The following is a 230686-nucleotide window of genomic DNA, read 5'->3' as shown; positions in this document are numbered from 1 at the left end:
CGGTACTGCCAGAAGACATATCCGGCGACGACCGTGACGATTCCAATCACCACTGCTGCGCTTATCACCATCGCCTTGCTTGCCTTCATCCGAGTGAACCGATGTTGACGCATGCCATCGGGTGGGTGCCGAGGGGGCCGGGCAGACCGGACCCGATAAGGTCGCCGAGCCGAACGGTGACCAGTGCATCGGGGGTATCGATCGGGGTGCCGGTGTTGGTTTCCCACGGGTTCCGCAGCGTCACCATGGCGTCACTGCCGGTGCCGCTGATGCCTTCGACCACATACACATGACTCTGCGTCAACGGCGATCCTTCCGGTGTCGTCGAGACAGTCACGGGCTGATGAGTGGCCAGAGCCCCGGAAATCGCTTGGTCGATATGCTGATTCGTGAACCAGACGTTTTCCGGCTTGATGACGGTGCCGCGATTGCCGGTCAGCGCCTCCAGCGCATCCTTGGCGTAGCCGCCCTGCCCGATTCCCGCTTCGTTGCCGAGCGCATCGGCGAGATCCGTTCCCGGGTATTTGAGTTTGGCGTACGCCGACTCCAACACCGCCGGCCACAGCGCGGCGTCGGGTCGGCCATTGTCGAGCCAACTCGCGCCGTTGTGTCTGATGTCGGCGTCGAGGTCGGCCTGGGTGACGTCGATGTGCTTCCACTCGTGGCCATCCCAGAGGGTGACGTCGAAAGTCCCCGTCTGGTCGTCGAAATGAATGCGATCTTTGATCCACTGCGGGTTGGCATTGGCGATGGCGCCCATGGTGGCGTCCAGGTAGCAGTCCCCGACGCTGTCCTGCTTCACGTCCGCGGCAGTCGGGTCGTGAGGGTAGAGGTCTCGGTCGGTCCACCGGTGTTCGCCGCCGAGAGTGTCGATCGGGGGCGGCGACAGGGGCGCGCCGTCGCGCATCGGGTACCGCAGCGACTGCAGCAGCCCCGCCCTGCTCTTGCTGTCGGTCCAGACCTCGTCCACCACCAGGTGGATATCCCTGGCCTTGGCGGCGAGGAAGGCCTGGAACTGCCGAGCGCCCGCGGGGGTGTCGAGGCCGAGTACGTCTTGCCGGGCCACCACGTCGCTGATCTCGACCTCAATGGCGTCAAGGCGCCGGCGTCCCCACACCGTCTTTCGGCAGGCCCCACGCAACGCCTCGGCGAATGCCCGGTCCACCTCGACGGACGTCGCCAGGCGCTGCGCCAAATCCTGCTCGCGCGCACGCGCGGCGTCGGCGAACGCACCACGCACATCGGGCATAGCCGCAAAGGTTATCGACGGTCCGCCGGCTTGGGTAGTCACCCAGCCGCGCTACCCCAGTCCGTCGAGCACCGCCCGCGTGCCGGACAGCCCCAGCCGGGTCGCCCCGGCCTCGATCATCGCCAGCGCATCGTCCGCACTGCGGATGCCGCCGCTGGCCTTGACCCCTAGGCGGCCACCGACCGTGTCGGCCATCAGCGACACCGCGTGCACGCTCGCCCCGCCGGACGGATGAAATCCGGTGGAGGTCTTCACGAAATCCGCCCCGGCATCTTCGGCGGCCCGGCAGGCAGCGACCAGGGCGGCGTCACCGGCGAACTCCAGCAGCGCGGCGGATTCGACGATCACCTTGAGCACCGCCTGGGGCACCGCGGCGCGCACGGTCGCGATGTCGGCGCCCACCGCGGCAAAATCCGCTGCCACCGCCGCACCGACGTCGATAACCATGTCGATCTCAGCCGCCCCGTCGGCGGCGGCCAGTGCCGCCTCCTGGGCTTTGACCACCGACAGATGCTTGCCGGACGGGAATCCCACGACCGCGGCAATCGGGACACTGGAGGGGTTGGCCCCAGCCGCTATGGCCACCATCGACGGCGACACACAGACCGCGGCGACGCCGAGTCCGGCCGCCTCGGCGACCACGGCCGCGACCTGGGCCGCGGTCGCTTCGGGTTTGAGCAGCGTGTGGTCGACCATGCGCGCCACCTGGTCACGGCGCCACCGGCGCCCGGTCGTCAGCGACATCAGAATGCCTCCTCGGCGGCGCCCGGGTTGCAGCCGGACTCGAGCATGGTCACGCCGTCGACGACGGGCCGCCACGGCTCCAGATTCCAGCTGGTCTTGCCGGGCCGGGCGAACTCGGCATAGCTCCAGTGGCAGAGAAACTGGTCGCGCATGCCGGGGGTATCGGCGTCGGGAGCACTGGCCAGCACCTCTCGCCAAGCTTGGTCACCCACAGCGCCGGCGTCGAGCCGAAGGGCCGCCGCCCGCGCGGACGGGGTCGGGTACACCCGCAGACTCAACCGGCCGTCGTAGCTGACCCACTCGGTGTGGTCGACGTAGCCGGCCAATCCAGTGTCGGCGGTGGCCGGCGCCGCGCACAACACGGTGGCCGCGGCACCCAAGGCCGCAAGGACGAACGAACGCAGCATGGCGCTAGTGGGACTTCCCCTGGACCTCAAGAAGTCGGGGCCGCACGTCCACCAGGTACACCCCCGCCGCGCAGGCCGCGATCGCCATTCCCATCACCTGCAGCACCAGTGCCAGCAGCCCGCACACCCCCAGGATCACCAGCCAGACCGGCTTGGTGAGCTTGTCGGCGGCGGTGTAGGCATCGGAACGTTGCATCGCCGCGTGGACGAAGGCGTACACCGACGTCGCGAAAACGGCGATCTGCAAAACGAAAAGGACGGTACCCACCAGGTTCGCAGCGATCACGCTGCAAGCCTAGGCGGGCACCGTCCCGGGCGTCGAACTGCGACTACTTCTGGGTGACCTTCTTGGCCGGAGCCTTCTTGGCCGGAGCAGCCTTCTTCGCCGGAGCCTTCTTGGCGGCCGGGGCCTTCTTGGCGGCCGGAGCCTTCTTGGCGGGGGCCGGCGCGGGCTCGTCCTTCTTGGGCAGCTCGATGCCGACCAGCTTGGCGGCACGCTCGCCGACCTCACGGGTCTGCGACGCGACGTTGCCCAGCACTTCCTGGGTCAGCTCGACGGCCTGGTCGACGTAGCCCTCCACCTGCGCGGACGCGTCATCCAGACCGGACTGGCTGCGCAGCCGGACCAGGGCGGCCTCACCGCGCGCCACCAGGTCGTTGTACCGCTCGCTGGCAGCCTCCGCGTAGCCCTCGGCGGCCTTGCGCAGCTCCTCGGCGGTGAAGCGCTCCCGCAGCTCGGCGAACTGCTCGGGCAGCTCCTCCTGCAGCTTGGTCAGGCGAGCGCGGCTCTCCTCGACCCGGGTGCTGGCGTCCTCGCGGGCCTCACCGGCGCGCTCGCGCAGGTTGGAGACCAGGTCGGTCACGGTAGCCAGGGCCAGGTCAGCGGCGCCGATCGCGGCGAGCAGCGGGGCCTTCAGTTCTTCGATGGTCGGGTTCTCAGCCATGTCGGGTTCCTTTCGGGTTGAAATCGTGCGTAGGTGATTCGGTCAGGAGAACGAAAGAGGATCAGTCAGGTGGCGTCTCCTCACCGTCGGCTTCGTTCTGCTGGACAAAGGAGGTGTAGATGTCGAGCAGAACCTGCTTTTGCCGTTCCGTGATCGCCGCATCGGCAATGACCGCGTCACGGACCTCGCTCTTCTCGCTCGGCTCCAAGATTCCCGCCCGGACGTAGAGCACCTCGGCGGAAACCCTTAGGGCCTTAGCGATCTGGTTGAGGACATCAGCAGAAGGCTTGCGCAGTCCACGTTCGATCTGGCTCAGATACGGATTGCTGACGCCGGCCTTGTCGGCCAGCTGGCGCATGGACACCTGCGCGGCTTCGCGCTGGGCCCGGATGAAGCTACCGATATCTGCCGCTGCCGTGGAGACCACTGCGGCGAGCTTGTCGTCCTGCGACACCGCTGACCCCTTTCGTGGACTGGCGACTGCTGACACGTGCCACGATACTGGCTAGTGCTAACTTTTGCAAGCACTTGCTAGCGCAGGTCAGAACATAAGTTGGGCTATGGCGTAGATCGCCAGGCCGGCCAGCGAGCCGACCACGGTGCCGTTGATCCGGATGAACTGCAAGTCACGCCCGACGTGCAGCTCGATGCGCCGGCTCGCCTCGGCGGCATCCCAGCGCTCGATGGTCTCGGTGATGATCGCGGTGATCTCCACCCCGTACTGGGCAACCAGGTGTTGCGCGGCCCGCACGATCCAGTTGTCCACTTTGTCTCGGAGTTCGACGTCGTCGCGCAGCGACTCGCCGATCTGCACTGCCGCAGCGGCGATGCGGGTCCGCAGGGCTCCGGACGGATCATCGACGCCTTCGAGCACGAACCGCTTGAGCGTCGCCCACGCCGTCGCCGCCGCCTTGGCGACCTCGTCGCGCGCCATCACCTGGTCCTTGACCGAGTCCGCTTTCGCGATGGTCGCCGGGTCGAACTGCAGATCGTTGGCGAACTCGAACAGGAAGCGAGTCGCGTTGCGGCGCAGTTCATGGTCGGGATTGCGACGCACCTTGTCGGTGAAGTCCATCAGCTCGCGGTGAATCCGGTCGCCCACCAAGTGGTCGACGAACCGCGGCGACCAGGTCGGTGAGTCCCGCTCCACCACCCGCTGGATGACTTCACCGGCATTGAGCGACCACTGGAAGGCCCGGTCGGCCAGCAGCTGCAGCAACGCCTCCTGCCGACGCTCGGCGAGCAGGGTGCCGAGCATCCGGCCGACCGGCGGTCCCCACTGGGGTTCGGCGATGCGACGCACGATCATCCGGTCGATGACGTAGGCGATCTCCTCGTCTCGCAACAGTTCGACGAGCACCCGCAACACGGTCGCGGTCTCGGCGGCCACCCGCTCGGCATGCACGGGCTCCGACAACCATTTACCCACCCGGCTGGCGATCTGCGCATCGCGCAGCTTGGTCTCGATCACCGGTGGCGACAGGAAGTTCTCCCGCACGAAGGTGCCCAGGCCCTCCCCGAGCTGGTCCTTCTTGCGCTTGATGATCGCGGTGTGCGGGATGGGGATCCCCAGCGGATGCTTGAACAGTGCGGTGACCGCGAACCAGTCGGCCAGCGCGCCGACCATGCCGGCCTCCGCTGCGGCGCCGACGTAGCCCACCCACGTCGCAGCCGCGCCGTCCGCCTGCGCCCACCGGCACAGCAGGAAGACCACCGTGGCGCCGAGCAGGAAACTCAGCGCCACCACTTTCATGCGGCGCAGATCCCGCAACCGCACGGCATCCGCGGCCGGATCGGCGTCTGCGAACGACTCCGCCAACGACTGCACGGTTTGCGCGGCACCGGGCCAACTCGACTGGTTCTCTGGATGCACCACCCCACCATCATCCGCCATCTGCGCGGCGGGGGATATGCGGCGGTTTCAGCTTCGCCTCGCCTCCGGCGAGCCTCGCTAAACCACCGGTAACTGTTACCGGACCACAAAGTTTGCTGGACCAGCCCGTATTATCTATTGCGTCTAGTGAATGGGAACGCGCGATAGTGGCAGAGCAGCTCCAGGCCGGCACCGCCAAGACCGACGGTCGCAAACGGCGTTGGCACCAGCACAAGGTCGACCGCCGCAATGACCTCATCGACGGGACGATCGAGGCGATCCGGCGCCGCGGCCGCTACGTGAGCATGGACGAGATCGCCGCGGAGATCGGCGTGTCCAAAACGGTCCTGTACCGGTATTTCGTCGACAAGAACGACCTCACCACCGCGGTGATGATGCGCTTCGCGCAGAGCACGCTGATCCCGAATATGGCGGCGGCGCTGTCGGCGAACCTGGACGGGTTCGACCTTGTCCGCGAGATCATCCGGGTGTACGTGCAGACCGTGGCCAACGAACCCGAGCCGTACCGGTTCGTGATGGCCAACAGCTCGGCCAGCAAGAGCAAGGTGATCGCCGACTCCGAGCGCATCATCGCCCGGATGCTCGCGGTGATGCTGCGCCGCCGAATGAGCGTGGTCGGGATGGACACCCGCGGGGTCGAGCCGTGGTCGTACATGACCGTCGGCGGAGTGCAGCTGGCCACCCACTCGTGGCTGCTGGACCCGCGGATGAGCGCCGACGACCTGATCGACTACCTGACGATGATGACCTGGAATGCGCTGTGCGGAATCGTCGAGGTGGGCGGATCGCTGGAGAAGTTCAACGCCGGCCCGCACCCGTCACCGATACTGCCGTGGCGGCGGGCGGCCAGCGCGCAGTCTGCCCGCTGACCCGGCCTCGCCCCATCAGGCACTGCCAATTACCAGGGAAATCCCTGTATCTCTTGGCGGCGCAATCTCCTACCGTCGCAAGCGGGTCGTCAGAACCGACCAGTTGTGACGCGAAGTCCTATCGAGGGAAGGCAGGTGCCTCACCATGGCCACAACGGGCTACCGACTGACCGCCAAGACGATCTTGTCGGCACTGATCGCCGCCGGAGCAATCTTGAGCTGTCCGCCACTGGCCAGCGCGGACGACCCGGAACAGCCGCCCGGGCAGGGACAGGACGCCTGCGCGGGCGGCGACCAGGGTCAACCACAGGACCCGCAGGCGTGCGGCGCCGGTATCGCCAACCGTGTCGTCGGCGAGGCCCAGAGCGCCGCCGACCAGGCCGCCCGCGCCGCCGGCCAGAACGGTCAGAACAACCCGGCCGGTGACCGCCCACCGCAGGACCTCATCACCAACACGAGATGCGTCATCTTCAACGGGGTTCCCACCCTCATACCGCCGGAGGGTTTGACCCGGACGGCAACGCCGTTCGACTCCCCCATGGAGGGCAAACCCTGCTGGGCCGCGTTCGGCGTGACGCCGACGCACTAGTAGGTGTAGAAGCCCCGGCCGGACTTCTTGCCCAGCTGGCCGGCCTCGACCATGCGCAGCAACAGCGGCGGCGCGGCGTAGAGCGGCTCCTTGAACTCCTCGTACATCTTGTCCGCGATCAGCTTGAGGGTGTCCAGGCCGACCAGGTCGGACAGCCGCAGCGGGCCCATCGGGTGCGACAGCCCGGCGACGATCGCCTTGTCGATGTCCTCGACGGTGGCGAATCCGGACTCGAGCATCCGGACCGCCGACAGCAGGTAGGGCACCAGCAGGGCGTTCACCACGAAGCCGGACCGGTCCGAGCAGCGCACGACCTGCTTGCCCAGCACCGCGCTGGCGAACTCCTCGGTGCGGTCGGCGGCGCTCGGGTCGGTGACCAGGGTGCTGACCAGCTCGACCAGCGGCAGCACCGGAACCGGGTTGAAGAAGTGCAGGCCCAGCACCCGCTGCGGGTTCGCCGTGGCGGCGGCGATCTTCATGATCGGGATGGACGAGGTGTTCGACGCGAGCACGGCGTCGGGGTCGGTGATCACCCGGTCCAGCTCGGCGAAGATCTTCGACTTGACGGTGTCGTCTTCGATGACGGCCTCGATGACCAGCTGACGGTCCGCCAGCTCGCCGAGGTCGGTGGTGAAGGTCAGGTTGCCGACGGCGTCGTCGCGCTCGCGTTCGGTGATCTTGCCCGCGCTCACACCGCGCTCCAGCGACTTGACGATCCGGTTACGGCCCGCGGTGACCAGTGCCTCGGTGGTCTCGAAGACCTTCACCTCGACGCCGGCCCGCGCCGACACCTCGGCGATTCCGGCGCCCATCTGCCCGGCTCCGATGACACCTACTCGTTGGATCGACACGGTCTCCCTTTCCGTCAACACCCAGCAACAGGCCCCGCCCAGGCTGGCTGGACGGGGCCTGCGCTGTCAACTCCCCCGCGGTGCAATCCGACTTCCACCGCGGGAAACCTCTTCCTTGCGGTCCCCCCTTGCGGTCCCCCCTTGCGCGAGCGCGCGTGTCTGTACGTCAACACGCCGTGTCAGGGCGTACAACTGCGCACGCTCGCGGCAAGGTCAGCGACCTAGTGGAACTGGCCCTCTTCGGTCGAGCCCGCCAGCGCCGTGGTCGACGACGTCGGGTCGACGGTGGTGGCGATCCGGTCGAAGTAGCCGGCACCCACCTCGCGCTGGTGCTTGGTCGCGGTGTAGCCCCGCTCCTCGGCGGCGAACTCGCGCTCCTGCAGCTCGACGTAGGCGCTCATCTGCTTGCGGGCGTAGCCGTGGGCCAGATCGAACATCGAGTAGTTCAGCGCGTGGAAGCCGGCCAGGGTGATGAACTGGAACTTGAAGCCCATGGCGCCCAGCTCGTTCTGGAACTTCGCGATGGTCGCGTCGTCCAGGTGCTGCTTCCAGTTGAACGACGGCGAGCAGTTGTAGGCCAGCATCTGGTCCGGGAACTCGGCCTTGACGCCCTCGGCGAACTTGCGAGCCAGCTCCAGGTCCGGGGTGCCGGTCTCCATCCAGATCAGGTCGGCGTACGGGGCGTAGGCCTTGGCCCGGGCGATGCACGGCTCCAGGCCGTTCTTCACCCGGTAGAAGCCCTCCGCGGTGCGGTCGCCGGTGATGAACGGCTGGTCGCGCTCGTCGACGTCGGAGGTGATCAGGGTCGCGGCCTCGGCGTCGGTCCGGGCGATCACCACGGTCGGCACGTCGGCGACGTCAGCGGCCAGGCGGGCCGAGGTCAGGGTGCGGATGTGCTGCTGGGTGGGGATCAGCACCTTGCCGCCCAGGTGGCCACACTTCTTCTCCGAGGCCAGCTGGTCCTCCCAGTGCGAACCCGCGACACCGGCGGCGATCATCGCCTTCTGCAGCTCGTAGACGTTGAGCGCGCCACCGAAGCCAGCCTCACCGTCGGCCACGATCGGGGCCAGCCAGTTGTCCACCGAGGTGTCACCCTCGACCTTGGCGATCTCGTCGGCACGCAGCAGCGCGTTGTTGATCCGGCGCACCACCTGGGGCACCGAGTTGGCCGGGTACAGGCTCTGGTCGGGGTAGGTGTGCCCGGACAGGTTGGCGTCACCGGCGACCTGCCACCCGGACAGGTAGATGGCCTTCAGGCCGGCCCGGACCTGCTGGACGGCCATGTTGCCGGTCAGCGCACCGAGGGCGTTGATGTAGTCCAGGTCGTGCAGCTGCTCCCAGAGCACCTCGGCGCCGCGACGGGCCAGGGTGTGCTCCTCGACGACGTGGCCCTGCAGTGCGACGACGTCCTCGGCGGTGTAGGTGCGAGTGACGCCCTTCCAGCGCGGGTTGTGGTCCCAGTCGTGCTGGATCTGCTCGGGGCTCTTGGGCGTGCCAACGGTCGACATAGGATCCGCTCCTTTGCGTTCTCGATCGTCGGGGCCGCCGGACCCGAGAAATGCTTCCCGGCTTTGCTAACGCCCCGATCGATTCACTGGTGTGTTAATGCGACCTTGACACAGCACATCTGCCCAGGTCCAGCCGTTTCCGTTGCCAACTTCAGCCATGTATCGGCAACAAATTGCAAAGTTTGCGAAGAACCACGGAGAAAATCCGTCGTGAAATCAGCCGAAAAGCTACCGGCCGGTAACATATCCACACAGGTCAGCGCACGTTTCAGCAGTACGCTCGTACTGACTAGAACGTGTTACAGCGGGAAGATGGCGGCCAGGGCTTTGACCTCTTCGCCCACCAGGTATGTGAGCGTTCTAACAGTGCGATCGGCCAAGTCGGGCCCGAACTCATCGGTCGATCCGGCCGGGTGGACGTGGGAGACGATCTCTAGTTTGTCGCCCAGCGCGACCGGCGCGTTGTGTTCCAGTGCGACCCGCAGCGGTGCCTCGAGCAGCTCGGGGTAACTCGACAGGTAGTCCTCGACCACGCTCCAGTACACCGAGTTGTTCATGTGGTCGAACAGGTCGATGTCGGTGAACCGCAGCGGGTACTCGTGGATCTCGGCGGCGTCCTCCCGGCCACCGGCCTTCAGGTAGGCCTTCCAGCGCAGCCGGTCGACGGTGGTGGTGCGCTTGAGCCGGTCCAGGAAGCCCTCGGAGATCCGCGCCGGTCCCTGCGTCTCGCGGTTGATATTGATCCAGAACGCCTCGGATTCGATCAACCCGCCCTTGCGGCCATCGATGCGGACCCGCATCTCACACCAGCGGTTGGAGGTGCCCGAACACCAACGCCGCATCCGCAGCATGTCCTGAAACTCGATCGGACGAATCAGGTCCATCATGGTGCGCCGGACGATCCACAGCGGGTGCGTCTCCTGATAACCGCCCTCCCGCAACTGATCCTGGCCGATGTCCTGGATGTGGCGGGCGGCCGCGTCCATCCGCAGCCGGCCCAGGCGGTCGATGTCGGCGACCCGCAGTGGCCACTGCCGGTCGAACACGTCGGGATGCGGATCAGGCACCGGCATCAAAACCTTGGCCAGGCCGGTCGGCTCGTGGGTCTGCTGCATCGATGCTCCCGGTGGTCTTTCCCTGAGCGGATCATGCCATGCCAACTATGCGAATGCCGCCTTCGCAGCAGGTAGGGTCGGGTGGGTGGCCAAGACGTACGTCGGCTCCCGGGTGCGCCAACTGCGCAGCGAGCGCGGGTTCAGCCAGGCTGCACTGGCGCAGATGCTGGAGATCTCACCGAGCTACCTCAACCAGATCGAGCACGACGTTCGGCCGTTGACCGTGGCGGTGCTGCTGCGTATCGCCGAAGTCTTCGGGGTGGACGCCAGCTTCTTCGCCTCCCAGGACGACACCCGACTGGTCGCCGAGTTGCGTGAGGTCGCCATGGACCGCGACCTCGACATGGATGTCGACCTGGCCGAGGTGGCCGAATTGGTCAGTGCGCACCCTAAATTGGCCCGCGCGATGGTCAACCTGCACCGCCGCTACCGCATCACCACGGCCCAACTCGCCGCGGCCACCGAGGAGCGCTTCTCCGACGGCAGCGGCACCGGCGCGATCACCATGCCGCACGAGGAGGTCCGGGACTACTTCTACCAACGCCAGAACTACCTGCACGAACTCGACACCGCCGCCGAAGAACTGGCCACCCGGATGCGCAGGCACCAGGGCGAATTGGCCGTCGAGCTGGCCAACCGACTCACCGAGGTACATGGCGTGCACATCAACCGCCGCATCGACCTGGGCGAGACGGTGCTGCACCGCTACGACGCCGAAACCCGGACATTGGACATCTCCAACCACCTGTCCTGGGGGCAGCGAGTGTTCAAGATGGCCGCCGAACTGGCCTACCTGGAATTCGACGACCAGATCTCGACCATGGTCGAAGAGGGCAAGTTCACCTCGAAGGACTCCCGCACGCTGGCCCGGCTCGGGTTGGCCAACTATTTCGCGGCGGCCATCGTGTTGCCCTACGGCCAGTTCCACGACAGTGCCGAGACCTTCCGCTACGACATCGAACGGCTGTCGGCTTTCTACCGAGTCAGCTACGAGACCATCGCCCACCGGCTGTCCACCCTGCAGCGGCCCTCGATGCGGGGCGTGCCGTTCTCCTTCGTCCGGGTCGATCGGGCCGGCAACATGTCAAAGCGGCAGTCAGCCACCGGCTTTCATTTCTCCTCCAGTGGAGGTACCTGCCCACTGTGGAACGTCTACGAGACCTTCGGCAACCCGGGGAAGATCCTGGTGCAGATCGCCGAGATGCCCGACGGCCGCAAGTACATGTGGGTGGCGCGCACCGTGGAACGCCGCGCCTCCCGCTGGGGCCAGCCGGACAAGACGTTTGCGATCGGGCTCGGCTGCGAACTGCGCCACGCCCACCGGCTGGTCTACTCCGAAGGCCTGGATCTGGCGGCCGGCCACGACGTCCCGGCCACGCCGATCGGGGTGGGCTGCCGAGTCTGCGACCACGACAACTGCCCGCAGCGGGCCTTTCCCGCGTTGGGCCGTGACCTGGATCTCAACGAACATCGCAGCACTGTCTCGCCGTATCTGGTAAAGCAACAGCGGTGACTGTTCGTATCCCCGATTCCCCCGGCCTGCGCGACCTCGGTGTCACGAACTGGCTGGTGTGCAAAGTCGTCGCCCTGCGCCAGCACGTACCCCGGGCGCACCTGTTCACCACCCTCGGCCAGCACCGGCGATTGATGTGGTCCTGGCTGCCGTTCGGCGGGGTGCTCATGCGGGGCGGCAAGCTCTCCAACCGCGACACCGAGTTGGTGATCCTGCGGGTGGGGCATCTGCGCGACAGCCAGTACGAACTGCAGCACCATCGCCGGATGGCCCGGGCGGTCGGTATCGACGACGCCACCCAGGCGCGGATCTTCGAAGGCCCCAGCGCGGACGGGCTCACCGACCGGCAGCGGGTATTGCTGACCGGCGTCGACGAACTGGTGGGCACCCGCACGCTCTCCGATGACACCTGGGCACGGCTGGCGGCACATCTGGACCGCCCCCGGCTGATCGAATTCGTCATGCTGACCAGCCAATACGACGCACTGGCCGCCACCTTGAGCGCGCTGCGGGTTCCGCTGGACTTCGATGAGTAGTCCTGCGTGACCGCTACCGTGAGCCACGACCTGGCCGTCGCCGGGGGCGGGGTCCTGCTGATCGCGGCGGTGTTGATCGTGGTCGGGCGCGCACTGGCACGGCGGGGGGCCAGTCCCTTGGTCACCCGCAAGATCCCCCACGCGCTGTGCGGGCTGTTCGCCGCCCTGGCGGCCTTCCAGTTGTCGCACGGAGCGGTGGTGGCCGGCGTGCTGGCCGCCGCGACGGTGGGCTTGACGGTCATCGTGGAGCGCGGTCTGATTCCGGTGCCCGGTGTCTTCGACGGCACCCGGTCCCGTGACTACGGACTGGTGGGCTTCGCCGCCGGCGCGTTGGTCGCGGTGCTGGCGTTCTGGCCCGATCGGGTCGCCATCGCAGCGGGCGTCGTGGTGCTGGGGCTGGCCGACGCCGGTGCGGCGCTGATCGGGGACCGCTACGGCCGGCACCGGGTCGAAGCCGGTGGCGGGGTGCGCTCGCTGGAGGGGTCGGTGGCCTTCGTGGTCATCGCGTTCGCCGTGTCGTGGGTGTTCTGCCGGGTCGGTCTTGAACTGAATACGTTTATGGCGGTATCGGTTTCGCTGTTCGTCGCGATGTCCACCGCCGCCGTGGAACTCCTGGTGTTGCCGGCGGCGGACAATCTGCTGATCACGCCGTGGGTCGCGCTACTGCTGCACGTAGCGCGGGAGCTGTCGACCGACGACGCGCTGCGGTGGCTGGCCGCGGTGGTGTTCGGCTGCGCCATCGTGCCGTTCATGCTCCGCATGCGGTGGCTGGATCTGCCCGGAGCGCTGGCCGGCGGCCTGATCGCCGGGGTGGCCGTCGGCCTCGGCGGGTGGGCATGGATCATTCCGGCCGCGCTGTTCTTCTCGCTGACCAGCCTGCTCACCGCATATCGCCGCCCCGCCCGGACCGGGGGCATGCGCACCATGAGCCAGGTCGCGGTGAACGCCGGCCTTCCCGTGCTGATTCCGGTGATCGGCTATGCGTTCACCCGTGACCCGCTCTGGTACGCCGTGTCGATCGGCGGGATCGCGGCGGGCATCGCCGACTCGTGGGCCTCGGAGATCGGCCGTTTCTCCTCCCGCGACCCGCTGTCGCTGCGCACCCGGGCGCGGGTGCCCAAGGGCACCTCCGGGGCGGTGTCCCCGCTGGGTTCGGGCGCGACGGTGCTGGGGGCGTTGGCGGTCGGCGCATTCGGCGCCCTGTTCGGCGGGGTCGTCATGCTGCCGGTGGGCCTGGCGGCCGGCGTCGCCGGTTCCTTGGTCGACACCCTGATCGGCGCCACCGTGCAGGCCCGCTTCGTCTGCGCGACGTGCGGTGCCACCGTGGAGGACGCGCTGCACTGCGGCGCGCCGACACGGGCGTCCACCGGCTGGCGGTGGGTGGGCAACGACGTGGTCAACGCCTTCGCGAACGTGACCGGCATGGCGGTGGGTTTCGGAGTTTTCGGGCTTCTCGGGGGTTGAGCGCACCGGTCAGGAATCAAGCTTGTCGAGCTGATGCGGGCAATACGTCCGCGCGGCGATCGTGACGAACATCGCCGCGCCCTGCAGCGACAGTTCCGGGTCGGCAGCTCGCAGGTCGTTGAGCACTTGCAGAGCAGTTTCGCCGTGGTTGGCCAACCGGCACACCGTTTTGCCGGCCTCGACAGCGCCGTTGTCGTCGGGGGAGGCGATTCCCGCCTTCTGCAGTTCTGCGAGGAAGGCCGAATCGTCGCCCGCCGGGTCGGTGGTGTCAGTGGGCTCAGCATGCACGGGCACGGCGAACCCGATTCCTGCCGCGATAGCGAGCAGCACCAGTGGAAACTTCATCACGCCGCCGCTACGGTGCCGCATAGTCGCGGTTGCTCGTACTTACCTGACCGGGAACCACCGCTGCCTCGTCCTCATCAAGGACGTGAACCGCGTGTATGCCGGGTTTCAAGGTCAGCTCCGCAACGAGGTCGTCGAGCCCGGCTTCATCGACCGTCCAATGCTGAACCGCATCGGGCTGCTCCTGCAGGCATTCGATGAGGCGGTCGAGTTGAACCGGCTCTTTGAGCCGCTTGGCGGTGGGTACCTTCGAGGGGACTTTGGCCGAGCTGACGACCCGAGCGGCTGGACTGCCCAACATGCCGCCCGTCGTAGCGCCCAATGCCGCCTCACTGGGTAGCGCGGCCGGTAATCCGGCCCCCGGAACCGCTGTCGCTGCGGTGCCCGGCAACGCCGCGGAGGCCAGCCTGATGGCCGGGCTGGCGCCTGCCCAGCTCGGTGGTACCGATAGCGCGCCGACCGCCGGCGCGCTGCCCGCACTGGCCGAAACGGTCGTTGCGACACCACCCGCCAGGGATCTCAAGCCGGGCCCGGAAAGGCCGGCGTGCAGCGGCGACTTCGAGACGGCGACCACTGGTGCCCGGTAGAAGTTCTTGAACTGCCCGATGCCCAGGCTGGTCGTGCTGTTGACGACGTTGGTCCAGGTGGCTTGGTTGCCTACGGTCGCGGCGAAGCCGTAAAACGCCTCCCACAGGGCCGATGCAGGTGCTCCCAGCAATGCCTCCCAGAAATTCTTGTAGCCCGCAGTGAGGTCGTTGATGAGATCGAGGATCGACTGCAGGGGGCCCGTCGCAGCGGGGCCGGGCGCATCGGTCGCCTGCGCGCCGCCGCTGCTGGTTTGAGGCGGTTTGGTGAACAGCGTCAACCGGCTCCCGGTGGCGGTCGACGCGTTGGCGTAACCGACCATTGCGGCGACGTCTTGCGCCCACATCTGCCCGTACTGAGCTTCGGTGGCGGCGATCGCCGCGGAGTTCTGTCCCATGAGGTTGGTCGCCATCAGCGACATCAGCTGACTGCGGTTGGCCGCAATCATCGCCGGTGGCACCGTGGCCGCAAGCACCGTCCCATAGGCCGCGGCGGCAACCCGGGCCTCGGCCCCGGCCTGCGCCGCCTGAGCAGCCGTGGTCGACATCCAGCTCACATAGGGCGCGACAGCGGCCGCCATGGACGCCGACGATGGACCCAGCCACGACTCGCCGGCCAGCCCGGCGATCACCCCCCTATAGGCGGCCGCCGACGAGTTCAGCTCCGCGGCCAACCGGTCCCACGCGGAGGCCGCCTCCAGCAGTGACCCCGAACCCGGGCCGGCATGGATCTGACCGGAGATGATCTCCGGCGGCCACGCGGCGAAATCCCCGAGGAACATTGCTCTTTCCTTCCTTCGCCGACAGCTATTTGTGGCTTGGCGGGATGACGATGACGGTGGAGGTGGTGGCGATTTCCTCGGCCACCTCCTCGCTCGTGAGGCGGCCGGACCCTCCGGCGAGCACGCGACTGACCGGCCGGCCGGCCCCGCGGGCGCCCGCCTGCGTACCCCGGCCGGCCTGTCCGGCGATCGCCGTAGTGGCACCCCCTCCGAGTGCCCGCCCGGCGACGCTCGACAGAGCCATCTCGCCGAACATGGCGCCAGATTCTGCTGCGCGGCTGGGAGGAATTCGACCGGCCGGTCGACCGCATCGTCAGCATCGAGGCGTTCGAAGCCTTCCCCAAAGAGCGGTATGCCGCGTTCTTCGAGTTGTGCCACCGCCTGATGCCCGACGACGGGCGCATGGTTCTGCAGACCATCATGGGCCACCCGCTCAAGCGCTGGCCGGAAATGGGCATCCCGATCACGATGACGGACCTGCGGTTCATGCGCTTCATCGCGAAGGAGATCTTTCCCGGCGGCTCGGTGCCGTGCGACGAGGATGTCGTCGAATACGCAGGCGCCGCAGGGTTTTCCATCGCCGACCGCCAGGACCTCACCCCGCATTACGTCCGGACTCTGGACACCTGGGCGACCCGGCTGCAAGCGGCCCGCGAGCAGGCGATCGCAGTGACCTCCCCGGAGGTCTACGAACGGTACGTGAAGTACCTACTGGGCTGCGCGGATTTCTTTCAACGCAAGGTCAGCTATGTCGCCCAGTTCACTCTCGTCAAGGGCTGACGGCCGCGCCGGGAGCGCGCAGCCGACGGAATCAGAAGTTGATCATGTGTCCGGTCAGCCCGTGGAAGCATTCCTGCAGTGCCTCCGACATGGTCGGGTGCGTGTGCACGTTGCGGGCCAACTCGTTCGCGGTCAGGTCCCACTTCTGCGCCAGGGTCAGTTCGGGCAGCAACTCCGAGACGTCGTGGCCGATCAGATGACCGCCGATCAGCTCACCGTAGCGAGCGTCGGCGATCAGCTTCACGAAGCCGCTCGGGTCGCCCACGCCGTGCGCCTTGCCGTTCGCGGTGAACGGGAACTTGACCACCTTCACGTCGTAACCCTCGGCCCTGGCCTGCTCCTCGGTGAGCCCGAAGCTGGCCACCTGCGGCTGACAGAAGGTGGCCCGCGGCATCATCCGGTAGTCGCCCAGCGCCATGGTCTCGGCCCCGCCGATGGTCTCGGCGGCCACCACGCCCTGCGCCTCGGCGACGTGTGCCAGCTGCAGCAGCCCGGTGACATCCCCGATGGCGTAGATGTGCGGCGTCGAGGTCTGCATGTACTCCCCGACGCCGATGGCGCGGCGCTCGGTCAGCGCGACACCGGCCGCCTCCAGGCCGTAGCCGTCGACATTGGGGGCAAACCCGATGGCCTGCAACACCTTATCGGCCTGCAGCGTTTCGGTCTGGCCGTCCTTGCTGACCACCACCGACACCGTGGACCCGTCATCGGTGATGCTCTCGACCTTGGTTCCGGTGCGGACCTTGACGCCCAGCTTCTTGAACTGCTTCTCGATCTCCTTGGAGACCTCGGCGTCCTCATTGGGCAGCGCCCGCGGCAGGAACTCCACGACGGTGACGTCGACGCCGTAGTTGGCGAGCACGTAGGAGAACTCCATGCCGATGGCCCCGGCGCCGGCGATGATGATCGAGGTCGGCAACTCCCGGCTCAGGATCAGCTGCTCATAGGTGACGACGTTGTCCGACAACGAGGTGCCCGACACCAAGCGGGTGCTCGACCCGGTGGCGATGATCGCGTTGGTGAACGTAACCGTCTCGGTACCACCGTCGTTGAGCGCCACCGACAGCGTGTTGGGGTCGGTGAACGTGCCGTAGCCGTGGATCTCGGTGATCTTGTTCTTCTTCATCAAGAAGTGCACCCCGGCCACCCGGCCCTCGGCGACCTTGCGGCTGCGGTCGAAGGCCGCCCCGTAGTCGAACGTGGCTTCGCCGGTTATCCCGAAGGTTTTGGCTTCCTTGGTGAAGATGTGGGCGAGCTCCGCGTTGCGCAGCAGCGCTTTGGACGGAATGCAGCCGACGTTGAGGCAGACGCCGCCCCAGTACTTGGGCTCGACGATGGCGGTGTTCAGGCCCAGTTGGGCGGCACGAATGGCCGCGACATATCCGCCGGGGCCGGCTCCAAGAACGACGACGTCATAGTGGGTCACGGACTCACCCTAGCGGGAAGTGGCTGCCCGCCGCCCGGGCCCGCAGCCATCCGTCGCCTCCGGCGGGGAGCCGGCGGCCGACCGAGGGCGCGCCGCCGTCCGCGCGCTGGGCAGGGACGTTGCTGCTCCCACCCGCCTGCTGTTTCCCGGCCGCGGCATAGGGGTATCCCGCCGCCGGGCTTCACCGCAACCGGGTTCGTCTAACCCGGTATCGGCGTCGAACACCTGCTGTGGGGTTGGCATGCACCACAGATAGCTCGGCGCCGCCGAGCACGGGGGGAAATCGCGGTCACTTATCTGACCGACCGCGTGAACAATTTGAGGGGGAACACTTTCATGACGAGTTCGCTGAGACCGCATTTCGAGGATGTGCAGTCGCATTACGACCTGTCCGATGAATTCTATCGGCTGTTTCTGGATCCGACGCAGACCTACAGTTGCGCGTATTTCGAGCGCGACGACATGAGCCTGGAGGAAGCTCAGCTCGCAAAAATCGATCTTGCGCTGGGCAAGCTCGGACTGCAGCCCGGGATGACACTGCTGGATGTCGGCTGCGGTTGGGGGGCCACCATGCGCCGGGCCATGCAGCGTTACGACGTCAACGTGATCGGGCTGACCCTGAGCAAGAACCAGGCCGTCCACGTAGCGGCGGCTTTCGACGCGATGGACAGCCCGCGCAGCGGGCGCGTGCTGCTGCAGGGCTGGGAAGAGTTCGACGAGCCGGTCGACAGGATCGTGTCGATCGGGGCCTTCGAGCACTTCGGGTATGACCGCTACGACGACTTCTTCGAGTTCGCCTACCGCGCACTGCCGGCCGATGGGGTGATGCTGCTGCACACGATCGTGGCGGCCAGCAACGAGGAGTTCCAGGACCGCGGGCTGAAGTTGACGATGGGGTTGCTGCGGTTCGTGAAGTTCATCATGGAGGAGATCTTCCCGGGGGGCCGGCTGCCACAGGTGGCGCAGGTGAGGCAGCACGCGACCGCCGCCGGCTTCCGCGTCACCCGGACTCAGCCACTGCGACTGCACTACGCGCGCACTTTGGACAGCTGGGCGGCGGCATTGGCGGCCCACCGGGACGAGGCGATCGCAATCCAGTCCGCGGAGGTCTACGAGCGCTACATGAAATACCTCACCGGCTGCGCCGAACTGTTTCGAAATGGCAACACCGACGTCTGCCAGTTCACCTGCCAGAAATAGGGCCCGGCACGTTCGCGGAATTTCGAAAGGAAACCCGGCCCATGGTTGAGGAATCGGTTCGCAATAGACCTATGCGCCCCCATTTCGAGGAGATCCAGGCACATTACGATCTCTCCGACGATTTCTTCGGCCTGTTCCAGGATGACAGCCGCACGTACAGCTGCGCCTATTTCGAACCTCCCGAACTCACGCTCGGCGAGGCTCAGATCGCCAAGATCGATCTCAACCTGGACAAGCTGAAGCTGCGGCCGGGCATGACGGTGCTGGACATCGGCTGCGGCTGGGGCGCCACCCTGAAACGCGCGGTCGAGAAATATGACGTCAACGTCATCGGGTTGACGCTGTCGAAGAACCAACTCGCCTATACCCGGCAACTCCTCGACCAGCTGGACAGCAACCGCTCACGGCGGGTCCTGTTGCACGGGTGGGAGGAATTCGACGAGCCGGTGGACCGGATCGTGTCGATCGAGGCGTTCGAGCACTTCGGCTTTGAGCGTTACGACGACTTCTTCAACAACTGCTTCAAGATCCTGCCCGATGACGGGCGGATGACGATCCAGAGCAGCGTCAGCTACCACCCCTATGACCTCAATGCTCGTGGCAAGAAGCTGAGTTTCGAGACGGCACGATTCATCAAGTTCATGGTCACCGAGATCTTCCCGGGTGGCCGGCTGCCGTCCACCGACATGATGGTGCAGCGCGGCGAAAAGGCCGGTTTCATTGTCCCCGAAGCACTCTCGCTGCGACCGCACTACATCAAGACACTGAAGATCTGGGGCGACGCACTGGAAGCCAACAAGGACATCGCCGTCCAGCTCACCTCCGAAGAGGTCTACCAGCGCTACATGAAGTACCTGCGCGGGTGCGAACACTACTTCGCCGACGAGATGCTCGACGTCAGCCTCGTGACATACCTCAAGCCGAGGGCATAGCCACGTTTCGGCAAGTGCGCCAAGCAGCATGCTTCCGCTCCCGGCATCCGGGGCGGGGCGATCCCCTGACCCACCGAAAGGCAATGCCGCCATGGCCAAAGAACTGACACCACATTTTGACGACGTCCAGGCACATTACGATTTGTCCGACGACTTCTTCCGGCTGTTTCTGGACCCGTCGCAGACCTACAGTTGCGCCTACTTCGAGCGCAATGACATGACGCTGGAAGAGGCCCAGCTCGTCAAGATCGACCTGGCGCTGGGCAAGCTCGGCCTGCAACCGGGAATGACGCTGCTCGACGTCGGCTGCGGCTGGGGCGCCACAATGCGCCGGGCGATCGAACGCTATGACGTCAACGTCATCGGCCTGACCCTGTCAAAGAACCAAGCCGCCTATGTAGAGCAGACTTTCGACTCAATGGACAGTCCCCGCTGCAGGCGGGTGCTGCTGCAGGGCTGGGAACAGTTCTACGAGCCGGTAGACCGGATCGTCTCAATCGGGGCGTTCGAGCACTTCGGCCACGACCGCTATCCCGCGTTCTTCTCGATGGCCTACGACGCGCTTCCCCCCGACGGAGTGATGCTGCTGCACACCATCTGCGGCCTGAACCCGAAGTACGCCAAAGAACTGGGCATTCCACTGACATTTGAGTTGGCCCGCTTCATCAAATTCATCATGACCGAGATCTTCCCCGGCGGCAGGCTGCCGTCGGTCTCGATGGTCGAGGAGCGCGCTACCGAGGCCGCCTTTACCGTCACCCGGGTGCAGTCGTTGCAGCCGCACTACGCCCGGACCTTGGACTGCTGGGCGGCAGCGCTGGAATCGCATCGCGAGCAGGCCATTGCGATCCAGTCACAGGAGGTCTACGACCGGTACATGAAGTACTTGACCGGCTGCGCGAAGATGTTCCGGCAACGCCAAGTCGATGTCAACCAATTCACCTTGGTGAAGTAGGTATTCCGGGCGAGAGCCCGAGCATGCGAGCCGTCAGCTCAGTAGGGAAGAACTCCGGCGACGCAGCGGCTCACATGCTGGCAGTAGTAGTGCCCGTACAGCGGCGCCGCGGCAACCGCGGACGCGAACACCGCCGACATCAACGCGATTGCCACCGCCGACACCAGCGGCTTCTCCCCCACCATCGCCACGATCAGCCCGGCGACCATACACACCACGGCATAGACCAGCACCACGAAGACGGCCGGTGTCTTGTCGGCCAGGGCGTACCACCAGGAGAACAGTCCCAGGCCGATCCCGGCTGCCGGAATCCACACCGCCAACAGCACCAGGGCCAGCTGCCACCACTTCAGGAATTGGTATTGGCCGGTGAGGACCACCGGTTTGGTCGGTTTGGTCGGCTTGGCCGGCGACGATGCAGGCGCCGCCGCGTAGCTTTCCGGTTCAGGCCACGCAATCGGCTCGGCACCGGTGATCGGCTCGTCCAGCGCCTCCGTCTGCCCGGGCAGCGGTACCGGGTGCGGCCCGGTGTCGAAGATCGGCGCCATGTGCGGCTCGGTCATGGGCAGTGACCCGGTGTCGGTGGTCTCAGACACCCGACACCACCTGAATCGCGGCCAGTGCGCCGAACCACCCGACCGCCATCGCGAGCAGAAACGCACCCAGGGCGGTTACCCACCGACGCGAGGAGACGAACACCAGCACCAGCCCCGCGATGCTGGGCGCTCCGAGCACCAGCGTGATCGCGACGTCCGGGCGCAGCGGAGCGGTGATGACCAGGCTCAAGCCGATCCCGGCCAAGATGCCGACCGCCGCCCCGACCAGCATGGCGCTGCTCAACAACCAAGGGCGTGGCAGCGGAATCACACCACCAGATTTTACGGCGACCGCGCCGGTCAGCGCGGTAACGACCCGGTGATCACCGGGACTGTTTCCAGCAGCGTGTTCTCGTCGTCGGTGAAGGCCCGGCCGCGTGTCAGGAACCGCACGCCTTCGGGCGCCTCCAGGCTGAACCCGGCGCCGCGGCCCGGCACCACGTCGATGATCAGCTGGGTGTGCTTCCACGCGGCGAACTGCGGACCGGAGATCCAGACCGGCACTTCGACGCCGGTCGCGTCCAGTACGCCGAGCAGCACGTCATGCTCGCCGATGATGAAATCGCCGTCGGGATAGCACATCGGGGCCGACCCGTCGCAGCAGCCGCCGGACTGGTGGAACATCACCGGACCGTGGCGAGCCACCAGACGCGCCACCAGGTCGGCGGCCGCGTCGGTGATCAGCACCCGCTCCGGCGCGTCCATCAGGCCGGTGCCTCCATCAGTACGGGCCCATCAAAAAAGACCCTGTGCCGACTGGGAGTAGGACACCAGCAGGTTCTTGGTCTGCTGGTAGTGGTCGAGCACCATCTTGTGGTTCTCGCGGCCGATGCCGGACTGCTTGTAGCCGCCGAACGCCGCGTGCGCGGGATAGGCGTGGTAGCAGTTGACCCACACCCGGCCGGCCTGGATGTCGCGGCCGGCCCGGTAGGCGGTGTTGCCGTCGCGGCTCCACACCCCGGCGGCCAGCCCGTAGAGGGTGTCGTTGGCGATGGCGATCGCGTCGTCGTAGTCGGTGAACGAGGTCACCGACACCACCGGGCCGAAAATCTCCTCCTGGAAGATCCGCATCTTGTTGTGGCCGGCGAAGATCGTCGGCTGCACGTAGAAGCCACCGGAGAGCTCGCCGCCGAGTTCGGCGCGTTCCCCGCCGGTGATGACCTTCGCGCCCTCCCCCTTACCGATCTCGATGTAGGACAGGATCTTCTCCAGCTGGTCGTTGGAGGCCTGCGCGCCGATCATCGTGGTGATGTCGAGCGGGTCGCCCTGGCGGATCGCTTTGGTGCGGATCGCGGCCAGCTCCAGGAATTCGTCGTAGATGGGGGCCTGAACCAGCGACCGCGACGGGCAGGTGCACACCTCGCCCTGGTTCAAAGCGAATCCGGCAAACCCCTCTAAAGCCTTGTCCTGGAAGTCGTCGTTCGCCGCCAGCACGTCGGAGAAGAAGATGTTGGGGCTCTTGCCCCCCAGTTCCAGGGTGACCGGGATGATGTTCTGGCTGGCGTACTGCATGATCAGCCGTCCGGTGGTGGTCTCCCCGGTGAAGCCGATCTTGGCGATCCGGTTGCTCGACGCCAGCGGCTTGCCGGCCTCGACGCCGAATCCGTTGACCACGTTGACGACTCCCGGCGGCAGCAGGTCGCCGATCAGGCTCATCAGGAACAGGATGGACGCCGGGGTCTGCTCGGCCGGCTTGAGCACCACCGCGTTACCGGCGGCCAGGGCGGGCGCCAGCTTCCAGGCCGCCATCAGCAGCGGGAAGTTCCACGGGATGATCTGGCCGACCACGCCCAGCGGCTCGTGGAAGTGGTAGGCGACGGTGTCGTCGTCGAGTTGGCTCAGCGCACCCTCCTGGGTGCGGATAGCCGCGGCGAAGTAGCGGAAGTGATCGGCGGCCAGCGGGATGTCGGCGGCCAGCGTCTCCCGGACCGGCTTGCCGTTGTCCCACACCTCGGCGACGGCCAGTTCCTCGCGATGTTGGTCGATCCGGTCGGCGATCTTGGTCAGAATCGCCGCCCGCTCGGCCGGGGAGGTCTTGCCCCACGCCGGTGCGGCCGCGTGCGCGGCGTCGAGCGCCAGGTCGATGTCGGCCGCCGTGGAGCGGGGGATCTCGCAGAACGGCTGACCGGTGACCGGGGTGGTGTTCTCGAAGTACTCACCGCCGACCGGAGCCACCCACTGCCCGCCGATGAAGTTCCCGTAGCGGGACTCGTAGCTCATCAGCGCGCCTGCAGAACCCGGACGTGCGAAAACGGTCATCGATGCTGCTCCTTAGCCGTGGGTGTTACTCAACTCACAGTACCGCCGCGGTCACAATGACTTCCATGCCTGCGCATCGTGCCCGCGACTTTGAAGACCCGTACCTGTGGCTGGAGGACGTGACCGGCGAGCGGTCACTGGACTGGGTGCGCGCCCACAACACCCCGACCGTCGACGAGTTCGCCGGCGACGACTTCGAAGCGATGCGCACCGCCGCCCTCGATGTGCTCGACACCGACGCCCGCATCCCCTACGTCCGGCGCCGCGGCGACTACCTCTACAACTTCTGGCGTGACGCCGCCAACCCGCGCGGGCTGTGGCGGCGCACCACCTTGGACAGCTATCGCACCGACAGCCCCGACTGGGATGTGGTGATCGACCTCGATGAGCTGGCGCGCGCCGATGACGAGAACTGGGTCTGGGGCGGCGCCAACGTGATCGAACCCCACCACACCCGGGCTCTGATATCGCTGTCCCGCGGCGGATCGGACGCCGTCGTTGTGCGTGAATTCGACTTGGTGGCCAGGAAATTCGTGGGTTCGGACGGAAATGGCTTCGAGCTTCCCGAGGCCAAGACGCGGATCGGCTGGGAGGACGACGACACCGTCCTGGTGGGCACCGACTTCGGCGCCGGTTCGCTGACCGAGTCCGGATACCCCCGAATAGTGAAGCGATGGCGCCGCGGTCAGGATCTGGCACAAGCGGAGACGGTGTTCAGCGGGTCGGCCACCGATGTCGTGGTCGCAGCGGGCCGAGACCGCACGCCGGGATTCGAACGAACCCTGGTGTCGCGGGCGATCGACTTCTTCAACGACGAAGTCTACGAATTGCGCGAGGGCGAGCTGATCCGCATCGACGCGCCCACCGATGCCTCGGTGTCGGTACACCGGCAATGGATCCTGATCGATCTGCGCACCGACTGGGACACCGGCACCGCGTCGTATCGGGCCGGCTCCCTGTTGGCCGCTGACTACGACGAATTCCTGTCCGGCACAGCGCAGTGCAGCGTCGTCTTCGAACCGGACGCCCACACCGCGCTGCATCACTACGCGTGGACCCGTGATCGACTGATCCTGGTCACCCTGCACGACGTGGCCAGCCGGGTAGAGGTGGTCACGCCCGGAACCTGGCAGCGCCGGCCCGTCGCCGAGGTACCGGACAACACCAACACCGTGATCGCGGCCGCCGACGATACCGGCGACGAGATCTTCCTGGACTCAAGCGGATTCGACCGGCCATCACGACTCCTGCACGGTCCCGTGGACGGGCCGCTGACCGAGATCAAATCGGCTCCGGCGTTTTTCGACGCCGACGGACTCGATGTCAGCCAGTACTTCGCGACCTCGAAAGACGGCACCGCGATCCCCTACTTCGTCGTGCGCCCAGCGGGCGCCACCGGCGCGACACTGCTGGGCGGCTACGGCGGATTCGAGGTGGCACGCACCCCGGGTTACGACGGCGTGCTGGGCCGGCTGTGGCTGGAGCGCGGGGGGACCTACGTGCTGGCCAACATCCGTGGCGGCGGCGAGTACGGGCCCGGCTGGCACACCCAGGCGATGCGTGCCGGCCGTCATCTGGTGGCCGAGGATTTCGCCGCGGTGGCAACCGATCTGGTGGAGCGCGGTATCGCCAGAGTCGAGCAGCTCGGCGCGGTGGGCGGCAGCAATGGTGGGCTGCTGATGGGCATCATGCTCACCGCGTACCCACAGTTGTTCGGCGCACTGGTGTGCCAGGTGCCGTTGCTGGACATGCGCCGCTACCACCTGCTGCTCGCCGGTGCTTCCTGGGTGGCCGAGTACGGTGACCCGGATGACCCCGAGGAGTGGGAGTTCATCAGCAAATACTCGCCGTACCAGAACATTTCCGCCGATGCCGCCTACCCGCCGGTGCTGATCACCACGTCCACCCGCGACGACCGGGTGCATCCGGGGCATGCCCGCAAGATGACCGCGGCGCTTCAGGACGCCGGGCACCGGGTCTGGTACTACGAGAACATCGAGGGCGGCCACGGCGGTGCGGCCGACAACGCGCAGGCGGCGTTCAAGTCCGCGCTGAGCTTTTCGTTCCTGTGGCGGATGCTGGGCCGGCGTTGACCTCGCACCCGCCGGTCGATCATCGGCGACCCGTATTGCGGGTCCAGTCCTCCTGCAGTTCCTGTCCGTAGTCGTCCTGTCGCATCCGCAGGTCGGCGTAGATCAGCATGGGCAGACAGCGGAGCAGACCGAAGGCGACCGGGCAGGCGAAGACGCCCGCTACCCAGGTGATCGTGGAAAGCATCACCAGCGGCGCCACAAAGCCCATCCACACCACCAGGTTGATCACGAAAATTCTGCCCAAGGCTGGTTTGCAGAGCTCAATCGAACGTCGAAAAGAGTCGGCGATCCCGCGGTCTTCGACGATGAGCACCACCGGCGACATGCTCAGCAGAAGCCCCATGACCAAGGATGCGATACCGCACAACAACATGGTCGGCACCAATGCGGCATAGAAGCCGCTGAAGACAGCGCCAACCTGGATCAGGCCCAAGCCCACCCCAGCCAGGTAGTACAGGCTGGCCAGGCGGCATACATCCAGCTTGCGCTGCTTCGCCCGGTGTAGGACCTCATCGAATCGGATCGGCTCGCCGCGTACTGCTTTCGCTGTGGCATGGACGCCCAGACTGATCAGCAACCCATCGCCAGGCAATACGGCCGCGCAGAACATCAGGAGCATCGCCAATGCCAGCATCAGCGGCCCCACGTCGAACCGGAGGACACCGTCGGCCAGGATCAAGTTCCCGATCTGCGGCGAACTTATGATCTGCACGGCCAGATAGACACCCGCGGAGAGCAGCACTGCGATCCCGGTAAGGATGGCCGACGGGACACCGATCATTGTCGGCCAGTTTCGCTGCATGATCTTGAAGGCGCCGCTGAACAACTCGGGAATGGTGAAGGGACGAAACGGGATCGGCGGGTTGCAGTCCACGGCTCCTGGCACGTAGCGTCTCAGCGCCCATCCCCGCTTTGCCAAGAACTCCTCGACGTCGGCGGGCCAGCAGGTCCGGCGCCCCCGGGCGTACCACCCCGCCCATACGTAGAGCGCAGCGGTGACCCAGCAGGCGGTTCCCGGCCAGGTCACCACCGCGAGCACGATCCACAGCCCGGCTAGACCAAGCATCGCGTGGTGAGGACGCAGATCGAACCGAACCGTTTCGCGCTCGTTCACCGACCCGTCACCCCTTGCTCGCCTCTAGTCCACCAAAATCATGGCAACTAGCCGACCGCAGAGGTATCGACCGTTCGGGCGACATTCAGGACTTGCGCAAACCGCCCACCAGCGCGATTCCCACCCCGACCAGCACCAACACCGCGCCTGCCGCCAGGGTCAGATTGAGCCACAGGTGCAGGCTTTCTTCGGCCACATCGGCGAGGGCATCGGTGATCCGGCGAATGTCGCCGGTGGCCTGGCTGAGCACCTGGTTGAGGAGGCGCCGCGCGACTTCGACGCCCGACCAGCCGATCGCGCCCACCAGCAGCGCCGACACACCCAGGCTCGCCAGGGCCCTGCCCCGGCGCCGTGCCGCGACCAGCGTCAGGATCGCGCACAACCCGGCCATCGCGCCCAGGACGACAGTGAGCAACGGTCCCCACACCGAGAGCCGGTGTAGCCCACCGGGCCGCATCACCTCGGTGGACGTCGACGTCAGCGGTATGGTCAGCGACGCGGGCAGCGTTATGGGGTAGTCGGCCAGCAGTTGCGCAAACGAGTCGTCCCGCAGCATCGGTATCACGTCGATCTCCCAGGGACCGGGATCGCCGACGTTGAGGAGCCACGCGTGGCCGTCCCGGTTGACGCGAACGAACTGCGCCGGAAACGACGGTCCGGCGGTGTATTCGCGGGCGGCCTGCCGTACCTCCGAGGGGTCGATGCCGAAGCCGCTCCCCCGGATCAGCTGCACGGTCTGAGCACTGAGCTCGGCCGCGACCGCGTCCTGCAGGGCCGGTTGGGCCGCGGCACGGGCAGCCAGCCGCGCGTAACCGTCGGCATCGATGAGGTTGTACTGCGCCCACGCCGTCGGCAGCGCCACCGCAAGGCTCGCGGTGGCCAGCAACCAGAACAGTGTCGCGGTGAAGACGCGCACTATTTCGCGGTGCGGCGCGGCCGCGCCAGCGCCAGCTTGGTGATGAGCCGGTTGCTTCGGGCCAGCGTCTTGAGCGAATTGTGGTAGAAGTTCCCGCCCGCGCCGACGTTGGTGCGCGGCGCGACGACGGTCTCCTGCCGACAGAACTTGCGGATGCCGTCCACACCGCCGAAGCGCGCCCCGATTCCCGAGGTCTTCCAGCCACCCATCGGCGCGGTCGTGCACATCAGGTTGGAGATCACGTCGTTGACGTTCACGGCCCCGCAGTCCAGCTGCAGCGCAATGTCTTTGGCCCGCGCGACGTCGCGGGAGAACACCGAGGCGCTCAGCCCGTAGGCGCTGTCGTTGGCGAGTCGGATCGCCTCGTCGACGCTGGCGACCTTCATGATCGGCAGGGTCGGGCCGAAGGTCTCCTCGGTCATGCAGGCCATCGAGTGGTCGACGTCGACCAGCACGGTGGGCGGGTAGAAGCTGCCCGGGCCGCCTGCGCGCTCACCGCCGGTCAGTGCGCGCGCTCCGGCGGCCAAGGCTTCCTTCACGTGCCGCTCGGTGATGGCGAGTTGCTGGTCGCTGATCAGAGCCCCGAAGTGCTTGCCCTCGCCGGTGCCCATCTGCAGCGCCTCGACATCGCGGACGACCGCGGCGACGAACTTGTCGTAGACGGGTTCCAGCACGTACACCCGCTCGACCGACACGCAGGTCTGCCCGGCGTTGAACATCGCGCCCCATACCGCGGCGTGCGCGGCCAGGTCGATGTCGGCGTCCTCGCACACGATCATCGGGTCTTTGCCCCCGAGTTCGAGGCTGACCGGCACCAGCCGGCTTGCGGCCCGTTCGGCGACCTTGCGCCCGGTGGCGGTGGAGCCGGTGAACTGCACGTAGTCGGAGTTGTCGATCACCGCTTCGGCCACCTCGCGCGCACCCTGCACCACCGCGAACACGTCCGGGGCACCGGAGGCCAGCCAGCCCTGGCGAAGGAGCTCCGCGGTGAGCGGGGTCTGCTCGGACGGCTTGAGCAGCACCGCGCAGCCGGCCGCCAAAGCTCCGATGGCATCCATCAGCGCGTTGGCCACCGGGTAGTTCCACGGCGCGATCACGCCGACCACCGGCCGGGGACGGTAGTGGATGGCGATCTTCTTGATTCGCATCAGGGGCAGCGATGCCGGCCGGGTCTCCGGGGCGACCGCCTTGTCCATCACCTTGATCACGTACGACAGGATCATGATCAGCAGCGGCACCTCTTGCGCGGCGTCGGTGCTGGACTTGCCGGTCTCGGCGATCAGCAGCTTCTCGATCTCGTCGCGGTGCTCGCCGAGCCACAAGGCGAAACGGGCCAGGGCCTTGGCCCGGCCCTTGGCGCCGCGGTGCTCCCATTCCCGCTGGGCGGTGCGCAGCCCGGCCGCGATTTTTTCGACGTCAGCGGGGTCGGTCCACCGCACCTCGCCGGCCCTCTCGCCGGTGGCGGGGCTGAACACGGTTCCGGTGCCGGTGAAGGTGGCGACTGAATTGGTGGCGGTCATGGCGCCATGCTAGTCCGGGCTGTGATCCGGATCGCACCGGCCCTCGACAGGTGTCAAGTCCGGCGAGCCTACGTTTTTAAGCCCCGCAGGTAGGCGGCCTGCCCCAAATGCTGGGCACAGTCATCGATGATGCTGACCAGCCGCACCCCCGCCGTCACCGGCGGATCCCAGTGGGTATCGACAACCCGAGCCAGTTCATCGGCGGTGACGCCGTCGAGGTAGCCCAGGGTCAACTGGTGCACGCCGTGGTAGTAGCCCGCCAGCAGCTGGGCCGGGGCGCGGACCTTGGCGACATCGGCCGGGCTATGGCCGTACCCACTGTCATCACGCGGCAGGTCCAGGCCGAACCGATCCACCCACCCGTCACGGGTCCACACCTGCTCGACGCCGGCGACCTGCGCGATCTGAATGTCCTGCACGCGGGCGCTGTGCCACAGCAGCCACGCGATGCTGTTGGCCTGCGCCGTCGGCCGATAGTCGGCCACCTCGTCGGTGAGCCCGTCGGTGAGTTCGTCGGCGTGCTCGATCAACCGAGTGAACGCGTCGCGGAGCAGGGCCCGCAGAGCGGCGGTTGCGTCATTCTCCGTCATACCGCCCGACGCTACGCCTGGTGACAGACCGCCTCGACGTTGTTGCCGTCCGGATCGCGGACGAAGGCGCCGAAGTAGCCGGGGTGGTACTCGGGCCACAGCCGCGGCGCGTGCAGGGACTCCGCACCCTGCCCTACCGCGGTGTCGTAGAACGCCTGCACCTGGTTGATATCGGCGGCGCTGAACGCGACATGGACCTCGCGGTTGGGGCCCGAGGCGTCACCCGCGCCGGCGTCGGCGATCCAGAACGTCGGCTTGCCGTCTCGTCCGTAGCCGACGGCCACACCGACATCCATCTGCCGCGTGTAGCCCAGCACATCGAGCACCGCGTCGTAAAACTTCTGCGATTTCGCATAGTCACTGCAGTTGATGCCCACGTGGTCGATCACGGAATACATCCTGGCATGAGGAACCGCAGGGTCGTAGATTAACTAGATGAGCCTCGACGTCGTGGTCCGCAACGGCACGATTGTCGATGGACTGGGTGGCCAGCCCTATGTCGGCGACGTCGGGATCCGCGATGGCGTGATCGTTGAGGTCGGCAGGGTCACCGGAGACGCCCAGCATGTAATCGACGCGACCGGACTGCTGGTCACACCGGGTTTCGTCGACCTGCACACGCACTACGACGGGCAGTCCATCTGGTCGGATCGGCTCAATCCTTCCTCGGCGCATGGCGTGACGACCGCACTGATGGGCAACTGCGGGGTGGGTTTCGCGCCGTGCCGGATCGAGGACCACGACGTGCTGGTGGATCTGATGGCCGGCGTCGAGGACATTCCCGGTGTGGTGATGACGGACGGGCTGCCGTGGACCTGGGAGACGTTCCCACAGTTCATGGATGCCGTTGATAAGCGCCAACGCGATATCGATGTCGCGGCGTTCCTGCCGCATTCACCGCTGCGCGTCTACGTGATGGGACAGCGCGGTATCGACCGTGAGCCGGCTACGCCCGACGACCTGGAGCAGATGCGCCGGCTGGCCCAGGAGGCCGCCGAGGCTGGGGCACTGGGGTTCTCGTCGTCGCGGCTGATGACCCACCGCACCAAGACCGGTACCCAGATCCCCAGCTATGACGCCTCCTACGCCGAGATCCTCGCCATCAGCCGCGGTCTGGCCGACGGCGGGGGCGGGTTGATCCAGTTCGTCCCGGATCTTCCGAACGGTGCATATCAGCCAGTGCTGCAGCAGGTTTTCGACGCGGCGACCGAAGCAGGTGTGGCCGTCACGTTCAGCCTGCTGATCGGCAACGCCGGTGAGTCGATCTGGCCGGATGCGATGGCCATGCTGGAGAAGGCCAACAGCTCCGGCGCCGAGATCACCGCGCAGGTCTTCCCGCGACCGATCGGACTCATGTCCGGGCTGGACCTGAGCATCCACCCGTTCGTGCTGTACCCGAGCTACCAGGAGATCGCCGGCCTGCCACTGGCGGAGCGAGTGGCCCAAATGCGCAAACCAGAAGTGCGGCAGCGGATTCTGGCCGACCGACCCAGCATCGTCCCGACCAACCCGATCGCCTACCTTTCCCAGTCCTGGGACTGGACATTTCCGCTCGGCGACGACCCCGATTACGAGCCGGATCGGTCGAAGAGCATTGCGGCGCGGGCCAGGGCACGCGGCGTCTCCCCGGAGGAGGAGGCATATGACCGGCTGCTCGACGACGACGGGCACGAGATCCTGCTCAACGCACTGGCCAACTTCGAGAACAACTCGCTGGACACCGTCGGGACTCTGATGCGCCGCGACGACGTGGTGCTGGGGCTGGGCGACGGCGGCGCCCACTACGGGATGATCTGCGACTCAAGCTTTCCCACCTATGTGCTGACGCATTGGGCCCGCGACCGCGCGGCCGGCCGGCTCAGTGTCGAGGAAGCGATCCGCGAACTGACGTCCACACCGGCCCGGATTGCCGGACTCGAGGACCGGGGGCGCATCGCGGTCGGCTACAAGGCCGACCTCAACGTCATCGACCACCAGAACCTGCGGCTGCACAAGCCGGTGGTCACCTATGACCTGCCGGCCGGTGGACGCCGGTTGGATCAGACCGCCGACGGCTACGTCGCAACGATCGTCTCCGGCGAGATCATCGCCGAGAACGGCAAGCCCACCGCGGCCCGGCCCGGCAGGCTGGTGCGCGGCCGTCAGCCCGCGCCGGCCTGAGCCTCAGCCGGGTTCACCGGCGTACCGTTGTCCGATGTGACTGAGCCCCCAGAGCCCAAATACACCCACGGCCATCACGAATCGGTGCTGCGCGCCCACCGTGCCCGCACGGCGCAGAACTCCGCGGCCTACCTGTTGGAGTCGCTGGCGCCGGGCTTGCAGTTGCTGGATGTCGGCTGCGGGCCGGGAACCATCACCGCGGATCTGGCCGCCCTCGTCGCGCCGGGCCGGGTGACCGCCATCGAGCCAGTACCCGAAGCCCTGGAACTGGCCCGCGCCTGCGCACGTGAGCGAGGGCAGCGCAACATCGACTTCGTGGTCGCCGATGTACACGCATTGCAGTTCCCCGACAACAGCTTTGACGTGGTGCACGCCCACCAGGTGCTGCAGCACGTCGCCGACCCGGTGACCGCGCTGGCCGAAATGCGCCGGGTGTGCAAGCCGGGCGGCGTGGTGGCGGCGCGGGACAGCGACTACGAAGCGTTCACCTGGTACCCGGCGTCGGCGGAGTTGGACGACTGGCTGCGGCTCTACCGTGACGCCGCGCGCGCCAACGGCGGAGAGCCCGACGCGGGTCGGCATCTGTTGGCCTGGGCGCACGCGGCCGGGTTCACCGACATCACCCCGACGGTGAGCGCGACGTGTTACGCCACCCCCGCCGATCGGGAGCACTGGGGCGGCATGTGGGCCGACCGGATCCTGCACTCGGCCATCGCCGAGCAGCTGCTCGACAGCGGTAACGCCGATCACGCTAAGCTGCAGGCGATTTCGCAGGCATGGCGGGACTGGGCCGACCACCCGGACGGCTGGCTGATGATCCCGCACAGCCAGATCCTGTGCCGGGTGTGACGACTCAGAGCAACCGCTGCTGCGGGGTGGAGCGGGCGACCAGTTCGGCGTCGCTGGTCACCGCGTCGCCCAGCACCTGGTCGATGCGTGCCAGCAGCTCGTCGGGGATCCGCACGCCGGCGGCTTTGACGTTCTCGGTGACCTGCTCCGGGCGCGACGCCCCGACCAGAGCGGCGGCAACGTTGTCGTTCTGCAGCACCCAGGCGATTGCCAGCTGCGCCGTCGTCAGCCCCAGCTCCGCGGCGATCGGCGCCAACTGCTGGACGCGGGTCAGCACGTCGTCGGTCATGAACCGTTTGATGAAGTTCGCCCCGCCCTTCTCGTCGGTGGCACGTGACCCGGCCGGCGGTGGCTGACCCGGCAGGTACTTGCCGGACAGCACCCCTTGGGCCATCGGTGACCAGACGATCTGGCTCAGACCCAGTTCCCGGCAGGTCGGGACCACCTCGGGTTCGATGATTCGCCACAGCATGGAGTACTGCGGTTGGCTGGAGATCAGCGATACGCCGAGTTGGCGGGCCAACCCGTGCGCGTTGCGGATCTGCTCGGGCGTCCACTCGCTGACCCCGATGTAGAGCGCCTTGCCCGCCCGGACGATGTCGGCGAAGGCCTGCATGGTCTCCTCCAGCGGGGTGAAGGGGTCATAGCGGTGCGCTTGATACAGGTCGACGTAGTCGGTGCCCAGCCGGCGCAGCGACCCGTCGATGGCCTCCATTATGTGCTTGCGGGACAGGCCGGTGTCGTTCTTGCCCAAGGGGGCCGAGCCGATCGGCCAGTAGACCTTGGTGAAGATCTCCACCGATCCGCGGCGCCGTCCTTTCAGTGCCGCCCCGAGCACCTCCTCGGCGGCACCGTTGGCGTACACATCGGCGGTGTCGAACGTGGTGATACCGGCGTCGAGCGCGGCATGCACGCACGCGGTGGCGACGTCGTTCTCGACCTGCGATCCGTGGGTGAGCCAGTTGCCGTAGGTGATCTCAGAGATCTGCAGGCCGGAGTTGCCCAGGTAGCGAAATTCCATAGCATCACAGACTAGTCGAATCACATTGCTGTCACTGATAATTCGACGGCGGACAGCGCCAGCGTGACGCCTTCGTCTTCATCTCCTGATGCGCAGGTGCCATTATGTAGCACTGGGTAGCACAATCCTGTATCTTCGATCCTATGCCGGCACAGCCCGAGATCACCCAGCGCGACCTACGGAATCGATCGAAGGAGATCATGGATGCCGTCCAGCACGGGCAGGCTTTCATCGTCACCCGGGACGGGCATCAGATCGGTGAACTGATTCCGCTGCGCCAGCGCAGGCGATTCGTGCCCCGTACCGAGTTCGCGGCGATGTCGCGCGGCGCACCCGACATTTCGATTGACGCTTTCCGGGCCGACCAGGACGCCACCGCCGATCACGATGCGGACGGCCCCTATGCCCGCTGACCATCAGCAGGGCCTGCTCGACACCAACATCATGATTCTGCGTCGGTGGATCGATCCGCAGCTGCTGCCGAAGGCGATGGCGATCAGCGCGATAACTCTGGCCGAACTGTCGGCCGGCCCGCATGAGGTGCGCCGAAACGACGAACAAGACGACTACGACGAGCATGTCGAACGCGCCCGCCGCCTGGATGTGCTCCAACGCGCCGAAAACGAATTCGACCCGATCCCCTTCGCCGCCGAAGCCGCGCGGATCTACGGCCGGGTGTGCGCCGCGGTCATCAGCACCGGCGGCAAACCCCGCCGCCGAGTCGCCGATCTGATGATCGCCGCCGTGGCGATCGCCGAAGACCTGCCACTGTTCACCACGAACCCGCAAGACTTCCACGGGTTGGACGAACTGTTGGCCGTCGTTGCGGTGCCGCGACCCGGCGCACCGCGGTCCACATAGCAGGAGTATCGCGTTTATTCCGTGTCGGACGGACTGTGGTCAATCAGCCGGATGGCACCGACGTGTGATCGAATTGCTTGACCATCGAGGACAATTCGGCTCTGGTGGCGACACCGGCCTTGACCGTCGCCCGGTAGACGTGACCTTCCACCGTGCGCACCGACAATGACATCGCCTCAGCGATGTCGCGGTTCGACAGGCCCTGGGCCACCAGCAGGGCGATCTCACGCTCGCGCCCGGTCAGCGGGAGGGTCACCTTGGCCGCGGCCAGCGCCGGGCTGACGGCCCCGCCGCACTGCTCGGCGAGTTGGCCGGCGCGCGCGCCGGCCGACAGTGCGCTGCCGCGCAGACCGGCCTGCCGATAACTCGCCGCGGCCTGGGCGGCGGCGTCAGCTGCGGCCAGCACATCGCCCATGGTTTCGAACTCACGCGACGCTGCGTCCAAGCCGGCATTGTCGCTGTCGGCCAACGCGCGCGCATACCGGGCCGCGACCGGCGCCCGGGGACCTTCGACGATGCCTGCCAGCTCGCCCAGCCGGTCGGCGACCGCTGCGTCACCCAGCTGCGCGGCGGTCTGCAGGCACATCACTTCGCGAGCGAACTGACCGTGATCGCGGGCGAATGCTGCTGCCTCAGAAGCACTCTGGCGCGCCTCGCCGGCCCTTCCGCGCACCGCCGCCACCCACGCGGCCGCCAGCAGGTAGCCGGACTCGACGTAGCCGTAGGCCGGATGCCGGCTCTCGCGGGTGGCCTGCAACGCTGCGACGGCGGCGTCGACCTGCCCGCTGCGCGCCAGCGCCTCGGTGTGCAGGATCTTGAACCGGTAGAAGATGCCGCTGATCTCGCCGTAGCTGCCGATCCCGGCCCCGGCCGTCCCCAAGCAACGCAGCGCGGTGGGCAGATCGCCGCCGCCGAGTGCGGTCATGCCCAGCACCGCCGTCGCCATCGCGCTCACCATCCCGGGCAGTTCCGCGCACAGCCGATGGCGGGCCTGCGCGACCACCGCCGCGTCCTCGATGTAGCCGGCAACCAGCAGCGCGTAGGCGTGGAACTCGGCCATCCCACTGCCCTGGAAACTGTCCTGGGGGGATGCGGCGATCACCGCGTAACCGGCCTCGGCCTGCTCGACTGCCTGACTCGTCCGTCCCAGATCGCCCAGCGCGATGACGTCGGCGCACCGGCCCAGGGTCTGGCCGAACGAGTCGAGCCGGCCGAGGTCGACCCCGGCCAGCGCGTCGACGGTTTCGGCCGGCCTGCCGGCCAACACCAGCTGGACGGCACGGAACGTGCACAACGCCGCGTCTTGGGAGGCTTGGCCGCGCAACGCCTGCTCGGTCACCTCCCAGGCCCGCTCGGGACTCTGCAGCAGCCACAGCAGGTTCGCGGCGCGCAAGATCACCGGGGTGACGAATCCCGTTGCGGGCAACGCAGGTGCGTCGATGGTGCTGAGTATCTGCTCGGTTTCGGCACCCTGCTCACGCATGAACAGCACGTAGGCCAGCAGCAGTTTGGCCACCGGGCTGTCGCCGGCATCGACGGCGGCCCGCGCGAACCGCTCGGCCAGCGCCAGGTCGAGCCGCGAGCGCGCGATGTTGGCGGCCCGCGACAGCACCGCGATGTCGGGCGGCAGATCCGATTCCAGCCACAGCAGACCGAGCCGAAGCGGGTCCACCCGTGCCGGCTCGCGCACCATGGCGGTCGCCACGTCTGCGCGCAGGCGGCGCAGCCGCAGCGGGCCGCATTGCTGCAGCCGGATCTCCCCGTAGAGCGGGTGGCCCACGTAGACCACGTCGGCGCTGGGCGGCACCCGGATCAGTCCGCGCTCCTCGGCCACCTCGACGGCGTGCGGGCTGGCCAGTGCCATCAGGCAGGACCGGTCGATGGGTTCGGCGACCGCGACCAGGTCGACCACCTCGCGCACGTCGTCGGGCACCGCGCCGATCTGGGTTTCGACCAGCTCGACCAAGGTCGGCGACACCGACAATCCGGCCGTCCAGCACCATTGCCCGGCCTCGCATACCAGCCGGCCGGCCGCGCGTTCCTGCTCGACGAGATGGCGCAGGTACAGCACGTTTCCGCGGGTCAGTTTCCACATCCGCGCCAGGCAGTCCGGGCTGACGGCGCCCAGGGCCGAGGCCAGCAACTCCTCGGATTCCGGGCGCGACAGCGGCTGCAGTTCGAGCCGCCGCAGCACGCCGTCCTTCCACAACGTGGACACCGCATCGGGTGCGGGTTCGCCATTGCGGACGGTGGCGATCACCTGGATGGGAGCAGCCGCACCCTGCGCCACCAGTTGATGCACGGCCAGTGCCGACAGATCGTCCAGCAGGTGCGCGTCGTCGACGATCACCAACAGCGGCGCATCCCCGGCGCGGGCCCGCAGGTCGGTGATGACTTGGCGCGCCATGGCCATCGGGTTGGCGTCGAAGTCGTCGACCCATTGGGCGAACGCGCCCAGCGGCACCGAGCGCCCGGTCGCCGTCCCGGCCAGCCGGCTGACCGCCCAGCCCGCTGCGGCCATCGCTTCGGCGGCCTCGCGGGCCAGCCTGGTCTTGCCCACACCGGCTCGACCGGCGATCAGAACACCCCGCCGCTCGGTGTCGGCGAGCGCGTCGGCGACCAGCTGGAGTTCTTCCCCCCGACCCGTCAACGGCCAGTGGTCACTCATTCGTCGATCGTAAACACCTGTTCGGGCACTGACGGCTGCTACTCAGAAATCTTGTGGAGCTCGGCGTCCAGCTTCTGGTTCGCCAGCCTGATGACGCTGTCCAGCCCTTCGAGTTCGATCTGCAGGTACTGGCAGATCACCTCGTCGGCGACACCGGCGTCCCGCAGTCGCAACGCCAGGGAATGCGCATCAGGAAGTCTCCGCAGCGCCGCCTCGTAGCGGTCCGCGGTGTCCCCGATGCCATGGAAAGCGGTCACGTCTGCCCTCGATTCGGTGATCCCCGATTCGGTCGACACCCACTCTGTCCGCCCCGGCGGCACGCGGTATCCGTGGACGACTACCCGATTCCCGGCGTCGTGGGGGCGGCGACTACCCGCAATCCGGTGCTGACTACACAGCCGCCGATGTGAGTAGTCGGCACTGTAGCGGGCCCAAGGACAGGTAGTGCGCTACGGAGCCGGATGCGAGTTCCTGAGCCGACGCTAAGGGGTGCTGGTGTCGGTTCGGTCCCGGGAGGTCCTCATGTCTGGTCATCGTCGCGGTCGGGTGGTCGGGGCCGGCACGGTCGTCGGGGCGTTCCTGGCGTTTGGGGTGGCTCCGTTGGCGTCCGCGCCGACCGCCCGGGCCGATGAGTTCGCCTGGATCGACGACCTGTTCGACCCCTCGGCGTGGCAGGCCCTGACGGTGGGCACGGCACCGGCCACCGGCGATCCCACCGACTGGGCCGCACTGTTCGACCAGTGGATCTACCAGCCGATCCACGACGTCGGGCAGGACTGGATCGCCAGTACGTTCGGTGCCCAGGTGGACGCGGCCATCAACCAGTACCTGGGGCCGTTGTTCGGCACCGACCTGCTGATCGGCAACGGTCTGGCCGGAACCCAGGCAGATCCCACCGGAGGCGCAGGCGGACTGTGGTTCGGTGACGGCGGCGCGGGTTGGGACAGCACGGTCGACGGTGTGGCCGGCGGAAATGGTGGGGCCGCGTTCTTCGGCGATGGCGGCGACGGCGGCCTGGGCGGTGCCGGGGCCGACGGCGGCAGCGGCGGTGACACCGGGTTCGGCATCGCCGGCGACGGCGGGACCGGCGGCACCGGCGCCAACGGTGGGGCCGGCGGCGACGCCACCGGCTGGCTGTTCGGCAACGGCGGCACCGGAGGACTCGGCGGGACCGGGTCGGTCGGCGCGGCCGGTGTCGACGGTGTCGGCCCGGGCGACAGCGGCACGGCCGGCCTTACCGGTGGCATCGGCGGTGTCGGTGGGGCCGGCGGCAACGCCGCCCGGCTGATCGGGACCGGCGGGGCCGGCGGGATAGGCGGGACAGGCGGGACCGGCGGGGCGGGCGGCAGTGGCATCAGCGGCGCGGCGGCGACCCTCGCCGGCGGGACCGGCGGCAATGGCGGCAGCGGCGGAGCCGGCGGTACTGGCGGCCACGGCGGTAATGGCGGCGTGGGCGGGACGAGCGGAGTATTCGGTGCCTCCGGCTCGCAGGGCACCGGCGGCGCAGGCGGGACCGGCGGCGACGGCGGCACACCGGGCGACGGCGGTACCGGCGGGGCCGGGAATGCCGCGACTCCCGACGGCGGCGCGGGCGGCAACGGTGGCGACGCCGGTGCCGGCGGTGCCGGTGGCATGGGCGGTGACGGCGCCACGACAGGCGCCGACGGTCTGGCCGGGGTCACACCGGTCAACGTCGGGAATGGCGGCACCGGCGGCACCGGCTGGGATGCGACCACGGTGGGCGGTACCGGCGGCAACGGTGGGGCCGGCGGCAACGGCGGTGATCACGGCGACGGCGGTGACGGCGGGGCCGGTGGGCGGGGCGGCACCGGCGCGGTCGGCGGCGACGGCGCCAGTCCGCAGTACGGCGCCGGCGGTGACGGGACCGCCGGGGGCACCGGAGGGACCGGCGGTGTCGGCGGCAATGGCGGTTTGGGCGGTTCCATCTCCGGTGACGGCGGCACCGGAGGCGCCGGCGGTGTCGGCGGGACCGGCGGCGCCGGCGGGAGCGGCGGCGCCGGCACTACGACGACCCCCTTCTTCAACTACACCGGCGATGGCCTGACCGGCGGCAACGGCGCCGTCGGGGGCGACGGTGGGGTCGGCGGCGCGGGCGGGTCCGGGGGCGGGGTGGCCGCCGGCGGGTCCGGACACCACGGCGTCGGCGGAGCGGGCGGCACCGGCGGCGTCTCGGGCGCCGGCGGCAACGGCGGAAACGGCGGCAACGCCGTCTTCGGCAGCAACGTGTCGGCCGGCAACGGCGGGCAGGGTGGCAACGGCGGCGACGCCGGAGCCGGCGGGGCCGGCGGTGCGGGTGGTGGCACCGGCTCCGATCGAGGCGCCGGCGGCCACACCGGCGCCATCGCGGCCGGCGGCGGCAACGGCGGAAACGGCGGAAACGGCGCCGCCGACCCGAACGTGACCTCGGGCAACGGCGGAGCCGGTGGAGCAGGCGGCAACGGGGGCAATGTCGGAAACGGCGGCAACGGGGGCAACGGCGGTAACGGGGGCGGCGGCGGCAGCGGCGCGCCCGGCTTTGGCAGCGGCGGCGTCGGCAACGACGCCTCTGCTGGGGGCAACGGCGGCGTGGGTGGCAACGGCGGCCTCGGCGGTGCGATCTCCGGCAACGGCGGAACCGGTGGCAGCGGCGGTACCGGCGGAAAAGGCGGCGACGGCGGCCGAGGCAGCAATGGCGGCGACGGCTCCGCCGACTCGGCCGGCGGCGACGGCAGCAACGGCGGTGCCGGCGGCAACGGCGCAGCGGGCGGATCCGGCGGCAATGGCGGTGCAGGCGGAGCGGTTGCCGCAGGAGGATCCGGCAGCCACGGCATGGGTGGCACCGGCGGTGACGGCGGGGCCGCCGGTAGTGGCGGTACCGGCGGCGACGGCGGCAACGGTGTCACCGCCAGCTCAGGCGGCGCTGGCAACGGCGGTGACGGCGGCAACGGCGGCAACGCCGGGCTCGGCGGGACCGCGGGTGTCGGCGGGGGCACCGGCGCCTACCAGGGCGCCGACGGCCACACCGGAGCCACACCGGCCGGCGGCGGCAACGGCGGCAGCGGTGGCGACGGGGCCAACGCGACCCTCGCCGGCGGGACCGGCGGCAACGGCGGGGCCGGCGGCAAGGGCGGCGACCACGGCGACGGCGGCGACGGCGGCAGTGGCGGCAACGGCGCGACCGGCGGCGATGGCACTACGCCGGACACCGACGGCGGCAACGGCGGCAACGGTAGCGACGGCGGCAAGGGTGGGGCGGGCGGCAACGGCGGCACCGCCGGGACGCTCTCGGGCGACGGCGGTGCCGGCGGCGCGGGCGGTACCGGCGGCAACGGCGGCGCCGGTGCAACCGGAGCCGCCGGCTGGGGCAGCTCGGGCGGCAGCGGCGACGGCGACAACGGTGGCAACGGCGGCAGCGGCGGCGACGGCGGCAACGGCGGAACTGGCGGAACCGGCGGCGCGGCCACTAACGGCGCGAACGGCGACGGCGGCGACGGCGGAACCGGGGGCAACGCGGGAACACCCGGCGACGGTGGCCGAGGTGGGGACGGCGGCAGCAATGCCACCTATCACCCCGAAGGGCCTCGCGCCGGGAACGCCGGGAACGGCGGGAACGGCGGTGACCCCGGCAACGCCGGTACCGGCGGGACCGGCGGAGCGGCCGGGGGCGACGGCGCCGGCACCGGAGCGACCGGTGGAAACGGGACGACGGTCACCAGCGGGGGCAACGGCGGAAACGGCGGCAACGGCGGGCGGGCCGATCAGCAGTACGGCCTCCCGGAGGTCCTCGGTGGCAACGGCGGAAACGGCGGCGACGGCGGCGCGGTCGGCAACGGCGGCAACGGCGGAAACGGCGGCACCGGCGGCGTAAGCGGCCACCTGAGCGGCAACAACACCGCGATCACCTGGGGAGCCGGAAACGGCGGCAACGGCGGCAACGGCGGCTTGGGTGGCACCACCTCCGGAAACGGCGGCAATGGTGGGGCCGGCGGTGATGGCGGTATCGGAGACAACGCCAGCGACAACGCCCCCTCCGGACTCCCCACACCCGCCACCACCGGTGCCGTCGGCGGCGACGGCGGGAATGGCGGGTCGGCCCGCGGCTTCGGCGACGGCGGCAACGGCGGCAACGGCGGCAACGCCGGCCTGTCCGGCACCGGCGGTCCGCTCACCGCGGACGGTGCGGCGGGCGGTGCCGGCGGCGCAGGCGGCAATGGCGCGGCGGTCGGCAATGGTGGCGACGGCGGGAACGGCGGGAACGGCGACGCCGGCGCAACCGGCGGGGCCGGCGGGACCGCAGGGACCGGCGGTATGAGCGGCGCCACCTCCGGCAACGGCGGCAACGGTGGCAACGGCGGCAACGGCGGAGACGCCGTCAGCACCAGCACGGCCGGCGCCGACCCCGTTATCGGCGCAGCGGGCGCCGACGGCGGCGCCGGCGGTGCGGCGATCGGAGCCGTCGGCAACGGCGGAAACGGCGGCAACGGCGGCGCTGCCGGCGGGTCCGGTGCTGCCGCAGTGGGCACGGCTCCCACCTCTCCGGGGGCGACCGGCGGTCGCGGCGGGGCCGGCGGCGATGCGGCGACCGCAGGCAACGGCGGCAACGGCGGGGCCGGCGGTCGCGGCGGCGCTGGCGCGTCCGGCGGCACCGGGGCGGCCGGCGGCACCGTCGGCAACGGTGCTGTCGGCGGAACCGGCGGCAACGGCGGAGTCGGCGGGACCGGCGGGGCCGGCGGCTCGATCTCAGGCAACGGCGGGACCGGCGGCACGGGAGGCGTCGGCGGCACCGGAGGCAACGGCGGAGTCGGCGGCGCCTATGACAGCTCGGGAGGCAGCGGAACCGCCGGCAAGGGTGGCGACGGCGGAGCCGGCGGGAGCGGCGGCACGGGTGGGACCGGCGGAGCGTCCAGCCACGGCACCAACGGTGACGGCGGCAACGGCGGCAACGGCGGTGACTCCGGCCAGGGCGGCGACGGCGGCAGCGCGTCGTACGTCGGCGGCAACGGAGGCGACGGCGGTGACCCGGGCCAGACCGTCGGCACCGGCGGTGCCGGCGGTGCGGCCGGGGTCGGCGGCAGCGGGGGCGACATCGGCCTGCGTGGCGGCGACGGGGCCGTGGCCACCACCGGCGGCAACGGCGGCAACGGCGCACCCGGCCAAGACAACTTGATTACCTTTTTTGGCGGAGTTGCGGGCGGCAACGGAGGCAACGGAGGCAACGGCGGGGCGGTCGGCAATGGCGGCGACGGCGGCAACGGCGGACAAGGCGCCACCTCTCATGGTGACTTCCTGGGCGCCGGGACGGGCGGCCGCGGCGGCAACGGCGGCAACGGCGGCGCGATCTCCGGCAACGGCGGCACCGGCGGTACCGGCGGTATCGGCGGCCCCGGTGCTCCAAGTGTCGAAATGCCCGGGGTTGGCGCCGGTGGGGCCGGCGGTACCGGCGGCAACGCCGGCCCGGTCGGCAACGGGGGGACCGGCGGGGCCGGCGGGGTCGGGGGAACCGGAGCCGCCGGCCTGGGCGGCGGGCAAGGCGGCAACGGCGGCACCGGTGGCTTGGGTGGCACCACGTCCGGCAACGGCGGCGACGGCGGGGCGGCCGGCAACGGCGGTACGGGCGGGGCCGGGACGGCCGGCGACGCCGCCAACCCGAACGGCGGCAACGGCGGTACCGGCGGCACGCCCGGCGCCGCCGGTATTGGCGGGCAGGCCCAGGCGGTAGGCGGCGTCAGCGGGAGCGCCGGGGCCATCGGATCTGGCGGCACCGGCGGGGCCGGCGGCGACGGCTGGGCCCCCAGCACCAACAGCGAGCCTCCTCCTGGCAATGGCGGCAACGGCGGCGCCGGCGGGTCGGGCGGCACCGTCGGCAACGGCGGCGACGGCGGTGTCGGTGGACACGGCGGGTGGGACCTCTCGGCGGGTACCACATCCAGCAGCCCTGCCGTCAACGGCGGTAATGGCGGCAACGGCGGCAACGGGGGCAACGGCGGCTCGGTCTCCGGCGACGGCGGCAACGGCGGCGACGGCGGCGAGGGGGCGTGGGGTTTCCTCGGCAACGGCGGCAGCGGCGGAAACGGCGGCAACGGCGGCGACGGCGATAACGGCGGCGACGGCGGCAAAGGCGCCTATGGCTACCCTGGCGGCGCCAATGGGGCCGGCAGCGGCAACGGCGGCGACGGCGGCGACGGCGGCAACGGCGGCAACGGCCTGCACGGCAGCGGCGGCGACGGCGGCAACGGCGCGCTGGCCGGAACGGGCTTCAGCCAGGGTGGGGTCTGGGTTTACGGCGGCCACGGCGGCGACGGCGGCGACGGCGGCGACGGGACCGCAGGCGACGGGACCGTTGTTGACGGAGCGGCCGGCACCCCCGGCGCTGACGGTGCTGGCGCCGCCACCCTCATTTCCCAGGGTGGGGCCGGCGGTCCCGGCGGGGCAGGTGGGGTCCCGAGTCCGTAGCGCGCTACCGGTGTCCGTGGACGGCCTTTACCCTCGATTCCATGGCCAAGTCCGTCGACCTCGCCCGCCTGGCCGAGCTGTTGCCCGGTTACGGGTTCGCGTTCCTGGTGACCGTCGGCGACGACTATCGCGTCCGCACCACCGCGATCACCCCGACCTTCGACGGCACCCGGGTGGATATCGGTCCGGTCGGCTCGCACGGCCGGGAGAACATCGCGGCCCGCGCCGGCGTCACGCTGGTCTGGCCCGCGCGCGAGGTGGACGAGTACTCACTGTTCGTCGACGGCCACGCTGAGCTTCCCGAGGATCCGGCCGGCCCGGTGCTGGTGACGCCGACCAAGGCCCTGCTACACCGCCCGGTGTTCGAGGCCGGCAGCGATCGGGCGGTCGGCACAGTGCACGACTGTGTGCAGCTCAAGGCGGACTGACAGCCTAGCCTGGTCCACATGGCTTCCAACGTGGACTTCGCGCGGCTCGCCGAGAAGCTGGTGGGCTACGACTATGCCTACCTGATCACCGTCGACGCCGAGAACCGCCCGCACCCGGTCCCGGTGATGCCGGTGCTGCAAGGCGACACCGTGCACATCGGCGCCCTGGGCGGCCGCCGCAGCCGGGCGAACCTGGCCCGCAGCACCGACGTCACCGTGATGTGGCCGCCGCCGGCGCCGGGCGGTTACACCGTGATCGTCGACGGCACCGCCGAAGTGTCCGATGCCGGCGAGCTGGCCAGCCTGGCGATCACCCCCAGCAGGGCGGTGCTGATCCGGGTCGCCACCCCCGAGTCGCCGGGCGAAACCCCTTGCTACAGCGACTGTGTCGACCTGAAGCTCACTCCGCAGGGAGCCTGAGCGGCCGGCCGGCCACCATCAGCACCACGTCGTCGGACTCGGCGGCAATACGCGCGTTGAGCACTCCCAGCAGGTCGCGGAACAGCCGTCCCGACGCGGTGGGCGGAACCACCCCGCTGCCCACCTCGTTGCTCACCGCCACCGCCGGCTGCGGGCAGGCTCGCCAGGCGGACACCAGCTCGTCGATATCGGCGTGGACGCCGTCCAGCGCGCCACCGTCCCACACCCGGTGCAGGTCCATCCGGGCGGTGAGCCAGGTGCCCAAACAGTCCAGCAGCAGCGGGGTTTCGGCGGTGCGTAGCGCAGCGGCGACGTCGGTGGTTTCGACGGTGCGCCAGGATTCCGGACGTCGCGTCCGGTGCAGTCGGATACGTTCGGCCCACTCCGGGTCACCCTCGCGAACTCCGCCGGTGGCCAGGTAGGTCACGGCCGGCTCAGCGGCCAGCAGCGCTTCGGCGTGCGCGGACTTGCCTGAGCGTGCCCCGCCGAGCACCAGGGTGTGGGCCGGTGCTGCACCGGCTGCACCCACTCGCACCACCTCGCCATCAGATCCCGGTCGAGCATCTGAATCAGACAGTACCGCAGTCAATTCGGGCTCAGGCGGATTGTGGTGGCTCAGGTGTACCGCGACGACGTCGGTGGTGTCGGTGATGGCGCCCGAACTCCGCAACGCGGCCACCGTTGCCGTGAACGCCGGCAGGTCGTGGTGCTCGGTGCCGTGCTCGGTGTAGTTGCCGAAGGTCTCCTCCAGAAACACCGCGTCGTAGCCGGCGCCTGCCACCGCGGCGTGCGTCTCCTCGGGCAATGGCCCGGTGTCGGTGGCCCAGAAGGTCCGGCCACCAACAGATTCCAGGTCGTAGAGCACCGCGTCACCGCCGATGTCGGCGCCGTGCGCCGCGGCCAGCACCCGCAGCCGATAGTCACCCACGCGCACGTCGTCGCCAGGCGAAACCTCGACGAACCGGACCGGGTCATCGGGCCCCACCCAATGTCGGCATTGGTCGAGAGCACTGGCCGGTCCGACCACATCGAGCGGCTCACCGGTCCCGGTCCAGTGCCGCATCAACAACGCGGCGGGGCCGACATGGTCGGGGTGGCCATGAGTGAACAGGATGTGCCGAACTCCGGCCAATGACCGCCCGAACCGCATCGCGGCGCGCGGCACCTCCGGCCCGCAGTCCAGCAGCAGGACGTCGTCGACCAGCGCGGCAGTCTGGCCACGGACGCTCCCGGCCGCCGACAGGCAGGAGTCGCAGCGGCAGAACGGATTCGGCCAGCCATCGGCACTGCCGGTGCCCAGCAGCAGGATCTCCACCCGGCCATTGTCGTTGACTCTGCGCCCACGGCGCACACCACTCGCACTTTCACGCCGTGGACGCAGAGTCAACGTAAACGACGAAGACCCGGCCTGCCGAAGCAGACCGGGCCTCGCCGTGCAGCCAGACTTAGAAGTCCATGCCGCCCATGCCACCGGTCGGGTCGCCCGCGGGTGCGGCCGCCTTCTCCGGCTTGTCGGCGACAACAGCCTCGGTGGTCAGGAACAGTGCCGCGATGGACGCCGCGTTCTGCAGCGCCGAGCGGGTCACCTTCACCGGGTCGGCAACGCCGGCCTTGAGCAGGTCCTCGTACTCGCCAGAGGCGGCGTTGAGGCCGGTGCCCGCGGCCGAGTTGGTGACCTTCTCGGCGACAACGCCGGGCTCCAGGCCCGCGTTGAAGGCGATCTGCTTCAGCGGAGCCGACAGCGCGACGCGCACGATGTTGGCACCGGTCGCCTCGTCACCCTCGAGCTTCAGCTCGTCGAGCGACGGAGCGGCCTGCAGCAGGGCCACGCCGCCACCGGCGACGATGCCCTCCTCCACGGCGGCCTTGGCGTTACGCACCGCGTCCTCGATGCGGTGCTTGCGCTCCTTGAGCTCCACCTCGGTGGCAGCCCCGGCCTTGATCACCGCAACACCGCCGGCCAGCTTGGCCAGACGCTCCTGCAGCTTCTCGCGGTCGTAGTCGGAGTCGCTGTTCTCGATCTCCGAGCGGATCTGAGCCACCCGGCCGGCGATGGCGTCGGAGTCACCGGCGCCCTCGACGATGGTGGTCTCGTCCTTGGTGATGACGACCTTGCGGGCGGTGCCCAGCAGGGCGACGTCGGCGCTCTCCAGCGACAGGCCGACCTCTTCGCTGATGACCTGGCCACCGGTGAGGATCGCCATGTCCTGCAGCATCGCCTTGCGGCGGTCACCGAAGCCCGGGGCCTTGACGGCGACGGACTTGAAGGTGCCGCGGATCTTGTTGACCACCAGGGTCGACAGGGCCTCGCCCTCGACGTCCTCGGCGATGATCAGCAGCGGCTTGCCGGACTGGATGACCTTCTCCAGCAGCGGCAGCAGGTCCTTGACGGTCGAGATCTTGGAGCTGACCAGCAGGATGTAGGGGTCCTCCAGGACGGCTTCCTGACGCTCGGCGTCGGTGACGAAGTAGCCCGAGATGTAGCCCTTGTCGAAGCGCATGCCCTCGGTGAGCTCCAGCTGCAGACCGAAGGTGTTGGACTCCTCGACGGTGATGACACCCTCGTTGCCGACCTTGTCCATGGCCTCGGCGATCAGGTCACCGATGGTCTGGTCGCCCGCGGAGATACCGGCGGTCGCCGCGATCTGCTCCTTGGTCTCGACCTCCTTGGCCGAAGCCAGCAGGGTCGAGGTGACCTTCTCAACGGCCTTCTCGATGCCGCGCTTCAGACCCAGCGGGTTGGCGCCGGCGGCCACGTTGCGCAGGCCTTCCTTGACCAGGGCCTGGGCCAGCACGGTGGCGGTGGTGGTGCCGTCACCCGCGACGTCGTCGGTCTTCTTGGCGACCTCTTTGACCAGCTCGGCGCCGATCTTCTCGTAGGGGTCCTCCAGCTCGATCTCCTTGGCGATGGACACACCATCGTTGGTGATCGTGGGGGCGCCCCACTTCTTCTCCAGGACGACGTTGCGGCCCTTGGGGCCCAGCGTCACCTTGACCGCGTCGGCGAGGGCGTTCAGGCCCCGCTCGAGGCCGCGACGGGCCTCTTCGTCATACGCAATTTGCTTAGCCATTGCGAAGTGATTCCTCCGGTTAGGGGGTGCACGTCTTGTCGGTCGGGTGCAGTGCCCGCGACGGACGGCTGTGGGTGTGCTCCGCAGGTGCGGCCCCGTACCTCACCGTCCCGACCTAGCACTCGCCGGTCGCGAGTGCCAACGTCATTTTTAGCACTCGCCCATGGAGAGTGCAAGGTCGGCCGGTGACGATGCGCGGAGCGAAGCGACGGGCTGAGAAGGCGGGCGATCAGGCACAGCTAGACATCGAGCAGCTGCTCGTAGAACCCACCGAACCCGCGGGCCCGGTTCGCCAAGTGCACCTCCAGGATCCAGTGGCAGACCCTGCCGGTGGGGTCGGTCCGGCGCATCGGCTCATCGGATCCGGGCGTCACGTAGAACCGGGCGTCGTCACCGGAGATCTTCTTGTGCGGAAACTCCCCGAGCAGGTGCCCGGCGATGGGAGCGCCGAACTCGAAGCCCTCCGCCCGGGCCAAGCCGACGACATGCTCGTAGAGCTGCGCCCCGGTGATGTCGGGGTGTGCGTCGAAGAACTCCCGGCCGGCATTCCACACCCGCGGCAGCGCGTCGCGCAGAGCCAGCTTGTCCGGGTCTGCATCAACACCGCCGAGCACGAAGGTGCGGCCGAAGTCGGCCTCCCACTCTTCGAAGATCGGCCCCAGGTCGAGGTAGGCGATGTCGTCGTCGGCCATGATGCGATCGGGCGGGTCGGCGTGAAACGGCAGCAGGCTGTTCTCCCCGGCCCGCACCACCCGCCGATGCCAGTGCCGTGTCACCCCGAACATGTCGGAGGCCAGGTCTCGGATCTCATCGGAGAGCTGTCGCTCGCCGACTCCGGGGCGGACCATGCCGCGGCGCTCGATTTCGTCAAACAGTGCGACGGCCTTGGCCTGCGCGTCGCGGAGCCGCTCGACACGGACGGATTCCGGCTCGCGCGGGGTGGACACACCAGCGATGCTATCGGCTTGCCCTAGACTGCATCTCGATCAGATAGGAGACCGGGTGCGGGCTGAAGCAGCGCCCAGCACCCGGGCTTTGCGGGGCTGGCAACGCCGGGCTCTGGTGCGCTATCTGACCGCCAAGCCGCGAGATTTCCTGATGGTGGCCACCCCCGGCGCCGGTAAGACGACGTTCGCGCTGCGTATCGTCGCCGAGCTGCTGGCCGACCGCACCGTCGAGCGGATCACGATCGTGGTGCCCACCGAACACCTCAAGGTGCAGTGGGCGTCGGCCGCCGCCTCGCACGGCATCGCCTTGGATCCGCGGTTTTCCAACTCCGACTCACAGACCAGCTCGGAGTACCACGGTGTCGTCGTCACCTACGCGCAGGTCGCCAGCCACCCCACCCGGCACCGGGTGCGCACCGAGGCCGCCAAGACCCTGGTGATCTTCGACGAGATCCACCACGGCGGTGACGCCAAAAGCTGGGGTGACGGCATCCGGGAGGCGTTCGACGATGCCACCCGCCGGCTGGCACTGACCGGCACCCCGTTCCGCAGTGACGACAGTCCGATCCCGTTCGTCAACTACGAGCCCGACGGCGCCGGCCACCTGAGATCGGTGGCCGACGACAGCTACGGCTACACCGATGCGCTGGCCGACGGGGTGGTGCGCCCGGTGGTGTTCATGGCCTACTCGGGCGAGGCCCGCTGGCGCGACAGCGCGGGCGAGGAATACTCGGCCCGGCTCGGCGAACCGCTGACCGCCGAGCACACCGCCCGGGCGTGGCGCACGGCGCTGGACCCCAACGGCGAGTGGATGCCGGCGGTGATCACCGCCGCCGACACCCGGCTGCGCCAGCTGCGCGAGGGCGGCATGGCCGATGCCGGCGGCATGATCATCGCCTCCGATCAGAAGACGGCCCGTGCCTACGCCAAGCTGCTGACCAACCTCACCGGCGAGGCCCCCACCGTGGTGCTCTCCGACGACCCCAGCGCGTCGGACAAGATCGCGCAGTTCTCCGCGGCCACCAGTCGCTGGCTGGTGGCGGTGCGGATGGTTTCCGAGGGCGTCGACGTGCCCCGGCTGGCGGTCGGCGTCTACGCCACCAGCGCGTCCACCCCGTTGTTCTTCGCACAGGCCATCGGCCGGTTCGTGCGGTCGCGGCGGCCCGGCGAGACCGCCAGCATCTTTCTGCCGTCGGTGCCGTCACTGCTGGGTCTGGCCAGCGAGCTGGAACAGCAGCGCAACCACGTCCTCGGCAAACCGCACCGGGAGTCCGAACGCGACGAGTTCGCCGAGGCCGAGCGCCGGCGCGACGAGCCCTCCGAACTGGAGAACACCTTCGAGTCGCTGGGGGCCGACGCCGAGCTGGACCAGGTGATCTTCGACGGCGCCTCGTTCGGCACCGCCACCCCCGCCGGCAGCGAGGAGGAGGCCGACTACCTGGGCATCCCCGGGCTGCTCGACGCCGACCAGATGCGGGACCTGTTGCGGCGCAGGCAGGAAGAGCAGCTGGACCGGCGGTCCAAGGCGGTCAACGACGGCGGGGTTCCGGTGCCGGTGACCACGCACGGCCAGTTGCGGGCGCTGCGCCACGAACTCAACGCGCTGGTGTCGGCGGCCCATCATCGGCTCGGCAAGCCGCACGGCTGGATCCACAACGAGCTGCGCCGGATCTGCGGCGGCCCGCCGGTGGCGGCGGCGACATCGGATCAGTTGCGGGCACGGATCGAAGCCATCCGGCAGCTGTAGCGCTCGACTGGCTCCTCCCCTGCCCGTCGAGTGTGCGGTTTCGTTGCCGATCCGCTGATCTTGCCGACCAATCCGCACACTCGACGAACCCGCGACGGGGCTCAGCGGGTAAGGACCGGAGTGTTTCCGCAGGGCGAAGGTTCCCTGCCCGCCGAATTACAGGGAAAACCCTGTATCGAATTAATGCAGCCGATGCTTGGCTTGTCTTAAAGAAAAACTTGGGGGTATCTCACATGTAGGGGGCTGATCGCATGGGTACTGGTCGTTCGAATCGGCTGCGTCGTCGTGCGACGGGCGCGGGTGCGACGGTGGGGGCGTTTCTGGCGTTCGGGATGGCGCCGTTGACCGCCGGTGCGCCGGTGGCCCGCGCCGATTTTCTGGATGACCTGTTCGACCCGACCGCGTGGACATGGCTGGATGCGTCGGCCTGGACTCCCCCGGCGGAGACCGTGGCGTTCGATGCCCTGCCGGCACCGGAGACCGACTGGATGGCTGATCTGCATGCGCAGGTGGAGACCATGCTCGCCGATCCCGCCAACGGATGGTGGCTGGACCTGCTCAACCAGCCCTCGGAGTGGCTGTTCGGCCGCGATCTGATCGGTGACGGCGTCGACGGCTTCGACGGGGCCAACACCTCACTGTTCGGGTCGACCGGGTGGTTCGGCGACCTCGGTGACGGCGGGTTCCTGGCCGGCGACGGTGGCCTCGGTGTCACCGGGGGTACCGGTGGGATGGCCGGCATGTTCGGCAACGGTGGCGAGGGGGGAGCCGGCCTGGACGCCGCGGACAACGCAGGAGTCGCCGGTGACGGCGGGGCCGGTGGCGCCGGTGGCTGGCTGTTCGGTGACGGCGGTGCCGGTGGCGCTGGCGGGGCCGGCGCCGACGGCATCAACGCCGCCGGCAGCAACGGTGGTGTCGGCGGCAACGGCGGAGCCGCCGGCATCTTTGGTGATGGCGGCGAGGGTGGCCACGGTGGTTCCGGTGGGGACGGTTCGTCCGGGGGTATCGGCGGCAACGGCGGCGACGGCGTGGTCGGGGTGAACAACGGTCGCGGCCAAGATGGCGGCAGCGCAGACGGTTTCGCCGGCGGTGACGGCGGCAACGGCGGCAGCGGTGGCGTGACGACCTTCGGGCACCTCGGTGTCAACGGTGACGGTGGAGCGGGCGGCAACGGCGGCAACGCCGGCAACGCCGGCAGCAGCGGCAACGGGGCCGCCGGGGCGTGGGGCAATACCGGTACCGGCGGTGCTGATGGAGCTGGCGGCGACGGCGGCAACGCCGGCAGCAGCGCCGCCGGTGCCGCCGGTTCCGGTGGTCTGCACGGCACCGGCGGCAACGGCGGAACCGACGGCACAGCCGGAACCGCCGGCAACACCAGCACCGCCACCGGAATCCACGGCGGCAACGGCGGCGACGGCGCCTTGGGAGATGGCGATCACCCCCAGGCGGGCAATGGTGGCAACGGCGGCACCGGAGGTATCGGTGTCGGCGGCAACGGCGGTGCCGGCGGCAGCTTGATCATCGGTGACAGCACGTCGACCACGTCGACGCAGGACGCCCTTGGTGGTGACGGCGGGGCCGGCGGCAGCGGTGCGGCCGGCGGCGGCAACGGCGGCAACGGCGGCGGCGCGATCACCTACGGGACAGGTAAGGCCATCGGCGGGGACGGCGCGGCCGGCGGCGCGGGTGGTACCGGCGCCGGTGGCAACGGCGGCGACGGCGGCCTGGGATGGAGCTCCAACAGCGCATCGACCCAAGACATCTTCGGCGGCCAGGCCGGGGCCGCTGGCAGTGGTGCGGCCGGCGGCGGCAACGGCGGCAACGGCGGCAGCGCGACCACAGCCGGAACGGGTAAAGCCGTCGCCGCCGACGGAGCGGACGGCGCCGCCGGTGGTACCGGCACCGGCGGCAACGGCGGCAACGGCGGCGGCGCGTGGATCGGCAACGGCGCGTCGACGCAAGATGCCGTCGGCGGCCAGGCCGGGGCCGCCGGCAACGGTGCGGCCGGCGGCGGCAACGGCGGCAACGGCGGGGGCGCGATCAACTACGGGACGGGCAAGGCCCTCGCCGCCGACGGGGCGGACGGCGCCGCCGGCGGTACCGGCACCGGCGGCAACGGCGGCGACGGCGGCGGCGCGTCGATCGGCAACGTCGCGTCGACGCAGGACGCCCTCGGCGGCAAGGCTGGGACCGGCGGTAGCGGGGCGACCGGCGGTGGCAACGGTGGCGACGGCGGCAACGTGGTGAACCAGGGGACGGGCAAGGCTGTCGCCGGCGACGGGGCTGACGGCGGCGCGGGTGGTTTCGGCGCCGGCGGCAACGGTGGCAGCGGCGGCTACGTCTACAGCTACAACAGCGCGTCGACACACGATGCTCTTGCCGGCGACGGCGGGAGTGGCGGTAGCGGAGCCACCGGCGCCGGCAACGGCGGCAACGGCGGCAACGCGTACACCGAGGGGTTGGGCAAGGCCATCGGCGGCGACGGAGCGGACGGCGGCGCGGGTGGAAGCGGCAACGGCGGCAACGGCGGCAACGGCGGTGACGCCTCGATCTATAACTCCGCGGGCGCGTCGACACAGGACGCTCTCGGCGGTCAGGCCGGGGCCGGTGGCAACGGTGCGGCCGGCGGCGGCAACGGCGGCAACGGCGGCAACGGCGGCACCAACGGGACGGGGAAGGGCATCGCCGCCGACGGGGCAGACGGCGGCAACGGCGGTAACGGAACCGGTGGCAACGGCGGCAACGGCGGCACCGCGGGCACGACGACACAAGACGCCTTCGGCGCCCAGGGCGGGGCCGGCGGCAGCGGTACGACCGGCGGCAACGGCGGCAACGGCGGCAACGGCTACACCCAAGGGACGGGTAAGGCCATCGGCGGCGACGGTGGTACCGGGGCCAGCGGCGACGGCGGCAACGGCGGCAACGGCGGCAACGGCGGCAATGCGGACAGCACCATCGAGGCGGGCCAAGACACCCTCGGCGGCCAGGGCGGAGCCGGCGGCAGCGGTACGACCGGCGGCAACGGCGGCAACGGCGGCAACGCGCACACCTACGGGACGGGCAAGGTCATCGGCGGCGACGGGGCCGCCGGCGCCGACGGCAGTACCGGACAAGGCGGCAACGGCGGCGGTGGCGGCCTGGCGGTCATCCAGAACACCACATCGACGCAAGACGCCCTCGGCGGCGACGGCGGTGCCGGGGGTGACGGCGCGACTTCCGGCGGCGACGGCGGTGGCGGCGGCGACGCGTACACGAGCGGGACCGGCAACGCCGTCCACGGCAACCCTGGCCCCGACGGCACCCCCTGAGCGCCCGGCCGGCCGCGCCGGACCCGGTTTATCGACCGGTCAGCCGTGCCGCGCCCACGCGCTGCGCGCCACCCAGGGCGAGGCCTGCGCGGCCACCGACCACGCCCACTCCTGCGGCACGTCGATCACCCGGTACGCCTTGACCCCGGCGGCGGTGGCCGCGATCAGAGTGGCCACCCCGGCGCGGCGCTGAAACCAGCTCTGGCGCACCGTCCAACCGACGATGCCCGCGGTGGCGATGCAGTAGCGACGCTGCTCCCAACTGCCGGTGCGGGCCGACAGCCAGTGCGCGTCGACGCGATGGCCCAAGGCACGCACTCGGTCGACGGCCATCAGCGCCGCACCCAGCGTCATCGCCACCCAGGCCGGCCAGCACCAGTGCGGTAGGTCGACGACCGCCGACGCGATCGCCAGCCCGGCCCCGGCGGCCACCGGCAGCAGCAGCGCCCGAGTCCAACGCCGGCGGGTCGCCGCCGGCCCGTGCGGGCGCAGCGACCCGGTGACCACCACGGGGTCCGCGACCAATCCGGTCAAGACCCCCTCGGCGGTGGCCCGCGGGCAGGGCGGCAGCAGGATCGACGACTCGCCCTCCCCGTTGACCCCGGTCATCGCCGCGTCCAGCCGCGCGCCGCCGAACAACCGCACTAGCAGCGGCCGGCGCAGCGTTCCGCCGCGCAACCGGCGCATGTCGTAGTTGTGTTCGCGCACTCGCAGCAGGCCGTAACTCAACGCCAGTACGTCACCGCCCGCCCCGGAACTGCGCGACAGCACCAGGTTTCCGTAGGTCACCAGGGAGCGCAGCACTGCCAACAGCATGGAGACCACCACCAGCAGGGCGGCGATCAGCGTCAGACTCTGCTGAACGCCGAACTGTTCGGCGGCCTGAAGCCAGGACCGGCTCACCGGTGAATCCTCCAGTGCCGCCCAGACTCCGCTCTGGTACAGCGCGCCCACCGCGGCCCCGACCATCACCAGCCCGGACAGGCTCAGCGGGCTGTAGCGCAACCACGACGGCCGCCACCGCGCCAGCACCTTCGCTGGGGCGGGCGCCGATCCGGTCGCAGCCTGCGCGGTTTGTCCGGTGTGCGCCAACAGCGTCGCGCGAAGTCCAGGGACCTCGCTGCTCTCGACCGCGTTCAGTTCGAAGGCGCTGTCCGCGGCGGCATGCTGACCCGTGCTGACCCGCAACACCGTCAGCCCCAGCAGCCGGTGCAACAGCCGGGCATCGGTCTCCACCGAGCGAATCCGGTTGCGCGGCACCGAGAGCACCTTGCGACGCAACAGCCCGGAGCGCAGCTGCACCCGGCCGGCCTCGGGGTCGGGTTCGATGCGGTAGGTGGTGGTGAACCAGCGCGTCACACCCACCACGGCGATCACCGACACCACCGCCAGCACCCACGGCCGGTTGTCGGTCGCCGAGCCGAACACCACCACCGCGACCAGCAGGGGCAGTTCACGCAGCACTTCGTGCAGCGGATGCACCAGCAGCATCCGCGGACTCAGGCGTTGCCACTGTTCAGAGCGCTGTGTGCTGTTCATCCGCCTTCTCCGTGCCCCACCCGTGCCCCCATAGTCTGATGGTCGGGGCTCCGCGTGTCGCCGCGCCCCGCTTGGAACGGTAGCCGCAAAAGTTGCATAGTCATCGCTAGGCGAGATGCGGCAACCTTTGCGCATGTGGCAAGCCACCGACCGGAAGTCGTCACCCACTCCCCGCCGGTAACCGTGACGCGAGGCCCCGGGGAGGTTTATTGATGCCCGGAGCCAGCAATGAAGCAACAGCGGTCCCCCGGGCGTCGCCCGCCAGTGAATTCGGCAAACCGGCATTCACTAATACGATTCCCTCATGACCTCCCCCGTCCAGAGGGTCACCCCGGTCAGCCTGCGCGACCTGGCGCAACGCTGCGCGGCATTGTCGGGTGAGGTCGAGCCGACAATGCCCGCGGCGAGCGCATCGGCATGGCAGTCCAGCGGCGCGGCGGCGAGCAGCGTCAATTCCGGTGCGAGCAGCGTCGGCACCGCCTCCAGATCCCGGATGACCGCGAGCTCGAACAAGCTGAGCATCGCCGCTCGGGGGTACGAAACGATGGACCACAACGGCGCCGCCACTCTGGCCGCAGTCCCCCAGCACGCAGGCGGCCTTCCCGCGCTGGTCCCCCGCAACTCCGGTGCCGACGGCGGCGCCGGCACGCTCGGGATATAGGCAGGTAGACCGCGATGTCCGGATTGCCACCGCTGACCGAGATCGAAGACGCCAACTGGGATTACCTCACCACCAACGCCACCGCCTGGACCAACCTCGCCAACACATGGGAAGCCGCGTTCACCGAAGTCCGCGACGCCTCAAAGAGTCCCGGAGGCACCCCCTGGACCGGCGCCGGCGCCGAAGCCTTCCAACAGCGCGCCGCCGCCGACGTCGTGAAAATCCACGGTCCCGCCGACATGCTGCGCAACGCCGCCGCTATCGCCACCCGCGGCGCGCAAGCCCAGCAGAGCAACAAGGGGCTCGTGTTGTCTGCCGTCAATACCGCCGAGCGCGAAGACTTCCGGGTCGGCGACGACTACTCCGTCACCGACACCTGGACCTACTACAGCTCCGCCGCGGAGCAGACGCAGCGCGAGCAAGCCGCCCAAGCTCACGCCAGTTTCATCAAATCCCGAGCCGCGAACCTGGTAAACAACGAGCAGGAGATAGCCCGCCAACTCACCACGGCCACGGCGGGCCTGCACTCGTTCAGCTTCGGTGAAGACGGCGCCGATGGTGGGGCCGGTGGCAACGGACAGCCGCGCGTGGTGCTCGTCGATGACGTGCTGCGCCGGGGAGAGTCCCGGAACCTGGGGCCAGTCGCAGGCACCGGTGCTGATCCCGGCATCCCCGGTATCGGCGCTGCCGACCTCGGTGAAGTCATCACCTTGCCCAACGGCAAGCAAGTCATGATCCTGGGCGACTCATTCTCCGGCGACAAGATGGGCGTGGGCGACCACTACCCTTCAGCAGCGGTGCCAGTACACATGGAGAACGGCAAGGTGGTCATCGACGGCCCCCCGCTGACCGGCCCCGACGGCAGTAACGTGCTCTTCCTCCCGCCACCACAGGCGGCAGGTACGAACACGCTTCCCGCGGGCAGCATCCGGATGCGCGACGGCACCACCTACATGATGGTGGCCGGAACCAATGACCTGAATCCAACCGGAGGCACGTGGCTGACGAAAGTCACGAACGATCCGGCCAGCGGCTGGCAACCCATCGACGGATCATGGCGGCCATGGACACCTAACGCGCAACCCTCCGCAGACATGCCACACCCAGGAACCGCCGTCAGCAGTGCACCCACACAGATCAGCGGCTATCAAGCCGCCGACGGCAACGTCTACATCGCGGCCGACGCCTTCGACCGCAGCCAGGGCGTCTCCATGTATCGCGCCGACCCCGCGAACGTGACCGACCGCAGCTCGTGGCAACCCTGGACAGGTAGCGGATGGGGCACTCCTGGGCAAGTAGCCGTCCCACCACCAGGCGGAGATACATACGGCGAGCTGAGCTTCCAAGAAGTCGGCGGGCAACCGGTCCTAGCCGGATTTAACGGCGCCAATGGCTCAGTGGACCTCCACATCGGGGAAGCCCCGACGGATGTATTCGCCGGGGCGCGTACCGTCGTGGCGCCCGGCGGCGACTGGGCCAATCCAGTGCCAGGAACCTACCCGCAGAACTACGGCGGCTACATCCTGCCCGGCTCAACCCTCGACGATATGGGCATCCTGGTCAGCCAATGGAACACCGGCACCAACACCCCGTACGTCGTGGAACAATTTCAGGTAAACCCGAACAGGTAACGATCCCGAACGACAGTGGGCCACGTTTCGATAGGACTGACATGCTCGTCAAGACACTCATGATCGCCGCCGGAACCTTTGTCGCCGCTCTCACCTCCGGCGGCTGCACCGCCCGGGCCGACACCCCGCCATTTCCCGACATCAACAGCTACGCACCCGTGAACCCGGCCGACTATGCGATTACCATCGACACCCCAGGAATCTCCCATTCGGAGACGTTCTTCCTCACCCCTGACGGCGTCGTGTGCACCGTGCGACCCAACTCGGGAGCCGCCTGCGCCGGCAACAACCTGCCGGCCATCCCGCCCGCCACACCAACAGCAGGTGGCACACCCCGCGTGAACTCAATCGGAACGGACGGTCCGGTACAGGCAAGCAGCGGGACGCTCGGTACGAGCGACACCGTTAACGGCCACTCGATCAAGACTCTCCCTCCACTTCACTCGATCTCCCTCGGTGGTGTGGTCTGCGGTGTCAATGACTCCGGAACCACCGCCTGCAAAGATCCACAGGACCGCGGCTTCGTACTGTCCCCCAACGGATCCGGATGGCTTTCCCACGTCTAAGCGCCTGGCGGCTGATCACCTCGGCAGCTCCTGCTGGTGCTGGCGGCGTGCGTGCCGTTCGCGCTCATGTCGCTATTCACCCTGGAGCTGGCGTTCGGATCGGCGTGCGCCGCTGCCACCGTCGGGGTAGGTGCACCCGACGCGGAATGCGCCAGGAAAACCTGGGGGACGATGCGCACAGTGCCCATTCATCTTCCCCAGGCACGCGTTATAAGCATCGACGTCGTTTAATGCGGTACATGCACCGTCAGCGTGGACGACCGGTGCCGGCGCGGCTCGGCGCGGCTCACGTGGCGTCCTCGGCACCCAGCGCGGCAATGTCGGTCAGTTGCGCCACGATGCGGTCGGCGACGGCGGCATCCAGCGCCACGATGTGCACCGCGCCCGCCGACGACGCGGTGGTCACCCGCACATTGGCCAGCCCCAGCAGGCGATCCAGCGGACCCCGGTAGGTGTCGACGGTCTGCACTCGCGAGATCGGCGCGATCCGGCGCTCCTGCACCAGCCAACCGGTGCGGGTGTAGACGGCCTGATCGCTGACGTCCCACCGGTGCACCCGATAGCGCCACAACGGGGCGATCACCGCCGAGACCAGCAGACCCAGCGCGGTGACCGCGAGGGCGGTGACGTGCAGCCAGGCAAGCCGCTCGTCGGCGGCCGCCCAGCCCAGCTGCAGCAGGGCCAGAAACAGCCAGGGCACCGCACCGACCAGCGCCCAGACCAAGGGCGCACGGGAGCTGGGCGGATTGGTGGGATCGACCAGGGTGGTCGCCGTGGAGCCGTCTGCGTGCTGCGCCATGTAGGAGAGGATGTCAGGGCGCGGGCCGCGCCGCACCGTCGACCGCGCGAGCCTGGCAAACGATCCGGCGCACGATGCGTCACCTGAGTATCGTTTGTCACATGAGTAGCCGGGACAAGTGGGCTGCGGCAGACGTGCCGGATCAGACCGGCCGCGTCGCGGTAATCACCGGCTCCAACACCGGAATCGGCTATCACACCGCGGAGGTGCTCGCCGAGCACGGCGCCCTGGTGGTGCTGGCCGTACGCGACCTCGACAAGGGCAACGCGGCGGCGAAACGGATCACGCAGGCCCACCCGCAGGCCGCCGTCGAGGTACAGGAACTCGATCTGAGTTCGCTGGCGTCGGTCCGCGAAGCCGCCGACGCCTTGAGCGCCGCCCATGCCCGCATCGATCTGCTGATCAACAACGCCGGCGTCATGTACACGCCCAAGCAGCACACCGTCGACGGTTTCGAGCTGCAGTTCGGCGTCAACCATCTGGGCCATTTCGCCCTGACCGGCCTGTTGCTGCCGCGGATGGTGCGGGTGAAGCGGTCTCGCGTGGTGACCGTCAGCAGCATGGCGCACCGGATCATGGCGGCAATCCACTTCGATGACCTGCAGTGGGAACACGGCTACAACCGGATCGCCGCCTACGGGCAGTCCAAGCTGGCCAACCTGATGTTCACCTACGAGTTGCAGCGCCGGCTGGCCGCCAAACGCCGCTCGACCATCGCCGTCGCTGCGCACCCCGGTACCGCCAACACCGAACTGACCCGGCACCTGCCGCCACTACTGCGTCCCGCAGACCGTTTACTGATGCCCCTGGTCGTGCAGAGCGCCGCGATGGGTGCGTTGCCCACGCTGCGCGCGGCCACCGACCCCGCGGTACTCGGCGGGCAGTACTACGGTCCAAGCGGCATCGGTGAGCAGCGCGGATATCCGAAGCTGGTGGACGCCAGCAAGCACGCGCACGACGTCGAGTTGCAACAGCGATTGTGGGCCGTCTCCGAGGAGCTGACAGGAATCACCTACCCCGTCTGAGTCAAACTGTCCAGATGCGATCCGTCGAAGAGCACCAGCGGGCCGTCGCCGATCTGATTCAGGCCCGGCCGCCGATCACGGTCGCACTGGCCGACGCCGAGGGACTGGTACTGGCCGCGGACGTGATCGCACCGATCTCGCTGCCGGTCTTCGACAATTCCGCGATGGACGGCTACGCCGTGCTCGCCGATGACATCGTGGCCGCAACCCCGGAAGCGCCGGTGAAACTGCCTGTCACCGAAGACATTCCGGCAGGCCGCACCGATATCCCCACCCTGACGCCGGGCACCGCGCACCGCATCATGACCGGCGCGCCCATTCCGCACGGCGCCGACGCCGTGGTTCCCGTCGAGGACACCGACGGCGGCCTGGACGTGGTACAGATCAGCGCGACGATTCCCCGGGGGCGCCATGTCCGCCGGTCCGGCGGAGACGTCGCGGCGGGCGCCACCGTGCTGTGGGCCGGGCAACTGGTCAGTGCGCCGGCGGCCGGTCTGGCCTCGGCGCTGGGGTTGGCCGAGTTGACGGTGCGACCCCGGCAACGAGTACTGGTGATCTCCACCGGCTCCGAACTGGTCAAACCCGGCACACCGCTGGCGCCTGGCCAGATCTATGAGTCCAACGGGGTGATGCTGGCGGCGGCGGTGCGTGACGCCGGCGCCGAGGTGGTTGGCGCCGTGACGGTCGCCGACGACACCGCCGAGTTCACCGCGGTGCTCGACCGCTACGGCGTCCGTGACGGGGCGGTGGATCTGGTGATCACCAGCGGCGGAGTCAGCGCAGGGGCTTACGAGGTGGTCAAGGACGTCTTCGGCCGTGACGGCGACCAGGGCGTGCATTTCGTCAAGGTGGCGATGCAGCCCGGGATGCCGCAGGGCATCGGCCGCGTTGGCGACGCGGCCATCATCACGCTGCCCGGCAACCCGGTCAGCGCACAGGTGTCCTTCGAAGTGTTCATCCGGCCCGCACTGCGTCGTGCGATGAACCTGCCCAAGCCGGATCGGCCGCGCCGCACCGCGGTCCTGAGCGAGAAACTGGTCTCGCCGGCCGGAAAGCGGCAGTTCCGGCGCGGGCTGCTCGACTACGAAACCGGGACCGTCACCAACTACGGGCCGCCCGCCTCGCACCACCTGCGTTACCTGGCGTCGGCGAACTGCCTCCTCGACATCGCCGACGAGGTGACCGAGCTGGCGGTGGGCACCGAGGTGGAAGTCTGGGACCTGACCGGCTGAGCCGCCCAGCTTCTAAGATGGCCCAATGGCCAGACGCCCCCGCGCAGCAGATGATCCCGGCGGTCTCCGGCACCTGATCGAGCTGGTGCGCTCGACGGTGCCGCCGATGCACAGCGCCGGACTGCCGTTCGTCGGCAGCGCGCTGGGCGTGGCGCTGCTGGGCCGCAAGCAGCGGTGGCTGCGCGGCGCCGGGCTGCTGGCCGCGGGCGCCAGCGCCGGGTTCTTCCGGCATCCGCGCCGGGTGCCGCCGACTCGCCCCGGTGTGGTGGTGGCCCCCGCCGACGGCATGGTCTGCCTGGTCGACTCCGCGGCCCCGCCGCCGGAGCTGGACCTGCCCGACACCCCGTTGCCGCGGGTCAGCATCTTCATGTCGGTCTTCGACGCCCATGTGCAACGGGCTCCGGTCGGCGGTGAGGTGATCGAGGTGCTGCACCGGGCCGGCCGGTTCGGGTCCGCGGACCGCACCGAAGCCAGTGCGGACAACGAGCGCAACAGCGTGCGGATCCGCACCGCCGACGGCGCCGAGGTGATCGCCGTGCAGGTCGCCGGGCTGGTGGCGCGGCGCATCATCTGCGACACCCGGCCCGGTGATCATCTGGCGATCGGTGACACCTACGGCTTGATCCGCTTCGGTTCGCGACTCGACGTCTACCTGCCGGTCGGGACACAGCCGCTGGTCGGCGTGGGCCAGCGCATGGTCGCCGGCGAAACCGTCCTGGCCGACCTGTCATGACGATTCCTGTCCAGCAGGCCCGCGGCCGGGGCCCGGTGGGTCTGCACATCCTGCCCAGCTCGATGACGGTGCTGGCGATCTGCGCCGGTTTGACCTCGATCAAGTACGCGCTGGACGGGCAGCCGCATCTCGCGATGGCACTGATCGCCGCCGCCGCCATTCTCGACGGCCTGGACGGCCGGGTGGCGCGCATCCTGGACGCCGAGTCGAGGATGGGCGCCGAGATCGACTCCCTGGCCGACGCCGTCGACTTCGGGGTGGCTCCGGCGGTGGTGATCTATGTGACGCTGCTGTCGACGCAACCGGCGGGCTGGATCGTGGTGCTGCTGTACGCGGTGTGTGTGGTGCTGCGGCTGGCCCGGTTCAACACCCTGCTCGACGACGCCACCCTGCCGGCCTACACCCGGGAGTTCTTCGTCGGGATGCCCGCCCCGGCCGGTGCCATCACACTGATGGGCCTGCTGGCCGCCAAGCTGGAGTTCGGCGACGGATGGTGGACCTCGCAGTGGTTCACCTGCATCTGGGTGGTGGGCACGTCGATGTTGTTGGTCAGCCGGATCCCGATGCGCAAGATGCACGCCGTGTCGGTGCCGCCGCACCTGGCCGCCGTACTGCTGGCGGTGCTGGCGCTGGTAGCCGCGGCAGCGTTTCTGTTCCCCTACGTGCTGGTGCTGGTGCTGATCGGGACGTACCTGTGCACCATTCCGTTCTCGGTCCGCAGTCAGCGCTGGGTGGCCGCACACCCCGAGGCGTGGGAGGACGCCCCCCGGGAGCGCCGGGCCGCGCGGCGGGCGATCCGCCGGGCGCAGCCGGGCCGCCGCCCGGGTGTGCGGCGGGGCATCCGTCGGCCCAGTGGGCAGTCGATGGCCCGGTTGCGGCTACGCAAGCCGGGCCGCTGAGCTAGCCGTCGCAATAGTCCCGGGTCGCCGACGACAGCGCCTGCCGGTAGAACTCGTCGAATTGCCTTGTTTCGCTGACGGTTCGAGTCGCCTCGTCGAGTTCGGCGACGCACGCGGGTGAGTGCAGCAGCTCCCACCGCTGGCCGATCTGGGCCAGCATGACCTGATTGAAGGCGTCGATGCGTGCCCGCGAGGCCGTCAAGTCCGGCGCGGTGGCAGGCGCGGCGGCCGGATCCAGCTTCCACTGGGCGAACCGGTAATGCTCGGCGGCTTCGGTGGCGCTGATCTGATCGGTGAAGATCCGCCGCACGTAGTCGGGGTCGAGGTTGTCGCCGACGGCGCGGTCGGCCAGTGCCGCGAGTTGCTGCTGTACCCGGGCCGGGTCCTCGATGGCGCCTCCGGTCTGCCATTTGATCGCCGCCACGTCGTCGGCGACCTGGAGTCGCTGGGCGGCGGCGTCCACCAGGTCGGCCAACGGGGATGCGTCGTCCGCCCTGGCCGGGGACGGTGCCATCAGCAGGGCCGCGCAGAGCGCCGACATCAGCAGGGGTGACCGCATGGACTCTATTCAAGCGCGCGGACAGAATCCACACCGCGTCGGTCGAGCGCTTTGACGATGTCGTCTAGTTGGGTGCCGGTACGACAAGTTCCGCTGACGACCCCGCACGAAGGTGTTCGACACGCATGAGGAAATCCGCGTAATTTGACCCGGGTGGGTTCCACCGAAGAGCGCGAAGAACACCGCCGAGTCGATTCCTCCCGGCACCTGACGCTGATCGCCCGGCTCAACACCTCCGCCGTCGACTCCCGCCGCGGCGTGGTTCGACTGCACCCCGAAGCCGTTGCCGCCCTGGGTATCCGGGAGTGGGATGCGGTGTCGCTGACGGGTTCTCGCACGACGTCGGCGGTGGCTGGGCTGACCGGACCGGATGCACCGACCGGTGTGGCGCTGCTCGACGACGTGACGCTGTCCAACGCCGGGCTGCGCGACGGCACCGAGGTGGTGGTGTCCGCGGTGACCGTCTACGGCGCCCGGTCGGTGACGTTGAGCGGTTCCACGCTGGCCTCGCAGAGTTTGTCACCGAACACGCTGCGCCAGGCCTTGCTGGGCAAGGTGATGACGGTCGGCGACGCGGTGTCCCTGCTGCCCCGCGACCTGGGGCCCGGAACGTCCACGTCGGCGGCCACCACGGCCCTGGCGTCCTCGGTGGGGATCAGCTGGACTTCGGAGCTGCTGACCGTCACCGGTGTGGACCCCGCCGGCCCGGTCAGCGTGCAGCCCAACTCACTGGTCACCTTCGGCAATGGCACCATCGCTCCGCCCGCCCCGGTGTCCAAGCCGGCGACCCCGGCCCGGATCGCCATCGATGAACTCAAGGGGTGCGAAGCGCAGGCCGCCAAGCTCGCCGAATGGCTCAAGCTTGCTCTCGACGAGCCACAGCTGTTGAAAACCCTGCGCGCCGGAACGAATCTCGGTGTGCTGGTGTCGGGTCCGGCCGGGGTGGGCAAGACCACCCTGGTCCGGGCGGTGTGTGAGGGCCGGCGGCTGATCGAGTTGGACGGACCCGAGATCGGGGCGCTGGCCGCCGATGAGCGGCTGGCCGCGGTACGTTCCGCGGCGGCAAAGGTCTGCGACGGTGGCGGGGTGCTGCTGATCGCCGACGTGGACACCCTGTTGCCCGAACCATCGGAGCCGGTGGCAACGCTGATCCTCGCCGAGCTGCGCAACGTGGTGGCCACCGAAGGGGTGGCCTTCATCGCGACGTCGGCGCTGCCGGATCATGTCGATCCCCGACTGCGGGCGCCGGACTTGTGCGATCGCGAGATCCGGCTGAGCCTGCCCGACGGTGCGACCCGGGCGGCACTGTTGGCCACCCTGCTTATCTCGGTTCCCACCGCGGACTTGACCTTGGGTGAGATCGCCGAGCGCACACCGGGTTTCGTGGCCGCAGACCTCGCAGCGCTAGTCCGGGAAGCCGCACTGCGGGCGGCGTCGCGGGCCAGCGACACCGACGAGGAGCCCAAGCTCACCCAGGAGGACCTGATCGGGGCGCTCAGCGTCATCCGCCCGCTGTCGCGCTCGGCGGCTGCGGAGGTTTCCGTCGGCTCGGTCACTCTCGACGACGTCGGTGACATGGTGGCCACCAAACAGGCGCTGACCGAAGCGATCCTGTGGCCGCTGCAACACCCGGACACCTTTACCCGGCTGGGCGTCGACCCGCCGCACGGTGTGCTGCTCTACGGCCCGCCCGGCTGCGGCAAGACCTTTGTGGTGCGCGCCCTGGCGGGGTCTGGTCGGGTCAGCGTGCATGCCGTCAAAGGCGCGGAGTTGATGGACAAGTGGGTGGGCAGCAGTGAGCGGGCGGTGCGGGACCTGTTTCAGCGGGCCCGCGATTCGGCGCCGTCGCTGGTGTTCCTCGACGAGATCGACGCCCTGGCACCGCGGCGCGGCCAGAGCTTCGACTCCGGGGTGACCGACCGGGTGGTGGCCGCGCTGCTCACTGAGCTCGACGGCGCCAACCCGCTGCGCGACGTGGTGGTGGTCGGCGCCACCAACCGTCCCGAGCTGATCGATCCGGCCCTGACCCGGCCGGGCCGGCTGGAGAAGCTGGTGTTCGTCGAGCCGCCGGATGCCGATGCCCGCCGCCAGATCCTGCGGGTGTCCGGGAAATCCGTTCCGCTGCACGAGGACGTGGACCTCGACGCGCTGGCCGCGGACCTGGACGGCTACAGCGCCGCGGACTGCGTGGCACTGCTGCGCGAAGCGGCCCTCACGGCAATGCGGCGCAGTATCGACGCTGCCGATGTCACCATGGCCGACATCGCTGCGGCGCGCGAAAGCGTCCGTCCCTCACTGGATCCCGCTCAGATCGACGCGTTGCGCTCGTTCGCCGACAACCGCTAGCCCCACCTCCCGCGAGCGTGCGTGTCCCCGGCCGACACGCCGCGCAAACTGCCGAGATTACGCACGCTCGCGCCGTAGCAGGCGGGATCACGAGTCCTCGACCAGGGTGGCCAACCGAGACAGCGACGCTGCGAGCGTATCTGCGGTGGTGGACCGGGCCCGGGCGAGACGCTTCGGGTCGGACAACGCCGACCAGTCATAGGTGTGCGTGACCCGGGTGCGTGCCGGACCCAGTGGCTCGAGCTCCCATCTCCACAGGTGCCCCGGCGGCGTACGGCCGGGCTCCGCCGGGCGCCAGGCGATACGCCGACCCTCCTCGAACTCCACCACGTGGTTCTCCCGGACCCCACCCATGGTCAATGTCATGGTGAAGACGTCTCCGACGGCACGAACCCGTTGGCCGGGTGCGGCTTCGGCCAGGTTGGCGTTGCCGTCCCAGCGCGGCTGCCGTGCCGGATCGGCGATGAACTCAAAGATCCGCTTTGCCGGCGCCGCGATCACCCTGCTGGCGCTGACAGTCTTCGCCGGCAGCGGCGAGCCGATGCGGTGCAGGGTGCCTTCGGGGTCGACATAGGCGAATTCCCGGAGCTGGTAGTCGGTGTCGGTCGGTTCGACAAAGCGTCCCGGCACGCCCGAGGCCGTCCACTGGGCGTACAGCGCGTCGGCGTCGTCGACATAGAAATACACACTGGCGGCGGTGCGCAGCGGATCGTGCTCGGCCCACTCGGAAAGGTGCAACGAGACCGAACCGCGATAAGCGAAGCCGTAACGGGCCGGCCCCTGGTAGGCGCGGGTCGTGAACCCGAGCCGGCGGTAGCGGTCCAGCGCAGCGTCGAGGTCTCGCACGGCAATGATCGGTGCGACCGAGGTGAAGGCGACATCACCCATGGCCAGAGCGTACGTCGGCGACGACCGGCGCTCAGCTCGGCGGTCGACAGCTGCCCAGCAGCGCGCGCCGCAGTTGCGACGTCGTCGATCCGTTGCAGCACGCCATGGCGCGGTTGACGCTTCGGCGGATCGCCGCGGCGGTGCGGCCGTCGGCGCCTGCCGCTTAGCCACCGCCGTTCTGGTAGCCCTGCGTGAGCCGGTAGACCGCCCGATCGAGGCTGGGCAGGATGTCGGTGATGGCGATCTCGCCGACGGCGAATCGCGCCGACAGGCCGTAGACCAGGTTGGAGACAACGACATCCAGGTCGTCGATGAACTGCTCGTCGACGTAGGCAAGCAGCGCCAGCGCGGCGGGAACCACCACATCGAGTCCGCGCCGGACCAGCGTCTCACCGCCGGGTGCGGAGCGGGCGCGAACGTAGGCCGTCAACATGGCCGGGTGTCGCTCCCATGGCTCGAAGATCGTACGGAACAAGCCCATCAGCGCCGCGTAGAGCGATTCGCCGGGGCCACGCGAATGCGGCGCGACACCGGAGTAGCGGTGCTCGGCCATCCAGGCGTCCAGCGCGGCCAGGATGAGCTCGTCGCGGGTGGCGTAGCGCTTGTAGATCGTGGCCAGCGAAACCCGGGCGCGCCGGGCGACTTCGCGTAGCTGCACGGCGTCGTAGCCCTCGGTCTCCAGGATCTCGACGACGATGCCGAGGATCCGCTCTTGCGCGCTGTCCATCGCACCCCTTGTCGCCGGTGAGTAACACGGTTACTCTACCTGCTATGGGCTCACTGGATGGGAAAGTCGCGTTCATCACCGGTGCGGCGCGCGGGCAGGGCCGCAGTCACGCGGTACGGCTGGCCGCCGACGGGGCCGACATCATCGGCGTCGACATCTGCGCCGATATCGCCTCCAGCGGCTATCCGATGGCGACCCGCGACGAGCTCGACGAAACCGTCGGGCTGGTCGAGGCCGCCGGCGGCAAGATGCTCGCCTCGGTCGCCGACGTCCGGGACTACCCCGCCCTCAAGGCAGCGCTGGACGGCGGGGTCGCGCACTTCGGGCGCCTCGACATCGTCTGCGCCAACGCCGGGATCGCCGCGATGGCCTTTCGTGAGCTGACTGACGACGAAGATCTGCAGATGTGGACCGACGTGATCGACGTGAACCTGGTGGGTTCCTTCCACACCGCCAAGGCCGCGATACCGCACCTGATCGCAGGCGGACGCGGCGGATCGATCGTTTTCACCAGTTCGACGGCCGGACTGAAGGGTTTCGGCGGCCTGCAGGGCGGCGGCCTGGGCTACGCCGCCTCCAAGCACGGCATCGTGGGGTTGATGCGAACTCTTTCCAATGCCCTTGCCCCCCATAGCATCCGGGTTAACACCGTGCACCCGACCGCCGTCAATACCATGATGGCGGTGAACCCGGCGATGACGTCGTTCCTGGAGCACTATCCCGACGGTGGGCCGCATCTGCAGAACCCGATGCCGGTCGGCATGCTCGAACCGGAGGACATCAGCGCCGCGATCGCCTATCTGGTCTCCGACGCCGCGAAGTACGTCACCGGCGTGACCTTCCCCGTCGACGCCGGGTTCTGCAACAAGCTATGAGTGGGCGAGTAGCCGGCAAGCGGGTGCTGGTCACCGGCGCCGCCCGGGGCATGGGCCGCAGTCACGCCGTGCGGCTGGCTGAAGAAGGCGCCGACCTCATCCTGGTCGATATTTGCGCGTCCCTGCCCGACGTCGAATATCCGCTGGCCACAATCGAAGACCTCGACGAGACCGCCCGGCTGGTGCAGCAACACGGCCGCCGCGCCGTCACCCACGTCGTCGATGTGCGCGACGCCGCCGCCCTGGCCGCCGCGGTCAACGACGGTGTCGCTCGATTGGGCGGCCTGGACGCCTCGGTCGCCAACGCCGGGGTGATCACCGGCGGGACTTGGAACACCACCACCGCCGAACAATGGCGAACCGTCATCGACGTCAACCTGATCGGGGCGTGGAACACCTGCGTGGCGGCATTGCCGCACCTGGTGGAGCACGGCGGCAGCCTGGTCAACATCAGTTCGGTGGCCGGGCTCAAGGGCAGCCCGCTGCACACCCCCTACACCGCGTCCAAACACGGCGTCGTCGGCATGAGCCGTGCGCTGGCCAACGAGCTTGCCGCAGTGAATGTTCGGGTCAACACGGTGCATCCCACCGGGGTCGAGACCGGGATGCGGCCGGACACGCTGCACGCTCTGCTGCACGGTGCTCGTGCCGACCTCGGACCGATCTTTCAGAATGCGTTGCCGATCGTGATGACCGAGGCCCGCGATGTCAGCAACGCGGTGCTGTTCCTGGTCTCCGACGAGTCCCGGCACGTGACCGGGCTGGAATTCAAGGTGGACGCCGGTGTCACGATCCGCTGAGGCAGGGCGAGGAGCGCGCGCCTTCGCCGAGCTGATGACCATCCCGGCCCCCGATGCGACGCCGGCGGCCGCGGCCATGCTCGACTTCGTCTTTGACCAGGTGTGGCAGCGGCCGGGTCTGAGCCGCCGCGACCGGTGGTTCATCGCGCTGCCCTGCCTGGCGGCGGCCGACACCGAGGCGCCGCTGCGGGAACACGTCTATGCCGCCCTCGGCAGTGGTGACGTGACGATCGATGAAATACGCGAAGCCGTATTGCATTTCGCGGTGTACTCAGGATGGCCGAAGGCATCGCTGTTCAACATGATCGTCGACGAGCAGTGGGCACGCATCCATGCCGAGCGCGGCGAGCCGGTACCGCCTCCGGCACCGCTGCTGCCGCTGTCCACCCCGAGCGATCCCGAGGCCCGGCTGCAGTGCGGCGAGCAGACCTTCCGCGACGTCAACTGCCTGCCCTACACACCGACCCGCGACGACCCGTACTCGGGCGCGGGCATCCTGAATTTCGTCTTCGGCGAGATGTGGCTGCGCCCCGGTTTGGGCATGAAGCAGCGGCGGCTGGTGACGGTTGCCTGCGTGGCGTTTCAGGACGCGCCGTACCCGATCATGAGCCACGTCTACGCGGCCCTGAAGAGCCGCGACGTGTCGTTCGACGAAATCGATGAGGCGGCTTTGCAGTTCGGTGCCTACTACGGCTGGCCTAAGGCGTCGCGGCTGATGCGGGTGATCGAAGAACAGAAGCAGCGCGTCACACAGGAGTGGACCTGCGAGGGACGCTCCACCTAGCGCTAGCTCGCCGGGTCGAATTCAATGTGCAGCTCGGTCAGGCCGCGCAGCAAGAACGTGGGCTCATAGGAGTAGCGCCGCTGGCCGGCGAGACCGTGGTGAGCTTCGCTGATCCTGATGTCACGCATCCGATCCAGCATCCGGTGAACCGTGATGCGGCCCTCGACCCGGGCCAGCGGGGCGCCGGCGCAGGTGTGGATGCCGCGGCCGAACGCGATGTGCTCACGCACGTTCTTTCGGTCCAGCCGGAACTCGTCGGGGCTTTCGAACTTGCGCGGGTCCCGGTTCGCCGCACCCAGGCACAGCATCAGCACGGTGCCGGCCTTGATCGATACCCCGCCCAACGTGGTGGTCTTGCGGGCGAGTCGAAAGTCGATCTTGGTCGGACTCTGAATTCGCAGCGCCTCCTCGATGAATGCGGGGATCAGCGCGGGGTCCTCCCGCAACGTCTGCTGGAGCTCTGGTCGATCACCCAGGGTTTGCACCGCCGCACCCAGCAACTTGGTGACGGTCTCCTGACCGGCGCCGAACAGGAAGGTGGCCGGGTGAACCACCTCAAGCAGCTCCGGCGTGGACCCGTCGGGGTAGGTCGCGGTGGCCAGGCTGCTGAGAACGTCCCCGCGAGGCCGGCGCCGCCGCTCGGCGAGATAGCCACTGAACTTTTCGTCGAGGTAGTGCAGGGGATTGAGCCCCACCGGTGTCCCGTCCAGGGACCCGACGTGTTGTCCTTCCCGATGCCCGGCGCCCAGCGCACTGCGGAACTCGGCGCGGTCCTCCTCGGGTACCCCGAGCAGATCGGTGATGGCCAGGGTCGCATACGGTTTGGCGTAGTCGAAGAGGAACTCACAGCGGCCGTCGGCGATGAATTCGTCAAGCTGGGTATCGGTCAGTTGCCAGATGAACTCCTCGTTCTCCTTCAGTCGCTTCGGGGTGAGCAGCCCGCTCAGCAGCGAGCGGGCCCGAGTGTGCGCCGGCGGGTCCATCACCACGACGTGTTCGAAGATCGGGAACTCGTGGCGGTGCGCTTCGATCTGCTCGGTGATGTCGTCGCCCTCGGGCTCGAACGGCAGCGGCGGGAACGGCCCACCGATGGCGTTCACCGCAGAGAACGCATCGTGGTTTTTGAACGCGGCGAGCACTTCGTCGTAGCCCGTGACGGTGACGACACCGTGGTGCGGCTCGGCGAACACCGGCCCGCGTCCGCGCAGGTATTCGTAGTAGGCGTAGGGATCCTGCGTGACGGCTTCGTCGGAGAAGTAGTCGACCGCCGCGAGATCCACCATCACCCGATCCGCCCTTCGCTCGCGCCACGACCTCATCGCGCTGATCGATCGATCAAATTGCTAGAATGCGTCATGCCTACCATGCGCGGCGCCGGACGGTCAAGCAATCGCAACCCGGGACCGGCCTGAATGGCGGCTCCGCGCAAGGCCAAATCGGCCGACAACGCCACCCGGCGCCGGCTGATCGAGGCGACCGCACGACTGATGCGCGACGAAGGCTACGCCGCGGCGACGTCGCGGCGGGTCGCCGCCGAGGCCGGGGTGCGGCAGGCGCTGGTCTACTACTACTTCCCCACCATGGATGACCTGTTCGTCGAGGTGCTGCGCGCCGGCGCCGACGTCGCGCTGGACCGGATGCGCGCCGCCCTGACCGCCGACGATCCGCTGCGCGCATTGTGGGCGATCAACAGCGATACACGCTTGACCAGCTTGAACACCGAATTCATGGCGCTGGCCAACCACCGCAAGGCCATCCGGACCGAACTCAAGGCCTATGCCGAACGAGTGCGCGACATCGAAACAGCGGCAGTCACGGTGGCCCTGCGCGCCAACGGCGTCGACCTGGAGGAATATCCCCCCGTCGCGGTCTCGATGCTGATCGCCCAAACCGCCCGCAACCTGTGCAACGAAAGCGCCGTCGGCGTCACCCGCGGGCACGAGGAACTGCGCGGACTGATCGATCGCCAACTGGGCCGACTGACACCCCCGACAACCGCTTCCTGACCCTCGATGGTTGACAACGCGGCCCCTTAGTGCCACCGTTGCTGATCGATCGACCAATAAATTGGAGGTGCGGACATGAGCAGAAGAGTCGAGGGCAAAGTCGCCTTCATCACCGGCGCGGCGCGCGGCCAGGGCCGCAGCCACGCCGAACGGCTCGCGCAGGAGGGCGCCGACATCATCGCCGTCGACATCTGCGGCCCGATCAGTGCCAACAGCCCGATCGCACCGTCCACACCCGACGATCTCGCCCAAACCGTCGACCTCGTCAAGGGTTTGGGCCGGCGCATCGTGGCCGAGCAGGTCGACGTACGCGACTTCGACGCCCTGCAGGCCGCGGTGGACAACGGTGTAGAACAGCTGGGCCGACTGGACATCATCGTCGCCAACGCCGGGATCGGCAATGGCGGCGCGACCCTGGACAAGACCTCCGACGCCGACTGGACCGACATGATCGACGTGAACCTCTCGGGCGTGTGGAAGACGGTGAAAGCCGGCGTGCCACATCTGCTTTCGGGAGGACAGGGCGGATCGATCATCCTGACCAGCTCGGTGGGAGGACTCAAGGCCTACCCGCACACCGGCCACTACATCGCGGCCAAGCACGGCGTGGTCGGGCTGATGCGCAGCTTCGCCGTCGAGCTGGGGCAACATTTCATCCGGGTCAACTCGGTTCATCCCACCAACGTGAACACGCCGATGTTCATGAACGAGGGGACGATGAAGCTGTTCCGCCCCGACCTGGAAAACCCCGGCCCCGACGACCTCAAGGCCGTGGCGCAGTTCATGCACACACTCCCGGTCGGCTGGGTCGAGCCGGTGGACATCAGCAACGCGGTGTTATTCCTGGCCTCAGACGAATCCCGTTACATCACCGGGCTTCCGCTGACCGTCGATGCCGGCAGCTGCCTGAAGTAGGCAGGTCCCCTATCGCGAACGTGCACAGTTGCACGCCAGGAAGCGGCGTGTCGTGCGCAAACACGCACGTTCGCGCGAGGGAGGGAGGGCAGATCAGCGCGGGATGTCGAATTCGACTCGGGCCGCCACGGTCTCGATCGCCTCGTGCAGCGCCGCCATGCGGTCGGACAGCGACGGCGCCGCCAGCACCGCGTAGCGGTCGGCCTCCCCCATCGGGACCCGGCAGGCCAGCGAGTACAGCCGCTGCACCGGATCCAGCGAGCGCAGCCGCCGGCCACCCAGCAGGCTGTTGCGCCCCGGCACCACCCACTGCCGGCGGGCCTGGGCCATCCGCTTGTGTAGCGCGACAATGCGGTCTTCGAGCGCACTGAACTGCTTGTCACTCACCGGTTCTGACGGCTCGTCGGGCCACACCTCGACGATCGCCCGCGGGTAGGGATCGTCGGCGAGCCAGTCCCGCACCCGGATCCGCTCCCCGGTCAGGCAACGCAGCGCGTACCGGCCCGACCCGAGTTCAGCGCACTGGGTGATGCTGGCCATCGCGCCGACATCGTTGCGCTGCTCACCGCCGCCCACCTCACGGCCGCGGGCGATCAGCACCACCCCGAACCGGGGGTCGCCGCTGCGCATCAGGTCGCCGACCAACACGGTGTAGCGCAACTCGAAGATCCGCAGCGACAGTTCCTCGCCGGGCAGCAACACCCACTCCAGCGGAAACATCGGCAGTTCCATCACGAGATATCGAGCTCGGCCACCAGTGCATCGACCACGGCACGCAGATCGCCGTCGTGTTCCTCGGCGACCCGGCGCTGGCGCTGGTACGACGCGCCCGTTCGGTATATGTCGGCGACAGCCGCCAACTCGTCGGCGCAGTGCAGCCGCGCGGCGACCGGTTCGAGCCGGTTGAGCAGGTCATCGAGGTCCTCGGTGACCAGCCGCTCGTTGCTGTCGGCGTCCAGGATGATCTCGGCATCCAGACCGTAGCGGGCCGCCCGCCACTTGTTCTCCTGCACATGCCAGGGCGGCATGGTGGGCAGAGCTTCATCGGCTTCCAGCCGCCGGTCCAGATCGACGATCAGGCAATGCGTCAACGCCACCAGGGCACCCAGCTCGCGCAGATTGGACACCCCGTCGCAGACCCGCACCTCGATGGTGCCCAGATGCGGTGACGGCCGGATGTCCCAACGGATCTCGTTGGTGTGGTCGATGATCCCGGTCTTCTTCTGGTCGTAGACGAAACCCTCGAACTCCTGCCAGGTCTGGAATTGGAATGGCAGACCCGCGGTAGGCAACTGCTGGAACATCATCGCGCGGTTGCTGGCGTAACCCGTGTCGTGACCGTCCCACCACGGCGACGACGCCGACAACGCCAGCAGGTGCGGATAGTGCTGCAGCAGCGACGAGATGATCGGCATCACCTTGTAGGACGAGGAGATACCGACGTGGACGTGCACGCCCCAGATCAGCATCTGCCGACCCCACCATTGGGTGCGTTTGATCAGTTCGGCGTAGCGCGGCGCGTCGGTCAGCTTCTGCGCCGACCACCGCGCGAACGGGTGGGTGCCGGCGCCGAACAGCTCCATGCCCCGGGCGTGCACGATCGGCCGGGCCGTGGACAGCGTCTGGCGCAGGTCCTCGATGGCCTCGCCGGTGTTGTCGCAAATGCCCGTGACGAGCTCGACGGTGTTGCGCAGCAATTCCTTGTGCACGCGCGGGTTTTCACCCAGCTCGGACAGGACCGCGCTCGCTTCGTTGCTCAGATCGCGCGTCTGGGCGTCGACGAGAGCCAGCTCCCACTCCACGCCGAGGGTGGGACGGGCGCTGCGAGCGAACTCGATTCGGGCTTCGGATCTCGCGGAAGCCCTGCTGTTCGGCGGGCTATCCGGCGCCGATGACACCACACGCAATCCGCTTCCCGGCATCTCCGGTGGTCAGCGTGGTCTGATCCGGGCCGGGCGTGCCGTTGACCTGGGTGTAGCGGTCCGCCGGGATGTTGGCGAAGTTGTCGTCGTCAGCGTGGATGATGATCGAGGTCCCGTCACCGGCAAGCAGTTCAGCTTTGGTGAACGCGTCGGTGGTGGTGACCAACAGCCCACTGCCGTCGGAGCGCACCTGCAATGACGTCAGGTCCCCACTCTGCGGGTGCTCGCTGTGGCCGGGCGCCTGGAAGTGCCCGCCGGCCGACAGGAAGCCGCCCGGCGCCCCACCGGTGGGGGCCACCGACTCGCCCTCGCATTTACCGATGGCGTGGATGTGCAGGCCGTGGAAACCGGGCGACAGCACACCGGTGCTGGTGGTCCGCACGGTCACGGTGGCGAACTCCTTGCCGCCGGCTTTGCTGAACTCGAACGTCGCGGTGGCGACCTGGCCGCCATCGGGGGTCGTCAGGTGCGCGACGAGACTGTCCGAACCACTCGAACCACCCGACTCGGACTCCGAGGCCGACGGCGCCGCCGACCCGGTCCAGATGGCCGGCGTGGTGCCGGGCGCGTCGGAAGGCAGCTGGTTGGGGGGACTGCATGCCGCGAGCAACGCAACCGGGGTGGCGAAGACGACGGCGGTAAGAGCTCTGCGGTGACCTGTGACCATGCGAGGAGCTTAACCCGCGACCACCACGATGACGCCCGGTGGTTGCTCGGCCACGTCAGGGATGCGCGGCTCGACGGCGGCTCCCAGCACCTGGGCGACCGAATGGGCCGCGTCCTGCTCTCCCTCGGCGTCGCCGAAGTAGACGGTGGTCTGGGTGACCTCGGGCAGTTCGAGGTTGCCGATCTCGGTCACGTTCCACCCGGCTTCGCGCAGCCGGTCGGCGGTGTGCCCGGCCAGCCCCGCCTGTTCGGAGATGTTGAAGACCCGCACGTCGGACTTGCGGGCGGGGCGTTCGGGCTTGGCCGGCGCCGAGGCGGTGGTGACGGGTTGGGCCGTCGTCGAGTGATCGGCGTCGTCGTCGGTACCCGAGGATCCGAGGGCTTGAAATCCGACGAGCAGGAACACGGTGCCCAAGAACAGCAGCACCATCACCATGGCCCGGAGCGGGAGTCGGGAGGAGTCAGGAACGTGGTCGTTCATTGCGCCCACTGTATCGAGGAGCGGGCCATAACCTATAAACGCCCAGCAATCAAGGTGTCCGGCAATCAGGTGATGTCGAAACCGAGCCGGCGTGCGGCGCGCGCCTTCTGGCGACTGGACCGCAGCCTGCGCAGTCGTTTGACCAGCATCGGGTCGGCGGCCAGGGCCTCGGGCCGGTCGACAAGCGCGTTGAGGACCTGGTAGTAGCGGGTCGCCGACAGCGCGAAGCGCTCCTTGATGGCCTCTTCTTTGGCGCCCGCGTACTTCCACCAGTCCCGTTCGAAGGACAGGATGTCGTGTTCGCGACGGCTCAGGCCGTCGGTGGGTTCCGAATCGTCCCCTGAGCGATTCGCCTGCGCCATGGCGCCGTCCATATCGTTTCCTGGACCCTTCCGGAAAGTTCTCTCGCTGCAAACGTTCGCTTGTTTTCGGCGGCCTGCTCCTGAGCGAATATTGAATCACGGCAGGCTGTGTTGAACCGGGAGCCGGCCCCGCGAGTCGCCATGGCCACTGCACTTGACATCGAACGGCCACTTTAAGCTTTTCGGTCATGGCCGTCCTACCCATCCGCATTGTGGGCGATCCCGTCCTGCACACTCCGACCAGCCCGGTGCCCGTCGGCGATGACGGCTCGTTGCCGGCTGACCTGGGTGAGCTGATCACCACGATGTACGAGACCATGGACGCCGCGAACGGCGTCGGCTTGGCCGCCAACCAGATTGGCGTGGGGCTGCGGGTCTTCGTCTATGACTGCGCCGACGACCGCCGCGCCACCACGCGGCGCCGCGGCGTGGTGGTCAACCCGGTGCTGGAGACCTCCGAGCGGCCCGAAACCATGCCCGACCCCGATGACGACGACGAAGGCTGCCTGTCGGTGCCCGGCGAATCGTTTCCGACCGGCCGGGCGCAGTGGGCGCGGGTCACCGGACTGGACGCCGACGGCAACCCGGTCACGTTGGAGGGCACCGGGCTGTTCGCCCGGATGCTGCAGCACGAGACCGGCCACCTCGACGGGTTGCTCTACCTGGACATGCTGGTGGGCCGCCACGCCCGCGCCGCGAAACGGACGGTCAAGGCCAACGGCTGGGGGGTCCCCGGCCTGTCGTGGACGCCGGGCGACGTACCCGACCCGTTCGGTCACTGACGAGCCGTTGATGTCCCAACCGCCCGAACTCCCCGCGATCGGGGTCCGGGTGAGCCTGCGCTACCTGCGTCCCCCTGGTTCCGAGCCACCGATGGGTGACGTGATCGGGCATCTGGTGCAGGCCGGGCCCCTGGTACGGGTCCGCTCGGCCGACGGGCTGACCCATGAGTGCCGGCACGCCGACGTGTTGTACGTGCGCCGGCTGACCGACCGGCCGGTGAAGAACTCAACGATTCGCTCCGTCGAGCATGCCGCCGCGCTGGCCTGGCCGGGCAGTGAACACCGATGGCTCGACGGCTGGATGCTGCGTGCCGGTCCCGGTGCCGACCCTGCGGCCAATTCCGCTGTGCCCCTGGACATGTTCGCCCACGCGAACACCATTCCGGCGATCACCGACTGGTACGCGCAGCGCGGTCTGCCGCCGTACCTGGCGGTGCCGGAGCGCCTGCTGCGGTTACCGGAGGACATCCCGACCCGGTACGAGACCCGCACCCTGGTGAGCGAGGTGACCGCCGGCCCGGCCCCGGGCGACGTGCTCACGGCGGCCGAACCCGACGCCGACTGGCTGGCGGTGTTCGGCCAGGACGTGCCTGTCGAGGTGCTGACCGCGGTGGTCGACGGCGCGGTGGTCTTTGCCTCGATCCCCGGAGTGGCGGTCGGTCGGGGCACCGTCACCGAGGGCCCGGACGGCACCCGCTGGCTGGGGCTGACGGCGGTTCGGGTGGTCGCCGACCGGAGCCGGCAAGGCCACGGGCGGGCGATCTGCGCCGCGTTGCAGGCCTGGGGGGCCGACCGCGGCGCCACCCGCGGCTACGCCCAGGTGTCGACCGGTGGTTCAGCGAGCCTCGACGAAGGAGAGGCGAGGCTGGGACCGCCGTTCAGGCCCGCCGACGCGGCGGCGTTCGAGTTCTTCGAAGCGGTCGGATTCGCCGGCCAACACCGCACCCGCTATCTCGATGCCCGATCGCTTTCCGGTGGGTCGCCGCCGTCGAACTAGGGTGGCTGCGTGACTGCGCTGCGACTGGCCACCTGGAATGTCAACTCCATCCGCTCTCGGGTGGACCGGGTGACCGATTGGCTGGCTCGGGCCGAGGTCGACGTGCTGGCCATGCAGGAGACCAAGTGCAGCGACGCACAGTTTCCGACATGGGCGTTTCACGAGCTGGGCTACGAAGTGGCGCATGTGGGCCACAACCAGTGGAACGGAGTGGCGATCGCCTCACGGGTCGGCCTGGACAACGTCGAGGTCGGGTTTCCCGGCCAACCGGCCTGGGCCAAGGCTGACGCCGATCCCACCGTGGAGGCGCGCGCGCTGGGTGCCACCTGCGGCGGGGTGCGGGTATGGAGCCTCTACGTACCCAACGGACGCGCCCTGAACGACCCGCACTACACCTACAAGCTGGATTGGCTTGCGGCCCTGCGCGATACCGCCGAAGGGTGGTTGCGCGACGATCCGTCGGCGCCGATCGCCCTGGTGGGCGACTGGAACATCGCTCCGCAGGACGACGACGTATGGAGCATGGAGTTCTTCGAAGGTGCGACGCACGTCTCGCAACCGGAGCGCATGGCGTTCCAGGCGATGGCCGACGCGCAATTCCTCGACGTGGTACGGCCCTTCACGCCCGGCCCCGGCGTCTACACCTACTGGGACTACACCCAGCTGCGGTTCCCGAAGAAGCAGGGCATGCGCATCGATTTCATCCTGGGCTCCCCCGCGCTGGCGACGCGGGTCGCGCACGCCGAGATCGTCCGCGAGGAACGCAAGGGCAAGTCGCCGAGTGACCACGCTCCGGTGCTGGTCGAGATCCAGCAAGACTGACTACCCGCGGTTCTATGAATTCGGTGTGGATTTCGGGCCCGATCGCGAAATCGCGCATAAGATAGGCGGATTATCCAATTTGCTCATTTGAAGGGCAGGGAATACCCATGAACGCCGTCGCAGGGACGGTAAGGAAAGTGGCCGGAGCGGCGAACCGCGCGGTCACTATGACCACTGAAGCGGCCGGAGCGATCGGCGGTGCCGCAGTCAACGGGGTAATCGGCGGCGTGAAAGGTGCGGCCGGCGGCGTGCAGCGTGGACTGCGCACCGGCAGCCACTCCACCCCCGCGGCCGCACTGACCCTGGGCGCCCTCGGCGTGGCCGGGCTGGTCGAGTGGCCGGTGCTGGTCGCGGTGGGCGGCACCGCACTGGTGCTCAAGCAACTGACCAACCGGTCCGATGACAGCAAGGCGCCGGCCAAGGCTCCAGCCGCGCCCGCGCGGCCCCTCAAGGCGGCGCCGCCGGCGAAGGCGACGAAACCGGTGAAGTCGACGAACTCCTCGACGTCGTCGCGTCGCAGCGCGCAGCCGAAGAAGACCGCGGCACGGCAATCACGAAGCGGCGCCAGCAGCACCCGCACCCGCACCCGCCACTAATCGGGTACGAGTGAGTTTAGGACGTGCCATCAGGCACTCTTTGCCGCTGCGCGCAGCGAGTTTCGGTGTCCAACTGACCTCAGCGCTGATCGATGCCTCGGTCCAGACCGCTGCCGGGGTTGCCGGCGCGATCCTGCCGAACGGCGACGGCGGCCCGGTGCTGTCCCGGCGGTGTTTCCGCGGCGAGGGCCGAGCCTGGGTCGAGATCCGTGGGCTCGACGGCCCGGCCGGCGCCGAGCTGGCAACCGCCGTACTGGGTGCTGCCCGGGCGCTGCCCGGCGTGGTCTCGGTCCGCTTGAACCACCCGTTGTCGCGCCTGGTGGTGGGGCTGGACCCCACCGCCGACGACGTCGTATCGGTGCGCGAACTGTGCCAGGTGGTGTCCGACACCGAGAGCCGGCACAGCCCGGATCGGATTCGGCGGTCCAGCTTCGACTCTCCTGCGTCGAGCCTCGCTAACCGCCGGGCGAAACCCCGCGGACATGCACCGGTGAGCCTGCCCGGTGACGGGATGACCGAGATGCTGCGCGCTTTGACCGTCGGCGCCAACATCGCCGGCTTGGGCGCGGCGACAGTGGGCCGGCTGCTGCGGCTGCCGGGCCTGCCACTCGGGCTCGAGGCCGGCGTGGTCGTCGTCGACTACCAGCCTCGACTGCGCCGACTGCTGGAAGACAGCATCGGCAAACAGACCACCGATGCGCTGTTGGCACTGGCCAGCGCCGGCGTGCACACCCTCAACACCGCGCCGACCGCGCTGGCGGTGGACCTGTCGGTAGAGGCGATGCGCGCCGGGGAGGAACGCGCCGAGGCGCGGGCCTGGCGCCGCCGAGAACCGGAGCTCGCCGAGCACGCCGAGCATCCGCCGGTCGCCGTCCCGGAGCGGCCGGCGCCGCGGCCGCCGGGGCCGGTGGAGCGGCACCTGACCCGCAGCGCCTGGGCGCAGGTCGTGGGCGCCGGGGTGATCGGTGCCGCGACCCGCAACCCGGATCTGGCCGGGACGGCCGCCGCGGTGACCGCGCCGAAGGCCACCCGCACCGCACGCGAGTCGTTCGCCGCCACCCTGGGCCGCGGCCTGGCCGATCGGCACGACACCGTCGTGCTGCGGCCGGGCAGCCTGCGTGAGCTCGACCGCGTCGACACGGTGGTCATCGATCCCCGAGTGCTGTGTGGCGAGACGCTGCGGGTGATGCAGGTACGCGGCGCCGACGACGACGAACTGCGCGCCGCGTGGGCGCAGGCTCAGGCCCGGCTGAACGACGCCGACCTGACACCGGGATGGCATCGCATCGGCCCGCGCTCCGGTGTGCAGGCATCGTTCCAGCCCGCGCTGCTGCCTCTGGCGTCCGCGGTGGTGACCGAGGCCCGCCGCGCCGACGTCGAAGTGGTCTCGGTCGAGGCCGAGGCGCTCGGCGAGCTGCGTCCGATCTTCGACGAAATCCGGCCCCTGGACGGTGCATCGATCGACCAGGCGCTGGCCGCCGCCGTCGCCGCCTACCAGGCCGACGGCCATGACGTCGCGGTGCTGTCCTCGGTGGCCGTCGAGGCCTTGGCCGCGGCCGACGTGGCACTGGGCGTGCTGCCGGGACAGGGCGTCCCGCCCTGGTGCGCCGACGTACTGCTGACCGACCTGGCTGCGGCGTGGCGGGTGCTGCATTCCTTGCCCGCCGCCCGTTCCGCCAGCCATCGTGGCGTCGAGATCGCCACCGGCGCTACCGCATTGGGCTCGCTGCTGATGCTGCCCGGGGTCCGCGGCAGCGGGCCGGGTCCGGTGACCACGGGCGCGGCGGCCGGCGCACTGTCGGGTTACTGGCTGGCCCGCCGGGCCGTGGACGCCGCGGTGCCCCGGCCGGCGGCCGTGCACGAGTGGCACGCGATGTCCGTCGGCCAGGTACGGGCGGTGTTGCCGCCGCCGGAGCTGGCGGAGCCGGCCACGCCCCACCATGCGCCGGCCGCGGCGGCTGCGCTGGCGGCAGTGGATCTGGCGCGCCGCGGCGCGCAGCGGACCGCGCCGCCGAGAATGCTGCGGCAGTTCGCCCAAGCCGTGCGCAGTGAACTGTCCGACCCCATCACGCCGGTGCTGGCGCTGGGGGCCGCGGCCAGCGCGGTGCTGGGTTCACCCGTCGACGCGATGCTGGTCGGTTCGGTGCTGGGCGGCAACGCCATGCTGGCCGCCGCGCAGCGACTCATCGCCGAGCGCCGGCTCAACGTCCTGCTGAACGAACAGATTCCGGCGGCGCGCAAGGTCCTGCCCGACGGCAGTCACTGCGAGATCCCGGCCGAGGAGCTGCTCCCGGGAGATGTGATCGAGGTGCACGCCCACGAGGTGGTGCCCGCTGATGGCCGGTTGATCGAAGCGATCGATCTGGAGGTCGACGAGTCGTCGCTGACCGGTGAGTCGCTGACCGTGGTCAAGCAGGTTGAGGCCACGCCCGGTGCCGATCTGGCAGATCGGGAATGCATGGTCTACGCGGGGACCACCGTGGTGACCGGAACCGCAGTGGCACTGGTGACCGCGAGCGGCGGCGACACCCACGGACGACGGGCGGCCGAACTGGTGGCCGGCGATCAGTCCGCGATCGGGCTGCAGCATCAGCTGAGCCTGCTCACCAGTAAGGCATGGCGGATCAGCCTGGCCGGCGGTGCGCTGGTGACCGGCCTGGGCATGGCCCGCCGGATCGGGTTGCGTCAGGCGGTGGCCAGCGGCATCGCGGTCAGCGTCGCGGCCATCCCCGAAGGGCTGCCGCTGGTGGCCACCCTGTCCCAGCAGGCGTCGGCCCGACGGTTGACCAAAGCCGGTGTGCTGGTGCGGGTGCCGCGTTCGGTGGAGGCACTCGGCCGCGTCGACGTGGTCTGCTTCGACAAGACCGGAACGCTGAGCCGCAACCGGCTGCGGGTGTCGCAGGTGCACCCGGCGGCGGGCTTCACCGACGACGACGTGCTGCGCTTCGCGGCCAGCGCGGCCCCGGTGTCCAACGGCACCCGCCACGTGCACGCCACCGACACCGCCATCGTGGAGGGCGCCGCCGCAGCGGGAGTGGCCGGTGCACCCGAGGGACCCGCCGCGGCACATCTGCCGTTCCGCTCCGGGCGCCCGTTCTCGGCCTCGGTGCGGGGAACCGAACTGACCCTCAAGGGCGCCCCGGAAGTGGTGCTGGCGTGCACCGGGGCGGGCCCGGCCATCAAGAAGTCGGTGGCCGCCCTGGCTGCCGAGGGCCTGCGGGTGATCGCGGTGGCCCGCCGGGACTTGACCCCCGCGCAACGCATGGCGCTGGGTGCGGATCCCGAGCCCGACGAGATCGCCGAGTACTGCCGCGACGGGCTGACCTTCGTCGGCCTGCTCGGGCTGTCCGACACTCCACGCGACGAGGCCGCCGAACTGCTCGCCGACCTCAAGCGCCGCCGAATTCCGGTGCGGCTCATCACCGGCGACCACCCGCTGACCGCCACCACGATCGCGCGGGAGATGGGCCTGGAGGTCGACAGCGATCAGGTGATCAGCGGTGCGCAGTGGGATGCGTTGTCCCGCAAGGGCCAAGAACTTGCGGTGGCCGAGCGCGTGGTGTTCGCCCGGATGTCTCCGGAGAACAAGGTGCAGATCGTTCAGACTCTGGAGCGCACCGGCAAGGTGTCGGCGATGGTCGGCGACGGCGCGAACGACGCGGCGGCGATCCGGGCCGCCACGGTCGGGATCGCGGTGGTCGCGCACGGCAGCGAAGCGGCCAGCACCGCCGCCGACGTGGTGCTGCTCGACGAGCGGATCGACACCCTTCTCGACGCGCTGGACGAAGGCCGTGAACTGTGGCAGCGGGTGCAGGCCGCGGTGGCGGTGCTGCTCGGCGGTAATGCCGGCGAGGTGGCGTTCGCGATCATCGGTAGCGCACTGACCGGCCGCTCGCCGCTGAACGCGCGCCAGCTGCTGCTGGTCAACATGTTGACCGACGCGCTGCCGGCCACCGCGCTGGCGGTCAGTTCGCTCAACGAGCAGGCCGCCGCCGGCGGGCACGGCCCCGACGAGCGTGCCCTGTGGCGCACGGTGGCCGTACGCGGTGTGACGACGGCGTCGGCCGCAGTGGGCGCCTGGGGGCTGGCCTCGGTCACCGGGCGTCCGCAACGGGCCTCGACGGTGGCGCTGGTGTCGCTGGTCGCCACCCAGCTGGGCCAGACGCTGTTGGATTCGCGGGATCCGCTGGTGGTGGCAACCGCTGTCGGCTCGCTGGGCGTGATGGGGACGTTGATCACCATCCCGGGTGTCAGCCAGCTGCTGGGTTGCACCCCGATCGGGCCGTTGGGCTGGGCTCAGGCGCTGGGGACGGCAACGGTGGCCACCGTCGGCGCGGCTGTGGTGCCCCGGATGCTGTCGGGGTTGCAGGAGAACGCGACCAGGCCCAGGGAGTTCATCGTCCCCGGGCCGCGGCCACCGAACCGCCCGCAGCCGTCCAACGGTCAGTCCGCGCCGCGGCTGCGGCTTGTGCACAATGAAGACACTGACTCTCGCCGCGGAACGGTCGCGGCCCGATCATCCGGCGATCCGTCGCCACCAGGAGGCTCATGATGGCGGACAAGCCGCGGCGCAGCGCATCCCAGCGGGAGGCAGTGGCCCACATTCGCGAGGCAGAGGGATTCGCTGTCGAATTGCCGCTGTTCGGCAAGGTGACGGTGCCGCGGCCCGAGCAACTGGCCTACTACGGCGGGCTGGCGCTGCTGGCCGCCTTCGAGATCATCGACTGGCCGGTGGCCCTGGCGGTGGCTGCTGGCCACATTCTGGCCAGCAACCACCGCAACGAGGTGCTCGAACAGCTCGGTGAAGCCCTGGAGGATGTCTGACCTCAGTTGTTGACGGTCAGCACTCCGACGCGCCACAGGAGTGCATACATCTGGTGCAGCGGGCCACTGAGCAACCGGGTGGTCATGTCGACCAACGGGTCCGAAGCAGGCGCCACAGGCGCGGCAGGGCGGCGGTCCAGCTTCTTCGCCGTGCTGATGGCACGCGGGGCCGGAGCCGTGATGTCGGTGTAGGCGATTGCAACCATGATGGCCTCCTAGTCGCGTAACGGCGCTACGCGCTCAGCTGGGGGCCGGAATCGTGGCTCAGCTGGAGGCGGTCTGCGACCGTTCGGATGGGGACGGAACAGATGTCAGATATCGGCTCGGACTATCACCGGAACTCATTCGTCCCTCACCTCCTCTCGGTCGCGGGCGCGCAGGAGCGCGCCGGTTTCACCGCATGCTTTGGGAGGCAGCCCCGACGACTGTCGGGAGACCGCACCCCTCTCGTCAGAGCTTTGGCACTGCACGGCGTGTCCCGATACGGGAAGCCACTTGGGCTCAACCCTTAAGCCGGGAAGAGCTGTCCTGACCCGGGGCGTCTTTCGACGTTCGGGGTCAGTGGCCTATGTCCGTGCAGACGCCTCACCTAACGAGGTGCTTGCACGGTCCATAGTGCACCACCGACGGGGCGCGGTCAACTCCACCCCATTCGGGCGTGGCGAGCGCCTCTGACGTGCAACGATGCCGCCAAACCCCCTGCGCACGAGGTGTCACACCAGTCACTTTGGTACCAGAACGAGACCGTTACGGCCCGGTTCTGCGACCAACGCGCAGCGCCGGAAAGAAGCCGAACAGCGCCCTGGAGACGCGGTTTAGTCCTTGAGGTTCAGCGGCTCGACGGCGTAGCGCCCCGGCGTCCGCCACGACGCGAGCGCGCCGAGCAGCATCATCACGGCCGCGGCGGCGAACACCACCGCCAGGCCGGCGTGGAACGGCCCGGAGATCAACTGCGGGAAGAAGCTGTGCCCGGTCAACGTCTCGGCGTCGACACCCGGCGCAGACAAAGCACCGGAGGGCCCCAGCAGCTCGGCGATGGGGTTGTAGCCCAGGAACGCCGCGAACAGGCTGCCCACCGGCGGGGTGTTGGCCACCTGATCGGCGACACCGGCAGAAACGCCCTGCTGCTGCAACCCGGCGCCCAGGGCCGCCGGCAGTGTGTGGGCCAGTCCGATCACCATCAGCGAGAAGAAGATTCCGATCGACAGCGACGTGCCGGCGTTGAAGAAGGTGGCGCGCACGCCCGACGCCGCGCCACGCTGGTCGGCCGGGACACTGGACATCACCACGGCACTGTTGGGCGCGGTGAAAATCCCGCCACCCAGGCCGTTGACGAAAACCAGCGCCGCGAACACCCGATAGTCGAAGTCCACCGGCAGCAGCACCAGCCCCACGAACGTCGCCGCCATCAGCACCATGCCGCCGACCGTGAACGGACGGGCACCACGGCGGTCCGACAACGAACCCGCCACCGGGCCGGCCAACAGGAACCCCGCCGTCATGGGCAGCAGATAGATACCCGCCCACAACGGCGTCGACTCGTAGCTGTAGCCGTGCAGCGGCAACCAGATGCCCTGCAGCCAGATGATCAGCATGAACTGCATGCCGCCGCGCCCGACCGCCGACAGCAGCCCGGCCAAGTTGGCCATCCCGAACGCCGGAATCGCGAAGAGCCGCACGTCGAGCAGCGGGGCGGCAACGCGCAGCTCGATGAAGCAGAACAGCACCAGCAGCGCCACACCGAGCCCCAGCGAACCCAGCACGGCCGGACTGGTCCAGCTGGTCGGCGACGAACCGTGTGGCTGAATGCTGTAGGTGATGGCGGTCAGCACCACGGTCAGACCCAGCCCGAGCGTCGCGGTGCCCGCCCAGTCCAGCTTCGCCGGCGACCGCTCACCGAGTTCGTACAGTGAGCGCAGCGACCAGACGGTGCCCAGCACTCCGATCGGCACCCCGACCCAGAACACCGCACGCCAGTCCCATTCCGACAGCACGCCGCCGATCAGCAGACCGACGAAAGACCCGGCGACCGCGGCCACCTGGTTGACGCCCAGCGCCATGCCGCGCTGATTGGCCGGGAAGGCGTCGGTGAGGATCGCCGAGGACGACGCCATCAGCATCGCCCCGCCGACACCCTGCACCACCCGCCAGGCGATCAGCCACTGGGCGCCGCGGCCCATGTCGAACGGATCGATCGACAGCGCGATCGCCGCGACGGTGAACACCACGAAGCCCAAGTTGTAGATGCGCACCCTGCCGAACATGTCGCCGAGCCGGCCGAAAAACACCACCAGCACAGCCGACACCAGCAGATAGCCCATCAACATCCACAGCAAGTAGCTGACGTTCGCGGGCTCCAGCGGGTTCAGTCCGATGCCCCGGAAGATCGCCGGCATCGAGATCAGCACGATCGAGCCGTTGATGGTGGCGAGCAGTACGCCCAGGGTGGTGTTGGACAGCGCGACCCACTTGTAGCGCGGGTGGTCGCGGTCGTAGCGCAGTCGTCGGCGAGCGGTGGCGACGGCGCCCGGGTCTTGGACGCCGGTGTTCACCTGCTCTATCTGCGCCGTCATCACTCTCCCAGCTAACTCTGCCCCGAGCACATATGTTAGCTAAGCAAACGATCAGTTACCTAATTCTCGTCGGGCACCCTCGGCGCCTTACGCCGACTGCTGTGCTGCGATAGCGTGGCAGTGCACGAATCGCCAGTGCAGAAATCACCAAGAACCGCGGGAGCGCAACCAGTGCGCTGAGAGGACGGCCGGGGCCGTCGACCGTACGAACCTGACCGGGTCATGCCGGCAAGGGAGAGGAAGAACTATGACCGACGTCTTGAACGTCCAGGTGAAGCCGCAGGTCACCACCGGGCCCATCCCCTACAGCGAGAAGGCCTACCGAGAGATCGAAGCTCCCGGCGGCGTGACCATGAAGGTGCCGTTCCGGCGCATCAACCTGACCACCGGTGAGCACTTCGACGTCTACGACACCTCCGGTCCCTACACCGACCCCCATGCCGACATCGATCTGCACCGCGGCTTGCCGCCGCGGCCGGGTGTGGTGACCGACCGCGGCACCCAACTGCAGCGCGCCCAGGCGGGCGAGATCACCGCCGAGATGGCCTTCATCGCCGCCCGCGAGGGAGTTCCCGCAGAACTGGTCCGCGACGAGGTCGCCCGCGGGCGGGCGGTGATCCCGGCCAACCACAACCACCCCGAGCTGGAGCCGATGATCATCGGCAAGGCGTTCAAGGTGAAGATCAACGCCAATATCGGCAACTCCGCGGTGACCAGTTCGATCGCCGAAGAGGTGGACAAGCTGGTGTGGGCGACCCGGTGGGGCGCCGACAACGTCATGGACCTGTCCACCGGAAAGGACATCCACGAGACCCGGGAGTGGATCCTGCGCAACTCGCCGGTGCCGATCGGGACCGTCCCGATCTATCAGGCGCTGGAGAAGGTCAACGGCGACCCGACCAAACTGACCTGGGAGCTGTACCGCGACACCGTGATCGAGCAGTGCGAGCAGGGCGTGGATTACATGACCGTGCACGCCGGGGTGCTGTTGCGGTATGTGCCGTTGACCGCCAAGCGGGTCACCGGCATCGTGTCGCGCGGCGGCTCGATCATGGCGGCGTGGTGCCTGTCGCGCCATCAGGAGTCCTTCCTGTACACCAACTTTGAAGAACTGGCCGACATCCTGGCCAGCTACGACGTCACGTTCTCCCTCGGCGACGGGCTGCGGCCCGGTTCGATTGCCGACGCCAACGACGAAGCCCAGTTCGCCGAGCTGCGCACCCTGGGTGAGCTGACCAAGATCGCCAAATCCCGTGGCGCGCAGGTGATGATCGAGGGTCCGGGCCACGTCCCGATGCACAAGATCGTGGAGAACGTGCGGCTGGAAGAGGAATGGTGCGACGAGGCGCCCTTCTACACACTGGGACCGCTGGCCACCGACATCGCACCGGCCTACGACCACATCACCTCGGCGATCGGCGCGGCGATCATCGCTCAGGCCGGCACGGCGATGCTGTGCTACGTGACCCCCAAGGAGCACCTGGGGCTGCCCGACCGCAAGGACGTCAAGGACGGGGTGATCGCCTACAAGATCGCCGCGCACGCCGCCGACCTGGCCAAGGGACACCCGGGAGCCCAGGATCGCGACAACGCACTGTCCAAGGCACGCTTCGAGTTCCGCTGGTATGACCAGTTCGCACTGTCCCTGGACCCGGACACCGCACGCGAGTACCACGACGAGACGCTGCCCGCCGAGCCGGCCAAGTCCGCGCACTTCTGCTCGATGTGCGGCCCGAAGTTCTGCTCGATGCGGATCAGCCATGACGTGCGCGACTACGCCAACGAGCACGGCCTGCAGACCCAGGACGACATCGACGCCGCGATCCAGAAGGGAATGGACGAGAAGTCAGCCGAGTTCGCCGACCACGGCAACCGGGTGTACCTGCCCATCTCCTCCTAGTGGATTTCCTGCCACTGGCCCCGCCGGGGGCGACGCCGGTACGGATACTCACCGTTGCCGGATCGGACTCCGGCGGCGGCGCGGGCATTGCGGCCGATATGCGCACGTGTGCGTTGCTCGGGGTGCACGCCTGCGTCGCGGTCACCGCTGTGACGGTGCAGAACACCGTGGGAGTCAAGAGCTTTCATGAGGTTCCCGCCGACACCGTCGCCGCCCAGATCACGGCGGTGGTGCCCGACATCGGGATCCAGGCCGCCAAGACCGGGATGCTGGCGTCGGCGCAGATCATCACCGCGGTGGCCGCGACATGGCAAGAACTCGGGCTGACGGTCCCCCTGGTGGTCGATCCGGTGTCGGCCTCCATGCACGGCGATGCGCTGCTGGCGTTGTCGGCGCTGGATGCGCTGCGCGACACTCTGTTTCCGCTCGCAACCCTGGTGACACCGAACCTGCACGAGGTGCGGCTGCTGGTCGGGATCGAGGTGGTCGACGCCGCATCCCAGCGCGCGGCCGCGCGAGCGTTGCATGCCCTGGGACCGCGGTGGGCGTTGGTCAAGGGGGGGCACCTGCCCTCGGCGGAGCACAGTCCGGACTTGCTCTATGACGGCACCGATTTTCTGGAATTCCCCGGACCGCGGGTGGCCACCGGCGACGACCACGGCGCCGGCGACACGCTCGCGGCGGCCTCGGCGGCCGCGCTGGCCCACGGGTTGTCCGTTCCGGACGCGGTGGCGTTCGCCAAGCGCTGGGTGACCGAGTGCCTGCGCGCCGCCTACCCGTTGGGCCACGGGCACGGACCCGTCTCGCCGTTGTTCCGGTTGGGGCTGGACGCCTCGTGAGCCTGGAGGAAATAGCCGGTTTGGACGGGCTAGCTCATCGCCCAGACGGCACGCCCGCGGGAGTGGTGTTGCTGACCCACGGCGCCGGAGGCGACCGGGATTCACCGATGCTGCAACGACTTTGCGACCAGTGGTCGCGTCGCGGTTTCCTGGCGATCCGCTACAACCTGCCGTTTCGGCGGCGTCGTCCCAAAGGCCCGCCGTCCGGGTCGGGCACCGCAGATCGGGAGGGCATCACCGCGGCGATCGGGTATGCCCGCGCGCTGGCCGAGGGTCCGCTGATCGTCGGTGGGCATTCCTACGGCGGCCGGCAGACCTCGATGGTGGTGGCCGCCGGCGACGTTGCGGTCGACGTGCTGACACTGTTTTCCTATCCGCTGCACCCACCGGGCAAGCCGGAGCGCACCCGCACCGAGCACCTGCCCCAGATCGGCGTACCGACGGTGTTCACGCACGGCAGCTCGGACAGCTTCGGCACCTGCGCAGAGGTTCGCGCTGCCGCCGCGTTGATTCCCGCGCCGCACGAGGTCGTCGAGATCACCGGTGCTCGCCACGATCTGGCGTCGAAGACGTTGGATGTACCGGTGCTGGCGGTCGACGCCGCGCTGCGAATGCTGGGCTGAATCCGCGCGGGTCAGGGCAGGACGACGACGCTGGCCGCGTAGCTCAAGCCCGACCCGTAGCCGAGCAACAGAGCCAGCTCACCGGATTTGGCGATGCCGGCGGACAGCAGCTGCTCCATCGCCAGCGGGATGGACGCCGCGGAGGTGTTGCCGCTGTTCTCGATGTCATTGGCGATGACGACATCGGAGCGCAGCTCAAGGCTCTTGGCGATCAGCGCATTGATCCGGCTGTTGGCCTGGTGCGGAATGAACACGTCGATATCGTGGGCTTGCAACCCGGCCGCCGCGATGGCGCGTTTCCCCACGTCGCTCATTTCGTATGCTGCCCAACGGAATACCACGTTGCCGTCCATGCGCAGGAAGGGCCGGGGACCGTCCGGCTGCTCGGTGTAGCTGATCCAGTCGATGTCTTGGCGGATCGCCTCACAGTTCTCACCGTCGCTGCCCCAGACCGTCGGGCCGATACCGTGCCTCGATGTCTCACCGACGACGACCGCGCCCGCTCCATCGCCGAAGATGAAGCAGTTCGAGCGGTCCGACATGTCGATCGTCGGGGAGAGCACTTCAGAACCGATGACCAACGCGGTGTTGAGGGTTCGTGCACGGAGTAGATCGGCTGCCACCCCGAGGGCATAGCCGAACCCGGCGCACCCGGTGGCCACGTCGAACGCCGGCACGCCCCGTGCGCCGAGGCCGACCGCGACAGTGGGCGCACACGACGGGGTTTGACGGAAGTTGGTACTGGTCGCGACGATCACCGCGTCCACCCCGGACCCGTCGAGCCCGGCATGGCTTAACGCGTTGCGGCCGGCCTCGATGGCCAAACCCGCCACGGTGTCGGTCTTCTCGGCGAACCGGCGCGTCTTGATTCCGGTGCGGGAGTAGATCCATTCGTCGGAGGAGTCGATGCGCAGACAGATCTCGTCGTTGGTGACCACCCGCGCCGGGCGAGAAGCGCCGACACCGAGCAGGCCGACCGGCCGGGTTGCCGCAGGATGGCGAATCTCGCTCAAGAAGACGTCTCTCGGTGGTAGGCCAACAGCTGACTCAAACGTCTCACCATAACGCTCCCGGTGCGCCGGGACGGCCCCCCACCGGCAGGCCCTCAGCGGTCGTAGTCGTCCTCACCCGAGGGCACACCCTGGTGCTGCTCGACCACATCGGCGATGTCGGCGTTGTCGCCGGGGGTGATCTCGGGGCCCGGCGTCTCGTCGTCGGCCTCGACGGCAGGCACTGCCTGGCCGGCCAAGTCTGCGTCGCTGGCTTCGGCATCGCGGCTGGTCATAACGGCCCTCTCGAAATCGTGAACAGCGTGCAAGCCCCATTGTCTCCCATCGTCCGGGGGCCGAGGAGCTTCGCTGGTTACCGGTGAGTCAGGTACCTTAATTTTCATGAGTATGGAGCAGTTCGACGTCGTCATCGTGGGTGCGGGCTTCGGCGGCATGGGCGCGGCCATCGAGCTGAAGAAGCTCGGCTATGACGACATCGTCCTGCTCGACCGGGAAGCGGATCTAGGCGGAACGTGGCACGTCAACCGCTACCCGGGCCTGGCTGTCGACATCCCGTCGACCACCTACGCGTACTGGTTCGAGCCCAATCCGTACTGGTCGCGGATGTTCGCGCCCGGCGAGGAGATCAAGCAGTACGCCGAGCATGTCGCCGACAAGTACGACGTGCGCCGCCACATGCGGTTCAACACCACGGTCGCCGGCGCCCACTGGGATGAGGACGCCGAGCGCTGGCTGGTGGCCCTGGCCGATGGCGAGACGCTGAGCGCCCGGTTCCTGATCACCGCCACCGGCTTCCTGTCCCAGCCGCGCAACCCGGACATCGCCGGGATCGACAGTTTCGCCGGGAAGGTGGTGCACACCGCCGCCTGGGACCACGACTACGACTTCACCGGACGTCGGGTCGGGCAGATCGGCACCGGCGCAACCGCGGTGCAGCTGATTCCGGAGCTGGCCAAGACCGTCGCGGACCTGACCGTGTTTCAGCGCACCGCGATCTGGGTGGCGCCCAAGATCGACTTCCGGATCCCGGCGTGGCTGCAGAAACTGTTCGCCCGGGTCCCATTAACCCAGCGGGTCATGCGCTTCATCAGCGACTACCTGCTGGAGTTCATGACGGTGACCGCGGTGTTGAACTATCCCGCGTTCCGGCGGCTGTCGATCGCCGGGATGGACGCGTGCAAGATCCACCGGTTCGTCCAGATCCGCGACAAAGAACTGCGGGCCAAACTGACCCCGACCTACGACATCGGCTGCAAGCGGCCCAGCTGGTCCAACGACTACTACCGCAGCTTCACCAAGCCGCATGTGCACCTGGAGACCACCGGCATCGAGCGGATCGAGCCGGACGGCATCGTCACCGTCGACGGCCGCAAGACCGTCATCGACACCCTGGTGCTGGCCACTGGGTATGACCTGTGGGAGGCAAACTTCCCGGCGATCGAGATCGTCGGGCGGGACGGGCGCAACCTGGGTAAGTGGTGGCGGGAGACCCGGTTCCAGGCCTACCAGGGCCTGTCGATACCGCATTTCCCGAACTTCCTGAGCCTGGCCAGCCCGTACGGGTTCTCCGGCCTGTCGTTCTTCAACACCATGGAATACCAGATGCGGCACATGGGCCGGCTGTTCGGCGAGGTGCGGCGGCGCAACGCGACGACGTTCGAAGTCACCGAGGCCGCCAACACCCGGTTCCTGGACGCCATGACCAAAAGGCTGGACCACACGGTGTTCTACGCCGGGGACTGCACGACCTCGCGGTCCTACTACTACAACCCCAGCGGCGAAGCGACCCTGCTGCGGCCCACCACGGTGCGCAATGCGGTGCGCGACGGCTCGCACTTTCCGCTGGAGGACTACGAAATCGCCTGATAGATCAGGCGATTCGGCGGCCTCCTCAGTTCTCGTCGACCCCGGCGAACACGATGGACTCCATCAGCTTGCGCAGGCAGGCCTGCGCGTAACCCGGGCCTCCGGCCAGGAACCCCTGGCCCGGAATCTCGCCGCCTCGGGCAACCCGGCCCAAGTCGTCCACCAATGCCGCCAAGGCATGCACCAAGAACTTCGCGTGCATCGCGTCCAGATCCGGCCTGACCGCCATCAGCGGCCGGGCCCAGGTTTCGATGAACGCGCGCTCGGAATCGCGCAGCAGTTCACGCTCCGCCGGCGCCAGGTTCACCCGCTCGGTGTCATAGACCGATGCCAACTCGGGGTTGGCGAACACCGTGGCCACATATGCCTCGATCAACCGGCGCAGCGCTTCGTCCGGCTCGGCGAAGACACCGGCGATAGCCGCCATCTCCCCGGCTATCCGGTCCACGGCACGCTGTAGCCCCGTCGTCAAGATGTCGCTCTTGCTCGAGAAATAGCGGTAGACGCCGGATGCCGGGACACCGACGGCGTCCGCGATCTCGGTGACGCCGGTCTCGGCATATCCCTGCTTGCCGAACAACAGGACCGCCGAGTGCAGCAGCGCCTCATAGGGTCCGGCGTCCGGCGTGAAGATACGCCACACCGACGGCCGATTGACCCCGATGTCGTCGGCTCGGGGCAGTTGCGCGGCGACCACTGACTGCGACGCCCTGATGAGCAATGGCTTGATCTCATCGTCGGGGAGCTGCAGCCGGTGTCCGATGATGCTGCCGGCGACGCTGACCAGAGCCACCGTCAGGGTCCATTGCTCCAAGGAGTTGAGTTCCGGACGCATGACGCTGATCGGCCGTTTCAGGCGCGCACCGACCGTGTGCATCTGCGTCATGAGCTTGGCCTGGTCCTCAGGCTGCAGGTAGCGGCCCTGCCACCGGAACAACCCGCTGGCCTCGCGGTTGAGGATCGATGAGGTGATGAGCCCGTCGACGGCCTGTTCCAACACCACCGGCGCGTCGCTTTGAACCTCGGCATCGGACAACTCGTCGACGAAAGCAGTGCAGTCGACCAACTGCTGACCGAGCGAGCCGACGACGACCGAGAACATCTCGTACTTGCTGGGGTAGTGCCGGTACAGCGCCGGCGCGGAGATCCCGACCTTGGAAGCGATCGCTTCCATGCTGGTCGCGTGGTAGCCCTGTGCACTGAACGTCTCGGCGGCAGCACGCGTAATCTGCGCCTTACGGTCCTTGGGGCGCCGCTTTATGCGGGCACCAGTGCGTCCGCCAGGGTCGTTCGTGGCACCAAGCGTGGTCACCCACCCCCCCGATCAAATCAGGCCAGCTCTGTCACGTGCACAGCATTATTAACACAGCCGGGTCAACGGGCTACAGCGGCCTCAATATAAAGCCAGCCCGTCGGTATATCGACGCCCCACCCCGTGCGGGACTACGGGCCCAGCGGTGCCCGGTGACGCTTGTCGCGGGCCGGGACCCCGTTGGGACCGCCGATGGACTGCGCATAGTTTGCCACCGCAAAGGCCACCGCGGCGCCGGTTAGCGCCAATGCGTGCTGATTGATCTGTTCGACCGTGTCGCCGGGGCCGCGGTAGTTCGGGTCGAAAGCCGCGCCGGGCTTTCCACCCCACAGTCGGGCCTGGGCGGTGGTCTTGAGTTGGGAAGCCCCGGTGGTGATGCCCCCAACGGGCACGCCGGCCACTACGAACGGGCTGTAGTCGGTGTCACTGCTCAGCGGCATGTCTGCGGGCCGCACGCCCACCAGGTTGAGATAGCCGGCCAGGGTGCGTTCGATACCGGCCGATCCCACCGGCACGTCGGCGGGGCTGATGTCACGGCTCGGCAGCGCGGACTGGTCTCCGTCATAGGTGAAGAAACCGGGATTCGGGGAGGCGAGCATGTCGAAGTTCAGGTACAACGCGATGTCGTTGAGCTGGTCGCGGTCGAGGCCGAAGACGTAGTCGCTGGAACCACCGAGCTGTTGTTCCTCGGCGCCCCAGAACGCAAACCGGACCGCGTTGGTCACCGCCGGCTCCGGGCCCAGCTGCAGCGCGGTCTCCAACACCGCGGCCACCCCGGAGCCGTTGTCGTTGATCCCCGGGCCGCCCGGCGCACTGTCGAGGTGCGCGCCGACCATCACGACGTCGCTCTGCGAGCCGGTTTTCGTCTGCGCCACGACATTGCGGGACGTGACCTTCACGGTGTGGCCGTCCAGGACCAGCCGCACCGTCCCGGTCGCGCGACGCAGCGCGCTGTCGCCGTCGCGGCCGGCGACGGCTACCGGCATCGTGAGTTGGTCGTAGTACTCCGGCGGGAACAGTCCGGCGGGCGCTCCGTTGCGGCTCGGCAGGCTCACCACGACCAGTGCGGCAGCTCCATGCTCGGCGGCCACGTTCTGTTTGACCACCACCGAGCAGCCGGCGTCGCTGACCACCGCGATCCCGCCACGGGGCACTTTCGGCGGGTAGTCGGCCGCCGCGCACCCCGAAGACCGCGTCGGGCGGATCACCGGGCCGCTGACCCCGCCGGCCGGGGTGCGCACCAGCAGCGAGGCCTGATCGACCGGATAGCCGCTCCCGGCGACGGTCAGGGTGGGCTTGCCGGCCGAGATGGTGTCCAACCGGGTGAGCTCCGGCGTCGCCACTTCGAAGCCCTTGTCACGCAGGGCGTCGGCCACGTAGTCGGCACTGGCGTCGAAACCCGGCGTGCCGTCGGCCCTATTCCGTTGGTGTGCGTCGGCGATCTCCTGCAGTCGCTGCAGGTGCGCAAGCATGGCCGCAACGGTGACCTGCCCGGCCAGCCGATTCGACAGCGGCGGCTGGACGGGTTCCGGCGAGCAGCCCGCCAGCACGCCAACAGCGACCAGCAGGGCTCCCGCCGGACGGATCATGGCTGGGTGACGACGTGGCGGGTGCGATCGTCGCGCACCGGAACTCCGTTGCGGCCGCTGATGTCCTGGGCGTACAACCCGACGGAGTAGGGCACCCCGCCGCCGTTGATGGCCAGTTCGTCGCGGTCGATGTTCTCGATGGTGTCGCCCTTTTGGTGATAGTTCGGGTCGAAGGGCTCGTCGGCGGCGCCGCCCCACAGTTTGGCCTCTTCGGGCGACTTCTTCACCTCCGCACCGGAGAACAACCCGCCGGACGGGATACCGGCCTGGGTGAACCCGTCGTAGTCGGATCGCCCGTCGAACGAGGTGTCCTGCGGCTCCTTGCCGGCGGACTTGAGGTAGGCGACCATGGTCCGCTCGATGCCGGCCGAACCTTCCGGCACCACCGGCTGGCCCCGCTTGTCCGCCGGCAGCGACTGGTCGCCGTCGTAGGTGAAATAGCCCGGATTCGGCGAACCCAGCATGTCGAAGTTCAGGTACAGCGCGATGTTCTTGAGTTGCTCCACGTCGAGCGACTCGACGTACTTCCGCGAACCGATCAGGCCGAGCTCCTCGGCGCCCCAGAAACCGAATCGCACGGCGTTGTGCACCTGCGGCGAATCTCCCAACTGCAACGCGGTTTCCAGCACCGCGGCGACACCGGAGCCGTTGTCGTTGATGCCCGGACCCTCCGGAACGCTGTCCAGGTGGGCTCCCAACATGACCACGTTCTCGGTCGATCCACTCTTGGTCTGCGCGATCACGTTGCGGGACGGGATGTCGTCGGTGTGCGCGTCGAGCTTGACCGTCATCGCCCCGTGCCCGTCGCGCAGCATCGCGCCGTCAGCCTTGGTCACGCTCACCACGGGAACCTTGACCTCGGTCTGCTCGCCGAGGGTGCCGCCCATCTTCGGTTCGTCGACGCTGTCGGCGACCACCATCGCCACCGCACCCAGCTCGACGGCGACAGCCATCTTCTCCTTGAACGGGCAGGTGCCGCGGTCGACCAGTACGACGGCGTCCTTGACCGTCAGCCCCTGGTAGTCCTCGGCGCTGCAGCCCGGGCTGTCGTCGGCCGGCGCTGCGACCAGCGGGCCGGTGACACCGTCGGGCGGGGTGCCGACGCTGTACATCAGCGCACGGGCCTCTACGGTCTTGTCGCCCAGATGCACCGAGCCCGGTTCGGACTTGAACACCCGTGCGGTGAATTCCGGGGTCTCGACGTCGAAGCCGTGCTCGCGCAAGGTGCTGGCCACGTACTCGACGCTGGCGTCGTAGCCCGGGGTGCCGATGGCGCGAGTGCCGTTGTGGGCGTCGGCGATGTCCTGCAGCTTCTGCAGGTGGGCCATCATGGCGTCGACGGTGACCTTGTCGCGCAGGCTGCTGGCGAATTCAGCGGCCGCGGCGGGATCTGCTCCCTGCTCGGTGTTTTCCGGGGTGCGACTGCAGCCGGCGCTGAACAGCGCACCGACCAACACGACGCCGAGGGCGGGAATTAACTTCGACTTGTACTCCACCGCCCCCACGTTAGTGGGTGCACGGCGGGCGCGAAGTCAGGCCCGGCCGCCCCACTGCACGGCGACCAACTCGGCGACCGCGGCCATACCGGCGGCGTTGGGGTGAAAGGGCCACGGCCGCCACGGCAACGGCAGGCCCGCGCCCACCGTCCAGGGCCGCGCCGACCACGGGTGGTGCTCCCGGCTGGCCTGTGCCGCGTGGACGAGCTCACAGCCGGTGGCTGCGGCCGCCGCGGCGGTGTGGCGCTCCAGCCCGTCGGCGACGTGACGGGCCAGCGCCACGACGTCCTCGGGCAACCGCCCGGCCCGGACCCCGGCGGGCGGCAGCAGGGTCAGATAGTCGACGAAGAGCACCCGGGCCCGCGGTGCGCGGCTGCGCACCGCGGCGCCGACCGCCCGCAGCGCTGCTTCGACCTCACCCAGTGCCTGCTCGCGCTGCCCGGGATCCAGCAGGCCGGCGACAGCGGGCAAGCGCCGCAAGACCCCCGGCAGCGTCGCGGCCGCCAACAGCGGGACGTAGCCGACATCGTTGCCGCCGATGGTGATGGTCACCAGGGATTCCGAACCGTCGAGCGCCTCGATCTGCGGTGGCACGCCGTGTTGGCGTTCGCTCAGCAGATGGGCGGTGGTGGCACCGGAGAACGTGACGTCGACCAGTTCGAGGTTCAGTGCGTGGGCGACCAGGTGCGGGTAGTTGTGCGCCGAGCGGCCCGACGCCCGGGGCGCGCCCGCGACACGCGGCCGGATTCCGGGGCCCGCCGCCATCGAACTCCCCAGGGCGACATAGCGATTCATGCTGGGCCGCTTCCGCCGAGTGTGAATCTGGCGACGCGACACGCCGCCGAAGCGTCGCGATGTTCACACTCGGCGGGCATCACAGGGCTGGGCTCGACGCCTGCGCCCAGAACCGCTTCGGGATACGTCCGGCGCGGCGCGCCAGATATCCCGCGGTGACAGCGGCCGCCATGGCAGCGGCCATCGCCGGCGGGTCGGCCGCCCGGGTCACCGCGGTGGCCAGCAGCACGGCATCGCAGCCCAGTTCCATGGCCAGCGCGGCATCGCTGGCGGTGCCGATGCCGGCGTCGAGTACCACCGGTACCCCGGCGGCCGCAACGATCATCTCGATGCTGTGCGGGTTGGCGATGCCCAGCCCGGTGCCGATCGGCGAGCCCAGCGGCATCACGGCGGCGCATCCGACGTCCTCGAGCCGGCGCGCCAGTACCGGGTCGTCGTTGGTGTAGGGCAGCACCACAAACCCGTCGTCGACCAGTTGTTCGGCGGCACGCACCAATTCGATGCCGTCGGGCAGCAGGGTGCGCTCGTCGCCGATCACCTCCAGCTTGACCCATTCGGTGCCGAGCGCCTCGCGCGCCAACTGGGCGGTCAGCACCGCTTCGGCGGCGCTGCGGCAGCCGGCGGTGTTGGGCAGCGGCGTGATTCCCAGCCGACTCAGCAGATCCAGCATGCCGGTTCCGCCTTCGGCGTCGACGCGGCGCATCGCGACCGTGGTCAGCTCGGTGCCGGATGCCACCAACGCCTCTTCGAGTGCCGTCAGGCTTTGCGCCCCACCGGTTCCCATGATGAGCCGGGAGCTGAACTCCCGCCCGGCGATGGTCAGCTTCGCGTCATCAACCACCTTGCACCGCCGTCACCACATCGAGACAGGCACCGTCGGCCAGCGCGGTGGTCCAACGCGATTTCGGCAGCACCGCGTGGTCGACCGCCACCGCGATGCCGCGGTCGGGATAACCCATCGAAGCCAGCAGCGTCGCGACCGTAGTCGCCTCGGCCACTTCCACCTGCTTCTGGTTGACATTGATGATCATTGCTGTACTCCAACCGGAAGTAGTTCGGACACAACCTGTTCGGCGGTCCACGGCGCCAGCAGGAACCCGTTGCGACCGTGCCCGGCAGCGACATAGGTCCGTTCGTCGAGACGGTGCACCCGCGGCAGATTGTCCGGTGTCATCGGCCGCAGGCCCGCGGCGCATTCGGCCAGCTCGTACTCCCCCAGCGCCGGCACCAGCGCGCAGGCGTCGTCGAGCAGGTCCCGCACCCCGGAGACCGCCGGCGCGGTGTCCCGGCCGTGCTCATACTGGGTGGCACCCACCACCACGCCGTCGGGGCGCGGCACCAGGTAGACCGCGCGGCCGTGCACCCGGGCGCGGATCACCCGCTGCGGCGGCGGCAGGCAGCCCTTGCGCCAGCGCAGCCGCAGTACCTCCCCCTTGACCGGCCGGATCGGCAAGCCGGGCCACAGCTCCGGGGCGTCGATGCCGTTGGCGATCACCACGGCGTCGTCGGCGGCCACCTCGGCGAGATCACCCACCGGCGGGGCCCAACGCACGCCCAGTTCCTCGCAGGCGTCGACCAGGGCGGTGACCACCGCGCGGTTGTCGACCGCCAGTTCGGTCGGGGCCCGGAAACCGTGCCGAATACCGCTGGCCAGCAGGGGTTCGATATCGCGGGCGGCGGACTCCCAGATCACCGGGTGGCCCTGCGCAGACAGCCAGTCGGCGACGGTGCGCAGGTCGGCGACGTCGGCCCGGTCGGCGGCCACCACCAGCGATTCACGCGCGGTGACGACCTGGGCCGGCAGCCCGTCGAGGAAGTCGTGCCACAGCTCCAGCGAGCGCAACCCGAGCCGCAGTTGCCGGTCCTCGCCCGGCCATCCCTCGCTGTGCGGGGCCAGCATGCCGCCGGCCACCCAGGAGGCGCCGTACTCCGCAGTCCGGTGCACCCGCACCGTCCAGCCGGCCCGGGCGGCCTGCCGCGCCACCGACAGCCCGATGACGCCGCCGCCGATCACGGCCAGCGAACCGAGCGAGGGTCCGGGCATGCGCTGCTCCCTTCCACCTGCTCGCGTGTCAACACACCAAGCTAGCCGCTAGCGTCGCGGTGTGCACAAACGCTCTGACCGTCTCGCCCGACTCGCTGATGCCCGGCTCTACCTGTGCACCGACGCCCGCCGGGAACGCGGTGACCTGGCCGAGTTCGCCGACGCCGCCCTGGCCGGTGGCGTCGACATCATCCAGCTGCGCGACAAGGGTTCGCCGGGCGAGCAGCGGTTCGGTCCGCTCGAAGCCCGCGGCGAATTGGCGGCGTGCGAGATCCTGGCCGACGCCGCGCGCCGGCACGGGGCACTGCTGGCGGTCAATGACCGCGCCGACATCGCCCGCGCCGCCGGCGCCGACGTGCTGCACCTGGGCCAGGACGATCTGCCGCTGCCGGTGGCGCGCGAGGTCATCGGGCCCGAGGTGCTGATCGGCCGATCCGCCCACGACCGCGACCAGGTCGCCGCGGCCCTGGCCGAGCCGGTCGACTACTTCTGCACCGGGCCGTGCTGGCCCACCCCGACCAAGCCGGGCCGGTCTGCGCCGGGCTTGGAGCTGGTGCGGTTCGCTGCCGACACGGGCCCGACCAAGCCGTGGTTCGCCATCGGCGGCATCGACATCGAGAGGTTGCCGCAGGTGGTGGCGGCCGGTGCCCGCCGGGTGGTGGTGGTGCGGGCGATCACCGCCGCCGAGGATCCGCAGGCCGCGGCGGCGGCGCTACGGGCGGGGCTCTGAGCCTGACCGCGCCGAACATGCACTGAGCGCCAGATTTGCCCGGGCGATTTTTCGGACTGAGTACATGTTCGCCGGGGCGGAGGGTGGCCGCCGAGGTCAATACCCGCGCAGCAAGTCCCAGCTGGCGGCGAAGCCCGGGTGCAAGGGCAGCCCGGCGACCTCGTGTTCGGAGACCCACCGCAGTTCGGTGCTCTCCCCGTTGGGCACCACCGGAAGCAATTCGTCGGCGTCGGCGACCACGGTGGTGTAAGTCCAGGTGGTGCCGCTGGCCGACGCGGTCACGACGGCCGCGCGCACCACGATCCGATCGGCGGGCAGGCCGGCCTCCTCCTGCGCCTCGCGGATGGCAGCCTCTTCCGCGGTCTCATGACTGTCGCGGGCACCGCCGGGCAGCGCCCACGTGCCCCCCTGGTGACTCCACCAGGCGCGATGCTGCAGCAGTACGGTGCGGGAGCCATCGGGGCGGGGTGCCCGCAGTAGCAGGCCCGCCGCACCGTGTCGGCCCCAGAAGCGGACGCCGGTATCGGAAAACGCCCACCCATCGCCGTCACCACGCACGCTTGGAAGCGTATCGGGGCGGGCAAGGTCTCGGTTCTGGCGAGATCACGCGACGTTTTCGACAACAACCGCTCCGAGAGGCCGCGCAGACACCACCCACGCTCTTAGAATCCCTTTATTATCGTTGGTGCCGCGAGCAGCCACAGGGATGGAGCCTGAACAGACGTGACCGTTGAGTTGGCGCACCCGTCAACCGAGCCGGCGGGGTTACGGTCGCCGACCGAACCGGCCCGACCCCGCTGGTGGTTCTTCACCACCACCCCCGGAAAAATTCTGGCCATCGGACTCATCCTGGCCGCCCTCGGCGGCATCAGCGCCTTCGCCACCGCCACCGCGATCAACAACCGGCAGAACACCCTGACCACAGTGCTCGACCACACCGAGCCGCTGGCCTATGCCGCCGGGCAGCTCTACACCACGCTGTCGGTCGCCGACGCCGCCGCAGCCACCGCGTTCATCGCCCAGGGCGAACCGCGGGCGGTGCGGGAACGCTACGAACAGGCCATCACCGACGCCGCGGTGGCGGTGACCCGGGCCTCCGGCGGTCTGGACGACGAGCCGCTGCTGCAGCTGCTGGGCCGAATCAACGCCGAGCTCGCCGTCTACACCGGGCTGATCGAGACCGCCCGGACCAACAACCGCTCGGGAGATCCGGTCGGCTCGTCGTACCTGTCGGAAGCCTCCGAGCTGATGCAGCACACCATCCTTCCCGACGCCCAGCGCCTCTACCAGGCCACTTCGGCGACCGTGGACCTTCAGACCACCGCATCGACTCGGGTGCCGGCCCCGGTGATCCTGGTGGTGGCGACCACCGTGCTGTTCGGCGCGTTCGCGCACCGCTGGCTGGCCCGGCACACCCGGCGCCGGATCAACCCCGGCCTGGTCGCCGGCGGGCTGGCGATTCTGCTGATGGTCATCTGGGTCGGAACGGTGCTGGTGATCTCCACCGCGGGCAGTCGCAACGCCAAGGACACCGGCGCTGAATCGCTCAAGGCGATCACCAACCTGGCGATCACCGCCCAGCAGGCGCGTGCCGACGAGACCCTGTCGCTGATCCGGCGCGGTGACGAGGAGACCCGCAAGCAGACCTTCTACCAGCGCATCGACACCATGCAGCAGCAGCTGGAGGGTTACCTGGACCGCGGCGACGCCGTGGACAAGGCGGACCTGGCCAACGCCGGACAGCTGCTGGCCCGGTGGCGCCAGGCCAATGATCGGATGAACGCCTATATCAGCGTCGGCAACTACCGGGCCGCCACCCAGGTAGCGCTGGGCGGTAGCGGCGACGACTCGACTCCTGCGTTCGACCAGCTCGACGCGGCCCTGGACAAGGCCTTGCAGCACAGTCGCAATCAGCTGCGCGGCGATGTCCTCAACGCCCGCCGGGTACTGTCGGTGGCCCCGGTAGGGGGCGCGGTACTCAGCATGGGTGCCGCGATCGCGGTCGCGCTCGGGTTGTGGCCTCGACTGAACGAGTACAGATGATGAACCACCGTCGGCCTCGACTGCTGCTGTGCGCACTGAGCGCGGCAGTGGTGCTGTCCGGCCTGACCGGCTGCGGCCGCACCGAGTTCGTGACGGCGACCGCGATGCCGACGCTGCCGCCGCCCACCCCGGCCGGCATGGAGGAGCTGACGCCCGAGGCGCCGCGGCCTCCCGAACCGCGCACCGAGGACTGCGACGCCACCGCCAGTCTGCGCCCGTTCCGCAGCAAGGCCGAGGCCGACGCGGCGGTGGCCAAGATCCGCCAGCGCGGCCGGCTGATCGTCGGCCTGGACATCGGCAGCAACCTGTTCAGCTTCCGCGACCCCATCACCGGTGAGATCACCGGCTTCGACGTCGACATCGCCGGGGAGGTGGCCCGCGACATCTTCGGCACCCCGTCGCAGGTCGAATACCGAATCCTGGCGTCGGCCGAACGGATCGCGGCCCTGCAGAAGTCCGAAGTCGATATCGTGGTCAAGACCATGAGCATCACCTGCGGCCGCCGCGAGCTGGTGAACTTTTCGACGGTGTATCTGGTCGCCAATCAGCGGCTGCTGGTGCCGCGGGACTCCGCGATCCGCCAGGCCGCGGACCTCTCCGGCAAACGGGTCTGCGTGGCGCAGGGCACCACCTCGCTACGGCGAATCCGCAACATCTCACCGGCGCCCATCATCGTTTCGGTGGTGAACTGGGCCGACTGCCTGGTGGCGCTGCAACAGCGCCAGGTCGACGCCGTGAGCACCGACGACTCGATCCTGGCCGGGCTGATGGCCCAAGACCCGTATCTGCACATCGTCGGGCCGAGCATGGACGAGGAGCCCTACGGCATCGGGATCAACCTGAACAACACCGGGCTGGTGCGTTTCGTCAACGGAACCCTGGAGCGCATTCGCCGCGACGGCACGTGGAACACCTTGTACCGCAAGTGGTTGACGGTGCTGGGGCCGGCGCCGGTGCCACCGACACCGAGGTATTCGGACTGATGGCCGACCGCGACGACGACGCACCGGACCAGCCCGCAACCGAGCTGGAAGACGACGGCCCGGCCACCCAGCGGGCGGACGTGCTGGCCGAATCGTCGTCGGTGCGCCGGCCGATGTCGACCCAGGCGATCTTCCGCCCCCGCGAGAGTTCGAGCTCCCCAGGCTCGGCCGAATCCCACGACACGACGGTGGTGCGCACCGTCGCCCCGCGGCGGCGGTTGGGCGGCGGACTGGTGGAGATCCCCCGGGTTCCCCCGATCGACCCCCTCGCCGCGCTCATGGACGACCCGGAAGTGGCCGAGTCCAAGCGATTCTGCTGGAACTGCGGCCGGCCGGTGGGCCGCTCCACGGGGGACGCCAAGGGCGCCTCGGAAGGTTGGTGCCCGCACTGTGGAAGTCCGTATTCCTTTCTGCCGCAGCTGAAACCGGGCGACATGGTGGCCGGGCAGTATGAGATCAAGGGCTGCGTGGCCCACGGCGGCCTGGGCTGGGTGTATCTGGCGGTCGACCACAACGTCAACGAGCGGCCGGTGGTGCTCAAGGGCCTGGTGCACTCCGGCGACGCCGAGGCGCAGGCCATCGCGATGGCCGAGCGGCAGTTCCTCGCCGAGGTGACCCACCCGTCGATCGTGAAGATCTTCAACTTCGTCCAGCATCAGGACTCCCACGGCGACCCGGTCGGCTACATCGTGATGGAGTACGTCGGCGGCCAGTCGCTCAAACAGCGTCGCGGCACCCGGCTGCCGGTGGCACAGGCTATCGCCTACATGCTGGAAATCCTTCCCGCACTGGGCTATCTGCATTCGCTGGGCCTGGTCTACAACGACCTCAAGCCGGAGAACATCGTGCTGACCGAGGAGCAGCTGAAGCTGATCGACCTCGGCGCGGTGGCACGCATCAACTCGTTCGGCTACCTCTACGGCACCCCCGGTTTTCAGGCGCCCGACATCGTCCGTACCGGGCCTACGGTGGCCACCGACATCTACACCGTGGGCCGGACCCTGGCCGCGTTGACCCTGAAGCTGCGCACCCGGGACGGCCGCTACGTCGAGGGGCTACCCGACGACGACCCGGTGCTGAAGAAGTACGACTCCTACCGCCGGCTCCTGCGCCGGGCCATCGATCCCGACCCGCGCCGGCGGTTCACCTCCGCCGAGGAGATGTCCGCGCAGCTGATGGGTGTGCTGCGCGAAGTGGTCGCCCGCGACACCGGGATACCGCGGCCCGGGCTGTCTACGGTGTTCACCCGGTCACGGTCCACGTTCGGTGAGCACCTGCTGGTCGCGCACACCGACGTCTACCTGGACGGGCACGTGCACTCCCAGAACCTGACGGCCCGGGAGATCGTGACCGCCCTGCAGGTGCCGCTGATCGACCCGGGTGACGTCGCCGCTCCGCTGTTGTCGTCCATGGAGCTCAGCGAGCCGGTGCAGACGCTGGATTCGCTACGCGCCGTGCGGAACAGCTCGCTGGAATCCGACGGCATCGACCTGTCGGAGTCCATCGGACTGCCGCTGATGGAGGTGCGCGCACTGCTGGATCTCGGCAACGTCACCAAAGCCACCAGCAAGCTCGACGAGCTGGCCGAGCAGGTGGGTTGGCGATGGCGACTGGTCTGGTTCCGCGGGGTGGCCGAGCTGCTCACCGGCGACTACGAGGCCGCCCGTAAGGATTTCACCGAGGTGCTCGACATGTTCCCCGGCGAGCTGGCACCGAAGATGGCCCTGGCCGCCACCGCCGAGCTGGCCGGAACAGAAGACGAGCGCGGCTTCTACGAGTCGGTGTGGCGTACCGACGACAGCGTGATCTCAGCCGCCTTCGGTTTGGCCCGCGCCCTCTCGGTAGAAGGCGACCGGACGGCAGCGGTTCGCACCCTTGACGAAGTGCCCGCTACCTCAAGGCATTTCACCACCGCGCGGTTGACCAGTGCGGTGACGCTGCTGTCCGGACGTTCGTCGAGCGAGATCACCGAGGCCCAGATCCGGGACGCCGCACGCCGGGTGGAGGCGCTGCCGGACACCGAACCACGGGTATTGCAGATCCGGGCGCTGGTCCTGGGCGCGGCCATGGACTGGCTGACCGAGCACGAGGCGAGCACGAACCACATCCTCGGATTCCCGTTCACCGAGCACGGGCTGCGGCTCGGGGTGGAGATGGCGCTGCGTGCCCTGGCCCGGCTGGCGCCCACCCAGGAGCATCGCTACCGGCTGGTCGACACGGCCAACGCGGTTCGGCCGATGAGCACGTTCTGATAGTTGCTGCGATGGAGAGCCTTCACGCGATTGCAGGTGCAGCATCGCAGTTCTGCTACGCCAGGACCGCCTCCGGTTCGGTGAACGGCAGGCTCAGAGCGTCGGCAACCTGCTGATTCAACAGCGCGCCATCATGAGTGGTGAGTCCGCGCGCCAACGCGATATCGGCTTGACACGCCCCACGCCATCCGGAGTCGGCGACCCGGACCACATACGGCATGGTGGCGTTGGTCAGTGCGAATGTCGAGGTACCCGGAACCGCGCCGGGCATATTGGCCACGCAGTAGAAGAGCGTGTTGTGCACGGTGTAGGTCGGGTCGTCGTGCGTGGTCGGTCGCGAATCCTCGAAGCAGCCGCCCTGATCGATGGAGATGTCCACGACCACTGCACCCGGTTTCATCTGCGCCACAACCGAATTGGAGATCAGCTTGGGCGCTCTGGCACCAGGCACCAGCACCGCGCCGATAACCAGATCGGCTCGCTCGACTGCGGCCTCAAGGTCCAATGCCGACGAATACTGCGTGTGGACGCGGCCGTCGAAGGTCGCATCCAGCTCCCGCAGTCGCCTCAGGTCAACATCCAAGATGGTCACATCCGCACCCATTCCGACAGCGACCCGTGCTGCGTTATAGCCTGCCGTGCCGCCCCCGATCACCACGACCTCAGCCGAACGGGCGCCCGGCACACCGCCTATCAGGACGCCGCGGCCCCCAGCCGGCGTCATCAGGTAGAACGCGCCAACCTGTGCTGCCAGCCGGCCCGCCACCTCGCTCATTGGCGCGAGCAAGGGCAGCGAACCATCGTCGGCGCTTACGGTCTCGTACGCGATTGATGTGATGCCCGCGTTGAGCAACGCCGCGGTGCACGCCCGGGACGCGGCCAGATGCAGATAGGTGAACAAGACCTGGTTCGACCGCATCATCGGGTACTCGTGCTCGATTGGTTCTTTTACCTTGAGCACCAGATCGGCCTCGGCCCAGATACTTTCCGCACCTGAACTGATCTCTGCGCCGGCGGATTTGAACTCCAAATCACTGATTGACGACCCCGCACCGGCACCGGCCTGCACCAAGACGCTGTGCCCGCGGCGGACCAGCTCCGAGACACCGGCAGGTGTGATGGCCACCCGGAACTCGTTGTTCTTGACCTCGGCTGGGATGCCGACCCGCATCAGGGGCTCCTTGTTGGTCCGTGAGTTACCACCTGCGAAGCCGCACCATCAGCCCAGCCGGCGCAGCCGCGGCTCCAGGTCGGTCTTGAACAGCTCCAGAAAACGGCGCTGGTCGTGGCCCGGAGCATGGAACACCAGGTGGTTCAGGCCCCACTTCACGTACTCGCCGACCTTCTCCACCGCCTCGTCCGGGTCCGAGGCGACGATCCAGCGTTTGGCGATCTGCTCGATCGGCAGCGCGTCGGCCGCCTTCTCCATCTCGATCGGGTCGTCGATGGAGTGCTTCTGCTCGGCGGTCAGTGACAGCGGCGCCCAGAATCGGGTGTTGTTCAGCGCCAGGTCGGGATCAGGGTCGTAGGAGATCTTGATCTCGATCATCTTGTCGATCGCGTCGGCGTCTCGCTCCGCGGCGGCCGCACCTTCCAACACCGCCGGCATCAGCTTCTCGGTGTAGAGCTCCTCGCCCTTGCCGGAGGTGCAGATGAAGCCGTCCCCGGCACGCCCGGCGTACTTCGCCACCGCCGGCCCGCCGGCCGCGATGTAGACCGGCACTCCCGACTCGGGGACGTCATAGATCGAGGCGCCCTTGAGCTTGTAGTAGTCGCCGTCAAAGTCCACCCGGTCACCACGCCACAGTTCGCGCATCAGCCGCACCGACTCACGCAGGCGTCCGAACCGCTCCTTGAACTCGGGCCACTCGCCGGTGAAGCCGGTGGCGATCTCGTTCAACGCCTCGCCGGTGCCGACGCCCAGAAAGATCCGCTGGGGATACAGGCAGCTCATCGTGGCGAAAGCCTGCGCGACGACGGCGGGGTTGTACCGGAACGTCGGGGTCAGCACGGAGGTGCCCAGCACGATCTTGCTTGTGCGCTCTCCGACCGCGGTCATCCAGGCCAGCGAGAACGGGGCGTGGCCGCCTTCGTGGCGCCAGGGCTGGAAGTGGTCGCTGACGGTAGCGCTGTCCATGCCGTGCGCTTCGGCGGCGACGCCGAGCTCCACCAGTTCCCGCGGTCCGAACTGCTCCGCCGATGCCTTGTACCCGAGTTTTAGTTCCGCCATTCCACCTTTTCTACTCTCCCGCCGCCTTTCTAAACTCACGGGCATGGGTGAGAAGCTCGTGGAGCTCGTTCCGGTGACCGAGCGGGTGTATTTGGCCCGCGGCGAGGCCGTCAATTGGCTGCTGGTCACCGATGACACCGGCGTGATGTTGATCGACGCGGGCTACCCCGGCGATCGCACCGACGTGTTGGCGTCGCTGGGCGCCCTGGGCTATCGCCCGGCCGACGTGCGGGCGGTATTGCTCACCCATGCCCACGTCGACCATTTCGGTGCGGCGATCTGGCTGGCAAAGACCCACGGCACTCCGGTGTACTGCCATGCCGACGAGGTCGGCCACGCCAAACGCGAGTACCTGGAGCAGGTTTCACCGCTGGCGCTGGCTCCGCGGCTGTGGCGGCCGAGCTGGGCACTGTGGACCGCGCACGTGGTGCGCAGCGGCGGCCTGAACCGTGAGGGCATTCCGTCCGCGCAACCGCTGACCGGGGAGATCGCCGCGGGGCTGCCCGGTTCGCCGGTCGCCATCCCGACTCCGGGCCATACCCGCGGACACTGCTCCTATCTGGTCGACGGCGTGCTGGCCAGCGGGGATGCGCTGATCACCGGCCACCCGGTATTGGCCCATACCGGGCCGCAGCTGCTGCCGGCGCTGTTCAGCCACAGCCAGGATGACTGTCTCCGCAGCCTCAGTGCGCTGGCCCTGCTGGAGACCGAGATCCTGGCACCCGGTCACGGCGACGTCTGGCTCGGACCGATCAAAGAAGCCGCTGAGGCCGCGATCGACCGTGCGAGCAAACATTAAGGTCACGATCGGATAAGCGCCGACCTCGGCGATTAAGAGCGTCTCTTACCGAACCGCTCCGCAGTTGTGGAGCATTTGCCGTTTAATCGTGCGGCAAGTGCAGGAACGGTTGCCACGAGCACCCCTGGCTGTGCTCCAGGACACAGGGCGTGCACTCGGGCCGCGCGTACCTTGGGCTCCGGACGGGAATTGCATTCACCACCCGGAAGGAAAACATCCATGTCGAAAGCCCACGGCTTCACCATGATTCGCAGATTCGGCCTCGGCGTCGGACTGCTGGGCGCCACCGCCGCCACCCTGGTCGCCGCCCCCTCGGCGTCTGCGGCACCGGACTGCAGTCCGGCCGGGGTATCGAGCACCGTGAACTCGGTGACCGGTTCCGCACAGCAGTACCTGGCCGCTCACCCCGGCGCCAACGCCGTGGTGAATCAGGCCATCAGCTCCCCGCGGCCGCAAGCCGCGGCTGATGTGCGCAGCTACTTCACTGCTCACCCCCAGGAGTACTACGAGCTGCGCGGAATTCTGGCGCCCATCGGTGAGACCCAACGGCAATGCCAAACCACCGGCCTGCCGCCCGAGTTGGCTTCTGCCTACGCCGAATTCATGGCGGGCTAACGCCCGCCGGTCAGATACGGGTGGCCGCGACGTAGCGGATGGCCGCCGGAGCACCATCGAGCTCACGGTCGGACAGCCCGGGCAACCTCGCCGCCGCGAACAGGTCAGCGATACCGGATTGAGTTGTGGCCCAGCCGCTTTCGGTGAGATGACGCACGACATCGGTGTGCTCTCCGGAATAGAACGGTCCGGGTCCGGTAAGACTCAGGCCGCGTCGGCGCCACCGCTCGACGAGTGACTCGTGGTGCACCGCCTGCGGGCGGCTCGGTGGCACCGCGTGATCGGCGGCGAGTCGGCTGCCCGGGGCGCTGAGCTCGGTGACACCGTCGAGCAGGCGCTTCTGCGCATCCGAGGGGACATACCAGACCAGCAGGCCCTCGATCACCCACGCGGTGGGCGCGGCGGCGTCGAAACCGACCCGCCGCAGGGCCGCCGGCCAGTCGCCGCGTAGGTCAACGCCGACCGCGCGACGGTTGACGCTCGGCGTGGCGTCCCAGGCCCGCATGGTGGTGGTCTTGAAGTCGACGACGTGTGGGTGGTCGACCTCGTAGACGAGGGTGTCGGGTGGCCACCACAGCCGGTAGGCGCGGGTGTCCAGCCCCGAACCCAGCATCACCGCCTGGCGGATGCCACCGCGGGCGGCGTCGGTGAAAAACGCGTCGAAGAAGTGGGTTCGTGCCGCGGAGAACTCCGCAAAACGAGGAAACCCCCCGTCTTTGCCGAGCCGACTGATGTCCAGGTCACCGTCGGCGACCCGGATGCAGAACTCCAGGCCCACCTTGTGCACCAACGGCGCCGCGAACGGGTCGTTGATCAGGCCCCGCGACACCGCCGCCGCGCGTGCGGCCGCCAGCACGGTGGCGATGACGCCGGCACCGCTGGCCAAGCTCCCGGCGTCATCCTGCTCGTTCGGCGCCGTATTCACAGGTCCCCACCGCGGCGGCACGGCGTCAATACAACCTTCTGCCGGCGGGCGCACCGTGCACCATCGCCCGGACCTGGTCGTCCAGCCCGCTGGCCGCGGCGAACAGCATCTCGTCGCCGGCCTGCAGCGCCTCGGTCGCCCGCGGCAGGATCACCCGGTCACCCCGCTGCACCGCGACCAGAGCGGCGCCCTCGGGCAGCACGATGTCGCAGACCTGCCTACCGATCAACGGGTTGTCGTCGGGCAGGGTCAGTTTCGTCAGGCTGGCCTGCCCGCGCCGCAAGCCCATCAACGGCACCAGGTGGCCGACGTCGATAGCGCCCTCCACCGCGGCGACCATCGCCCGCGGGGTGGAGACCGCCACGTCGATCCCCCACTCTTCGGTGAACAGCGACTCGTTGCGGGCGTTGTTGACCCGGGCCACCACCCGGGCCACCCCGAACTCCGCCTTGGCCAGCAGCGCGGTGGCCAAATTGGCCTTGTCATCACCGGTGGCGGCGATCACCACATCGCAGATCTCGATGCCGCATTCCCGCAGCGCGCTCAGCTCGCAGGCGTCGGCCAGCAGCCACTCGGCTTCCGGGACGGTGTGGGGCTGATAGTGCGCCGGGTTGCGCTCGATCAGCAGCACCCGGTGGCCGTCGCCGATCAGTTCTCGTGCGACCGATCGCCCCACCGCGCCGGCGCCGGCGATCCCGATGCGCATGGCGACTCCCCTCATCCCCGGGCTGCCCCGGCCACTCCGGGCGTAACACGATCGTGACAGCGCTACTGATTTACTGACACATAACACGAACCCGCTGACTTTGAGCGAATCACACGGGCGGGTCCGACCGCCACCAACAGCCCGAACGGGGATCAGATGAGCCTGGAACAGCTCTACCTGGCTCTGTTGATCGGAGGCTTGGTACTGCTGGCAAGCATCATCGCCACCCGTGCGGCGGATCGGGTCGGGTTGCCCAGCCTATTGCTGTTCCTGCTGGTCGGGGTGGTGATCGGCAATGACGGGCTCGGCCTGGACTTCTCCGACGTGCAACTGGCCAGTGACCTGGGCACCACCGCGTTGGCGGTGATCCTGGTCGAAGGCGGTTTGACGACCCGCTTCGCCAACATCCGCCGGCTGCTGGCGCCGGCGGCCGTACTGGCCACCGTCGGCGTTGGGGTCAGCATGGCGGTGATCGCGGTGGCCGCGCACCTGCTGCTGGGCATCAGCTGGCAACTCGCCTTCCTGCTCGGCGCGATCGTCTCGCCCACCGACGCCGCGGCGGTGTTCTCCATCCTGCGCGTGCTGCCGCTGCCGCGGCGGGTGGCCGGCCTGTTGGAGGCCGAGTCCGGTTTCAACGACGCGCCGGCGGCCATCGTGGTGCTGATGCTGAGCACCACGCCGCTGGTGATCAACCCGGTCCACGCCATCGGCGGGGTGGTCTACGAGCTGGCGGCCGGCTCGGCGATCGGCCTGATCGCCGGCCTGCTGGGAGCGATGATGCTGCGCCGTGCGGCACTGCCGGCGTCCGGCCTGTACCCGCTGGCGACCTTCGGGCTGGCGATGGTGGCGTTCGCCGCCGCGGCCTCGGTGCACGCCAGCGGATTCATCGCCGCCTATCTGTCGGGTGTGGTGCTGGCCAACTCCGGCCTGCCGCACCGCGCGGCCATCCGCTCGTTCGCCGAGGGCCTGGGCTGGCTGGCGCAGATCGGTCTGTTCGTGTTGCTGGGCCTGTTGGTGAGCCCCAGCCAGTTGTCCGGCGAGCTGGTCCCGGCGCTGCTGATCGGAGCGGTCCTGCTGCTGTTGAGCCGGCCGCTGTCCGTGGTGGCGTCGCTGATCTGGTTCCGGGTGCCGTGGCGAGAGCAGATCTTCCTGTCCTGGGCCGGCCTGCGCGGCGCGGTTCCGATCGTGCTCGCGACGTTCCCGATCGTCGAGGGCGTACCGGACAGCTACCGCCTGCTCAACATCGTGTTCATCCTGGTGGTGGTCTACACGGTGGTACAGGGTCCCAGCCTGGGCCTGTTCGCGCACTGGCTGCGGCTGATCCCGCGGGACACCACCCGCGAGATTCAGGTGGAGGCGGCGCCGCTGGACGTCTTGGAGGCCGAGCTGCTGACGATGACCGTGCAGCCGGGATCGAAGCTGCACAACGTCTCGGTGCTCGAACTCCGCCTGCCCGACCCGAGCGTCATCACCTTGATCATCCGCAAGGGCGACACCTTCGTCCCCCAGCCCGACACCCGCATCACCGTCGGCGACGAGCTGCTCATCGTCACCACCAGCAAGACCCGCCTGTCGGCCGAACGCCGACTACGGGCGGTAAGCCGGCGCGGCAAGCTGGCGCACTGGTTCGACGAGTACGGCGACAAGGAGTAACCCCGCCTGCGCTGACTCTGCGCGTAGGGCGGAAAAGTTCGAGTGGAGTACGCCCTGGACGCAGAGTCATCCCTGAAGGGGTGGGGTCTGGTCAAGGTTTGGTGTGCTGGGGTTTTTTCGGTTTCGGGATATGTGCGGGCAGCGCTGAATGAGGGTCGGGGTCAATGACGCAGCGCCCGCAGCGTAGCGAGGACGAACGGTCTTGAGGACGCCCGTTTCAGCGCAGAATCGGCGCAGACCGAAATCGGCAAACCTGGTGTGCAGTTGTGGGTGGTGCCGGCTCTCCAGTGTGAAGCGCAAAGGCTTTGGGGCAGGGCCCGGGTTGTTCCGGGCTGCCGGTCATCCCTTCGCCCAAGGCCGATTGGCTAGGGCATGGAGCGGTGCGGCGTGCGGTATACGGGGTCAATCAACGCCACGGCCACGCCCGAGGGGGGGCCAGACTCTGCGGCGACCACGCGTATACCGCACCCGGATTACTCACGCTGCGTCCTTGGCCAATGCACGAATATGTTCGTCGCGCAGGCCGTAGTAGACCAGGGTGAGCAGCTTGCGGGCCGCAGCGACCTTGGCGATATTGGTGCCACGTCGGGCGGCGATCCGGTCTTTGTCGGCGGCGATCTTGGCCGTGCACTGGTGCCGTTGCACTGCCTCGATTGCGGCCCAGCGCACCAGCCTGGATCCCTGTTTGGTGATGTGCCCGCGATGCACCACGGTGTCGGACTCGTAGTGCCGCGGTGTCAGACCGGCCCAGGAACACAACTGCTGCGCCCGGGTGAAGCGGTGCACGTCGCCGATCTCGGCCACGAAGACCGCAGCCAGGACCGGTCCCACACCCGGCAATTCTTGGATCGCCTGGTAGCCGCCGTGGTGGTGTAACTCTGCCGCGATGCGCTCGGACAGGGCGGTTTGCTCGGCATCGAGGATGTCGATCAGACGCAGCAGCGAGGCGACCCGCTGGGCATACACACCCGACAGTGGGGTGCGTTCGAGGCGTTTGCGGGCCGTGGCGCCGAACAGGTCCGTCGCGACGATCAACACCCCGGCCTTGGCCAAAACCGCATGCACCTGAGCTTTAAGCCCCGATCGCAGGGCCACCAGTTTGGCGCGGTAGCGGACCAATTCACGCAGTTCCCGTGTTGCCAAGCGGTGCGATCCAGGCCTGCGGCAGACGGTTCATCCGCAACAAGTCCGCCAGATCGGCGGCATCGCGCACGTCGTTCTTCACTCGCCGATAGCGGAATCCTTTGACACCCAGCGGGTGCGCCAAATGGACACTGGCACCTGCGGCTTGCAGAACATCGACCGCCCAGTACCAGCCGTAGGTGGCTTCGAGCACCACCTCTGGATTGGGTCCAGCTCGCTCGATCTCCAACGCCAAGGCCACCGGATCGTTGGCGATGCGTACTGCCGCGAGCTGCTCCCCGGTATCGGTTTGACGGACGACCACCGATCGCTGTCGGTGCAGGTCAATCCCGACGAACTGTTTTCCGGCATACTCACTCATTAGGGGCCTCCCCAATCGTGATTGGTAGTGACACCCCCAGCATCCGCCGGGAACGTCACGAGGAGCGGAGGCCCCGCCCCTTCATCACATCAACGAAAGACGATCAGCGGGATGGCCGTCTCGGCCGGGGTGAGCCCGCCGTGGAACCCGACCAGTTGCGCCGTCTGCGGCGGCTCGTGTTCTGTCGCCAGGATGGCGGTGTCGCCGGTACAGGTCACGACAATGTCGCCGATGCGTGCCAGGTGGCCCTCGCGCACCGGCCCGAAAACCCCGGAGGCAATGGCCTGTTCGCGGGTCTGCACCACGGCCCGCCCGGCCAGCCGCTCCGTCCAGGCCGCCAGCACGTCAGCCGTGGCACCGGGCTCGGTGTGCAGGTAGCGCACCCGCGGCTCGCCGGCGACCACCCGGATTCCGGCACGCAGCGCCGGGTCGGCGTCCAGGTCGATGCGAGCCTCCTCGGGCACGTTGAGCCCGCCGTGGTCCGCGGTGACTACCAGGGCCGCGTCGCGGGGCAGTTCCTCGAGGAGATGCCGCAGCAGCGCATCGACTTTGGCGGCGGCGGCGTGCCAGTGCGGTGAACCGATCCCCGACACATGCGCGGCGTGGTCGAGTGCCGCGGTGTAGCCATAGACCAGGCCCGGCGAAGCCAGCTCGGTGACGACCCGCTGGGCATAGGGCTCGCCCTTGACCACCGGGCAAAACTCCGCGCCTCGGTAGGCGGACTCGGTCAGCCCGCTGCCGATGAACACCTCCGGCAGCACGGCACGGGCCCCCACGCCGGCGTCGCGCAGCCGCTCGAACCAGGTGGGCACCGGCTGCCAGGCCGCCGGCGGCGGATCGTCGGCCCAGAAGATGTGCGTGAGCACCTCATCGGTTCCGGGAACATTGACGGTGAAGCCCAGCACGCCGTGCTCGCCCGGCAGTACGCCGGTACCCAGCGAGACCAGGCTGGTGGGTGTGGTGGAGGGGAAGGTGCACGACAGCTCGCTCAGCTGGCCGGTGGCGCCGGCCAGCACCGAGGCCAGCAGAGGCGCATCCTGCGTCAATTGCGGCAACAGCTGATAGCCCAGCCCGTCGACCAGCACCACCACCACCCGCCGCACGTCCCCGACGCGCTCACGCAGACCGAGTGTGTCGATCGCGCCCGGAACCCCCAGCAGCGCGGCCGCGGACGGCAGGATGTCGCAGATCGAACCGGGCACCGGTTCAGCCTGCCATCGATCGGCGCAGCGCTGCAGCCCAGGCGCTAGTGGACGGCGTCGCCCTCGGCTTTCGGCAGATCGGCGCCGGGCTTGGTGGCGCTGGTGTTCGCCTTGGTCTTGTTGTTATTGCCGCCCGGGGCACCTGAGCCGTTACCGCCACCGCCGGAACCGCCTCCACCATTGCCGCCGCTGGGCATGCTGAGCTTCGGGAAGCTGCTGGAGTTGTTGGAGTTTTCGGAGTTTCCGGTTTGATGCTCGCCGTTCGCGGGAGCCGGGGTGGTGTCGGAGGGACTGTCCGAGTTGGCCTCGGTGGGCGTGCCCGCGGTAGCCGGCTCCGGACTGAGTTGCCCGGGTGCGCCATGCAACACCTGATCGAGCTGTGCCAGCGGGTCCTGAAGAACGCCGGAGGCGTCCAGATCCACCGAGCCGGCAGGAATGTCGACCACATCAACTGGGTCGGGGCCGGCGCTGGCCGCGCCGATCACCGTGTCGAGTAAGTCGTCGAGGTCGGCGTGCGCCGCCGGTGCGACGAGCAAGCAGAGTCCCGCGGACACCACCGTGGCCGTCACACGGGCAGCCGCCCGCTGTCCTCGGCCCGAACCGCCGCGTCGGGGACCACTCATCCGCCAAGCCCTTCTTCAGTAGACGGCCCGGCGACGCTCCGCTCGGGCGAGGTCTAACTTAGTCGTTTCTCGCCCAATTCGGCGAGCCGAAAAGACCCGGAATAACATTGTTCAAAGGCCGTTCACTTTCCGTCACCGCGCCCGTCACCACAGCTACGAACACAGCATTCTCCCTGGTAACGTCCATAATTGAGACCGGCGTCACAAAGGCTCGGCCCGAACACACGGCAAATGATTCAGCTATCCACATAAAAGCGCCCGCGGCTCCTATCTTTTATTGAAGGTCAATCACGTTCTGGATAAAAAAATCAGCGCGATCGATAAAGCGCGTCAACGGTGCCAGCGGTGTCGGTGCGGCGAACCGCCCCTGCGCCGAGAGCCCGCGGGCTAGCGTTCGTGAGGTGGACGTTCCCCCGATCGATCTCGGCTCCTGGATCTCTCGTCGGGCCGCAGCGACGCCGAACCTGCCGGCCATCACCTACGGCGAAAGCACGTGGACCTACCGAGATTTCGCGGATCGCATCGACCGGCTGGCGGCCGAACTGGCCGCCGGGGGCATGCAGCGCGGGGATCGGGTCGGCTACGCGGGCCTGAACCACCCGGACTTTCTGGTCACGCTGTTCGCCGCCGCACGGATCGGCGCCTCTTTCGTGCCGCTGAACTGGCGACTGACCGCCGACGAGCTCGGCTACATCCTGGGCAACGCGCAGGCGCACACCCTGGTGGCCGACGCTGAGCGCGCCACGGTGATCGATCCGGTGCGTGCGCAGACCGGGCTGCGCCGGGTGATTGCGCTGGCGCCGGCCCCGGGCTGGGAGGTGCTCGACGAGCTGCTGGCCGGGCGGGCACCACTGACCGCCCCGGTATTCGCCGAGCCCGACGACATCGCGGTGATCATGTACACCTCCGGGACCACCGGGCATCCCAAGGGCGCCATGCTCACCCACGCAAACCTGTTCTGGAACAACATCAATGCCCTGCTGACGTTCGACACCAGCCAGAACGACGTGTCGTTGGTCTGCGCGCCGTTGTTTCACATCGGCGGGCTCAACGTCACCACTCTGCTGACCTTGCAGAAGGGCGGCCGGATCGTGCTGATGCCCACCTTCGATCCCGCCGAAGCGCTGCGACTCATCGCCGAAGAGCGGATCACCACCATGTTCGGGGTGCCGGCGATGTTCCTGTTCATGAGCCAACGGCCGGAATTCGCCGACACCGACCTGTCCAGCGTGCGCAGCTTCGTCTGCGGTGGCGCGCCGGTGCCCGAGCCGCTGATCCACCGCTACGCCGAGCGGGGCATCCCCTTCGCGCAGGGCTACGGCCTCACCGAGACCGCCCCCCTGGCCTTGGTGCTGCGCACCGATGAGGTCGGCGTGAAGATCGGCGCCGCGGGCAACCAGGTGCTGCCACTGTCGGATGTGCGGCTTGTCGATCTCGGGAACCGGCCGGTGCCCGCCGGCGTGCGCGGGGAGATCTGCGTGCGCGGGCCGCAGGTGATGGCCGGCTACTGGCGGAACCCGGAGGCCACCGCGGCGGTGATCGACGCCGAGGGCTGGTTTCACACCGGCGATATCGGGCAGGCCGACGACGAGGGTTATGTCTGGGTGCTCGACCGGGTGAAGGACATGGTGATCTCCGGTGGCGAGAACGTCTACCCGGCCGAGGTCGAAGACGTCCTCTACGGGCATCCGGCCGTCGCCGAAGTGGCGGTGCTGGGCACCCCGCACGAGAAGTGGGGCGAGGCGGTGACGGCCGTGGTGGTGCTGCGGCCGGGCGCGACGTTAGAGCTAGATGAGCTGCGCGAGCATGCCCGGGCCAAGCTTGCGGCGTTCAAACTGCCGATCCGGCTGGAGTTCGTCGACGCCTTGCCCCGCACACAGTCCGGGAAAGTGGTGAAGTACCAGCTCCGCGAGGTGCTTTCCGGCAAACCAGACAGACAGTGACCTCACAGGTTTCTTCGGGGCAATCCGCAGCGAACATCCAGTGGACTGCAGGCATTGTTAAGTTACGGTAAATTCCCCATCGGAGACCCCTAAATCTGGTTCGGCGTTATGGCCGCGACCGCTGCACCGAGAGGCACCTAATGTCGCGCCAGCGCAAATCCGTTGCACCCCAGCACCGTCGCCGCACTCTGGCAGCGGGCGCCGCGCTGGCCCTGGGGTTGAGCCCCCTGGGATTCGCGCCGACAGCGAGCGCCGACCTGGAAGATCTGCTCGACCCGAGCTACTGGTTGGACCCGGCCAGCTGGTTCAACCCGGGTGATGTCGGCACCGCGGTGTTCGACCCCGACGCCCTGGGCCTTGGGGATCTGTCGACCTGGTTCGACGGTGTGGGCGCGGCCGACTTCAGCTTCTCGACCGTCAGTCTCGATGACTTCGCGCAGAGCATCTACCTGGATCTGCACGCCGGTATGCAGGACTGGATGTCCAGCTCGTTCGGGCAGCAGTTCGGCGACCTGATCAATCCGCTGTTCGCTTCCGATTCCGTGTGCGGGCTGATCTGCAACGGTGTCGACGGCACCGACGTCGACCCCAACGGTGGCGGCGGTGGCTGGCTGTTCGGCGACGGCGGCGCGGGCTACGACTCCGATGTGGCCGGCCTGGCCGGCGGCAACGGCGGCGCGGCCGGGCTCTTCGGCAATGGTGGCGCCGGCGGGATCGGTGGCGATGGCGCCGACGGCGGCGACGGCGGCACCAGCGGCACCCTGATCGGTATCGGCGGGGCGGGCGGCGACGGCGGCGCGGGCCTGGCCGGTGCGAACGGCGGCAACGGCGGCGACGGCGGCGACGCTGCCGGACAGTGGTTCTCCTTCGGCGGCGTCGGTGGAAACGGTGGGGCCGGCGGCAACGGCACCGAAGCGGGCGGCACGGGCGGCAACGGGGGCAACGGGGGCACCATTTTCTCCAACTTCGGCGGTATCGGCGGCGCGGGCGGTCGCGGCGGCGCGGGCGGCGCGGTCGACGCTGACGAGGGCATCGCCGGGGCCGGCGGCAACGGCGGCAACGGCGGCATGGCCGGAGTCCTCTTTGGCGGCCAAGGCGGCTCCGGGGGCACCGGCGGCGAAGGTGGCACTGCGACCGGCTCCGACAGCTCCGCCGGCGCCGGGGGCAACGGTGGAATGGGCGGCACCGGCGGGATGATGTTCGGCGGTACCGGCGGTCGGGCTGGCGACGGTGGTGTCGGTGGCGCCGCGAGTGGCGACAGTAGCACCGCAGGCGCAGGCGGCGCGGGAGGTCTCGGCGGACTCGGCGGACTGATGTTCGCCGGTCAGGGCGGCACCGGAGGCACTGGCGGCGTCGGCGGCGCTGTTACCGGTGTCAACAGCGTCGCCGGCGCCGGCGGCGACGGCGGCACCGGCGGACTTGGCAGCATGGTCAGCGGCGGTCAGGCCGGGGCCGGCGGTGACGGTGGAACGGGCGGTGCCAGCAGCGGAGCCGGTGGCGTCGCCGGTGCCGGCGGTGATGGCGGCGGTGCCGGCTCGTTGGCCAGCGCCTTCGGTTCACCCAATCCGTTCGGTATGACCCTGAACCAGGACACCCTCGACAAGCTCGCCGAGCTGTCCGGCAATCCAGGGCTCTCGTTAACCTCGATCACCGGCATTTTCGGCGGTGCGGGCAACGACGGCGGCGCCGGAGGGGCCGGAGGGATCGCCAGCGGGGCCGGCGGCCACGCCGGTGACGGCGGCCACGGTGGCGACGGCACCGCTGGCAGCATGCTTGGCGGCGACGACGGGCGACCCGGCAGTGGCGGAGCCGGCGGTAATGGTGGCGATGCCAGCGGTATCGGTACGGCCGCCGGCAACGGCGGCACAGGTGGCGACGGCGCCTCAGCTGGCCCATTCTCTGGCAGTGGCGGCAACGGCGGCAACGGCGGTTCCGGCGGCAACGGCAGCAACGGCGGATCCGCCGGGTACGGCGGCGGCGGCGGTAACGGAGGAGCTGGCTCTCTTCTTGGCAGCGGCGGCGGCACTGGCGGTGCCGGCGGATCCGGGGGTACCAGCGGCGGCGGCGTCGCCGGCCAAGGCGGTACTGGTGGCACCGGTGCCACCGGGCTAGGCGGCATTTTCGGCGCTATAGGAACAATCGCCAATGGCGGCGCCCGGCCGGAAGTCGGTTCGGGCGGCGGCGGCGGTGGCGGCGGCGGCGGTGCCGGAGACGCTGGCACCGGCGGCAACGGTGGTGCCGGCGGCGCGGGTGTCCAGTCCACCGGCGGGCAGGGCGGTACCGGTGGTGCCGGTGTCGACGGCGGGACCGGAGGCACTGGCGGCGCTGGCGCCAAGGGCGGCGCTCTGCCTTCCATCGGCGGCGGCGTCGCCGGCGGCACCGGAGGCACAGGTGGTGCCGGCGTCGGTGCGGGCAGCACTGGCGGCAACGGCGGCACCGGCGGAGGCAGCACCACCGTGCAGGGTGGGACCGGCGGAAATGGCGGCATCGGGCTGGATGGCGGTACCGGTGGCAACGGCGGGCAGGGCGGCAACGCCGGCACCAGCGGCGCCGACTACACCACGCCGGCTGGCGACTCGACCGACGCCACCACGCAGCCGGGAGGTGCCGGCGGCGTCGGCGGCAATGGCGGCGCCGGTGGCACTGGCACCGCGGCGGCCAATGGTGGCGACGGCGGTGCCGGCGGCAACGGCGGTAACGGCGCAGGCGCCACCGAGACCGGTCCCGGCGGTGCCGGCGGTGCGGGCGGCGCAGGTGGTACCGGCGGACAGATCGGCCCGAACGGCGACGGCAGCGGCGGAGTCGGGGGCAACGGAGCCAACGGCGGTGCGGACGGCGTGGCTGGTGAGGCGGGCGGCGTCGGCGGCAACGGCAGCGCCGACGGAACCCCGGGCGCGCCCGGGACGCCCAGCGCGAGTTCCGACAGCGGAAGCTGACCTGATCCAAGCCACCCACCGGGTGGCAGGATGAACGAATGGCAACCGGCAGCACCGCGCCCTTCGACCCGATCGATCCGCTGAGCCTGGACACTCTGCTCTCCGACGACGAAATCGCGCTGCGCGACACCGTCGCCAAGTTCTGCGCCGAACACGTCATGCCGCACATCGCCGAATGGTTCGAGATCGGCGACCTGCCGGCTCGCGAACTGGCCCGGGAATTCGGCAAGCTCGGGCTGCTGGGCATGCACCTGGACGGTTACGGCTGCGGCGGGGCATCGGCGGTGCATTACGGATTGGCCTGCGTGGAGTTGGAGGCCGCCGACTCCGGCCTGCGCTCCCTGGTGTCGGTGCAGGGCTCGCTGGCCATGTACTCGATCTACAACAACGGTTCCGAAGAGCAGAAGCAACAGTGGCTGCCGGGCATGGCCGCCGGTGAACTGATCGGCTGCTTCGGGCTGACCGAGCCCGACGTCGGCTCCGATCCGGCCGCCATGACCACCCGGGCCAAGCGTGACGGATCCGATTGGGTTCTTAATGGCCGGAAAATGTGGATCACCAATGGCTCCATCGCCGACGTCGCGGTGGTGTGGGCGGCCACCGACGACGGCGTCCGCGGTTTCATCGTTCCCACCAACACCCCGGGGTTCACCGCGAACACCATCCACCACAAGCTGTCGCTGCGCGCGTCGATCACCAGTGAACTGGTGCTCGATGACGTGCGTCTGCCGGCCGAGGCCATGCTGCCCAAGGCCCGTGGTGTCAAGGGCGCGTTGGCCAGTTTGTCCGAGGCGCGTTACGGAATCATCTGGGGCGCAATGGGTGCGGCCCGCTCGGCCTGGCAGGCGGCCCGCGACTACGCCATGGCGCGCACCCAGTTCGGCAGGCCGATTGCCGGTTTCCAGCTCACCCAGGCCAAGCTCGTCGACATGGCCCTCGAACTGCACAAGGGGCAGCTGCTGTCGCTGCACTTGGGCCGGCTCAAAGACAGCGCCGGGCTGCGGCCCGAGCAGGTCAGCTTCGGCAAGCTCAACAACACCCGCGCCGCGCTGGAGATCTGCCGCACCGCACGAACCATTCTGGGAGGCAACGGGATATCACTGGAATACCCGGTGATTCGGCACATGGTCAACCTGGAGTCGGTGCTGACCTACGAGGGCACTCCCGAGATGCATCAACTGGTGCTCGGTCAGGCGTTCACCGGTCTCGGCGCCTTCCGCTGATACGGGGCGACGGCCCCGGAAGGTAAACCCGGGCTTCCCTGATGAATTCTCACATGGCATGGTTGTGAAAATGACGAGTCGCGAGGTTCTGGGGCAACAGGCGGCGGCATTCCTGGCGCTGCACCAAGCGGGTAATCCTGTGATCCTGCCAACCGTGTGGGATGCGTGGTCGGCCAAGCTGGCCGTGGGCGCCGGATTCGCCGCGCTGACCATCGGCAGCAAGCCGGTTGCCGAATCGATGGGCAAGACCGACGGCGAAGGTATGTCGTTCGCCGGAGTCCTGGAACGGGCACGCCAGATCACCGCCGCCGTCGATGTGCCGGTGTCGCTCGACATTGAGTCCGGCTACGCCGAGTCGCCCGCCCGCCTGGTCGAAGGCCTGCTGGATGCCGGGGTGGTCGGGTGCAACATCGAAGACTCGGTGCACAGCGAAGGCAAGCGACTGCGGTCGTCATCCGAGCACGCCGAGTATGTGGCCGCGCTGCGGGCGGCCGCTGACGCCGCAGGACCGCATCTGGTGATCAACGCCCGCACGGACCTGTTCCTTCGCAAGGACGGTGACGACACCGACCGCGTCGACCGCGCGATCGCCCGGCTGACCGAATGCGCTCACGCGGGAGCGGACGTGCTCTACCCGGTCGGTTTCCATGACGCAGCGACCCTGCGCGTCCTGGCGTCCGCGCTGCCGAAACCGGTCAATGCCCTGGCCGCACCCGATACCGCCGACCCTGCCTCGTTCGGTCCGCTCGGCATCGCTCGGATCAGCTTCGGCCCGCTATTCCAGGCCGCCCTGGGCAAGCACGCCGGCGAGCTCCTGGCTCGCTGGGCCTGAGCGCAGCCTTCCCATACCGTCGACACCGAATTTGACACCTGTTAAGTTCGTCGTCGTGGACAACATTCGCGGTAAGACCATCGCCATCACCGGCGCCGCCCGTGGTATCGGGCTGGCCACTGCCACCGCCCTGCTGGCGCGTGGCGCTCGGGTCGTCATCGGCGACCGTGACGTCGCCATTCTGGACAAGGCGGTCAAGCAGCTGAGTTCGAGCGGTCAGGTCTCCGGCCACCCGCTGGACGTCACCGACCGCGAATCGTTCTCGATGTTCTTGGACAAGGCCCGCGCCGACGGCGAAGGCCACATCGACGTGCTGATCAACAATGCCGGCGTCATGCCAGTCGGGCCGTTCCTCGACCAGACGCCGGAGACCATCCGCTCGGCGACCGAGGTCAACTTCTACGGCGTGCTCAACGGCTGCCAGCTGGTGCTTCCCGAGATGGTCAAGCGACGCAGCGGCCACATCATCAACATCGCCTCGATGGCCGGGATCGTGGCGGTGCCGGGCCAAGTGCTGTACGCCGGAACGAAATTCGCCGTCGTCGGCCTGAGCACCGCGATGTCCGATGAGTTCGCTCCGCAGGGCGTGTCGGTCTCCGCCGTGCTACCGACCTTCACCAACACCGAATTGATCTCGGGCACATCGCCGTCGGCGGCGCAGAAGCCGGTGGAGCCCGAAGACATCGCCGCCGGGGTCATCAAGGTGCTCGACAAGCCCAAGACCCTGGTTTCCGTACCCGGTTTCGGGCGTCGCGCGGCGATCCTGGCAACCCTGCTGCCGGATCGGGGCCGTCGCTGGCTGAACAAGAAGACACACAACGACACCGTGTTCCTGCAGCTGGACACCGCGGCCCGCAAGGCCTACGAGGACCGAGCGCAGCACGCCACCGGCGTCGTCGAAAGCGACTGAGCCCCAGGGGGATCACTCCCAGCGGACTCCCAGCCAACCCGCAGCGTGACTCAGTAGCGTCACCCGTAGGGGAATCCCGGGTCGAAGGGGTGCGCCGAAATGAAGATGGGTCTGACGTCGCTGGGCGTCGCGGTTTGTTGCATTACCGCGATCATGGCACCGACACCGCTGGCTTATGCCGACCGGTCGGACCCGCACAAGCCCGATTTGACCCAGAACTGGTGTCCCGGTGGGCAATGGGGATTCGGGCGGCTGCGGGTGTGCGACGGCGAGCACTATCCCGACGGGTCGTACTGGCACCAGTGGATGGGCGGCAACGGCTGGGTGGGTCCGACCTGGAACTACGACTGCGTAGGCGACAGCGGTAACAACGTCATGCCGGCTCCGCCACCGCCCGGCGGCTGCGAAGGGGCGATTCCCCCAGACGCACCGGCGCCACCCGACCAACCTCCACCACCTGGCCAGCCGGCACCACCCGACCAGCCGGCACCGCCGGCACCCTGAGTCTGCTTACCCCAGTGCCTGATCCAGGTCGGCGATCAGATCGTCGGTGCCCTCCAGCCCGACGGAGATCCGCACCACCCCGTCGCCGAGCCCGATCGCGGCACGCCCGTCGGGTCCCATCGCCCGGTGGGTGGTGGTGGCCGGGTGGGTGATCAGTGACTTGGCGTCGCCCAGGTTGTTGGAGATGTCGATCAGCTTCAGCTTGTCCAGCAGCTCGAATGCCCGCTGCTTGGCGGCACTTTGGGGTGCATCGAGCTCGAAAGTGATGACGGTGCCGCCGCCGGACATCTGCCTGCGGGCCAAATCGTATTGCGGATGCGACGCCAAGAAGGGGTAGCGCACCCAGCGCACCGCCGGATGCCGCTCCAGGAACTCCGCGATCTTCAGCGCTGCGGAGTTTGCGTAGTCAACCCGAATTGCCAGTGTTTCAAGGCCTTTCAGCAGGATCCACGCGTTGAAGGCACTCAGCGCCGGCCCGGTGTGCCGCATCAGGGTTTGTACCGGGCCGTCGATGTATTCCCGGTCGCCCAGGATCGCCCCGCCCAGGACCCGGCCCTGCCCGTCGAGGTGCTTGGTGCCGGAGTACACCACCACATCCACCCCGAGCGGTAGACCCTGCTGCAGCAGTGGGGTAGCGAACACGTTGTCCAGCACCACTTTCGCGCCGGCGGCGTGGGCCAGCTCGGTGACCGCGGCGATGTCCACCAGTGACTGCATCGGGTTGGACGGTGTCTCGAAGAACACCGCGTTGGTGGGTACCGACAGCGCCTGCTCCCACTGCGCCATGTCCTCGCCGTCGACGAAGACGGTTTCCACGCCCCAGCGGGGCAGGATCTCGTTGCAGATCACGAAGCAGGACCCGAACAGGCTGCGCGCGGCCACCAGACGGTCGCCGGCTTCCAACAGCGCGCCGAGTGCCACGAACACCGCCGCCATGCCGCTGGCGGTGGCGAACGCCGCCGGGGCCCCCTCGATCAGGCGCAGCCGTTCCTCGAACATCGACACCGTCGGGTTGCCGTAGCGCGAGTAGACGAACCGGTCGACCTCGCCGGTGAACGCCTGCTCCGCGGCGGCCGCGGACTCGTAGACGTATCCGGAGCTCAGGAACAGCGCCTCGGCGGTCTCCTCGAACTGCGTGCGCAGCAGACCACCTCGCACCCCGATGGTGGCCGCGCTGACACCGTCCGGCAGCGGTTTCGGGATGCGGACGGAGCGGGTCGGTTCCGGCCGACTCATGACTGCTTCCAGGGCAGGCCGACGGCTCGCCAGCCGGTGCCACCCCGGTGAGCGTGCTCGTCAAGCTGGCCCTCGAAGCCGTCCAGCACGTTGTAGGACGGGGTCAATCCCAGCGCGGTACCGGCTTCGGCGGCCCCAATGGAGCGGTTGCCCGAGCGGCACAGGAAGATCGCAGGCCCGCTGCCGACGCGCGCGGCCAGTTCGCGGGAGAAGTCCAGGTTGGGGGTCCCGTCGGAGTGAACCCACTCGATGCAGACCACGTCGCGGCCCAGACCGGACACGTCAGGCAGCCCGACGAAGCGCCATTCGGCGTCGGTGCGCACGTCGATGAGCGTCGCCGCCGGGTCATCCCGCAGTATCGCCCAGGCCTGCTCGGGTGTGATATCTCCTGCGTAGCTCACCTGCGGAAGTCTCGCACCTGAACCAGTTTGACGCCACGGGGGGTCACGGCCAGAGCTTGCCCAGAACGGTCGCCACCTGCGCCGCGCGGTCGCGGGCGACCGTGATGTCTGGCCCGGTGGCCAGCGCCAAGCCCAGCCGCCGGCGGGGGTGCCCCTCGTGATGCCCGAACACCACGACATCACTTTCGGTCACGCTGAGTGCATCGGCGACCACCGCCACACTGTCCGGTGTGGTCTCGGCCGCGGTGCCGACGCGGCGGCGCGAGTAGATCAGCCGGGCGGCGCCGGGCGAGACCATGATGGTGTCGGTCGCCAGCCCGAGGATCCCCCGCGCCTGCAGTTCGAAACCGGAAAGCCGCTGCGTACGCAACGTCAGCAGGGTGGCGTCGTACGGGCGCACGTTGACCCCGGCGAAATACACCTCATCGCCGTATACCAGCAGATCCACCCCGAACAGGCCGCGTCCACCGAGAGCGCGGGCGACCCGCGCGGCAATCGACTTGGCCGCATCCAGCGCCACCGGGCTCATCGGGTGCGGTTGCCAGAACTCCACCGTCAGTTGGCCGTTCGGCTCCTCGACGCTGCGGTGGCCGATCGGTGCGCAGAAGTCCAGCGCCGGCCCGTCCGGACCGTCGCGGTGGACGGCCAGCAGGGTGACCTCGCTGTCGAACTCGACCACCGTCTCGGCCAGCACCCGCGGCGGCGTCTCCGAGGTGCTGGCGGCCACCGCGCGCTGCCAGGCGGGTTCGATGTCGCTGTCGCGGACCATCACCGAACGGCCCTCGCCGAGCGAGCCGCCCACCGGTTTGACCGACATCGGGTAGCCGGCCCGCTCGGCCACCGCGCGCAGTTCCTCGACCGAGCCGGCAAACCAGAACGGCGCGGTGGGCAGTCCCAAGTCGTCGGAGGCCAGCCGCCGCATTCCCTCGGCGTCGGCGGCCAACCGGGCACCGCGGATGCCGGGCACCAATTGGGTGAATCCGGTGTCGACGGCGGCGGTCAACGCGTCGGTCGCCACCACCTCGGAGGCGACCACCACGAATTTCGGCTGCAACCATCTGATGGCCGCCGCCAGCTCGTCGTTGTCGCCGAGGTCCACCACCACCGAGCGATCAACAACGCCGTGCAACGGAGAGTCGGCGTAGCGGTCGACGGCGATCACCTCGGCGCCCAGGCGCTGCAGTGCCGTCACCAGCTCGCGGCTGAGATCACCGGACCCGAGCAACGCGACCCTGGTACGGCTGGGACCGTCGGTGGGCAACCGCTCGGTCGCCAACTCACCCGCCTCGCCGTTCACCGCCCACCCTCCCCGCGCCACGGCAAATGTTGCATGCTGCTCCAGGATAGGGGTGAAAGCGGACGGAGGTGCAGCGACGGTGAACGCCGCACTGTTGGGTCCCCTGGTGGCCGCGGTGCTGGTCGCGGCCATCGCGCGGCATCGCAAACTGTCCGCGCCGCTGGTATTGGTGATCACCGGGCTGCTGGTCGGACTGATCCCCGCGGTGCCGGAGATCGTCCTGCGGCCAGACCTGGTGCTGTTCGTGATCCTGCCGCCGCTGCTGTGGTCGGCCGGGTTGGAAAGCTCCGTGATCAGCATGCGCCGCAACAAGCGCCCCATCATCCTGCTGGCCGTCGGACTGCCGCTGGCCACCACGGTCGCCGTCGGCGTGGTCGCCTACTACACCGTGCCGGAGCTGACCCTGGCCGCGGCGCTGACGCTGGGCGCGATCGTGGCGCCGCCGGATGCGGTGTCGGCGACCGCCATCGGTCGCCGCGTCGGATTGCCGCGCCGGATCATGACGCTGCTGGGCGGCGAGAGTTTGCTCAACGACGCGACGGCCCTGACCGTCTACAAGGTGGCGCTGGCCGCGGCCATCGGCGTGGCCACCGGCTGGGGCACGGGTCTGCTGACCTTCGCGCTGGCCGCCGTGGGCGGCGTGGCGGTCGGGGTGGCGTTCGGCGCCGTGATCGTGGTGATCCGGGCCCGGCTGACCGACCCGGTGGTGGAGAGCGCGGTCGGTCTGCTGGCCCCGTTCGTCATCTACCTGGCGGCCGAAGAGATCCACGGCTCCGGGGTGCTCGCGGTGGTGGTCGCCGCATTGATCCTCGGACAGCGCTTCACCCGCGCCCACTACGCCACCCGACTGCAGGACCAGGCCGTCTGGCGCGCGGTGCAACTGGTGCTGGAGTCGTTGGCGTTTCTGCTGATCGGACTGCAACTGCCGGCGGTGGTGCAGAACCTGCATGGGGTGCGCTTCTCGACCCTGACCGTTGCGTCGCTGGCGGTGTTCGGGACGCTGCTGGTGGTGCGGGCGGTGTGGGTGGTGACGTTCGCCTACGCACCCCGGATGCTCTCGGCGAAGGTCCGGCAACGTGAACCCGCACCGACCCCGGGTCAGGTGTTCGTGCTGGCCTGGGCGGGCATGCGTGGCGTGGTGTCGCTGGCGGCCGCGTTCGGTGTGCCACTGACGACGCTGTCCGGGCAACCGTTCCCGGGCCGTCCGCAGCTGGTGTTCCTGACCTTCGTGGTGGTGGTGGGCACCCTGCTGCTGCACGGGCTGACGCTGCCCTGGGTGATCCGCCGGCTGGGCGTTCCCGTCGACCAGGACCATGCCGATGCGATCGCCGCGGCCGCCGCGCAGGACAAAGCGGCCCTGGCCGCGGCCGAGCGCCTGGACGAAGTGCTCGCCTCGACGGAACCGTCACCGGCCAGCGAACGCGCCGCCGACGCGTTGCGCGGCTTGAACACCCGGCGGCGCAACGCGGCCCGGGAACGGCTGCGCCGCTTCGACCCCGACCACGACGACAGCGACGAGACCGCCGCCGCGGCGTTTCGCCGGCTCCGGCTGGAGATGCTGGCCGCCGAGCGGGTGGCGCTGATCAATGAACGCGACCTCGGCCGGATCGACGATCAGGTGCTGCGCGCTGTCCTGCACCGGCTGGATCTGGAAGAGGCGACGCTGAACCTGGATTAGTTCCTCCCTTCCTACCCGCGAGCAGACGTGAAAGCACCCGCCGGACGCCGGATTTGGGGGCTTTCACGTCTGCTCACGGCCTGGGGAGCCCACGGCTAGAGTCGGTCCCATGAGTGTGCTGACGTCACCGAAGACCTACACGGGCCTGGCTGCCTTCCAAGCCGCCGACGCGGTGCTGTGCGCCATCCCTGCGCCGTTCATCACCACCGCGCTCGACACCGTCGGATGCCCGCAAGAGGTCAGGCCGGTGCTGCCGATCGTCAAAGCCGCTTCGGCGGTCGGCCTGCTGTCAGTGCACCGGTTTCCGGGACTGGCACGGCTGACCACCGCGGCGTTGACGTTGTATTTCGTTCTCGCGGTCGGCGCGCATGTCCGAGTCCGCGACAGCATCGCCAACACCGTGCCGGCCGCGTCGTTTCTGGCCCTGTTCGCGGCGATGACGCTGCGGGGGCCGCGCGCAGCTGACTAGGGCTGCCCCGGCAGCAGCCGCACCATCAGCCCCTGCGCCTCGGCCAGCACGGTCCCATCGGTGTCGGTGAGCTCGGCCCCGATGAACGCCTTGCGCCCCTCGGCCTTGTCGATCCGCCCGTGCACCAGCAGCGGGGTGTCGATCGGGGTCACCTTGCGGTAGTCGACGTGCAGGAACGCCGTCCGGCTGATCGGGCGGTTCGCGGCGTGCACCACCATCCCGAACATCCAGTCGAACAGCAGCGGCAGCACGCCGCCGTGCACCGCGTTGTTGCCGCCCACATGGAACCGGCTGAACGAACCCTCCATCGAGACACCGTCGGGCTCGAAGCGGCTGATCCGCCACGGCGGCATCAGCAGGCTGCCCATGCCCGGCAGCGACGGTGCCCGCCCGGCCGGGGCGACTCCCGCCGGCGCCGGGTACTTCTCCAATAAACCGACCAGCGCTTCGACGCGGTCGGCGGCGTCGTCCCAGGTGGCGTCGTCGGGGTCGGTCGACACTGACAGGTCCTGCAGGCGCCGCATGGTGGTGACGAACCGCGCGAAGCCCGGACTCGGGTCGACGAGCGCGTAGTCGGGGAATCCACCGTGGTTGGCGTAGTCGGGATCGCTGGCCGTGTCGTCGGCGCCGTCCGGGGACTGTCCGCCGCTCACGCGGCGCCGCCCCTCACCACGTCGCGTCGCACGATGGTCTGCTCTCGTCCGGGACCGACCCCGATGCACGAGACCTGCGCACCGGCGATCTCCTCGAGCCGTGACACGTAGTCGCGGGCGTTGGCCGGCAGCTCCTCGAACGTGCGGGCACTGGAGATGTCCTCCCACCAGCCCGGCAGTTCCTCGTAGACCGGCTCGGCACGAGCGAATTCTTCCTGGGTCATCGGCAGCTCGTCGGTGCGTTTGCCGTCGACGGTGTAGCCGACGCAGACCGGCACGGTCTCCAGGCTGGAGAGCACATCGAGCTTGGTCAGGAAGTAGTCGGTGATGCCGTTGACCCGGGTGGCGTAGCGGGCGATCACCGCGTCGAACCAGCCGCAGCGCCGCCGGCGGCCGGTGGTCACCCCGACCTCACCGCCGGTTTTGGACAGGTATTCGCCGTTGGCGTCGAACAGTTCGGTGGGGAACGGACCCGAGCCGACCCGGGTGGTGTAGGCCTTCAGGATGCCCAGCACCGTGGTGATGCGGGTCGGTCCGACACCGGAGCCGACGGCCGCACCGCCCGCGGTCGGGTTGCTCGACGTCACGTACGGGTAGGTGCCGTGGTCGACGTCGAGGAGGGTGCCCTGCGAGCCTTCCAGCAGCACGTTCTCACCGCGGTCCAGCGCGGCGCCCAACAGCAGGCTGGTGTCGGCGATGCGGTGCTTGAAGCCCTCGGCCTGCTCCAGCAGGTCTTCGAGAACCTGCTGCGGCTCCAGCGCCTTGCGGTTGTAGATCTTGACCAGCACCTGGTTCTTGAAGTCCAGGGCGGCCTCGATCTTCTGGGCCAGCGAGTCGTGGTCGAGCACATCGGCGACCCGGATCCCGATTCGGGCGATCTTGTCCTGGTAGCAGGGGCCGATCCCGCGGCCGGTGGTGCCGATCTTCTTGCTGCCCATGTAGCGCTCCGTCACCTTGTCGATGGCGACGTGATAGGGCATCAGCAGGTGCGCGTCGGCGGAGATCAGCAGCCGTGAGGTGTCGACGCCACGGCGTTCCAGTCCGGCCAGCTCCTCGAGCAGCACTCCCGGGTCGACCACCACACCGTTGCCGATGACGTTGGTGACGTGCGGCGACAGGATCCCGGAGGGGATCAGGTGCAGTGCGAAGTTCTCCCCGGAGGGCAGCACCACGGTGTGGCCGGCGTTGTTGCCGCCCTGGTAGCGCACCACCCACTGCACTCGTTCACCGAGTAGGTCGGTCGCTTTCCCTTTGCCCTCGTCGCCCCATTGGGCGCCGATGACGACGATTGCCGGCATGGATTTCTCGCTAACTGTCTTGGCTTACTGTGGTCCAGCCGGGGACTGAGCCTATCTGAAGCGATTCACAAGGAGCGTGTTGAACGCCACTAACGGCACGGACAGCCTGAAGATGCCGCCTGAAACCGTCGTCTTGCTGTTTGCCGGACGGCCGCTGCCGCGCCCCTTGCGCGGGCTGCCAACGGTTCAGGTCGACGACGATGCGGGGGGCACCGATGCCTTGAACGCCTTGGACGCCGCCATCGAGCGCTACCGCCGGTTGGTGGTGGTAGGCGCCGACGCGGACGTGGCGCGAGTATTAACCCGGCTGATGCGCACCGACCGGCTCGATGTCGAGGTGGCTTACGCACCGCGACGGCGCACGCCCGCCACTGGGGCCTACCGGCTGCCGGCCGGATGGCGGGCAGCGCGGCGGGCACGGCGGGGCGTCGCCCACCCGGTGCCGCTGGTGCGCGACGACGCCGGCACCGCCCTGGTGGGTGTCGGCCGGTGGCTGCCGGTGGACGGCGCCGCAGTGCTGCACGGCGAGGGAATCGTCGACGACGCCACCCTCTTCGACGGGGATGTGGCCGCCGTGCTGATCGAGCCGACCGGCACCGCACCGGGCGTGCGCGCGGGTGTCCCGGACCGGCGCGGCCGGGTACGACGCTGGGTGACGGGTCGAGCGGCACAGCTGGGCACCACCGGCGCACTGGTGGTGCGCGACGGCAGCTACGGCAGCCGCACGGTGAAACGGTCCACCTTTTATCGGCACATCGAAGACTGGTTGCTTGTCAGATAGGTTCACGGGCGTGAACGTGCGTCCCCTGCGCGGCCAGGCGGTACGGCCCAGCCCGGTCTTCCTGGCACTGGTGGCCCTGACTGCCCTGGGCGGCGCGCTGGCCTGGCGGGCAGGCGAAGAGATCCGGCCGCTCGCCTACGCCGGGGTGTTCGTGTTCGTGATCGCCGGCTGGCTCGTCTCGCTGTGCCTGCACGAGTTCGGCCACGCCTACACCGCCTGGCGGTTCGGTGACCACGGGGTGGAGATGCGCGGCTATCTGACCCTCAACCCGCTGCGCTACACCCATCCGGGGCTGTCCCTGGTGCTGCCGATGCTGTTCATCCTGCTGGGCGGCATCGGGCTGCCGGGCGGGGCGGTCTACGTGCAGACGTCGTTCATGACGCCACGACGACGCACCCTGGTCAGCCTGGCGGGTCCGGCGGCCAACCTGGTGCTGGCCGTGCTGCTGCTGGGCGCCACGCGAACCCTCTACGATCCCGCGCACCCGGTGTTCTGGTCCGGGGTGGCGTTCCTGGGCTTCCTGGAGTTGACCGCGGTGGTGCTGAACCTGCTGCCGATACCGGGGCTCGACGGCTACGGCGCACTGGAGCCGCACCTGAGTCCGGCGACCCGCCGCGCCGTGGCACCGTTCCAGCAGTGGGGTCTGCTGGTGCTGCTGATGCTGCTGCTGGCATCGCCCGCACTGAACCACAAGTTCTTCTCGCTGGTGTTGTGGTTCTTCGACCTGTTCGACGTGCCGCGCCTGCTGGTGTCATGGGGTTTGAGCCTGACGCAGTTCTGGAGCGCCTGGTTCTAAAGTTCCAAGCCGCCGCGCGGACCGGTCCGCATATATTCAGCTGCCATGGGCGCCGGTCACGATCACCGTCACACCGACACCCGGCTTTCCCGGATGGTCGTCGGCGCCGCGATCCTGACGGCGTTCTTCGCCATCGAACTGACCACCGCCATCACCATCAACTCGATGGCGCTGCTGGCCGATGCCGGCCATCTGCTGACCGACCTGGCCGCGCTGTTCATGGGGGTGGTGGCGGTGATGCTGGCCCGGCGCGGCAGCACCTCACCGTCCCGCACCTATGGCTGGCACCGCGCCGAGGTGTTCACCGCGGTGGCCAACGCGGTGCTGCTGATCGGGGTGGCGACGTTCATCCTCACCGAGGCGATCCGCCGCATCGGCACCGCGCCGGACGTGCCCGGTGTGCCGATGATCGTGGTCGCCGTCGCCGGGATCACCGTCAACATCGGCGTCGCCTTGCTGTTGCGGTCCCACTCTGCCGAGAGTCTCGCGGTCCGGGGCGCGTACATGGAGGTGATCGCCGACACCGTCGGCAGCGTGGGCGTGCTGATCGCCGGTGTGGTCACGATCACCACCGGATGGCCCTACGCCGACGTGGTGGTCGCGGTCTTCGTCGCGCTGTGGGTGCTGCCGCGCGCGTTCGCGCTGGCCGGGGCGGCCCTGCGGATCCTGTCGGAGGCCTCACCGAGCCACATCGACGTCGCCGAACTCCGCGCGGCGCTCGCCGCCGTCGACGGCGTCACCGACGTGCATGACCTGCACGTCTGGACGCTGGCTCCGGGCCAGGACATGGCCACCGCCCACCTGGGCACCAGCGCCGACGCCGGCCGCGTGCTGGCCGACGCGCGGGCCGTGTTGGCCGCCCGCGGGCTGACCCACGCCACCGTGCAGGTGGAACCTGCCGGACAGGGTGGTCGCTGCCCACTCGGGTGCTGATGACCTAGGGCTCGCCCGGGGTCAGCTCAGCCCCAGCGCAGAGCGCGCGCCGGGGTCGCAGTCGTCGAGCAGAGCCAGACAGCGCACCTGCTCGTCGGTCTCCCCAATGGTGTCGGCGGCTCGCGCCAACGCGGCCACACACCGCAAGAAGCCACGGTTGGGCTCATGCGCGTATGGCACCGGGCCGTAGCCCTTCCACCCGTTGCGGCGCAGCTGGTCCAGGCCCCGGTGGTAACCGGTGCGCGCGTAGGCGTAGGCGGTGACCGCTTTGTCCTCGGCCAATGCCGCTTCGGCCAGCGCCGCCCATGCCACCGAGGCAGCCGGATGTGCGGCCGCGACAGTCGTGGGGTCCTGGTTGGCCCGCAGGCCGGCCTCGGCGTCGGGGTCGCCGGGCAGCAGGATCGGATCGGGGCGCAGGAGATCACCGGTGTGAATCACATCGTTCATTCTGCCGTGCCGTCCATGGCCAGCCACTCCAGCAGGCCGGCGCCTTGCTCAGTAAACTGGCGCCAGCCGATCCGAATCAGCCGGGCGGACATTGGAGGATCAGCCACTCATGCCGAACCCACCGGAACCGGACAACACCGAGCCGACCGAAGGCGGCGCCGCTCCCACCGAGCAGCCCGACGGCGACGAGCAGGTCACCGAGGCGCAGCCCGTCACCTCGGGCGAGGACGAGACCGCGACGGCCATCCTGGCGGAGACGCCGGCAGAAGCCGACGCCGTCACCGAGGTGATCACCACCGAGGCCACCCCCAAGGAACCCGGACCCGACGGATCACCGGAACGCCGCTTTACCGCACCCGGATTCGACGCCGGGCACACCGAGGTCATCCCGTCGGTGGGCGACGCGGACACCGAACTGATCGCCCAACAAGGCGATGACTCGGGAAAGGCGATACCGCAACAGATCCCGGCTCGGGGCGGCGGCAAACTGCCGTCCACCGTCTCACGCAGCTGGGGCTGGGTGATGGCAGTGATCCTGATCATTCTGGCGCTCGCGGTGATCGCGGTGCTGGGCACGCTGTGGCTGACTCGCGACACTCGGCAGGCCGCCTCGCAGGAGGAGCATGTGCGTGCCACGATCCAGAACTTCGACATCGCCATGCAGAACGGTGATCTGGCCGCATTGCGCAGCCTCACCTGCGGCGACATCCGCGACCGCTACGTCAACTACGACCAGAAGGCCTGGGACGACACCTATCGGCGGATCGCCGCGGCCAAGCAGTACCCGGTTGTCGCCAGCATCGATGAGGTCGTCGTCAACGACGGTCAGGCCGAAGCCAACGTCACCGCGTTCATGGCCTACGAGCCGCGGGTGCGCTCCACTCGCAGCTTCGACCTACAGTTCCGCGACGACCAGTGGAAGATCTGCCAGTCGCACGGCAGCTAGCAAGGTTCGTTGACTCTGCGCCTACGGCGGGGCTTACTCGAACTTCCCCGCCGTGGACGCAGAGTCAACGACTCAGGCCAGGGTCTTGCCGGCGCTGTGCAGGTCGTTGCAGGCTTCGATGACCCGCTCGGTCATGGCGGCCTCGGCCTTCTTGAGGTAGCTGCGCGGGTCGTAGGTCTTCTTGTTGCCGACCTCGCCGTCGACCTTGAGCACACCGTCGTAGTTGGTGAACATGTGTGCGGCAATCGGACGGGTGAACGCGTACTGGGTGTCGGTGTCGACGTTCATCTTCACCACGCCGTAGCGCAGCGCCTCCTCGATCTCGGACTTCAGCGAACCCGAGCCGCCGTGGAAGACGAAGTCGAACGGCTTGGAGCCCTCAGCGAGGCCCAGCTTGGCCGACGCCACCTTCTGGCCCTGCGCCAGGATGTCGGGGCGCAGCTTGACGTTGCCGGGCTTGTAGACGCCGTGCACGTTGCCGAAGGTGGCGGCCAGCAGGTACTGGCCCTTGTCACCCGCACCCAGGGCGGCGACGGTCTTCTCGAAGTCTTCGGGTGAGGTGTAGAGCTTTTCGTTGATCTCGGCTTCCACGCCGTCCTCTTCACCGCCCACCACGCCGATCTCGACCTCGAGGATGATCTTCGCGGCCACGGCCTTGGCCAGCAGTTCCTCGGCGATGGTCAGGTTCTCGTCGATCGGCACCGCCGAGCCGTCCCACATGTGCGACTGGAACAGTGGGTTCTCGCCCGCCTTGACCCGTTCCGCCGAGATCGCCAGCAGCGGCCGCACGAAACCGTCCAGCTTGTCCTTCGGGCAGTGGTCGGTGTGCAGGGCCACGTTGATCGGGTACTTGGCGGCGATCACGTGGGTGAACTCGGCCAGCGCCACCGCACCGGTCACCATGTCCTTGACGCCCAGCCCGGATCCGAATTCGGCGCCGCCGGTGGAGAACTGGATGATGCCGTCACTGCCGGCGTCGGCGAAGCCCTTGATCGCCGCGTTGATGGTCTCCGACGACGTGCAGTTGATCGCCGGGAACGCGTACGAGTTCTCCTTGGCGCGGCCCAGCATCTCGGCGTAGACCTCGGGGGTGGCGATGGGCATGGAACTCTCTCCTCCTGGCTGAACGAAAGTGACATCGAGTATCGCAGGGACGGTTTCACTCGCAGCCCCCGGTATGTTGGTGCGTCATGAGCACCACCGCGGTCGCGATGCCGCAGCTACTGGACCCGATGTACTGGCTGGGCGCCGGGGGCATCTTCCACGGCGCGGTGCTGCCGGCCATCCTGGTCGTGGTCTTCATCGAGACCGGCCTGCTGTTTCCGCTGCTGCCGGGTGAATCACTGCTGTTCACCGGTGGTCTGCTGGCCGCCAAGGGGCTGGCCCCCGACATCTGGATACTGGCGCCGGCAGTGGCGGTCGTGGCGGTGCTGGGCGATCAGTGCGGCTATTTCATCGGCCGACGGATCGGCCCGGCGCTGTTCAAGAAGGAAGACTCCCGCTTCTTCAAGAAGCACTACGTCACCGAGTCGCACGCCTTCTTCGAGAAGTACGGGCCGTGGGCGATCATCCTGGCCCGGTTCGCGCCGTTCGTCCGGACGTTCGTCCCGCCAGTCGCCGGCGTGTCCTACATGCGCTACCCGGTGTATCTGGCGTTCGACATCGTCGGCGGTGTGCTCTGGGGAGGCGGGGTGACCACGCTGGGCTACTTCCTGGGCAACGTGCCGTTCGTCCACGAGAACCTGGAAAAGATCATCCTGGTGATCCTGTTCGTGTCGATGATTCCGGCGTTCATCGCCGCGGCGAAGGCCTACCGCAGCCGCCGCACTCCGTCGGCCGACACTGACTCTGCGCTCACGGCGCAGAACTCCGAGTAGGCCGCGCCCTCAGCGCAGAGTCAACGAGCCGGCGCGCCGGCAGCGACGTTGTGCGCGGCCTCCATCAGCATCCAGCCGCCCAGCTGCACCGACAGGTCGCGTTCGGGGATCTCGGATTCGCGCACCGCACCTGCAATAGAGGTGGCCACCGCGCCGTCGGCCCGGGGCACCTCGGCGATCTGGTCCCAGAACGCCCCGAACAACGGCAGCCCGTCCACCGATTGCCGGTAATCCCACGCCGACTTCGCCGACGACAGCACCAGCTTGCCTGCGGTGTCGCGTGCCTCGGCGTCGGCGGCGGACTCCCCCGGCAACGCGGTGGCGACCAGTGCCAGGTAGCGGGCGGTGATGCCGGCGAACAGCCCGCCGTCGCCACCCCCGGCGCCCTTGATCACCCCGCCCGGGGCCATCCGCTTGCTCACCGCAGCCACCAGCCGGTGCACGCGGGCGGAGTGCCGTTCCGCGCCGGTGCGCGCCGCCAGTTCGGTCTCCAGCCCGAGCACCACGCCCTGGCAGTAGGTGTACTCAGCGCGCACCAGCGAACCCTCCCTGATGCCGTCGAACACCAGGCCGGTGTCCGGGTCGATCAGGGTGGCGTCGATCCAGTCACCCATCTGCTGGGCACGCTCCAGCCACCCGGGCTCGCGGGCCAGAAAGATCCCGGCCGGACCGTTGGCGGGGGCGTTGAAGAAAGGGGCGGTGAACTGTTCGTCCTTGCGCCACGGAATGCCGCCGCCGGCTTCGGGCATCCACGAGTCGGTCAGCTCACGAGTCAGGGTGGCCAGGGCGCGGTGCCGGTCGATACCGGTGACGCCGGCCGCGCGTTGGATCGCGAGTGCCAGCCAGGCCATGTCGTCGTAGTAGGCGTTGGTCCAGCGACCCACGTTGCGCAGCCGGTGGGTGCGGATCTGCCGTTTGATCCGGGTCACCCGCTCGGGTTGCGGGTCACGCAGCTGGGCGTCGACCAGGCAGTCCAGCAGGTGCGCCTGCCACCAGTAGTGCCAGTGCGGAGCGCGCCGGATCGGCGGCCAGGCGACGACGCCCAGCTGGGTGCCCGGCAGGTGCCAGAGCGACTTGAGGTGTCTCGTGGTGACGGCGGCCTCGGCGCTTTCGGCGCGATTCGCCCAGAGCAGATCCATAGCCGTTGATCCTGCCCTATCAGGTGAGCTGGGAGGTGGACGTCCTTCCCGCGACGGTGTCGCCGCGGGAAGGACGTCGATCGCCCCCGAACTGGGCCGCTGCCGCTTAGCCCAAGAAGCTCAGCAGACTCAGCAGGAAGTCCGTCCCGTCCATGCCCTGCAGGCTGCCCACAATGTCCTGGATCTGGCCGTTCAACGAGTCCACCGCAGGCTGCGTGAATTCTTCCCAGGATCCGGTGACCAGACTGTCCATCAGGGTGGAGTCGGTCAGGTCGAAATCGCCGGCCAGAACCTGCGCGGCGATGCCGACCGGCGCAACCAGGGCGAACAAGAATTCGTTGAGGTAGCCGCTGACGAGGCTCGACTCCAGGCCGAACAGCTCGTTGAGCGGCGCGAATGCCTCCTCTGGAGCGCCGAGCATCGAGTACACCCAGCCGAGGTCGAAGTCGGCGATGGGGGCGTAGAAGTAATCCGGGTGGTCCGGGTAGACCGACGCAAGCCAAGCCGCCGGATCCCAGTCGGCGTCCAGCATCGAGCTGAACATCGTGTACTCATTGCCCAGCCAGTCGTCGACGCCCGAGACCCCGATGGGCGAGATCCACGGTTCGAGCATGCTGCCCCACGAGACGACGAGTTCGCCGTTGGTCTTCAGCCATTCGCTGGCCGCGGTGACATATTGCTGGACGCCCTCGAAAGAGTCGAAGTCGAAGTTGCCGCCGATCAGCAGCGGAAGCCCAAACGCCTGAAGCACCTGGACAAGGTCGGTCGAACCGAGGGCATCCCAGATCTCGTCCTGGCTGGCCAACAGCTCTATGGATGTGACGGCATGGGTCGTCAGTTGCGGCGGCTCCGAGAACACTCCCGGACCGGCCGCGATCATGCTCGCGCTCGCCAACGTCGCGCCGAGTGTGGTCAGCGGACGAATACCTTGGGCCATTGCGAAAACCTCCCCAGAAAGCGTGCCTCGCTCCCCACGACCATGAGTCGATGCTGAGCGCCTACTGGGAAAAAACTAGTGAAGTGCTTACCTTTCCCGATACAGGGAAATCCCTTGTATTTCGCTGGAAAACCCTGGGTCAGCCCCCGAATGGAGCCTGGCCCGGGGTATCAACAAGGTCTCACCAGGCCTGGTCGAGGTGGCCATGCCGGCTGATCCAGGCATGCATCACGATCCCGGCGGCCACCCCGACATTGATGCTGCGGGTCGAGCCGAACTGGGCGATGGACACCGTCAGGTCCGCGCCGGCACGGGCCTCGTCGCTGATACCGGGTCCTTCGCTGCCAAACACCAGCAGGCAGTCGACGGGCAACGCGGTCTGCTCCAGGCGCACCGCCCCGGCCACGTTGTCCACCGCGACGACGGTGAGCCCCTGCTGGGCGGCGAACTCCAGGAGATCCGCGGCGGTTTCGTGATGCAGCAGCCGCTGGTAGCGGTCGGTGACCATGGCGCCGCGGCGATTCCAACGCCGGCGCCCGACGATATGCACGGTGTGCACGGCGAACGCATTGGCGGTGCGCACCACTGAGCCGATGTTGGCGTCGTGTCCGAAGTTCTCGATCGCGACGTGCAGCCGATGCCGCCGGCGGTCGATGTCGGCGATGATCGCCTCGCGGGTCCAGTAGCGGTAGGCGTCGACGACGTTGCGACGGTCACCCTCGCGCAGCAGCTCCGGGTCGTAGCGGGAGTCGGTAGGCAGTGGCCCCGGCCAGGGTCCGACGCCGATGGCCGACGAAAACCACTCGGTGGGGCCCGGCGGTTCAGCGAGGCTCGACGGAGGAGAGGCGAAGCTGGGACCGCCGCATGAATCGGGATGATCCGAAGACTCGGTCACGAGGTGGTCCACACGGCGGCGTGCGTGCCCACCACCGACACCGAGGGGTAGAGCAGTGCGGAGTTGATCTCCCCATGCGTGCACAGCGAGGTCGGCACATGCACCGAGTTCAGCGATGCCTCCGGCAGGATCAGCACCGACGACCCAGCCGCCAGGCAGTCCGCGCCCAGCCCCGGCATCGGCGTGGACGGCCCGGCGATCAGCATCAGCGGTCCGCCGCGCGCTTTCGCGTCGTCGCGGTATTGCTTGGCCACCGCGTCGGCCGACAGGTTGAGCACCATATAGCCGGTGCCGGTGAACGCTTTTGGGTCTCCGAGGGCTGTCGGCGCCAGCGGAACGCCGTCGGCCCGGTAGGCCGCCACCCCCTGGGCGGTGAGCGCCAGGCCGGTGTCTCCCGGGTTGACCGGCGCCAGCCCCACCGGGAATGCCGCGGCGTAGGCCACCGTGGTGTCTTTGATCCGGTCGGCGGGCGAGTAGACGTAGACCCCGCGCACGGCGCTGCGTTCCTTGAGCGGGCCCAAGCAGACGGTCCCGTTCAACTGGTCGGGTTCCTTGGCCGACAGTGGCGTCGGCGTCAGCTCCCCCAGTGCCTTGCAGCTGCCCAGGCCGGTGGCCTCGATCGGGTGCGCGGGGGTGCCGTACACCCCGAACCGCAGATCACCGGCCGCGGCGTGTGGCGCCTCGGCGTCGGCGACCTGGGCCTTGACGTCGATCAGGGCGTAATCAACTTCCCACCGCAGGTTGGACAGCGTCATCTCCCAGCCCAGGACGGTGAGCGCCGAACCGATCTGGGTGCCCTGGGCGCCGTAGGGGCCGGTCGCGCCGGAGCCCGAACAGGCCGCGGCACAGGCGACGGCCAACGCCGATATCAGCGCGATCAGACTCCGCACAACCGTCCTCGGGGACTTCAGTCCAGGCCCAGCTCGGCCAGTCCGAGCACACTGCGGTACGGCACGCCCTCGGCCTCGATGGCCTCGGCCGCTCCGGTGGCACGGTCGACCACGGTGGCCACTCCGACGACCTGCCCACCGGCCTCACGCACCGCGCGCACCGCGGTCAGCGCCGACCCACCGGTGGTGCTGGTGTCCTCCACCACCAGAACCGGTTGGCCTGCGACGTCGAACCCTTCGATAAGACGTTGCATGCCATGGGCTTTCACCGACTTGCGCACCACGAATGCGTCGATCGGGCGACCCGGAGCATGCATGACGGCGGTCGCCACCGGATCCGCGCCCAGGGTCAGGCCGCCCACCGCGACATAGTCCCAGTCGTCGGTGAGTTCGCGGACCAACCGCCCGATCAGGGCGCCGGCGCGATGGTGCAGCGTGGAACGGCGAAGGTCGACGTAGTAGTCGGCTTCGGCCCCTGACGACAGTGTCACACGGCCGTGCACCACCGAGAGCTTGCGCACCAGCGCGGCGAGCTCGTCGCGTTCGTCCTTGTTAAGTGCGGCCACGGCCCCTCCCGAACGTGTTGGTCAGCGTCCGCGACAGCCCGCGCGGGATCAGCCTGCTGACGCCTACCAATGCCTTGTACTGCAGGCCCGGAACACTGACCACCTCGCCGCGGGCGACGTCGGCCAGGCTTGCCGCGACCACGTCGTCGACCTCCATCCAGAGGAACGACGGCAACGTGGCCATGTCGATTCCGGCGCGCTCGTGGAATTCGGTGTGTACGTATCCCGGGCAGACCACGTGGATGCCGACGCCGGTGCCGTGCAGGCCGCCGGCCAGTCCTTCGGTGAACGACACCACCCAGGCCTTGGACGCCGAGTAGGTCGAGCCGCGCCCGGACAGCAGCCCGGCGACGCTGGCAATGTTGATGACGGTGCCGGCGCCCGCCTCGATCATTGCGGGCAGCGCGGCCCGGGTCAGCTGCATCACCGCGGTGACGTTGACGTCCAGTTGCGACTGCAACAGGGCGGGGTCGGCGGTCCAGAACTCACCGGATGTGCCGAACCCGGCGTTGTTGACCAGCACCCGCACCCCGGCGCGCAGGCGCTCGGCTACGTGCGCGCGGCCGTCGGCGGTGGCCAGGTCGGCGGGCAGCACATCGACGGCAACACCGTGGCTGCCGCGCAGTTCGGTTGCCAGCGCCTCCAGGCGTTCGACGTCGCGGGAGACCAGGACCAGGTCATATCCGTCGGCGGCGTAGCGGCGGGCATAGCCGGCGCCCAACCCGGAGGTGGGCCCGGTGACCACGGCAACGGGGCGGGACATGCCCGTCAGCCTAACGAAGCCGCTGGTGTCAGCCGTCGTCGGATGTCAGCGCTGGTGGTGCGCGGTCTGCCGGCCGTTTCGCCCGCCGGGGGCGTGCAGTACGTCCGAGGATCCCTCCCGGCTCGCCCGGCGGCGCGGCAGCGGTTCAGCGGCCGAGCCGGCGTTTCCGGGGGCCGGCGCGGCCGCTCGCGGCGCCGACGGAAGCTGCTCGGCCTCGCTGTCGTCCGGCGACTCCGCAGCGCCCGACGAGCCCAGCGGACGGCTGGGTTGGCCGTTGCGACGGCCCGTTCCGGCGGCCGCGGCTTCGGCGGGCTGGCGCCGCGGGCTCGGCGGCAGCACCCGCAGCAGGTCGTTGAATTGGCGGACGCTGCGCAGGCCCTCGTCCCACTGGGCGCGGGTGCTGGTGATGGGCATGCTCACCAGGGTCCAGTTCGCCTCGTTCCACATGATTTCCGCGCAGTCCGGGGCGGTGTGGGCGAAGGTGACCATCCGCCGGTCGCAGGCCCGGCGTGCCGCGTCGAGGTTGGTGGAGTACACCATCCGGGGGCCGATCGCCCCGAGCAGCCAGATGTCGTTCTCCCGAGGCTCCTTGAGGCCCTTGAGCCGCACGTCGACGACGACGTTGGTGCTGACCTTGCGGTGCAGCGCGATCACCGTCGCCACTTCGTCCAGGTCGAAGATGTAGACGGCTTCGCCACGGATCTGGCCGAGCACGACGTTACGCACGGGCGCCTCGCCCACCGTCGACATCACGCCGCGGGTCCAGCGGCGCAGGATCTCGGCGGATTCCGGTTCGAAGTCGAATCCGTGCGAACGGGCCCAGGACTTACGGCGCCGGCTGCGGCCGCGTCGCTGGTCGATGTCCACGTACAGCAATACGCCCGCGCCGACGAAGCACAGCGCGGACAGCGTGAACCAAAGCGGGACCATTGCGCCTAGCGTATCTGTTGTTGGCCCGGAAGCGAGAACGCTCGTCGGTCACAACCGTGTATCAGCCCTATTCCGACTGGTCAACGTCACGCGTCGATGGTATTCGGGGCGGTGCCGCCGAAGATGGTCTGCCCGGTGGTGTAGGAGATGTAGATCGGCTGCTGGGCGAATGGGATGTTGCCGGTGTTCATGGTGTCGCCGGAAGTCACGGTCGGGGAATTGAAGTTCCCATTCAAGTTGTGCACGGTGTACTCGTACAGCAGGTTGTTGGTGCCGTGCTGGTAGACCTGGATGACCGTCCCGTCCGGTAGACCGCCGTTGCTCTCCGGCACGACACCGTTGAGCACCGACGACGGCATGGTGCCGTAGACACCACCCGAGTCGACCACCGCGGATACCGCCTGGGGCGTCGAGCCGTTGATGCTGAGGTCGAGTGTGGTCCATGGTGCGCCGTCGACCGCGGTTCCGCCGGCCAACGGGTCAGCACCGAAGATCAGTTGGTTGTTGGCCTGGTCGATCAACACGCCCTTACCGAGATCCCCCGGGAGATCAGCGGTCGGGATGCTGTCGGGTGTCGGCCCGACCGCGTTGGGCCCGATCCCCAGCACGCCAACGACGTTGGCCGGGCCCAGGTAGTCCTGGATGGACCACGGGCCGAAGATGTTGAAGTCTGCCGGGAACGCGAAGAGCACGGCGTCGACGCTGGTGTCGGCGGTGACGGTCTCCCCGGCGGCGTCGGTGAAGGTGACCGTGGTGGGCAGCTCCACATAGAAGTAGTCCAGCGAGCCGCCGAACTGGCCGATGTTGAAACCGGTGGGCAGGCCGGTGATGCCGGTCCACGGGATGTCCCAGATGGGCATGACCAGCCCGGCCGCCCCGGTGTCCACCAGGACAGGTGCGGCGTCACCGCCACCCACCGACACATTGACCACCGGTTCGGTGACGGCATTGACCTCCATCGGAACGGTGAATGTGTCCGGGATGGAGGCATCCGGGCTGGACGCGACGGCGCTGCCGACCGTGGTCGCGTCGGCGGCACCACCGAAGATCCACTGCTCGAGGTCATTGATCGGGGTGTAGACCAGACTCTGGTACCAGCCGTCAAAGAGGCCGTCCAGCGAGGCCAGCGCCGAACCCGGGTCCGTGTCGGCGGCAATACCGGGATCGACCGCGCTGAGGACGTCGATGATGGGCTGGAACAGGTCGTCGAAGTCAGCGCGAGCCGTCGGCGCGGGGGTTCCCCACGCGAGAAACGCCCCGACCGCCGCGGTGACACCAATTACCCGGCGTCGACGAGCTGCCATCTCCGTAACCTCCCGCATGAAGTCACGGACACCCGATGAGCCGTAACCAACCGCGGTCAGCTAACCCACTCAAGGCCGTAGAACACCAGGGGATTTACCCAAGAAACCGCCAAAAATTGCTTGGCTCCCGGCCGCTACGTCATCACAGTTCGATGAGCGTGCCCCCGACAATCGTCTGCCCACCGCCGGGGCTGTACTTGATGTAGACCGGTTCCTGGGCGAACAGCCAGTTGCCGGTGTTCATGCTGGTGCCACTGGTCACGACCGGGCTGCGAACAACACCGTCAAGCGGGTTCGTCGAGTACGGGGTGGAGCCGACAGTGTACTGGTACAGGAGGTGCCCGCTGGGGGTGTAGACCTGGACGTGGGTGCCGGTCGGCAGAGATCCGTTGACCGGCGTGACACCCGAGCCCGTCAGAGCCGAGGACGGCATGGTGCCGAAGACCCCACCAGAGTCGATGACCGCGTCAACCCTGGTGGGCGTCGAGCCCTCGATACTCACATACAGGGTGGACCACGGCGCCCCGCTGATCACAGTCCCACCCTCGTACGGGTTGTCTCCGAAGGTCAGCTGGCGGTTGGCCTGGTCGATCAGCACGCCGTTGCCCAGAGTGCCCGGCAGGTCGGCGGTCGGAATGTGGTCGGGAGTGGGCCCGAGGGCGTTCGGACCGATCCCCAAGATGCCGGTGGAGGAGCCGGCCAGGTAGTCCTCAATGGACCACGAGCCGAAGATGTTGAAGTCCGCGGGGAACGCGAACAGCACGGCGTCGACAGTGGTGTCGGCGGTGAGGGTGTCTCCGTCCACACCGGTGAAGGTCACGGTGGTGGGCAGCTCTACGTAGAAGTAGTTCAGCGAACCACCGAACTGACCGATATTGAAGCCGGTGGGCAGGCCGGTGATACCGAAGGGGTTGATGTTCCAGATCGGCACGACCAGACCGGCCGCGCCGGTGTCGACCAGGACATCAACCGACGAGCCGCCGCCCACCGAGACGCTGATCACCGGTTGAGTGGTGAGATTGACATCCATCGGGACGGTGAAGCTGGACGGGAGGTCGGCGACCGGGGTGTCCGGACCGTACGCAGCGGCGCTGCCGGGGAGGCTGTCACCGAACGCCCACGGCGCGATGCTGTGGAGCGGGGTGTAAATGAGGTCCTGGTACCAGCCGTCGAACAGGGTGTCCAACGAGGCCAGCGCAGAACCGGGGTCGGTGTCGGCGGCGACGCCCGGGTCGACCCAACTGATCGCGTCGAGGATGGGCTGGAACAGGTCGTCCCAGTCAGCCTGAGCAGCCGGCGCGGCGACCAGCGGCGCCGTCCCCAGCGTCAGGAACGCCCCCACGGCACTGAACGCACCAACCAGGCGAGTGTGCCGCCGCGACATACGAACCCCCTAAGTTAACGACGATATGAGAAAATATCAGTCTCTCTCAGTGGTTTGTAGGTTAACTGATCGGCTTCAACACCGCATCCGCAAAGGAGCGCGGCCAACGGCACGGCCCCCCGGAACTGCTCCGGGGGGCCGTGCCGTGAGGGGAATCTCAGCCCAGGACCAGCGACTCGCCGTCCGCGCTGATGTTGACCGGCACGACGTCGCCGTCGTGCACCTCGCCGGCCAGCAGCATCTTGGCCAACTGGTCGCCGATGGCCTGTTGGATCAGCCGGCGCAGAGGACGTGCCCCGTAGACCGGGTCGAATCCGCGCTGGGCCAGCCACTTCTTGGCCTCCAACGACACCTCGACGGTCAGCCGCCGCTGGGCCAGCCGCTTGTCCAACTGCTGCAGCTGGATGTCGACGATCTGCACCAGTTCCTCGGGGTTGAGGCCCTCGAAGATCAACACGTCGTCGAGCCGGTTGATGAACTCCGGCTTGAACGCCGCCCGCACCGCGGCCATCACCTGCTCCTCGGTGCCACCGGATCCCAGGTTGGAGGTCAGGATCAAGATGGTGTTGCGGAAGTCCACCGTGCGGCCCTGGCCGTCGGTGAGCCGGCCCTCGTCGAGAACCTGCAGCAGCACGTCGAACACGTCCGGGTGGGCCTTTTCGACCTCGTCGAACAGCACCACCGTGTAGGGCCGGCGGCGCACCGCCTCGGTCAGCTGACCGCCCTGGTCGTAGCCGATGTACCCGGGGGGCGCACCGACCAGGCGAGCCACCGAGTGCTTCTCGCCGTACTCGCTCATGTCGATGCGGACCATGGCCCGTTCGTCGTCGAACAGGAAGTCGGCCAGCGCCTTGGCCAGCTCGGTCTTGCCGACGCCGGTGGGGCCCAGGAACAGGAACGAGCCCGTCGGCCGGTTGGGGTCGGCGACCCCGGCCCGGCTGCGCCGCACCGCATCGGAGACCGCCTGCACCGGCTTGCGCTGTCCGACGACGCGCTTGCCGAGTTCGTCTTCCATGCGCAGCAGCTTGGCGGTCTCGCCTTCCAGCAGCCGGCCGGCCGGAATGCCGGTCCAGGCGCTCACCACGTCGGCGATGTCGTCGGGGCCGACCTCTTCCTTGAGCATGACGTCCTCGCGCGCCTGCGCGTTGGGCAGCGCTTCCTCGAGCTTCTTCTCCACCTCGGGGATGCGGCCGTAGCGCAGCTCGGCGGCCTTGGCCAGGTCACCGTCGCGTTCGGCGCGGTCGGACTCGCCGCGCAGCGTCTCCAGCTGTTCCTTGAGCTCGCGGACGATGTCGATGGCGTTCTTCTCGTTCTGCCACCTGGTCGTGAGCTCCGCCAGCTTCTCCTTGTGGTCGGCCAGTTCCGCACGCAGTTTGACCAGCCGGTCTTGGGATGCCGCGTCCTCTTCTTTGCTCAGCGCCATCTCTTCGATTTCCAGCCGGCGCACGAGTCGCTCGACCTCGTCGATCTCCACCGGCCGCGAGTCGATCTCCATCCGCAGCCGCGACGCGGCCTCGTCGACCAGGTCAATCGCCTTGTCCGGCAGGAACCTTGCGGTGATGTAGCGGTCGGACAGGGTGGCCGCGGCGACCAGCGCCGAGTCGGTGATGCGCACACCGTGGTGCACTTCGTAGCGATCCTTGAGTCCGCGCAGGATGCCGATGGTGTCCTCGGCCGACGGTTCGCCGACGTAGACCTGCTGGAAACGACGCTCCAGGGCGGCGTCCTTCTCGATGTACTTGCGGTATTCCTCCAGCGTGGTGGCTCCGACCAGACGCAGCTCGCCACGGGCGAGCATCGGCTTGATCATGTTGCCGGCGTCCATCGCGCCCTCGCCGGTGGCACCGGCGCCGACGATGGTGTGCAGCTCGTCGATGAACGTGATGATCTGCCCGGCGGAGTCCTTGATCTCGTCCAGGACGGCCTTGAGACGTTCCTCGAACTCGCCGCGGTATTTGGCGCCGGCGACCATCGAGCCCATGTCCAGGCTGACGACGGTCTTGTCGCGCAGGCTGTCCGGGACGTCGCCGGCGACGATGCGCTGGGCGAGGCCTTCGACGATCGCGGTCTTGCCGACGCCGGGCTCACCGATGAGCACCGGGTTGTTCTTGGTGCGTCGGCTCAAAACCTGTACCACTCGGCGGATCTCGGTGTCACGGCCGATCACCGGGTCCAGCTTGCCCTCGCGGGCCCGCGCGGTCAGGTCGGTGGAGTACTTCTCCAACGCCTGGTAGCTGGCCTCCGGGTCGGGACTGGTGACCCGGGCGCTGCCGCGCACCTTGACGAACGCTTCCCGCAACGCCTGCGGGGAAGCGCCGTGGCCGGTCAGCAGCTTGGCGACATCGGAGTCGCCGGTGGCCAGGCCCACCATCAGGTGCTCGGTGGAGACGTACTCGTCGTCGAGCTCGGTCGCCAGCTGCTGCGCGACGGTGATCGCAGCCAGCGAGTCCCGGGACAGCTGCGGTTGCGCGTTGGAGCTGGTGACCTGCGGCGCCAGATCGATCAGGCGCTGCGCTTCGTTTCGGATCGTGGCCGGGTTCACACCGACCGCCTCCAGCAGCGGCGCGGCGATCCCGTCATTCTGGGTCAGCAAGGCCTGCAGCAGATGCGCGGGCCGGATTTCCGGGTTGCCGGCGGCGGTAGCCATCTGCAAAGCCGCGGTCAGCGCTGCCTGCGTCTTGGTGGTCGGGTTGAACGAGTCCACGACACCTCCATTCGGGGTCAGAGCGGGCCTAGAGGGACCCGCCAAAAATGCTTGTCGTGATGTTCAACGCCGTCAAGGTTGAGTCTGTTCCGCTCAGGTCTGACCAGTTTCTTCCGCGACCACTCCGCCCGACTTGATCAGCCTAGACGCAATGCGCGACGCGCATCCTGGACCAATCGGGGCAGCCGGGAGGCACCCTCACCCGCCTTCCGACTAACTGGAATCACCCGATTCCCACATGAAAGCAGCAGGGTGAACGTATCCTCAAGCGTTCCCACGATTCGGAGGTGCACATGGGCGGCGAAAGGGCGCCGCGGGTATGGCGCGGCCAGACCCACGATGCCCGCTCCCAGGCACGTCGGGCTCAGCTGATCCAGGCCGGGGTGGAACTGCTGGGCACCGGGGGCACCGCCGGCGTCACCATGCGCGCGGCGTGCCGCGACGCCGGGCTCAGCCTTCGCTACTTCTATGAGAGCTTCGCCGATACCGACGAGCTGATCCTGGCCGTGTACGACCAGTGCAACGCCGAACTGCTTGCCCGCATGGCCGGTGTCGCAGGCAAAGCGGCTCCGATCACCGTGGCACTCGACCGTGCCGCAGCCTATTTCGAGGAGGACCCCCGTCGGCTGCGGATCCTGCTGCGCGAGCCGCAGTCCAGCAGCCTGCTCGCCGACCACCGCGCCGAGGTCCTGCCCGGCCTGCTGGGCTCGCTGGTCGGGCCGCCCGGCAACGGCGATTCGCCTCCCGTCACCGCCGCGCGAGCCATGAGCGCCAGCGCGCTGGCTGGAGCGCTCACTGCGCTGATTCTCGACTGGGCCGACGGCCGACTACACGTCAGCCGTGCCGAACTGGTGGCGTTCGCGGCCGGCCTGGTGCGGGCCGAGCTGAGCGGGGTAAGCCCGTCACAGAGTTGACTTTTCGCACGACCGGGCGCCGGGCCGCGGACGCGTCCACAGATACAGGGCGATCCAGGCGCCGTAGCCCAGCGCCATTCCCGCGTACATGACAGCGGGATCGGTCTGGCCGTGCACGCTGAGGTAGAGCACCACACCGGCGACCAGTGCCGGCAACACAGCCGCGGCACGCCGCAGCGCGAACGCCACCGCGACGAGCACGATCGACACGATCAGCAGGGCGGGACTGATCCGGTGCAGCGCGTCGAGCAGAGTGGCGAGCCACCCCGGCAATCCACCGGTGCCGTGCCCGGCGTGTCCGACACCGGCCGCGGCCGAGGCTCCGGCGCCAAGCGCCACCAGAACCGCCGGCAGGCAACAGGCCAGCGTGCAGGTCAGCGCGGCAACCACTCCCACTGCCCCGGATCGGCGTCCGAAGAGCTTCAGCCCGCGGGGCCGGTCGCGACATTCTGACGTGGGTGACATGTCCACCTTCCGTAGGTACCGAATGCAAACCTATACCCCGTACGGGTATCCAGCAAGGGCTGTGCTCGTGGCGCCCGGCCGGTGCCGCCCGGTCCGATACGGTGCTGCTATGACGAGCCTGGCTTCGGTGTGGACCGCGTTGATACCGCTCGCGCTGGTGGTGGCGCTCTCCCCGATCACCGTCATCCCGGCCGTGCTGGTGCTGCACACCGCGCGCCCACGGGAAACCGGGCTGGCCTTCCTGCTCGGTTGGCTGGTAGGCCTGGCGGCACTCACCGCCGCCTTCGTCGCCGTGTCCGGCCTGCTGGGCGGTTTGCACACGACGCCGCCGACCTGGGCGTCGTGGTTGCGGATCGTCGTCGGTACGGCGCTGATCGGCTTCGGCATCTACCGATGGGCGACCAGGCACGGACACGGCGAGATGCCACGCTGGATGCGCTCATTCACCTCGATGTCCCCGCGGCGCGCTGGTCTGACGGCCGCGGCGCTGGCCGTCATCCGGCCGGAGGTGTCGCTCATGTGCGCGGCGGCCGGCCTGGCCATCGGCAGCGCTGGACTGGGCCTGGCGGACAGTTGGCCGGCGGCCGTATTCTTCGTCGTGCTCGCCGGATCCTCGGTCCTGATCCCGATTCTGGGCTACCTGGCCGCCAGCGACCGACTTGATCCGGCGCTGGACCGGGTCAAGGACTGGATGGAGCAGCAGCACGCCGCGCTGGTCGCCGTGATCCTGGTCCTCATTGGTGCGATGGTGGTCTACAACGGGATTCACGCGCTATAGCCGGCGCCGCAGCCGACCCGCATTAAGATCGCGGCCGTGGGCCTGGACGACCGTGACGCGCTGCGCGTGCTGCATGACGCGTTTACCGCGGCGTCCGACGGCTCCGGCGTTGTCGCTCAGTTCTTCACCCGTTGGTTCGGCACCGACCCGTCGGTCCGTGATCTCTTCCCGGCCGACCTCACCACGCAGCGGGCCGCGTTTGCACACGCCATGAGTTGGGTGCTCGGCGAATTCATCGCCCAACGGGCACAGGAACCCGTGGCGTTCTTGGCTCAATTGGGCCGTGATCACCGCAAGTACGGTGTGACGCAAAGCCATTACAACGTCGTGGGCCAAGTGCTTCGCACCGCCCTGCGCGATGAGTTGGCCGACCGGTGGACCGCGGCCGTCGACGACGCCGCCCGCGAGGCGCTGAATCTGATCATCGGGGTAATGGGCGGGGCGGCCGATGCCGAAGAGGGCCCGGCGTGGTGGGACGGCACCGTCGTCGAGCACCTGCGGGTCTCCCGCGATATCGCCGTCGTCCGGATCCAGCTGGATCAGCCGCTGCCCTATCACCCGGGCCAGTACGTCAAAGTCGAGGTGCCGCAGTGCCCGCGGTCATGGCGCTACCTGAGCCCGAGCATGCCCGCCGACGACACCGGCGCCATCGAATTTCACGTTCGCGTGGTCCCCGCCGGTCTGGTCAGCACCGCGATCGTCAACGAGACCCGGCCCGGCGACCGGTGGCGACTGTCCAGCCCGCACGGCGGACTGCATGTCGATCGCGATGCCGGTGACGTGCTGATGGTGGCCGGCAGTACCGGCTTGGCGCCGCTACGGGCGATCATCATGGACCTGGCCCGGTGGGCCGTGAATCCGCGGGTGCACCTGTTCTTCGGTGGCCGCTATCCCTGCGAGCTTTACGACCTGCCCGTCCTGTGGCAGATCGCGGCGCACAACCCGTGGCTGTCGGTGACCCCGGTGTCGGAGTATGCGCGCGACCCGGACTGGGCCGCCGACTATCCCGATGTCACCCCGCCGCGGGGCTTGCATCTGCGGCAGACCGGACGACTGCCGGAAGTGGTCAGCCGCTACGGCAGCTGGGGTGATCGCCAGATTCTGGTCTGTGGTGGTCCGGAGATGACGCGGGCCATGGTCGCCGCGCTTGTCGCCAAAGGCGCTCCGCCACAACGTATTCAACACGACCCATTGTCGGAGTGAGAAGTGACTGACCTCGACGCCTGCGTACTGTCCGATCCGTCGTCGCCGCTGACGGCGACGTTCGTTCCGAACGCCGGCATGATCGGGACGTCGCTGTGCGACGACGGCGTAGAACTGCTCGGCCAGCGCCGGGGCGTGACCGCCTATGTTGCCGAGCACAAGACCATGGGCATCCCGCTGCTCTACCCGTGGGCGAATCGCTTGAGCGGCAACGACTACCGGGTAGACGCGACGGAGGTAACGCTCACCCCGGGAATCGGTGGGGTGCACGCCGACGAATACGGCGCCCCGATCCATGGCACTCTGGCTGGCGATACCGGTTGGCGGGTGAGCGAGCGGTCGACGGCGGCGTTGACGGCGGAACTCGACTTCGGATCCCGGCCGGACCTGCTGGCGTCATTCCCGTTCCCACACCGGCTGGAGTTGGCGGTCACGCTCGCGGACCGCACCGTGACGGTGCGCACCACGGTCACCGCCACCAGCGACACGGCGGTGCCACTGTGCTTCGGCTTCCACCCCTACCTCCAGCTTCCCGGCGTACCCCGTACGGACTGGCTCATCGAGACCCCGCCGATGCGGTCCCGGATCGTCGGCGCGCGCGGTCTGCCGACCGGCGCTCTGAAGCCTCACCCGGCATCGACAGAATTGTTGGGCGACACGGTGTTCGACCACGGATTCGACGAGGTGGCGCCTGGAGCGGTGTTCGCACTCTCCGGCGGCGGCCGACGCATCGAGGTGCGCTTCGACCAGGGGTATCCGGCGGCGCAGATCTACGCGCCGGCCACTGAAGACGTGGTCTGCTTCGAGCCGATGGCCGCGCCCACCGACGCACTGCGCCAAGGCGGCTACCCGGTGGCGCGTCCCGGTGAGCCCGGCGTGGCCCAGTTCTCGATCCACGTCGGTTGACTCTGCGCCTACGGCGCAAAAGTGCGAGTAGGGCACGCCGTGGACGCAGAGTCAACGAGACAAACGGTTAGCGACGCGGCTGCCAGACCACCACGGCGGTGCTCTTGGGCACCACCGCGATCTCGCGACGCTGGTTGGCGCGCAACATCTCCAACTCCGCCGTCATCTCCTTGACCCGCGACTGCAGCGCCTCGACCTGGTTGGTCAGCTCGATGATCCGCTTGATGCCCGCGAGGTTGACGCCCTCGTCATGGGAAAGCCGCTGCACCTCGCGCAGCATGTCAACGTCTCGTTCGGAGTAGCGACGTCCGCCACCGGAGCTGCGCTGCGGACTGACCAAACCGATCCGGTCATAGGTCCGCAGCGTCTGGGCATGCATCCCGGCCAGCTCGGCTGCGACCGAGATCAGGAAGGTGCGGGCGTTGTCCGATTTGCTCATGAGCGATTACCCGCCCATCCGGCCCGCGGGTCGAACCCGCTGGCCTGCTCCGCTGCCGCGTACGCCTCGAGCGCCTCTTGCGCCGGGCCCTCCAGATTCGGTGGGACCGCGACCTTGACGGTGACCAGCAGGTCGCCGCTGCCGCCGCCGCGCTTGGGCACACCGCGCCCGCGCACCCGCAGAATCCGGCCGTCGGCGGTTCCCTTCGGCACCCGCACACCGACCTTGCCGTCCAGCGTCGGCACCGAAAGCGTAGTGCCCAAGGCGAGTTCGGAGAAGCTCACCGGGATGGTCACCGTCAGGTCGTCACCGTCACGCCCGAAAACCTTGTCCGGGCGCACTCGCACCGTCACGTACAGGTCACCAGAGGGTGCACCGCGCAGACCGGCCTCACCCTGGCCGGCCAGCCGAATCCGTTGGCCGTCTTCGACTCCCGGCGGAATCCGCACATTGATGGTGCGGGTGCGGGCCGCCCGTCCGGTTCCCTTGCACTCCGAACACGGGTGCTCGATGATCGACCCGCTGCCACGGCAGTCGGTACACGGCTCAGAGAACCCGAAGGCGCCCTGATTGCTGCTGATCACCCCGGAGCCGTTGCAGGAGACGCACACCCGGGGACTGGTGCCCGGCCGGGCGCCGCTGCCGTGACAGTTGGTGCACGGCGCGGCACTGGTCAGCCGCAGCGGCATCTCCACGCCCTTGGTGGCCTCCAGGAAACTCAGCTCGGAGTCGGTCTCCAGGTCGTTGCCGCGACGCGGCCGGCTGGGCCGCTGCTGCGCACCGCGCCCGAACAGGCCGCCGAAGAGGTCACCGATGTTGGCCCCGCCGGTCTGCCCGGCCGCGCCGAACAGGTCGTTGAGGTTGAATTCGGTGCCGTCGCCGCCGGTGGAGAACCGGTCGAAGTTTCCGCCGCCGAACCCGCCGCCGCCGTTGAAGCGCCGCCCGAAGCCGCCGCCGGCGAACAACCGCCGGGTCTCGTCGTACTCCTTGCGCTTGGCCTCATCGGACAACACGCTGTAGGCCTCGGACACCGCCTTGAAGCGGTCCGCGGCTGCCGGGTTGTTCGGGTTGCGGTCCGGATGCAGTTCCGAGGCCAACTTGCGGTAGGCGCTCTTGATCTCTTTCTCGCTGGCGTCGGAGGAGACGCCCAGCTCCTTGTAGAAGTCCTTTTCGACCCATTCACGCTGAGCCACGCCGCGTCACCTCCTTACCTGTCAATTCTCTTCAGCAGAGTCGCCGCCGACAACAGCCTCGTCGGCCTCGGCGTCCGGGATGGTGTCGACCACCCCGACCATCGCGTGCCGCAGCACCTGGTCACCGAGCTTGTAGCCCTGGCGCAGGACGGTGCCGATCACCGAGTGGGTCCCGTCGCCCTCATGCTGGACCGCCTCGTGCAGCGACGGGTCGAATTCGTCGCCCTCGGCGCCGAACGACGACAGCCCCATCCCGGTGAGCGCACCGGTCAGCTTGTCCGCCACCGCTTTCAGCGGACCGGATTCCAGGTCGCCGTGGCTGCGGGCGCGGTCCAGATCGTCGAGGATCCCGAGCAGTTCGGTCACCACGGCGGCCTTGGCCCGGTCCGCGACACCTTGCTGGTCGCGCAGCGCCCGCTTGCGGTAGTTGGCGAAGTCCGCCTGTACTCGCTGCAGGTCGGCGGTCAGCTCGGCGACCTGGTCGGCCTGGGCGTCGGTGGCCGGCTCCTCCGGTGCCGGCCCACTAGGGGCCGGCCCGGAGGAACCCTCCCGCACCTCACCGGTTTCCGGGTCGATGCGCCGCTTGTCGGTGACGGTGATGGTCTCCGGAGACGGTTCGCGCGAATGTTCTTCGCTCACTTGGTGTCTCCGTCGTCGACCACCTCTGCGTCCACGACGTCGTCATCGCCACCGGAGGGGCCGCCGGCCTCACTGGCGGCCTGCTCGGCCTGGGTGGCCTCGTAGATCGCCTGACCCAGCGCTTGCGACTCGACGCCGAGCTTCTCCATCGCGGACTTGATGGCGCCGATGTCGGTGCCCTCCAACGCCTTCTTGGCGTCGCCGATCGCGGCGTCCACCTTGGCGAGGGTGTCCTCGGGGACCTTCGAGCCACCTTCGGCCTCGCGCTGCTCCTTGACGAACTTCTCCGTCTGGTAGACCAGCGACTCGGCCTGGTTGCGCACGTCGGCCTCTTCCCGACGCTTGCGGTCCTCCTCGGCGTGCGCCTCGGCGTCCTTGATCATCCGGTCGATCTCCTCCTGGGACAGGCCGGAGCCCTCCTGGATCTTGATCGTGTTCTCCTTGCCGGTGCCCTTGTCCTTGGCGGTGACGTGCACGATGCCGTTGGCGTCGATGTCGAAGGTGACCTCGATCTGCGGGACACCGCGCGGGGCCGGCGGGATACCGGTCAGCTCGAAGGAGCCGAGCAGCTTGTTGTGCGAAGCGATCTCACGCTCACCCTGGAAGACCTGGATCTGCACCGACGGCTGGTTGTCGTCGGCGGTGGTGAAGGTCTCGCTGCGCTTGGTCGGGATGGTGGTGTTGCGCTCGATCAGCTTGGTCATCACGCCGCCCTTGGTTTCGATACCAAGCGACAGCGGGGTGACGTCAAGCAGCAGAACGTCTTTCACCTCACCCTTGAGCACGCCGGCCTGCAGCGCGGCGCCCACGGCGACGACCTCGTCCGGGTTGACGCCCTTGTTGGGCTCCTGGCCACCGGTCAGCTCCTTGACGAGCTCGGTGACCGCGGGCATCCGGGTGGAACCACCCACCAGCACCACGTGGTCGATCTCCGACACCGAGATACCGGCGTCCTTGATCACCGACTGGAACGGCTTGCGGGTGCGGTCCAGCAGATCCTGGGTGATCTTCTGGAACTCCGACCGAGTCAGCTGCTCGTCGAGGAACAGCGGGTTCTTGTCGGCGTCGACGGTGATGTAGGGCAGGTTGATGGAGGTGCTCTGCGAGCTCGACAGCTCGATCTTGGCCTTCTCGGCTGCCTCACGCAGCCGCTGCATGGCCATCTTGTCCTTGGTCAGGTCGATGCCCGAGGTGCCCTTGAACTTGTCGACCAGCCAGTCGACGACACGGTCGTCCCAGTCGTCGCCACCGAGGTGGTTGTCACCGGAGGTGGCCCGCACCTCAACCACGCCCTCGCCGATCTCCAGCAGGGAGACGTCGAAGGTGCCACCACCGAGGTCGAACACCAGGATGGTCTGTTCCTTGTGGCCCTTGTCCAGGCCGTAGGCCAGCGCGGCCGCGGTCGGCTCGTTGACGATGCGCAGCACGTTCAGGCCGGCGATCTGGCCGGCTTCCTTGGTGGCCTGGCGCTGGGCGTCGTTGAAGTAGGCCGGAACGGTGATCACCGCGTCGGTGATGTCCTCACCGAGGTAGGCCTCCGCGTCACGCTTGAGCTTCATCAGCACGCGGGCGCTGATCTCCTGCGCGGTGTAGTCCTTGCCGTCGATCTCGACTTTCCAGTCCGAGCCGATGTGGCGCTTGACCGAGCGGATGGTGCGGTCGACGTTGGTGACCGCCTGGTTCTTGGCGGGCTGGCCGACCAGCACTTCGCCGTTGCGGGCGAACGCGACGACCGATGGGGTGGTGCGCGAGCCCTCCGAGTTGGCTACGACGACGGGGTCGCCGCCCTCCAGCACTGCGACGCACGAGTTGGTGGTCCCGAGGTCGATTCCGACCGCACGAGCCATTGTGGTTCCTCCCTGGTAGACGATATCCCTAGTCTGAGCGGACTGCGCTCAAGGATGCTCCTTGGGCGGCTTGGCTGTCAACCCAGAATTGAGTGCTTCTGACTCAACTTGTCGAAGTGGTCAACGGGCTGGGTTCCGGGTTTGTTCCCGGGGCCGGCCGCCCGGCCCTGCCGACACCTGCCAGGACACCATCCGTCGAGGTCAGCGCGCACCTACGGTGCGGGGTCTGAGGGTCGCCGGGATGTGCCGGAAACCGTGCAAGGTGGCCAGCCCGCGTGGCGTTGGGGGCCCGTCGAGCTGCAGGTCCGGGAAACGTTCGAGCAGTGCGCGCAGGGCGATGGTGGCTTCCATCCGGGCCAGGTTGGCTCCGAGGCAGGCGTGGATACCGCTGCTGAACGACAGATGCTCCTTGGCATTGGCTCTGGTGATGTCGAACCGGTGGGGCTCGTCGAACACGCCGGGGTCGTGGTTGGCGCCGCCCAGCAGCAGTGCCACCGTTTCACCTGCGGCGAGGTGATGCCCCGCAAATTCGAGGTCGCAGAGCGCGTTACGCGACGTCATTTGCACCGGGCTGTCGACGCGCAAGACTTCCTCGACCGCGCCCGGCCACAACTGGGGGTTCTCACGCAGCATCGCCAGCTGATCGCGGTGGTGCAGCAACAGCACGATCGCGTTGCCGATCAGATTGATGGTGGTCTCGAAACCGGCGCCAGCGAGCAGCAATGCCGTCACACCCAGTTCGCGTCGGTCAAGGAGCCCGTCGCGGATCACCTGGCTGTAGATGTCGTCGCCGGGGTTGTTGCGTAACCGTTCGATGTGGTCGCTGAATTGCTGATCGTTTTCCCGAAGGGTTTGCATGGCACGCCGAAAGGTGCTCCAGGACACCCCGATATCGAGCAACGGCGCACCGCGGTCGCCCTGGTCGAGCATTCGCGAACGCTGTTCCTCGGGTATTCCGAGTATCTCGGCGATGATCAACGCCGGTAAGGGTCCCGCGAAATCGGCGATCAGGTCCGGACGGGCAACCGATTCCACACGATCGAGCAGCTCATTGGTGATCTCGACGATCCGGGTCCGCAATTTCTCGACCGCACGAGGGGTAAACGCACGCACCACGGCGCGCCGGTAGCGGGTGTGGTCGGGTTGGATCGACCACCAGCATCGACGGCGGCTCAGCCGGATTCGGCAGCTGCGGGTCCGTTCGGCTGATCAACCAGCGAGCCGGCTTGGGCAGATTCATATTGGCCGGGTTGCTCGCTCCGAACCTGTCGTCGCGCAGGATTGCTCGGCACAGCTCATGGTCGGCCGTCACCGCGACGAACGGCGTGCGCGTCAGTCGACCACGCGCGCGGATCTCTTCGGTCAGCGGTTCCGGGTCGCCGCCACGCAGTGGGCCGATGAGCAAGCGCGCCATCGGTTCTCCCCGCCGTGCCTGCGCCGCGAGGAACGCACGCGGAAAGCCGTGCAAGATCGCCCACCGAAGCCACAGACCGACGTCGCTCATCGGTGTGTACCTCCCGGAGGCAGCACAAACGCCGACCGCGCGGCAACCGTTGCCAGGTGCCTCATCAGCAGCGATTCCGGAATGAGTCCGGTGGCGCGGCTGACGGCGGCGCTGAGGAAGTCGGGTCGTACGTTGACGGCCTTGCCGAACCACGCCGACTCCCGAACCAGCGGCGCCACCCGCGGCCGACGGAAGGCGACGAACCGGGCGAACGCGGTGGGCAGGTCGGGCGCCCGGTCGACGAACTCGGCCAAGATCGCGGCGTCTTCCAAGCCCTGGCAGCCGCCCTGGCCAAGATGCGGACGCATGGGATGGGCCGCGTCGCCGACCAGCACGATCGGTCCGCGCGCCCAGTGACGGGCGGGCCCCCGGTCGTAGAGGTCGTCGCGCAACACGTCAGCGGGCGAGGTCGCACCGAGAATGCTCGGGATGGGATCACACCAATCGGCGAACTTACCCCGCAGGTAGGCCAGCTCCCCCTCGCGCGCTCGCTGCCCCTCGGGCACCCGCTCGGTGGCAAACCAGTACGTCAGACCCGGCCCCATCGGCACATGCCCGGTTTCGACTCCGGGCCCCATGGTTTCCCCCGCCAGGTCCGGATCCAGGGAATAGGCAGCGACGCCTCGCCACGCGGTATAGCCGACGTAGCGTCGCCGCAGCGGGCCGTTGAGATGGCGGGCCAGAACCGAATGGGTGCCGTCGGCGCCGACGACGGCATCGAACGCCCGGACCGAGCCGTCCGAGAGTCGCAGCGCGACACCGTCTCCCGCCATCGTCACGTCCACGGCGGCGAGCCCGTAGTGGAGGCTGCCCGCCGCCAACGCTTCGGCCAGGATGTCACGCAGCACCGAGCGCTGCACCACCACGAGCGGTTCACCAAGGGCCCGGACCATCCGTTCGGCAGCCGGGCGGCGCAGCCACGACCCGTCGTGCCAGCGCGCCGCACCGGCGGTGATCCGGCCGCCCGCCGCGCGGACCGCATCGCCGAGACCGAGATGGTCCAGGGCGGCCAGGGCATTGGGCCAGATGCTGATCCCAGCGCCCGACGAGGTGTCGGTCCGTTGTTCAACGACGGTGACCTCGTGACCGCGGCCCTGCAGGCCGACCGCGGTCGCCAGCCCGGCAATGCCGGCCCCGACCACGCCGATCCGCTTGCTCATCGGGCCGAACCGTCGGCGCCGTGAGCAGCCAGCCAGGCCGCTCGCCGTCTGTTGGAAGCTCGAGAAAGCCAGGCGTCCTGGACTACCTCGGCCAGTTCACTCTTGCTGATCGCGTGCAGGTCAGCCTCCCGGACCAGAACGGACGGATGACCGTTGAAATGGTCAGTGGTGAAAAACGGTGTCGTGGGGTCTTGGATGAGGGCCTGCTTGTCGGCGTCGGACTCGACCCAGATCACGATGACATCCGGATAGGGCTCACCCGTGACGGGATCCTTGGCGTCGGGCCGCGGCGTACGGAAGAACACGAACGACTTGCCGCCCACCTGGTAGATCGGATTGCCTTTCGGCCCTTCGATTCTGGTGACGTGGGGCATCGACGCGGCGACCTCATGCACGTCTGTGACTCGCGCGGGTCGATCGGCCATAACCGCAACCGTAGTCACCCGTCGAACAACAGGCGCGCGATCCGCTCGACCGTGGCCATCGGATCGGCGGCTTTCACGCCTGCGTTTACCGCGTCATTGAGCCACAGCGTCGAAAAGCCGTGCACCAACGACCAGGCGGCCAACTCGGCGCCGGCCGGATCGGCACGCGCAGCCGCGTCCTCAAGCGTCGCCACACCACGGGAAAGTTCGGCTGCCGCAGCGGCTTCCGCGGCGACCAGCTCGGCAGCGGAGGGATCCAGCAGCGACTTGTCGAACATCACCTCGTAGTGGCCCGGATGGTCAAGCGCGAACCGCACATAGGCCAAAGCGGCGTCGACGAACCGGCCCCGGGCTGCGGTGAGCGCGGCACTCAGCAGCTGAAAACCCTCGGTGGCCAGCGCGGTGAACAGCCCCCGCCGATCGGTGAAGTGATGCGCCGGGGCGGCATGCGAGACTCCGGCCGCGCGGGCCAGTTCGCGCAGCGATACCCGGTCGGCACCCTGCTCGGCCACCAGGCGCGCGGCTTCGGCCAGGATCACGGCGCGCAGATCGCCGTGGTGGTAGGTCGAACGGGCCATGGCGCCACCCTACAAGACAATCTTGACAGCGACTAGATATCGGTCTTACGCTCGGCGTCATAACTTGTCACTGTCTAGATCCGGAGGTGGTCATGGCTCCCCTGATCACACTGCTGGTGGGCAGCTTTGCCGCGCGGCTCGTCGGCTGGTTGGGCGTCGACTACGTGGACAGCTGGGCTCGCGCGATCGGCGTCGGCCTGGCAGCAATGTTCTTCGTCACGGGTGCGGCGCATTTCGTGCCACCGCTACGCAGCCAGCTGATCGCGATCGTTCCCCCGGCACTGCCGGCGCCGGGACTGCTGGTCAGCATCACCGGCGTACTGGAGCTGCTGGGTGCCGTGGGCCTGTTGCTTCCCGCCACCCGCGTCGCCGCGGCGGTCTGCCTGCTGCTGTTGATGCTGGCGATGTTCCCGGCCAACATCTACGCCGCCCGGATGCCTGATCCGCCCAAGTCGATGACGACCCGACTGCCGGTACGCACCGCCGAGGAGATTCTCTATCTGGCCGCCGCGGCGGCGGTCGCAGTCGCTGGGTAGATCGCTCGCGTCAGCGCGTCGCGTCGACGGCGCCGGGCAGGGCGCTGAGGAGCTTCTCGTCGGCCGTGAGCAGGGTCAGCCGCTCCGCGGTGGCCTGGGCGACCAGGATCGCGTCGAACGGATCCCGGTGCGGCAGAACGGTGTGGCCCGATGCCAGGGCATGACGGCGGGTGACCGGCAGGTCACGCAATCCGGACCGTTCGATCACCTCGTCCAGGTCAGCGGGCAGGGCGAGCTTGCCGAGGTTCGCCTTGATGGACATCTCCCAGGCGCTCGCACCCGAGAAGAAGACGACCTCGCCGGCAGTGATCCGCTCTCGTGCCCGCTCTCCCAGCCGGGGGCTGCCGTCGAGCAGCCACAGCACCACGTGGGTGTCCAGCAGCAGACCGGTCATTCGGTTCCGAACAGGGCGTTGATCGCCGGGTCGACGTCGTCGAAGTGTTCGTCGTCGTAGCCGAGTCGTCCGGCGGCCACCCCGAAGGCGATGTCGACGCGCGGGTGCGGGACCAGATCGGCGACCGGTTTGCCGGCCCGGGCAATCGTGATCGTCTCGCCGTTCTCGACCCGAGCCAGCAGGCTCGACAGGTGCGTCTTCGCGTCATGGATGTTCACGGTTGACACGCAACCAGAGTACCGGACTTAGTCCAGTCGGACTAAGTCCACGACGGAACGAGACACAGCAGGAAATCTCTACAACCAGGGCATCATCGGGTTCTTCGCCTTCGAGAACACCGTCGACGACATCGGCAACTGGTTCAACTCGCTGTAGCGAAACAGCAGGGGCCGAGCGCCATGGGTTTTGGTCCTGACCAGCAATCCCGGTGCGTTACCCTCGCAGCGATGTCACTTTCCCCCGCCCCGCATCCGATTTCCCCGGCTGCGCTGGCCCGCGAGGACGCGGGCTACCACAAGGACCTGGCCCCCCGGCAGCTGCAGATGATTGCGCTCGGAGGTGCCATCGGCACCGGGCTGTTCCTGGGCGCCGGCGGCCGGCTGGCCTCGGCCGGGCCGGGCCTGTTCATCGTCTACGCGGTCTGTGGCGCCTTTGCCTTCCTTATCCTGCGTGCGCTCGGCGAGCTGGTGCTGCACCGGCCGTCGTCGGGATCATTCGTCTCGTACGCGCGTGAATTCTTCGGGGAGAAGACCGCCTACGTCACCGGGTGGCTGTACTTCCTGAACTGGTCGATGACCGGCATCGTCGACACCACGGCTATCGCCAGCTACTTCCACTATTGGCACCTGTTCGAGGTGATCCCGCAGTGGACCCTGGCGTTGATCGCCCTGCTGGCGGTGCTGTCGATGAACCTGATCTCGGTGAAGCTCTTCGGTGAGCTGGAATTCTGGGCCGCGCTGATCAAGGTCATCGCGCTGCTGACGTTCCTGGTCGTCGGGACCATCTTCTTGGGCGGCCGCTACCAGGTCGACGGCCAGGAAACCGGCCTGCACCTTCTGTCCCAGAACGGCGGGTTCCTGCCGACCGGGCTGCTCCCGCTGGTGCTGGTGACCTCTGGGGTGGTGTTCTCCTACGCCGGGGTCGAACTGGTCGGCACCGCCGCCGGCGAAACCCAGGACCCCGAGAAGGTCATGCCGCGCGCGATCAACTCGGTGGTGGCCCGCATCGGGATCTTCTACGTGGGATCGGTGGTGCTGCTGGCGCTGCTGCTGCCCTACACCGCCTTCAAGGAGCACCAGAGCCCGTTCGTCACGTTCTTCTCCAAAGTCGGTTTCACCGGCGCCGGCAGCCTGATGAACCTGGTCGTGCTGACCGCCGCGTTCTCCAGCCTCAACGCCGGGCTGTACTCCACCGGACGGATCCTGCACTCGATGGCGGTCAATGGCAGTGGTCCGGCGTTCACCGCCAAGATTTCGAAGAACGGCGTGCCCTACGGCGGCATCCTGCTGACCAGTGGAGTCGGCCTGCTGGGCGTCGTGCTCAACGCATTGCGCCCCGGGCAGGCCTTCGAGATCGTGCTCAATATCGCCGCGGTCGGGGTGATGGCGGCGTGGGCGACGATCGTGGCCTGCCAGCTGCGGTTGCTCCGGCTGGCCAATGCCGGCGTGCTGCGACGACCGTCGTTCCGAATGCCGCTGGCTCCCTACAGCGGGTACGCGACCTTGATGTTCCTGGCCGGTGTGCTGGTGCTGATGCTGTTCGATCACCGCAGCGGCCCGTTCGTGTGGGGGGTGCTGATCATCGGCACGCCCGCACTGATCGTCGGCTGGTACCTGGTGCGCGGGCGGGTGCAGGCCGCGGCGGCCGCGGTTTCCGAAACGCCCGCCGAACAGACTCCGACTGTGACCGTGCAGCCGGATCCGGACGAGTAGAAGGCCCGAAACACATGGCCCGCAATCGTTACGCAGCCAAACCCCCGCTGTATGGAATGGTGCTGGTCTTCTGCGCCATCGCCATCGTGGCCGTCACCGCCTACCTGCACGCCGGCTGGTGGTCGGTGGCGGGTTATGCGCTCGCCGCGGTGACGGCCGTCGCCGGTGCGGCGTTGGCCTTCCGCGACTTTTCCTGACCGCAGGCTTGCCACTCGGCGTGCGCCCACTGCGAAAAGTCGGGCACCGAACTCGTACCGCGCGTCACTACAGCCACTGATGTCACTGGGTGCGTACGCTGGGCCGCAACACAGCGCAGCGGGGGAATGAGTGCGGGTACCAGACCAGGCGAAACGCAGGACGGCCGGAAAGCTGACACTGGCGGCCGCGCTGCTGCTGACGGGCTGTAGCACCACCGTCGATGGCCACCCGACCGCAGCTCCGGGCGGTGGGCCGCCGGAGCCGTCGTTCCGGCCGCCCCGCACCAGCACTGCACCGCCGAGCCCGCCGAGTCCGACCAAGTCGGCCGTCCCGAACCGGCCGGCCGAGGCCATCCCGCTGCCTCCCGACGACAACGGTTACGTCTTCATCGAGACGAAGTCCGGCCAAACCCGCTGTCAGATCTCCTCTCCACAGGTCGACTGCGAGGCGCAGTTCACCAACACCCCGCTCAAAGACGGCCAGCACGCCAACGGTGTCAGTGTCAGTGCCGACGGCACCGTGCAGTGGGTGGTGGGCAACCTGGGCGATATCCCGGTCGTCACCATCGACTACCTGACCTACCAAGCGCAAGGATGGACGATCAACGCCGATATCAACGGCACGCGGTTCACCAATGACCGCACCGGCCACGGCATGGTCGTCAGCATCGACAACGTCGATACCTTCTGATTTTTCGCCCAAGTCGGCTGTCAGCGCCTTCCGTTACGATCGGTGAAATGGCGCGCTTCGGATCTTCAGACGGTTCCGGCAAACCCGGCGAGGACCAAACTCGGTCCGTGCCCTACGGCCATCGCGGCCCGCAACCGCCCGGACCGCCCCCGGCTCCGTTCGGCCCCGCCAACCCGGGGCGTAACCCCGGCGAGCCCGGCTACCAGCCCGGGAACGCCCCGACCCAATACGCCGCCTACAACGCCTTCGACGAGCCGACCGACCCGCAGGTTGTCGATTTCGCTGCGTCGTCGGCCACTCCGTGGTTTCGCCGCCGGTCGGTGCTGATCGCCTGGTTCGGCCTCATCGCGGTGATGCTCGCGCTGGTGATCTGGGGAATCATCCAGCTGACCAGCCGCGGGCCCGGCGGCGGCACCACCCCGGTGACCAGCTCGTCAAGCACCACCAGCACCACGACCAGCACCAGCAGCACGACCAGCTCATCGAGTGCGTCCAGCACCACCGCGCCGACGGCGGCCCCGCCCCGACAGGCCCCGCCGCAGCAGCCCCCGGCACAGCAGGCACCGGCACCCAGCGAGCCGCCGCACCGTCACCGACCGCATCTGCCGTCGGTGATCACCATCCCGCCGATCCCCAAGGTTCCGGAGCTGCCGACGGTGATCACGCTGCCGCCGCACCGGTAGCCCACCGGCCCGGTACTCTCGCCGCATGCAACCACCGCGGCGGTCGGCCTGGCTCGGCATCGATGTGGTGGCCGTTCTGATTTTCTGCGCCCTCGGCCGGCGTAGCCACGACGAGGGCATCACGCTCAGCGGCTTGGCGACCACGGCCTGGCCGTTTCTGAGCGGCACCGTGCTGGGCTGGCTGGTGTCGCGCGCCTGGCGCAGTCCCACCGCGCTCTGGCCCACCGGGGTGACGGTCTGGATTTCGACGGTGCTGGTCGGCATGCTTTTGCGCGAAGCGACCTCGGCCGGCGTGGCGAAGAGTTTCATCCTGGTCGCTTCGACGGTCACCGCCGTCTTCCTGCTCGGCTGGCGAGCTGTGGTCGAGCTTGTCGCGCGGCGGCGTTTGGACAGCTGACGGGTTTCGGCCAGTGTCGTCGCGGGTTTTCGTCAGGCGCGGCCCCTACCCTCGGTCCGTGTGAACCGATCGCCGGACGACCCGAACAACGAGCCGACCCAGATGGCCGGCTACGGCGACGGCGACAACGGCAACTATGGCGAGCCGGCCTACTACAGCGAGTACCGCGAGCCCACCGGACGCCAGCCCGAGTGGAACGAACCGCCGCCGACCCCGTGGTATCTGCGACCAGTCGCGCTGGTTTTCCTGGGCGTGCTGACCGCGATCCTGATCGCGCTGCTGGTGTGGGGCATGGTCAGGCTGGTGAACAAGGAACCGACGCCCACCGCGCCGGCGACCAGTTCAGTGACATCCACCACCAACGCCCCCGCGGAGGAGGCCCCCGTCCCGGCGCAGCCCCCTGCCGACGCCACCACCGACGAAAACCAGCCGCCGGCGACGGAAACCGAGCCCCCCGCGTCCACCACCGAGGCGCCAAGCACCACGACGAGCACCGAACCGCCCACCACCACCGAGCCGCCGACCACCACCGCAGCACCGAGCACGACAACAGCACCGAGCACCACCACTGCCCCCGCTACGCCTACCCGACGGCCGCCGGCGATCGTCATACCGCTGCCCGGACTGTGATTTCCCTAGGGCCCGAGCCACCACGAAAGCCCGTCTGAACAGTCGCGGGCCGATACAGTTAGGCCAGCCTTTGTCGCGCTGAACGGCCTCGGAGTGGCACTATGGGCGAGCACCGAGCAGGGCTTGAACTGGTGCTGCGCAAGATTGGCGTAAGTTACCCATCAGTAACCATAGCTAAGTTACTGATCGGTAACTTGTGGATGGGAGAGGCTCTCCGTGACCGAAAATACCCAGATGCTGATCAGGCTGGTGGTCGGCCTGTCCATGACAGCACTTGTTGGCATGCTGGCCGCCCGCCGGGTGTTCTGGCTCTTCCGACTGGTCATGTCCGGTCAGAAGGTCGGCGCCGAGCGGACGAACGACATCAAGTCCCGGATCGAGACCCAGATCCGTGAGGTCGCCGGCCAGGCCAAGCTGCTGAAGTGGAACATCCCCGGGATCGCGCACTTCTTCACCATGTGGGCGTTCTTCGTGCTGATCACGGTGTACATCGAGGCCTACGGCCAGATGTTCAACCCGCACTTCGCCATCCCGATCGTCGGCCGCTGGGACGTCCTGGGCTTCATGCAGGACTTCTTCATCACCGCGGTCACCCTGTCGATCTTCGTGTTCATGGTCATCCGGGTCCTGCGTAACCCGACCGAGCACGGCCGGTCGTCGCGGTTCTACGGCTCGCACAACGGCGGCGCCTGGCTGATCCTCGTGATGATCCTCAACGTGGTCTGGACCTTCCTGCTGCTGCGCGGCGCCGCGGTCAACACCGGCACCCTGCCCTACGGCAAGGGCGCCTACCTGTCGCATCTCATGGGCAAGCTCATGGCGCCGCTGGGGCTCGCTGCCAACGAGAACATCGAAACCGCCGCGCTGCTGCTGCACGTTGCGGTGGCGCTGGGCTTCCTGCTGATCGTGCTGAACTCCAAGCACCTGCACATCTTCTTGGCCCCGATCAACGTCACCTTCAAGCGACTGCCCAACGCCCTGGGCCCGCTGCTGCCGATCGAGTACCAGGGCGAGCCCCTGGACTTCGACAACCCGCCGGAAGACGCGGTGTTCGGCCGCGGCAAGATCGAGGACTTCACCTGGAAGGGCATGCTCGACTTCGCCACCTGTACCGAGTGTGGCCGCTGCCAGTCGCAGTGTCCCGCGTGGAACACCGGCAAGCCGCTGAGCCCCAAGCTCGTCATCATGGACTTGCGCGACCACTGGATGGCCAAGGCCCCCTACCTGCTTGGCGACAAGCCGATGCCGACCGGTGAGGTCGACCTGGCCGACGCCAAGCCGCTGCCCGGCCACCACGTGCCGGAGAAGGGCTTCGAGCGCATCGGCGGCTCCGGCCCGGCGCAGGCCGTCCGCCCGCTGGTGGGCACCGCCGAAGAAGGCGGCGTGATCGACCCCGACGTGCTGTGGTCGTGCACCAACTGCGGCGCCTGCGTCGAGCAGTGCCCGGTGGACATCGAGCACATCGACCACATCGTCGACATGCGCCGCTACCAGGTGCTGGTGGAGTCGGAGTTCCCCTCCGAGTTGGGTGTGCTGTTCAAGAACCTGGAGAACAAGGGCAACCCGTGGGGGCAGAACGCCAAGGAGCGCACCTCCTGGATCGATGAGCTCAACTTCGACATCCCGGTCTACGGTCAGGACGTCGACAGCTTCGACGGGTTCGAGTACCTGTTCTGGGTGGGCTGCGCTGGGGCCTATGAGGACCGCGCCAAGAAGACCACCAAGGCGACCGCCGAGCTGCTGGCCGCTGCCGGCGTGAAATTCCTGGTGCTGGGCACCGGGGAGACCTGCACCGGTGACCCGGCCCGGCGTGCCGGCAACGAGTTCCTGTTCCAGCAGTTGGCCTCGCAGAACGTCGAGATGCTCAACGAGGTGTTCGACGGTCTGGACAGGCCCGACCGCAAGATCATCGCGAGCTGCCCGCACTGCTTCAACACGATCTCTCGCGAATACCCGCAGCTGGGCAGCGAATACACCGTGCTGCACCACACCCAGGTGCTCAACCGACTGGTCCGGGACAAGAGACTGATTCCGGTGGCTCCGGTGTCACGGGAGGTCACCTACCACGACCCGTGCTTCCTGGGCCGCCACAACAAGGTCTACGAGCCGCCTCGTGAGCTGGTCGAGGCGTCGGGAGCCAACCTGGTCGAGATGCCCCGAAACAAGGACCGCTCGTTCTGCTGCGGCGCCGGCGGCGCCCGGATGTGGATGGAAGAGCACATCGGCAAGCGGGTGAACCACGACCGCGTCGACGAGGCGCTGGCCACCGGTGCCACCACCATCGCCACCGGCTGCCCGTTCTGCCGGGTGATGGTCAGCGACGGCGTCGATGACCGCATCGAAGCCTCCGGGCGTTCCGGCGTGGACGTGCGTGACATCGCCCAGCTGCTGCTGGAGTCCCTGGACATGTCCACGGTGACGTTGCCGGCCAAGGGCACCGCTGCCGAGGCCGCCGCCAAGGCCGGCCCGAAGAAGGTCGAGGAGAAGGCACCGGCGCCGGCTGCCGTGGCCACCGCGACGGTGGAGAAGCCGGCTGCCGAGGCCAAGGCCGCGGCCCCGGTCAAGGGCCTGGGGATGGCCGGCGGCGCCAAGCGCCCGGGTGCCAAGAAGGCGGCCCCGGCCGCTGCTCCGGCCGCCGAGGCCCCCGCTGCCGAGGCCGGCACTGCCGCCCCTGCGGCACCCGCAGCCCCGGTGAAGGGGCTCGGGATCGCCGGCGGCGCCAAGCGCCCGGGCGCCAAGAAGGCAGCTCCGGCGGCGGCTGCGGCTCCGGAAGCGACCACCGCTGCCGAGCCCGCCGCACCGGCGGCGCCCGCAGCACCGGCGGCCCCGGCGGCACCCGTCAAGGGTCTGGGTATGGCCGCGGGCGCCCGTCGGCCCGGCGCCAAGAAGGCCGCTCCTGCTGCCCCGGCAGCTGCGGAACCGGTGGCCGCCGCCGCTGAGCCGGCATCGACCGCCACCGAGCCCGAGGCGACTGCGGAGGCTGCCCCGATCGAGGCCCCCAAAGCGGAGGCCCCGAAGGAACAGCCGCCGGTGAAGGGGCTGGGCATCCAGCGCGGAGCGCGGCCGCCGGGCAAACGCTGAGATAACAGGTTGGGGCCGTATAGGTGCATATACGGCCCCAACTTGTTTCTCGGGCAAATTTTGATTGGACAGCTATGGGACCATTGTCGACGTGACCGCTCATCCGTTGCCGCATCAGATGCCCTGGCCTGCCACCGGCAGTCAGCCACGGCAGCGTACGTTCGCGCAATCGACCAAGCTGCAGGACGTCCTGTACGAGATCCGCGGTCCGATCCACGCCCAGGCGGCCCGGATGGAGGCCGAGGGGCACCGGATCCTCAAGCTCAACATCGGCAACCCGGCGCCGTTCGGGTTCGACGCGCCCGACGTGATCATGCGGGACATGATCCAGGCGCTGCCGTACGCGCAGGGCTACTCGGACTCCCAGGGCATCCTGCCGGCGCGCCGCGCGGTGGTCACCCGCTACGAGCTGGTCGAGGGCTTCCCCCGCTTCGACGTCGACGACGTCTACCTCGGTAACGGCGTATCCGAGCTGATCTCGCTGGTGTTGCAGGCACTGTTGGACAACGGCGACCAGGTCTTGATCCCGGCCCCGGACTACCCGCTGTGGACGGCGTCGACGTCGTTGGCCGGTGGCACTCCGGTGCACTATCTGTGCGACGAAACCCAGGACTGGCAGCCGGACATCGCCGACATGGAGTCGAAGATCACCGAACGCACCAAGGCGCTGGTGGTGATCAACCCGAACAACCCGACCGGGGCGGTCTACAGCCGCGAGGTGCTCAGCCAGATCGCCGAATTGGCCCGCAAGCACCAGCTGTTGCTGCTCGCCGACGAGATCTACGACAAGATCCTCTATGACGACGCCGAGCACACCAGCCTGGCCACCCTGGCGCCGGATCTGTTGTGTTTGACCTTCAATGGTCTGTCGAAGGCCTACCGGGTGGCCGGCTACCGCTCCGGTTGGCTGGCGATCACCGGCCCCAAGGAACACGCGACCAGCTTCCTGGAGGGCATCAACCTGCTGGCCAACATGCGGCTGTGCCCGAATGTGCCTGCCCAGCATGCCATTCAGGTGGCGTTGGGCGGCCACCAGAGCATCGATGACCTGGTGCTGCCGGGTGGGCGGCTGCTCGAACAACGTGACGTCGCCTGGAGCAAGCTCAACGAGATTCCGGGCGTCTCCTGCGTGAAGCCCCGAGGCGCGCTCTACGCGTTCCCCCGGCTAGACCCCGAGGTCTACCCGATCGACAACGACGAGCAACTGGTGCTGGACCTGTTGCTGCAGGAGAAGATCCTGGTCACCCAGGGCACCGGGTTCAACTGGCCGGCGCCGGACCACCTGCGCATCGTGACCCTGCCGTGGGCCCGCGACCTGTCCAGCGCCATCGAGCGCCTGGGCAACTTCCTGGTCAGCTACCGGCCCTAGTCCTTCGGCGAGCCTTCCCCGTCCACAGGGAATCTCACGACGTCACAGCGGCGTGTCGCGTCGCCATATTCCCACTCGACGGCTCGCACACGCCCCCACCGGGATCGCGTGCGCGACAATGCCGATGCCCCAGCCGAGGATGGGCCAGACCGGCCAGAAATACCACTGCCCCACGGACACCGCGGTCACCAGCCAGATCCCGACCATCAGCGCCGACACCGCCAGATAAGCGCCCAGGTGAATCCGCACGCCGCGCCGGGCGGCAGCGCTGCGCTGCGCACGACGACGCGGGTCTCGCCGGCTGATCTGCGCGACAGGCAGATCGGCGGCCAGCTCACGGAGCGCTCCGGCGGTCTGCGCCGCAAATGCCCGGCCCAGTCGGGTCTCGTACTCCTCCATCGACAGGTAGCCCTGACTGAACGCCTGCCCGAGCTGGTCGGCGGTACGCTCTCGCTCCGGATCACCCACTCGTACAGCAGAATCCGTGGTCATGTCGCACCCCTATTGCCCGGTCGGCACCCAGTTGCCGTGAAATCCGGCGGGAACACGGTGCGGCAGGTGGATGGCCGCGAGGTCTTCCAACGTGGCCGCGTCCAGGATCGCCAGCTCGCTGGTGTCGGTCGTGCTGTCATAGACGAAGCCCATCAACACGCCGTCGTCTTCGGCCGCGTCCGCCGTGGTCGGATGGAAGACGAACTCACCCAACTGTTTTCCATCACCGAAAGACCGTGTCGCTGTCGACCCGCCGACAAGGTCGTGCTTGAGCAGGGTCGCGTCCGGCACCACACCGTTGCCGATACTCACCGAATAGCCGAACCGGTGCCGCTTGCCGACCAGTCGTTCGTCGACGCGGGGAAACTCCTGGCCACGGTCGTCCACCCGAGATTCGCGAACCTTGCCGTCGGCCAGGTCGACGGTCCACCGTTCCAGCGTGGGCAGCCCCTCGGCGGGGCCACGCATCTCGGTGTCGAACATCTTCGGATGCCGGACCACGTCGAGCACGACGGTGTCACCCTCGTCGTAGGCATTCATCGGATGGAAGACGTAGCAGGGCTCTACCTCGAACCACCGGACGTCGCCGTTTCCTCCGTCACGCGGCATGACACCCACCCGCGCAGGGTATTTCGGGTTCCACCGATACGGCATGGTGCGCACGCTGCTCTTGGGCATCGGCAGCCGGGCCATAATCGGGTCCGGGATGCGCACCCGTCCGATCAGCGCCGACATGATCAGCCGTACCGGTAGCCGCAGGCCGGGCGGCGCCGCACCCTGTGCCACTTGGCGGGTGTCGAACGTGACCGGCAGGTCATAGAAAACGACATGGTTCTCGGTGAGCGAGAAGTCGTGCATCATCGGCGAACCGGTGACTTCGATATCCACGGTGCGCCGTGCCCGGCCGTCGGTGCCGATCACCGAGTACTGAACGCTGTTGCCGCGGTTGAACGCGTACGAAACGGCATGCAGCTCACCGGTATTGGGGTCACGTTTGGGGTGCGCGGTGTATCCGCCCGACAACGTGCCGTCGAAGTCGCAGGTGCCGACGGTGTCCAGCTCGTCGGTCAGCTCGTAGCAGGAGATGCCGCCCTCGATCAGCGCGAGGGTGCGCCCGGCGTGGCCGATCACGTTGGTGTTGGCGCCGATCCCGGACGGCCCGGTACGCCGACCGGGTGGCGGCGTCTCGCCGAGCGCGGCGGCGGTCTGCGGGCCGCGTACGTAGCGGTTGCGGTACCACTCGGCCTTGCCGTCGCGCAGGCGCAGTCCGTGGACCATGCCGTCACCGATGAACCAGTGATAGAACGCGGGATCGATTTCGCCGACCGGGTTGGGCCCGTTACGCAGGTAGCGCCCGTCCAGGTAGTCCGGGATGGTCCCGGTCACCGTCAGCTCGGTGAGGGTGTACTCCTGTGCGATCGGCGCGAATCCGCCCTGAAGGTAGGGGTTGGTCATCGGACGCCTCCTGTCCATAACAACGTTATGGACATGTATAACACTGTTATGACATCATGGCAAGGGTGAGTTCGAATCCGCGTGATCGGCTGATCGAGGCCGGTACCCGACTACTGGACAGCGAAGGCCCCGAGGCATTGCAGGCTCGGAAAGTCGCCGCCGAGATAGGCGCCTCCACCATGGCCGTCTACACCCACTTCGGCGGGATGAACGGGCTGCTGGAGGCGATCGTTTCGGCAGCGTTCGAGCGTTTCGGCGCCGCGCTGGCATCCGCACCCAGGACCGACGATCCGATGGCCGACTTCTTCTCCATGGGCTACGCCTACCGGGAGTTCGCGTTGGCCAGCCCGCAGCGCTATCGGCTGATGTTCGGGCTCGCCGCGCCGCAGAAATTCCACGTACCCGAGACGCCGGTGGCGACGGCGACCTTCGACCAACTCGTCGCCGCCGTCGAGCGGATCATCGCCACCGGCCGGATCCGCGAGGACGACACCGTCGAATTGGCCGGGCGAATCTGGAGCATGATCCACGGTGTGGTGCTCCTGGAACTGGTCGGCACCTTCGAGCAGGACGGCCGCGCCCTGACCCACATCCTCGGCCCGATGACGGTCGACATGTTCGTGGGGATGGGCGACAGCCGGGAAAACGCCGAGCTGTCGCTGCGACGGGCGACCGACGCGGTTCGGGTGTGAGCACCCGTCACCGACGATCCAACAACCCCATCAGGTAGTCGCCGTAGCCGGACTTGCATAGCGCCGCGGCACGAGCGGCGAGTGCGTCGTCGTCGATGAACCCCATCCGCCAGGCCACCTCTTCGGGCACGCCGATCTTGAGGCCCTGACGGCGCTCGACGGTGCGGACGTAATCGCCGGCGTCCAGCAGCGAGTCGAAGGTCCCGGTGTCCAGCCACGCGGTGCCGCGGGCCAGCGTCTCGACCGTCAGCCGGCCCTGGTCGAGGTAGGTCTGGTTGATGTCGGTGATCTCGTACTCGCCGCGCGCGGAAGGCTTTAAGCCCCTGGCGATCTCGACGACGTCATTGTCGTAGAAATACAGCCCGGGTACCGCGTAGTGGGAGGTGGGCGCGGTCGGCTTCTCCACCACCGACACCGCTGACCCGTTCACGTCGAACTCGACTACACCGTAGGCCGACGGGTCCGCCATCCAGTACGCGAAAATGACCGCGCCGGAAAGGGACTGGTGACGGCGCAGACTGGTTCCCAAACCGGCGCCGTAGAAGATGTTGTCTCCCAGCACCAGGGCGACAGAGTCGGTGCCGATGTGGTCGGCGCCGATCACGAACGCCCGTGCCAGTCCGTCGGGCTGCTCCTGGATGGCGTAGCTGATGTCGACCCCGAATGCGCCGCCGTCCCCCAGCAGTCGCTGGAAGGCGGGCGCGTCGTGGCCGGTGGTGATCACCTGGATGTCCCGGATGCCCGCCAGCATCAGGGTGCACAGCGGGTAGTAGACCAGCGGCTTGTCGTAGACCGGCAGCAGCTGTTTGCTGACGCCCATGGTGATCGGATGCAGGCGGGTACCGGAGCCACCGGCCAGGATGATCCCGCGCATGCCGCTTAGCCTAGCCGCGGCGATCGCGTGCTAGTCGACCCGATCGGCTTCGGTGAGGTCCGTGGCGGCCAAGGCGTCGTCCAGATCGTCGTGGCGGAATACCGCGGTGACGCGGTCGTGCACCACCCGGAAGGCGACCGCCTGGGCTGCTGCCCCCGGTTCCGCGGGGGCCAGTTCGGCCACCACCACACCGTCGTGCACATACATCCGGCCGAGTCCGCCGCTCACCGCTACCGACGCGGCCCACCGCCGCAAAGCCTGATGGCCCTGCCCCGCCCCGTCGGCGTCAGCCACCTCGATATCGTCGCTGGACAGCTGTTCCAGGGTGTCCAGATCACCGGCAGCCAGGGCGTCGTGCCAGGCGAGGACCGTTGCGATCTCCGATGTGCTCATGGTCGCCAAAACTACCGCCCGATCAGAAGGCGGTGTGGTCGACCCAGTTCTGCCACACCGCGGCATCGCCGAAGACCGCGATGTCGGTGTCGGCCACCGGCACGCGGCGCATCACCGCCAGCAACAGGTCGCGGGCCGAACCGCGCAGGGCCACTGAGCCTTTGCCGTGCTCATGTGACCAGCTCACCGTGTCGGCACCGGCCGGACGGCTGATGGTCCACTCCCCTGCCGAGCCGAGGCCGTCGTCGGTGGCATGCAGGTGCACGCTGTGGCCCTCGGCCAGCGGCAACACTTGTCCGTTGCGCGCTACGAGTGCGGGAATCAGGTCCAGCAACTCACTGATCCCGTCGGCGGCCAACTCCGGTGACAGGCTGAAGTCACCGCCGAGCGCCAGCACGGCATCGGCGCGGTGCACGGTCGCCTCGTGCAACCGGCGGCGCACCCACCACGAGGCCGGACGAGGTCCCATGAACGTCCACGCCGGCGTGTCCGGCCCACTCTGCGCGACCGCATCCAACACCCGCTGAGCCCCGTCGTGCAGCCACTCGATGGCTGCGTCCGGCTCGGCGGGCGGCTTGCCGTCGACGACATCGCGCGGATCCAGCGGGCCGTCCATACGGTCGGCGATGATCTGTGCGGCCCAACGGTTTCCGCGCCCGAAGTGCCGAAACAGTTGAGTGAGGTTCCACTCCGGGCAGGTGGGGACCGCCAACTCGGGATTCCCGGTGCGGATCAGCTCCCCGAACGCGCGCGTCTCATCGAGCAGTGCTGCGGCGTAGTCCACGCCGTCAGGCTAGTGGATTGTGTGCCGGCTCAGAAGGGCCAGCCGCCACCATGGCCGCCGCCGCCACCGCCACCGCTATGGCCGCCGCCACCACCGCCGCCGAGGCCCGGGAACCAGGAACTGCCGCCACGCCCGCCGCCTCCGCCGAGGCCCGGGAACCACGGGTTCCCGCCGCCGTTGTTGCCGCCGACGCCGGGCAGCCATGGTGACGGGTTGCCACCCTTCTTGCCGCCGCCATCGTTGTCGGGCAGCCAGGACGGGTTGCCGCCCTTGTTCCCGCCGCCGTTGTTGTTACCCGGCAGCCAGGACGGGTTCCCGCCGTTGTTACCGCCCCCGTTGTTGCCCGGCAGCCACGAGGGGTTACCACCGTTGTTGGACGGATTCTGGGCAGGCGGCCGCAAGATCGGCGGCAGCTGGGGTTGCTGGATTGGCGGTGCGGGTGCCGGAGCCGCGGGGACCGGTGCGGCCGGGGCTGGCACTTCGACCGGCGCCGGCACACGGATCGGCACCGGCACTGGTATCGGTGCCGGGGCCGTCGGCGCGGGAGCGGGAGCTGCCGGGGCGGGAGCCGGGGCCGCGGGTGCCGGCGCGGGAGCAGGCGCGGCCGGCGCCGGCCTGGCTACCGGGACCTGGGCCGCCGGCGGCGGCGCGGGGGCCGGCTGCGGCGCCGCCTCGGGGGCGGGCGCCGGGGCCGGCGCCTGCTGAGTGGGCACCACGATGTGCCCGGTGGGCGGCGGGTGATCTGCGGCGGTGGGCCGGATGCTGACGGCCAGCGCCACCACCAAGCTGGAGACCCCGACGACGAAGAACGCCGCCAGGCCGCTGCCGGCCAGCAGGAAGGGGCTGCGGCGCCGAAGGGGCTTGCTGTCGTCGAACAGGTCCACACCGGAACTCGGCGGGTAGCCGTCGTCTTCCTCGATGACGGTGCCGTCAAAGCCGTCCGCGTCGACCAGGTTCAGGTAGCCGCTGTCGGCGGAGTCGTCGGGAACCGCGCTGTAGGCCAGCGCGTACTCGCCCATGGTGGCGTCATAGTCGGCCTGATAGGAGTAGCCGAGCGCGACCAGATCCGGGTCGATCACACCGGTGCCCGGGTCGCGTGCCCACGCCAGTGCCGACGTCGAGGAGTCGAACAGCGGCGCGTGCGCACTGGCCAGCGCCGCGCCCCGCGCCAGGGCGGTCTCGGGCTCCTCGGGCACGCTGACCGGGATGGCACTGGCCGCGTCCAGCTCGGGCTTGACCATGCCGACGTTGACTCCGGAACCGACCACGAACAAGCCGTCGGGCCGCGACGACAGGCGGCCGGCCTGGGCGGCCAGCCGGGTCAGCGCGCCCATCGCGGCGGCGTCATCGGACGGCAGCGCCACCCGCTGCACCTCGCCGATCGAGCCGTCCGACGAGTCGACGACGGCCAGGGTCGCTCCGTCGGGCTCGACGAACATCAGGGCGGTCCGCTCGTAGCCGACCGACCCGCCCACCGTCTGCGCCAGGGCGGCCGCCGCCAAGAAGGCCGACACCAGCATCACGTTCTCGACCCGGTGACCGGCCAGCGCGTCGCGCAGCTGGCCTGCTTGCAGCTGATCGGCGACGGTCACCCCGGTCGAGGCCAGCCGGTACCCGCTCTCGCGGGCACTTTCCTGGGTGCCCAGGATGGCCGACACCACCTGCTCGGGGAACGCCGTCTCATCGGCGTCCACCTCGAATCCGTCTTCGTCGACGGTCACGCCACCGGCGCGCTCTCCCTCGACGAGGACCATGCGTACCGATGGCGGTGCCATCGAGACCCCCAGAACGATGTCCACCGCACCTCCTCCACTAGGGCCGGCGAATTATTAGCCCATCTTACGACTGTTGGATGTGAATCCCCACTCAGAAATGAAGGCCCGGCAGGAACGGGAACCCGCCGCCACCGCGGCCGTGTCCGCCACCGTGGCCGCCACCATGCCCGCCGCCGCGGCCATGGCCACCACCGGGTCCCCAGTCGTCGTCGCCGCGGCCCCAACCACCCCGCGGCGGTCCGAAGAGCGGCGGACCGCCGGGCAGGCCCGGAATCCCCAGGTTGGGAAGCGGTGGGGGCGGTAGCGCCGGAGGCGGTGGGGGCGGTGCCACCGGCAGGGGCGGTGGGGCCGCCGGTGCCGGAGCCTCCGGCACCGGGGCGGGTGCTGGGGCTCTCGGCGGTGCCGGCTCAGCGGCCGGTACCGGCGGCGCCGACGGCGGCGGTGCCGGTGGCGGTACGGCCGCCTTCGGCGGCGGTGCCTGATGGGTGACGACGTTGGCCCGCACGTCGGGCCGGTGCTGGTTGGCCGCCCGCATGCCCACCGCCAACGCGATCGCCAGTGCGAGCACTCCGACCACGAACAGCGCCGCGACCCCGCCGGTGACCAGCATCGGCTTGCGCTCCCGCGGCTGGACTCCGGTGCTGAAGTCCAGCAACCGGGAGTCGACGAGCTCGGGATCTTCGGCGAGATCGGCAAGCGCGCCGCCCAGAACCACGCCGCTGTCCGGAAGCGCACTGTAAGCCAGCGGCTCGTTGTCGGCGGTGACGTTGTAGTCCACCTCGTAGTCCACCCCGTCGGGCGCGATGTAGACGTACCCGGCGCTGGCCAGCGCCGGGTCCAGTTCACCGGTGCCCGGGTCCTGCGCCCAGGCCTGCGCCCGGGTCGAGGACGTGAACAGCGGGGCGTGCGCACTGGCCAGCGCCGCTCCGCGGGCCAACGCCATATCCGGCTCCTCCGGCACGCTGACCGGCAGTGGGGTGGCTTTGTCCAGCTCCGGCTTGATCATCGCCACGTTGACGCCCGAGCCCACCACGAACAGGCCGTCGGGCTGCGACTCCAGTCGTTGCGCGCCGGCGACCAGCTCGGTGATCTCGCCGACCGCGCTCTCGTCATCGGGCGACAGCGGCTGGCGGTGGATCTCGCTGATCGAGCCGTCGTCGGAGCTGACGACGGCCAGCGTGGCCGCTTCGGGCTCGACGAACAGCAGAGCAGTCCGGGCGTAACGCGTCGCACTGCCCACCGACTGGGCCAGCGCCGCGGCGGCAAGAAACGCCGACACCAGCATCACGTTCTCGACCTTGCGGCCGGCCAGCGCCTCGCGCAGCGCGGTCGCGTCGTCCGGATTACTCCAGGTCACGCCGGTGGAGCTGAGCTGATAGCCGCCCTCGCGGGCTCCCTCGCGAGTGCCCAGGATCGCCGACACCACCCGCTCCGGGGCGGTTTGAGCCCCGTCGATGACGTCGAAGTCGTCGTGCTCCACGGTGACCCCGTCGGCGTTTTCGCCTTCCACCAACACCATGCGGACCGCCGAGGGCGCCACCGACACCCCAAGAACGATCTCCACGAAACCTCCCCTGCTACTGCTATCGGCCAGGTATGTGGGCCGAACCCCCACCAGGGCTGGCCGATACCGGCTTCATCGCAGCCGCGAGGCGGCCGTCAGATCCAAGGGCTAACCGGACTTGATGAAGTTCTGGTACGAGCGGGACGGCGTCGGCCCGCGCTGGCCCTGATATTTCGACCCTACGCGCGTACTGCCGTAAGGGTGCTCGGCCGGACTCGTCAACCGCAGCAGACACAGCTGGCCTATCTTCATACCCGGCCACAACGTGATCGGCAGATTCGCCACGTTGGACAGCTCCAAGGTGATGTGCCCGGAGAAGCCGGGATCGATGAAACCCGCGGTGGAGTGGGTCAGCAGGCCCAGCCGGCCCAGGCTCGACTTGCCTTCCAGCCGGCCGGCCAGATCCTCCGGCAGGGTGCAGCACTCCAGCGTGGAGCCCAGCACGAACTCGCCGGGATGCAGCACGAACGGCTCGCCGGGTTTGGGTTCGACCAGCGTGGTCAGCTCGTCTTGCTGTTGAGCGGGGTCGATGTGGGTGTAGCGGGTGTTGTTGAACACCCGAAACAGGCTGTCGAGGCGAACATCCACGCTGGACGGCTGAACCAGGGCGTCGTCGAACGGGTCGATGCCCAGCCGGCCAGCGGCGATTTCGGCCCGCAGATCGCGATCGGAGAGCAGCACGGCACGAGCGTATCCGCAGACTCGCGGGTTCGGTCGAATGACCGGGCCCCGCGTCATGGCTGGGCCCCAGGTCATGGTCGCCGAGTGTGCGGTTTGGTTGGATTTTCGGCCGTTCGGCCAACGATTCCGCACACTCGCGGAGCGGCGAGGCGCCCGGGTGCTAGCCTGCTAGCGCACCATGCCGATGTAGTTCAATGGCAGAACATCAGCTTCCCAAGCTGAATACGCGGGTTCGATTCCCGTCATCGGCTCCACGTTTGACCAGCGAAAACCAACTCACTTGACCCACGGCACGATGGGCACAAACGGCCGGTTGGCGTTGTGCCAGAAGTGGTCCAAGGCGGTCACGGCGGTGTCGTGAGTGATCAGCCAACGCCCGCCCTGCTGTGACAGCACGATGGCCTCGGGCGCGCTCTCTTCATGAAAGCCCCCCACGGAGGTGACGGTCGCCCCGGCGGAGTCGTCCGGCGCGGGCTGAATGTCGGACACCACGAACTGGTAGGGCAAAAGCCCGGCCTCTTGGGTCTCGCGCAGACGCTGATCGATCGTCTGCGCTTCTTCGGGACTGAAGCCGGGGGTGACGACGTTGCCCTTGTTCACCGCGGGGATGTCCGGGTTGGTCAGCTCGGCCATCGCGGCCAGCACCTCATCGGGAGTCGGAACAGCTTCGGAAGCAGAGGATGTTGCGGGGGTGGCCACGCCCGCGAGCGCAGCAGCGAGCAATACCGAGGTCGCGGCGATTCTCATGGCGCAAAGCTAACTTCGTTATGTGTCAACGATGTTTTTCTTTTGCAACGGCAGGTGACCAAACCCTGGCAGTGCAAAGGAAGCGGCCTGGACCGCCGACACCGACAGCCCAGGCCGCGCCAGCCGCCCTAGAAGATCTGGGCCAGGTCGGCCTGAATGTCCGGCAGGGCATTGAGGCCGACGATCGCCAGGAAGCCTCCGGCCAGCGATTCCAGCCCGGTGGCGAACGCCGAGGTCAATGACAGCGCGTCACCGAGACTCTGCCCTTCCATCAGCGAGTTCGTCAGCACGGTCAGCTCATGGGCCGGCAGCGCGACCGTCAGCGCGTTGACGATGTCCTGGACCGGCAGTACCAGGGAGTAGAGGTCGGTCAGCAGCTTGCTGAACCCGTTGGCCATCTCGGCAAGCGAATGCGGCGCATCCATGTCGCCGCCACCGCCCAGCAGCCCCGACAGCAGCCCGCCGGAGTCGGCGGCGGGGTGCAACAGGTCGTTGGTGAAGTCGTGGAAGCCTTCCTTGGCGCCGTCCCACAGCGCTCCGAGGATGGTGTTGAACTCCTCGGCGGTCAGGTGCGGGGACGCCTGCAGCGTGGTGGCAACGTCAGCCGGCGACGTCGACCAGCCGGTGTAGGGGTCGGTGCCGTACCCCAGGTTGGCGAGCACCCGCAGGTCGGGTTCCAGCAGATCGGCAAGAGGCTTGCCGGCGATCGCCTGGATGACGGTCGCCAACGGGAGCTGGTCCTGCCACGGCATCATGTAGAAGGTGGAGCCGCCGTCGTAGCCCTCGCTGGTCTGCAACTCGATCGCATTCGCGATCTGATCGGGGGTCACCCCCAGGCCCGGCCCGGCGACTCCGTCGATGTAGTACGGGTGGACCAGTGCCCAGCCGGCCATTGCGTTGAGGTTCGAGATCAGATTCTGGGTGTAGACCGGGAAGTCGCAGTTTGGGTCGTACTCCAGGCAGTAGCTCGTCACGGGGATGCCGGTGTCGGTGGCCGCCGCACCGTCGAACGTCAATCCGACGCTGGTGACGCTCGCGGCTGGGTCCTCGGGCAGGTGGAAGCGCTCCAGGAAGCCGCCGTTGGGGTTGCTCGGGTTACCCAGGAGCAGAAACTGTAGCGGCGTGGTGCCCGCAGGCACGTTGCTGTAGTCAGGCACGAACCTGCCGTCGGCGATGTCGCGCAGCACCACGGAGTCGACGTTCGAACTCTGCGATACGCCGCCGACCACTACCGGGTGCCCGGCCATCAATTCCTCGTTGATCCGGGCCTCCACCGCCTCTACGCCTTGGGCCACCGAGGTGTCGTACTGCAGGGCATGGATGCCGCCGAACGCCGGCTCGCCGCCGTTGGGAATGAAGACCCGCAGCGGCACATAGTCGCCGAAGTTCGCGCCGTTGACTTCGGAGTAGTGCTCGAAGGCCCATTGCACCAGTTCCGGCGCCGGCCACGGCACCCCGCTGCCGCCCATCATCAGCGCCACCCCCTGCCCGGCCGCCGGCGTGCTGTCGACCGGGGCGAAAGCCGACTCCCCGGACAGCAGGCGCACCGCCGCCGACAGGATCTCCGGTTCCGGCAGCGCGGGCGAAACCGCCGACGGCGGCAACACCAGCAGTGCTGCGCCGGCGAGGGCCAGCGGCACGGTGGTCAATGACTGGATGGACGAGTGCTTCAAGTGGGCCCCTCTGGGGAACACCGCCGCTCAAGCCTCAGCGCCTGACCGGCGACTGAGTGACGCGGACCGCTCAATCCTGGCGATCCGGCCGCGCGAACTGAAACAGGAATTGGGGCCGCGATTGACAACCGGACGTTTTGAAATCAGCGACGTGCCAGCCGGCTTTCGATCTCGCGCACCACGTCGACCTCCCGGTCTCGAACCGCGCACGCCACCTCGACGAACCGGGCCACCAGCGGGCTGGGTTCATCGCGTAACCACCCGACCGCAGCCACCGATCCCGGCCAGTCGTCAATCGGCAGGCATCGCACCCCCGGCGCCGGCAGGTATTGCGCCACCGCCGCACTGGTGACGGCGACCGCCACCCCCGCCTGAACCAATTGCACCTCCTCGGTGACGGAGGAGACCACAATCCGCCGGGCCGCGGTCGGGTCATCACGCACGGAGTCCAGACACCAGAACGCACGGTGGATCTCATCGGTGGTATCGGTGACCGTGATCGGGTCATCGATGAGATCCAGCACCGACACCGAGGAGCGGGCGGTATGTCGATGGTTGGCGGACACCATCGCGACGACCGGGTCGACGAACAGTGCCTCCGTCTCAATGTCGGGGGTGCTCACCGGCAACCGCAGCAGCGCCACATCACTGGCCCCCGACGCCAGCCCGGCCGACGGGTCGCCGATCGGGAATTCACGCATCGCGACGTCGACGTCGGGATACCAGTTGCGGAACTCGTCGACGATCAACGCGGTCAACTCCAGGGCGCCACCGGGGATATAGCCGAGTCGCAACGTCCCCGACAGCCCGCGGACCGCCCGCGCGGTATCGGTGATCGTGGCATCCAGCGTCGCCAGGACCGCGCGCGCCCCGGCCAGGAAGATATCGCCGGCCGGCGTGAGCGTCACCTTGCGGGTGGTGCGGTTCAGCAGTTTGGCGCCGACCCATGCCTCAATTTCCTTGATCTCGTAGCTGAGCGCCTGCTGGGTCAGATACAGGCTGGTGGCGGCGCGGCTGAAATGAAGCTCCTCAGCAACCACGACAAAGTGGCGCAGCTTACGGGTGTTGATGTCGATGCCGGCGAATATAGACGCACATCTTGCGTCTTCCATTGATAACTTGCATCGTCCGTTCACTTGAGCTGTCCGGAGCCAGCAAACCCACCAGCGACAAGCAGCGGCCGGCCGAAGTCGCGCTGCGGGGCACACTCGCCGCAAACGCCCCCCGCGCCGGCTAATCCCGCCACAATCACCGGTATGGGTCTTTTTCCGAAGCCGCACGCCACCCTGACCGACGCCGAGGTCGCCGACGCCCTGAGCCGCGCGGTCGCGGTGATCGACCCGCTGCTCGACCTGCTCGCCGAGGCTGATCCCATCGGGCTGCGCAAACGGACCCGCCGACTGCTCACTCCGCCCCGCGGGCTGAGCCAGCGCATCCGCCGGTTTCGGCTGCGGCGGCGCCGCAACGAGGCCGGCCGCGGCGCCAGCGTCACCAACCGCGCCCTCAACGCCGGGGCACAGCTAATCAACGCCGCGGATCTGCCCGGCACGGCGGCGTGGGAGCGGATGAGTCGCGAGCAACGCGTGCACTGGTGGGTGCACCGGGTCGGTGCGCTCAACACGCTGGTGGTCGCCTCCCCCGGGGCGTTCGGATGGCTGGCCCGAGTGGTCCCGGTGGGCGAGTTGGCAGGGTTCGTCAACCACGCCATCGTGTTGTGCGCGCTGGCCCGCGAGTATGGGGTCACCGACCGGCGTGCGCAGGTGCGACTGCTCGCCGAGGTGTTGTGCGGTCGACATCTTCCCGAAAGCGTCGAGGTACCAACACAACCCGCTACCCCGCCGCTTCCCGAGACGCCGCCGCCGGGCTGGAAGCCGCTGAAGTCGATCACGTCATCGACCCCGGTGATGATCACCCGGAGCGTCTGGCAGCTGGCCGGCATCCTGCGGGCAACTTTCGACGAGGTGAGCAAACGGCCCCACCCGAAGAAGCTCTACCAACGCCTGGGTTCACTGCCCGGGTTCGGTTTGTTCGCAGCCTATTTCGGCGAGCGAGGCGCCCTGATCCGAGCGGCCGAACAGGGCGTGACCTGGCTCGATGCCCACGAAGACAATTCCCGCGGCGCCGGAGAAATAAGCCCGCTCTAGAAGACCCTGATCCAGTCGACCAGCATCTCCGCGGGGTAACTGCCCGGCCCGGGATCGCCGCCACCTGAACCGGCAATCGCCAGATTGAACACCGAAAATACTTGGTAGCCAGGGTTATTGAACGGCCAGTCCGCGATCGAATTCGCCGGAACGGTGAAGTAGGGCGCGGCTCCGTCTACGTAATCACGCCAGAACCGGATGCCGTCGGCGTCCCAGCGGCACCGCCAGGTGTGCCAGGCGGTGTCCATCGAGATCTGGTGGGTCGCCCATTCGGCACCGTTCGCCCTGGTGTGGACGGTGGTCGCCGACGGCCAATTGCCGTTCCCGTACCACTCCAGCACGTCGATCTCGCCTTGATCCTCGTTGCCCATCCACCAGGCGGGCCAGGCGCCGGCGGTCAGGCAGTTGAGTTTGATGCGGGCTTCCCAGGTGTGGCCGATACCGCCCATCCACCGGCTCTGGACTTTACCGCTGTAGTAGGTGCCGCCGTCTTTTGCGGCGCGCAGCACGAGGTTCGACTTGCCGTCGACGAACACATTCTTGCGATCGTCGCGGTATTGGCCGACGTTCTCGGGTCGCTCCCAGAACGTCGGGTCCTTCATCGATTCCCGGGCCTGCGCCACGGTCCATTTCGCCGGGTCCGGCGCGGAACCGGCTGGGCCGTCGAACTCGTCGCTGAAGAGGTAGGTCTGCGGCGGGGCGGCGGGCAGCGGGCGGACGGGCCCCGGTCCGGCCCAAGCCTCCGGCAGGCGCATCCCGGCGGCAAGCATGCCGAATCCCGTCGTCAACATCAGACTGCGTCGATTCATCTCGGGCACCCTTCGAATGGTGCCATTGATCGACCGCCCGTGCGCGGTTGCGGCCTGAGCCCCTCTAGAACACCCGCACCCAGTCGATCAGCATGTCCGCCGGGTAGCTGCCCTGACGGGCGTCCCCGCCGCCGGATCCGCCGATGGCCAGGTTCAGGATCGGGAACACCGTGTAACCCGGGTCGTTGAACGGCCACTCCCGGCCCGGCTCGTCGATGTTCTCGATGCCGACGGCCGGAACGGAGAAGTACGGCTCCATGCCTTCGACGTAGTCCTGCCAGAAGTACATCCCGCTCTGGTTCCAGGTGACGCGCCAGTTGTGCCAGTTGCCGTCGACCGGAAACGCGAAGGTTTCGAAAGCGGTGCCGTAGGGGTTGGCGTGCACGGTGGTGCCCGACGGCCACTCGCCGTTGCCGTACCACTCCATCAGGTCGATTTCGCCCTCACGGCCCGGGTCGTCGTTGGACAGCCACCATCCGGGCCAGCAGCCCGCGGTCTGGCAGTTCAGCTTGATGCGGGCTTCCCAGGTGGTGCCGATGCCGCCGCGCCAGTTGCCGTGCACCAGGCCGCCGAAGAAGGTGTTGCCCTCCTGGGTCCCCCGGATCACCAGGTTGGAGTTGCCGTCGAGGAAGACGTTCTTGCGGCTGTCGCGGTACTGGTAGAAGTACTCGGGCCGGTCCCAGCCGACGGGGCGACGGATCGGGGTGCGGTGGTTGGAGATCGTCCACTTCGAGCGATCGGGGGCCGAGCCGGCCGGGCCGTCGAACTCGTCATGCCAGATGAAGGCACCGGACTTGGCAGCGGCCGCCGGCGGGGTCGCAGGGGCGGCCGGGTCGGCGGGGGCAGCCGGCGGCTGCGCCGGGTCGCCCGGCGCTCCAGGGACCGCGGGAACGGCTCTGGCCTGGGGGGCGGGGGCTGCGGCGGCCAATGCGCCGGCACCCAGCATCATCATGACTTGGCGGCGGTTCATCTCGGGCACGGTGGCAATCTAACCCACACCGCACCGGTGTCAAACAAGGCAAGCCCGCCCGCGTGGCCTATGTCACCTCGTCGCCCTCGGCGCTGTCGTCGAGCACACCGACGGCGATCCCGTAGGGCAGGAACCGCACCCGGCGCTTCGGGTCGGGGTTGCGCTGGCTGGCGCGCAGCGCATCGATCTCGGTGGCGTAGACCTGCTCGACCCGCGCGGCGCCGTCGTCGCCGACGGTATAGATAGCCCACACCCCGTCACCGGTCTCGCCGGTGGTCGCCGGCTCGGCCCGAGCCGCGCGGGCCAGATCGGCGAAGATCGCACCCCAGCCCGCCCGGTCCCCGGCGGCACCGAACGTGCCGGAGAAGCGGTCGAATGCCGCGCGCAGCCCCTCGCCCGCCTCACGCATCATTCGGTCCAAATCCTCGGAATCGAATCCGAACGCACCGCTGTCACCCATTGCGAGCCCCTTTCACGCTGGTCGCCACACCCCAGTGTGCCTGCGCGGGGCGGATCCGGCCACGGTCTCAGGCGACGCCGGCCGGCTCGCGTTCGTCGATCAACCGGCGTCCGCTGCTCAGCCGCCGGCGCATTTCAGCCAGGTAGTAGCGCGCCGGCAGCCAGCGAATCGTCCGTGGCACCAATCGGTACACCGGCGGCAGCACCGTCAACAACGCGTCGAACAACCGCTGATCGCGGGGACTCCATTCCCAGTGCAGCTCCTCGCGCAGCCGCGTCGGCAGCAGTCCGCGGGTGATCCACCGGTTCAACGGCATGGCGAGCCGGATCGGCAGCGGCGCCTCGCGGCCGCTGAACAGATCGTGGGCGAACGCTCGCACGTGGTCATCGATGGTCAGCTCGTCGAGTTTGCCCTGCCAATACCGTTCGAAGTCGGCCCTGGTGGGCGGCCACATCTCCGGCTTGACCTGCAGCGCGGTGCCGTAGATCGCCGACTGCTGGTACAGGCGCTCGGCTGTTGCGTCGTCCATCGGGCCCAAGAAACGCTCGTAGAGGTCCTGCCCGTTCTTGTACAGCGTGGCCGCCACCCACAGCTGCAGGTCGGGGTCGAATCCGTTGTAGGACACCGGACTGTCGGGCCCCGACTTCACCGGGACGTGCGCCTGGTTGACCATCTTGACCAGTGCGCGCCGCTCGTCGTCGGTGCCCAGCGTGACGCAGTAGATGTAGGTCATGGTGGTACGCAGCCGATCCAGCGGCCGATTGAGCACGGTGCTGTGGTTGGCAACGCCGTGTCCGACACCGGGCTCGGCCAGTTGCAGCAGGACTGTGACGCCCGCCCCGAGGTAGAGAAAGCCCTCCCCGACGTAGTCGGCCAGGTTCAGGCCCCGGTCGATCGGGGGGCGCGATTTGCGGATCGCCATGGTCACTCCCTCTCTATTGCAACAATATGACGTTAATTGTTGCAACGTTGCCTGCGGTTGGGAATGGACTTTCGGCCCTTTTCGGGCGGTAGATTGACGCCGATGGCCGCCAACCCGCTGTTCGCGCTGCTCAGCAACCCGGATGAGTCGGGCTCCGATGCCCGCATCCTGCAAGCGGCGCTGGAGCAGTTCGCCCTGACCGGAGTCCGCCGGACCAGCACCGACGACATCGCCCGCCGCGCCGGCGTCAACCGAGCCACCCTCTACCGACGGCTCGGCGCCAAGAAGGAGATCGTGGCCGCCGCATTCCTCTACGAGGCCGGCCGGGTGCTGACGCAGATCGACTCCGGCACGGGAGTTTTGGCCGATCAGCCCACCGATGCCGAGATCGACGACTACATCGTGCGGTTCTGCACGATCACGCTGATCACGGTGCGGGAGAACCGCTTGCTCCTGCAACTGCTCGAGGTGGACGGCGACGAGACACTGCGGGCCCTGACCGTGGGGGCCGGTAACGTGGTGGAACTGGCGTCGGCCTTTCTTGCCGAGCGCATCCGCATGGTCCGCGAGCGATCCGGCGGATCCACAGACCCCGCCGAGATCGGCTCGCTGTCAGCGGTTCTGGCCCGGCTCACCCAGTCACTGCTGCTGACTCCGGAAGGGCCTCCGCAGGTGCGCACCCGAGAAGAGATGGCGGCGTTCTCCGCAGCAGTGCTGGTGCCCCTGATCCGGGGGCAAGCGCGCCGCTAGTTCTCCGGAACGGTGATCGGGATCGGGATCGGCACCAACGGAATTCGCAGGTATTCGGTGGTCATCGGCACGGTGGTGGTCGGCGGCACCGTGGTACTGGGTGGTTCGCTGGTCGTCGGCGGAACCGTCGTGGTCGGCGGCGTCGTGGTGGTCGTGGTGGGCGGAGCCGTCGTGGTCGTCGTGGTGCTGGTCGGCGGCTCGGTGGTCGTCGTGGTGGGCGGCGCCGTCGTCGTTGTCGGCGGCGGCTCCGTGGTGGTCACCGGCGGCGGGGCCGTCGTGGTGGCCACCGGCGGCGGCGGTGGCGCACTGGGCGTCGGGGTCGGCGGTGCCACGGCACTGGTCTCGAGCGGCGCCGGCGTCTCGTCGTGCTGGCCGCGGGTCAAACTGTAGAGCGCCCCGGCGACGGCGATCAGCGCCACCAGGATGCCGACGCCGAGTGCCAACCGGGGTAGCCGCGAAGGTGCGCGACGGCCGGGGACCGGCGCAGCCGGCACCGAGACCGTCGGGCGGCGTCCGGTACCCAGATCCTGGTCGTAGTAGGGGTGCTCGACGTAGGGCACCGGTTCGGCACCAGCACTGCCGTCCTCCTGCGACCAGGCGAACGCATCCACAACAGCACCGGAACCCGGAGCAGACATCACGGTCGGCGCCATATCGGTCGCGTCGACCGCTTCTGCTTCCCTGGTGGCCTCGTCGTCCTGCGGGTCATACATAGCTGAATACCTTGGATCGACAACGGCTGGAATGGCCTCACCATAGGCGGGGCCGAACCGTTCAGGATCGCCGACACACCGGCGGTCGGCGGGCTATCAGCGGATTCACACCACGGTCAGCGGCAGCGATTTGCGGGTGCGGAACACGAAATCCGCACCGCTGCTGACCTTGGTCACCATCACCTCGGGCAGTTCTTTCGCCTCGGCGTCGGTCTCGGTCAGCCGGGCCGTCCACTCGGTTTCCGACCCCTCGACCTCCACCCGCAGGTGCGGGTTCACGGCGGTCGCGATGGCCTGCAGCGGGTTGAGGTCCTGCGGCGAGCACAGCGTGATCCAGGCGCCGTCGTCGTGTGCGGGCGAGGGGTGTACCGCGATGGTGTCCTCCCCGATGTCGGCATTCACGTAGCCGATCGGATTGAGCAGCGGGTGCAGTTCGAAGGTGCGCAGCGCACCCCCGATGTCCTCAGAAAGCTTCAGCGCATTCTTGATTCGCAGGGCACCCAGCCCGGCCAGGCCGGTGAGCTGACGGCGGCCCACCGATACGGCCAGCTCATCGGAGTCCGCCCTGGCACGCACCGCGAGCGCGAACGACAGATAGAGCAGGTGCATCTGCAAACACACCTCGTCGGCGATGCGGACCAGCGCCGAATGGGAGAACGCGGTGAAGTCGACGTCGGACAGCAGCGGTCCAGCGTAGTCCGCCAACCCCTCGTCAGCGGCGTCGATGTCGTCGAGTTGCCAAGTGGCCGCTTTGCTTTCGCCGATCACCGCCAACGCGGGAATCGGCTGGGCCGGCGGGTAGGACTCGTCGATGATGACGGTCCAGTGGCAGTGCGGCTGGCGGTCCGACGGCGTACGGGGCGGCCGGTGTACGGGACGGCACTGCGCGTGGACGTTGGTGGCCACCGCGGTGGCGTCGAACGTCGGATCCTCGATCGTGTGGCACATGCCGAAGACGTAGTCGTCGCCCATCGGCTCCACGTCGAGCAGCGCGCCGCAGCTGGCCAACTCGAACTCGCCGTTCCAGCGGTCATGGACGGTGAAGCGAAAGTCCATGAACTGCGGCGGTGAACCGATGTCGAACTGCAGGCCCTTGAAGATGGTGAACACGTCGTCGCCGGTATAGCCCAGCGCGCGCTGCATGCGCCGGGTGTAGATGGGACTGGACCCCGCCCACTCCTCGATGGCGATCTGCACCATCTCCTCGCGGCCGAACTCGGATATGCACCAGGCCATTCCGGAACGGTCGATCATGTGCCCGATCAGCAGCAGTTCGGGCACCAGCACAGCCAACTGCTCACGGGACAGCGACGCATACCTCGATTCGGTCACGAGCCAAAAAATAGTCGTGTCTATGTTATAAAGTCAACAATGACTATTTCCGCTGGTTCCACCCGGGCTTCGGGGCCCTCCGGGCCGACCCGGCGAACCAGCGCACCCCGCAAGCGCGGTGACGACACCCGAGCCCGGATCATCGACGAGACGGTGCGCTGCATCACCGATGAGGGTTTCGGCGCGGCGACCGCCAAACACGTCGCCGAGCGCGCCGGGGTCACCTGGGGGGTCATCCAGTACCACTTCGGGGACCGCAACGGCCTGTTGATGGCTGTGGTCGATGACGGGGTAGCCGAACTGCTGACCAGCCTGGCCGCTGTCGACGTCAGCGAGCTGGGACTGCGTGAGCGCATCGAAGCCGTGGTGGACACCGCGTGGCGCTGCTACGCCAGCCCGACTTCGCTGGCCGCGTTCGAGATCCTGCGGGCCACCCGCGGCAGTTTGGGCGAGCAGTCCCACGAGCACCTGCTGCAGATGAACTCAGCGATCAACGGCTTGGGCCGGCTGGTCTCCGACGACCCCGCCGATGCCGGTGTGGCCGAGGTGATTTGGGCAGCGCTGCGGGGAATCGTGTTGGCGCAGATGATCATGGGCGGGCCCATCGACTGGCAGACCGAGCGGCGGGTGCTGATCGACATGGTCGCCCACTACCTGCAGCGCGATCGCGGTCAGCCGATCACGCGCTAGCCCGTCCGCCAGTGCGACGGAAGCGGCTGCCCTTCACGCTGTCGGGTGTGATACGCCCAGGACGAGGCCAGCCAGCCGCTGCCGTTGGTCAGCGTCGTGACCGGCTTGCCGTCCTGATCGTCGTTCTTGCCGTTGGTCTTCTGGTTGCGGCGGCCGGTGGTGTCGGGCGTGGCACCCTGGCCTGCGGTGGTTCCCATCATCGCCTCCTGGCACGCCATTCCGGGCGGCATTCCGACGGCGACCGGCAGCGGGGTCTCGGCGGCGGCCAGTGTGTAGGCGACCGGCTGCATCTCCGGGGCGGCGGTGGCCCAGCTGGGCGGCACCGACAGCCCACCGATCGGGATCGCCCTGCCCACACCCGGACCCATCACCGGCGTGGTGGACGCCGACAGCACCCCGCGCGGCCCGATCCCCTCGAAGGTCAACGCGCCCTCGGCCCCACCGCGGACATACACCAGCCGGCCCCAACCGGCGCCGTTGCTCAGCACGGTGTACAGGCTGGAGTCGAAGCTCAGGCCGCTGGTGGCGATGCTGCTGAACGGCGTCAGCTGGCCCAATTCGGAGGTCAAGGCTTCCCACCACGACGGCGGATCCGTCGTGGCCGCCGGATTCACCAACTGCTGCAGCGTCGTCTGGATGGCGCTGTTGAGCTGGGTCAGTGCCGGGCTGTTGCTGCCGGCGGCGTGTGAGGCCGCCGCGGACTGGGCGCCGGGCCCGGCCGGGTTGGTGGTCTGCGGCGGCTGGTCGAGTTCCGGCAGTGCGCTGGCCGGCATCGCCGCCGCCGCGTAGCCGTACATGGCAACGGCGTCTTGGGCCCACATCTCGGCATACGCAGCCTCTGCCGCGGCGATGGCCGGCGTGTTCTGTCCGAAGAAATTGGTGGCGACCAGGGTGGCGAGCAGGGTTCGGTTAGCGGCCACCACGGTCGGCGGGACGGTCGCCGCGAAGGCGGCCTCATACGCCGCGGCAACCGCCTTGGCCTGTATCGCGGTCTGCTCGGCGTTGGCGGCCCCGGCCTGCAGCCACGCCACGTACGGGGCCGCCGCATTGGCCATCGCCACGGACGTCGGGCCGGACCACGCGTGCCCGATCAGGCTCGAGATCACTCCGGAGTAGCCGGCCGCGGCCGTCTCCAGTTCGGCGGCCAGGGCATCCCAGGCGGCCGCCGCGGTGAGCATGGGCGCTGCCCCCGGGCCGGTGTACATCCGGCCGGAGTTGACCTCCGGGGGGAGGAGCGCGAAGTCCATGTCGTCGGGGGATTAACCTGCGGCCGGCGGACGGGGCACCACGGTCCGGCGATGGGCGGCGGCGCGCGACGTCGCCGCACCCAGACCGCGCCCGGCCAAGGTGCCGAGCATGGTCTCACCGAACGCCCCACCCGGCACACTCCCGGCCAGTGCCGGTGCCGCCGGCGCAGCGGGGGCAGGTAGCGGCGCGCCCGCCGAGGTCAGCGTGACCGGCATCGCCCAGCCGTGGGGAACCGACAAGGCGCCGATCTTGAGCGCATTGCCCGCGCTCGCCGACGACCCGACACTGCCCAGTCCGGCGCCCAACCCGCCGAGCCCGGATTTGCCCAGTCCCAGGCCGCCCAGGCCTAGGCCGGCCGGGCCGATCTTGGGCGGGTGCAGGATTTCGTCCAGGCCGCCGGGGTTTTCGGCCTGGAACGCGGCCAGACCGATCCCGTTGTTGATGTTGCTGAGCATGTTCGCCGTACCGGACCAACCGGTCATCGTGGCACTCAGGCCCTGGGTGGCCAACCCCGTGAACGGCGAAATCTGACCGATGATGGAGATCAACGACGTCAAGATATCGGTGGCTGCACCGTCGCCGGCCGCCGCAGACCCGGCCTGGGCGACGGCGGCGGACTGGGCGGATTGGCCGGCCGCGTTGGTGGTCTGCGGCGGCTGGCTGAACTCGCTTAGCGCCGACGCGGTCGCCGAGGAACTGGCGTAGCGGTACATCGCGGCCGCGTCCTGGGCCCACATCTCGGCGTATTGACGCTCGGCCTCGCCGATCGCGGGGGAGTTCTGCCCGAAGAAGTTCGTGGCGACCAGCTGCTTCAACAGCACCCGGTTGGCGCTGATCACCGGCGGGGGAACCACCGCCGCCACCGCGGTCGAGTACGCCTCCGCGGCGGCGACAGCCTGGCGAGCCGTCTGTTCGGCCTGAGTGCCGGTGCCGCGCAGCCAGGTCACGTACGGCGCCGCGGCGGCCGCCATCGCCGTGGCCGCCGGGCCGGTCCACGGACCGGTGGCCAGGCCTGACGTCACCGAGTCGTAGGTGGCCGCGGTGGTGTGCAGCTCGGCAGCCAGGTTCTCCCACGCGGAAGCGGCGGTCAGCATGGAGCCGGATCCGGGTCCGGCGTACATGCGTCCCGAATTGATCTCCGGGGGCAGCACCCCGTAGTCCAGGTACACGATGTCTCCTCGCTCACGGCACCAGGTGGTGCCTTCAGCGGTTGCGGACGGCTATTCCGATCCTCACGAAACGGTATGTAAATGAACCGTAGGTTAAGGCGAAGTGGTCAACAGGGTGGCGGGTGGATGAACTGTTAGGCGGGCGTCTACCGGCACGACGTATCCGGCGCACACCGTACCGATGGTGTTCACCGATGATTCACTTTGATTCCGCTGCTGGTTAATTCAGCTCAGCGATGCTGTTGTCACTGTGATAGATCCACGATGGGCTTTGATCGCGATCGGCGCTACGGCGCTGGTCAGCGCCGCCGCTCCGGCATCCGCCGACTCTGATCCCGACGCGCTGTTCATCACCGCGATCGAACAGGCGGGTATCGAATACACCAATCCGGCCGACGCCGTCGCCGTCGGCCGGGAGGTCTGCGCCTACCTGGGCGCGGGGCATCACTCAGATGCCGCCGCCCGCGCGGTGCGGATCTCCAACCGCAGCATGTCGGTCAAGAACGCCGCCCGGTTCGTGACGTTCTCCCAAGTGGCGTTCTGCCCCGACTCGATCATCGATTGACGGAGGAGACGATGACGGTTCGCATGCCCGGCAAACTCGCAGTGACGGCCTTCGCGGTGGCCGGTCTGTTGGGTATGGCCACACCGGCGGCTGCCGATCCCGGTGACGGCAACTTCCTCGGCGCCCTCGACAAGATGGGGATCTCCTACCCCGACCCCGCCGACGCAGTCGCCGGCGGGCATTCGGTGTGCGACTACCTCACCTCGGGGCACTCCGCCAATCAGGCGGCCAAGGCCGTGAAGAACGCCAATCCCAGCCTCACCCTGACCCGGGCGTCCCAGTTCGTCAGCATCGCCCGCGCGTCGTACTGCGAAGAGGCCTGAGGAACTACTGCGCGATCGCCATGACCGCGCCCGGGCGCAGCCACTGGATGATCTGCACCAGCTTGGCATCGTCAATGGCCACGCAGCCTGCGGTCGGGCCGCCGTCGGTGGTGTGAAAGAAGAAGCCGGCGCCGTCACCGGGGGTGCGGGCGGTGTTGACTCCCATCACCACAGCGTGCTTGTACTGCGGGATCTCGAGGTTCTCGCTCTCGCTGGTGTCGAACGCGCACTGCGCTTTCTTGCAGACCTGCATGGTGTTGAACGTGGGGCTGTGATCGTCGCCGTCCCACCAGTGGTCGGACCCGACCTGGACATACTGCAGTCCCCCACCGGGATTCGGCGCGGTGCCGAACGCATACGGCAGGGTGAAGACTCCCATCGGGGTGGCCGGATACCCGCTCTTCGCCTTGGGTGCCATGCCGGCCGAACCGACATGGGTCGGGATTCCGGCGGCCACCGGTTGCCAGCCCGACGCGCTGCGCTGGTAGACGTCCATCTTGGCGTCCGAACCGCCTACCCCGACAACCGAAATCACCTGACTGGCGTTGCCGACCGAGCGGGCGAACCACGGAATGGCGTCGGCTTGGGCTCCCGGTGCCGCGGTCAGCGCCGCAGCAGCCGTGCACAGGGCAGCGCTGAACACGCTCACAAGTCGGCGCATTCACTCATCATCTGCGCACGCCGGAAGCGGGTCAAACACCGCTCCCGGCGCGCCGGGCCGTGTTCACGGCTCCGTGCGCCGCGGCAGGTCTTCGACCGGCGCCTCACCCTTGAGCAGGCCACGGGACGACAGATAGTCGCGGAAGTACTCGCGGTGTTCGGGACACGTCAGCCAGACCTTGCGACGTTCGGGGGTGTGCAGCTTCGGGTTGTTCCACAGCATGCCGTACACCGCGTCGGCGCTGCAGCCCTTGCGGGAGCAGACGAGCGCGCCCACTGGGTCGGCGTCACTGCTGGTCATCAAGATCATCCTGCGGCGCGCCCGCGGACTCGGTCAACCCCGGTCGCCGCCACGGTTGCAGGACCAGAGCCCACGCCGTCAGATAGGCCCAGCCCAGCGCCCAGCCGGCCAGCACGTCGGAGGGATGGTGCACGTTGAGCGCCACCCGGGCAACACCGACCGCGCCCACCACCAGCACGCCGACGCTCACGGCCGCCACCCTGACGTTGCGCCGCCGCAGCACCGGCAGCGCCAGCAGCAGCAGCGCGCCGACGCCGATCATCACCCCCAGCGCATGCCCGGAGGGAAACGAGGTCGAGGACGCCGTGACCAGCGCCGTCACCGGACGCGGTCGGCCGACCGAGCCCTTGGCCAGCACGGTGAGCAGCCCGCTGGCCTCCACCGCCAGCAACAGGAACAGCGCCGCGCGCAACCGGTGACGCAGCACCGCGACCAGGGCGGCCACCATGCCCACCGCCCGGAACACCGCCGGCTCGAAGACGGTGGAGATGCCGTCCCAGAACCGGACCCAGAACGGGTGTTTGACCGCGACGTCGTAGCTCGCGTCCAGTGCGGCGGTGTCGACGCCGGCCAGCCAGGTCCAGTCCTGCCGATAGCCCACCAACATCAGCACATAGACCGCCACCGCGGCGGCCACCGAGATCAGCGCCGCCGCACGCGCGGTCGAAGGCGCCACCACTCAGTTCCCCTCGGCGCGAGCCCCGACCGAGCGCAGGTCCGGCCAGGGCGGGCGGCGCAGCACGGCCAGCGACGCGATGACCGCGGACAGCAATCCGGTGAGCACCCCCACCAACGCGATCCGGTTCGCATCGACCGCGGCCACCCACCTGGCCTTGTCACCGCGGATCACGATCACCCCGAGCGGTGTGGCCGTCACGTCCGAACCGTCCGGGCCCGAGGCGGTGACCCGTGCGGCGGTGATGACCGTCGCCCCGTCCGGGGTCTGATGGGGCTCGCTGTAGACCAGGTTTGCGGCGGCGTCGGCGGACAGGTGATCGAGCAGTTGCGAACGTTTCATGACAAGCGTCCCTTCGTGTGGCTCCTACCATGATCCCGTGGCTGATCCTTCGTTCACCGTGCAGGAGCGCCAAGCCGTGTACCGGGTGATCGCCGAACGGCGCGACATGCGCCGATTCGTGCCCGGCAGCACCGTCGACCCGGGCGTCCTGGCGCGCCTGCTGGCGGCGGCCCATGCCGCACCGAGTGTGGGCCTCATGCAGCCGTGGCGGTTCGTCCGGATCACCGACGACGTCCTGCGGCAGCGGATCCATGCCCTGGTCGACGAGGAGCGCCATCGCACCGCCGAGGCACTGGGCCGTCGCGAGCAGGAGTTCCTGGCCTTGAAGGTGGAAGGCATCCGCGAGTGCGCCGAGCTGTTGGTGGTGGCGTTGCGAGACGGCCGGCAGGCGCACATCTTCGGTCGCCGCACCTTGCCTCAGATGGATCTGGCATCGGTCTCGTGCGCGATTCAGAACCTGTGGCTGGCCGCCCGCGCGGAGGGGCTGGGCATGGGTTGGGTGTCGCTGTTCGAGCCTGCGGCGCTGGCGCGGCTGCTGGGGATGCCCGCGGATGCCGAGCCCGTGGCGATCCTGTGCCTGGGCCCGGTCCCAGAGTTTCCGGACCGGCCGGCGTTGGAGATCGACGAGTGGGCCTACCGACAGCCCTTGGGCGAGTTCGTCTCCGAAAACACTTGGGAGATCCCATGAAAGACGATGACGAAGCCGCCGCGGTCCGCGAGGTCTGGTCGTTGCTCGGACTGCCGGGAATCATCGACGTACACACCCATTTCATGCCCAAGTCGGTGATGGACAAGGTATGGAAGTACTTCGATGCGGCCGGCCCCATGGTTGGGCGCCCATGGCCCATCAACTACCGGATGGATGAGTCCAAACGGGTCGACACGCTTCGCGCCTTCGGGGTACGACGTTTCACCTCGCTGGTGTATCCGCACAAGCCGGAGATGGCGGCTTGGCTCAACCAGTGGGCAGCCCAATTCGCCCGGGACACACCGGATTGCCTGCCCACCGCGACCTTCTACCCGGAACCCGGCGCGGCCGACTACGTCCAAGCAGCGATCCATGCCGGAGTCCGAATCTTCAAGGCACACATCCAGGTCGGTGATTATGACCCGACCGACCCGCTGCTCGACGACGTCTGGGGAGTGATCGAGGACTGCGGCATCCCCGTCGTCATCCACTGCGGCTCCGGTCCGCAGCCCGGCCGGTTCACCGGGCCGGAGCCGGTTCGGCGACTGCTGCACCGCCACCCACGGCTGGCTTTGATCATCGCGCACATGGGTATGCCGGAATACGACGAATTCCTCGATATCTGCCTGGATTCGCCAAGCGTGCACCTCGATACCACGATGGCCTTCACCGCGTTCGTCGACCAGCTCATGCCGTTCCCGACCAGCGAAGATCCGCGCCTGCGCGCCGCGGGTGAACGGATTCTGTTCGGCAGCGACTTTCCGAACATCCCGTACGGCTATCGCGAGGCGCTGGACGCGATCACCGCGCTTCCCGGTATCGACGACGCCTGGCTGCGCGGGGTCCTGCACGACAATGCCGCGCGGCTGTTCGCAATCGAGTTACCATCCGGTTGACGTCGCACCGGGGGCCGCAGGGCCAGGGCGACCCGCGAGAAAGGCCGGCGACCGTGAGCACTGACGTCACCCCGCTGAACCCGCCCATCCCGATTCCCGATGTTCCGGGTGCCGATGCCGGAGAACAGGGTCTGCCGCGCCGCAGCGAGTTGTCGTTGCGGGAGAAGGCGATCGTGGATGCGTCGGCTTTCGCCGATATCGGCTTGCGCACCGCGGTTGCTTCCATGGTTGCCGCGGCGATGATCCCGTCGGTGCTCACCACGGCGGTCGGCCGTAAACAGTCGCGGCAGGAGCGTGAGCGGCTGGCGTTCTACGCCGAGCTGGCGTCACACCACGACCCAACCAGATCCTTCCCGGAGCCCCAGGAATTGCCCAGGGTCTCAGCGCGACGGGCCAATCCGATCGCGGAGGGGATCGCTCGCGGCGCTGTCGAAAACGTCTCATTCCGCAGTGGTTTCGACGCGGTCAACCCGGCAATGCGCGACTCCTGGCGCGCCCTGGGCAACAACAACGTCGCGCGGTTCCAGCATTGGCGTCACGACGACGGGCCGCGGCCGACGCTGTGCGTCATCCACGGTTTCATGGGATCGGCCTACCTATTCAACGGCCTCTTCTTCTCGCTGCCGTGGTTCTACCGATCCGGATACGACGTCGCCTTGTTCACGCTGCCCTTCCACGGCCGGCGGGCCGAAAAGCACTCTCCCTTCAGCGGATACGGCTACTTCTCGCACGGCATGTCGGGCTTCGCCGAGGCGATGGCCCAAGCGGTCCACGACTTCCGCTCGATGGTCGACTATCTGGAGTCCACCGGTGTCGACCGCTTCGCGTTGACCGGTCTGTCGCTGGGCGGCTACACCAGTGCCCTGTTGGCCGCCGTCGAACGCCGACTGCAAGCGGTGATCCCGAATGTGCCGGTGGTTTCCGTCGAATCCGAGATCCGCGACTGGTTTCCCGCCAACCTGGTACTGGCGGGCGGACAACGGCTGGGGCAGGTCGGCGGCGACGAATTCGTCGCCGCGACGGCCTACCACTCACCGCTGAACTACGCCCCGCTGGTGGCCAAGGAACGGCGACTGATCATCACCGGCCTGGGCGACCGGCTGGCACCACCGGAGCAGTCCGAAATGCTGTGGCACCACTGGGATCGGTGTGCGCTGCATTGGTTTCCGGGAAACCATGTGCTGCACGTCAGCCAACCGACCTACCTGCGCAGGATGACCGCGTTCCTGCGGCCGTACATGTTCTAGCTACGCGCGGCCGCGGGTGCCGCAGACACAGGCCACCGCAGGCCGGCGAGATCGCCGCCGGTCAGGGCGGCGTGGCCGTCCAATCGGCTGCCGGACAGCGGGTGCAAGCTCAGCAGCGCACTGCGGTGATTGCCCTGCTGCGGCAGCAGTCCGGCCAGCGGGGCGCCGCCATCGGGAGCGGACCCGGTGCGCAGCGCGCACGCCGCGGCGACGGTCTGCTGGCCGTCGTCCTCGGCGAATTCCAGCACCGTCCAGGTCTCGCTGGCGTTGACGGCCTGGATCCGGCTGATCGTGTCGGCCAGTGCGGCGTCGATCCCCACCTGGTAGGCGGCGACGTGGTCGCCCGAGCCGTCGACAACCGACCGCCACGTTTCCCGGGCGCTCCCGTCGATCAGCGAGGGGATCTCATCGTCGGCGACCACAGTGGTGTCCCAACCGATTTCACGAAGGTGGTCGGCGAGACGCCGAACGGCGACGTCGACGGTCCGCTGCAGCGGGATGGAAGCCGAGCGGGCCTGCAGCGCGGCCAGATTCGGTGCGGCAGCGTACGTCAGGCCGATCCAGGTGTCGGTGGTTCCCGCACCGCCATCCGACCGGGTGCCTCGGCTGGTGATGCGCACCGTGTCGGCCCGCAGACCGTATCGGTTCAGGTAGCTCGCGATCAGCGACAGCGGTACAGCGTTCCCCGCCGCCGAGTCCGTGATGCGCAGCGCCCCTGTCGCCCGCGCGCCAGCAGCGTCCCGGCGGTCGGTGTGGGCGCCGCCGCGCGAGCGCAACATGGCGAACCGGCGGCGGGCGATCGTGGTGAAGTGCAGGCCCCGCCACCACCCGAGCAGCAGGATCGGCACGATGATGCCCACGGCAAGCGCCCAGCGCTGTGCGGTGGTCTGCCAGGGGTTCGCCATCAGCGCCGGCACCACGGCCAGCAGCACCAAGGTGATCCGGGCCGGTCCGGGCCGGGGAATGGTGGTTGGGTGCGAGCTCACAGCTGGTCTTCCTTTCGTCGGCGAGCGGCCGCCGCGGCGCCAGTGGCGACGGCGACGACCAACCCGGCCAGCAGTGCGGTTCCGGCGAAGGCCACGATCCGTGGCGCCGGGTCCTCGGGTTGCGGCGCCGGGGGTGGGGAGATCTTCTTCGCGGGTGCGGCGGCCGGATCCGCGGCCGGTGGCAATTCCCAGGTCAGCGCGGCCACCGGGTCGATGATTCCGGCGCCCACCACGTCGGACGGCGCGCGCGCGGAGTTGTGGGCGGTGGAGACGATCCGGTGCGCGACCTGCATCGCGTTCAGGTCGGGGTAACGACCGCGGACCAGTGCGGCCACGCCCGCCACGTAACCGGCGGCGTAGCCGGTGCCACTGAGCGGCACCAGCCGGCCCTGGTTGCCGGGCAGCGCGTTGGCCAGTCCGCCGTCTTCGCGGTTGCTCACCGAGACGATCTCCTCGCCGGGGGCGGCCACGCCGACCCACGGTCCGGCCATGGTGAATCCGGACGGCCGGCCACTCGACGACAGCGACGCCACCGACAGCACGTAGGGATGCCACCACGACGGCACCGACAGCGACGTCACCCCGGCCCAGTTGCGTGGATCCTGCGGGCGGCTCAGGTCGGTGAGCGGATTGGACTCGCACGCCTCCCCGCCGCCGCCGACCGAACCGGTCTGGCCGGCGTCACCGGCGGCCGCCACGACCAGCGCGTCCTTTTCCACCGCCGCGTAGCGCAGGGCCGCACCCAACGCCGTCTGGTCGACGTTGCGGTCGGCCGGCAGGCAGGTGGTGGTGGAGATGGTGATGACCCGCGCGCCGAGGTCGGCGGCATGCACGATGGCCCGCGCCAGTGCGGTGATGTCAGTGATCACCCGAGTTGTCCGCGGGTCGTCTCCGCCCAGCCGCGGCGAGATGGTCGCCGAAGCGGTCCGCAGGGACAGCAGGCGGGCGGCCGGGGCAACCCCGGAGAAGCCGTCATCACCCGGCTGGCCGGCCACGATCCCAGCAACCAGCGTTCCGTGTCCGTCGCAGTCGGTCAGGCCGTCGGTGGTGCCGATGTAGTCGCCGCCCGGCTCCACCGCCGCAAGGCGCGGGCCCGGCCGTACACCGGTGTCGATGACGGCCACCGTCTGACCCTCGCCGCGAGAGAACTGCCACGCCGCAGGGAGATCGAGCATCCGCTGTCCGGCCGCCGCGGCGCTGAGGTTGCTGCCGGGCAGCAGACCCGAACTGGCGCAGTCGCCGCGCTGTTCCATCGCCGTGACGGGGCCGGGCGCCCCGCTGGGCGGCGGCACCGTCGGGTCGACCGTCGGCGGGGTGATCGCCAGCGCCGGCGCACTGGTCAGCAAGGCAGCCAGCATCGCGACGCCGGCGCCGCGAACCGCCGATCGACTCCGACTGTGTTGTGCGGCAACGGTCATCGAGACAGAACCCAGGCGAAAATGCCGACCAGGTAGGCCATGACCGGAATCAGGGTGGCGTCGACGCCGGAAGCCAGGAAGCCCACCAGCCGCCGGACCGGCAGTGAGTAGCTCTCCGGCGATGCGACGGCCGGGCTCAGGGAGACCACCGCCCACACCGCCACCAAGGCGGCCAGCACCAGCACCGCACCGAAGGCAGCCGCGTACCGGCCGGTGGCCGCGTAGCCGACCAGCAGCGCGATCGCGGTCAGGTGCGGCTCGGCCAGCAGCCAGGCCTTGCACCACGCCGAGTCCCACACCCGGGCACGCAGCACCGAAGCCACCGCGATGCCGGCGACCACGTACCACGCCCAGCCCGAAAGCCCCTCGGGCGCAAAGGCGATGGCCACCGAACCGAGCACAGCGAGCAGCACTGCCCCGGCGATGAAGCCGGTCTGGTGGGCGTCGGTGACACGGACTCGACGAGGCAGGTCCTCCAGCACGCTCTGCGGCAGCGCCGACGGCGTCGGGTCGCCCGGAGCCGGGATCACCGGCAACGGCAGTCGCGCCCACAGTGCCGAAATCTGCGGCGCGGCAACGGTGAGCAACAGCGACGCGGTGATCAGGCCGCAGCCGAGAGTGAGCGGTGGCAGCTCCCAGAACGTCCTGACAGCAGCCGCCGCCAGCACCCCGACGCCGACGACCACCGCGGCGGTGAAGAAGGCGATCCCACGCTCGCCACGGCCGCCCGGCGGCACGATCAGGCAGATCAGCGACCACGCGCTGACCGCTGCCGCGCCCAGCACCACGTGTGCCGGACTGAACAGCCCCGGCACCGCCAAGGTGCCCACCGCGGCGAGCGGTACCAGCGCCGCGATCGACAGGGTCAGTGCGGCTTCGGCCGACCGTGTGCGGCACAGCAGCGCAGCGAGCACCGTGAGCAGGGCGATCGCCCCGGCCGCGAACAGGCCGGCCGGCTCGCCGGTGAGGGCGCGGTGCGCGGTCGCGAGCCCGGTCGCGGCGAAAATCAGCCCCGTCCCGGCGGCCAACGCCGCGCGTTGAATGTGCTTGGCACCCCAGGGCTTACGCCGGGAGGCGGAGAAGATTACGGCCGCGTCGGCGATGTCTTCGACGATGCCGGGTGCTGCCGGGCCGACCGGCACCGGACGCAGGGCCAGCAGGTCGCCGTCGACGACCCCGACCGTGTCCAGGCTGGCGTCCAGGCTGAACGGGGCGCCGCCGACCGGCGCCAGGCTCAGCCGCGTCGTCGCACCGGCGGCCGGTTCGGCGTCGTCGCCGGCATCCGGGGCCACCAGGCGTTGCACCGCCGGCAGGATTTCGCGCAGCGGCAGCTCCGCGGGCACGGCGATCTCGGTCAGCCGACTGTCGGCCAGGACCGCGATGCGGACAATCGGCATGACGGCGCTGGTCAGCACCGGGGCTTCGGTCATTGGTGTTCCCTATTCTTCTCTGCGAGGACGTTCTTTTCGCTGCTTCAGGACAGCTGGGTGGTGAAATCTCTGGACAGGCGCTGACCGGGGAACCAGGTGCCCTCGGGCAGGGTGGCGGTCAACTGTTCGATCGCGACGGCAGTCGCAAAGTCGGTTCCGGGCCGGAAGGTCGACACCCACTCGCCGTCGAAGGCCTGCGACGGAGTGACCAGGATGCGGCCCGCGTCGGCATCGACCAGACTCATCCCGACTTCGGTGGTGGTGTGCCGGCCGTCTCGCGCGCACCCCGCGACGACCTCGACATAGCTGCGCGGGCCGGTGAACACCGACTCCACGATCGGCCGGGCCGAGGCGGGAATGCCCAGGTAATCAAGCACTTCGGTGAGCGGGGCACCAGCGCGCAGACGCTCGTCGGCGCGTGCACCGACCCGGGCGGGCAGGGTGAACTCGTCGAACCGGGCCGGCGGGCGGTGCCGCAGGCCCGCTCCGAGCACCGGGACCAGCAGGCGCGGGTCGTCGATATCCATCGCGGTGAACGTGACCAGTTGCGCATTGCGCAATGCCACCACCGTCCGGCCGGGTTTGCCGGGGTTCTGGTCGCGGCGCGCGACGATGCCCCGCAGCATCTCGGGAGTCCCGCCGGCGGCCGAACCCACATAGCGCAGGTCCAGCCACCGGTCGGGGAAGCACACCACCCGGATCCACTCGGCCACGGCCGGATTGACCGTACCCTCCGGCGAGACCACTCCCATCCGGGTGAGCTCGTCGCGCTGGCGCGCCATGAACGCGCCGCGCTCCCCGGCGTCCGTGTAGGGCATGGTGATTGCCAACACCCACGGAAAAGACCCGGCACCAACGGTTTCCGCGATGTACCAGGCTTGCTCGACGGTCAGTTCGGCGGCGTTGGGCTCAGTACCCATCGCTGCCTTCCCTCATCGAGCGGATCACTGGGGTCAGCCCCACTTGGCGGCTTCGGCGGTGTCGCGCGCATTCATCATCAAGGTGTTGGTCTCATGCGTGGTGGCCATCGCGTGATACGCGCGGACCAACTCCTCCATCGCCTGATTCCACTGCGCCTGCCACGCCTGATACGTCATCCCCGTATCGCCCTGCCACGCCGCCGACAACGCCGCCTGCTCACTGGCAATATCAGCACCCACCGCCTGCAACGTGCCCGCATACCCATTCATCTCAGCCGCATGGGCCAACATCGCCGGGTAGTTGTACATAATCTGCGACATCAGACAAACCCTCCCTAAACCCCGGTGTAACCAGAAGCCGCAGCCGCATCGGCCGCCACATACGTCGAACCGGCATCCGCCAGATTCACCTGCGCCATATCCAGCAACGCATTCACCCGCGCCGCCATCGCCACAAACCGCGCATGCGACCCCTGAAACGCCGCAGCCGCCTCACCCACATGAAACGCCTGCGCCGACATCGCCGCCTGCTCCGCCTGCGCCATCGTCGACCGCATCAACGCCGCCTTGGCACCAAACGCCGACTCCGACGCCACCAACTGCGGAATATGCGCATCCAACATACTCATCGCCGCACTCCTTTCTTGACTTCTACTTCGGTTCTGCTTCCGACTCCCCAGCGGAGTCGTCAAGATCCTTCTCGCCCCAGGTATCGGGCAACATCGGCATATTGGGGCCGCCGCCGAACCCGTCACCGGTCAAGGTGGTCAGCCCGGATGCCGCACTGCCGGCACGCTTGCCCACCGTCCCGGTGAATCCGAGAGGCCCGGTACCGCTGTCCGAACCCGCCGCGGACGGCGCGGTCGACGCGGGATCTGGACCGGTGCCGGCACCAGAGTCCAGGTCCATGAACTCGTCCGCGTGATCACGCATCACCGCCTGGCGGCGGCGCCGCGCCCGCGCCCTGTCACGCGCCGAGCTGCCCACCGCTGCCGCGGCCGCCGGCACCCGAGAGGCCGGTGCTTTCGCCTTGTTGCGGTCGGTCAGGGTCGGACCCAGTCCGGTGCCCGGGTCGGTGCCCGTGACCAAGTAGCCGAATGCCATCACCCCGGCCGCCGGCGGTGGCGGTGCCACCGCCGAGGTAGCCGGTGCGGCGGGAACACTCGCGGCACCGGGCGTGGCGATACTCGGGCTGAAGCCCGCCACCACTGCGGGCGGCCGGTCGCTCGACGGAATGACCGAACCCGGTACCGGCTCGGCGACGCCTTCGGGCGCAATCTCCTCACCCAGGTCGGCCAGGTGGCTCAGACCCACACCGAGCAAGATCGGCAGGAGGGCCGCACTGGCGAACAACAGCGACCAGAAGGTCCAGCCGAACGGGATGAAGAACGCCTCGTAGGCGACGAAGAACAGCAGCGGGAACCAGGTCACCAGCGCACCCGGGGTGCTGAGGATCTCGCGGATCACCCCGATCGGGTCGTTGAAAAACTGGACGAGCTGTTCCCACAGCCGAGTGAAGAAATCCCCGATGTCCGACGACGAGTCTTCCGCGGGCTGGGCGGAGTCGGCTTTGACCACCGGGGGCGCCTCCACCGCTCGCGGCGCGGAAGCCAGCGCCGCACCGGACACCGCATGGTAGGTGCTCATGGTGGTGGCGGCCTGGACCCACATCCGGACATAGTCGGCTTCGTTGAGCGCAATCGGGATCGTGTTGATCCCGAAGAAGTTGGTGGCGATCAGCACCCCGTGCGTCATGTGATTGGCAGACAATTCGGCCAGGGTCGGCATCGACGCCAACGCACTGGTGTACGCCGCTGCGGCCACTTCATGCTGTGCGGCAACACCAGCGCTGTCCGCGCTGGCCTGGCCCAGCCAGGCCAGATACGGCCCGTGTGCGGCCAGGTACTGCTCGGCGCTGGGTCCCTGCCACGCGCCGGTCTGCACCGCACCGAGCAGCGCGGTGAGTTCGTCTGCCACCGAGGCGTACTCGGCGCTCAGTGAGTTCCATACCCCGGCAGCCGACAGCAACGGACCCGGTCCGGGACCGCTGCTCAGCAATGCTGAATGCACCTCCGGGGGGGAGGCGATCCAGACCGGGGCGGGAACCATCAGCCTCGGGCGCCCAAAAAGTACGTGGACGCGCCCGCGGCGTCACCGGCGGCGTAGTTGACACCGGACTCACCGACACCGACGCCGGCGCGGCCCAACTCAGCGGCGCCTTGGGCGGCTACCGCAGCGTGCTCGCTGCCCTGCGCGCTGAAACCGGCAGCGGTCTGCAGCGACACCGGGTCGGCCGCCGGCGGAACCACCGCCGTGATCAGCGGAGCGGCGCTGGCCTGCGCGGCCGCCAGACGGGCGGTCAATGCCTCGACCGCTGCGCTGGCGGCGGCGAGACCTTCTGGAACCACATTGAGCGTCATGGCAATTTCCCCTTCCCCATTTCGATGCGCACTAGCGCGTCAAGGTTTGGCTGAATGTTGGGTTGACTAGTTGGAGGTAGGTGGGTTCGTCGTTGTCGGCTAGCAGGATTGCTCGTCCTGCGGGGAGGCGGCTGAAGCGTTGGCCGCGGATTTTGCCGCTGTCGGCGGGGTTGCCGGAGAGCATGAGGGTGGTGGCTTGTAGGTCGTTGAGCCGTCGGAGCAGTGGGTTGGTCATCAGGGCGTGTGCTGAGCCGGTGGCTCGTGCGGTGACGATGACCCGCAGGCCCAGATCGCCGGCTTGGGAGAGCAGTTCGATCAGGGTGGTCCAGGGCCGCTGCCCGGCGTAGGGCCCTGATAGTGCTGGGGTGTCGGGGATGGCGTCGACGTCGTCGATGATCAGGTAGTGGGTGTGCCCGTCGTAGCGCCAGGCGGCCAGGTCCGCCGCCGACAATCCTGCGGGGGGGCGTCGGGAGCCGATCAACGCCGACAGGCCGAGCATGGCGGGGATGACCCGATCCACGTTGGCGGTGTACTCGTTGTCCGGGTAGAGGGGTTCGTCGACGAGGTGCAGGCGGCGATCGATCACGGTGAACGCCACCTGCTCGGCGGTGTTGTTGTCCCGCACGGTGCGGATGAGGTGGCGCAGCAGGGTGGTTTTGCCGGACTTGGCGTCGCCGAGCACCAGCAGCAGTGGGTTGGCGGTGAAGTCCACCTCGACCGGGGCCAGGTCCTCTTCACGCACCCCGATCACCACATGTTCGGGTGCCGGGTAGAGCGCCCCGACCTCTTCGGGGGCCAGGTTGGTCGGCAACAACCGCACCGGCGGTGCCGCCAGCCCGGGGTGGCGGGCGTTGAGCTCGGCGATCTGGGTTAGATCGGGTTGGGCGATCAGGAAGTGCTCGGCGGCCATCGTCAGACCACGACCGGGCTGGTTGGCCGGCACCGCTTCGGCCGGACGGGTGAGCGCCCCGGCAACCCGGACGTTGCTGTCGCGCGGGTCGTGCAGTTTGAGCTCCAGGCGCAATCCGAGCCCGTCCCGCATGGCCAGCGGGACTTCCAGCCAGCTGGGGGTGGTCACGATGACGTGGATGCCGTAGGCCAGCCCGACGTTGACCAGTTCGGTGACCTTGGCCAGCAACGGGTTACGGGTATTGAACTGGTCGGTGTTGTCCCGGCTGAACGCATACAGGTTGTCGATGACCAAGAACACTTCACCGTAGCCGTCGTTGAGCGAGCCGATGCTGCCATCACGGAACGCTTCGCGCTGCTGACGCGCCGTCAACAACTGCTCCAACTCCCCGAAGGTGCGGCGGATCTTCTCCGGCTCCAGCCCGGAGGCCACACTGCCCACATGGGCCAGGTCCTCCAAGGCCCGCAGCTGCCCGCCGCCGTAGTCCAGGCAGTAGAAGCTCACCTCCCGCGGCGAGTGCAGGTTGGCCGCCGAGAGGATGAACGTCTGCAGAGCGGTGGTCTTGCCCGACTTGGGGCCACCGTGAATGAGCATGTTCCCGCTCGCGGAGCGGGCGTCGAACACCAGCGGATCGCGGCGCATGTCGAAGGGTTTGTCGATCTCCCCCAACGGCCAGCGCAACTGCCGCTCCCCGATCCCGGCCCGGGCCAGGGCGGCGGCCAGCGGGATCGGCTCGTCCAGCGGCGGCAACCACAGTGCCGGGGCCTGGGGCCCGTAGTTGGCCAACTGATCGCCGATGGTGGCGATCAGCTTGCGTGGCGGGCCCAGGGTCTCCTCCTCGACCTGCACCACCGTGCTGTCGGCCCCCGAATCCACCGCCCCCGCGGTGAACAACTTCGGCTCCGGCAGGGCATGCATCACCACCGCCCGCGATTGGCGTGGCGGGTCATAAATCCCGTCAACATAGGTGGAGCGGAACTTGATCGGCGCCGCCCCCGGCGCGGGCACCAAAAACCCCTCACCCTTGTGCTCTTTACCCGACTCGATGTGATAGGCGTCCTCGACCCCGATGATCTGGCGCGACACACTCGGGCTGGCGACCTTCAACCCGATCCGATACGAGGTGTTCTTGTCGATGTCCTTGATCTTGCCCACATCCAACGTCTGCGACGCGAACAGAATATGGATCCGGAACGACCGCCCCTTACGCGCCACATAGTCGAACAGCTCGGCGTACTCGGGGTGATCAGCCAACATCAGGGTGAACTCATCAGCGACGATGAACAGTGTCGGGATCGGCGCCAAATCATGCCCCGCAGCGATCGCCGCCTCATACTCGGTCACCGAGTTAAACGCACTGCCCTGCACCCGCCGGCCCGCCTCGCGCAGCAACAACTCCCGCCGCGCCACTTCCCCGCGCAGGGTGTCAGCGAACCGATCCGCCAGCGAGCGCTTCTCGGCCATGTTGGAGATGACCGCCACCACCTGCGGGAAATGCCGGAAAATGTCCGCGCCGGCCTCGCCCTTGAAGTCGGCGTAAATCACGATCAACCGATCCGCCGAATGCGTCGTCAACAACGACAGCAGGATCGCCATCAAGGTCTGCGACTTACCCGAGCCGGTCATACCGATCATCAACCCGTGCGGGCCCATCCCGCCCTCGGCCTCATCCTTGAGATCAAAGATCAACGGCTCCCCGGTCGCGGTCACCCCAATCGGCACCCGCAACTCCTCCTCGCGGGGCCGCGGCGCCCACAACGCCGGCACATCCAACTGCGAGGCATCGCTGATCCCCAACAACGTGGTGAAGGTCGCGCCCCGGGTCCCGGCCGAGCGCAACCCGGCATGCGTCGGGTTGGAATCCCACCGCGACAACCGTCGCGCCAGATGCGCAGCCTCCGCCGCCCCCAAGGAGTCCGCGGCATCGACATAGCGCTGCCAACCCCCCGTCTGCCAGCGATCAATCGCACCCCCACCCGCGCTGATCCGCAGGATCGGGCGCTCAGGATCGGGATACTGCTCCCGACTCGGCGCCGCGGCGCCGCGCTGCACAATCGTCACCCCGGCCCGCGCCGCCCCCAACACCGAAGCCGCCACATCGAAATCCGGGTCGTCGATGATCACCAACAAATGCCGGCTCGTCTCACCGGCCTCACCGCTAAACGCCGGGCGGGCCGCCAACACCGGCGCCAACAACACCGACAGCTCCTCCGCGCTGCCCGCCAAATACCGGGCCGGGCCCACCCCATCGGCCTGACCAGCAATATCGACATGCGGCAACCACTTGCACCACGACCACGCCGGGCTCTCCAACTCCGGCGACGCCAACGCCACCCCCAACACCGTCGGGTCATGCCACGTCACCGCCTGAGCGACCCACGCCCGCACCGCACCCCGGACATCGGCGGCAGCATCGGCGCCCTCACCGAGCACCGTGACCCGCGACACCTTCGTCAGATCCACACCCACCGGCACATCGCGCACCGTGCGCTGGGTGTCCAACAGACCGCGCAACGCACTGTGCGACACCGGCTCCAAATCAATCTCATCAGCGGTATCAGCCACCCGCACCGCACTGGCCAACCCCACCGCATGCCGGCCGGTACGCACCACCAAAAAATCCTCATCATGCGGATCACGTTCCCATTGGCGCCGCGAACCCGGCACCGCCACCAAATCCGCCGGATCGGGATGCGACCACTCCGCCGCCGCCCGCTGCTTAGCCGCCGACCCCCGAATATTGTCCCGGACCACCGACAAATACCGCAGATAATCCGCCCGCTCAGCATCCACCTCCACCGTGCGGGCCTTCTTATCCCCACCCCGATAAATCCCGGCCGCCGCCACCAACAACGCAAACGGGAAGAACAACATCACCGGAGACACCAACCGCATCCCCGTAGCGACCATGGCAATCACCATGCCCACAATCAAAATCACAATCACCACCGGCAACGCCCGCTGCAAAAACGACGCCGGAACCAACCGCGGCAACTCCGGCGGCGGCTCAACCGTGATCGTGCCCCGATCCACAGGCGGCACCGGCAACCGACGACGGGCCTCAAAAATCAAACGACTCATCGCGACTCTCCAACACTAGAAACCCCACCCAACTCAGCGGTGCCACGACGACCCGGACGCACATCCGGCGCCAACCCGTCATGCGCCAACAACGCATCCGACCGCGACAACGCAGGACCCACAGCAAACTGCGACAACACCGACCACGGAATCGGCACAGCCGGCTCACTCAAACCGAGTGCGGAGATGGTGTCTCCGTCACCGCCATTGGCGCCGGCCTCGGTGTTGATGCCATAGCGCACACCGGTGTCAGAGATCCAAAACAGTGGGCCCGCACTGGTATTGGCCGTCGGATCACTGTTGACACTCTGAGCGAAGTAGCCCGATCCCGGCGTCAAGGCGACCCGGGCGGCGGTCCCGCCCACACCAGCACCCACCAGATCCAAGGTCCGCACACCCTCACGCAACGGCAACGTCGAACCCGACAACAACGTCAACGAACTCGTGCTCGCCCCCGCAGGCTTACTCCAATGCGCGCACGTCACCGGCGCCGACACCGCATCCACCACCTTCACCGGCTGCTCAGGAAAACGCGACACATCCAACTGCCGCGAAACCGGCAACCGCGCAACATCATCCGCACCCAACACCGGCGGCCGCTCCAAACCCTGCGAATCCGTATTACGCAACACCGCCGCAACCACACCCGAAATCGGCTGCAACCCATCCTCCAACACCGCGTAATAGCGCAACGCGCTGTCGGAATTGCCGTCCAGGGAGTGCGCCGCCACAACCGCGCCCACCGGCGCGGCCGCGTGCAGGTCGAACGACGGTTTACCACCGGCACCGGGGATCACCGGCGCCACCAATGCCGGCGCCTCCGGAATCACGTTGAACAGTCCCGTGGCGATCGGGCGCGGGGTGGGCACCGTCGAACCCCGCTCGCCGAGTCCCAGTGCGCCAGTGATGGCGTGGTCGGACAAGTCGATCCGGCTACGCTTGCCGTCCCACAACAGCCATGCGCCGGAACCGTTATCGGCCAGCACCGCGTGCTGGGCGTCGAGCGCTCCGGCCCGGGACCCGCTGTAGGCCAACGGCCCGCCGATCACCGTGACCCCGGCGACCGAGCCGGTCACCGCGTCGCACGCGGTCCAATCGGCGTCACGGGCGCTGTTCTGCACCATGCGTTCCGGGGCTCCGGGGATGCCGATCAGGTTGCCGCGGGCGAACTTGTCCAGCGCAGTGCTTTTCACCACGGTCGGGTTGACCGGCCGACCGGCGATCAGGCGCGCGGAGGTCAGGTTCAGCACCGGGTGCAGCTGGTCTCCGACCCGCACATACAGCGCGGAGGTGGACTTGTCCGCCAGCACCGGGTCGTTGTTGGCCGCACTGTTGGGCCAGATCAAGGTGAAGACGAAGCATCCGCCCGCCACGGTGGCGAGCACCAGCAGACCCATCAGCACCGCACGCGCCTGCGCGCGCAGCGGCTCCACCAGCATCCGGGTGTCGTGCAGGGCTACGCCGGAGGCGATGCGCCGCATGACGAACCGCCAACCGCTGACCTGATGCTTGGTGACAAACCCGCGCCGGTACTCGACCCGATCCGGGTTCTCGTTGACCGGGGTGCGCGACGCGAACGAGCGCCGCTCTTCATCGGACCGGTCGGGCTGAGCCGCGCTCATGCGTTGGCCTCCAGGCCCAGGCCACGCAGCAAGGGCGCCACCGAGTTACGAACATCTTCGGTCGTAATGGTCATGAGCTCCTCATCGGTGAACAGCCCGGTGCCGGACTGCTCGGAATGGTCAAGCCGGAATTCGCGCTCCTCCTCGGAGCGTTCGACGAGGTTTCGCACGAACCGGCCGTTGCCGGCGATGTCCAGGCTGCGCCGGGCGATGCCGTTGGCGTCGGGATGCGACGCCTCGGCCAGCTGACCGAACAGCGCCTGCATCTCCTCGAGTGCAGCCTGCTCGAAACGGCTGTCGCGTTGCTCGGCCATCTTGTAGGCGATCTCGACCAGCTCCGGGGGCTGGTAGGACGGGAAGTCGATGCTGCGGGTAAAGCGCGACCGCAGACCTTCGTTGGTGTCCAGGAACCGGTCCAGGTCGGCGCGGTACCCGGCGACGATCACCACCAGCCGGTCACGGTCGTTCTCCATCCGCGCCAGCAGCGTGTCGATGGCAACCAGACCGAAGTCGTTCTTGGCGCCGGTGGCCACCAACGCGTAGGCCTCGTCCAGGAACAGCACCCCGTCCAGAGCACTGTCGATGATGGCGTTGGTCTTGGCCTCGGTCTCACCGATGTGCTGGCCGATCAGGTCGGCACGGTGCACCTCTTTGATGTTCTCTTTCTTCAGCAGCCCCAGGCCGCAGTAGATCTTGGCCACCACGCGCGCGATGGTGGTCTTACCGGTCCCAGGCGGCCCGGCGAACACCAGGTGGTGGGTGCGCTGACCGACAGCGAGCCCGTGCTGCTTGCGCACCACTTCCATGGCCACCGAGCTCTTGAGCCGCTGAACCTGGTTCTTGACCTCGGACAGCCCGATGAACTCGCCGAGTTCACGCTCGGCTTCGGCCAGCAGTTCGGCCTTGCGTTCATGGGCGGACGGGTCGACGAAGTCCTCGGCACTGGGCTCGGTGTCGGGGTCCCAGGGGTCGGTCCGGGCCTCGATCCGGGCCGCGGTGGTGGTGACGATCCCGAAGCTGTGGTCCAACAAGGCCTGTTGAACCTGCTCGTTCTCCGGGTTGGCGGCATAGAGATCCTGCAGCACCTCGGCCGCGGATTCCTCGTCGTCTTGGGCTCGCAGGATCAGTCCCTTGGCCAGCGCCCCGTCGGTGGCCGCGACCGCGATCGGGCCTTCCGGCTCCTCCAGGTAAGACAACGCCGGGGCATACATGCCCAGCCGCGCCAGGGCGATCCCGAGGGCGATCTTGGCGGCGTGGGTGAACAGCTCGTCACGATCGGGGTCGTTGACGATCGGAGTCAGCAGCTTGACCATGTCCGACCAGCGCTCGGCGTGGTGGTTCACCGCGATCGCCATCCAGCGAGCGTCGTTCCAGTCGGGACGCCGCTGGGTGATCTCCGCGACCACCTCGTTCGCCTCGGCGCACCGGCCGGCCATCGCCAGTTGCGCGGCGTGGGCGAGGTGGAAGTCGTCGGCTTCGGTGGCGCGCAGCTTCAGGTACAGCCCGGTGTCGTAGTGGAACCCGAGCGCACCCGGCTTCAGGTCCAGGCGCCGCTGCAGGGCTCCGGCGCTGGCGGCAGTCTCCGAGATGGCGGCCAGTACCCGCGGCGACTGGTCGCCGGCGGCCGCCAGGCCGATCCAGGCATCGCACTGCTCGTGTGCGATACGGGTCAGCGCCGCGAAGCCGGTACGGGCCGCGGCCAGGTCGGCAGGACGTTTGCGCTGGTAAACCTCGATCCCGAGGGCTCGGCAGCAGGTGGCAAACCGGCTGAGGGTTTCCTCGTCAACCCGGGGATTCGGGGTGAGCAAAGCCGCATCACCGTTGTTCATGCGTGGCTCGCCCCTTCACTATTTTTGACTGCACCAACCCGGCTGAAGTTAGCATTGCATAAGCTAACTGTCGAGATCGATCGAGCCGATCGGCGGGCGACTTCCATCACTCTCACAGGCGGTTTTTCGGCCCACGAACGAGACGCTGATGCGCCGACGTCGTCCCAACCCATCACCGACTCCTTATTGAAAATCATTTTCGATTGTCCCGTACGCTACCGCATGCGGGGCTCGTCTTCCACAACGGTTCTCGGCAATTGCCACCCACCGCTCCTACCTCTTGGCTGCCCAGATCAGCGAGTTCCGCAGGATCATCTGACCGGCCGGAGTGTCCGGCTCCGGAACCGGACGTCCCAGCTGACGCAGGCAATCAGCCATCGGCGTCGCGACCGCAGTCCAGCCCCGTTCGCCGAACCACTGCTCGGCAGGCGCGCAGCGCTCGTTATAGACCAGCCGGAAATACATCCGCCTGTCGTCACCGGCAGCGACCTCGGCCCGCACCGCGGCCTCGAAATCCTCGCTGGACAGGGGTATGCCCTCCTCGATCGCCACGCGGCTGCCCGAGGCGGCCAGGCCATCGATTCCGGCGAACAGCTGCTGCTGCGCAACGGCGGGGAGGTAGATCAGTAGGCCCTCGGCGATCCACACCGACGGTTGGGCCGGGTCGAAGCCGGCCTCACGCAGCGCCTGCGGCCAGTCCTCACGCAGGTCGACGGCGACCTCACGCCGCTCCGCCGTGGCACGGATGCCGCGCTGCGACAGGACGTAGCTCTTGAAGGCGAGCACTTGCGGCTGGTCCAACTCGAAGATCGTTGTCTCGTCCGGCCAGGACAATCGGAAGGCCCGGGAGTCCAGTCCGGCGGCCAGAATCACCACCTGGCGCAGCCCAGCCTCGGCGGCGCGCTGGAAGTAGTCGTCGAAATAGCGGGTGCGGGCGGCCTGGTAGTTGACGAAGTGCTCCCCGAAGTCGGCGGTCAACAGCGGATGGTCGGACAAGGTGCCCGCCACCAAAGCTTCCCACTCCCCGCCGGCCGCCCGGCAGAACAGCTCCGCATAGGGATCGGTCGCGGCCGGATCGGTTTTGCCGGCTTCCAGTGCCCTGGCGGCGGCTACGCGCAATGCCGTGGAACCGACACTCGTACTGATATCCCAGCTGTCACCTTCACTACGCATCACAGGCATTCCACGGACCCTACGCCGCAATGACCACGATGGAATGTCCGACGACGGCGGCCCGCAACCGGCCGTAACAGACCAGAGCGTGCGCTCTGTCAGCCCCACTTGGCGGCTTCGGCGGTGTCGCGCGCATTCATCATCAAGGTGTTGGTCTCATGCGTGGTGGCCATCGCGTGATACGCGCGGACCAACTCCTCCATCGCCTGATTCCACTGCGCCTGCCACGCCTGATACGTCATCCCCGTATCGCCCTGCCACGCCGCCGACAACGCCGCCTGCTCACTGGCAATATCAGCACCCACCGCCTGCAACGTGCCCGCATACCCATTCATCTCAGCCGCATGGGCCAACATCGCCGGGTAGTTGTACATAATCTGCGACATCAGTCTGCTCCTTCTCCCTGGCCCGCCAGCTAAACCCCGGTGTAACCAGAAGCCGCAGCCGCATCAGCCGCCACATACGTCGAACCGGCATCCGCCAGATTCACCTGCGCCATATCCAGCAACGCATTCACCCGCGCCGCCATCGCCACAAACCGCGCATGCGACCCCTGAAACGCCGCAGCCGCCTCACCCACATGAAACGCCTGCGCCGACATCGCCGCCTGCTCCGCCTGCGCCATCGTCGACCGCATCAACGCCGCCTTGGCACCAAACGCCGACTCCGACGCCACCAACTGCGGAATATGCGCATCCAACAAACTCATCCCCGCACTCCTCTCTCCACTATCGATTAGTCGCGGGCCGCGCCGTTCGGGTTCCATGGAGGCCGCGACCGCCCGTTGCTCGCATCGTTGAGAGCGGCTCGGCACTCCCGGACAAGAACGCCGGCGGAGTTCAGTCCGGTCAATAACTGAGGAACAATGCTACGGCAATTACCTCGTTCTACGAACCTTTAATTGGATCAACGGCCGCGAATGCGGATTAACTTATGTGCGTCGACGGGCTTCGTCCGGGCCGTCCCAGGAGGCCGGCAGCATCGGTTCAGCGGGGCCTCGGCCGTACTCGTCTCGGGTCAGCTCCGCCAGACCGGCGGCGCGCGCCATCCCGGTCTTGCCGAGCGTCCCCGTGAAGCCCGCTGCGCTAGAGCGGGTCTGCGGCGCCAGGTCCGGTTCGAGCCCCGGGGCGTCGTCCTCGAGGTATTCGTAGCGGTAGCCGGGGTCGATCAGCCGGCCGCGCCGACGGCCGCCGTGCCGCGCCGTGCCGGTCTCCGCTGCGCCGGCCGCCGCGGCGGCCGCTACGCCGGCGGCGGGCCGGGCCGTTTTCGCGCCCGCACGGCCGGCAGCGCTCTGCGACGAGGGAAGCCAGCCCACCAGGTAGCTGTGGAACGTGCCCTCGGTACCGATCAACGGGGGCGCCGCCGGTGGTGGTGGTGCGGTGCCGGCGGGGGTGGTGGGCGACGTCATCGCCGGCGCAGCAGGTGCTGCCGAGGCCGGCGCCGTCACGGGGTTCGGCGCCGGAGCCGTTGCGCCACCGGAGATGACCGGTGACACCGCAGCGGGTGCCGCCGGCACCGGTGGCGGCACCGCCGGTGCGGGGATTCCGGCCAGCCCCGCCAAGCCGGCCAGGCCGGCCGGCGGTGCGACCGCGGCGAGGCTGCCGATCGCCAGGTTCAGCCCGACACCCGCCAGCAGCGGGGACAGTTGCAACAGGAAACGCAGGCTGCGCAGCGTCCAGTTGACGGCGCGGTAGGTCTGCCACGCGATGAAGTAGGTCGTCAGCTGCCACCACTGAGCGGGCGTGAGCGGTCCTTGAAAGTTCTGTTGCAGCCAGGCCAGCGCCTTCTCGGTGCCGTTGACGAAATTGGACAGATTCTGCAGGAATTCCGCGGGACTCCAATTGGGCTGGCCTTGTCCGGGAACCTGCTGGCCGTCGGCGCCGAAGAGCATCTGCCAGATCTCAGCCGGCGTTGGCAGGTCAAACGATCCGCTTCCGTCACCGCTGCCACCGCCATTGCCTCCCCCGCCGCCGCCCGTACCGTCGCCGGCCGCCGCGATCCCGGCCTGCGCGCTGCCGCTGGAATGCCCCAAGCTTCGCGCGGTCTCGCTGGCTGCCTGGTAAGCGCTCATGACGGTGGCCGCCTGGGTCCACATCCGGGCGTAATCGGCCTCGTTGACCGCGATCGGCACGGTGTTGATCCCGAAGAAATTGGTCGCCACCAACACCGCGTGGGTGGCGTGGTTGGCGGCCAACTCGGCGAGGGTCGGCATGGCCGCCAGGGCACTGCTGTACGCCGACGCGATCACCTCGTGCTGGGCGGCGGTTCGGGCGCTGAGCGCGCCGGCCAGCTGCAGCCAGGCCAGATAAGGCAGATGCGCCGCCGCATATGCCTCCGCGGTCGGGCCGGCCCATACCTGCTGAGCATCGCCGAGAACGGCGGTGAGATCACTTGCGGCACTGAGGTACTCACTGCCCAATGTCGCCCAGGCCGCCGACGCGGCAAGCAGCGGCCCCGGCCCCGGCCCGGTGCTCAGCATTGCCGAGTGCACCTCGGGCGGGGCCGCCATCCAGGTGGCAGGGGCCGACATCACCGCACCGCTATTGCGAAAACACCGACGCCGCCAGGGTGTCTGCGATCAGGTAATTGACCCCCGCTTGAGCGACCCCCACACCGGCCCGGCCCAACACTTCGGTGCCGCACGCAGCGACCGCCTCGTGCTGGCTGCCCTGCACGCTGAGTTCCGCCGCGGCCCGCAACGACACCGGATCGATCGCAGGCGGCGCCACCGCGGTGATCAACGGCGCCGCGGTCGCGTGCGCTGCCGCCAGCGCCGCGGTGATCGCCTCGACGGCCGCGCTCGTCGCAGCCAGGCCTTCGGGCACGACGTTCAGAACCATGGCGGAACCCCTTCCAGCCAATACGCCGCCACCTAACCTGCGGACTGATGAAGCTGATGCAGTCACGATATGCCCTGTCAGGCCCTGAATGGTCCCGTAACTGCGGATAGACCTCAGTGTTTCTTGACCACCCACCGCGGTGCGGTCCGCCAGCTACGCCGACCATCGGGGTGCTGCAGGGGTGGGTCCAGCAGCAGCACGGCGCGGCCCTTAAGCAGAACGGGGCGGACCCAGTCGCCCAACTCGATCAGTTCACCGGGTGCCGGTCGGCGGGCGCTGCCGTCACGGACATCATCGATGGGCACACTGGCCAGGAGTTCGTCGACGGTTGCCTCGGCGGGCAGGTTCGCCAGCCCGGGCAATGTGATGAACAGGCCGTCGTCGCCGGAGAGTTGCAGACCGACCGCCGCCAAGGCGCCCAACACCCCGTCGTGGGTGCCGCCGTGCCCGGACACGTGCACACCGAGTTCCTCGCCGAGACGGCGGGCTTGCGTCCGCTGCAACACTTCCCGTTTGGCCCGCCGACCGAACTCCACCAGCGGGCGAATATCGCTTAAATCAGCCGGAATCGCCACCGCCAGACCGGGGTCCGCGGCCGGCGGACAGACGCGTTCCAGGAACCCGGCGACAAAGCCGATGATCTCGTCGCGCACCGCGTGCGGGTCGGCTCCGGGACTGCGCCAGGCCAGGCAGGCACTGGAGTTGTGCGACGTATAGGGAACGCGGTCGTCGACGAGGAGTTGGTGCCGGGTAGCCCCGGCCTCGCTGCCCAGCCCGGCGGCCGCCAACTCGCGTAGCAGCGCCCGGGCGCGCCGGCCGGTACCGGGACTGAACTGGTCGTCGGTGTCGTCGATGCCGATCAGCAGGTCGACGCCGGCAAAGACCGTCACGGGTTGACGACCACTGTGCTGACATCGCGAACCCACCGGTCGCGCTCGAGGTCGGTCCCGGCCAGCTTGAGGGTGTCGCGTTTGGTGAAACTCAGCACGACCCGATCGGTGAGCTCGGCGGCGGTGAGCGTCTGCGCCGGGTCACGTCCTTCGAACCGAACACTGTGGACCGCCGTGGCCCCGGCGGCGTCGAGAACCGTTCGCACCGCAGGGCCTCGCTGCACGGGGCTTCCGTGTGATTGCGGCGTCGCGATCTCGGTCTGCGGCAAGCCGCCCAGCCGGGCCAGGTCGAACTCGTCCAGCACTCGGCCGTCCTGCCGAACGACCAAGCGATATCCCGTCGCCGTGTCGGTATCGGTGTCGCCGCCGCATCCCGCCACTGCGGCGCCGACCACAAGTGCCGCCAGACCCACTCCGAACAGGCACCCAGCAGCTGACCGCATGTGCATGACCGTAAGGAGGTGTCCACACGTATTCAAGCTGCTAGGCGCCGACATAACCCTCAGATGAGGTTGTGCGGCGCGGCCGTCGGGCCTACCTTGAGGCGATGACCGTGATGCCGTGGACCGCGGGGCGACCGACGAGCCTGGTGCTGGCCCGCGAAGTCGTCTTCCCAGCTGCCGCTGCCGTGGTGATCACCCTGTCCTCCGACATGCGGATGCCGCTGGGATTGCCCGGGCATCGCGGCCTGGTGTGGCTGACCCTGTTGGTGGCGGTGGCCCTCACCACCCGCAGGCCGCAGACGGTGCTCGCGGTGGGTGCGGCGTCGACGGCGGCCACCGCGCTGCTGCAGTCCGGCCCAGGCCCCTGGGCCGGGGTTCGCTACCTGGGCGCCGCGCCGTTCCTGTACCTGCTGACAACCATCCCCGCCGTGCGGTGCCGCCGGTGGTTGATCGCGCTTGCCGCGGCTCCGATTCACCTTGTCGCGCTTGCTGTTCCGATTGCAACAGGACTCTTCGGCGGCCATCACGCGGCCGTGGTGGGCATCGGCGACAAAGCGCTCTTCCACCTCGGCTTCGGCCTGGTGGCCGGAATCCTCGGCTGGGTGATCGCCGCCGCGATCGACTGGGCAGTCCCAGAGACTTCCCGCAGCGCTTAGCCGCCGCCGTTACAGCCCGTACCGCTACCCGGTCCGCCCGGGCCGCCGCCACCGGGGTTGGGGACGCATCCGCCACCGCCGCCGCCATGGCTGCCGGGAGTGTTCCCGGTAGTGCCGGCTGCCCCGTTGTTCCCGCTGATGCTGCCCGCTCCGCCTTGGCCACCGACGCCGCCCTGGCCGCCGGGGGTGTCGGGTCCGCGGACCCCGGCGTAGCCGCCGTCGCCGCCATCACCACCGTTGCCGCCGTTCCCGGACATCAGACCGGCGCTGCCACCAGAGCCACCGCGACCACCGTTGCCGCCCGCGGTATTGGTGCCCGAGGTGCCGCCGCCACCACCTCCGCCACCGCCACCGCCACCGCCGCCACCACCGCTCACCGTGGCCCCATTACCGCCCGTGCCGCCGGCACCGCCGTTACCACCGTTGCCGTACCCCAGGGAGGCGCCGTTACCGCCGTCGCCACCGTTGCCGCCGGCGCTCCCGGCCCCGGCGGACACGCCCTGGACGCCCAGCAAGCCGAGGCCGCCGTCGCCGCCATTGCCGCCGTTGCCGAACCAGGAGCCGGCATTGCCGCCCGCACCGCCGTCACCGCCGGGCACCGCGACGCCGGTGGAATCACCACCGGCCCCGCCGTTGCCGCCATTGCCGAACAGGCTGCCGCCGTCGCCGCCGGCACCACCCGCCGCTCCGGCCGCACCCGCACCGCCGTCACCGCCGTCGCCGAACAGCCCGGCCGAACCGCCCGCCCAGCCGACGCCGCCGTTGACGCCGACCTCGCCCGCGGCCCCGTCCCCGCCGTTGCCGAATAGGAAGCCGCCGTCACCGAGGTCGCCGTACATGCCGGAACTGCCGAACAGGGAGGTGTTCGCGTCGGTGAAGTCGTCGAGGCCATTACCGATCAGGTCCCGCCCGAACAGGTACACGAACGGCGCGTTGATCATCTCAGCCATCTGCATGCCGGAGGCACTGCCGAGCCATTCCTGAAGCGAGTCGTTGATCGACTGCCAGAAGTCGAGCGGGCCGGCCTCGGCACTGCCCAGGCCGACGACGCTCAGATCGGCGAAGTCGCCGAAGGTGTCGTTCGCCTGGCCGCCGGCGAACACATCGCCTATCGGGTCGACGATCAGATCCCATAGGTCGGCGTGCGCGGCCGGCGCGAGGCTGATCGGAGCGAGCCCGGCGACCAGCAGAGCTCCGGTCGTCGTGCCGACGCTGATCAGGCGCCTGTTGAGCAGGCGACTCCGGTCCTGACGGTGACTGGCCATCGGGCACCTCCTCGGGTTTCCAACCAGGGGTTTACTCAGCCTCCTCACACTAATCTCTGAATCGGAAAAGCGACATCGATCAGCCGTTATTACCCGTGATTGCGGAATTCAAGCCCGGCTTATGACGCGATTGCGCATTGTCGCCGAGCGCTCGGTCAGCCGATGATGCGGTCAGCCCGGCTGTAGACGTTCATCGAGTCACCGCGAAGAAACCCCACCAAGGTCAGTCCGCAGTCTCCTGCCAAGTCGACGGCCAGCGACGACGGCGCCGAGAGCGCGGCCAAGATGGGAATACCGGCCATCACCGCCTTCTGGGTCAGTTCGAACGACGCCCGCCCACTGACCAGCAGCACCGTCCCGGCCAGCGGTATCCGGCATCGCTCGAGCGCCCAGCCGATCACCTTGTCGACGGCGTTGTGCCGACCGATGTCTTCGCGCACCACCTGTATTGCACCGCCGTCGGTGAAGTCGAACAGCGCCGCGGCATGCAGACCGCCGGTGCTGGCGAAGACGTCCTGCGCGGCGCGCAGCTGGTCGGGCATCGCGGTCAGCGCGGCGGCGGAAACCTGAACCGGGTCGTCGCCCGGGTGATACTGGCTGGCAAGGCGTACCGCGTCCAGTGAGGCCTTACCGCAGATACCGCAGGACGAGGTGGCGTAGAAGTTGCGGGAGATGTCCACCACCGGCGGGGGCACGTTCGGCGCCAGTGTCACATCGAGCACGTTGTAGGTGTTGTCCGTGTCCAGGCTGCCGCAGTAACGCGCGCTCACCACGTCGTCACGCCCGGCGATGATCCCCTCGGAGAGCAAAAAGCCCTGCGCCAGCTCGATATCCGACCCGGGTGTGCGCATCGTGACGGTGAGCGGCGCACCACCCAGCCGGATCTCCAGCGGCTCCTCCACCGCCAGCGTCTCGGGCCGCTGCGTCGCATCCCCTGCGACGAGGCGGCTGACCCGCCGACGCTGCGTTATCCGACTCATCGCTCCATCTTTGCTCGGTCTGTTCGCATTATCAGCCGTCAGTGCGCGGATCCGAAAATGCTAGGACGAAAGCTCTTGGAGTGAAAGGTTATCCGGCGACCCCGCGCCGAGTGATCGGGAGTCGCAACGCGGCCGGTGCGCCCGCCGGCACCACCGGGTTGTTCGGGGCGACCGGCTGGATACGGCGGTAGCCGCGGCCCTGCTCCGGTCGCTGGTCGGCTTGCCCCTTGGTCGGCCACATCGCGGCGGCACGCTCGGCTTGGGCGGTGATCGTCAGCGAGGGGTTCACCCCCAGATTCGCCGAGACCGCCGAACCGTCGACCACGCTGAGAGTGGGATAGCCGTACACGCGGTGATAGGGGTCGATCACCCCGTGGTCGGGGTCCGCGCCGATAGCGCAACCCCCTAAGAAGTGTGCGGTGAGTGGAATGTTGAACAGCTCTCCCCAGGTTCCGGCGGTCACACCGCCGATCTTCTCCGCGATCCTGCGGGTCGCTTCGTTGCCCTCCGGAATCCACGTCGGATTGGGCTGGCCGTGGCCCTGTTTGCTCGACAGGTGCCGGCCGCGCAGTCCGCCCTTGGTGAAGGTGGTGATCGAGTTGTCCAGATGCTGCATCACCAGGGCGATGACGGTGCGCTCGCTCCAGTTCTTCACCGTCATGACGCGCAGCAGCGCGACCGGATTCCTGGCCGCCACACCAAGGAACTTGCACCAGCGCGGCCAGCGGCCGCCGCCGTCGGTCATCAGGGTTTGCAGCAGGCCCATCGCGTTGGAGCCCTTGCCGTAGCGCACCGGTTCGACATGGGTGTCACCCGAAGGATGGAACGAGGAGGTGATGGCCACGCCCCGGGTGAGGTCCAGGGCGGGGTCCACCCGGTATTTCATGGCACCCAGGATCGACTCCGAGTTGGTGCGGGTGAGCACGCCGAGCCGGTCGGACAAACCCGGCAGGGTTCCGGTGTCCTTCATCTTGTGCAGCAGGTTCTGGGTGCCCCACGTGCCGGCGGCCACCACCACGTACTGCGCGGTGTAGGTTCGGCGGTTCTTCCGCAGTACCGCTCCGCTGGCCACCGTGTCGACGTGCCACGCCCCGCCCGGCGCCTGTCGCAGCGACGTCACGGTGGTCAGTGGATGCACTGTGGCACCGGCCCGTTCGGCAAGGCCGAGATAATTCTTCACCAGCGTGTTCTTCGCACCGTAGCGGCAGCCCACCATGCACTCTCCGCACTCCACACAGCCGGTGCGTTCGGGTCCGGCGCCGCCGAAGAACGGGTCGGGGACGGTTTTGCCCGGTTCCCCGAAGAACACGCCGACCGGTGTCTGGATGAACGTGTCGCCGACGCCCATGTCCTCGGCAACCGCTTTGACGATCTCGTCGGCCGGGGTCATGTGCGGGTTGCGGACCACGCCAAGCATGCGCTGACCCTGCTCGTAGTAGGGCGTCAGCTCGTCTTCCCAGTCGGTGATGTGGCGCCACTGCGGGTCGTTGAAGAACGGGGCGGGCGGCTTGTAGAGGGTGTTCGCGTAGTTCAACGACCCACCGCCGACCCCCGCGCCGGCCAGGATCACGCAGTCCCGCAGCAGGTGGATTCGCTGGATACCGAAGCAGCCCAGTTTCGGCGCCCACACGAATTTGCGCAGATCCCAACTGGTTTTGGCGAACTGCTCGTCGGTGAAGCGACGCCCCGCCTCCAGCACGCCGACCCGGTAGCCCTTCTCGGTCAGCCGTAACGCTGTGACGCTGCCGCCGAACCCGGATCCGATCACCAGGACGTCGTAGTCGAATTGCTCGGCCATGGGGTTCCTCCTCATTTGACGCCGGGCATGCGCCGCAGCACTCGTAGTCCGGTGGTCATGAGCCGCGCGTAGCGGCCGGGCTCCAGCCATGACGGCGCACCGACCGGTAGCAGCCGCTCGGTGGCAATGGTCTGCGGTTCGGTGTATTTGAGAATGCCGTGTTCACCGTGTCGACGCCCGAGACCGGAGGCCTTCATGCCGCCCATCGGGGCGTCTACCGACGCCCACGCGGCGGCGTAGGCCTCGTTGACGTTGACGGTGCCGGCCTGTAGCCGGGCGGCGACCCGGCGGCCGCGCTTCGGGTCCGAGGTCCAGACGCTGAAGTTCAGGCCGTAGTCACTGTCGTTGGCGCGCTCGATCGCCTCGTCCTCGTCCTGAACCCGGTATAGCGAAACGACCGGGCCGAACGTCTCCTCGGCGAACGCGGCCATGGATTCGTTGACCCCGGACAGGAGGGTGGGCTCGTAGAAATAGGGCCCGATGTCCGGGCGCGGCCGGCCGCCGGCCAGCACGTTGGCGCCCTTGCTGACCGCGTCGTCGACGTGACCGGCGACGGTCTTGAGCTGCTTCTCCGAGATCAGTGATCCCATATCCGCCGAATAGTCCAGGGCAGCAGAGAGTTTCATTGACTTGGCAGCGTCGGCGAAGCGCGTGGTGAACATGTCCCACAGCCTGGCCGGCACATAGATGCGTTCGACCGAGATGCACAGTTGCCCGGTGTTGGAGAATGCCGCCCGCAGGGCGCCCGACACCGCCTTGTCGACGTCGGCGTCGTCGAGCACCAGCAGCGCGTTCTTGCCGCCGAGCTCCATCGAGCAGTCGATCAGCCGCTCACCGGCCTGCCCGGCGACGGTGCGCCCGACAGCCGTGGAGCCGGTGAACATCAGATAGTCCGACGCTTCGATGATCGGCGCACCCAGCTCGGCACCGAAACCGGTCAGGACCTGCACCAACCCGGTTGGCATACCGGCCTCTTCGAGCAAGGACACCGCCCATAACGCCGAAAAAGGCGTCTGCTGATCGGGTTTCGTGAGCACGGCGTTGCCGGCGACGATGGCGGGAAGGGCGTCACTGATACCCAGAGTCAGCGGGTAGTTCCACGGCGAGATGATGCCGACCAGGCCCTTGGGGTGATGTAGTTCGGTGACATGGGTGAGTGCCAACTGCACACCCTGCCGGCGCTTGGGACGCAGGTAGTCCGCGGCGGTGTTTGCGTAATAGCGGGCCGTCAGACAGACGTCGAGGATCTCTTCGAACGCGTGCCGGCGCGCTTTGCCGTTCTCGAGCTGGATCAGGTCGAGAACCTCGTCCTGACGGTTGAGCACCAGGTCGTGGAAGCGCATCAACACCGCCGCCCGGTCGCGGATCGGACGCGCGGCCCACGCCGTCTGCACCGCGCGAGCGCGTAGCGCCGCGGCGGCCACATCGGCAGCGCCGCATCGTGGCACCCGTCCCAACGGTTCGCCGGTCATCGCGTTGGTGACCTCGACCTCGGAGCTCGGGTCAGCGGCCGCCACCCTGCCGGAGAGTTCGTCGGTGAGGGTCATGGCATCCAACTCAGAACGAAACGACCGGACTCCTCGTCCACCATCTCCATGGCGATCCGACGCGCGCGTACCGCAGCTCGGTCGGCCTTCACGTTGATGTCGCGCCTGGGTTCGCCGCGTTCACGCAGGCGCGTCTGAATCGTCTCCAACACAACCGAATCCCGCATGGCCCAGTCATGGAACATACTGCGCAGAAACTCGGCGACCCGCTGGTCGTCGGGAGCGAAGTTGCGGGCCATCTGCAGGAAAACGTGGGTCGTCTCCGGGGATTCGGGCGTAAAGCCCTGGATCCGCAGCAGCCGGTGGGTGGTCCCGGCCTCGGGATCGATCACGTAGTGCTGAACGTGCAGCCCCGGCGAGACGAAAGTTCCTTCCTCGCGTCGGCTTCCCCTGGTGTCGATGGGAAGGCCGGTGATCTCGGCTTCCCACGGGGCCAGCCGGCTGGGCGGCGTGGTCCGGGAATAGGACACCGACCGTTCGGAGACCTCGACCTCGTCGAGTTGCGGCAAGACCTCGATATCGGGCGGAACGACTTCGGGGTGCATCACGAACACGTCGGTCAGGTCGAGGTAGTGCTCGTGCAGCAGAAGGTAGTTCGCGTTGACACGCAGCACCTCGGTGGTGCCGGCCCATCCCGAACCGTCGGCGTACCACGGCACCCGGGGCAGCGGCCGCAGCGCGGCAACACCGGGATCGCCGAGCCAGATCCAGACGAACGGCGCCTGCTCCGCAACCGGGTAGGTGCGTACCGCGGCGCCGGGCGGCACGTTCTCCTGTGACGGCACGTCGAGCAGGCAGCCGTCGGGGCCGAAGGCGAAGCCGTGATAGCCGCAGACCACCCGGTCACCGTCGCGCCGGCCGGCCGACAGCGGGTAGGCCCGGTGGAGGCAGCGGTCCTCCATTGCGACCACTTCGCCGGATCTACGGCGATACAGCAGAACCTGCTTGTCGAGCAGTTTGCGGGTCAGCAGCCCTTGGCCGACCTCGTCGCTGGTCGCGGCGACGTACCAACAGTTGTACGGATAGTTGGGCCTCATAAGTCCAATACCAGCCTCTCGGACAGCGACCGTGAAACGCAGATCATGATCGTTTGGTTTGCAGCCTTCTCGGCGTCGTTGAGCACGGAGTCGCGATGGTCGCCCGCGCCCTCGACGATGTCGCATTCGCACGTTCCGCACACGCCCTCCATGCACGATCCGAGTACGTCGACACCGGCTTCCTCACACACTTCGTAGATCGATTTGTCTTGTGGCACGGTCAAAGTCATGCCGGACCGCTGACATTCCACGTCGAAGGCGGCCAGTGCAGCGGGTTCGTCCAGCGCTTTGGCCGAGAAGCGTTCCACATGCAGGCTGCCGTCGGGCCACGCCGTGCACGCATCCTCGACCGCGCTCAGCAGCCCCTCCGGTCCGCAGCAGTACACCAGTGTGTTCTCGGACGGTTGGGCGAGAACGGATTCGAGGCTCGCGCGGAAGTTCGGGCCGTCATCTTCCCGCGGGCAGAAGACCACCCGTTCCCCGTAACGCTCGAGGTCGGCGACGAAGGCCATCGACGATCGCGTCCTGCCGCCGTAGAGCAGCTGCCATTCGGAGCCGGCGGCGTCGGCCGCGGCGATCATCGGCAGCATCGGGGTGACACCGATACCGCCCGCGATGAATTGGTAACGCGCCGAGCCGACCAACGGAAAGTGGTTGCGGGGCCCACGGACCCGTACAGTGGCTCCCTCATGGAGCTTGTCGTGGACGAACTGGGATCCGCCGCGACTGTTCGGGTCCAGCAGTACCCCCACCCGCCACTGGGCGCGGTCGGCGGTGTCACCGCACAGTGAGTACTGCCGCACCAGCGACGGCGTCATGATGAGGTCGATGTGCGCCCCGGGTGCCCAGTCGGGCAGGTCGGCGCCGGTCGGGTCGACGAGGGTGATCGTCACCACCCCGTCGGCCGAGGTCTCTCGGCGACGTACCTCCAGGTCGGCTTCGACCTCACGGTAGGCGGGTCGGCCACGGGCGGTCTCGGGGGCAGTCACGATGTTCTCCGGACCGGGATCGACTTGAACTGGTTGAGGAACAACGCCCGCACCCGGGTCGGCTCCCCGTCCAGCTTGAGATCCGGAAAACGTTCCAGGGTCCGCTGAATCCACAGCTTCAGCTCCAAGCGGGCCAGGTTGGCGCCCAGGCAGAAATGCCGGCCGCGACCGCCGAAAGCCTGGTGCTTTTCGCCGAGACCCTCGCGGTTGATGTCGAAGGTGTGCGGATCCGGGAAAGCCGTCTCGTCGCGGTTGGACGCCAGGTACCACAGCAAAAGCCGATCGTTCTCCTTGATCGTCTTGCCGTGCAGTTCAGTGTCGCAGGTCGCCGCGCGGCCCATGAAGGAGAACGCCGGGTAGCACCGCAGCCCTTCCTCCACGGCACTCGGAATCAGCTCCGGGCGCTCGGCGAGCAGGGTCCGCAGTTCTGGATCGCCCAGCAGGTGCAGCATCGTCGCGCTGTAAGTGGCCCGGGTCGAGTCATTGGCCGCCGACATCAGCAGGATGAAGAACGTGCCGAGCTCGATCTCGTTGAGCCGCTCGCCGTCGACCTCCGCGTTCATCAAGGCCGTGATCAGGTCGTCGCGCGGGGATTTGCGACGCTCTTCGATCCGCGCCATGACGTAGCCGATGATCTCCTGCAGCACCGCCTCGGTATCGGACCACTGCTCACGGATGACCGGGTCCTCGAATGCCGTGAAGACGTTCGTCCAGTGCACCAGCTTCTCGTCGTCCTCCGGCGGTGTGCCGAGCAGTGAGCCGGCCACCCGGGCCGGAACGGCGCGTGCGACATCGGCGACGAGGTCGAATTGCTCTTTGTCGGCAACCCGGTCGAAGACGTGGTCGATGATCTCCGTGATGTGGTCCTGGTGCTCTGCCACGCGTTGCGGGGTGAATGCCTTGATGGCCAATGCTTTCAGCCGGTCGTGGCGCGGTGGGTCGATCGAGATCATCTGGGACTGCTGCACGGCCAGCGGCACCCCGATGTCGTCGAGCAGGAAGATGCCGCGCCGTTCGGAGGAGAACGTCTTGTGGTCGCGACTGACGGCCCGGACATCGTCATAGCGGGTGATCGACCAGAAGCCGCCTTCGTCCGGCGCGTTGCGCTGCGGGCTGAAGTGCGCCGGCGCCTCGCGTTGCATCCGGGCGAACAACTCCCACGGTGGACCGTCATCCCAGTGCGCAGAGTCCGCCAGGTCGACGCTGTCGAGGTCGAGCTGATCGACGGTTGTCATGATTGCTCCTTTCGTGAAACTGCTTGCATCACAATTGGTTCCATTGGGTTTCCACGGGAACGGTGATGTCGCGTTTGAGGATCTTCCCGGTCGGGCCCTTGGGCAGTTCGTCGACCAACCAGACCTTTCGCGGGTACTTGTAGGCGGCGACACGGTCTTTGACGAAGTCGCGCAGTGCCGCGGCGTCGACCTCGACTCCGGGCTTCAGCGCAACGGCGGCACCGACCTCCTCGCCGAGCAGCTCGTCGGGGACACCGACCACGGCTGCCTCGCGCACGGCGGGGTGTTCGTAGAGCACTTCCTCGACTTCGCGTGGGTACACGTTGTAGCCGCCGCGGATGATCATGTCTTTGGAGCGGTCGACGATGAAGAAGTAGCCGTCGTCGTCCATTCGGGCCAGGTCTCCGGTGTGAAACCAGCCGTCGGCATCGATCGCCGCGGCGGTGGCATCCGGCCGTTTCCAGTAGCCCTTCATCACGTTGTGACCGCGAATGGCGATCTCGCCGACGCCGTCCGCGCTCGGCTCGACCAGTTTCATCTCCACTCCGGTGACGGGTGTGCCGATCGACCCGGGTTTGCGTTCACGGTCGGGATGGTTGAACGAGGCCACCGGCGAGGTCTCGCTGAGTCCGTAGCCCTCGAGCACCATGGCGCCGAAGGTGTCTTCGAAGCCGCGCATCACCTCTGCGGGCATCGCGGCACCGCCGGAGACGCACAGCCGCAGCGATCCCGTCTCGGGCCGCCGGCTGCTGTGCAGCATCGCGGTGAACATCGTTGGGACGCCCTGAAATACCGTGACCCGGTCGCGTTCGATGATCTCGAGTGCCCGCTCGGGCGTGAAGCGGGGAATCAGGGTCAGACAGCTGCCGGCGGCCACCGCGGCGTTCAGCCCGGCCGTCTGACCGAACGCATGAAACAGCGGCAAGGCGCCCAGAATCACATCGTCGGCGCCCAGACCCACCATCTCGACCACGGCGGCGACGTTGCGCCGGAGGTTGGCGTGGGTCAGTTCGGCGCCCTTGGGCGTGCCGGTGGTGCCCGAGGTGTAGAGGATCACCGCGGTCTCGTCATCGTCGCGCGCCACGGGTTCGGCGACGGGATCGACCGTGCAGATCAGCTCCTCGAATTGCCCCGGGGTGACCACGATGCAGTCGGCTCCGGCGGAGGCCGCACCCGCTTGGGCGGCCGGCGCGAACTCGTGCCAGGCGATCACCGCTTTGGCCTGCGAATCCGACAGGTAGAAGCCGGTCTCGCGTTCCTTCAACAAGACGTTCATCGGCACCACCACCCCACCGGCCCGCAGCACGGCGTAATAGGCGATGGCGAAGTAGGGAACGTTCGGCAACATCACTCCGACCCGGTCGCCCGGACGCAGCCCGCGCGCGACCAGCAGTCCGGCCAGGCAGGCGCTGGCCGCGTTCAACCCGGTGTAGGGGACTTCCACCTCGTCGAGGCGCAGCGCCACGCTGTCGGGTTGACGGTGGGCGGCGTCGATCAGATTGACGGCCAGGTTGATCACGGCGCATCACCCCAGGACCGGGAAGCTACGACGTTTGGCCAGGCGATCCATCCCCGCCTGGATGGCGCCCTGCACCTGGTCGTAGATCGAGTCGACGTAGGCGGAGTCGTCGACGCGGTCGGGATCGGTGTCGACGTGGATGGGGTCGAGGAACTCGGTGCGAATCTTTGCGGGCAGCGGCAGATGTGCGGGCAGGATCTCGACGGCGAGTGGGAAGGGGAACCCCGCGATGATGGGCATCGTGGCGCCGCGCAGCCGCTTGCCGAGGCCGGTCCAGCGGGCGAGGAATCGCCCCTCCGACAGCACGAAGACGGTGTCGTGTCCGCCCACCGTCGCGACCGGGACGATCGGGACGCCGGAGCGGATGGCTTGGCGGACGAAGCCCTTGCGGCCGGCCAGCAGCGCCTGGTCCCGGTGGCGCCAGTTGCGCATCGCGTCCTGCTCGCCTCCGGGCCACACCACCACGTCGTGGCCGGCGGCCAGGGCGGCGGTCACCCCGCTGCGCGACGCCGGGATCACACCGACCGCCTTGAAGTAGTCACCGAGCACCGGGGCGGCCATCAGGAGGTCGTGC

218 protein-coding genes, 1 tRNA gene, 5 pseudogenes and 1 riboswitch (2 of these 225 running past the window's edge) are annotated in these 230686 nt (G+C 68.5%); of the genes and pseudogenes, 86 read left to right on the top strand and 138 right to left on the bottom strand.

Annotation, left to right across the window (positions count from 1 at the left end; genetic code table 11):
• The 8 genes from K3U94_RS02715 to K3U94_RS02680 all read right to left on the bottom strand — a co-directional run.
• Window positions 1-89, bottom strand: partial view of a hypothetical protein gene (locus tag K3U94_RS02715; RefSeq protein ID WP_220695503.1) — the start only. The gene continues 421 nt to the left of window position 1, outside the view; 89 of the gene's 510 nt are visible here — the first part of the coding sequence; it begins with the start codon at window positions 87-89; its stop codon lies off the left edge, out of view.
• Entirely contained in the window at window positions 86-1249 is a 1164-nt protein-coding gene (locus K3U94_RS02710; protein WP_220695502.1) for a DUF4226 domain-containing protein, read from the bottom strand. Before K3U94_RS02710 ends, K3U94_RS02715 begins: the two co-directional genes overlap by 4 nt.
• Before the next feature lie 51 nt (window positions 1250-1300).
• Window positions 1301-1993, bottom strand: a complete 693-nt coding sequence (gene deoC, locus K3U94_RS02705; protein WP_220695501.1) for a deoxyribose-phosphate aldolase — start codon at window positions 1991-1993, stop codon at window positions 1301-1303.
• Window positions 1993-2400, bottom strand: a complete 408-nt coding sequence (locus tag K3U94_RS02700; protein ID WP_220695500.1) for a DUF2599 domain-containing protein — start codon at window positions 2398-2400, stop codon at window positions 1993-1995. The genes deoC and K3U94_RS02700 overlap by 1 nt, the downstream gene beginning before the upstream one ends.
• A 4-nt stretch (window positions 2401-2404) precedes the next feature.
• Window positions 2405-2668: a DUF2516 family protein gene (locus K3U94_RS02695; RefSeq protein WP_200900660.1), complete on the bottom strand. Its 264-nt coding sequence runs from the start codon at window positions 2666-2668 to the stop codon at window positions 2405-2407.
• 61 nt (window positions 2669-2729) lie between these two features.
• Window positions 2730-3344, bottom strand: a complete 615-nt coding sequence (locus K3U94_RS02690; protein WP_047319628.1) for a hypothetical protein — start codon at window positions 3342-3344, stop codon at window positions 2730-2732.
• 61 nt (window positions 3345-3405) lie between these two features.
• Window positions 3406-3798 (bottom strand): helix-turn-helix domain-containing protein, encoded by a 393-nt coding sequence (locus K3U94_RS02685; RefSeq protein ID WP_047319627.1) that lies wholly within the window; start codon window positions 3796-3798, stop codon window positions 3406-3408.
• An 87-nt stretch (window positions 3799-3885) separates the two neighbouring features.
• Window positions 3886-5238: a DUF445 domain-containing protein gene (locus tag K3U94_RS02680; protein WP_220695499.1), complete on the bottom strand. Its 1353-nt coding sequence runs from the start codon at window positions 5236-5238 to the stop codon at window positions 3886-3888.
• Window positions 5239-5384: 146 nt separating this feature from the next.
• On the opposite strand from K3U94_RS02680, the gene K3U94_RS02675 reads away from it, so the two are divergent.
• Window positions 5385-6107, top strand: a complete 723-nt coding sequence (locus tag K3U94_RS02675; RefSeq protein WP_220695498.1) for a TetR/AcrR family transcriptional regulator — start codon at window positions 5385-5387, stop codon at window positions 6105-6107.
• Between the two features lie 145 nt (window positions 6108-6252).
• Window positions 6253-6696 (top strand): hypothetical protein, encoded by a 444-nt coding sequence (locus K3U94_RS02670; protein WP_220695497.1) that lies wholly within the window; start codon window positions 6253-6255, stop codon window positions 6694-6696.
• Here the strand turns inward: K3U94_RS02670 and K3U94_RS02665 are convergent.
• The 3 genes from K3U94_RS02665 to K3U94_RS02655 all read right to left on the bottom strand — a co-directional run bounded on the left by K3U94_RS02665 (window position 6693) and on the right by K3U94_RS02655 (window position 10170).
• Complete coding sequence (locus K3U94_RS02665) at window positions 6693-7547, bottom strand: 3-hydroxybutyryl-CoA dehydrogenase (RefSeq protein ID WP_200900658.1); 855 nt, start codon at window positions 7545-7547, stop codon at window positions 6693-6695. The genes K3U94_RS02670 and K3U94_RS02665 overlap by 4 nt on opposite strands.
• 221 nt (window positions 7548-7768) lie before the next feature.
• Window positions 7769-9055: an isocitrate lyase gene (aceA, locus tag K3U94_RS02660; protein ID WP_047319623.1), complete on the bottom strand. Its 1287-nt coding sequence runs from the start codon at window positions 9053-9055 to the stop codon at window positions 7769-7771.
• A gap of 299 nt (window positions 9056-9354) precedes the next feature.
• The gene (locus K3U94_RS02655; protein ID WP_220695496.1) at window positions 9355-10170 is read right to left on the bottom strand and encodes an acyl-[acyl-carrier-protein] thioesterase; all 816 of its coding nucleotides are present in this window, start codon (window positions 10168-10170) and stop codon (window positions 9355-9357) included.
• A gap of 85 nt (window positions 10171-10255) precedes the next feature.
• Here K3U94_RS02655 and ramB point away from each other — a divergent pair, with 85 nt between their 5' ends.
• Genes ramB through K3U94_RS02640 form a run of 3 tightly spaced genes read left to right on the top strand, consistent with a single transcriptional unit; the run spans window position 10256 to window position 13683 of the window.
• Window positions 10256-11683, top strand: coding sequence for an acetate metabolism transcriptional regulator RamB (gene ramB / locus K3U94_RS02650; RefSeq protein WP_220695495.1), 1428 nt, complete (start codon window positions 10256-10258; stop codon window positions 11681-11683).
• The gene (locus K3U94_RS02645; protein WP_220695494.1) at window positions 11680-12219 is read left to right on the top strand and encodes a carboxymuconolactone decarboxylase family protein; all 540 of its coding nucleotides are present in this window, start codon (window positions 11680-11682) and stop codon (window positions 12217-12219) included. Before ramB ends, K3U94_RS02645 begins: the two co-directional genes overlap by 4 nt.
• Before the next feature lie 6 nt (window positions 12220-12225).
• Window positions 12226-13683: a DUF92 domain-containing protein gene (locus K3U94_RS02640; protein ID WP_230987367.1), complete on the top strand. Its 1458-nt coding sequence runs from the start codon at window positions 12226-12228 to the stop codon at window positions 13681-13683.
• Between the two features lie 9 nt (window positions 13684-13692).
• Here K3U94_RS02640 and K3U94_RS02635 read toward each other — a convergent pair whose 3' ends face one another.
• Window positions 13693-14028 carry a DUF732 domain-containing protein gene (locus K3U94_RS02635; RefSeq protein ID WP_220695493.1) on the bottom strand — a complete coding sequence of 112 codons (336 nt, stop codon included), beginning with the start codon at window positions 14026-14028 and terminating at the stop codon, window positions 13693-13695.
• 10 nt (window positions 14029-14038) lie between these two features.
• Complete coding sequence (locus K3U94_RS02630) at window positions 14039-15394, bottom strand: PPE family protein (RefSeq protein ID WP_220695492.1); 1356 nt, start codon at window positions 15392-15394, stop codon at window positions 14039-14041.
• Window positions 15395-15652: 258 nt separating this feature from the next.
• Between K3U94_RS02630 and K3U94_RS02625 the strand changes: the two are divergent.
• Window positions 15653-16174: pseudogene (locus tag K3U94_RS02625) on the top strand (class I SAM-dependent methyltransferase); the annotation flags it as partial.
• Between the two features lie 31 nt (window positions 16175-16205).
• On the opposite strand, the gene lpdA reads toward K3U94_RS02625, so the two are convergent.
• Window positions 16206-17600, bottom strand: a complete 1395-nt coding sequence (gene lpdA / locus K3U94_RS02620; protein WP_220695491.1) for a dihydrolipoyl dehydrogenase — start codon at window positions 17598-17600, stop codon at window positions 16206-16208.
• Window positions 17601-17936: 336 nt separating this feature from the next.
• Here lpdA and K3U94_RS02615 point away from each other — a divergent pair, with 336 nt between their 5' ends.
• The 3 genes from K3U94_RS02615 (at window position 17937) to K3U94_RS02605 (ending at window position 20687) form a co-directional block, all read left to right on the top strand.
• Window positions 17937-18800, top strand: a complete 864-nt coding sequence (locus K3U94_RS02615) for a cyclopropane mycolic acid synthase family methyltransferase (RefSeq protein WP_220695490.1) — start codon at window positions 17937-17939, stop codon at window positions 18798-18800.
• A gap of 41 nt (window positions 18801-18841) precedes the next feature.
• The gene (locus K3U94_RS02610) at window positions 18842-19732 is read left to right on the top strand and encodes a cyclopropane mycolic acid synthase family methyltransferase (protein ID WP_220695489.1); all 891 of its coding nucleotides are present in this window, start codon (window positions 18842-18844) and stop codon (window positions 19730-19732) included.
• A gap of 91 nt (window positions 19733-19823) precedes the next feature.
• Window positions 19824-20687, top strand: coding sequence for a cyclopropane mycolic acid synthase family methyltransferase (locus K3U94_RS02605; protein ID WP_220695488.1), 864 nt, complete (start codon window positions 19824-19826; stop codon window positions 20685-20687).
• Between the two features lie 38 nt (window positions 20688-20725).
• Here K3U94_RS02605 and K3U94_RS02600 read toward each other — a convergent pair whose 3' ends face one another.
• The 4 genes and pseudogenes from K3U94_RS02600 to adh all read right to left on the bottom strand — a co-directional run bounded on the left by K3U94_RS02600 (window position 20726) and on the right by adh (window position 23542).
• A complete protein-coding gene (locus K3U94_RS02600; RefSeq protein ID WP_220695487.1) occupies window positions 20726-21283 on the bottom strand; it encodes a hypothetical protein in 558 nt (185 codons plus the stop codon).
• Entirely contained in the window at window positions 21276-21554 is a 279-nt protein-coding gene (locus K3U94_RS02595; protein ID WP_220695486.1) for a putative holin, read from the bottom strand. Before K3U94_RS02595 ends, K3U94_RS02600 begins: the two co-directional genes overlap by 8 nt.
• 41 nt (window positions 21555-21595) lie before the next feature.
• Window positions 21596-21988 (bottom strand): annotated as a pseudogene (locus K3U94_RS02590) (DUF779 domain-containing protein); the annotation flags it as partial.
• A gap of 30 nt (window positions 21989-22018) precedes the next feature.
• Complete coding sequence (gene adh, locus K3U94_RS02585) at window positions 22019-23542, bottom strand: aldehyde dehydrogenase (RefSeq protein WP_220695484.1); 1524 nt, start codon at window positions 23540-23542, stop codon at window positions 22019-22021.
• A gap of 65 nt (window positions 23543-23607) precedes the next feature.
• Here adh and K3U94_RS02580 point away from each other — a divergent pair, with 65 nt between their 5' ends.
• On the top strand, window positions 23608-25635 hold the full coding sequence (locus K3U94_RS02580; protein WP_220695483.1) for a prolyl oligopeptidase family serine peptidase: 2028 nt from the start codon (window positions 23608-23610) through the stop codon (window positions 25633-25635).
• Between the two features lie 19 nt (window positions 25636-25654).
• Here the strand turns inward: K3U94_RS02580 and K3U94_RS02575 are convergent, their stop codons facing one another.
• The 5 genes from K3U94_RS02575 to K3U94_RS02555 form a co-directional block, all read right to left on the bottom strand.
• Window positions 25655-26749, bottom strand: coding sequence for a hypothetical protein (locus K3U94_RS02575; protein ID WP_220695482.1), 1095 nt, complete (start codon window positions 26747-26749; stop codon window positions 25655-25657).
• 85 nt (window positions 26750-26834) lie between these two features.
• Window positions 26835-27665 carry a hypothetical protein gene (locus K3U94_RS02570; protein ID WP_220695481.1) on the bottom strand — a complete coding sequence of 277 codons (831 nt, stop codon included), beginning with the start codon at window positions 27663-27665 and terminating at the stop codon, window positions 26835-26837.
• The gene (locus K3U94_RS02565; protein ID WP_047319607.1) at window positions 27665-29185 is read right to left on the bottom strand and encodes an aldehyde dehydrogenase family protein; all 1521 of its coding nucleotides are present in this window, start codon (window positions 29183-29185) and stop codon (window positions 27665-27667) included. Before K3U94_RS02565 ends, K3U94_RS02570 begins: the two co-directional genes overlap by 1 nt.
• 68 nt (window positions 29186-29253) lie before the next feature.
• The gene (locus K3U94_RS02560) at window positions 29254-29775 is read right to left on the bottom strand and encodes a mycothiol transferase (RefSeq protein ID WP_220695480.1); all 522 of its coding nucleotides are present in this window, start codon (window positions 29773-29775) and stop codon (window positions 29254-29256) included.
• Between the two features lie 11 nt (window positions 29776-29786).
• On the bottom strand, window positions 29787-30164 hold the full coding sequence (locus tag K3U94_RS02555; protein ID WP_220695479.1) for a VOC family protein: 378 nt from the start codon (window positions 30162-30164) through the stop codon (window positions 29787-29789).
• A gap of 46 nt (window positions 30165-30210) precedes the next feature.
• Between K3U94_RS02555 and K3U94_RS02550 the strand changes: the two genes are divergently transcribed.
• Window positions 30211-31935 (top strand): N-acyl-D-amino-acid deacylase family protein, encoded by a 1725-nt coding sequence (locus K3U94_RS02550; RefSeq protein ID WP_220695478.1) that lies wholly within the window; start codon window positions 30211-30213, stop codon window positions 31933-31935.
• A gap of 36 nt (window positions 31936-31971) precedes the next feature.
• Complete coding sequence (locus K3U94_RS02545) at window positions 31972-32784, top strand: class I SAM-dependent methyltransferase (RefSeq protein WP_220695477.1); 813 nt, start codon at window positions 31972-31974, stop codon at window positions 32782-32784.
• 4 nt (window positions 32785-32788) lie between these two features.
• Here K3U94_RS02545 and K3U94_RS02540 read toward each other — a convergent pair whose 3' ends face one another.
• Entirely contained in the window at window positions 32789-33805 is a 1017-nt protein-coding gene (locus K3U94_RS02540) for an aldo/keto reductase family protein (RefSeq protein WP_220695476.1), read from the bottom strand.
• 143 nt (window positions 33806-33948) lie between these two features.
• Between K3U94_RS02540 and K3U94_RS02535 the strand changes: the two genes are divergently transcribed.
• A complete protein-coding gene (locus tag K3U94_RS02535) occupies window positions 33949-34218 on the top strand; it encodes a type II toxin-antitoxin system Phd/YefM family antitoxin (protein ID WP_220695475.1) in 270 nt (89 codons plus the stop codon).
• Entirely contained in the window at window positions 34208-34666 is a 459-nt protein-coding gene (locus K3U94_RS02530; protein ID WP_220695474.1) for a type II toxin-antitoxin system VapC family toxin, read from the top strand. Before K3U94_RS02535 ends, K3U94_RS02530 begins: the two co-directional genes overlap by 11 nt.
• Before the next feature lie 43 nt (window positions 34667-34709).
• Here K3U94_RS02530 and K3U94_RS24270 read toward each other — a convergent pair whose 3' ends face one another.
• Together K3U94_RS24270 and K3U94_RS02520 are read right to left on the bottom strand one after the other, a co-directional pair.
• Complete coding sequence (locus tag K3U94_RS24270) at window positions 34710-37334, bottom strand: LuxR C-terminal-related transcriptional regulator (RefSeq protein ID WP_220695473.1); 2625 nt, start codon at window positions 37332-37334, stop codon at window positions 34710-34712.
• Between the two features lie 38 nt (window positions 37335-37372).
• Complete coding sequence (locus tag K3U94_RS02520; protein WP_230987365.1) at window positions 37373-37591, bottom strand: hypothetical protein; 219 nt, start codon at window positions 37589-37591, stop codon at window positions 37373-37375.
• Between the two features lie 265 nt (window positions 37592-37856).
• Between K3U94_RS02520 and K3U94_RS02515 the strand changes: the two genes are divergently transcribed.
• From K3U94_RS02515 to K3U94_RS02505, 3 genes are read left to right on the top strand one after another with little or no spacing between them, the layout of a single operon-like run.
• Window positions 37857-43787 carry a PGRS repeat-containing protein gene (locus K3U94_RS02515; protein ID WP_220695472.1) on the top strand — a complete coding sequence of 1977 codons (5931 nt, stop codon included), beginning with the start codon at window positions 37857-37859 and terminating at the stop codon, window positions 43785-43787.
• A 41-nt stretch (window positions 43788-43828) separates the two neighbouring features.
• Window positions 43829-44215: a pyridoxamine 5'-phosphate oxidase family protein gene (locus tag K3U94_RS02510; RefSeq protein ID WP_220695471.1), complete on the top strand. Its 387-nt coding sequence runs from the start codon at window positions 43829-43831 to the stop codon at window positions 44213-44215.
• An 18-nt stretch (window positions 44216-44233) separates the two neighbouring features.
• Window positions 44234-44635, top strand: coding sequence for a pyridoxamine 5'-phosphate oxidase family protein (locus tag K3U94_RS02505; RefSeq protein ID WP_220695470.1), 402 nt, complete (start codon window positions 44234-44236; stop codon window positions 44633-44635).
• Here K3U94_RS02505 and K3U94_RS02500 read toward each other — a convergent pair.
• The 3 genes from K3U94_RS02500 to K3U94_RS02490 form a co-directional block, all read right to left on the bottom strand.
• A complete protein-coding gene (locus K3U94_RS02500; RefSeq protein WP_220695469.1) occupies window positions 44616-45950 on the bottom strand; it encodes a bifunctional adenosylcobinamide kinase/adenosylcobinamide-phosphate guanylyltransferase in 1335 nt (444 codons plus the stop codon). The two genes, K3U94_RS02505 and K3U94_RS02500, sit on opposite strands and share 20 nt — an antisense overlap.
• Before the next feature lie 130 nt (window positions 45951-46080).
• Window positions 46081-47706 (bottom strand): chaperonin GroEL, encoded by a 1626-nt coding sequence (gene groL / locus K3U94_RS02495; protein WP_220695468.1) that lies wholly within the window; start codon window positions 47704-47706, stop codon window positions 46081-46083.
• 239 nt (window positions 47707-47945) lie between these two features.
• A complete protein-coding gene (locus K3U94_RS02490; RefSeq protein WP_220695467.1) occupies window positions 47946-48653 on the bottom strand; it encodes a M24 family metallopeptidase in 708 nt (235 codons plus the stop codon).
• A 55-nt stretch (window positions 48654-48708) separates the two neighbouring features.
• Here K3U94_RS02490 and K3U94_RS02485 point away from each other — a divergent pair, with 55 nt between their 5' ends.
• A complete protein-coding gene (locus K3U94_RS02485; protein WP_220695466.1) occupies window positions 48709-50400 on the top strand; it encodes a DEAD/DEAH box helicase in 1692 nt (563 codons plus the stop codon).
• Window positions 50401-50651: 251 nt separating this feature from the next.
• Window positions 50652-53708: a PE family protein gene (locus K3U94_RS24025; protein WP_220695465.1), complete on the top strand. Its 3057-nt coding sequence runs from the start codon at window positions 50652-50654 to the stop codon at window positions 53706-53708.
• A 39-nt stretch (window positions 53709-53747) separates the two neighbouring features.
• Here K3U94_RS24025 and K3U94_RS02475 read toward each other — a convergent pair whose 3' ends face one another.
• Window positions 53748-55247, bottom strand: a complete 1500-nt coding sequence (locus tag K3U94_RS02475; RefSeq protein ID WP_220695464.1) for a PH domain-containing protein — start codon at window positions 55245-55247, stop codon at window positions 53748-53750.
• Between the two features lie 304 nt (window positions 55248-55551).
• Here K3U94_RS02475 and K3U94_RS02470 point away from each other — a divergent pair, with 304 nt between their 5' ends.
• The 3 genes from K3U94_RS02470 to K3U94_RS02460 are packed head-to-tail and all read left to right on the top strand — an operon-like array spanning window position 55552 to window position 58105.
• Window positions 55552-55908 carry a hypothetical protein gene (locus tag K3U94_RS02470; RefSeq protein ID WP_220695463.1) on the top strand — a complete coding sequence of 119 codons (357 nt, stop codon included), beginning with the start codon at window positions 55552-55554 and terminating at the stop codon, window positions 55906-55908.
• 14 nt (window positions 55909-55922) lie between these two features.
• The gene (locus K3U94_RS24020; protein ID WP_267878339.1) at window positions 55923-57539 is read left to right on the top strand and encodes a DUF4185 domain-containing protein; all 1617 of its coding nucleotides are present in this window, start codon (window positions 55923-55925) and stop codon (window positions 57537-57539) included.
• Between the two features lie 41 nt (window positions 57540-57580).
• A complete protein-coding gene (locus K3U94_RS02460; protein WP_047320263.1) occupies window positions 57581-58105 on the top strand; it encodes a hypothetical protein in 525 nt (174 codons plus the stop codon).
• A gap of 286 nt (window positions 58106-58391) precedes the next feature.
• On the opposite strand, the gene K3U94_RS02455 is transcribed toward K3U94_RS02460, so the two are convergent.
• The gene (locus tag K3U94_RS02455; RefSeq protein ID WP_047320286.1) at window positions 58392-58904 is read right to left on the bottom strand and encodes a PH domain-containing protein; all 513 of its coding nucleotides are present in this window, start codon (window positions 58902-58904) and stop codon (window positions 58392-58394) included.
• 101 nt (window positions 58905-59005) lie between these two features.
• Between K3U94_RS02455 and K3U94_RS02450 the strand changes: the two genes are divergently transcribed.
• Genes K3U94_RS02450 through pssA form a run of 4 tightly spaced genes read left to right on the top strand, consistent with a single transcriptional unit; the run spans window position 59006 to window position 62793 of the window.
• Window positions 59006-59929, top strand: a complete 924-nt coding sequence (locus K3U94_RS02450; RefSeq protein ID WP_220695462.1) for an SDR family NAD(P)-dependent oxidoreductase — start codon at window positions 59006-59008, stop codon at window positions 59927-59929.
• A 14-nt stretch (window positions 59930-59943) separates the two neighbouring features.
• Window positions 59944-61161: a molybdopterin molybdotransferase MoeA gene (gene moeA / locus K3U94_RS02445; protein WP_220695461.1), complete on the top strand. Its 1218-nt coding sequence runs from the start codon at window positions 59944-59946 to the stop codon at window positions 61159-61161.
• 25 nt (window positions 61162-61186) lie between these two features.
• Complete coding sequence (locus K3U94_RS02440) at window positions 61187-61894, top strand: phosphatidylserine decarboxylase (RefSeq protein ID WP_220695460.1); 708 nt, start codon at window positions 61187-61189, stop codon at window positions 61892-61894.
• Window positions 61891-62793, top strand: a complete 903-nt coding sequence (pssA, locus tag K3U94_RS02435; protein WP_047320258.1) for a CDP-diacylglycerol--serine O-phosphatidyltransferase — start codon at window positions 61891-61893, stop codon at window positions 62791-62793. The genes K3U94_RS02440 and pssA overlap by 4 nt, the downstream gene beginning before the upstream one ends.
• A gap of 1 nt (window position 62794) precedes the next feature.
• Here the strand turns inward: pssA and K3U94_RS02430 are convergent, their stop codons facing one another.
• Window positions 62795-63352 carry a chorismate mutase gene (locus tag K3U94_RS02430; protein ID WP_220695459.1) on the bottom strand — a complete coding sequence of 186 codons (558 nt, stop codon included), beginning with the start codon at window positions 63350-63352 and terminating at the stop codon, window positions 62795-62797.
• A gap of 153 nt (window positions 63353-63505) precedes the next feature.
• On the opposite strand from K3U94_RS02430, the gene K3U94_RS02425 reads away from it, so the two are divergent.
• Window positions 63506-65698, top strand: a complete 2193-nt coding sequence (locus K3U94_RS02425; protein WP_220695458.1) for an AAA family ATPase — start codon at window positions 63506-63508, stop codon at window positions 65696-65698.
• A gap of 87 nt (window positions 65699-65785) precedes the next feature.
• Here the strand turns inward: K3U94_RS02425 and K3U94_RS02420 are convergent, their stop codons facing one another.
• The 3 genes and pseudogenes from K3U94_RS02420 to K3U94_RS02410 all read right to left on the bottom strand — a co-directional run bounded on the left by K3U94_RS02420 (window position 65786) and on the right by K3U94_RS02410 (window position 67313).
• Window positions 65786-66241 (bottom strand): SRPBCC family protein, encoded by a 456-nt coding sequence (locus K3U94_RS02420; RefSeq protein ID WP_220696634.1) that lies wholly within the window; start codon window positions 66239-66241, stop codon window positions 65786-65788.
• Window positions 66227-66586 (bottom strand): annotated as a pseudogene (locus K3U94_RS24330) (bleomycin resistance protein); the annotation flags it as partial. The pseudogene K3U94_RS24330 and the gene K3U94_RS02420, both read right to left, overlap by 15 nt.
• A 163-nt stretch (window positions 66587-66749) precedes the next feature.
• Complete coding sequence (locus tag K3U94_RS02410; RefSeq protein WP_220695457.1) at window positions 66750-67313, bottom strand: TetR/AcrR family transcriptional regulator; 564 nt, start codon at window positions 67311-67313, stop codon at window positions 66750-66752.
• A gap of 44 nt (window positions 67314-67357) precedes the next feature.
• Here K3U94_RS02410 and K3U94_RS02405 point away from each other — a divergent pair, with 44 nt between their 5' ends.
• Genes K3U94_RS02405 through K3U94_RS02395 form a run of 3 tightly spaced genes read left to right on the top strand, consistent with a single transcriptional unit; the run spans window position 67358 to window position 69772 of the window.
• The gene (locus tag K3U94_RS02405) at window positions 67358-68188 is read left to right on the top strand and encodes a mycofactocin-coupled SDR family oxidoreductase (protein WP_047320254.1); all 831 of its coding nucleotides are present in this window, start codon (window positions 67358-67360) and stop codon (window positions 68186-68188) included.
• Complete coding sequence (locus tag K3U94_RS02400; RefSeq protein ID WP_220695456.1) at window positions 68185-68988, top strand: mycofactocin-coupled SDR family oxidoreductase; 804 nt, start codon at window positions 68185-68187, stop codon at window positions 68986-68988. Before K3U94_RS02405 ends, K3U94_RS02400 begins: the two co-directional genes overlap by 4 nt.
• A gap of 34 nt (window positions 68989-69022) precedes the next feature.
• A complete protein-coding gene (locus K3U94_RS02395; protein WP_220696633.1) occupies window positions 69023-69772 on the top strand; it encodes a carboxymuconolactone decarboxylase family protein in 750 nt (249 codons plus the stop codon).
• A 2-nt stretch (window positions 69773-69774) separates the two neighbouring features.
• Here K3U94_RS02395 and K3U94_RS02390 read toward each other — a convergent pair whose 3' ends face one another.
• Complete coding sequence (locus tag K3U94_RS02390) at window positions 69775-71055, bottom strand: cytochrome P450 (RefSeq protein WP_220695455.1); 1281 nt, start codon at window positions 71053-71055, stop codon at window positions 69775-69777.
• Between the two features lie 180 nt (window positions 71056-71235).
• Here K3U94_RS02390 and K3U94_RS02385 point away from each other — a divergent pair, with 180 nt between their 5' ends.
• Complete coding sequence (locus K3U94_RS02385) at window positions 71236-71778, top strand: TetR/AcrR family transcriptional regulator (RefSeq protein ID WP_230987556.1); 543 nt, start codon at window positions 71236-71238, stop codon at window positions 71776-71778.
• Window positions 71779-71853: 75 nt separating this feature from the next.
• Window positions 71854-72693: a mycofactocin-coupled SDR family oxidoreductase gene (locus K3U94_RS02380; RefSeq protein ID WP_220695453.1), complete on the top strand. Its 840-nt coding sequence runs from the start codon at window positions 71854-71856 to the stop codon at window positions 72691-72693.
• Between the two features lie 93 nt (window positions 72694-72786).
• Here K3U94_RS02380 and K3U94_RS02375 read toward each other — a convergent pair whose 3' ends face one another.
• From K3U94_RS02375 to napA, 5 genes are all read right to left on the bottom strand, one after another.
• Window positions 72787-73425 (bottom strand): LON peptidase substrate-binding domain-containing protein, encoded by a 639-nt coding sequence (locus K3U94_RS02375; protein WP_047320248.1) that lies wholly within the window; start codon window positions 73423-73425, stop codon window positions 72787-72789.
• On the bottom strand, window positions 73425-74615 hold the full coding sequence (locus tag K3U94_RS02370; RefSeq protein WP_230987363.1) for a glutamate--cysteine ligase: 1191 nt from the start codon (window positions 74613-74615) through the stop codon (window positions 73425-73427). The genes K3U94_RS02375 and K3U94_RS02370 overlap by 1 nt, the downstream gene beginning before the upstream one ends.
• Window positions 74572-75282: a superoxide dismutase[Cu-Zn] gene (gene sodC / locus K3U94_RS02365; RefSeq protein ID WP_047320246.1), complete on the bottom strand. Its 711-nt coding sequence runs from the start codon at window positions 75280-75282 to the stop codon at window positions 74572-74574. The genes K3U94_RS02370 and sodC overlap by 44 nt, the downstream gene beginning before the upstream one ends.
• A 9-nt stretch (window positions 75283-75291) precedes the next feature.
• On the bottom strand, window positions 75292-75762 hold the full coding sequence (locus K3U94_RS02360; protein ID WP_047320245.1) for a LytR C-terminal domain-containing protein: 471 nt from the start codon (window positions 75760-75762) through the stop codon (window positions 75292-75294).
• Between the two features lie 65 nt (window positions 75763-75827).
• Window positions 75828-76136, bottom strand: a complete 309-nt coding sequence (gene napA, locus K3U94_RS02355) for a nucleoid-associated protein NapA (RefSeq protein ID WP_024440118.1) — start codon at window positions 76134-76136, stop codon at window positions 75828-75830.
• A 176-nt stretch (window positions 76137-76312) separates the two neighbouring features.
• Between napA and K3U94_RS02350 the strand changes: the two genes are divergently transcribed.
• From K3U94_RS02350 to K3U94_RS02325, 6 genes are all read left to right on the top strand, one after another.
• Entirely contained in the window at window positions 76313-76906 is a 594-nt protein-coding gene (locus K3U94_RS02350; RefSeq protein WP_220695452.1) for a peptide deformylase, read from the top strand.
• Window positions 76907-76916: 10 nt separating this feature from the next.
• On the top strand, window positions 76917-77903 hold the full coding sequence (locus tag K3U94_RS02345) for an N-acetylglutamate synthase, CG3035 family (protein ID WP_220695451.1): 987 nt from the start codon (window positions 76917-76919) through the stop codon (window positions 77901-77903).
• Between the two features lie 18 nt (window positions 77904-77921).
• Window positions 77922-78725, top strand: coding sequence for an exodeoxyribonuclease III (locus tag K3U94_RS02340; RefSeq protein WP_047320284.1), 804 nt, complete (start codon window positions 77922-77924; stop codon window positions 78723-78725).
• Window positions 78726-78832: 107 nt separating this feature from the next.
• Window positions 78833-79321 (top strand): hypothetical protein, encoded by a 489-nt coding sequence (locus tag K3U94_RS02335; RefSeq protein WP_047320242.1) that lies wholly within the window; start codon window positions 78833-78835, stop codon window positions 79319-79321.
• 40 nt (window positions 79322-79361) lie between these two features.
• Window positions 79362-83873 carry a cation-translocating P-type ATPase gene (locus tag K3U94_RS02330; RefSeq protein ID WP_220696632.1) on the top strand — a complete coding sequence of 1504 codons (4512 nt, stop codon included), beginning with the start codon at window positions 79362-79364 and terminating at the stop codon, window positions 83871-83873.
• Window positions 83870-84145: a hypothetical protein gene (locus tag K3U94_RS02325; protein ID WP_047320241.1), complete on the top strand. Its 276-nt coding sequence runs from the start codon at window positions 83870-83872 to the stop codon at window positions 84143-84145. Before K3U94_RS02330 ends, K3U94_RS02325 begins: the two co-directional genes overlap by 4 nt.
• A gap of 2 nt (window positions 84146-84147) precedes the next feature.
• Here K3U94_RS02325 and K3U94_RS02320 read toward each other — a convergent pair whose 3' ends face one another.
• The gene (locus K3U94_RS02320; protein ID WP_047320240.1) at window positions 84148-84351 is read right to left on the bottom strand and encodes an Rv1535 family protein; all 204 of its coding nucleotides are present in this window, start codon (window positions 84349-84351) and stop codon (window positions 84148-84150) included.
• 229 nt (window positions 84352-84580) lie between these two features.
• Window positions 84581-84749, bottom strand: a riboswitch (M-box (ykoK) riboswitch).
• Between the two features lie 211 nt (window positions 84750-84960).
• The gene (locus K3U94_RS02315; RefSeq protein WP_220695450.1) at window positions 84961-86718 is read right to left on the bottom strand and encodes an MFS transporter; all 1758 of its coding nucleotides are present in this window, start codon (window positions 86716-86718) and stop codon (window positions 84961-84963) included.
• A 247-nt stretch (window positions 86719-86965) separates the two neighbouring features.
• Between K3U94_RS02315 and thiC the strand changes: the two genes are divergently transcribed.
• The 3 genes from thiC to K3U94_RS02300 are packed head-to-tail and all read left to right on the top strand — an operon-like array spanning window position 86966 to window position 90080.
• Window positions 86966-88618, top strand: a complete 1653-nt coding sequence (gene thiC, locus K3U94_RS02310) for a phosphomethylpyrimidine synthase ThiC (RefSeq protein WP_047320238.1) — start codon at window positions 86966-86968, stop codon at window positions 88616-88618.
• Window positions 88618-89457, top strand: a complete 840-nt coding sequence (gene thiD / locus K3U94_RS02305) for a bifunctional hydroxymethylpyrimidine kinase/phosphomethylpyrimidine kinase (protein ID WP_220695449.1) — start codon at window positions 88618-88620, stop codon at window positions 89455-89457. The genes thiC and thiD overlap by 1 nt, the downstream gene beginning before the upstream one ends.
• Complete coding sequence (locus K3U94_RS02300; protein WP_220695448.1) at window positions 89454-90080, top strand: alpha/beta hydrolase family protein; 627 nt, start codon at window positions 89454-89456, stop codon at window positions 90078-90080. Before thiD ends, K3U94_RS02300 begins: the two co-directional genes overlap by 4 nt.
• Before the next feature lie 11 nt (window positions 90081-90091).
• Here the strand turns inward: K3U94_RS02300 and fabH are convergent, their stop codons facing one another.
• Together fabH and K3U94_RS02290 are read right to left on the bottom strand one after the other, a co-directional pair.
• Window positions 90092-91093, bottom strand: a complete 1002-nt coding sequence (fabH, locus tag K3U94_RS02295) for a beta-ketoacyl-ACP synthase III (protein ID WP_220695447.1) — start codon at window positions 91091-91093, stop codon at window positions 90092-90094.
• 92 nt (window positions 91094-91185) lie between these two features.
• The gene (locus K3U94_RS02290; protein ID WP_047320234.1) at window positions 91186-91365 is read right to left on the bottom strand and encodes a hypothetical protein; all 180 of its coding nucleotides are present in this window, start codon (window positions 91363-91365) and stop codon (window positions 91186-91188) included.
• Between the two features lie 106 nt (window positions 91366-91471).
• Here K3U94_RS02290 and K3U94_RS02285 point away from each other — a divergent pair, with 106 nt between their 5' ends.
• Window positions 91472-92956: a flavin-containing monooxygenase gene (locus K3U94_RS02285; RefSeq protein ID WP_220695446.1), complete on the top strand. Its 1485-nt coding sequence runs from the start codon at window positions 91472-91474 to the stop codon at window positions 92954-92956.
• 25 nt (window positions 92957-92981) lie between these two features.
• Here K3U94_RS02285 and K3U94_RS02280 read toward each other — a convergent pair whose 3' ends face one another.
• The 7 genes from K3U94_RS02280 to thiO all read right to left on the bottom strand — a co-directional run bounded on the left by K3U94_RS02280 (window position 92982) and on the right by thiO (window position 100192).
• On the bottom strand, window positions 92982-94268 hold the full coding sequence (locus K3U94_RS02280; protein ID WP_267878338.1) for a TetR/AcrR family transcriptional regulator: 1287 nt from the start codon (window positions 94266-94268) through the stop codon (window positions 92982-92984).
• Between the two features lie 131 nt (window positions 94269-94399).
• Window positions 94400-95857 (bottom strand): M28 family peptidase, encoded by a 1458-nt coding sequence (locus K3U94_RS02275; protein ID WP_220695444.1) that lies wholly within the window; start codon window positions 95855-95857, stop codon window positions 94400-94402.
• On the bottom strand, window positions 95854-97353 hold the full coding sequence (locus tag K3U94_RS02270; protein ID WP_220695443.1) for a M28 family metallopeptidase: 1500 nt from the start codon (window positions 97351-97353) through the stop codon (window positions 95854-95856). Before K3U94_RS02270 ends, K3U94_RS02275 begins: the two co-directional genes overlap by 4 nt.
• Before the next feature lie 36 nt (window positions 97354-97389).
• Window positions 97390-98148, bottom strand: a complete 759-nt coding sequence (locus K3U94_RS02265) for an SGNH/GDSL hydrolase family protein (RefSeq protein ID WP_220695442.1) — start codon at window positions 98146-98148, stop codon at window positions 97390-97392.
• A gap of 79 nt (window positions 98149-98227) precedes the next feature.
• Window positions 98228-98989 carry a thiazole synthase gene (locus tag K3U94_RS02260; protein ID WP_082134151.1) on the bottom strand — a complete coding sequence of 254 codons (762 nt, stop codon included), beginning with the start codon at window positions 98987-98989 and terminating at the stop codon, window positions 98228-98230.
• On the bottom strand, window positions 98982-99179 hold the full coding sequence (gene thiS, locus K3U94_RS02255) for a sulfur carrier protein ThiS (protein WP_047320228.1): 198 nt from the start codon (window positions 99177-99179) through the stop codon (window positions 98982-98984). The genes K3U94_RS02260 and thiS overlap by 8 nt, the downstream gene beginning before the upstream one ends.
• Window positions 99176-100192 carry a glycine oxidase ThiO gene (thiO, locus tag K3U94_RS02250; protein ID WP_220695441.1) on the bottom strand — a complete coding sequence of 339 codons (1017 nt, stop codon included), beginning with the start codon at window positions 100190-100192 and terminating at the stop codon, window positions 99176-99178. The genes thiS and thiO overlap by 4 nt, the downstream gene beginning before the upstream one ends.
• Window positions 100193-100253: 61 nt before the next feature.
• Between thiO and thiE the strand changes: the two genes are divergently transcribed.
• Window positions 100254-100922, top strand: a complete 669-nt coding sequence (gene thiE, locus K3U94_RS02245; RefSeq protein WP_220695440.1) for a thiamine phosphate synthase — start codon at window positions 100254-100256, stop codon at window positions 100920-100922.
• Window positions 100923-101018: 96 nt separating this feature from the next.
• Here the strand turns inward: thiE and K3U94_RS02240 are convergent, their stop codons facing one another.
• The gene (locus tag K3U94_RS02240) at window positions 101019-101480 is read right to left on the bottom strand and encodes an NUDIX hydrolase (RefSeq protein ID WP_047320225.1); all 462 of its coding nucleotides are present in this window, start codon (window positions 101478-101480) and stop codon (window positions 101019-101021) included.
• 165 nt (window positions 101481-101645) lie between these two features.
• Here K3U94_RS02240 and glnX point away from each other — a divergent pair, with 165 nt between their 5' ends.
• From glnX to K3U94_RS02225, 3 genes are read left to right on the top strand one after another with little or no spacing between them, the layout of a single operon-like run.
• Window positions 101646-102965: a protein kinase G-activating protein GlnX gene (glnX, locus tag K3U94_RS02235; protein WP_047320224.1), complete on the top strand. Its 1320-nt coding sequence runs from the start codon at window positions 101646-101648 to the stop codon at window positions 102963-102965.
• Complete coding sequence (locus K3U94_RS02230) at window positions 102965-103948, top strand: glutamate ABC transporter substrate-binding protein (RefSeq protein ID WP_047320223.1); 984 nt, start codon at window positions 102965-102967, stop codon at window positions 103946-103948. The genes glnX and K3U94_RS02230 overlap by 1 nt, the downstream gene beginning before the upstream one ends.
• Window positions 103948-106200 carry a serine/threonine-protein kinase PknG gene (locus K3U94_RS02225; protein WP_047320281.1) on the top strand — a complete coding sequence of 751 codons (2253 nt, stop codon included), beginning with the start codon at window positions 103948-103950 and terminating at the stop codon, window positions 106198-106200. The genes K3U94_RS02230 and K3U94_RS02225 overlap by 1 nt, the downstream gene beginning before the upstream one ends.
• Before the next feature lie 55 nt (window positions 106201-106255).
• On the opposite strand, the gene ald is transcribed toward K3U94_RS02225, so the two are convergent.
• On the bottom strand, window positions 106256-107371 hold the full coding sequence (gene ald / locus K3U94_RS02220; protein ID WP_220695439.1) for an alanine dehydrogenase: 1116 nt from the start codon (window positions 107369-107371) through the stop codon (window positions 106256-106258).
• Window positions 107372-107419: 48 nt separating this feature from the next.
• Window positions 107420-108430, bottom strand: coding sequence for a glucose-6-phosphate dehydrogenase (coenzyme-F420) (gene fgd / locus K3U94_RS02215; protein WP_047320221.1), 1011 nt, complete (start codon window positions 108428-108430; stop codon window positions 107420-107422).
• Window positions 108431-108473: 43 nt separating this feature from the next.
• On the opposite strand from fgd, the gene K3U94_RS02210 reads away from it, so the two are divergent.
• Together K3U94_RS02210 and K3U94_RS02205 are read left to right on the top strand one after the other, a co-directional pair.
• The gene (locus K3U94_RS02210; protein WP_220695438.1) at window positions 108474-109229 is read left to right on the top strand and encodes an MBL fold metallo-hydrolase; all 756 of its coding nucleotides are present in this window, start codon (window positions 108474-108476) and stop codon (window positions 109227-109229) included.
• Window positions 109230-109448: 219 nt separating this feature from the next.
• The gene (locus tag K3U94_RS02205; protein ID WP_220695437.1) at window positions 109449-109844 is read left to right on the top strand and encodes a heme-binding protein; all 396 of its coding nucleotides are present in this window, start codon (window positions 109449-109451) and stop codon (window positions 109842-109844) included.
• Between the two features lie 10 nt (window positions 109845-109854).
• Here the strand turns inward: K3U94_RS02205 and K3U94_RS02200 are convergent, their stop codons facing one another.
• Together K3U94_RS02200 and K3U94_RS02195 are read right to left on the bottom strand one after the other, a co-directional pair.
• Window positions 109855-110769 (bottom strand): SAM-dependent methyltransferase, encoded by a 915-nt coding sequence (locus tag K3U94_RS02200; RefSeq protein WP_220695436.1) that lies wholly within the window; start codon window positions 110767-110769, stop codon window positions 109855-109857.
• Window positions 110770-110794: 25 nt separating this feature from the next.
• Window positions 110795-111475, bottom strand: a complete 681-nt coding sequence (locus tag K3U94_RS02195) for a potassium channel family protein (protein WP_047320217.1) — start codon at window positions 111473-111475, stop codon at window positions 110795-110797.
• A gap of 156 nt (window positions 111476-111631) precedes the next feature.
• On the opposite strand from K3U94_RS02195, the gene K3U94_RS02190 reads away from it, so the two are divergent.
• Window positions 111632-113128 (top strand): potassium/proton antiporter, encoded by a 1497-nt coding sequence (locus tag K3U94_RS02190; protein ID WP_047320216.1) that lies wholly within the window; start codon window positions 111632-111634, stop codon window positions 113126-113128.
• 477 nt (window positions 113129-113605) lie between these two features.
• Here the strand turns inward: K3U94_RS02190 and K3U94_RS24400 are convergent.
• The 3 genes and pseudogenes from K3U94_RS24400 to K3U94_RS02175 all read right to left on the bottom strand — a co-directional run bounded on the left by K3U94_RS24400 (window position 113606) and on the right by K3U94_RS02175 (window position 116457).
• Window positions 113606-114632 (bottom strand): annotated as a pseudogene (locus K3U94_RS24400) (IS110 family RNA-guided transposase).
• 89 nt (window positions 114633-114721) lie between these two features.
• Window positions 114722-115834, bottom strand: coding sequence for an alkaline phosphatase family protein (locus K3U94_RS02180; protein ID WP_220695435.1), 1113 nt, complete (start codon window positions 115832-115834; stop codon window positions 114722-114724).
• 44 nt (window positions 115835-115878) lie between these two features.
• A complete protein-coding gene (locus K3U94_RS02175) occupies window positions 115879-116457 on the bottom strand; it encodes a hypothetical protein (RefSeq protein ID WP_230987358.1) in 579 nt (192 codons plus the stop codon).
• A gap of 401 nt (window positions 116458-116858) precedes the next feature.
• Here K3U94_RS02175 and K3U94_RS02170 point away from each other — a divergent pair, with 401 nt between their 5' ends.
• The 6 genes from K3U94_RS02170 (at window position 116859) to K3U94_RS02145 (ending at window position 124805) form a co-directional block, all read left to right on the top strand.
• Window positions 116859-118400 carry an acyl-CoA synthetase gene (locus K3U94_RS02170; RefSeq protein WP_230987356.1) on the top strand — a complete coding sequence of 514 codons (1542 nt, stop codon included), beginning with the start codon at window positions 116859-116861 and terminating at the stop codon, window positions 118398-118400.
• A 140-nt stretch (window positions 118401-118540) separates the two neighbouring features.
• Window positions 118541-121336 (top strand): PGRS repeat-containing protein, encoded by a 2796-nt coding sequence (locus K3U94_RS24015; RefSeq protein WP_220695434.1) that lies wholly within the window; start codon window positions 118541-118543, stop codon window positions 121334-121336.
• Between the two features lie 38 nt (window positions 121337-121374).
• Entirely contained in the window at window positions 121375-122559 is a 1185-nt protein-coding gene (locus K3U94_RS02160; protein WP_220695433.1) for an acyl-CoA dehydrogenase family protein, read from the top strand.
• A gap of 70 nt (window positions 122560-122629) precedes the next feature.
• On the top strand, window positions 122630-123391 hold the full coding sequence (locus K3U94_RS02155) for an isocitrate lyase/PEP mutase family protein (RefSeq protein WP_220695432.1): 762 nt from the start codon (window positions 122630-122632) through the stop codon (window positions 123389-123391).
• A 55-nt stretch (window positions 123392-123446) separates the two neighbouring features.
• Window positions 123447-124301: an SDR family oxidoreductase gene (locus K3U94_RS02150; protein WP_047320212.1), complete on the top strand. Its 855-nt coding sequence runs from the start codon at window positions 123447-123449 to the stop codon at window positions 124299-124301.
• A gap of 99 nt (window positions 124302-124400) precedes the next feature.
• A complete protein-coding gene (locus K3U94_RS02145; RefSeq protein ID WP_047320211.1) occupies window positions 124401-124805 on the top strand; it encodes a hypothetical protein in 405 nt (134 codons plus the stop codon).
• Window positions 124806-124811: 6 nt separating this feature from the next.
• Here K3U94_RS02145 and K3U94_RS02140 read toward each other — a convergent pair whose 3' ends face one another.
• The 3 genes from K3U94_RS02140 to purT are packed head-to-tail and all read right to left on the bottom strand — an operon-like array spanning window position 124812 to window position 127739.
• Window positions 124812-126041 (bottom strand): O-succinylhomoserine sulfhydrylase, encoded by a 1230-nt coding sequence (locus K3U94_RS02140; protein ID WP_220695431.1) that lies wholly within the window; start codon window positions 126039-126041, stop codon window positions 124812-124814.
• A complete protein-coding gene (locus tag K3U94_RS02135; protein WP_047320209.1) occupies window positions 126038-126442 on the bottom strand; it encodes a rhodanese-like domain-containing protein in 405 nt (134 codons plus the stop codon). Before K3U94_RS02135 ends, K3U94_RS02140 begins: the two co-directional genes overlap by 4 nt.
• Before the next feature lie 43 nt (window positions 126443-126485).
• Window positions 126486-127739: a formate-dependent phosphoribosylglycinamide formyltransferase gene (purT, locus tag K3U94_RS02130; protein WP_220695430.1), complete on the bottom strand. Its 1254-nt coding sequence runs from the start codon at window positions 127737-127739 to the stop codon at window positions 126486-126488.
• A 79-nt stretch (window positions 127740-127818) separates the two neighbouring features.
• Between purT and K3U94_RS02125 the strand changes: the two genes are divergently transcribed.
• Together K3U94_RS02125 and K3U94_RS02120 are read left to right on the top strand one after the other, a co-directional pair.
• The gene (locus K3U94_RS02125) at window positions 127819-129417 is read left to right on the top strand and encodes a Na+/H+ antiporter (protein ID WP_220695429.1); all 1599 of its coding nucleotides are present in this window, start codon (window positions 127819-127821) and stop codon (window positions 129415-129417) included.
• Window positions 129418-129526: 109 nt separating this feature from the next.
• A complete protein-coding gene (locus K3U94_RS02120) occupies window positions 129527-129886 on the top strand; it encodes a DoxX family protein (protein WP_047320206.1) in 360 nt (119 codons plus the stop codon).
• Here K3U94_RS02120 and K3U94_RS02115 read toward each other — a convergent pair.
• Both K3U94_RS02115 and K3U94_RS02110 read right to left on the bottom strand, forming a co-directional pair.
• A complete protein-coding gene (locus K3U94_RS02115) occupies window positions 129883-130539 on the bottom strand; it encodes a PaaI family thioesterase (protein ID WP_047320205.1) in 657 nt (218 codons plus the stop codon). The genes K3U94_RS02120 and K3U94_RS02115 overlap by 4 nt on opposite strands.
• Complete coding sequence (locus K3U94_RS02110) at window positions 130536-131837, bottom strand: adenylosuccinate synthase (protein ID WP_220695428.1); 1302 nt, start codon at window positions 131835-131837, stop codon at window positions 130536-130538. The genes K3U94_RS02115 and K3U94_RS02110 overlap by 4 nt, the downstream gene beginning before the upstream one ends.
• A 112-nt stretch (window positions 131838-131949) precedes the next feature.
• On the opposite strand from K3U94_RS02110, the gene K3U94_RS02105 reads away from it, so the two are divergent.
• From K3U94_RS02105 to K3U94_RS02095, 3 genes are read left to right on the top strand one after another with little or no spacing between them, the layout of a single operon-like run.
• A complete protein-coding gene (locus tag K3U94_RS02105; RefSeq protein ID WP_220696629.1) occupies window positions 131950-132618 on the top strand; it encodes a peptidase M50 in 669 nt (222 codons plus the stop codon).
• 10 nt (window positions 132619-132628) lie between these two features.
• Complete coding sequence (locus tag K3U94_RS02100; protein WP_047320203.1) at window positions 132629-133414, top strand: site-2 protease family protein; 786 nt, start codon at window positions 132629-132631, stop codon at window positions 133412-133414.
• Window positions 133415-133459: 45 nt separating this feature from the next.
• Window positions 133460-134347 carry a cation diffusion facilitator family transporter gene (locus K3U94_RS02095; protein WP_047320202.1) on the top strand — a complete coding sequence of 296 codons (888 nt, stop codon included), beginning with the start codon at window positions 133460-133462 and terminating at the stop codon, window positions 134345-134347.
• A 21-nt stretch (window positions 134348-134368) separates the two neighbouring features.
• Here K3U94_RS02095 and K3U94_RS02090 read toward each other — a convergent pair whose 3' ends face one another.
• Window positions 134369-134785, bottom strand: coding sequence for a DUF3151 domain-containing protein (locus K3U94_RS02090; RefSeq protein WP_200900675.1), 417 nt, complete (start codon window positions 134783-134785; stop codon window positions 134369-134371).
• A 118-nt stretch (window positions 134786-134903) separates the two neighbouring features.
• On the opposite strand from K3U94_RS02090, the gene K3U94_RS02085 reads away from it, so the two are divergent.
• A complete protein-coding gene (locus K3U94_RS02085) occupies window positions 134904-135740 on the top strand; it encodes an Rv0361 family membrane protein (RefSeq protein WP_220695427.1) in 837 nt (278 codons plus the stop codon).
• A 72-nt stretch (window positions 135741-135812) separates the two neighbouring features.
• Here the strand turns inward: K3U94_RS02085 and fbaA are convergent, their stop codons facing one another.
• On the bottom strand, window positions 135813-136844 hold the full coding sequence (gene fbaA / locus K3U94_RS02080) for a class II fructose-bisphosphate aldolase (RefSeq protein ID WP_047320199.1): 1032 nt from the start codon (window positions 136842-136844) through the stop codon (window positions 135813-135815).
• Window positions 136845-136930: 86 nt separating this feature from the next.
• Between fbaA and K3U94_RS02075 the strand changes: the two genes are divergently transcribed.
• On the top strand, window positions 136931-137617 hold the full coding sequence (locus tag K3U94_RS02075) for a DedA family protein (protein WP_047320198.1): 687 nt from the start codon (window positions 136931-136933) through the stop codon (window positions 137615-137617).
• Window positions 137618-137637: 20 nt separating this feature from the next.
• Here K3U94_RS02075 and K3U94_RS02070 read toward each other — a convergent pair whose 3' ends face one another.
• The 10 genes from K3U94_RS02070 to clpB all read right to left on the bottom strand — a co-directional run bounded on the left by K3U94_RS02070 (window position 137638) and on the right by clpB (window position 149129).
• Window positions 137638-138756 (bottom strand): glycoside hydrolase family 76 protein, encoded by a 1119-nt coding sequence (locus K3U94_RS02070; protein ID WP_220695426.1) that lies wholly within the window; start codon window positions 138754-138756, stop codon window positions 137638-137640.
• Window positions 138757-138862: 106 nt separating this feature from the next.
• A complete protein-coding gene (locus tag K3U94_RS02065; protein WP_220695425.1) occupies window positions 138863-139693 on the bottom strand; it encodes a hypothetical protein in 831 nt (276 codons plus the stop codon).
• Between the two features lie 181 nt (window positions 139694-139874).
• Window positions 139875-140480 (bottom strand): TrmH family RNA methyltransferase, encoded by a 606-nt coding sequence (locus tag K3U94_RS02060; RefSeq protein ID WP_230987684.1) that lies wholly within the window; start codon window positions 140478-140480, stop codon window positions 139875-139877.
• 104 nt (window positions 140481-140584) lie between these two features.
• A complete protein-coding gene (locus tag K3U94_RS02055; protein ID WP_220695423.1) occupies window positions 140585-141478 on the bottom strand; it encodes a hypothetical protein in 894 nt (297 codons plus the stop codon).
• Window positions 141479-141495: 17 nt separating this feature from the next.
• Window positions 141496-142044: an orotate phosphoribosyltransferase gene (pyrE, locus tag K3U94_RS02050; RefSeq protein WP_047320194.1), complete on the bottom strand. Its 549-nt coding sequence runs from the start codon at window positions 142042-142044 to the stop codon at window positions 141496-141498.
• Window positions 142031-142807 (bottom strand): SDR family NAD(P)-dependent oxidoreductase, encoded by a 777-nt coding sequence (locus K3U94_RS02045; protein ID WP_220695422.1) that lies wholly within the window; start codon window positions 142805-142807, stop codon window positions 142031-142033. Before K3U94_RS02045 ends, pyrE begins: the two co-directional genes overlap by 14 nt.
• Window positions 142808-142852: 45 nt before the next feature.
• Complete coding sequence (ttfA, locus tag K3U94_RS02040) at window positions 142853-143737, bottom strand: trehalose monomycolate transport factor TtfA (protein WP_220695421.1); 885 nt, start codon at window positions 143735-143737, stop codon at window positions 142853-142855.
• An 86-nt stretch (window positions 143738-143823) separates the two neighbouring features.
• Entirely contained in the window at window positions 143824-145041 is a 1218-nt protein-coding gene (locus K3U94_RS02035; RefSeq protein ID WP_220695420.1) for a PecA family PE domain-processing aspartic protease, read from the bottom strand.
• A gap of 142 nt (window positions 145042-145183) precedes the next feature.
• Window positions 145184-146425, bottom strand: a complete 1242-nt coding sequence (locus K3U94_RS02030; RefSeq protein ID WP_220695419.1) for a PecA family PE domain-processing aspartic protease — start codon at window positions 146423-146425, stop codon at window positions 145184-145186.
• Window positions 146426-146582: 157 nt separating this feature from the next.
• Entirely contained in the window at window positions 146583-149129 is a 2547-nt protein-coding gene (clpB, locus tag K3U94_RS02025) for an ATP-dependent chaperone ClpB (RefSeq protein ID WP_047320189.1), read from the bottom strand.
• Window positions 149130-149422: 293 nt separating this feature from the next.
• Here clpB and K3U94_RS02020 point away from each other — a divergent pair, with 293 nt between their 5' ends.
• Window positions 149423-150043 (top strand): TetR/AcrR family transcriptional regulator, encoded by a 621-nt coding sequence (locus K3U94_RS02020; RefSeq protein WP_220695418.1) that lies wholly within the window; start codon window positions 149423-149425, stop codon window positions 150041-150043.
• Here K3U94_RS02020 and K3U94_RS02015 read toward each other — a convergent pair.
• Window positions 150032-150508, bottom strand: a complete 477-nt coding sequence (locus K3U94_RS02015) for a hypothetical protein (RefSeq protein WP_230987354.1) — start codon at window positions 150506-150508, stop codon at window positions 150032-150034. The two genes, K3U94_RS02020 and K3U94_RS02015, sit on opposite strands and share 12 nt — an antisense overlap.
• Before the next feature lie 109 nt (window positions 150509-150617).
• Here K3U94_RS02015 and K3U94_RS02010 point away from each other — a divergent pair, with 109 nt between their 5' ends.
• The 3 genes from K3U94_RS02010 to K3U94_RS02000 are packed head-to-tail and all read left to right on the top strand — an operon-like array spanning window position 150618 to window position 153395.
• Window positions 150618-151286 carry a GAP family protein gene (locus K3U94_RS02010; protein WP_220695417.1) on the top strand — a complete coding sequence of 223 codons (669 nt, stop codon included), beginning with the start codon at window positions 150618-150620 and terminating at the stop codon, window positions 151284-151286.
• 36 nt (window positions 151287-151322) lie between these two features.
• On the top strand, window positions 151323-152489 hold the full coding sequence (locus tag K3U94_RS02005) for an FAD-binding oxidoreductase (protein ID WP_220695416.1): 1167 nt from the start codon (window positions 151323-151325) through the stop codon (window positions 152487-152489).
• Window positions 152490-152492: 3 nt separating this feature from the next.
• A complete protein-coding gene (locus K3U94_RS02000) occupies window positions 152493-153395 on the top strand; it encodes an aldose 1-epimerase (protein WP_220695415.1) in 903 nt (300 codons plus the stop codon).
• A 67-nt stretch (window positions 153396-153462) separates the two neighbouring features.
• Here K3U94_RS02000 and K3U94_RS01995 read toward each other — a convergent pair whose 3' ends face one another.
• From K3U94_RS01995 to K3U94_RS01960, 8 genes and pseudogenes are all read right to left on the bottom strand, one after another.
• Complete coding sequence (locus K3U94_RS01995; RefSeq protein WP_046284505.1) at window positions 153463-153834, bottom strand: heat shock protein transcriptional repressor HspR; 372 nt, start codon at window positions 153832-153834, stop codon at window positions 153463-153465.
• Window positions 153831-155027: a molecular chaperone DnaJ gene (gene dnaJ / locus K3U94_RS01990; RefSeq protein WP_047320184.1), complete on the bottom strand. Its 1197-nt coding sequence runs from the start codon at window positions 155025-155027 to the stop codon at window positions 153831-153833. The genes K3U94_RS01995 and dnaJ overlap by 4 nt, the downstream gene beginning before the upstream one ends.
• Window positions 155028-155048: 21 nt before the next feature.
• On the bottom strand, window positions 155049-155666 hold the full coding sequence (gene grpE / locus K3U94_RS01985; protein ID WP_220695414.1) for a nucleotide exchange factor GrpE: 618 nt from the start codon (window positions 155664-155666) through the stop codon (window positions 155049-155051).
• On the bottom strand, window positions 155663-157513 hold the full coding sequence (gene dnaK / locus K3U94_RS01980) for a molecular chaperone DnaK (protein WP_047320183.1): 1851 nt from the start codon (window positions 157511-157513) through the stop codon (window positions 155663-155665). Before dnaK ends, grpE begins: the two co-directional genes overlap by 4 nt.
• 201 nt (window positions 157514-157714) lie before the next feature.
• A pseudogene (locus K3U94_RS01975) lies at window positions 157715-159017 on the bottom strand (cytochrome P450).
• Entirely contained in the window at window positions 159014-160177 is a 1164-nt protein-coding gene (locus K3U94_RS01970) for an FAD-dependent monooxygenase (protein ID WP_220695413.1), read from the bottom strand. The pseudogene K3U94_RS01975 and the gene K3U94_RS01970 overlap by 4 nt, the downstream one beginning before the upstream one ends.
• On the bottom strand, window positions 160174-160602 hold the full coding sequence (locus tag K3U94_RS01965; protein ID WP_220695412.1) for an MmcQ/YjbR family DNA-binding protein: 429 nt from the start codon (window positions 160600-160602) through the stop codon (window positions 160174-160176). Before K3U94_RS01965 ends, K3U94_RS01970 begins: the two co-directional genes overlap by 4 nt.
• Window positions 160603-160616: 14 nt before the next feature.
• Window positions 160617-161180: a TetR/AcrR family transcriptional regulator gene (locus tag K3U94_RS01960; protein WP_220695411.1), complete on the bottom strand. Its 564-nt coding sequence runs from the start codon at window positions 161178-161180 to the stop codon at window positions 160617-160619.
• 92 nt (window positions 161181-161272) lie between these two features.
• Between K3U94_RS01960 and K3U94_RS01955 the strand changes: the two genes are divergently transcribed.
• Window positions 161273-161716: a DoxX family protein gene (locus K3U94_RS01955; protein ID WP_220695410.1), complete on the top strand. Its 444-nt coding sequence runs from the start codon at window positions 161273-161275 to the stop codon at window positions 161714-161716.
• A 10-nt stretch (window positions 161717-161726) separates the two neighbouring features.
• On the opposite strand, the gene K3U94_RS01950 is transcribed toward K3U94_RS01955, so the two are convergent.
• Window positions 161727-162110, bottom strand: a complete 384-nt coding sequence (locus K3U94_RS01950; RefSeq protein ID WP_220695409.1) for a type II toxin-antitoxin system VapC family toxin — start codon at window positions 162108-162110, stop codon at window positions 161727-161729.
• Entirely contained in the window at window positions 162107-162337 is a 231-nt protein-coding gene (locus K3U94_RS01945) for a type II toxin-antitoxin system Phd/YefM family antitoxin (RefSeq protein WP_047320175.1), read from the bottom strand. The genes K3U94_RS01950 and K3U94_RS01945 overlap by 4 nt, the downstream gene beginning before the upstream one ends.
• Before the next feature lie 219 nt (window positions 162338-162556).
• On the opposite strand from K3U94_RS01945, the gene K3U94_RS01940 reads away from it, so the two are divergent.
• The 8 genes from K3U94_RS01940 to K3U94_RS01905 all read left to right on the top strand — a co-directional run bounded on the left by K3U94_RS01940 (window position 162557) and on the right by K3U94_RS01905 (window position 171089).
• Window positions 162557-164041: an amino acid permease gene (locus K3U94_RS01940; protein ID WP_220695408.1), complete on the top strand. Its 1485-nt coding sequence runs from the start codon at window positions 162557-162559 to the stop codon at window positions 164039-164041.
• Window positions 164042-164055: 14 nt separating this feature from the next.
• Window positions 164056-164238: a hypothetical protein gene (locus K3U94_RS01935; RefSeq protein WP_047320173.1), complete on the top strand. Its 183-nt coding sequence runs from the start codon at window positions 164056-164058 to the stop codon at window positions 164236-164238.
• Window positions 164239-164368: 130 nt separating this feature from the next.
• Window positions 164369-164929 (top strand): hypothetical protein, encoded by a 561-nt coding sequence (locus K3U94_RS01930; RefSeq protein WP_047320172.1) that lies wholly within the window; start codon window positions 164369-164371, stop codon window positions 164927-164929.
• Between the two features lie 107 nt (window positions 164930-165036).
• The gene (locus K3U94_RS01925; protein ID WP_220695407.1) at window positions 165037-165612 is read left to right on the top strand and encodes a hypothetical protein; all 576 of its coding nucleotides are present in this window, start codon (window positions 165037-165039) and stop codon (window positions 165610-165612) included.
• Between the two features lie 25 nt (window positions 165613-165637).
• Entirely contained in the window at window positions 165638-166009 is a 372-nt protein-coding gene (locus K3U94_RS01920; protein WP_220695406.1) for a DUF3054 domain-containing protein, read from the top strand.
• 60 nt (window positions 166010-166069) lie between these two features.
• Window positions 166070-166639, top strand: a complete 570-nt coding sequence (locus tag K3U94_RS01915) for a hypothetical protein (RefSeq protein WP_220695405.1) — start codon at window positions 166070-166072, stop codon at window positions 166637-166639.
• Window positions 166640-166873: 234 nt separating this feature from the next.
• Complete coding sequence (locus tag K3U94_RS01910; RefSeq protein ID WP_220695404.1) at window positions 166874-169720, top strand: (Fe-S)-binding protein; 2847 nt, start codon at window positions 166874-166876, stop codon at window positions 169718-169720.
• A gap of 64 nt (window positions 169721-169784) precedes the next feature.
• Complete coding sequence (locus tag K3U94_RS01905; protein WP_220695403.1) at window positions 169785-171089, top strand: pyridoxal phosphate-dependent aminotransferase; 1305 nt, start codon at window positions 169785-169787, stop codon at window positions 171087-171089.
• A 42-nt stretch (window positions 171090-171131) separates the two neighbouring features.
• Here the strand turns inward: K3U94_RS01905 and K3U94_RS01900 are convergent, their stop codons facing one another.
• Entirely contained in the window at window positions 171132-171581 is a 450-nt protein-coding gene (locus tag K3U94_RS01900; protein WP_047320168.1) for a DUF1707 domain-containing protein, read from the bottom strand.
• A 9-nt stretch (window positions 171582-171590) separates the two neighbouring features.
• Entirely contained in the window at window positions 171591-173036 is a 1446-nt protein-coding gene (locus tag K3U94_RS01895) for a carotenoid oxygenase family protein (protein ID WP_220695402.1), read from the bottom strand.
• A 56-nt stretch (window positions 173037-173092) separates the two neighbouring features.
• On the opposite strand from K3U94_RS01895, the gene K3U94_RS01890 reads away from it, so the two are divergent.
• On the top strand, window positions 173093-173728 hold the full coding sequence (locus K3U94_RS01890; RefSeq protein ID WP_220695401.1) for a TetR/AcrR family transcriptional regulator: 636 nt from the start codon (window positions 173093-173095) through the stop codon (window positions 173726-173728).
• 7 nt (window positions 173729-173735) lie between these two features.
• Here K3U94_RS01890 and rfbA read toward each other — a convergent pair whose 3' ends face one another.
• The 6 genes from rfbA to dcd all read right to left on the bottom strand — a co-directional run bounded on the left by rfbA (window position 173736) and on the right by dcd (window position 179799).
• Window positions 173736-174602 (bottom strand): glucose-1-phosphate thymidylyltransferase RfbA, encoded by an 867-nt coding sequence (rfbA, locus tag K3U94_RS01885; RefSeq protein ID WP_220695400.1) that lies wholly within the window; start codon window positions 174600-174602, stop codon window positions 173736-173738.
• Window positions 174603-174632: 30 nt separating this feature from the next.
• Window positions 174633-174995 (bottom strand): nuclear transport factor 2 family protein, encoded by a 363-nt coding sequence (locus K3U94_RS01880; RefSeq protein WP_220695399.1) that lies wholly within the window; start codon window positions 174993-174995, stop codon window positions 174633-174635.
• Window positions 174996-175017: 22 nt separating this feature from the next.
• The gene (locus tag K3U94_RS01875; RefSeq protein ID WP_220695398.1) at window positions 175018-175779 is read right to left on the bottom strand and encodes a maleylpyruvate isomerase family mycothiol-dependent enzyme; all 762 of its coding nucleotides are present in this window, start codon (window positions 175777-175779) and stop codon (window positions 175018-175020) included.
• A gap of 29 nt (window positions 175780-175808) precedes the next feature.
• Window positions 175809-177578, bottom strand: coding sequence for a DUF7159 family protein (locus K3U94_RS01870; protein ID WP_220695397.1), 1770 nt, complete (start codon window positions 177576-177578; stop codon window positions 175809-175811).
• A 67-nt stretch (window positions 177579-177645) separates the two neighbouring features.
• Complete coding sequence (locus K3U94_RS01865) at window positions 177646-179118, bottom strand: DUF7159 family protein (RefSeq protein ID WP_230987352.1); 1473 nt, start codon at window positions 179116-179118, stop codon at window positions 177646-177648.
• Between the two features lie 108 nt (window positions 179119-179226).
• The gene (gene dcd, locus K3U94_RS01860; RefSeq protein ID WP_024443368.1) at window positions 179227-179799 is read right to left on the bottom strand and encodes a dCTP deaminase; all 573 of its coding nucleotides are present in this window, start codon (window positions 179797-179799) and stop codon (window positions 179227-179229) included.
• A 180-nt stretch (window positions 179800-179979) separates the two neighbouring features.
• Here dcd and K3U94_RS01855 point away from each other — a divergent pair.
• Window positions 179980-180053: transfer RNA gene (locus K3U94_RS01855), tRNA-Gly, on the top strand.
• Between the two features lie 22 nt (window positions 180054-180075).
• Here the strand turns inward: K3U94_RS01855 and K3U94_RS01850 are convergent.
• The 3 genes from K3U94_RS01850 to K3U94_RS01840 all read right to left on the bottom strand — a co-directional run bounded on the left by K3U94_RS01850 (window position 180076) and on the right by K3U94_RS01840 (window position 183331).
• Complete coding sequence (locus K3U94_RS01850) at window positions 180076-180546, bottom strand: MTB12 C-terminal domain-containing protein (protein WP_220695396.1); 471 nt, start codon at window positions 180544-180546, stop codon at window positions 180076-180078.
• 128 nt (window positions 180547-180674) lie between these two features.
• Window positions 180675-182219 carry a PE-PPE domain-containing protein gene (locus K3U94_RS01845; protein WP_220695395.1) on the bottom strand — a complete coding sequence of 515 codons (1545 nt, stop codon included), beginning with the start codon at window positions 182217-182219 and terminating at the stop codon, window positions 180675-180677.
• 143 nt (window positions 182220-182362) lie between these two features.
• The gene (locus K3U94_RS01840; protein WP_267878337.1) at window positions 182363-183331 is read right to left on the bottom strand and encodes a LysR family transcriptional regulator; all 969 of its coding nucleotides are present in this window, start codon (window positions 183329-183331) and stop codon (window positions 182363-182365) included.
• A 144-nt stretch (window positions 183332-183475) separates the two neighbouring features.
• Between K3U94_RS01840 and K3U94_RS01835 the strand changes: the two genes are divergently transcribed.
• Window positions 183476-184363, top strand: coding sequence for a hypothetical protein (locus K3U94_RS01835; RefSeq protein ID WP_220695393.1), 888 nt, complete (start codon window positions 183476-183478; stop codon window positions 184361-184363).
• On the opposite strand, the gene K3U94_RS01830 is transcribed toward K3U94_RS01835, so the two are convergent.
• The 4 genes from K3U94_RS01830 to K3U94_RS01815 form a co-directional block, all read right to left on the bottom strand.
• Window positions 184360-185181 carry a glycoside hydrolase family 16 protein gene (locus K3U94_RS01830; RefSeq protein WP_220695392.1) on the bottom strand — a complete coding sequence of 274 codons (822 nt, stop codon included), beginning with the start codon at window positions 185179-185181 and terminating at the stop codon, window positions 184360-184362. The genes K3U94_RS01835 and K3U94_RS01830 overlap by 4 nt on opposite strands.
• A gap of 55 nt (window positions 185182-185236) precedes the next feature.
• Entirely contained in the window at window positions 185237-186142 is a 906-nt protein-coding gene (locus K3U94_RS01825) for a glycoside hydrolase family 16 protein (protein ID WP_220696627.1), read from the bottom strand.
• 67 nt (window positions 186143-186209) lie between these two features.
• Window positions 186210-186602, bottom strand: a complete 393-nt coding sequence (locus K3U94_RS01820; RefSeq protein ID WP_047321471.1) for an Rv0313 family protein — start codon at window positions 186600-186602, stop codon at window positions 186210-186212.
• A 67-nt stretch (window positions 186603-186669) separates the two neighbouring features.
• Window positions 186670-187524: an oxygenase MpaB family protein gene (locus K3U94_RS01815; protein ID WP_047321481.1), complete on the bottom strand. Its 855-nt coding sequence runs from the start codon at window positions 187522-187524 to the stop codon at window positions 186670-186672.
• Window positions 187525-187626: 102 nt separating this feature from the next.
• Between K3U94_RS01815 and K3U94_RS01810 the strand changes: the two genes are divergently transcribed.
• Window positions 187627-188274 carry a TetR/AcrR family transcriptional regulator gene (locus tag K3U94_RS01810; RefSeq protein ID WP_220695391.1) on the top strand — a complete coding sequence of 216 codons (648 nt, stop codon included), beginning with the start codon at window positions 187627-187629 and terminating at the stop codon, window positions 188272-188274.
• Here K3U94_RS01810 and K3U94_RS01805 read toward each other — a convergent pair.
• Both K3U94_RS01805 and K3U94_RS01800 read right to left on the bottom strand, forming a co-directional pair.
• Entirely contained in the window at window positions 188271-188987 is a 717-nt protein-coding gene (locus K3U94_RS01805; RefSeq protein ID WP_220695390.1) for a hypothetical protein, read from the bottom strand. The genes K3U94_RS01810 and K3U94_RS01805 overlap by 4 nt on opposite strands.
• Before the next feature lie 105 nt (window positions 188988-189092).
• A complete protein-coding gene (locus K3U94_RS01800) occupies window positions 189093-190319 on the bottom strand; it encodes a hypothetical protein (protein WP_220695389.1) in 1227 nt (408 codons plus the stop codon).
• A gap of 39 nt (window positions 190320-190358) precedes the next feature.
• Here K3U94_RS01800 and K3U94_RS01795 point away from each other — a divergent pair, with 39 nt between their 5' ends.
• Window positions 190359-191009: a TetR/AcrR family transcriptional regulator gene (locus K3U94_RS01795; protein WP_220695388.1), complete on the top strand. Its 651-nt coding sequence runs from the start codon at window positions 190359-190361 to the stop codon at window positions 191007-191009.
• On the opposite strand, the gene K3U94_RS01790 is transcribed toward K3U94_RS01795, so the two are convergent.
• Together K3U94_RS01790 and K3U94_RS24265 are read right to left on the bottom strand one after the other, a co-directional pair.
• On the bottom strand, window positions 191006-192256 hold the full coding sequence (locus K3U94_RS01790) for a PPE family protein (protein WP_220695387.1): 1251 nt from the start codon (window positions 192254-192256) through the stop codon (window positions 191006-191008). The genes K3U94_RS01795 and K3U94_RS01790 overlap by 4 nt on opposite strands.
• Window positions 192257-192268: 12 nt before the next feature.
• On the bottom strand, window positions 192269-193426 hold the full coding sequence (locus tag K3U94_RS24265; RefSeq protein ID WP_275564541.1) for a PPE family protein: 1158 nt from the start codon (window positions 193424-193426) through the stop codon (window positions 192269-192271).
• Between the two features lie 250 nt (window positions 193427-193676).
• On the opposite strand from K3U94_RS24265, the gene K3U94_RS01780 reads away from it, so the two are divergent.
• Window positions 193677-193991 carry a DUF732 domain-containing protein gene (locus K3U94_RS01780; protein WP_220695386.1) on the top strand — a complete coding sequence of 105 codons (315 nt, stop codon included), beginning with the start codon at window positions 193677-193679 and terminating at the stop codon, window positions 193989-193991.
• A gap of 11 nt (window positions 193992-194002) precedes the next feature.
• Window positions 194003-194314 (top strand): DUF732 domain-containing protein, encoded by a 312-nt coding sequence (locus K3U94_RS01775; protein ID WP_230987350.1) that lies wholly within the window; start codon window positions 194003-194005, stop codon window positions 194312-194314.
• 4 nt (window positions 194315-194318) lie between these two features.
• On the opposite strand, the gene K3U94_RS01770 is transcribed toward K3U94_RS01775, so the two are convergent.
• The 4 genes from K3U94_RS01770 to K3U94_RS01755 all read right to left on the bottom strand — a co-directional run bounded on the left by K3U94_RS01770 (window position 194319) and on the right by K3U94_RS01755 (window position 196293).
• Window positions 194319-194975 (bottom strand): L,D-transpeptidase family protein, encoded by a 657-nt coding sequence (locus K3U94_RS01770; protein ID WP_047321466.1) that lies wholly within the window; start codon window positions 194973-194975, stop codon window positions 194319-194321.
• A gap of 63 nt (window positions 194976-195038) precedes the next feature.
• Complete coding sequence (locus tag K3U94_RS01765) at window positions 195039-195275, bottom strand: hypothetical protein (protein ID WP_220695385.1); 237 nt, start codon at window positions 195273-195275, stop codon at window positions 195039-195041.
• Window positions 195262-195954, bottom strand: a complete 693-nt coding sequence (locus tag K3U94_RS01760; RefSeq protein WP_350355351.1) for a phosphatase PAP2 family protein — start codon at window positions 195952-195954, stop codon at window positions 195262-195264. The genes K3U94_RS01765 and K3U94_RS01760 overlap by 14 nt, the downstream gene beginning before the upstream one ends.
• Complete coding sequence (locus K3U94_RS01755; RefSeq protein WP_220695384.1) at window positions 195955-196293, bottom strand: hypothetical protein; 339 nt, start codon at window positions 196291-196293, stop codon at window positions 195955-195957.
• Window positions 196294-196330: 37 nt separating this feature from the next.
• On the opposite strand from K3U94_RS01755, the gene bluB reads away from it, so the two are divergent.
• From bluB to K3U94_RS01740, 3 genes are read left to right on the top strand one after another with little or no spacing between them, the layout of a single operon-like run.
• A complete protein-coding gene (gene bluB, locus K3U94_RS01750; protein ID WP_267878336.1) occupies window positions 196331-196981 on the top strand; it encodes a 5,6-dimethylbenzimidazole synthase in 651 nt (216 codons plus the stop codon).
• Complete coding sequence (locus tag K3U94_RS01745; protein ID WP_220695382.1) at window positions 196978-197877, top strand: amidohydrolase family protein; 900 nt, start codon at window positions 196978-196980, stop codon at window positions 197875-197877. The genes bluB and K3U94_RS01745 overlap by 4 nt, the downstream gene beginning before the upstream one ends.
• A 53-nt stretch (window positions 197878-197930) precedes the next feature.
• Window positions 197931-199124: an alpha/beta hydrolase family protein gene (locus K3U94_RS01740; protein WP_220695381.1), complete on the top strand. Its 1194-nt coding sequence runs from the start codon at window positions 197931-197933 to the stop codon at window positions 199122-199124.
• Here K3U94_RS01740 and eccE read toward each other — a convergent pair.
• The 18 genes from eccE to K3U94_RS01650 form a co-directional block, all read right to left on the bottom strand.
• The gene (gene eccE / locus K3U94_RS01735) at window positions 199121-200110 is read right to left on the bottom strand and encodes a type VII secretion protein EccE (protein ID WP_220695380.1); all 990 of its coding nucleotides are present in this window, start codon (window positions 200108-200110) and stop codon (window positions 199121-199123) included. The two genes, K3U94_RS01740 and eccE, sit on opposite strands and share 4 nt — an antisense overlap.
• On the bottom strand, window positions 200107-201528 hold the full coding sequence (gene mycP / locus K3U94_RS01730) for a type VII secretion-associated serine protease mycosin (RefSeq protein ID WP_220695379.1): 1422 nt from the start codon (window positions 201526-201528) through the stop codon (window positions 200107-200109). Before mycP ends, eccE begins: the two co-directional genes overlap by 4 nt.
• Window positions 201525-202958 carry a type VII secretion integral membrane protein EccD gene (gene eccD / locus K3U94_RS01725; RefSeq protein ID WP_275564540.1) on the bottom strand — a complete coding sequence of 478 codons (1434 nt, stop codon included), beginning with the start codon at window positions 202956-202958 and terminating at the stop codon, window positions 201525-201527. Before eccD ends, mycP begins: the two co-directional genes overlap by 4 nt.
• 44 nt (window positions 202959-203002) lie before the next feature.
• Entirely contained in the window at window positions 203003-203878 is an 876-nt protein-coding gene (locus tag K3U94_RS01720; protein WP_047321459.1) for an ESX secretion-associated protein EspG, read from the bottom strand.
• Window positions 203879-203911: 33 nt separating this feature from the next.
• Window positions 203912-204199 carry a WXG100 family type VII secretion target gene (locus K3U94_RS01715; protein ID WP_019738935.1) on the bottom strand — a complete coding sequence of 96 codons (288 nt, stop codon included), beginning with the start codon at window positions 204197-204199 and terminating at the stop codon, window positions 203912-203914.
• Between the two features lie 14 nt (window positions 204200-204213).
• A complete protein-coding gene (locus tag K3U94_RS01710) occupies window positions 204214-204507 on the bottom strand; it encodes a hypothetical protein (protein ID WP_064890669.1) in 294 nt (97 codons plus the stop codon).
• Window positions 204508-204529: 22 nt separating this feature from the next.
• Entirely contained in the window at window positions 204530-205987 is a 1458-nt protein-coding gene (locus K3U94_RS01705) for a PPE family protein (RefSeq protein WP_220695378.1), read from the bottom strand.
• Window positions 205987-206298: a PE family protein gene (locus K3U94_RS01700; protein ID WP_047321612.1), complete on the bottom strand. Its 312-nt coding sequence runs from the start codon at window positions 206296-206298 to the stop codon at window positions 205987-205989. The genes K3U94_RS01705 and K3U94_RS01700 overlap by 1 nt, the downstream gene beginning before the upstream one ends.
• A gap of 31 nt (window positions 206299-206329) precedes the next feature.
• Window positions 206330-210289, bottom strand: a complete 3960-nt coding sequence (eccCa, locus tag K3U94_RS01695) for a type VII secretion protein EccCa (RefSeq protein WP_220695377.1) — start codon at window positions 210287-210289, stop codon at window positions 206330-206332.
• Window positions 210286-211911 (bottom strand): type VII secretion protein EccB, encoded by a 1626-nt coding sequence (gene eccB, locus K3U94_RS01690; protein WP_220695376.1) that lies wholly within the window; start codon window positions 211909-211911, stop codon window positions 210286-210288. The genes eccCa and eccB overlap by 4 nt, the downstream gene beginning before the upstream one ends.
• Entirely contained in the window at window positions 211908-213740 is a 1833-nt protein-coding gene (gene eccA / locus K3U94_RS01685) for a type VII secretion AAA-ATPase EccA (protein WP_220695375.1), read from the bottom strand. The genes eccB and eccA overlap by 4 nt, the downstream gene beginning before the upstream one ends.
• Window positions 213741-214013: 273 nt before the next feature.
• The gene (locus tag K3U94_RS01680) at window positions 214014-214913 is read right to left on the bottom strand and encodes a class I SAM-dependent methyltransferase (protein ID WP_220696623.1); all 900 of its coding nucleotides are present in this window, start codon (window positions 214911-214913) and stop codon (window positions 214014-214016) included.
• A 98-nt stretch (window positions 214914-215011) separates the two neighbouring features.
• Window positions 215012-215299, bottom strand: a complete 288-nt coding sequence (locus K3U94_RS01675) for a WXG100 family type VII secretion target (protein ID WP_019738935.1) — start codon at window positions 215297-215299, stop codon at window positions 215012-215014.
• Window positions 215300-215328: 29 nt separating this feature from the next.
• Window positions 215329-215622, bottom strand: a complete 294-nt coding sequence (locus K3U94_RS01670) for a type VII secretion protein EsxS (protein ID WP_067968459.1) — start codon at window positions 215620-215622, stop codon at window positions 215329-215331.
• A 222-nt stretch (window positions 215623-215844) separates the two neighbouring features.
• Complete coding sequence (locus tag K3U94_RS01665) at window positions 215845-217443, bottom strand: PPE family protein (RefSeq protein WP_230987349.1); 1599 nt, start codon at window positions 217441-217443, stop codon at window positions 215845-215847.
• 10 nt (window positions 217444-217453) lie between these two features.
• Complete coding sequence (locus tag K3U94_RS01660; protein ID WP_220695374.1) at window positions 217454-217753, bottom strand: PE family protein; 300 nt, start codon at window positions 217751-217753, stop codon at window positions 217454-217456.
• Between the two features lie 113 nt (window positions 217754-217866).
• On the bottom strand, window positions 217867-218643 hold the full coding sequence (locus K3U94_RS01655) for a hypothetical protein (RefSeq protein WP_220695373.1): 777 nt from the start codon (window positions 218641-218643) through the stop codon (window positions 217867-217869).
• Window positions 218640-219086, bottom strand: a complete 447-nt coding sequence (locus tag K3U94_RS01650) for a hypothetical protein (protein WP_047321619.1) — start codon at window positions 219084-219086, stop codon at window positions 218640-218642. Before K3U94_RS01650 ends, K3U94_RS01655 begins: the two co-directional genes overlap by 4 nt.
• Window positions 219087-219190: 104 nt before the next feature.
• On the opposite strand from K3U94_RS01650, the gene K3U94_RS01645 reads away from it, so the two are divergent.
• Window positions 219191-219742: a hypothetical protein gene (locus tag K3U94_RS01645; protein WP_220695372.1), complete on the top strand. Its 552-nt coding sequence runs from the start codon at window positions 219191-219193 to the stop codon at window positions 219740-219742.
• Here K3U94_RS01645 and K3U94_RS24005 read toward each other — a convergent pair.
• From K3U94_RS24005 to K3U94_RS01600, 9 genes are all read right to left on the bottom strand, one after another.
• Window positions 219739-221007 (bottom strand): PE family protein, encoded by a 1269-nt coding sequence (locus K3U94_RS24005; RefSeq protein ID WP_220695371.1) that lies wholly within the window; start codon window positions 221005-221007, stop codon window positions 219739-219741. The genes K3U94_RS01645 and K3U94_RS24005 overlap by 4 nt on opposite strands.
• Before the next feature lie 155 nt (window positions 221008-221162).
• Complete coding sequence (gene fdhD, locus K3U94_RS01635; protein WP_047320416.1) at window positions 221163-221987, bottom strand: formate dehydrogenase accessory sulfurtransferase FdhD; 825 nt, start codon at window positions 221985-221987, stop codon at window positions 221163-221165.
• 88 nt (window positions 221988-222075) lie between these two features.
• Window positions 222076-223785 carry a GMC oxidoreductase gene (locus tag K3U94_RS01630; protein WP_220695370.1) on the bottom strand — a complete coding sequence of 570 codons (1710 nt, stop codon included), beginning with the start codon at window positions 223783-223785 and terminating at the stop codon, window positions 222076-222078.
• An 11-nt stretch (window positions 223786-223796) separates the two neighbouring features.
• On the bottom strand, window positions 223797-225332 hold the full coding sequence (locus tag K3U94_RS01625; RefSeq protein ID WP_220695369.1) for a succinic semialdehyde dehydrogenase: 1536 nt from the start codon (window positions 225330-225332) through the stop codon (window positions 223797-223799).
• On the bottom strand, window positions 225329-226369 hold the full coding sequence (locus K3U94_RS01620) for a Rieske 2Fe-2S domain-containing protein (protein WP_220695368.1): 1041 nt from the start codon (window positions 226367-226369) through the stop codon (window positions 225329-225331). The genes K3U94_RS01625 and K3U94_RS01620 overlap by 4 nt, the downstream gene beginning before the upstream one ends.
• A complete protein-coding gene (locus K3U94_RS01615) occupies window positions 226366-227358 on the bottom strand; it encodes a PDR/VanB family oxidoreductase (RefSeq protein ID WP_220695367.1) in 993 nt (330 codons plus the stop codon). The genes K3U94_RS01620 and K3U94_RS01615 overlap by 4 nt, the downstream gene beginning before the upstream one ends.
• Entirely contained in the window at window positions 227355-228593 is a 1239-nt protein-coding gene (locus tag K3U94_RS01610; RefSeq protein ID WP_220695366.1) for a cytochrome P450, read from the bottom strand. Before K3U94_RS01610 ends, K3U94_RS01615 begins: the two co-directional genes overlap by 4 nt.
• Window positions 228594-228621: 28 nt before the next feature.
• Window positions 228622-230112: a long-chain-fatty-acid--CoA ligase gene (locus K3U94_RS01605; RefSeq protein WP_220695365.1), complete on the bottom strand. Its 1491-nt coding sequence runs from the start codon at window positions 230110-230112 to the stop codon at window positions 228622-228624.
• Window positions 230113-230118: 6 nt separating this feature from the next.
• Window positions 230119-230686: the 3' portion of a lysophospholipid acyltransferase family protein gene (locus K3U94_RS01600; protein WP_220695364.1), read on the bottom strand. It continues 350 nt past the right edge of the window; 568 of the gene's 918 nt are visible here — the last part of the coding sequence; its start codon lies off the right edge, out of view; it ends in the stop codon at window positions 230119-230121.

Source organism: Mycolicibacter heraklionensis (assembly GCF_019645815.1).
GTDB classification, from domain to species: domain Bacteria; phylum Actinomycetota; class Actinomycetes; order Mycobacteriales; family Mycobacteriaceae; genus Mycobacterium; species Mycobacterium heraklionense.
This window is presented reverse-complemented; position numbering and strand designations above follow the sequence as displayed.

Coding starts and splice junctions, on each gene's coding strand:
- K3U94_RS02615 (WP_220695490.1), top strand. CDS start 17,937: ATGACGAGTTCGCTGAGACCGCATTTCGAGGATGTGCAGTCGCATTAC.
- K3U94_RS02550 (WP_220695478.1), top strand. CDS start 30,211: ATGAGCCTCGACGTCGTGGTCCGCAACGGCACGATTGTCGATGGACTG.
- K3U94_RS01775 (WP_230987350.1), top strand. CDS start 194,003: ATGACGGTTCGCATGCCCGGCAAACTCGCAGTGACGGCCTTCGCGGTG.
- K3U94_RS02370 (WP_230987363.1), bottom strand. CDS start 74,615: ATGCCGGGAAGCGGATTGCGTGTGGTGTCATCGGCGCCGGATAGCCCG.
- K3U94_RS01995 (WP_046284505.1), bottom strand. CDS start 153,834: ATGAGCAAATCGGACAACGCCCGCACCTTCCTGATCTCGGTCGCAGCC.
- K3U94_RS02045 (WP_220695422.1), bottom strand. CDS start 142,807: ATGTCCCGCCCCGTTGCCGTGGTCACCGGGCCCACCTCCGGGTTGGGC.
- K3U94_RS02205 (WP_220695437.1), top strand. CDS start 109,449: ATGTCGAAAGCCCACGGCTTCACCATGATTCGCAGATTCGGCCTCGGC.
- K3U94_RS02580 (WP_220695483.1), top strand. CDS start 23,608: ATGCCTGCGCATCGTGCCCGCGACTTTGAAGACCCGTACCTGTGGCTG.
- K3U94_RS01610 (WP_220695366.1), bottom strand. CDS start 228,593: ATGACAACCGTCGATCAGCTCGACCTCGACAGCGTCGACCTGGCGGAC.
- K3U94_RS02190 (WP_047320216.1), top strand. CDS start 111,632: ATGAGCCTGGAACAGCTCTACCTGGCTCTGTTGATCGGAGGCTTGGTA.
- K3U94_RS02265 (WP_220695442.1), bottom strand. CDS start 98,148: ATGAATCGCTATGTCGCCCTGGGGAGTTCGATGGCGGCGGGCCCCGGA.
- K3U94_RS01835 (WP_220695393.1), top strand. CDS start 183,476: ATGGGTCTTTTTCCGAAGCCGCACGCCACCCTGACCGACGCCGAGGTC.
- K3U94_RS01895 (WP_220695402.1), bottom strand. CDS start 173,036: ATGACCAACCCCTACCTTCAGGGCGGATTCGCGCCGATCGCACAGGAG.
- K3U94_RS01880 (WP_220695399.1), bottom strand. CDS start 174,995: ATGAGCACATCGGAGATCGCAACGGTCCTCGCCTGGCACGACGCCCTG.
- K3U94_RS01940 (WP_220695408.1), top strand. CDS start 162,557: ATGTCACTTTCCCCCGCCCCGCATCCGATTTCCCCGGCTGCGCTGGCC.
- deoC (WP_220695501.1), bottom strand. CDS start 1,993: ATGTCGCTGACGACCGGGCGCCGGTGGCGCCGTGACCAGGTGGCGCGC.
- K3U94_RS02475 (WP_220695464.1), bottom strand. CDS start 55,247: ATGAACAGCACACAGCGCTCTGAACAGTGGCAACGCCTGAGTCCGCGG.
- K3U94_RS02085 (WP_220695427.1), top strand. CDS start 134,904: ATGCCGAACCCACCGGAACCGGACAACACCGAGCCGACCGAAGGCGGC.
- K3U94_RS01815 (WP_047321481.1), bottom strand. CDS start 187,524: ATGGCGATCCGCAAATCGCGCCCCCCGATCGACCGGGGCCTGAACCTG.
- moeA (WP_220695461.1), top strand. CDS start 59,944: ATGCGATCCGTCGAAGAGCACCAGCGGGCCGTCGCCGATCTGATTCAG.
- K3U94_RS02225 (WP_047320281.1), top strand. CDS start 103,948: ATGGCCGACCGCGACGACGACGCACCGGACCAGCCCGCAACCGAGCTG.
- K3U94_RS02515 (WP_220695472.1), top strand. CDS start 37,857: ATGTCTGGTCATCGTCGCGGTCGGGTGGTCGGGGCCGGCACGGTCGTC.
- eccCa (WP_220695377.1), bottom strand. CDS start 210,289: ATGAGTCGTTTGATTTTTGAGGCCCGTCGTCGGTTGCCGGTGCCGCCT.
- K3U94_RS02670 (WP_220695497.1), top strand. CDS start 6,253: ATGGCCACAACGGGCTACCGACTGACCGCCAAGACGATCTTGTCGGCA.
- K3U94_RS02380 (WP_220695453.1), top strand. CDS start 71,854: ATGAGCAGAAGAGTCGAGGGCAAAGTCGCCTTCATCACCGGCGCGGCG.
- ald (WP_220695439.1), bottom strand. CDS start 107,371: ATGCGGGTCGGCATCCCAGCCGAGGTCAAGAACAACGAGTTCCGGGTG.
- K3U94_RS01970 (WP_220695413.1), bottom strand. CDS start 160,177: ATGAGCAAGCGGATCGGCGTGGTCGGGGCCGGCATTGCCGGGCTGGCG.
- K3U94_RS02535 (WP_220695475.1), top strand. CDS start 33,949: ATGCCGGCACAGCCCGAGATCACCCAGCGCGACCTACGGAATCGATCG.
- K3U94_RS01705 (WP_220695378.1), bottom strand. CDS start 205,987: ATGGTTCCCGCCCCGGTCTGGATCGCCTCCCCCCCGGAGGTGCATTCA.
- K3U94_RS02335 (WP_047320242.1), top strand. CDS start 78,833: ATGAACGCCGTCGCAGGGACGGTAAGGAAAGTGGCCGGAGCGGCGAAC.
- K3U94_RS01910 (WP_220695404.1), top strand. CDS start 166,874: ATGCTGATCAGGCTGGTGGTCGGCCTGTCCATGACAGCACTTGTTGGC.
- K3U94_RS02610 (WP_220695489.1), top strand. CDS start 18,842: ATGGTTGAGGAATCGGTTCGCAATAGACCTATGCGCCCCCATTTCGAG.
- K3U94_RS02110 (WP_220695428.1), bottom strand. CDS start 131,837: ATGCCGGCAATCGTCGTCATCGGCGCCCAATGGGGCGACGAGGGCAAA.
- K3U94_RS01675 (WP_019738935.1), bottom strand. CDS start 215,299: ATGTCGCAGATTATGTACAACTACCCGGCGATGTTGGCCCATGCGGCT.
- K3U94_RS01645 (WP_220695372.1), top strand. CDS start 219,191: ATGACCGTGATGCCGTGGACCGCGGGGCGACCGACGAGCCTGGTGCTG.
- K3U94_RS02430 (WP_220695459.1), bottom strand. CDS start 63,352: ATGCGGTCACCCCTGCTGATGTCGGCGCTCTGCGCGGCCCTGCTGATG.
- K3U94_RS02455 (WP_047320286.1), bottom strand. CDS start 58,904: ATGGCGCAGCACGCAGACGGCTCCACGGCGACCACCCTGGTCGATCCC.
- K3U94_RS02275 (WP_220695444.1), bottom strand. CDS start 95,857: ATGATCCGTCCGGCGGGAGCCCTGCTGGTCGCTGTTGGCGTGCTGGCG.
- K3U94_RS02320 (WP_047320240.1), bottom strand. CDS start 84,351: ATGGTTGCAATCGCCTACACCGACATCACGGCTCCGGCCCCGCGTGCC.
- K3U94_RS02635 (WP_220695493.1), bottom strand. CDS start 14,028: ATGAAGTTTCCACTGGTGCTGCTCGCTATCGCGGCAGGAATCGGGTTC.
- fbaA (WP_047320199.1), bottom strand. CDS start 136,844: ATGCCCATCGCCACCCCCGAGGTCTACGCCGAGATGCTGGGCCGCGCC.
- fdhD (WP_047320416.1), bottom strand. CDS start 221,987: ATGAGTCGGATAACGCAGCGTCGGCGGGTCAGCCGCCTCGTCGCAGGG.
- K3U94_RS02095 (WP_047320202.1), top strand. CDS start 133,460: ATGGGCGCCGGTCACGATCACCGTCACACCGACACCCGGCTTTCCCGG.
- K3U94_RS01755 (WP_220695384.1), bottom strand. CDS start 196,293: ATGAAACGTTCGCAACTGCTCGATCACCTGTCCGCCGACGCCGCCGCA.
- K3U94_RS01765 (WP_220695385.1), bottom strand. CDS start 195,275: ATGACCAGCAGTGACGCCGACCCAGTGGGCGCGCTCGTCTGCTCCCGC.
- sodC (WP_047320246.1), bottom strand. CDS start 75,282: ATGGTCACAGGTCACCGCAGAGCTCTTACCGCCGTCGTCTTCGCCACC.
- K3U94_RS01960 (WP_220695411.1), bottom strand. CDS start 161,180: ATGGCCCGTTCGACCTACCACCACGGCGATCTGCGCGCCGTGATCCTG.
- K3U94_RS01630 (WP_220695370.1), bottom strand. CDS start 223,785: ATGGCCGAGCAATTCGACTACGACGTCCTGGTGATCGGATCCGGGTTC.
- K3U94_RS02605 (WP_220695488.1), top strand. CDS start 19,824: ATGGCCAAAGAACTGACACCACATTTTGACGACGTCCAGGCACATTAC.
- K3U94_RS01920 (WP_220695406.1), top strand. CDS start 165,638: ATGCAACCACCGCGGCGGTCGGCCTGGCTCGGCATCGATGTGGTGGCC.
- K3U94_RS01715 (WP_019738935.1), bottom strand. CDS start 204,199: ATGTCGCAGATTATGTACAACTACCCGGCGATGTTGGCCCATGCGGCT.
- K3U94_RS02350 (WP_220695452.1), top strand. CDS start 76,313: ATGGCCGTCCTACCCATCCGCATTGTGGGCGATCCCGTCCTGCACACT.
- K3U94_RS02035 (WP_220695420.1), bottom strand. CDS start 145,041: ATGGCAGCTCGTCGACGCCGGGTAATTGGTGTCACCGCGGCGGTCGGG.
- K3U94_RS24020 (WP_267878339.1), top strand. CDS start 55,923: ATGTCCGGATTGCCACCGCTGACCGAGATCGAAGACGCCAACTGGGAT.
- K3U94_RS02395 (WP_220696633.1), top strand. CDS start 69,023: ATGACCATCCCGGCCCCCGATGCGACGCCGGCGGCCGCGGCCATGCTC.
- K3U94_RS02400 (WP_220695456.1), top strand. CDS start 68,185: ATGAGTGGGCGAGTAGCCGGCAAGCGGGTGCTGGTCACCGGCGCCGCC.
- K3U94_RS01700 (WP_047321612.1), bottom strand. CDS start 206,298: ATGACGCTCAATGTGGTTCCAGAAGGTCTCGCCGCCGCCAGCGCAGCG.
- K3U94_RS01810 (WP_220695391.1), top strand. CDS start 187,627: ATGGCCGCCAACCCGCTGTTCGCGCTGCTCAGCAACCCGGATGAGTCG.
- aceA (WP_047319623.1), bottom strand. CDS start 9,055: ATGTCGACCGTTGGCACGCCCAAGAGCCCCGAGCAGATCCAGCACGAC.
- K3U94_RS01745 (WP_220695382.1), top strand. CDS start 196,978: ATGAAAGACGATGACGAAGCCGCCGCGGTCCGCGAGGTCTGGTCGTTG.
- K3U94_RS02700 (WP_220695500.1), bottom strand. CDS start 2,400: ATGCTGCGTTCGTTCGTCCTTGCGGCCTTGGGTGCCGCGGCCACCGTG.
- K3U94_RS01680 (WP_220696623.1), bottom strand. CDS start 214,913: ATGCGTAGTGAAGGTGACAGCTGGGATATCAGTACGAGTGTCGGTTCC.
- K3U94_RS02160 (WP_220695433.1), top strand. CDS start 121,375: ATGGCAACCGGCAGCACCGCGCCCTTCGACCCGATCGATCCGCTGAGC.
- K3U94_RS01625 (WP_220695369.1), bottom strand. CDS start 225,332: ATGACCCTCACCGACGAACTCTCCGGCAGGGTGGCGGCCGCTGACCCG.
- K3U94_RS02010 (WP_220695417.1), top strand. CDS start 150,618: ATGACGAGCCTGGCTTCGGTGTGGACCGCGTTGATACCGCTCGCGCTG.
- K3U94_RS02195 (WP_047320217.1), bottom strand. CDS start 111,475: ATGCGCATCGGGATCGCCGGCGCCGGCGCGGTGGGGCGATCGGTCGCA.
- adh (WP_220695484.1), bottom strand. CDS start 23,542: ATGACCGTTTTCGCACGTCCGGGTTCTGCAGGCGCGCTGATGAGCTAC.
- K3U94_RS02120 (WP_047320206.1), top strand. CDS start 129,527: ATGAGTGTGCTGACGTCACCGAAGACCTACACGGGCCTGGCTGCCTTC.
- K3U94_RS01720 (WP_047321459.1), bottom strand. CDS start 203,878: ATGGGTACTGAGCCCAACGCCGCCGAACTGACCGTCGAGCAAGCCTGG.
- K3U94_RS02630 (WP_220695492.1), bottom strand. CDS start 15,394: ATGTTCCTCGGGGATTTCGCCGCGTGGCCGCCGGAGATCATCTCCGGT.
- K3U94_RS02140 (WP_220695431.1), bottom strand. CDS start 126,041: ATGAGTCGGCCGGAACCGACCCGCTCCGTCCGCATCCCGAAACCGCTG.
- K3U94_RS02290 (WP_047320234.1), bottom strand. CDS start 91,365: ATGACCAGCCGCGATGCCGAAGCCAGCGACGCAGACTTGGCCGGCCAG.
- K3U94_RS02210 (WP_220695438.1), top strand. CDS start 108,474: ATGGGTGAGAAGCTCGTGGAGCTCGTTCCGGTGACCGAGCGGGTGTAT.
- K3U94_RS02070 (WP_220695426.1), bottom strand. CDS start 138,756: ATGGATCTGCTCTGGGCGAATCGCGCCGAAAGCGCCGAGGCCGCCGTC.
- thiS (WP_047320228.1), bottom strand. CDS start 99,179: ATGATCATCAATGTCAACCAGAAGCAGGTGGAAGTGGCCGAGGCGACT.
- K3U94_RS02175 (WP_230987358.1), bottom strand. CDS start 116,457: ATGAGTGGTCCCCGACGCGGCGGTTCGGGCCGAGGACAGCGGGCGGCT.
- K3U94_RS01790 (WP_220695387.1), bottom strand. CDS start 192,256: ATGGACTTCGCGCTCCTCCCCCCGGAGGTCAACTCCGGCCGGATGTAC.
- pssA (WP_047320258.1), top strand. CDS start 61,891: ATGACGATTCCTGTCCAGCAGGCCCGCGGCCGGGGCCCGGTGGGTCTG.
- K3U94_RS02530 (WP_220695474.1), top strand. CDS start 34,208: ATGCCCGCTGACCATCAGCAGGGCCTGCTCGACACCAACATCATGATT.
- K3U94_RS01665 (WP_230987349.1), bottom strand. CDS start 217,443: ATGTCGGCCCCTGCCACCTGGATGGCGGCCCCGCCCGAGGTGCACTCG.
- K3U94_RS02020 (WP_220695418.1), top strand. CDS start 149,423: ATGGGCGGCGAAAGGGCGCCGCGGGTATGGCGCGGCCAGACCCACGAT.
- ttfA (WP_220695421.1), bottom strand. CDS start 143,737: ATGGTCCCGCTTTGGTTCACGCTGTCCGCGCTGTGCTTCGTCGGCGCG.
- K3U94_RS02285 (WP_220695446.1), top strand. CDS start 91,472: ATGAGTATGGAGCAGTTCGACGTCGTCATCGTGGGTGCGGGCTTCGGC.
- K3U94_RS02325 (WP_047320241.1), top strand. CDS start 83,870: ATGATGGCGGACAAGCCGCGGCGCAGCGCATCCCAGCGGGAGGCAGTG.
- K3U94_RS02440 (WP_220695460.1), top strand. CDS start 61,187: ATGGCCAGACGCCCCCGCGCAGCAGATGATCCCGGCGGTCTCCGGCAC.
- rfbA (WP_220695400.1), bottom strand. CDS start 174,602: ATGCGCGGGATCATCCTGGCCGGTGGCTCCGGTACCCGCCTGCATCCG.
- K3U94_RS02410 (WP_220695457.1), bottom strand. CDS start 67,313: ATGGACAGCGCGCAAGAGCGGATCCTCGGCATCGTCGTCGAGATCCTG.
- eccD (WP_275564540.1), bottom strand. CDS start 202,958: ATGACCGAAGCCCCGGTGCTGACCAGCGCCGTCATGCCGATTGTCCGC.
- K3U94_RS01660 (WP_220695374.1), bottom strand. CDS start 217,753: ATGGTTCTGAACGTCGTGCCCGAAGGCCTGGCTGCGACGAGCGCGGCC.
- K3U94_RS01710 (WP_064890669.1), bottom strand. CDS start 204,507: ATGAGTATGTTGGATGCGCATATTCCGCAGTTGGTGGCGTCGGAGTCG.
- K3U94_RS02560 (WP_220695480.1), bottom strand. CDS start 29,775: ATGACGGAGAATGACGCAACCGCCGCTCTGCGGGCCCTGCTCCGCGAC.
- K3U94_RS02375 (WP_047320248.1), bottom strand. CDS start 73,425: ATGGAACTGCCGATGTTTCCGCTGGAGTGGGTGTTGCTGCCCGGCGAG.
- K3U94_RS01795 (WP_220695388.1), top strand. CDS start 190,359: ATGACTATTTCCGCTGGTTCCACCCGGGCTTCGGGGCCCTCCGGGCCG.
- K3U94_RS02390 (WP_220695455.1), bottom strand. CDS start 71,055: ATGGTGGATCTCGCGGCGGTCGACTACTTCTCCGACGAAGCCGTCACG.
- eccA (WP_220695375.1), bottom strand. CDS start 213,740: ATGAACAACGGTGATGCGGCTTTGCTCACCCCGAATCCCCGGGTTGAC.
- K3U94_RS02155 (WP_220695432.1), top strand. CDS start 122,630: ATGACGAGTCGCGAGGTTCTGGGGCAACAGGCGGCGGCATTCCTGGCG.
- K3U94_RS02540 (WP_220695476.1), bottom strand. CDS start 33,805: ATGGAATTTCGCTACCTGGGCAACTCCGGCCTGCAGATCTCTGAGATC.
- K3U94_RS01950 (WP_220695409.1), bottom strand. CDS start 162,110: ATGACCGGTCTGCTGCTGGACACCCACGTGGTGCTGTGGCTGCTCGAC.
- K3U94_RS02470 (WP_220695463.1), top strand. CDS start 55,552: ATGACCTCCCCCGTCCAGAGGGTCACCCCGGTCAGCCTGCGCGACCTG.
- K3U94_RS02105 (WP_220696629.1), top strand. CDS start 131,950: ATGCCGCCTGAAACCGTCGTCTTGCTGTTTGCCGGACGGCCGCTGCCG.
- dnaK (WP_047320183.1), bottom strand. CDS start 157,513: ATGGCTCGTGCGGTCGGAATCGACCTCGGGACCACCAACTCGTGCGTC.
- napA (WP_024440118.1), bottom strand. CDS start 76,136: ATGGACGGCGCCATGGCGCAGGCGAATCGCTCAGGGGACGATTCGGAA.
- K3U94_RS01805 (WP_220695390.1), bottom strand. CDS start 188,987: ATGTATGACCCGCAGGACGACGAGGCCACCAGGGAAGCAGAAGCGGTC.
- K3U94_RS02655 (WP_220695496.1), bottom strand. CDS start 10,170: ATGCAGCAGACCCACGAGCCGACCGGCCTGGCCAAGGTTTTGATGCCG.
- K3U94_RS02065 (WP_220695425.1), bottom strand. CDS start 139,693: ATGGCCCAAGGTATTCGTCCGCTGACCACACTCGGCGCGACGTTGGCG.
- K3U94_RS01820 (WP_047321471.1), bottom strand. CDS start 186,602: ATGGGTGACAGCGGTGCGTTCGGATTCGATTCCGAGGATTTGGACCGA.
- K3U94_RS24270 (WP_220695473.1), bottom strand. CDS start 37,334: ATGAGTGACCACTGGCCGTTGACGGGTCGGGGGGAAGAACTCCAGCTG.
- K3U94_RS02075 (WP_047320198.1), top strand. CDS start 136,931: ATGAGCACCACCGCGGTCGCGATGCCGCAGCTACTGGACCCGATGTAC.
- K3U94_RS01620 (WP_220695368.1), bottom strand. CDS start 226,369: ATGAGGCCCAACTATCCGTACAACTGTTGGTACGTCGCCGCGACCAGC.
- K3U94_RS01770 (WP_047321466.1), bottom strand. CDS start 194,975: ATGCGCCGACTTGTGAGCGTGTTCAGCGCTGCCCTGTGCACGGCTGCT.
- K3U94_RS02315 (WP_220695450.1), bottom strand. CDS start 86,718: ATGACGGCGCAGATAGAGCAGGTGAACACCGGCGTCCAAGACCCGGGC.
- K3U94_RS02015 (WP_230987354.1), bottom strand. CDS start 150,508: ATGTCACCCACGTCAGAATGTCGCGACCGGCCCCGCGGGCTGAAGCTC.
- K3U94_RS01890 (WP_220695401.1), top strand. CDS start 173,093: ATGGCAAGGGTGAGTTCGAATCCGCGTGATCGGCTGATCGAGGCCGGT.
- K3U94_RS01935 (WP_047320173.1), top strand. CDS start 164,056: ATGGCCCGCAATCGTTACGCAGCCAAACCCCCGCTGTATGGAATGGTG.
- K3U94_RS02710 (WP_220695502.1), bottom strand. CDS start 1,249: ATGCCCGATGTGCGTGGTGCGTTCGCCGACGCCGCGCGTGCGCGCGAG.
- mycP (WP_220695379.1), bottom strand. CDS start 201,528: ATGACCGTTGCCGCACAACACAGTCGGAGTCGATCGGCGGTTCGCGGC.
- K3U94_RS01840 (WP_267878337.1), bottom strand. CDS start 183,331: ATGGAAGACGCAAGATGTGCGTCTATATTCGCCGGCATCGACATCAAC.
- K3U94_RS01955 (WP_220695410.1), top strand. CDS start 161,273: ATGGCTCCCCTGATCACACTGCTGGTGGGCAGCTTTGCCGCGCGGCTC.
- K3U94_RS02460 (WP_047320263.1), top strand. CDS start 57,581: ATGCTCGTCAAGACACTCATGATCGCCGCCGGAACCTTTGTCGCCGCT.
- K3U94_RS02230 (WP_047320223.1), top strand. CDS start 102,965: ATGAACCACCGTCGGCCTCGACTGCTGCTGTGCGCACTGAGCGCGGCA.
- K3U94_RS24005 (WP_220695371.1), bottom strand. CDS start 221,007: ATGGCCAGTCACCGTCAGGACCGGAGTCGCCTGCTCAACAGGCGCCTG.
- K3U94_RS01900 (WP_047320168.1), bottom strand. CDS start 171,581: ATGACCACGGATTCTGCTGTACGAGTGGGTGATCCGGAGCGAGAGCGT.
- groL (WP_220695468.1), bottom strand. CDS start 47,706: ATGGCTAAGCAAATTGCGTATGACGAAGAGGCCCGTCGCGGCCTCGAG.
- K3U94_RS24015 (WP_220695434.1), top strand. CDS start 118,541: ATGTCGCGCCAGCGCAAATCCGTTGCACCCCAGCACCGTCGCCGCACT.
- thiO (WP_220695441.1), bottom strand. CDS start 100,192: ATGCCCGGACCCTCGCTCGGTTCGCTGGCCGTGATCGGCGGCGGCGTC.
- K3U94_RS02565 (WP_047319607.1), bottom strand. CDS start 29,185: ATGACCGCCACCAATTCAGTCGCCACCTTCACCGGCACCGGAACCGTG.
- K3U94_RS01650 (WP_047321619.1), bottom strand. CDS start 219,086: ATGCGGTCAGCTGCTGGGTGCCTGTTCGGAGTGGGTCTGGCGGCACTT.
- K3U94_RS02690 (WP_047319628.1), bottom strand. CDS start 3,344: ATGGCTGAGAACCCGACCATCGAAGAACTGAAGGCCCCGCTGCTCGCC.
- eccB (WP_220695376.1), bottom strand. CDS start 211,911: ATGAGCGCGGCTCAGCCCGACCGGTCCGATGAAGAGCGGCGCTCGTTC.
- K3U94_RS02030 (WP_220695419.1), bottom strand. CDS start 146,425: ATGTCGCGGCGGCACACTCGCCTGGTTGGTGCGTTCAGTGCCGTGGGG.
- fgd (WP_047320221.1), bottom strand. CDS start 108,430: ATGGCGGAACTAAAACTCGGGTACAAGGCATCGGCGGAGCAGTTCGGA.
- K3U94_RS02510 (WP_220695471.1), top strand. CDS start 43,829: ATGGCCAAGTCCGTCGACCTCGCCCGCCTGGCCGAGCTGTTGCCCGGT.
- K3U94_RS02145 (WP_047320211.1), top strand. CDS start 124,401: ATGAAGATGGGTCTGACGTCGCTGGGCGTCGCGGTTTGTTGCATTACC.
- K3U94_RS01825 (WP_220696627.1), bottom strand. CDS start 186,142: ATGAACCGCCGCCAAGTCATGATGATGCTGGGTGCCGGCGCATTGGCC.
- K3U94_RS01965 (WP_220695412.1), bottom strand. CDS start 160,602: ATGGCCGATCGACCCGCGCGAGTCACAGACGTGCATGAGGTCGCCGCG.
- K3U94_RS02505 (WP_220695470.1), top strand. CDS start 44,234: ATGGCTTCCAACGTGGACTTCGCGCGGCTCGCCGAGAAGCTGGTGGGC.
- K3U94_RS02405 (WP_047320254.1), top strand. CDS start 67,358: ATGGGCTCACTGGATGGGAAAGTCGCGTTCATCACCGGTGCGGCGCGC.
- K3U94_RS02450 (WP_220695462.1), top strand. CDS start 59,006: ATGAGTAGCCGGGACAAGTGGGCTGCGGCAGACGTGCCGGATCAGACC.
- K3U94_RS02360 (WP_047320245.1), bottom strand. CDS start 75,762: ATGAACGACCACGTTCCTGACTCCTCCCGACTCCCGCTCCGGGCCATG.
- K3U94_RS01850 (WP_220695396.1), bottom strand. CDS start 180,546: ATGAGAATCGCCGCGACCTCGGTATTGCTCGCTGCTGCGCTCGCGGGC.
- K3U94_RS02345 (WP_220695451.1), top strand. CDS start 76,917: ATGTCCCAACCGCCCGAACTCCCCGCGATCGGGGTCCGGGTGAGCCTG.
- thiC (WP_047320238.1), top strand. CDS start 86,966: ATGACCGACGTCTTGAACGTCCAGGTGAAGCCGCAGGTCACCACCGGG.
- K3U94_RS24025 (WP_220695465.1), top strand. CDS start 50,652: ATGGGTACTGGTCGTTCGAATCGGCTGCGTCGTCGTGCGACGGGCGCG.
- K3U94_RS02680 (WP_220695499.1), bottom strand. CDS start 5,238: ATGGCGGATGATGGTGGGGTGGTGCATCCAGAGAACCAGTCGAGTTGG.
- K3U94_RS01670 (WP_067968459.1), bottom strand. CDS start 215,622: ATGAGTTTGTTGGATGCGCATATTCCGCAGTTGGTGGCGTCGGAGTCG.